Origin of the sequence: Rhizobium sp. Root1220 (assembly GCF_001426265.1) — a bacterium.
Classification (GTDB): domain Bacteria; phylum Pseudomonadota; class Alphaproteobacteria; order Rhizobiales; family Rhizobiaceae; genus Rhizobium.
Map to the genome: position 1 here is coordinate 223,867 of NZ_LMDG01000033.1, position 226,884 is coordinate 450,750.

The window sequence follows — 226,884 nt, forward strand, 5'->3', positions numbered from 1 at the left end:
CGATCGGAACCAACACGGATCCCTATCAGCCTATCGAGAGGGAATGGCGCGTCATGCGGCAGATTCTCGAAGTCCTGAACAAGGCGAACCACCCCGTTTCGATCGTGACCAAATCGGCGCTTATCCTCAGGGATGTCGATATCCTGAGAGAGATGGCCGAAAAGAACCTCGTGCGTGTGTCACTCTCGGTGACCACGCTTGACCGCAAGCTGGCACGCACGATGGAGCCCCGTGCCTCGACCCCGTCGCGACGCCTCGAGGCAATCCGGGGCTTGGCCGAAGCCGGTATACAGACCTCGGTGATGGCCGCGCCGATGATCCCGGCACTGAACGATCACGAACTGGAGCGAATTCTGGATGCGGCGCATGCTGCTGGCGCACAGGAGGCCGGCTATGTCATCTTGCGCCTGCCGCTTGAGGTTTCACCGCTGTTTCGCGATTGGCTGCTGCAGAATTATCCGGATCGCTATCGTCACGTAATGTCTCTGGTGCGCTCCATGCGGGGCGGCAAGGACTACGACGCCGAATTCGGCAAGAGGATGAAGGGCGCGGGCCCTTATGCCTGGCAGATCGCGCGCCGTTTCGAAATGGCGACCAAGCGGCTCGGGATGACGAGACGCAGCATGCCCCTGCGTGACGATCTCTTCGTTCCGCCGGATGGCAGCGGAGTGCAGTTGTCGCTGCTCTGATGTTTCAGCCTACGCGGATGGCTGCCCTGCCCGTCCGCGCTCAAGTCCCCGGCCCGCCGCCCTGATCCGGGGACTTGCAGGAAATCGGGTTGGCGTGCGAGGTTCAGCCGCATGAAACGTCGCACGCCACCCGATTCTCCTATGCTTTTTGAAGACCTGCCCCTGGTGCCGGATTTCCGGCTGGAACTGAAGGCGCGCAAGGCCGGCCATTGGCCGGTTGCCGGTGCCGATGAAGCCGGGCGGGGGCCGTTGGCAGGGCCGGTGGTTGCCGCTGCCGTCATTCTCGATCCCAGACGCATTCCCGACGGGCTGAACGATTCGAAGCAGCTGTCGGCCCAGAGGCGCGAAGAGCTATTCGTGCAGATCCTGGCGACGGCCACCGTCTCCATTGCATCGTCGTGTTCCAGGCGCATCGACGACACCGATATTCGCAAGGCCAGTCTCGACGCCATGCGACGAGCCATCCGCGGATTGGCGATCCCTGCAAGCTTTGTGCTGACCGACGGTCTGGATGTGCCGCCTGGGCTCGAATGCCCCGGGCAGGCTGTCGTCAAAGGCGATGCGCGCTCAGTCTCGATCGCAGCCGCATCGATCGTCGCCAAGGTCACGCGCGACCGGATGATGGTGCGCGCCGGCCACACCTTCCCGCTCTACGGCTTCGGCGCCCACGTGGGCTACGGAACCGCGCAGCATCGCGCCGGTATCGAAGAGCACGGCCCTTGTTCGCTGCACCGGATGACCTTTCGCCCGTTGAAGCGCGTGACGATTGTCGGAAGCGAGTAGCCGGAGCCGGCGGCAGTCGATGCAGCCACCGTGCGGCCGGCAGCTGCCTCCTCCCAGGGTACCCGCAAAAACAGGAAAACCCCGCAATGCGGGGTTTTCAGAAGCATGTTGCGCGACTTAATTGAGGCGGCTTTTCACCTGGCCGACGGCGTTGCTGAAGAGTTCGGATTGAACCTTGGTATCGGCCGTCTTCTGCAGAACAGTTGCGGCGGCAGCGATCGCCAGATCGACGGCAGCGGAACGAACCGCCTTCATCGCATCCGCTTCAGCCTGCTTGATCTTCTGCTCTGAAACCGCGGTGCGGTTTACGAGGAATTCCTCGGTCTTCTTCCTGGCCTCATCGGTCAGCATCCGGGCTTCGCGTTCCGCAGCGGCAACGATGTTCGCTGCGTCGGCTTCGGCTTCCTTGCGCTTGCGCTGATACTCGGCGAGCAAGTGCTGGGCTTCCTCGCGCAGGCGCTTTGCCTCTGCCAGTTCGTTGCGGATCTGGTCGGCGCGGTGGTCAAGCGACTTGGCCATCATCCCCGGCACCTTGAGATAGACGACCAGTGCCAGGAACAGGACGAGACCGACAAACGCGAAGAATGTTGCGTCCAAAGCAAATTCCATCGATCAAGCCTCCTTCTGGGCGGCTGCAACAGCGGCCGCGACATCGGTCCTGGCAGCAGTGCCGCCGATCAGTTGTTCGACGACGGCCGTTGCCGTTTCCTCGGCGATCGTGCCGACATCCGAAAATGCCTTCGCCTTGATCTCGGCGATACGGCCTTCAGCCGCCTTGAGCTTTTCGGCAAGGCTTGCCTCGACCGCCCGGCGGTCGGCTTCGGCCTTCAGCTTGGCTGCGTCGCGCGCGGCGGAGCCGATCGAATTGGCCTTGGCACGGGCCTCCGCAAGTTCCGCTTCGTAAGCGGCAACGTCGGCGTCGGCTTCCGCCTTCAGGCGGCTTGCCTCATCGAGGTCCTGCTCGATGCGCTTGTGACGCTGCTCGAGAATACCGCCGATGCGCGGCGCGATGACCTTTTGCATGAGCACGTAAAAGACGGCGAACGAAATCGCCAGCCACAGGAGCTGCGATGCGAAGGTCGTCGTATCGAAAGGCGGAAAGACACCACCGCCATGGTGTTCGGCTGGCACGCCGGTCTCGGTATGGACCTCGCCTGCGGCCGGGGCAGCATGCGCGTCTGTACCGGTCGCTGCACCAGTTTCTGCGGTTCCCGCCGGGGCTTCTTCAGCGTAAGCCGGGGTCACAAAAAACATGCTCACCTCCAGGTGTACTGCAAATACAAAGGATCACGGCTTGCTGTTCGCAGGCCGTGATCCTTCAGTGCGCCGAAATTAAACGGCGAACAGCAGAAGGAGAGCGACGAGCAGCGAGAAGATGCCCAGAGCTTCCGTAACGGCGAAGCCGAATACCAGACGGCCGAACTGGCTGTCAGCGGCAGACGGGTTGCGCAGAGCGCCCGAGAGATAGCTGCCGAAGATATTGCCGAGGCCAAGAGCCGTACCGGCCATACCGAAGCAAGCGAGGCCTGCACCGATGAACTTTGCTGCTTCCGCGTCCATGTTGAACTCCTTTGAAATGGTTGTGTTGCGGCGATTTGACTGACGCCGGAACGGCGTCAATGTCGGTATCCCTTAGTGGCCACCCGGATGGATCGCGTCGTTGAGGTACATGCAAGTCAGCACCGCAAAAACGTAAGCCTGGAGGAAGGCGACAAGGAACTCGAGACCGGTCAGGGCGACCGTCATGATGAGAGGAAGAATGGCACCGCCAATTCCCACCGCGCCGAGTGCTCCAAGCGAGGCAACGAAGCCCGCGAACACTTTCAGCGTGATGTGGCCGGCGAGCATGTTCGCGAAAAGACGAACAGAGAGTGAAATCGGCCGGGACAGGAAGGAGATGATTTCGATTGAAACCACAAGCGGCAAGAGCAATCCGGGCACCCCTTGCGGAATGAACACGTTCAGAAAGCGGAAGCCATGCTTGTAGAAGCCGTAGACCAGAACAGTTCCGATGACGAGCAGCGCCAAGGCGAAAGTCACGATGATCTGGCTGGTAACGGTGAAGAAGTACGGGAACATGCCAAGCAGATTTGCCGTCAGCACGAACATAAAGAGCGAGAACACCAACGGGAAGAACTTCATCCCCTTGGTTCCGGCGCCTTCCTTCAGCATCCCGGCGATGAACTCATAGGACATCTCGGCAACGGACTGCGAGCGGCCCGGCACGATCGCGCGGTTCGATGTCGAGAAATAAAGAAAGCCTGCGGCAACGGCTGCCGAAGCGACCATGAAAAGCGATGCATTCGTAAACGAGAAATCAATCCCGCCGATTTCGATCGGCACAATCTTCTGGATCAGGAACTGATGGGTCGGATCGTTAGACACCGCTTGTTCTCTCTATCTTTGGCCCGCATGACACGGGATTATTGCACTGGATCGAACGCCGGAGCGCCCTGTCCTATTTCTTGTCGTCGTTGCGATCGGCCGGGCTGGGTTTCGCCACCCTTCCAGCCGCCCGCATAACGTTCAACACGCCAGCACAGAATCCAAGAAGAAGAAGAACAATCAACCCCCAAGGCACCGTACTTTTGATGACAAAACGGTCCAGCAGAAAGCCAAGGACAGCGCCGACGACGATTGCGGAAATGAACTCGCTCGAAAGCTTCATCGCCTGGGCATAGCCTTTGCGGCTCACCTCGGCGCGGGCTTCGTCGGCCTCGTCCTTCCCCGCCTCGATACGCTTGGTCGCGAGTTTCGCTTCCAGTTGCGCTCGGCGCTTCTCTAGACTTTCCTCACGGTCATCAGCCATTGTGTTCCCCCTCCGCCTGCCGTTGCCCGCGATCCCGTACCCCGGTTTACCAGACAACGACCCAAGGTTTGAGAACCTTCCGGCCCGTTTTGAAGTCGCGCGCAACATAGTTTTAGCAAAAAGCATAGTCAAGGCGTAGACGTTTTCTGTCCAACCATAAAATAAACCATGAAAAACATACAGTTAGGTCGATTTCCGCAGGCTCTTCCAAATTAGAGCCAAAGAATCCGCTTTGGGGGGCGTCGATCCGGCGGGAAATCGATGCCGGATCGGCCTTTTGTCAGCTCCAGCCGCCACCATAGGTGCGGTAAAAGACGTGCAGACCGATGCGCCCGACCTTTTCCATCGTCCTTGCCCAGCCTGGACGCACGTAAACGGCATGATAGTGAGTCGCCGATCCCACTTGCGGCAGCCAGATCTTCCCGGCGGTGACCGCCATCGCCACTTCGCGAGCGATTCTCCAGTGATATTGAGAGTTCACACGGTCCTTGATGTTGTCACAGGCAAAGGAGAACTGGCAGCGATTGCGCCAATCCTCGTTCTGATAGACCACGCCGCAGATCATTTTCGGATAGGCGGGGTTGCGCACGCGATTGAGGATCACCTGGGCGACGGCAGCCTGGCCCTTGACCGTTTCGCCGCGCGCCTCGAAGTAGATGCCGGACGCCAGGCATTGCTGTTCGGCAGCGGAAAAGGCTGATGGAGACAGCACGCTTGCCGCCCACGCGTGGTCGCGCGGGCCGATCTGCGGGACAAACCGGCCGTCATCTGCCTTGTCGGTGAGAATCGAATCGAACGGCGATTGGCGTGAATAGTCCGGTGCCGGCGGTGCATAGGCGGTGGCGAGAATATCGGCCTTGTCGCTCGTGACCAGATCGGCCAGCATCGGCGATACGCCGGCGGCCGGCTTCGGCGGCAGTTTCTTGTAGAAGTTCGTCGCGATCTGGATTTCCTTGCCCCTGATCTGCGGCCTGACGAAAGCGGTCTTCTCCTTGAGGTCAAAGGTCGGCTGGAAGAGCAGCTGGGTGCGCTGGAGAATCGAGCCCGCGGAGAAATCCTTCGGTGGCTGCATCTGCTCGACGGCAACCACCCTGCCCTTCTTGCTCTGGCGATTGACCCGATCTTCGTCGGGCGTCGTTTCGTGCCCCTTTCCCTCCGCGGTGAAGGCTATCTTGCGGCCGTCGGGAAGCACCATGCCGGCACCGGCGGCGATCGTGCCGGTGACCATCGGATCAGAAAAGGCGAGTTCGGCCTGGTGGATAGACCCCGCCGGTGAGTCGGTAAGGACCATGCGCCAGTTTTCCCGCCCCTGGTCGAGGCCGGCAAGGAGAGCGGCGAGATCGCCATGCGATGCCACGGTGGGAGACATCAGCAACCCGCAGACGCCGAAGAGAGCGGGTAAGCTCCAATTTTGAAGCAGGAGACACAGTTTGCCACTGGAACGGTTATATCGACGCAACGCCAGACTCCGGCATGGAACGCATGAACATGCCGTTGAAAATGTCTTATTAACCTTGATGCTTGGTTAATGTGCGGTGCCTAATTCATCCACCGGCCCTTCGCGGACCGCCAAACGAAAAAGCCCGGCACAACGGCCGGGCCTCTTCACCATTTTTTGCAGCCGTCAGATGATGACGTGCGAGCCGAGTTCGACCACGCGGTTTGCGGGCAGCCGGAAATAGTCGGAAGGATTGGTCGCGGCATTCGCGAGCGCAATATAAAGACGGTCCTGCCAGTAGGGCATGCCGGACTTCGCGTCGGGCACCAGCTTGCGCCGACCGAGGTAAAAGGAGGTCGACATGATGTCGAACTTCAACCCGGTCTTGCGCAGCGTCGCAAGCGCCTGCGATACGTTCTGTGATTCCATGAAGCCGAAATGCAGCTCCACTCGCGAAAAGCGCTCGGATATCTTCTCGATCCGATAGCGATCGGAGCTGGAGACCCGCGGCTTGTTGATCGTTCTGATCGTCAGAATCACGTTTTTGTCGTGCAGAACATGATTGTGCTTCAGATTGTGCAGAAGCGCGGCAGGCGCGGATTCAGGATCGCTGGTCAGGAAGATCGCGGTTCCCGGAACATGCGCGGGCGAATGATCGCTCTTGCGCTCGATGGAGCTGACGAAGGACGCCATCGGGATATCCGTATGGCGCGTCTTTTCCATGAGAAGCGCCGAGCCGCGACGCCAGGTCCACATGACGATGGTGAAAGCCGTCGCAATGAGCACGGGGATATAGCCGCCATCATGAATCTTCAGCAGGTTTGCGCCGAGGAAGATCATTTCGAGGCCGACCAGCGGAGCCAGCGCAAGCGTTGCGACCGGGATCGACCAGTTCCACCGAACACGCACGAACTCAAAGGCCATGATCGAGGTGACGACCATCGCGCCGGTGACCGAGATGCCGTAGGCCGTCGCCAGCGCGTCCGACGTGCGGAAACTCAGGACCAGGAAGATAACCCCGATGAACAGCAGCAAGTTGACCGACGGCAGGAAGATCTGCCCGGTATTTGTCTCCGAGGTAAACAGGATCTCCATCCGCGGCAGGAAGCCAAGGTTGATTCCCTGGCGGACCAGCGAGAAGGCACCGGTAATGACGGCCTGGCTGGCGATGATGGTTGCGGCAGTCGCCAGAATGACGACGGGCAACAGCGCCCATTGCGGGAACATCAGATAGAACGGGTCCGACATCGCCGACGGATCGCCGAGCACCAGGGCGCCCTGGCCAAGGTAGTTGAGCGTCAGCGCGGGGAAGATGAGCGCAAACCACGCCCACTGGATCGGCCGGCGGCCGAAATGGCCGAGATCGGCATAGAGGGCTTCCGCACCGGTCACCGTCAGGAAGACCGCGCCAAGGACGACAACGCCATAAAAGCCTTCGTGAAGAAGAAAACTGACGGCATAATACGGGTTGAACGCAGCGAGAATGCCGAAGTCGTCGGAGATGTGCGAAATTCCCGCCGCCGCCATGACCAGGAACCAGACGGCGGTGATCGGTCCGAAGAAGCGCGCGACGGCGCCTGTCCCTCGCGACTGCACCGCAAACAGCATGGCCAGAATGACGACAGAAATCGGCACGATGTAACGCGTCATGCTCGGCGCGACGAGCTTCAGGCCTTCGACAGCAGAGAGAACCGATAGTGCCGGCGTAATCATCGCATCGCCGAGGAAGAGCGCCGCGCCGACGAGGCCGAGCAGCATTAGAAATGCCGTGTGACCGTTGGCGGTCTTCATCAGCAACGCCAGCAGGGAAAGCGTGCCGCCTTCCCCTTCGTTGTCGGCGCGCAGAAGAAAGAGCACGTACTTGATGGTAACGATAATGGTCAGCGCCCAGATCATCAGCGAGATGAGGCTGATGACCTCGAAGCGCGTCACGCCATCGATTGCGACGGGTTTCAGCGCTTCGCGGAATGCGTAGAGCGGGCTGGTACCGATATCGCCATAGACGACGCCGACCGAGCCGAGCGCAAGATAGAATAGCTTGCGCGGCTTCATTTTACGTTCGGGCGAATGGCTGCCTTCGTGCATGAAATGAAAACAGGCTCCCTAGAGCCAGCCTTTCCATCGGAAAAAGAAGAAGGGGATGACGGCGGAAGTCACCATGAGTCCGAGCGAGTAGAAATAGCCCGGGCCCCAGTGTAGTTCCGGCATGAATTCGAAATTCATACCATAGATGGAGGCGACAAGCGTCGGCGGCAAGAAGACAACCGATGCGATCGAAAATATCTTGATGATAGAGTTCTGCTCGATGTTGATGAGACCGAGCGATGCATCAAGAAGAAAGGTGATATTGCCGGCAACGAAGGCCGCGTGTTCGGACAGCGACTGGATATCGCGCGAAACCGTGCGGCAGAGTTCCTTGATGCCTTGATCCTGCTGAACGGCAGGAACGGTGTAGAAAAAGGTCATGAGGCGCGAGAGCGACGCGAGACTATCGCGAACCTTGCTGACGAGACGGTGGTGAGCCGCGATGTCTCGGAGCTTCTCCTCAAGATAATTGGATGGCTTGCGGACCTTCCTGGCGCGATCGCCGAAGACGTGCATCGACAGGATATCGATGCGGGCGACAGACATTTCCAGGATTTCAGCGGTCCGGTCGACGATCGTCTCGAAGAGTTTCACCAGAAGAGCCGCGCCGCTGCGCCATTGCTCGGGCACGCGGTGGAGCGCGGCGATGAACAGACCGAACGACTTCGGCTGGGAGTAGCGAATGGTGACAAGCCGCTTTCCGACCAGGATAAATGCAACGTCGGTCAGCAGAGGCGTATCCGTCTCGGCCTTCCACACCAGGGAAGCCGTCAGGAAGACCGCATCGTTTTCGACATACAGGCGAGCCGAGGGTTCGATGTCCTTGAGGTCATCGCGGGTCGGCACTTCGATGCCGAGCACCTTCTCGACATAGGACTCCTCGTCGTGGCTGGGCTCGATCAGATCGATCCACACTACATTGTCCGGCAACGTGGCGACCCCCGAAAGATCACCAAGCTCGATCGACTTGCAGTCGGAGCAATAGGCCTTAATCACCGACGCGCCTCCGGCAATCGGGATAGACGGCGGATTTCGCTCCCGGTTCGATCGGGAGCGGTCGACGAAAGCTCATCGAGCTCCCTGCACATCCGGAGAACATCCGGGTATGCTTCGTGCTTAACCGCATCGCAGCCACCAATCCCTCAACCGACAAGATAACTCCGAACATGCAGGTGGTGCAGAACCCGTCTGGGTCGCCATCATCGAGCATTCGCAAAAGCAGCCACATGGCAACGGCGCGGCATATGACGGAAAGCTGCGAAAGAATCAAGACATCTTGGGTGAACTGCGCTTTTTGACCATATTTCCTGCACGACCGGAAACCGGGGCGCAAGACGAATTTACTCGAAAACGATGGCCGGTGCCGCCCGATGCGGTTGCCCCTCAAGCTGCGCCCAGACCCTCGTTGCGATATCGCGATAGATGCCTGCGACAATCCCGTTCGGCTCGGAGGCGACGAGCGGTGTTCCGGCATCCGACGTCTCGCGGATGTTGATCGTCAGCGGAACCTCGCCGAGAAACGGCACGCCGATGCGCTCGGCTTCCTTGCGTGCGCCGCCGTGTCCGAAGATGTCGTAACGCGTGCCGGTGTCGGGCGCGATGAAAAAGCTCATGTTCTCGATGATTCCAAGAACAGGGACCTCGACTTTCCTGAACATGTTCAATCCCTTGCGCGCGTCGATCAGGGCAAGGTCCTGCGGTGTCGAAACAATGACGGCGCCGGCGAGCGGCACCTGCTGCGCCATGGTGAGCTGTGCGTCGCCAGTGCCGGGAGGCATGTCGACGACAAGCACATCGAGCTCGCCCCAGGCAACCTCGCGCAGCATCTGCATCAGCGCCGACTGAACCATCGGACCACGCCAGATCATCGCCGTTTCCTCATCGACCAGGAAACCCATCGACATGACCTTGATGCCGTAATTCTCCATGGGGTTGATGATGCGACCATCGATTTGCGTCGGCCGCCCCGATATCTTCAACAGCCGCGGCATCGACGGGCCATAGATATCCGCATCGAGAATACCGACGCGCAGGCCGTTGGCTTGCAGGCCGAGCGCCAGATTGACCGCCGTGGTCGATTTGCCGACGCCACCCTTGCCGGAGGCGACGGCGATGATCGCATTGACGCCGGGAACATTGAGCTTCCCGGCACGCGAATGTTGCGGTTGCGGAGGATGCGAATGACCGTGGTGCTCGTGGCCTTCCTGTGGCTGCGGACGCGGTGTCGCGACGGAGCCGGCTTTCTTGTCGGCCGTCAACGCGACCAAGGCACCCTTGACACCCGGCATCTCCTTGATGACGCGCTCGGCAGCAAGACGCAGCGGTTCCAGTTCCTTGGCGCGATCGGCCGGCACAGTGATGGAGAAATAGACTTTGCCATCGGAAATGAAGACGTCGGAAATCATGCCGAGCTCGACAATATTGTGCTCGAGATCGGGTCCGCGAACTGTCTTCAGCGTTTCGAGAACCTGCTCCTTGGTAACGCCGCTCATTCCATCCTCACTGCCTGGGTTGGCGTTCTAGATAAAGGAGTGAAGCGCCTTCGCCAAACAAAATCGATGTGGCGCATACCAGGCAGCAGCAAACGATAAGGGAAAACCGCTGGGAAGATGCCGTTGCGCCGCCAAGTCCGCCGGGCTTTCGCCCTGACAACGCAACGGTCCTCCGAGAAGCCGAAGCACTATCCTGCGACCTAGAGCAAGCATCTGGAAAGACCAGCGCAAAAATGTGAAAGATTGAACCGGCGCGGCCATGGCGCCTCTTGCGTATCCCGGAAGCAACAACCGCCGCCGATGCCGGCGCCGGTTGAACGGCACATCGGCATCGGCTGCGGTGTTACGGGTCGCGCCATTTATACGGCGTCGTTACCGGGCCCCCTCTGGACCGCTGCAAATAAGGAAGCAGAAAACGTGCCAATCGGCAAATGCCGGCAAAAGCACGGACGCTCACACTATGCGGCTATGCGAATTGGCGCAATTTTGAGCCCCAATCGCCTCATGGCACAGAATTTAGGCGACGCTCACTTTATCAGACCGATACGCAGCGCCTTCGCAACGGCCTGCGTCCTGTTCACCGTGTCCAGCTTCTTGGTCGCGCGGTTGAGGTAGTGGTTTACCGTGTGTTCCGACAAACTGAGGATATCGGCCGTTTCCACGCTCGTCTTGCCGGCGGCGGTCCAGTTCAGACAGTCGATTTCGCGATCCGTCAGCGTATCGGTGACCCGGTTGTCCTGGTTGCGTATTTCAGCCAGCCGGTCATAGACATGGGTGGCAAGGTAATGCAGCTCCCGCATCTCTTCCGCGGTGAAGGCCTCGCGATCACCGGAAAACGAAACGGCACCGCGGTTGCCGGATGGCTCATGCGCCGGAAAATAAGCGCAACGCATCATTCGAAAGCGTTCAAAAAGCGCCGTCACGATCCCGGACTTGCCATCGGGACGATCCAGCTTGGCTTTCGAGATGTCATTGAAGAAGGGCTTCGTCGATGTTCTCAGACGCTTGATGACCGGACTGTTGGTTACCAGCCTCTCGTGATCATAGGCGGCGAGCAGTTCGACGGGCCAGCTGGAGATCACAGTATTGCTCTGCAGATCCGAGGATGTCACCGACGGCAGGTTGAAGACTATGAATGCCCTGGCGCGATACGCTTCCGTCAACCTCTTCATGAAACGGAAGATGTCGAACTGCGTGTTCAATGAGGCGATTTCATTAACGTAGACGTCTACGGAAGATGCTGGCGGCACTGGTGTCATTTAAGTCTTCAACTCTAAAAGTCTGGGAATCCGGTGTAGCGGCTATCGCACCGGCTCTGCATTACTTTGCATCACCAGCCACGTTTGACCAGCAGATATACCCCAGGATAGGGGATTGACGAACAATAATTGTGATGATTCGTCATAAAACCTCAACATTGGACCTAAAATGCGCGGCATCTGCCTTCAGCCGGCTTTGCGACGTCCCTATCGACGCGGCCCGAGACCGATGCGCATGCCGGTCATAATTCGTTTTGCCGCCTCGCGAACGGGCGCCTCCCATTCTGCCAGCCGCTCCATCGTCAGACGATAGGCCGGGCCTGTGACGGAAACGCCGCCGATGAGCGACAGGTCTTCAGACCAGATGGGCGCCGCGACGCACCGGATGCCGACCTCATGCTCCTCGCGGTCGAATGCACACCCGCCGCTTCGGATATCGGCGATTTCCACAAGCAGGCTTTCGCGCGTGTGCGTGTTCGCCGTGAACTTCTGGAACGCGAGCCCCCCGACAATCTCCGTCACCCGTTCCTCGGGAAGGATCGACAGCGCCGCCTTGCCGACACCGGTGCAATAGACCGGTGAGGCATTGCCGATTTGCGAGAACATCCTGACCGACTGCCGGCCTTCCACCTTGTCGAGGTAGATGATCGAGGTTCCGCGCAACACGCCAAGATGCACCGTTTCTCCGGTCAAACGCTGAAGCGTGTTCAGATGCGGTTCGGCAACCAGTCGAAATTCGTTTTTCGCCCAGCTGCTGGACGCCAGGTCGAGCAGCCGCAGACCTGGCGAATAGCGGCCGTCGCCATCGATCTCCAGCATCCCTTCCTGAACGAGATGGCTGAGTTGACGGTGCAAGGTGCCGCGCGGCTGATCTGTTAAGGCAAGAATGTCGGTGAAGCGCATGGGACCCTCCGCGTGCGTCACCAGATCGAGAAGGATCATGAGCTTGCCGAGCGTCCCGGTATCGCGACCCTCGGACGTCGCCTCGTTTCTTGCGTTCATGGTTGCCCCGAAGCCTTGACAGATAAGGCAGGGTAATCCGATAATTCCACATAGTCAAATTGGGTTCCGAATAATGGAACTATCTTTCCCGGGAGGAAGACGGTGACGGGTATTGTTGCGCAGTTTCCGGAATTCAGGGATCGCGGTGTGCTGGTGACCGGCGGCGGATCCGGCATCGGCGCGGCGATCGTCGAGGGATTTGCCAGGCAGGGCGCGAAAGTCTCGTTCATCGACATCGCAGAGACGGAAAGCCGGGAACTCGCAGAAAGGCTTTCCCGCGATACGCTGCATCCAGTCCGTTTTCATCAGGTCGATCTGCGCGACGTCGGCGCCATCCGCAAGGCCGTCGACACGATCGTCGCGCATTCGGGCCCGATCGGCGTTCTCGTCAATAATGCCGCGCGCGACGACAGGCACGAATTCGAAGCGGTTACGGAAGAATACTGGGACAGCAACCAGGCGACCAACCTCCGGCATGTGTTTTTCACGACACAGGCAGTAGCACCCTCGATGCGCGCGGCCGGCGGCGGCGCGGTGATCAACATGTCATCGATCGCCTTTCTTTTGAACATGCCCGAATTCCCGGCCTACACGACGGCGAAGGCGGGGGTCATCGGATTGACCAAGAGCCTTGCCGGAAAGCTCGGACCGGACAATATCCGCGTCAACTGCATTCTTCCCGGCATGATCGTGACGGATCGTCAGATGAAGCTCTGGCTGACGGATGAAAGCATCGCACAGACGATCCAGCGTCAGTGCATCAAGAAAGTCCTGCATGCCGACGCGATCGTCGGCCCTTGCCTGTTCCTCGCGTCCGACTGTGCTGCAGCCGTGAGCGCGCAATCTCTTATTGTCGATGGAGGCATTTTCTGATGGCAGACCCCGCTTATGTTGCGGTCGATTGGGGTACGAGCAGTTTCCGGCTCTGGCTGATCGGCAAGGATGGCACGATCCTCGGCGAAAGCCGCAGCGACGAAGGCATGACAACGGCCGCAAGGACCGGCTTCGCCGACGTTCTCGGTTCCCACCTTTCGAAACTCGACGCTCCGGAGAACCTTCCGGTCATCATCTGCGGCATGGCGGGCGCGAAGCAGGGTTGGGTTGAAGCCGGCTATATCGACGTGCCTGCCTCGCTGTCCGCGATCCTGACCGGCGCGGTTTCCGTTCCGGGCCAGAGCCGCGACGTGCGCATTCTTCCCGGCCTTGCGCAGCGAGACAAGGAGATGCCCGACGTCATGCGCGGCGAGGAAACACAGCTTCTCGGCGCGCTGGGTCCCGACGGCAAGGGATCGCAGGCGGTCTGCATGCCCGGCACGCACTCCAAGTGGGTGCACGTCAGCGATGGCAGCGTCACCGGCTTCTCCTCCTTCATGACAGGCGAACTGTTCGAGGCGATCACCAAGCATACGATCCTGTCGCACGCGGTGGCTGGCGCCGATCAAGGCCCCGCCGATGCAGTGGCCTTTGAAGCTGCCGTGCGCGCAGCGTTCGCCCGTCCCGCGATGGCGACCAACCTGTTCTTCACGGCCCGCTCCGGCCAACTCCTGCACGGCCTGACACCGGCAGGCGCCCAGGCCAGAATCTCCGGGACGTTGATCGGCCTGGAAATTGCCGGCGCCTTGTCGAACGCGGCAAACGGCGTTGGAATCACGCTTGTTGCCTCGGGCCGATTGCTGGGGCTTTATGAAACCGCCCTCAAGACACTATCTCTATCCTACACCGCGATCGACGCCGATACGGCCGTGCGCCGCGGGCTTGCGGCAGCTGCCCAAGCCATCTGGCCGAACTGAGAAAGCACCAAAACCATGAACCGCATCCCCTTCCCCACCATGAAGCGTCCCCTGATCGCCATTCTTCGCGGCATCACGCCCGAGGAAACAGAGGGCGTCGTCGGCGCGCTGATCGAAAACGGCCTGACGGCAATCGAAATTCCGCTGAACTCGCCCGAGGCTTTCAAGTCGATCGAAATCGCCGTGAAGATGGCACCGGCCGACTGCCTGATCGGTGCCGGCACCGTGCTGACTACCGAAGCCGTCGACAGCCTGCATTCGGCGGGTGGCAAGCTGCTGGTGACGCCAAACGTGGAGCCGGACGTCATCATTCGCGCCCGCGATTACGGCATGGTGACGATGCCCGGCGTGTTCACGCCAACCGAGGCGCTTTCGGCCGCGCGCGCAGGCGCCACCGGCCTCAAGTTCTTCCCGGCCAGCGTGCTTGGTCCAGCCGGCATCACCGCCATCCGCGCGATCCTTCCGCCGGAACTCGTCATCGCTGCGGTCGGTGGTGTTTCAGACAAGAACTTCGCCGAGTACACCAAGGCCGGCATCCTTGCCTTCGGTCTCGGGACCAGCATCTACAAGCCCGGGATGAGCGTCGCAGAGGTTGCCGAGCGTGCCAAGACGACCATCTACGCCTATGACGCAGCGCTAGGAGGCTGAGGCGTATGACCGAAATTCACGAATTTGCCGGCAGGACACTTTCCGATACCAGTTCCGCGCTCGGCGAGGGCCCAACTTACGATCCAGACACGAACACGGTCTGGTGGTTCAATATTCTCGGCAAGGAATTGCATGAGCTGAACCTTTCGACAGACGAGAAGAAGGTTCACGCGCTGCCGATGATGGCAAGCGTGCTCGCGCGCATCGACGCCCGGCGGCAGCTGCTTGCGACGGAACAGGGCCTTTTCGTGCGCGACACCGCAAACGGCAACCTCACCTTCTATGCCGCATTGGAAAACGACAAGCCGGAAAACCGCTCGAACGACGGGCGCACGCATATATCGGGCGCGCTGTGGATCGGCACGATGAGCAAGCGGGCAGAAACGCGTGCAGGCGCAATCTACCATGTTGCCGCCGGCAAGGTGACCAAGCTCTTCGACGGGATCAGCATTCCGAACTCGATCTGCTTCTCTCCGGACGGCTCGACGGGCTACTTCACCGACACGCGGCTGAGCCGGCTGATGCGGGTGATGGTGGACCCGCAGACCGGGTTGCCGACAGGCGAGCCGATCGTGCTCGTCGATACCATGGACGAAACGGGCGGCATCGACGGCTCGGTGGTCGACGCCGATGGATACATCTGGAATGCCCGCTGGGGTGCCGGTTCGGTGGACCGCTACAGCCCGGACGGACTACGGCTTGCACGATACAAGGTTCCCGCGGCGCAGCCGTCCTGCCCGGCCTTCGTTGGCCCTAATGGCGACCGCCTCGCCGTGACGACGGCCTGGGAAGGCCTCGATGACGACGCCCGCTCAACACAACCCCAGGCTGGGGCACTTCTTGAACTCGGCATCACGGTCAAGGGTATTTTCGATCCTCCTTACGTGATCTGAAACCCACCTGCGCGAGACCGCGGAAGGCGCCTCAATGTGGCGCCTTTTTTGTCTTCCCCGTTGGTAGTGCACCCGATTGTCACAACGTTTGCGATAAAAGTTCCATGAAAATCGGACGCCTTTTCGTTGATTTTTCTCGGAACCAATAGCCAACCCATTCATTTCAATAGGGAACCGGTCAGGTACAGACGCCGCTTAACATGGGCGGCACCCGACTAGAGATCACTCGTGAAATACAATGAAGGTAGGTTCGAAATGACACGCAAACTTCTGACGACCGTTGCCGCTGGCGCCTTGTTTGCCACGGCTTTCGCACCGGCAGCATTCTCGCAGAGTGCAACCCAGCCGGCTACCCCTGGCACACCCGCAACGCAGGCCGCACCGGTGGATTCGGCAGCGCCGAAGGTTCCGGATGCTAGTGCTCCGGCAGGTGACGCAGCGCAAGCACCGGCACCGGCTGCCTCCACAGACATGACGCAGGCTGGCGGCAGCTATTTGACAGAGCAGGCCGCCGACCAGATCAGTGCCAACACCTATATCGGCCAGTCGGTCTACAACGGCCAGAACGAAAGTATCGGTAGCGTCAACGACCTGATCATGAAAAAGGACGGCGGACTTGTTGCCGCAATCATCGGTGTCGGTGGTTTCCTTGGCATCGCCGAAAAGAACGTGGCGGTACCGATGGACAAGATCACGGTGGCACAGAACACCGAGGATGGCAGCGTCAAGCTGACAACCTCCGATTCGGTGGAATCGCTGAAGGCGGCGCCTGAATTCAAGACGCTCCAGATGCAGTCGGCTGAAAAGGCGCCCGCCCCGGGTACCATGGACAGCACGGCAACGGGGTCCACGACCAACAACTAGGATACTGCGCAGTGAGTACCGCGTAACCGATGGCGTCCGAAAGGGCGCCGTCGGCGTTTCAGGCGCTTACGCGATCCGTTGCATCGTAGTAATTCTCATGCAGGAAGCGCAGCGTTGCGATGCCGTCGGCCGGCTTTCCGAAATGATAGCCCTGCCCCATGCCGCAACCCAGCGCCCGCAGTTTCACGGCCTCCGAATAATCCTCGATGCCTTCGGCGACGACTTCCAGGTCCAGGCCTTCGCACATCGTCAGGATAGCCTTGATGATGTGTTCCGAGGCTCGGTCGGAGTTGATCCGCGAGACGAACGCACGGTCGATCTTGATCTTGTCGAACATGAAGTCGCGCAGGCGGCCGAGGCTCGACTGTCCGGTGCCGAAGTCATCCAGCGAGATGCGCACGCCGGCCTGGCGCAGATCGGCGATGATGCGGTTTGCCGTATCGGCCGATCCCATAACGGCGGTCTCGGTGATTTCCAGTTCAAGACGATGCGGATCGAAGCCGACGCGGCCGAGGATGGAGAGGATGCTGCTGCTGGTACCGGGATCCATCAACTGGGCCGAAGAGAGGTTGAACGACAGGAACAGCTCGCGCGGCCAGCTCAGCGCGGTTTCCGCCGCCTTGCGGAGCAGCGCTTCCGACAACGCATCGATGAAGCCGCGCTCCTCGGCAAGGGGAACGAAGACGCCGGGCGAAACGAAGCCAAGATCCGGATCATTCCAGCGTGCAAGAGCTTCGAAGCCAACCACCTGGCTGTTCGAGAGTGCGACGATGGGCTGGAAATGCACATCGATTGCGTCGGAGATGATGGCATTGCGCAGCGCCTGCTCAAGCTGCGTCGCACGCTTCATCTCCTGGGCGATCTCGCGGGAATAGACCGTGATCTGGCCCCGGCCGCGACGCTTGGAGCGATAGAGTGCGGTTTCGGCGCTTTTCAGCAGGTCTTCATACTCTTCGCCGGCAAACGGGTAGATCGAGAAGCCGAAGGATGCGGAGAGGCGAACGTTGCGGTCGCCGAGATCGTAAGGGGCCGACAACACCTCGCGGATCATCTGACCGAATTTTTCGGCGCTCGCCCGCTCGAAGATCAGCGGCAGCACGAAGGCGAATTCATCGCCGTCGTGGCGGGTGACGAGGGCACCATCTGGTATGCATGCCTTCAGCCGATGCGCCACCTGACAGAGAATTTCGTCGCCGGCCGACGATCCAAAGAGGTCGTTGATGGGCTTGAAAGAATCAAGATTGGCGATGCCGATGGTGAAGGGCGCCGGGTCGCTGGCGCGCTCCTGGGAAATCTGGGCAATCCGGTCGCGCATGCGGTAGCGGTTGCCAAGCCCGGTCAACGGATCGGTATAGGCCATCGCCTGGAGCTCACTCGGACTTACAGGCACCATAGGCTTTTCGGCCGACATCATAAATCAGATCCACCCCACCAATGCAGGGGAGAATGGCGGTCAAGTCTTAAAACTTCGATAGGAGACCGCCCCGAGTGAAACCGCTTTCCATCCCAAAATCTGGGGAGTTGACGGTCAACGCCTCATACCCTCGCCCGGGTAAGCTCTGACCCGAGGTGCTTTTGAAATACCGTCTCGAGAATATCCGGGCTGACCGGCTTCATGATCACGTCGTCCATTCCCGCCTTCGCACATTCGGCGCGGTCGCGTTCGAAGGCCTGTGTCAGCACACCGATGATCGGCGTCCTCGAGCTTGCGTCTTGCTCCATCTGGCGGATCAGGCGCGCAGCTTCGAAACCGTTGAAACCCGGAAGCGATATGTCCATCAACACGATCTTCGGCTTGTGCTCGGTCCAGAGGCGCACGGCCTCGTCACCCGTGGCGGCAATGAGATAGCGGTACCCCAGACCTTCGAGAATCTGCGAAAAGACGATCTGGTTGATATCGTTGTCTTCCGCAACGAGCACATCCAGCGAGGTGACCTGCTCGACGGTGGTGATTTCCCAATCGGTATCGATGCCGTCTGCGATCGTTCCGCGATTGTTGCGGTTGAAATGGCGGGCGATCTGAAACGTCAGCTCGTTGGCGAGCTGGAACCCGTCCATCACAAGCGCCGGGATGCCGTATTGCTCGGCAAGCTCAAGGCAACGCATGCCGAGCTGGTTGTCGATGATGAGGAGATCGAGCGAAACGCCTCCGGAGGTCGCAATTTCGAGAAATTGCTCCTCCTCGCATTCGCCGTGCACCGAACATGCCTCGAAACCGTATTTGGCCAGGGTTCGTAGCGCCGCCCCTTCGGCAACGATATCGGCGGTCACGACCAGGATCTTGCGGCCCGAGAAATTTTCCGGGACGATTGCTTCCATCGCGGCAGGCTCGCGTCGCTCGCCGCCGCTGTTCATCGGCACATAGGCACGCCGGTAGGAATGCTTGCTCGATGTCGTGACAGTCGAGGCGAGTTCGAACTCGTCGAGATCAGCGCCATCGCGTGGCAGGTCCTGCATCGTCGAGACAAGGAAATAGCGCCCGGGTTTTCCAATGCGGTGCTTGCGCGTGACGATGTCGCGCTCGCCACCATCGCGGGCGACCTGCCGTTGGCGGGAGACGGACATCTCTCCGGTCTCCAGGACGTGACGGTCGCTTTCCTCGAAGCGCTGCGCAACCTCCGGCGAGAACAGATCGCCACTCTTGCGTCCAAGCACCTCGTCCACCGACGTCTGGAACTTTTCGCAAAACGCGACATTGACCGCGACGTAGTTGAGATTGCGATCCTTCACGAAGAGGGGAAAAGGCAGGTTGTCGAGGATATCCTCGGTCAGCTGGACCCGTTCGAGATCCGAGCGCCATTGTTCCTCGCGCTTCTTGTCTTCGGAAATATCGGAGATGACGCAGATCCCGAATCCACTGGCCAGCCGACGCTTGCGGAAGCTTATCCACCGATCGGCGCCGTGCCGCTCGACCGCTTCGTAGCGTTCGCGCCAATGCGAGGCAATCTTTTGCGACAGCCAATCCTCGCGGCTGAGAGCCGCTTGCCTGTCCGCCGATTGCGTGCGGATGCCGGTGTCATAGACCGTCCCGAGGAAATCGCGCAGCCGTGTTCCGGGCTTCAGCAGCGCCGACGAAATCGGAAAGAAATCGAGAACCTGGCGGCTGGCGAAAACCATGTGGTCGGTCTTGTCGTAGACGATGAAAGCGGCGGAAAGACTCTCACAGACCGCGTCGAACAATGCCGTCTGCAGACTGGATCCAGTCGCAACTTCGTTACTCACAGATGATGTGTCCGCTTTTTCGAAGCCGGCACCCATTCCCACGCGTCCCACATATGTCCGATTGAAGAGTATCTTCGGAGGTAAGCCGCAAAATGCCAGCTTTGTCTTAAGGCGCGCTTAACATTAAGCAGCCGGATTCCGATGCTGGACAAGCCGTCTCAGCTTGCGCTTTCGCCCTTCCCTCCGGCCGGCGAATCCAAGAGAATGGGATCATGGCAATAAGACAGCTTTCCGAAACCCTGATCAACCAGATTGCCGCCGGCGAAGTCATCGAACGCCCGGCGAGCGCTGCGAAGGAATTGATCGAGAACGCACTGGATGCAGGCGCAACGCGCATCGAGATAGCGACATCCGGCGGCGGCAAGAGTCTGCTGCGGGTTTCCGACAACGGCTCCGGCATGGACACCCTCGACCTTGAGCTGGCGGTGCGGCGTCACTGTACGTCGAAGATCTCCGATACGCTGGACGATATCCGCACGCTCGGCTTTCGCGGCGAAGCATTGCCGTCGATCGGCTCGGTGGCGCGGCTCAGCATTTCCAGCCGACGCAGGGACAGCGCCGGCGGCAACGAAATCGCGGTCGCTGGCGGCAAGATCACCCATATCAGGCCGTCGGCCGCCAATCCCGGCACCATCGTCGAGGTCCGCGACCTTTTCTTCGCCACGCCCGCCCGGCTGAAATTCCTGAAGACCGAGAAGGCAGAGGCGGCGGCGATCACCGAGGTCGTCAAGCGGATGGCGATCGCCTTTCCCGGCGTGCGCTTCGTACTGTCGGGCACGGATCGAACGACGCTGGAGTTTCCGGCGACCGGCGACGACCATCTGGCGCGCATGGCGCAAATCCTCGGCAAGGATTTCAGGGACAATGCGATCGAACTCGACGCCGAGCGCGAGGGCATATCGCTGACCGGCTTTACCGGTGTTCCAACGTTCAACCGCGGCAATTCGGCTCATCAGTACGCCTTCGTCAACGGTCGTCCGGTGCAGGACAAGCTCATTCTTTCGGCCATTCGCGGCGCCTATGCGGAGACGATCCCGTCGGGGCGCTATCCCGTCGCGGTGCTGTCGCTGGCGCTTGACCCTGCCCTGGTCGACGTCAACGTTCATCCGGCAAAATCGGACGTGCGGTTCCGCGATCCTCAACTGGTGCGCGGCCTGATTATAGGCGCGATACGCCAGGCGCTGGCGCGCGATGGAAGTCGCGCTGCGACGACCGGTGGCGACGGCATGTTGCGGGCCTTCCGGCCCGGTTACCAGGCGAGCCCGCAACAACCACAGCAACCCTGGTCGGCCGCCACATCGCCCTCCCGGCCGTTTTATCAGGGTGTTGGGAACGGGTTTGGCGAGCGCCCGCAAGCCTCCTTCGATGGCCTTGTATCGCCAACCGCACGAAGCGAGGCTCCAACTTTTTCGCCTACGCCGTCCGCACCCGAAACCGAGGCGCCTACCCGCTATCCGTTGGGCGCCGCCCGCGCACAGATTCACGAAAACTATATCGTCGCGCAGACCGACGATGGCCTTGTCATCGTCGACCAGCACGCGGCCCACGAACGTCTGGTTTTCGAGGCGATGCGCAAGGCGCTGCATTCGAAGCGGCTCGCCTCGCAGGTGCTGCTCATTCCCGAAATTGTCGACCTGCCTGAGGAGGATTGCGATCGATTGATGCAGTTCTCGTCGGAATTGGGCGAACTCGGACTCGCCATCGAACGCTTCGGACCCGGCGCTATCGCGGTGCGGGAAACGCCGGCGATGCTTGGCGAAGTCGATGCGTCCGGGCTCATTCGGCAACTCGCCGACGAGATTGCCGAATGGGATACCGCATCCGGCCTCGCCGCCAAGCTCGAGTATGTCGCGGCGACCATGGCTTGCCATGGATCGGTTCGCTCCGGGCGGCGGCTGCGTCCCGAAGAGATGAACGCACTTCTTCGCCAGATGGAAGTGACGCCAGGCTCAGGCCAATGCAATCACGGCCGCCCGACCTTTATCGAGCTAAAGCTTTCGGATATCGAGCGGCTGTTCGGACGGAGCTGAAAAAGCTGGAAATGCTGGCTGGGTCGGGTTATGGCAGGGGATAGCTGACCGCAAGGAATGGAGCGAATGAATTTGTTCGAAGGGCATGGAAACCGCGAGGCGCAGATCCGGTATCTCGATGCGGACTTTCAGATCCTGTCGCCAGGCTCTTATGTCATCTGCGCCATCACCGGCAAGCAGATCGCCCTGGACGAACTACGCTATTGGAGCGTCGCGCGACAGGAGCCCTATGCCGATGCCGTGGCGTCGCTGGAAGCCGATAAGCGTGCCGGCGTTCTGCCAAACCAGAAGCGCTAGCCGCTAGACCTTCTTCTCCTTGAGACGCCGTTCGCGGCAAGCATCGATCGCCCGGTCGATGATCAGCTTGGGCGCCAGGTGGTCTTCGAACGCCATCTCGACCTCGATGACCCGGCATTTTCCGGCAAGTTGCTCGGCTTTGCCATGATGGCCGGCGAGACGCACGAAATCCTTCGATGTCGTGACGATCTGCAGATTGTCGCGTTCGGCTGTCGAGATGATATCGTCGATCTCGTCGTCAGCCAGATGCTCGTGATCGCCGAAGGATCGGCTCGCGGCGATATGCGCGCCCAGCGATTCGACCGTCCTAAAGAATTTTGACGGATCGGCGATGCCGGCGAAGGCAAGCACGCTGCGCCCTGCCAGGTCTGCTCCGTCGCAGACCTTCAGGGACGCCGTGAAATAGGGCTTGGCTGCACGCGCGGCAATCCGAACGATCTTGTCCGCCGCCACACCGCTTCCGACCTTCACCAGAGCCGTTGCGTAGCGCAGCTGCAGGCGGATGGGCGCTCGCACCGGACCGCCGGGAACGATATGACCGTTGCCCAGCCCACGTGACGCATCGATCACGAGCAGCGCATAATCGATCGCAATGCGCGCGCTCTGGAAACCGTCATCCATGATGATCAGGTCGGCGCCTTCCTTGACGAGACGCTCGGCGCCTTCAACGCGGCGGCGAGAGATCACCGTCAGGGCCTCACGTGCCAAAAGGAGCGGCTCGTCGCCGACTGCAACCGCACGGTGATGCTCCGGATCAACGACGGTGGTAACATCGAGCGAGCCGCTATAGCCCCGGCTGAGAAAACCGGGCTTCAAGCCCCTTGCCTTTGCAGCACGGGCGATGGTCAGCGCCGTTGGCGTCTTGCCGGCACCGCCGACGGTGAAGTTGCCGACGCAGATGACCGGAACAGCGACGGAGACGCGCTTGGCGTGCGTCATGCGGTAGCCGGAAATACGGCCATAGAGGAAGGAAATCGGATAGAGCGTCCAGGCACGCCAATCGGCCTTCGACCACCAGAAGGGTGGCGCTTCGGATACCATTCTTCCCGTCCTGCCTCTCGAACCCTTGGCATCATGCCGGCGGGTTTTGTCCTTAACCGGGCGGAAAGAGAAGGCAATTTTCAAGAAAAAGCAAGCCCTTGCTAGGTCAGGCAGGCTGGAGGCCGGGTAGCAGGCTCTCGAGCTCGGTAATGTCATTAAGGCAATAGTCGGAAGCGGCAGCCAGCGACTCGCGCGATCCCGTGCCGGTCAGCACGGCGACGGTGACGCCGGCCTTCGCATTGCGACCCATATGGAGGTCGTGGTTGTTGTCGCCGACGACGGCGACCTCAGATGGGCTGAGGCCCGTCGCGGCGCAAAAGCCGAGAACCATGCCCGCCTCGGGCTTGGTGCCGAAGCCGCTGTCATAGCCCGCGATGTAATCGACAAACTGGGCAAAGCCGAACCTCTGGGCCGTCTGCCGGATCGAACGTTCGTTGTCGCTGGATGCGATACCCAGACGGAAGCCACGCGCATGCAGGCGACCGAAGAAGGCGGCAAGATCGGTGACCGCGACGGAGAACTCGGCGGCATGCGAGAAGAGTGTGTCGAGCTTGGTGGTGAGTTCGACGACGTCGAGCCTGGAGCCTGCAGCGACCAGTCCGTCGGCGATCTGACGGGTGTTGCCGGCGGCAAGGAGGCTATCGGGTACGATGTGCCCCGTCACCGGATCCATGCCGCAGGCCAACAGCAGGTGATCGGCAAGCGCCGGATCGCCTTCCGAAGCGATCCGCGCCAGTTCGCGGTTCACTGGCAGCCAACTCTCGTCGTAATCGAGAAGCGTGCCGTCCTTGTCGAAAAGAATACCCTTGATGGCCTGCATGTCCGTCCCAATCTCAGCGCTGGTCCGCAGTCTTCGGCAGCAACCTCGCCTTCACCGTCAGCGGGTTGATATAGGGCTCCAGCCCCTTAACCGTCGCCGTCAGCGCGCCACGCATTTCTTGCACGGCCACGATGCCCGCTTCGATCATATTGCGTCGCGCGTCGTCGTTGGCGAGCAAATAATGGACGCCCTTGGCCAGCATCTCGGTATCGCGGACCATTCGGGCGCTGCCGCGGCGAGCGAGCTTCTGGTAGGCCTCACGGAAATTCTGGACGTTGCTGCCCGACAGCACGGCGCAGCCGAGCATGGCCGGCTCCAGCGGATTTTGGCCGCCCTCGCCAAACAGCGACCGACCGACGAAGGCAATCTCCGTCAGACGCAGATACAGGCCCATCTCGCCGATGGTGTCGCCGAGAAAGATGTCGACATCCGGCGACAACACGTCCTCGCGGGTGCGACGAGCAACCTTGAGCCCCTGTTTTACAAGTTCTTCCTCGATTTCATCGCAGCGCTCGGGATGGCGCGGGACGATGATCGTCAGTTGGCCGTTTCGCTCCTTCAGCGTGCGATGCACGATGCCGGCAGCCTTCTCCTCACCGTCGAAGGTGGAAATCGCGGCCCAGGTCTTGCGGTCGCCAAGCTGCTTCTTGTAGCGGGCGAACACGCCTGCGTCATACGGCGGCGCGTCGGTGTCGACCTTCAGATTGCCGGACATGATCACGTCCCGCGCGCCGAGATCGCGAAACCGCTCCGCGTCCACATCGGACTGCGCGATCACCAATGCCAGGTTCTCGAACAATGCCTCGGCCAGCGACGGACGCCGGCCCCATCGTTCGAAGGAGCGGTCCGACATGCGCGCATTCACGAGAATTTGCGGAATGCGGCGGCGTCCGAGTTCCATCAGCGTTGCCGGCCAGATCTCGGACTCGGCGATCAGCGCGCAGTCCGGCTGCCAGTATTCCAGAAACCGGCTGACGGCCGGCTTGAGGTCGAGCGGCACATACTGGTGAATGGCTTCGTTGCCGATCCGCTCGGCGGCAAGCTTGGCGGACGTAACCGTGCCAGTGGTCAGAATGACGTGGATGTCGCGGCGGCGAATTTCGCGGATCAGAGGAATGACGGCATTGGTTTCGCCGACGCTGGCCGCATGAAACCAGACCAGAGGACCCGACGGCCGGGCCGCACTGGGGTATCCCGTACGCTCAAGACGGCGGGCACGGTCTTCCTTGCCCCTCGCAGCACGGTACGTGAGATATCCGCCAACGAAGGGTGTCAGCAGCGTCCCGGCAACCTGATAAGTGCCCAGCGCGAAACGCGCCATGCGACCACTCATCTAGCGTGTCTCCGATCGTCGATGATCGACATCAACCCATTCCCAATCATTGTTGCAGCCGAAATGGCCGATCAGTTTGTCCAGAATGCGTCAACAGCCGGTGCGCGGCTCGCGAAGAGCCGCGTCGAGGCGATGATCACTTCGGGGACTTGTCTTCGGGGTCCAGCAGCCGATGCATGTGAACGATAAAATAGCGCATGTGGGCGTTGTCCACGGTCGACTGCGCCTTGGACTTCCAGGCTGTGAGCGCGCTGGCGTAATCCGGGAATATGCCGACGATGTCGAGACCCGTCAGATCCCTGAACTGGACATCGTCCAGACTTTCCAACTCGCCGCCGAATACGAGGTGCAACAGCTGCTTTTTGCCGCCGGTTTCGGTCATTTTCTTCTCTTTCTGCTCTGTTCTCCTCCGCCGCTTCATCTGAGGGATTTTGACGGAAACGTCAACTGCTGAGCGCGCGGAGCCCGGCGATGAAGTCGCTGAGGCGAGTTGGCGAGGCGGCGCAAAGTTCGCCGTGGTTCACCTGAACGCGGTTGTAAAGAAGGACATTCTTGTCAAGGTCAACGAGCTGCCCGCCGGCGCATTCCAGGATCAAATCGGCGGCGGCAAGGTCCCAATCGTGGGAGTTGCGCTTGACGAACGTGCCGTCCAGCCGACCGTCCGCCACCATCGCGATGCGATAGGCAAGCGACGGGACATGCTTGACGCGCTCGATCCTGTGCCTCAGCTCGTCGGGGAGCGCCATGAGCACGTCCTCAGCGATGGCAAAGCGGCCGGGTGCGTCCAACGCAGCGTCCGACACCGAGATCGGCGTGCCATTCTTAAGCGCGACGCCGCCTTCCGAAGCTTCGAAGAGTTCATCGAGCGCCGGGGCATAGAGAACACCGGCAACCGGCCGACCCTGGTAAACAACGGCGACGCTCACGCACCAGAGGTCCTGCCCCGCAAGAAATGCGCGGGTGCCATCGATCGGATCGACGATGAACAGCGTTTCCCTCGAGAGGCGCTCGGCGTCGTCGTCGGTTTCCTCGGAAAGCCAACCGTAGCTCGGCCGGGCGGCGCGGAGAATGGTCTCAAGCGTCTCGTTGGCTGCAAAATCGGCGGCGCTGACAGGCGAGCGCCCGCCATTCTTCCACCAGACCTGCGGCGACTGATTGAAATGACCGAGAGCAACAGCACCCGCCTGCCTTGCTGCGTCCACGATCAGCTCCAGATCGCCTCGCCAGCGGGCAATGTCCACTTCGCTCATTGCATCAATCCGATCCGTCAACGCCCAGCGAGCGTCATTCCTTCAATCGCCAGCGTCGGCGCGGCAACACCAAACTTGCGGTCGATGTCGTTTGCCGGCGTTACCCGCATGAACATGTCCTTGAGGTTCGACGCGATCGTCACTTCCGAGACGGCGAAGGTCAGTTCACCATTCTCGATCCAGAAACCGGTCGCGCCCCGGCTGTATTCGCCGGTGATCATGTTGACGCCCTGGCCGATCAGTTCGGTCACGTAGAAGCCGTTGCCCACGCTTCGGATCAGATCCTCCGGTGAGATATCGCCTGGTTCGAGGGCCAGGTTGGTCGAGGACGGTGTCACCGAATTGCCGCCGCGGACGCCGCGGCCATTCGTCTCCATGCCGATTTCCCGTGCCGTCGAGGTCGACAGGAACCAGTGTTTCAGGACGCCATCCTCGATCATCACCAGCCGTTCGCCGGAAATGCCCTCGCCGTCGAAAGGACGCGAGGAGGGACCGCGCATGATCAGCGGGTCATCGGTGATCGAGAGCCCCGCCTTGAGAACCTGCTGTCCCATCCTGTCACGCAGGAAGCTCGTCTTGCGGGCGACGGAGGCGCCGTTGATCGCACCGGCGATATGCCCGACAAACCCGCGGGCAACCCTGGGGTCGAAGACAACCGTAATATCCTTGCCGGTATCGACCTGCCGCGGGTTGATCCGCTTTATCGCCCGCTCGCCGGCACGCCGGCCGATCTCGGCCGCATCGTCAAGCTCGGCGTAGTAGATGCGGCTGTCGAAATCATAATCGCGCTCCATGCCGGTGCCTTCCCCGGCAATGACGCTGACGGATCGGCCAAAGCGCGATGCCATGTAGCTGCCCTCGAAGCCGTGCGAGGTCACCAGAACCATGCCTCCCCGGCCAGCCGAGGCGCCGGCACCGGAGGAGTTTGTCACGCCCTCGACGGCCAGTGCAGCCGCTTCAGCCGCAAGCGCTGTCTCGCGCAACTCGCCTGCCGAAACCTCGGTCGTGTCGAGAAGCTGCAGGTCCGGATAGTCCCTCGCCAGCTTGTTCTCGTCCGCGAGGCATGCAAACGGGTCTTCCGGCGACACCTTCGCCATCGCCACCGCCCGCTCGGCAAGCGCGGTAAGGTCAAAGCCGGGATTGGCGGAAACACTGGCAACGCGCTTTCCGATGAAGACACGCAGCGAGAAGTCATCGCTTTCCGAGGATTCCGTGCCTTCCACCTTGCCAAGGCGGACGCTGACCGATTGCGAACGTGAGCGCACCACCACCGCATCCGCGGCGTCGGCCCCTGCCTTCGTGGCCAGGTCGATCAATTGGCTTGCGCGGGAAAGAAGCGTCGAGGAATCAAATTCAGAGGACATGAGTTGGCCTTTCCTTCGCGTTCCATTTATTGTGCGCTATCGAAAGCATCAAGGCCGCACGTGCCGATTCTTTCAAGCACCGCTCGCGCTTTGCCGCGCCGAAAGAAGTTTGCACCATGTCCGAGCCGAACGCCCTCTTCACAGAAACACTCCTGCTGCTCGGCGGCACCGTGGTTTCAGCGCCTATTTTCAAGTGGCTGGGGCTCGGAACCGTGCTCGGTTATCTGGCAGCAGGCGTCGTCATCGGCCCCATTTTTCATGGCCTGATCAATGGCGAGCAAATTCTTGACTTTGCCGAACTCGGTGTCGTCTTCCTGCTTTTCATCATCGGGCTCGAACTGAAGCCGACGCGCCTATGGCAGATGCGACGGGACATCTTCGGATTGGGTAGCGCTCAGGTCGTCTCGACCGGAATGCTCTTGACCCTGGCGACCTACCTCTCCGGCGTGCTCGACTTGCGTGGAAGTATCGTTGCCGGCTTCGGCCTTGCGCTGTCATCGACCGCCTTCGCGATGCAAATTCTCGATGACGAAGGCGCCGTGAACACGCATTACGGACAGCGATCGTTTTCGATGCTGCTCTTCCAGGATCTCGCCATCGTGCCACTATTGGCTCTGATCAGCGTCCTTGAGGGCGGCGGCAAGGGCACCGGCACGCCGTTTGTCGATTTCACAATCGCGGTCGGCGCGGTCGGCGCCATGATCGTGATGGGGCGCTATCTGCTGACACCGCTGTTCCAGGTGATTGCCCGCACAGGCGCCCGAGAGGCGATGATCGCAGCCGCCCTTTTCGTGGTGATGGGATCGGCAAGCCTGATGCAGCTTGCCGGACTGTCGATGGCGATGGGCGCCTTCCTGTCCGGCGTGATGCTTGCGGAGTCGTCCTATCGGCATGAACTCGAGGCCGACATCGAACCGTTCCGCGGCGTCCTGCTCGCCATGTTCTTCATCGCCGTCGGGCTGTCGCTCGAGCTCGAGGTTCTGCGTGACAATGCCCTGTTCATCATCGTTGCCGTACCGATCGTCATGGCGATCAAGGCGATCGTCATCTACATCCTGTGCCGCCTCGCAGGCTCGCAACATAACGATGCCATTCGCATCGCCTTCCTGCTGCCACAAGGCGGCGAGTTCGGCTTCGTGCTGTTCTCGGCGGCCGGCGCGGCGGGCCTGATGCCCACGAGCACTGCATCGCTTCTGATCGCGATCGTCACACTGTCGATGGCGCTGACGCCGGTCGGTTCGATGCTTTCAAAGCGACTGCTCAAGGGCGACGCACGGGAAGAACTGGACGAGGATTTCGAGGGCGCCGGCGCCGACGTGCTGATGATCGGATTTTCGCGCTTCGGGCAGATCGCGGCGCAAATTCTGCTGGCCGGCGGACGTGCCGTTACCGTCATCGACTTCTCCGCCGATCGCATCCGGCAGGCATCGTCGTTCGGTTTTCGTATCTATTTCGGCGACGGCACGCGCAAGGACGTGCTGCGGGCGTCCGGCATCGACCGTGCGAAGATCGTCGTCGTCTGCACGCAGAAGCGCGAGATAACCGACAAGATTGTCGAGCTGGTGCAGTCGGACTACCCGCAGGCCAAGCTGTTCGTGCGCTCGTATGATCGTATTCACTCGATCTCGCTGCGCAACAGCAACGTCGACTACGAGCTGCGCGAGACACTGGAATCTGGCCTGCTGTTCGGCCGCCGGACGCTTGAGGCGCTGGGCGTGAGCGAAGTGAACGCCTATGAGATCGGAGAAGACATCCGCAAGCGGGACGAGCAGCGCCTGGTGCTGCAGGTAACGGAAGGGCTTCAAGCCGGCCGAGACATGCTGTTCTCGCAACCGGTCAAGCCGGAGCCGCTGGTCAAGCCGAAGCGACCAGTGGATCTGGGGGCAGATCCACTGGCAGGCACCGCGGAGGCAATTGCGGATGCCTAGGCCTGCAGGCGCGCCTCTATCTCGCGATCGAGCGCGTATTTCAGTTCGTCCTTGACCCCTTCCGACATGGCCAGAACCTCGCGCGCCTTGAGAAAATCCATGACGCCGGTGCGCCCGACGGCGGGGCGCAGGAAGATATGCGGCGGCTGCAGTCGCAGCTTCAGGGAAATGGCCGTTTGCATCATCAGCTGACCGGAGCCGAAAATGCTTTCCATGCGGTTCGGGATGTGGGTGCCGTCTCCTTCGGGCGCGCCGACGACATCGATGCCTATTACGATGTCGGCCAGATCCATCAGGCATTCGTACGGCACCGGATTGCTGATGCCACCGTCGATCATCACCCTTCCGTAGAGACGCACCGGCATGAAGACGGCGGGAATGGCGGAGGAGGCAGCCAGCGCGGGAAACAGCGCGCCCTCGTTCACGAGGACCTCGTTCTGTCCGTAATAATCGGTGGCGGTGACCGTCATCGGGATCGGCAGGTCCTCGAAGCGCTCCGGCAGGTCGGCCGGAAGAAAGGCCTTGAGGATGCGCTCGAGATTGAATTGGCCGATGCGCACGCCGTTGGCCACCGCGTCGCGGACCGTTTGCGGGCGCAGCCCCCAGAGCCTGCTGACGACCGCCGTCTTGTTGCCGACGGTCACCAGGGCATGTTCGCGGATCGCCTCGCCGGGCATGCCGGCCGCCATGCCCGCGCCCATGATAGCGCCGATCGACGAGCCCGATATCGCTACCGGGCGGATGCCGAGTTCATCGAGCGTTTCGATGACGTGGATATGGGCAAGGCCGCGAGCGCCGCCACCGCCGAAGGCGACGGCAATTCTCGGCAAGGAGCCCTTTGGAGCGTCTTGAACAGCAGGTAACTCAGTGGTGGTCTTTTCGGCCTGCTGTTTCACCTCTGCCCCCGATGGTCCGCGGCCTATTGAGGCTGATAGCGGAAGAAATGAACCCTGGTATCGCCGAAGATGCGGCTTTCAAGGAACAGATAGGAGGGATCGACCAAAACGGCAATGTCGGCACGCTCTTCGAGCACGGCAATCGCACCCGGCTCCAGCCAGCCACCCTTGGCGGCAGCGGCCATCGCCTTCTCGCCGAGACCCTTGCCATAGGGCGGGTCGGCAAACAGCATCTGGAACGGATCCAGGTTGCCGACGCTGCCGAGATCGGTGGCGTCGCGCCTCAGGATGCGGGTCTTGCCGTGCAGGCCGAGCGCATCGATGTTTTCCCAGAGCAGGCCCCTGCCCTCGACGCTGTTTTCGACAAACAGCGCATGACGGCAACCGCGCGAGACGGCTTCGAGGCCGACGGCACCGGTGCCGGCGAACAGGTCGAGTATCCGGGTGCCATCGACGCATTCCGGATAGGCATGGCTCAGAATATTGAACAGGCTCTCGCGCGTCCGATCTGCCGTCGGACGGATGTCGTTGGATTTGGGTACGGCGAGCGACCGTCCGCGAAACTCACCGCCGACGATCCGCACCGCGTCCCATTCCCTTGCCCTTAGGTCCACCACGCGACGGCCCGCCCGCAGGCTTGCCACCGCCACCCGGCCGATCGCCCGAAGGCTTGCCGGAGAAACTCTTTCCACCACCGGGCTTCACACCAGCCGGCTTGCCGAAGCTCTTGCCACGCGGCTTATCGCCGAACGGCCGATCTCCGGAAGGTCTGTCGCCGGCAGGACGCTCGGAGCGAGCCTCGCCTGAAAAGCTCTTGGCGCGAGGACGCTCGTCACCCTCTGCACGCGGACGGCGCGGCTTGTCGCCATAAGGGCGATCACCGGCTGGGCGTTCGCTGCGGGCCGGACGGTCACCGAAGGAACGGGGGCGTTCAGCAGCATCTTCGCGTGGCTTGCGGTCGCCGCGTGGCTTGTCGCCGAACGGGCGATCCCCACGGGCGGGACGGTCGCCTGCCGGACGCTCGCTGCGCGCGGGACGATCGCCATAAGGCCTGTCGCTGCGGGCCGGGCGGTCACCGAAGGAGCGCGGACGCTCGCCGTCTTCGCGGGGCTTGCGATCCCCGCGCGGCTTGTCGCCGAACGGTCGGTCGCCGCGGGAGGGACGATCACCGGCTGGCCGATCACCGCGAGGCGGACGGTCGCCATAAGGTCTGTCACCACGCGCGGTGCGATCACCACCGGGCCTATCACCACGGGCCGGACGGTCGCCGAAGGGCTTGTCGCCGCGAGGAGCGCGATCACCGAAGGATTTTTCGCCACGGCCACCACGGTCACCGCGTTCGCCACCGGAGCGTTTGCGGCCGCCGTCGTCGTTGCTGACTTCGCTGGACCGGATCCATTCGCCCTCTTCATCGCGGGCGCGGTTGATCTGTACGCGTGGTCCGTCGTCGTAGCTGGTCGGCTGAGGCCTGGAGCGGCCGGGTTTTTCGCCGCGGCGGAGCGCTGTCTGGGCGTTCTTCTCGGCTTTGGCGGCTGCCTTTTCGCCGAGCGGACGGGCGCCGGGCGCCATCCAGACATTGGCGTTGCGACGGCTACCGAGCGCCGGGCGCTTCGGGCGGTCGTCGTCCTTGCGGGGGCCGGAATCGCGGCCACCGCCGTCGCGGCCGCCATCACGCCCACTGTCGCGACGGTCGTCGCGCTTGGTGTCGAGACGGCTCAGCGCGCGTTCGCGCTTGTCTTCCGGCTTCCATGAACGCTCGCGGCGTTCGGGCTTGGCTTCGATCTCTTCCTCGGCGGCAAGGGCCGGCGCGTTGTAGATCGGGGCGTCGAAATTGGCCTTGGCGTCTTCGATCAGGCGCGGGCCGAGCTGGTCACGCAGCGTGCGGCCGCGGACCTCGACAACTTCGCGCTCCGGCAGATCGCCGAGCTGAAACGGGCCGTAGGAAATGCGGATCAGCCGGTTGACGTCGAGACCAAGCGCGCCGAGGACGTTCTTGATTTCGCGGTTCTTGCCTTCGCGCAGACCCATGGTGAGCCAGACGTTGGAGCCCTGGGTGCGATCGAGCGTCGCTTCGATGCCGCCGTAGAGCACACCGTCGACGGCAATGCCGTCCTTCAGCTTGTCGAGTGCATCCTGATCGATATCGCCGTGCGCTCGGACGCGGTAGCGGCGCAGCCAGCCTGTGGTCGGCAGTTCCAGCGCGCGGGCAAGGCCGCCGTCGTTGGTGAGCAGCAGCAGGCCTTCGGTGTTGATATCGAGGCGACCGATCGACATGACCCGCGGCAGATCATCCGGCAGATTGTCGAAAACCGTGTGGCGGCCTTCCGGATCGGAGTTGGTGGTCACGAGACCGGCTGGCTTGTGGTAGAGCCAGAGACGGGTGCGCTCAATGCCACGGATCGGTACGCCATCGACCTCGATCTTGTCGGTCAGGGTGACGTTGACCACCGGGGTCTCGAGCGGCTTGCCGTTCAGCGTGACGCGACCGTCCATGATCATGCGTTCGATATCGCGACGCGAGGCAACGCCGGCGCGCGCCATCACTTTCGAGATGCGCTCCGCCTTGCCGTCGCCGCCAGCAGCGCTCGCCTCTGATTTGGCGAACGTCTTTGCCGGCTTTTCGCCTGTTTTCGCGCCGGTATCGCGCGGGGATGGCTTGCCACCCGGCCGTTTTGGCTTGTCTTTGAATGTCATTTGTTGTTTGCCTGCCTTTTGGGGCCTTCTATCAGTTCGCGCCCCTGCGGTTAAGTGGAAATTGTCGGATCGTGAAGACAAATCAGTTTATGGAGCTGGCGCTCGATGAAGCGCGTGCCGCAGGCGAGCGCGGCGAGGTGCCGATCGGCGCCGTGCTGGTGTTCGACGGCACCGTCATCGCGCGTTCCGGCAACCGCACGCGGGAACTCAACGACGTCACCGCGCATGCCGAAGTGGCAGCGATCCGCTTGGCCTGCGAAGCGCTGGGCCAGGAGCGACTGACCGGGGCAGATCTCTACGTGACGCTGGAACCCTGCACGATGTGCGCGGCGGCGATATCGTTCGCGCGCATCCGCCGGCTCTACTACGGAGCCGAGGATCCGAAGGGCGGCGGGGTGGACAACGGGGTGCGGTTCTACCGGCAGCCGACATGTCATCATGCGCCGGATGTGTACTCCGGCATCAACGAGGTGCAGGCGGCAGACGTCTTGCGGGAATTCTTCCAGGCGAAACGGGACTAGGCCGGCCGGGTCGGACGCCGGACAGCAGGCATCATTTTCAAGCGCGCCGGAGGTTTCTCCGCAACGGTCGGAAAGCCAGGGAACAGGCAGGCGGCAGTTTAAGGGTATGGTAGTGTCAGGCGGCGTCGCCTGCCCGATTGCTTCGGGATTTCCGGGTTCCGCAGACCGACAGGAGCGTCTCTCGGACTGGTTTCACCGGATGGACGGGCAGCCCTGACGGCGCTTCGTCCTCCCTGCGGCAATCATCACCGGATGCCGGTTTTCAACGAGAAGACGCGGTTCGCGAAGCCGGCTCCCTGTCCGATGACGCGATCAGTATTCACCGCATCGGAGATGCGGGGATAAAAATCGCTACGCCAATCCGTTAAATTACCGGAAAATATGAGATAATTACGAAGACGAAGCTTTCATCTTCCCTGCGGCTTACTGCAGCAGGTTCCACCACTGCTTGCCGCTACCGGCGATCGCGGCGTCCTTCTTCTTCTTCTTGTCCTTTTTCAGCTCCGGTACGCCGAGATCGTCCAGCTTGGCTGGATCGTCAATCTGGCGATATTCCGTCGGCGGGTCGGAAATAGCCCGACGCTGATCGATATAGGCGCCCTTCTGGATCGCGCGGGCTTCGCGATAGGCCTTGGTCTGCTCTTCCGTGGTGCGGCGGCCGCCTTCGATCTGGTTGTTGGCGAGCGGCGACTGGTAGCTTGACTTGTCGCTGTTCTCGTCGGCTTCCTGCACAAGGCGCGCACGCGTCTCCTCGGGCGATTCGATCCACTGCGGATTGTCCTTGCTGGCAATCGACTGCTGCGGCTCGACGAGCGTTGCCTTCGCCGTCTCGGACGGAAGGACGAGAGACGGACGCGGCGTATATTTCACGCCCTTGTTCTTCGCTTCGGTGCCGCTGAGCGACGTGGACTGACCAAGGTCATCCGTCAGCTGCTGCATCGCCGTCTTGTCCGTGCCATAGCGCGGGCTGCTCATGCAGCCGGTGATCAAGGAGCTGCCTGCCACTGCAACAGTCAGGCAGGCGCCCAGACGAAACCAACGCGTCGATACCATGAAAACCCTTCCAGCCATGCCGGTGCAATCATCGCCCCTACCGGACATCGTCCCCCTTGACGCAAAAATCCGGCCATTTTCAGGCAGCTTTTACCGGATGAACCGCGATTAGGCAATTCACCCGGCAATATTCTTCAGTTTTGCACCGCTAGTTCACGCAAAGCCGCCGCATCGCGGGCCGATACATCGGGATAGTCGGCATCGGATCCGACATCGGTGGTGATCCGCCACGAGCGAGCGCACTTGGTACCCTCGGCCAGCGTCGGCTCGACCGAGACCAGCGGCACGTCGGACAGGCGGAAGGCATCCGCCGGGCCTTCGGAACCGTCGATTGAGATGCCGGAGGTGATGCAGATCTCCTCGAAGTCCTGGCCTTCCAGCGCCTTCATCAGCTCCGGATCGGCGATGTGGACGACGGGGGCTGCTTCCAGCGATGAACCGATGCGCTTGTCCTTGCGCTCGATCTCGAGCGCCCCGGTGACGACGGTGCGGACAGCGCGGATCTTCTTCCACTTCTCGGCCAGCGCCTCGTTCTTCCAGTCCGCCGGAATGGTCGGGAACTGCTCGAGGTGGACGGAGACGGCCTCAGGGTTGCGCGACAGCCATGCCTCTTCCGTCGTGAAAGGCAGCATCGGCGCCAGCCAGGTCACCATGCAATCGAAGATCGTGCGGATGACATGCAGCGAGGCACGACGGCGCGGGCTCGACGGCGCGTCGCAGTAGAGCGCATCCTTGCGGACGTCGAAGTAGAAGGCCGAGAGCTCGACATTGGCGAAGTCGATCAGCGCGCGGGCGATCTTCTTGAAGTCGAAGGCGTCATAACTTTCGCGCACCAGCTGGTCGAGTTCGGCCAGGCGGTGGAGCATCAGCTGTTCCAGCTCGGGCATGGCCTGAAGCTCGAAGGTCTCGCCCTTGTCATGGGCCAGCGTGCCGAGCATCCAGCGAATGGTGTTGCGCAGCTTGCGATAGGCATCGACGTTGGTCTGGATGATGGTCTTGCCGACGCGCAGGTCGTCGGCATAGTCCGAGGTCATGACCCAGAGGCGCAGGATGTCGGCGCCGGCATCCTTCATGATTTCCTGCGGCGAGGTAACGTTGCCCTTCGACTTCGACATCTTCTCGCCCTTCTCGTCCATGGTGAAGCCATGGGTAAGGACGGCGTTGTAAGGCGCGCGGCCGCGGGTGGCTGCCGATTCCAGCAGCGACGAGTGGAACCAGCCGCGATGCTGGTCGGAGCCTTCGAGGTAGAGATCGGCCGGCCACTTCAGGTCGGGGCGGTCTTCGAGCGTGAATGTGTGGGTGGAGCCACTGTCGAACCAGACATCGAGGATGTCCATGACCTGCTTCAAAGGCTCGTTGGCCTTCTTGCCGAGGAAGCGTTCGCGTGCACCGTCGGCGAACCAGGCATCGGCACCTTCCTTCTCGAAGGCTTCGAGAATGCGGGCATTGACCTCTTCATCGACCAGAACCTCGCCGGTCTCGTCGACGAAGACGCAGATCGGCACGCCCCAGGCGCGCTGACGCGACAGCACCCAGTCCGGACGGCCCTCGATCATGGCGCGCAGGCGGTTCTGGCCGGCGGCGGGCACGAAGCGGGTGTCGTCGATGGCGGTGAGCGCCCGCGAGCGCAGCGTCGTGCCGTCGGCCAACGTCTTGTCCATGTAGACGAACCATTGCGGCGTGTTGCGGAAGATGACCGGCTTCTTGGAGCGCCAGGAATGCGGATAGGAGTGCTTCAGCCGGCCGCGCGCAAACAGCGCGTTGCGGGCGATGAGTTCCTTGATGACGCGATCGTTGGCGTCGCCCTTCTTGCCGTTGTCGTCGATGACGCGCGCGCCTTCGAGACCGGGGGCGTCAGCGGTGTAGAAGCCGGCGTCGTCGACCGGGAACGGGATCTTGGTGTCGATACCGCGAGCCTCGAGCTCGCGGGCATGGCCCGTCCAGGCGTCAAAGTCTTCGCGGCCGTGGCTGGGGGCGGTGTGCACGAAGCCGGTACCGGCGTCATCGGTGACGTGGTCGCCATCGAGGAGTGGAACGAGGAACTCGTAGCCGCCGCCGAAGCCGTGGAAAGGATGGCTGCAATTGATGCCCGCGAGATCCGTCGCAGAAACGTCGCGCAGGCGCTTGAACTGCAGCTTGGCCTTGGCGAAAGCATCCTCGGCCAGCTTGTCGGCTAGGATCAGCTTTTCGCCGGGGCGCGGTCCGAAATCGTTGGCGGCTTCAGTCACTTCATAGAGACCGTAGGAAACACGCGACGAATAGGCGATCGCGCGGTTGCCGGGGATCGTCCAAGGCGTCGTCGTCCAGATTACGACTGAGGCATCCAGCAGATCGAATTTGGCTTCGGCACCATCACGTACTACGAACCTGACCGGGAACTTCACCCAGATCATGTCGCTCTCGATGTCGTGGTATTCGACTTCGGCTTCGGCCAGCGCCGTGCGCTCGACGACCGACCACATGATCGGCTTGGAGCCGCGATAGAGCTGACCTGACTTTGCAATCTTCAGCAGTTCGCCGGCGATGCGGCTTTCGGCGTGGAAGGCCATCGTCGTGTAGGGGTTGTCGAAGTCGCCCTCGATGCCGAGGCGCTTGAACTCTTCGGCCTGGATCTTGATCCAGCCGGCGGCGAAGTCGCGGCATTCCTGGCGGAACTCGTTGACCGGAACCTCGTCCTTGTTCTTGCCCTTCTCGCGGTACTTTTCCTCGATCTTCCATTCGATCGGAAGGCCGTGGCAATCCCAGCCGGGCACGTAGTTGGCGTCGAAGCCGCGCATCTGGAACGAGCGGTTGATGACGTCCTTGAGGATCTTGTTCAGCGCGTGGCCGATGTGGATGTTGCCGTTGGCATAGGGAGGGCCATCGTGCAGCACGAACTTTTCGCGGCCGGCGGCGGAGGCGCGGAGCTTCTTGTAGAGTCCCATCTGCTGCCAGCGGGCAACCGTTTCCGGCTCCTTCTGCGGCAGGCCCGCGCGCATCGGGAAGTCGGTTTCCGGCAGATAGAGGGTCTTCGAGTAATCGATCTTTTCGGCTGTATCGGTCATGTCTGGCAATCGTCTCTGGCGCCTCGGGATGGGCGCTACGGGCTTGAAAATATTTGGTGACGGTGGCGCTCGTTCGCCCGAGCGCCAAAAACCCGGACCTTCCGGCCGCTTAGCGCGCGCGGAAGGCCGGGCCGATAATTCGTATCGTGATCGCCAGCCGGAATTTATTCATCGGGCCGGTTCATAGGCGTTTTTCGGCGGAAAAGGAAGAGGAAATCGGGCTCGAAACCAAGACGGCAGCGGAGCCCGAAACTCAGGGAAAGCAGATTTTGCGGTCGAGTTCGCCGAGCGGCTGGACACCCGCGAGCAGCGCCCTCGCCTCTTCCTTGTCGCGGTTCATCTGCTCGACGAGCGGCTCCAGACCGTCGAACTTCAGTTCCGGGCGCAGATAGCCGAAGAAGGAGACGGAACAGATTTGCCCGTAGAGATCGCCGTTGAAATCGAAGACAAAGGTCTCCAGCAGCGGTGCGCCGTTGTCGGTCACTGTCGGGCGCCGGCCGTAGCTCGCGACGCCGTCATGGAGGGTCCCGTCGGCGAGCCGGAAGCGGACGGCGTAGATGCCGGCCTTCAGATCGGCCTCCGGCGGCAGTTGCATGTTGGCGGTCGGGAAGCCCAGTTGCCGGCCGAGCTTTTCGCCGTCGATCACCTCTGCCTCCACCGTGTAGTGATAGCCGAGCATGGCCGCTGCCTCGGTGACATTGCCGTCCTTCAGCAATTCGCGGATGCGGCTCGAAGAGACGACATCGGTGTTCTCGTCGCGAAATGCATCGATCAGTGTGACGCCGAATCCGTATTTCTGGCCAGCGTCCATCAGGAAGGCGGGTCCGCCTTCGCGGCCCCGGCCGAAGTGAAAATCGAAACCGGTGACGACTTCCGAGGCGCCGAGCCAATCCTTGAGGATCGAATGAATGAAATCGTCGGCGGAGCGCTGCGAGAATTCGCGATCGAACGGATATTCGATGACGGCATTGAAGCCCAGGGCTTCGAGGACGCGCGCCCTCAGCGGCGCCGGCGTGATGCGGAAAACCGGCATCTCCGGCCGAAACACGGTGCGCGGATGCGGCTCGAAGGTGAGAACGAGCGCCGGGATGCCGCGCTCGCGGGAAATCTCCAGCGCCCGCTCCAAGACTGATTGGTGACCGCGGTGCACACCGTCGAAATTGCCGATTGCGATCACGCCGCCGCGCAGTAGGGCTGGCAGTGGTTCGCGGGTTTCATTGCGGTGAAAGACGGTCATCGGCTGGCTTTTCTCATGCGGGGCTCTTTATGCGAGGCGAGGCATCCACCACTTCGGCGTCGCTCTCTCCCGTTCGAGATAGGCCGTGAGGATTGCCTCGTCGGTCTGGCCGTTGAGCGTATATTCCTTCGCGTGAATACCGCCGCTGATATAGAGGAGGTCGAGACCGTAATCGAGAGCGCCGCGCACATCGGTAGGCATGCCGTCGCCGATCGCCAGGACGCGGTCCAGCGGGAAATCGCCGTGCGCCTCGCGGGCAACCGAAAGAACGGCGTCGTAGATCGGCGTGTGCGGCTTGCCGGCGATGCGCGTTTCGCCGCCAAGCTGGTTGTAATAGGCAGCCATTGCGCCGGCGCACGGAATGATGCGGTGTCCGCGCTCAACCACGAGATCGGGATTGGCGCAGATCATCGGTACATTGCGCTCCTGAAAGCCCTTCAGCATGTCGGTGTAGTCTTCCGGCTTCTCCGTCTCGTCGTCGAAGAAGCCGGTGCAGACAACCGAGTCAGCGTCGTCGGCATCGACACGCTCGACACCAAGACCTTCGATGATCGCGAGGTCGCGCTCGGGACCAAGCAGGAACACCTTCCTGGGGCCTTCGGCGATCAAACCGCGGGTGACGTCGCCCGAGGTGACGATCCGGTCATAGGCCTCGTCCTGGATGCCGATCTGGCGAAGCTGATCCACGACCTGCGGGGCAATGCGCGGGGAGTTGGTGATGAGGACGACAGTCAGCCCCTCGCCGCGTGCGACTTCAAGGGCGGCAGCCGCTTTCGGGAACGGATCGATGCCGTTGTGCAGGACACCCCACACATCGCAGAACACCGCGTCGTAGTGACTGGTGATTTCCGCAAAGTTTTTGATGCGCTTGGCCATTCCAATTTCCCGATTTGCACTCATTCACCGGTGACATCGCAAAGGCATGCCGCAATGGCAAGGCATTTTGCGGCCGGAGAAGGCAAAAAGTCCGTCATCCGGCCGTCACAGAAATATCTCCGCGCCCTCGATCGCCAGGCCGGCAAGCGCGCAGACGCCGAGGACCTTTACCATGCCGATCCTGAACCGAAAGAGCATGACCGAGGCGATTGCAAAAAGCGCGAGTGCCGCGACGTCGAGCGTGCGCCAGTCCGGCCAGGCGAGGCTGACCAGCGGCAAGCCGGCACCCCTGGAGAGGATGGCGACGCGGCCGACTTCGGCAAACAGGACGTGCAGGCCGAACCACAGGGCAAGATTGAGGATCACCCCGACGACAGCCGCCGTGATTGCCGACAAGGCTGCGGACAACATCGCATTGTCGCGCAGTTTTTCGATGAATGGCGCGCCGGCGAAGATCCAGATGAAACTCGGGACGAAGGTCGCCCATGCAGCCAGGCTGGCGCCGAGAACGCCTCCGGCCAACGGCGCCATGTCGATCGGATTGCGAAAACCGGCCAGGAAGCCGACGAAACAGAGGACCAGGACCAGCGGCCCGGGAGTGGTCTCGGCAAGCGCCAGGCCATCCAGCATTTCGCCAGGCTTCAGCCAGGCATAGTGCCCGACCGCGACCTGAGCCACGTATGAAAGGACCGCATAGGCGCCGCCGAACGTGATGACGGCCATTTTCGAGAAGAAGATGAAGACCGCACCAAAGACGTTGGTTTCGCCGCTCAATGTCTCGGCGATCAGGTCGGTCGGCGCATCGAGGCTGCGAACAAGAAGCAGTGGTGACTGCCAGACAAGAACCCAGAACACCAGGACCAGCAGCGGCTTCGCGATGGCATGGGTCGTCAGGGATCGTCGGCCGCGAGGTGACGCGGCAGGCTGCGCCTGCGCTATGTCCGCGCTCGCTTGGCCGTAGCGCTTCATCAGGAACCCGGCGCCGCCGGCAAGGATGACCACAAGCGGGAATGGCAGGTTCAACAGGAACAGCGCCAGAAACGATGCCGCAGCGACATAGTAGTGAAACCGTCCCTTCAGCGCCCGCCGCGACAGCCGCAGCAGCGCTTCGATGACGATCGCGAGAACCGCGGCCTTCAACCCGAAGAACAGCGCCGACAACCACGCCGCATCCTGGAACACGGCATAGAGGCCAGACAGGAGCAGGATCACGGCAAAGCCCGGCAGGATGAACAGCAGGCCGGCAATCAACCCGCCGCGCACCCCATGCATCAGCCAGCCGATGTAGGTTGCCAATTGTTGCGCCTCTGGCCCCGGCAGCAGCATGCAGAAGCTCAACGCATGCAGGAAGCGCTCCTCGGAAATCCAGCGCTTCTCCTCGACCAGCGTCTTGTGCATCAACGCGATCTGACCGGCGGGGCCACCGAAACTCAAACAGCCGATCTTCGCCCAGACGCCGATCGCTTCCCGAAGGCTCGGATACGGAATTTTTTCATCAGTCACCACGGACAATTCGCGGCCTCTTCACAAAACGGGAGCAAGATTCAGGAAAGGACTTCTTGACACGCTCCGGAGCCATCCCTAAATGCAGGCCGCTAGCACTCAAGACAAGCGAGTGCTAACATCCATCCGCGTGGGCCGCTCGGCTCGCGAGTGTCATTTGATCGAGGGATTAGACAATGGCAAGCACCAATTTCCGCCCCCTGCACGATCGCGTCGTTGTTCGCCGCGTTGAATCCGAAGCCAAGACCAAGGGCGGCATCATCATTCCTGATACCGCCAAGGAAAAGCCGCAGGAAGGCGAAATCGTCGCCGTCGGCTCCGGCGCGCGCGATGAGTCCGGCAAGGTCGTCGCTCTCGACGTCAAGGCTGGCGACCGCATTCTGTTCGGCAAGTGGTCCGGTACCGAAGTCAAGATCGACGGCGAAGACCTTCTGATCATGAAGGAAGCCGACATCATGGGCATCATCGGCTGATCCAGCCGCTGGCCTTTCCGACATAGCCGACCGGTTTCAACCCCGGACACCCGAATTTAGGAGTCACAATCATGGCAGCTAAAGAAATCAAGTTTGGCCGCACCGCGCGCGAAAAGATGCTCAAGGGCGTCGACGTTCTCGCTGACGCAGTGAAGGTAACGCTCGGCCCGAAGGGTCGCAACGTCATCATCGACAAGTCCTTCGGCGCTCCGCGCATCACCAAGGACGGCGTATCGGTCGCCAAGGAAATCGAACTTGAAGACAAGTTCGAGAACATGGGCGCCCAGATGGTCCGCGAAGTTGCTTCGAAGACCAACGACATCGCCGGCGACGGCACCACGACAGCTACCGTTCTTGCCCAGGCGATCGTTCGCGAAGGCAACAAGGCCGTTGCTGCCGGTATGAACCCGATGGACCTGAAGCGCGGCATCGACCTCGCTGTTGCCGAAGTCGTCAAGGACCTCCAGGCCAAGGCCAAGAAGATCTCGACTTCGGAAGAAGTCGCACAGGTCGGCACGATCTCGGCAAACGGCGACAAGCAGGTCGGTCTCGACATTGCTGAAGCCATGCAGAAGGTTGGCAACGAAGGCGTCATCACCGTTGAAGAAGCCAAGACCGCCGAAACCGAACTCGAAGTCGTCGAAGGCATGCAGTTCGACCGCGGCTACCTCAGCCCATACTTCGTGACCAACCCGGAAAAGATGATTGCGGACCTCGAAGACGCGTTCATCCTGCTCCACGAAAAGAAGCTCTCGAACCTGCAGGCAATGCTTCCGGTTCTCGAAGCTGTCGTTCAGACCGGCAAGCCGCTCCTCATCATCGCTGAAGACGTCGAAGGCGAAGCTCTTGCAACGCTCGTCGTCAACAAGCTGCGCGGCGGCCTGAAGATTGCTGCTGTCAAGGCTCCTGGCTTCGGCGATCGCCGCAAGGCAATGCTGGAAGACATCGCCATCCTCACGGGCGGCACGGTCATCTCCGAAGACCTCGGCATCAAGCTGGAATCCGTAACGCTCGACATGCTCGGCCGTTCGAAGAAGGTTTCGATCTCCAAGGAAAACACCACGATCGTCGACGGCGCTGGCGCCAAGTCCGACATCGAAGGCCGCGTTGCACAGATCAAGGCTCAGATCGAAGAAACCACTTCGGACTATGACCGCGAAAAGCTGCAGGAACGCCTTGCCAAGCTCGCTGGCGGCGTTGCCGTCATCCGCGTCGGCGGCTCCACGGAAGTTGAAGTCAAGGAAAAGAAGGACCGCATCGACGACGCTCTCAACGCGACGCGCGCTGCTGTTCAGGAAGGCATCGTCGCCGGCGGCGGCATTGCTCTTCTGCGCTCTTCTACGAAGATCACCGTCAAGGGTGCAAACGACGACCAGGAAGCCGGTGTCAACATCGTTCGCCGCGCCCTGCAGTCGCTGGTTCGCCAGATCGCTGAAAACGCTGGTGACGAAGCTTCCATCGTGGTCGGCAAGGTTCTCGACAAGAACGAAGACAACTACGGCTACAACGCCCAGACATCCGAATATGGCGACATGATCGCCATGGGCATCGTCGACCCGCTCAAGGTTGTTCGTACGGCTCTGCAGAACGCAGCTTCGGTTGCCTCGCTGCTGATCACGACTGAAGCCATGATCGCCGAACTTCCCAAGAAGGATTCGGCTGGCGGCGGCATGCCTGGCGGCATGGGCGGCATGGGCGGCATGGACATGATGTAAGACCTTCGGGTCTCACATCTGAGCCATCCGGTTCAGGTTACGGAAAGGGCGGTCTTCGGGCCGCCCTTTTCGTTTTACAATTGATTCGCCGTGAGCCTGATTCCCTTCAATCATACGGTGAAACGATTAACCAGCTTGTGAGCATGCCTCGCATTGACTGAAGCTTTCGCCGGGCTTGCCTGCCTGCGCGTTTTTCCCCGGCACTCACATTCGAAGCCATGCAAATTCATGCATCACCAAGGGACAACCGTCGCACTGAAACCGTTTACATTCAATCATAAGGCGAATTTTCCATCTTTTTTTGCATATCTAGGCTTCCACGACCCCGCAAACGCTGTCGAGCGTCAGATGCAAGCATGCAAAAAGCGATTGCCGTTTGCGTAAAACTTCCTATAAATCCGGCCTGCAGCCGAGGTGCACGCGTCCAATCGATCTCTCGATCCTGGTCGTCACCGCCCCAGGCAGCGTTCGGGATAGGGGTATCCCCTGCATACATCAGAAGTTGCGTATATCACCGGAGAAACTGGACGCGGTTCCGATCAAGAAGAACCCGGCATCCATTGCCCCATTTCCCGGTTGCCCATGCATGACGCGCGGGTGGCATAAAATTGCTGGGTGCCGGCGGCGGGTGAACCGCACCAAAACTGGGGAACAATTTGTTTAAAATAGCGAAAGCCAGCGGTGCGGCTCCGGTCATGCCGGGATCGCTGGATGCCGATGACGATTCTGAACTGCTCAGGCAGTTTTCAATATCCGAGACCTGGACCGGAGATTTTTCCAGCGGCGTCATCCGCCTCAAGGAATGGAGCGCGCTGCTGCACGGATTGCCGACACGGGAATGCGGCCTTCTGGGCCTGATGCGCTGCTATGATCCAAAGGATCATGATCGTATCCTGCAGTTGCTCGAAGAGGCCGCGACGCTGTCGTCGTCCTTTTGTTTTTCGACGACGATCGTCATGGCGAACGGCTACCGCCAGCCGTTGTTCTGCATGGGGGAATCGAATGGACATGAAAACGCGCAGAGTGGCGGCATGCTCGGTGTTTTCGTCTTTCCACGGTCCACGGTCGGTTCCACGACCCCGCTTCGCCGTCAATGACATGCTTTGAGGCCGGCGCTGGCCGGCCTCGACAACCTGACGTGCATCAAGCCGGGCGAGCCGGCACATTCAAGCCCTTCTGGCTGGCAGGGCGGGCTATGCAACGCTCCAGCCAATCCATTGCTGCCGGAAATTTCGCATAGTCGAGGACGTCCCTGCCGCCATAGAAGATGTCGGCGCCGCGCAGCCACGGGAAGGTCGCGATATCGGCAATCGTGTAGAGATCGCCCATGATCCACTTCCGGCCCTGCAGCCGTGCTTCCAGCACACCCAGCAAACGCTTCGATTCATCCCGGTAGCGTTCCATCGGGTAGGCGTTGTTGGCGACCTTTTCGGCGGCGAATTTGTAGAAATGCCCGAACTGCCCGAACATCGGCCCGATCCCGCCCATCTGGAAAAAGACCCACTGGATCGTTTCGTAGCGGCCAACGGCGTCCGCGGGTATCAGAGTGCCGGTCTTCTCGGCAAGATAGAGCAGGATGGCGCCGGACTCGAACAGGCCGATCGGCTTTCCGTCCGGACCCTCGGGATCGATGATCGCCGGTATGCGGCCATTCGGGTTGAGCGATACAAATTCCGGAGACTTCTGGTCATTGGTGCCGAACGAGATCAGATGCGGCTCATAGGGAAGCCCCAACTCCTCCAGGGCGATCGAAATCTTCACGCCGTTCGGCGTGGGTAGTGAATAGAGCTGGATGATCTCGGGGTTCGCTGCCGGCCAACGGGTCGTGATCGGGAATGCGGAAAGGTCTGCCATGGTTTTCTCCGTGTTTCGCGGTCGACCATAGAAGGGCGGCGCGGCGCGTGGCAAGTCCGCAAGCCCCTGCGCCGTCGTTCACTATTATCGAACGAACCGTCCGCATGCGTCCATCTTTCCACGACAGCGAAAAAAGGCGACAACGTGTCATCGGAGGTTGAGACAGTGCCGGGGGCACAGAAACCTCTCACACATTAAAACGGAGACAACGTCCATGTCGCATACCAACAGCAGCATCATTCTTGTCGCTCGCGTCCTTCTTGCTTTCATGTTCATCTACACCGGCTTCGGCAAGCTCAGCGATCCCGCTGGCACCGCTGGCATGATCACCGGAGCAGGTCTGCCTGCCGCTACCGCACTGGCCTATCTTGCCGGCCTGTTCGAACTGGTCGCTGGCGTCGCCGTTCTCGTTGGCTTCCAGACCAAGGTCGTCGGCTGGGCGCTGGCCCTGTTCTGCGTGTTCACCGGCCTGGTGTTCCACTCCGCCACCGTTGCCGTACCTGGCTGGCCCGATGCAGCGCTCGGCTGGATCAATGCCCTCAACGGCATCATGCTGATGAAGAACTTCACGCTGGCCGGCGCCTACATCCTGCTCGCCACCTTCGGCCCGGGCCTTTATTCCATCGACGCCCGTCGCGGCGCGGTTGCCTTGACCGCCTAACCGACAAAGCATCCTCCCAAGCATGCTCGACCCGCCGTCACCAGACGGCGGGTTTTTCGTGCGTTGGACGTTGGACATCGATCACAACGCGGAGCGTACCGCCTCGATCAGCCGCGCCACGGCGGGCTCATCGGCGTGGGTTTCCTTGCGTGCCCGCACGAGGCAGGCCTCCGACCGCAGGATGACGCCGTCGGAAAGGATCTTCAGGTGGTTCGCCCGCAGCGTCGAGCCGGTAGAGGTGATATCGACGATGATGTCGGCGGAGCCGGACGCCGGGGCGCCCTCGGTCGCGCCAAGGCTCTCGACGATGCGATAGAGCTGAATGCCGTGCTGGCTTGAAAAAAACCGCTGCGTCAAGCGCCAGTACTTCGTCGCAATCGCCAGGCGGCGACCGTGGCGGGCACGGAAATCGGCGGCAACGTCGCCGAGATCGGCCATGGTATCGACGTCGAGCCAGATTTCCGGAACGGCGACGACAACATCGGCATGGCCGAAGCCCAGGCGCGCGCAAACCTCGACGCGACGGTCGGATTCAGCCAACCCCTCCCGGATCAGATCCTCGCCGGTGACGCCGAAATCGACGGTCCCGTTGCCGAGTTCGCGAGAGATTTCGGATGCCGAGAGGAAAGCGACTTCGACATCCTCCCAACCCTCGACGCGGCCTCGGTAGGAGCGGTCGTTGCCGACCGCCTCGATCCTCAGGCCGGCGCGTTCGAAGATCGCCGAAGCATCCTCCTTCATCCGACCCTTCGATGGGAGCGCGATGGTGATCGTCATCAGGCTGCCCTCTCTGCTTCAATGCGGTCGAGCCAGAGCGAGAAGCCGACGGCGGGAATGCGATCCCTAGCGCCCAGGAAGGTCAGCAACCTGTCGAAGCGACCGCCACCCGCGAGCACGGCCTCGGAGCCTTCGACGCCGATCTCGAAGACCAGGCCGGTATAGTAATCCAGCGGGCGGCCGAATGCAGCGCGATAGCTGATCACGGAGAGATCGACGCCGGCATTGGCAAGCGCCGCCACGCGCCCATCAAATCGGGAGAGCGCATTGCCGAGCTTCAGTCCGGCAGCGTCCGCGAAGCCGGACAGGGCAGCGGAGGCATTGATCAGCGGCACGTCGAGCGACAGGAACGCCTCGAGCACGCCGAAAGCCGCATCGTCGAGACGGGTCTCGGAGAGGATCAGCTTTTCCCTGAGGCGTCGCGCGATCTCGAGCGGCGAGCGGCTGGCGTTGGACGAATATCCGGTCCGGTGCATCGTCGCATCGATATGCGCCACCAGCGCGGCCTCGTCGCCGGCGCCGACCAGACGGGCAATGTCATCGTCGAGACCGGTCACGAACTGCGGACTGACGAGGCTTGCCATGAGGGCTTCGAGCTGGACCATGTTGCCGAAGGCGTGGATCAGGCGTTTCTGCCAGCCGAGCGGCAGGCCGAGCGCCTGCACGACGGCTTCGAAGACCGCCTGATCGCCGATGGTGACGGACAACCGCCTACCGGGCAAAAGCCTGCCGAGAATGCCGGTCGCATCACTAACCGCGCGGGCATCGGCGCTGGAGATATTGATGTCGCCGAGATCCTCGATGCCGGCCTGATAGAATTCGTTGCCGCCTTCGCGGCGTTGGCGAAAGACTTCGCCGAGATAGGAATAGCGCTTCGGCGTGCCGGTGGCCGTCTCGATGTGACGAAGGCACACGGGGATCGTGAACTCCGGGCGCAGGCACAGGCTCTCGCCGGTCTCGCTTTCGGTCATGAAGATGCGGCGGCGGAGGTCTTCGCCGGCGATATCGAGAAACGGCTCCGCCGGCTGGATAACGGGTGTGTCTACCCGCTCGGTGCGTCGGGCGGTGAACTCGGCGAGGAGATCGGCGGAGAAATCCGGGAGGTTGATCAGGGGCATGTCAGCCCGCCCTCTTCCGATCTTCGGCCTGCGCCGCCAGGATTTCCCGTACCTTGGCGACCAGATCGGCCTCGGGAACGGTTTCCTGCGCGACGCGGGCTTCGCGCCAGCTGGCATTGTCCTCGATCTCGCCGGAGAGGCGCTTGCCCTCGATCAGGTCCTTGATCTGCACCACGCCCTCGGCGCGCTCGTCGCCGCCCTGGATGATGGCGACCGGGCAGCCGCGGCGGTCGCCGTATTTCAGCTGGTTGCCGAACTTCTTCCAGTTGCCCTGGTACATCTCGGCGCGGATGCCGGCCTTGCGCAGGTCCTGGGTGAGGCGCTGGTAGCGGCCCATGGCATCGACATCGCCATCCATGACGGTGACGAGAACGGGTTCGATGACCTCGCTCTGGCCGAGCTTGCCGAGGTTCTTCAGCGCCGTCATCAGACGCGAGACGCCGATCGAGAAGCCGGTGGCCGGCACCGGCTGGCCCATGAAGCGGGAGACGAGACCGTCATAACGCCCGCCGCCGCCGACCGAGCCGAAGACGACTTTTTCGCCCTTTTCGTTGGTGACGTCGAAGGTGAGCTCGGCTTCGTAGACGGGGCCGGTGTAGTATTCGAGGCCGCGGACAACCGAGGGGTCGATCTTGATGCGGTCGGACTGGTAGCCAGCGCCGGTGACGAGGCTGCCGATAAAGTTCAGTTCCTCGACGCCTTCGGCGCCCTTGGAGGTGCCGGCGACCAGCTCTGCCAGCTGGGCGGCGCTTTCCGCGTAATCCTTGATGCCGACGAAGAACAGAACCTTGTCGATCTGGCCCTGGTCGAGACCGGCACCTTTGGTGAAGTCGCCGCTCTCATCCTTGCGGCCGGGGCCGAGCAGGAGTGCGACGCCTTCGGGACCAAACTTGTCGAGCTTGTCGATAGCGCGCAGCACGTTGAGACGCTGACCGGCCTTGTCGTCACCGCCGAGACCGATCGCCTCGAGAACGCCGTCCAAGACCTTGCGGTTGTTGATGCGGATGACATAGTCGCCGCGCTTGATGCCGAGCGCTTCCAGCGTATCCGACATCATCATGCACATCTCGGCATCGGCCTGTACGCCCGGCGCGCCGACCGTATCGGCATCGAACTGCATGAACTGGCGGAAGCGGCCCGGGCCGGGCTTTTCGTTGCGGAAGACATAGCCGGCGCGATAGGTGCGGTAGGGCAGCTGGATATCGTTGAAGTTTTCGGCGACATGACGGGCGAGCGGCGCCGTCAGGTCGTAGCGCAGCGACATCCACTGTTCGTCGTCGTCCTGCAGCGAGAAGACGCCCTCGTTCGGCCGGTCGGCATCGGGCAGGAACTTGCCGAGCGCGTCGGTGTATTCGAACAGCGGCGTTTCGACCGGCTCGAAACCATAATGCTCATAGACTTCGCGGATCTTCGCGGTCATCTCGTTGACGGCGCGAATATCGGCTGCCGAACGATCGACGAAGCCGCGGGGGAGCCTCGCCTTGAGCTTTTGTGGTTTCTTCTGCTTGTCGTTCATTTCCAACGTCTTCCGCTCGGTGTGACAGTGGCGGTTTCCTAGCGGATTGGGCCGGATGCGGCAAGGGCGAAGGCCCTTGATCCCGGAGGCAGAATCGATTGAACGATGGATCCGGAACGAATGGCGGGAGCCACATCATGATTGCCGAGGCGCTACTCTACGCCGCGACCGTTCCGGTGACGCAGAAGGCGCACCGGAAATACATCCGCTATTCCGTCAATCTGTGGTCGCGTGCCGGCCGCTGCAGCCGGCAATGGGCGGAGCACGAGGAGAACAGCCGCAGGGCGATATTGAAGGCAATGGCGGGGCTGAAGCAAACGCGGACGGCGGTCGTTCTCGGCTCCGGGCTATTGCGCGATGTACCGATAAAGGAACTGGCGGCGGTCTTCGATACGGTGGTGCTCATTGATCTCGTGCATATCGCGACAGTGCGGCTGACGTTGAAACGGAAGCGCTACCGCAATGTCAGGCTGATCGAGCGGGATCTTTCGGGATATGAGGAGCTGGCCGCCGGCAAGCTGGCCGAGCCGCTCGGCTTTCTCCGCAACGTGCCGTATCTCGACTTCGTCGTCTCCGCCAATCTGCTCTCCCAGATCGGCCGCGGCGTGCAGAGGCGCCTTGAGGCGGAGCCGGACCGGATGCCTGCCGATACCGTCGAGCAGTTGATCGCGGCGCATCTGACGGGTCTGGCGGCAGCACCGTTCGCAACCTGCCTGCTGACGGATATTTCCTATGCGGTCATCGACCGGACCGGCAAGCGGCATGAGGAAACCAATCTTCTGCATGGCGTCTCGCCGCCATCGGCGGCGGCATGGTCATGGCCCGTCGTGCCTCTCGGCGAGGAAAGTCCCGACTATCAGATCGTTCACCGGGTGATTGCTACCTATTGAAATCTGCGGACGCTTGCCTGCCGTGCAGCAACGGCTTGGCATCGAGATCGGGTTTGCCTATCTTGGGCACATGCGCTTTCTCGCGATGATAACCACGATGCTTGCCTGGCTGGCCTATGGGACGATGTCCGCCTGGGCCGGCTGCCCCATGTGCGTGTCGACGGCGAATGCCGCGACGATTGACGTCAGCACGCATCAGCACGCGCCCGGCATGCATATGGATGAGCGCCACTCCGCGCCGGCAAAGAACCCTTGCTCATCCGGCGGCGTGGCGCACGTGGCTTTGTGCGTAGCATGCATTGCCATCCTGCCGGCAACCGCTGCCGGTGGTGAGGGAAAGCAGGTTTTCTCCTACCCTGCACCGGCTGCATCCGCAGCATTGCCGGATGCCCGGCCGGCACCGGTGGCGCCGCCTCCCCGGCTCCTCTGACCTTTCAGTTGCCAATCAATCGCGGCTGCCACCGCACTTCGAATTCCATTGCAGACAGAGGAAGGAAATCCATGTCTCTGAAAACCATAGCCGTTGCGGCAAGCCTTGCGCTTTTCGCTATCCCCGCCTTAGCCGAAAACATGCCGATGGACATGAGCAAGCCGATGGGTGACCACGGCGCATCCAGCCACGCCTTCGCGGAGGCAAACGCGACGATGCACAAGGATATGTCGATAGAGTACAGCGGCGACACCGACGCCGACTTCGTGCGCGGGATGATCCCGCATCACCAGGGCGCGATCGCCATGGCCAAGATCGAGCTTCAATACGGCAAGGATCCCGAAATCCGCAAGCTTGCCGAAGCGGTTATCAAGGCCCAGGAGGCTGAAATCGCGGAGATGCAGGCCTGGCTGAAGGCGCACGGCAAGTAGCGATAGGAGGCCGCCGAAGCCCTGGCTCCGGCGGCCCTTATCTCAGCTCTTGGGGTCGAATGGAGCAGGACGACGGCCGCTCCCCTGGCGAGCCAGCATCCAGCCGGGATACTCCGGCGCCAACTCACTGACGTCATCCAGTTTCCTCAAGTCCTCGGCGTCGAGTGTGAGGTCCACCGCAGCAAGATTCTGATCGAGCTGCTCGACGCGCTTGGCACCGATGATCACGGTGGTTACGAACGGTTTAGCCAGAATATACGAAAGGGCCACCGTCGCGACGCTTGCGCCATGTTTTTCGGCGATCTCGCGCATCACCGCGACGCACGCCCAGGCCTTGTCCTTGTCGACCGGCGGGAAGTCGAACGTCGCGCGACGGCCTTCGCCGTTGCCCGGCGCGCCCGGCCCATACTTGCCCGAAAGAAGACCGCCGGCCAGCGGCGACCAGACCATGAGACCGAGCTTCTCCTCGTTCATCAACGGCACGATGTCGCGTTCGAGGTCCCTACCCGCGATGGAGTAGTAGGCCTGGATTGTTTCGAAGCGGGCAAAGCCACGGCGTTCCGAGATACCGAGCGCCTTGGCGATCCGCCAGGCCTGCCAGTTCGAAACGCCGACGTAGCGAACGAGACCGCGCGACACGAGATCGTCGAGCGCACGCAGGGTCTCATCGATCGGTGTGACGGTATCCGTCGCATGAATCTGATAGAGGTCGATGTGATCGGTCTGCAGGCGTTCGAGGCTTGCCTCGACAGAATCCATGATGTGGCCGCGCGATGCCCCACGATCATTCGGCTTGTCGCCCATCACGCCATAGACCTTGGTGGCGATCACCACGTCCTTGCGGGGAACATCAAGGTTCTTCAGCGCCTGCCCGAGCAACTTTTCAGACTGGCCGAAAGAATAGACGTCTGCGGTATCGATGAAGTTCACGCCGGCTGCAAGCGAGCGCTCGACGATCTGGTCCGCGGCCTTCTGATCGACATCGGCTATGGCGCCCCACATGCCGCCTTCATCGGCAGCGCCGAAGGTCATGGTGCCCAGGCAGATTTCAGAGACGAACAAGCCGGTATTTCCAAGCTGGTTGTAGCGCATGATCGGACATTTCCTTGTGGTGGCCGCAAGCGGCTGCCCGCGGATTGATGAAGCCTATTTCCGATTGCTGACCTGCATTTCACAGGCAGAGCCTCGAGCGGCGGCTCAAGAGACAGCTTTAGAATAAGGCGGAGGGATGCGCTTTCAACGCCACTATGAGCCAGTGCGACAGATCACCGCTCATCCGGCTTCGACCCGCCCTGTCGATCGGTTGTAAATTTTCTCTTCATGATTGTATTTGCAACAATTTATATCGAATATTCACTAAATTCTAAGGGGTTCACACTCATACTCGCCTGAATTTCGGGGACAGGCTGATGAGCATTATTCGTGAAATAGCAACCCGATTGCTGCACAGCGAACGCGGCAACGTTGCCATGGTGTTCGCGCTCCTGCTCGTTCCGCTTGTGGTAGCGGGCGGTGCCGGGGTCGATCTCGCTCGATACGAGGCGGTGCGCGTGGAAATGCAGGACGGGCTGGACCGCGGTGTCCTCGCGGCCGCCTCGCTAACCCAGAAGCAGAAAACAGCCGATGTTCTGCAGAGCTACATGAACAACCTGGACTATGCCAAGGACATCACCATCCGCTTCAACGAAGCGACTGCGCTGAACTCGCGCAAGATAACAGCGCAGGCATCCTACACGATAGGTACGGCCTTCCTGCATCTGGCGGGTGTCAAGACGCTCAACATCACGACGGTATCGAGCGCGGAGGAAGCCAAGCAGAATATCGAGCTGTCGCTGATGCTCGACATGTCGGGATCGATGGTTGGCAGCAAGATCAAGAACCTGAAGGCCGCCTCGCAGCAATTCATCGACCAGATATTGACAGCGGAGACCAAGGAATACACCACGGTCAGCGTCGTACCCTATGCAGGTCACGTCAACGTTGGCGCCGCGGTCTTCGATCAGCTCGGCGGAAAGCGCCTCGCGCAGCAGATACCGAAGAAGGACCCGAACTATAAGGGTTCGTGTTTCGAACTCGACGCGAGCGGCTACGGCAGCGACAGCATTCCGACGTTCAAGGATCGCGGCCAATTGCCGACCTTTACCAACTGGAATTTCGAGACCACCGACAAGGAGAAGAAATGGTGGTGGTGTCCCGGCGAGGAAGATTCGATTACCTATTTTTCCAATGACGCAACCTACCTGAAGAGCCGCCTCAGCACGCTTGCCCTTTACGACGGCACCGGCACGCAGAACGCGATGCAATGGGGCTACATGTTGCTCAACCCCGGATCAAGATCGATCGTCCAGGCGGCAATCGCGACCGGTCGGATGTCGTCCGCATTCGCCAACAGGCCGGCAGCTTTCAACGCGTCAGACACGATGAAAGTGCTCGTCCTGATGACCGACGGCGTCATCACCGCGCAATATCGACCCAAGGACTACAATCGGTCTCCCGATCTGAAACCCGACAACAACACCATGTCGGGCGATACGGCTGCCATGCTCAGCAAGGTGTGCAGTACCGCCAAGGCCAAGGGGATCACGGTCTTCACGATCGGCTTCGAACTGGGCAGCGACACCGCGGCGATCAACGGCATGAAGAACTGCGCGACCAGTGCCGCGCATTTCTACCAGGCCTCGGGCACCGGCATTGGCGATGCCTTCAAGTCGATCTCGACATCCATCCGGAAACTGAGGTTGACCCAATGAGTCAGTCACCCCCGACATCCCGTCTTGGCAGGATTACGCGAAACACGAGTGGCGCCGCCGCGATCGAGTTTGCGATCCTCGCGCCGATCGTCTTTGCGCTGATATTCTCGATATTCGACGCAGGCTGGATCATGTCGCAGGCCATCATGCTCGACAGGGCGGTCAGTCGCAGTTCGCGATCGATGCAGATCAATGGTGCAAAGCTGACCTATGCCGACTTCAAGGCGGCTGTCTGCAACGAGGCGATGATTCTAAGCGATTGCGTCAAATCAATCCGGATCGAATTCACGCCGATTGCCAACGCCGCAGACTTCCCCACGAACGCCACGCCCTGCGTCGACAGGTCGATCGCAATCGATCCCGTCACCAGCTACACCGCCGGCAAGCCGTCGCAGATCATCTTCACGAGGGCCTGCTACGTGGTGAATCCGATGATCCCGGGGATCGGGTTTGGCCTCAGCCTTCCCAAGGACAGCACGGGAGGCGTTCGCCTGACCTCCAGCTTCGCCTTCGTGAACGAGCCGACCTGATGTCCTGGCGCATGTTTTCAAGATTTGCCCGCGAGCGCTCCGGCGCGTCTGCCGTCGAATTCGCGCTGATCGCGCCGGTGACGGTCTTTTTCTTTCTCGCAAGCGTGACGGCCTTCGACATGTACCGGACCTACCAAGGCATCGTCCAGGCAAATGGCATCGTCGCGGATGTCATCTCCCGCCAGACGTCGGTCGACACCGCGTTCCTGACCAATGTCTACGGGGTGTTCACGCACCTGCAGCAAAGCAGCACCGCGCCAAGCGCGCTCAGGATCTCCAGCGTCAAGAAAACCGGCGGCGCCTACAAGCTGGACTGGAAGAAGGAGATCGGCAAGACCTCGCTGTTGAAACCGCAACTCCTGAACGCGACAACTCTTCCCCAGGTAACCGACGGCGACTCGGTCATCTATGTCGAAGGTGCGACCACCTATACGGCGCTGACGTCCATCCTCGGTTTCGGAACGCTGACGTTTTCCGAGACCGCCTTTGTCAGGCCCCGCTTTATCGGGGCGATCGTATATCAGTAGGCCGCACTCTTGTTTCGGCGCTTTCAGTGCATAAATTGTTTCGTTAGACTTTGCAGGCTGGGCCAATGAACAACGGCGCGCTGACTACCATCGGTTTCGATGCCGACGACACGCTCTGGCAGAACGAGCAATATTATCGGCTGACCGAAGAGCACTTTACGGAATTGCTGGCGGATTTTGCCGAGGGTCCGAAGATTTCGGAACGCCTGCTCGAGGCCGAGAAACGCAACCTTCGGCACTATGGCTTCGGCATCAAGGGCTTCACGCTGTCGATGATCGAAACCGCGATCGAAGTCACCGAAGGCAAGGTCCCGGCCGCGGTGATCGCCAACATTCTGGACACAGGGCGCGATCTGCTTTCGCATCCGGTCGAGACATTGCCGCATGTGCACGAAACACTTCAGTCGCTTGCCGAACACTACCTGCTGGTGATGATCACCAAGGGCGACCTCTTCGACCAGGAGCGGAAGCTGGCCCAATCGGGTCTCGGCGATTTTTTTCACGCGGTGGAAATCGTCTCCGACAAGACCGCGGTCACCTATCGACGCATCTTTTCCAAGATCGGAGGGGGTCCCGAACGGGCGATGATGGTCGGCAACTCGTTGAAATCGGATATCGTTCCGGCGATTGCGGCGGGCAGCTACGGTGTCTTCGTGCCGCACCAGCTAACGTGGGTCGTGGAGCATGTCGAGGAGCCGACGGACGCGCCGCGTTTTCGCAAGATCGAGCACCTCGGGGAACTGCGCGGACTTATCGAAGGTCTCGGCTGACAGCCGAGGTTCATCATGGCGGGAAGAGCGGCGATGGCGCCAAACCTTCGGCGGGAGCAGGTGCGCCGGGTGGCGGCGCTACCTGGGGCTCGACCAGAATGCTATATGGCGCCCCGAGGCCGCGGCGCGGCGAAACCTTGGAATAATATGGCCTGAACAGCCAAGTCGTGTTTTGCTTCACCGTTACGCTGTAGGTGAGGCCATCCTCATCCGTCCCGAAGATCGCCTCGTCGTCCGGTGCCGCAAGGTCGAAGATCGACAGGAAAGCGAATTTGCTCTTGGTGGAAAAGCTGATCTTCACATGCTGGCCTGCCTTCACCGGAAGTGTGTAGACCTCGCTGTTGCCAAACTTCGTCCAGCCCTTCAGTTCCATCGTTGCAGCCGGAAACTGCAGCTTCTCCAGGCGTTCACCGGGCTGGAGATCCGGCGTCTGGGCGAATGCAGCCGAAGCAATCAGCCCACAGGCCGCAGCGATCGCCATCACTCTGCTCATGGACGTACCAATGCATCGCGCATCGCCTCTACCTCGGCGCGGCAGAAGCAGCCTTCGAAATGATCGTTGACGAGACCCATTGCCTGCATGAAGGCATAAACTGTGGTCGGTCCGACAAAGGTCCAGCCGCGTTTCTTGAGATTCTTGGAAATCAACACGGATGTCGGCGTCGTAGGATTGGCCATGATCGCCGCCCGGTCGACGACCTTCGGTCGTTCGTTGTGGCCCGGCTCGAATCCCCAGAAGTAGCGGGCGAGCGAACCGAACTCCTGGCGCAGCTCCATTGCGCGCTTGGCATTGTTGATCGTGGAAACGATCTTGCCGCGGTGGCGGACAATGCCGGTATCGGCCAGGCATCGCGCGATATCGCCATCATCGAAAAGCGCCACTTTTTCGAAGTCAAAGCCAGAGAAGGCCAGGCGGAAGTTTTCCCGCTTGCGCAGGATCGTCAACCACGACAATCCCGACTGGAACCCTTCCAGGCATATCTTCTCGAACAGCCGGATGTCAGTGGTGACAGGACGCCCCCACTCCTCGTCATGATAGCGCAGGTAGTCCGGCAGATTGCCGTGCCAGTGACAGCGGTGCTTGCCGTCTTCGCCGATGATGATGCCCGTTTCGCTCATGAGTCCGCTTCGTTTTCCAGCTGCGAATCCGGCTTTACCACTTGGAAACCCTCTTTCCAAACCGAACGATAACCCTGACGAAAAGTTTATCCGCCGCGTCGGCCTGTCATCGACAGGAATTTACGATTCGCTGGCGCGGAGGATGGCAGCATGGATGGCGGGTGGCGAATGCCGCCAGCGCATTTTCGGCCATTTGTAGAGAGTCCCGTCCGATGATGAAATCCCTTCTGCTCGCCGCGGCCCTGCTCGGCGTCTTCTCCACGGCCGCCCTCGGCGGCGACCGTTATGCGACACGCCCGCCGGTGGTGCTCAGCCCTGATCTCGCTGCGCCGTGGATCATGCAGCTCGGCGGCGGCAAGGTTCGTCCAGTTGTGTACCAGCGGCCGGTCGTCTTCCAGCAGCGCGGCCTTTTTGCTCCACGTGCCACACAGCAGGTTCCCCCCGCACTCACGCGGCCCGTCTCCGCGATCAATCCCGGTGTTCCGGTCGTTCGCCAGCGGATCGAACCGCAATTCCTGCCGCAGATCGTGGCCTACGAGACGCAGGAAAACCCCGGCACCATCGTCATCGATACGAACAACCGCTTTCTCTATCTGGTGATGGACGGCGGCAAGGCGCGACGCTACGGCGTCGGCGTCGGCAAGCCCGGTTTCGAATGGGCCGGAGCCCACAAGATTACCCGCAAGTCAGAATGGCCGGACTGGACCCCGCCTTCGGAGATGGTCAGCCGCGAGGCGGCCAAGGGCCACTACCTGCCGGCCCGCATGGACGGCGGACCGGAAAATCCGTTGGGTGCGCGCGCCATGTATCTCGGCTCTACGCTCTACCGCATTCATGGCACCAACGCACCCTGGACGATTGGCAACGCTGTCTCGTCGGGTTGCATCCGGCTGCGTAACGAAGATGTCGTTGATCTCTATGAGCGCGTAAAGGTCGGAACCCGCGTCATCGTGATGTAACGCGATCGCAATACCTGAAGTGCGGCAAGGATTGACCCTTGCCAATGCGGAAATTGCCACATTCGGCATGGAAAAGCTTGAATCGGATCGAAGTTCGTCTAGCGTCGATCCGGTTTTGCTTTGAGGGAATCAAACATGATGAAATTTGCGACGGCTCTTGCTGCCGCCGGCCTTGTGGTCTCTTTCCTGTCGACATCGGTTTCGGCCCAGCCGGCGAACCCAGCGCAGCAAGGCGCTCCAGTGGTTCGGGTCGCCCAGATGCCGAAGACGGTCAAGCCGCAGTTCAAGCGTCAACGGGTGCGACTGGTAACGAACGAAGCGCCGGGAACGATCATTATCGATACCAACAACAAGTTCCTGTACCTCGTCGAGGGCAAGAACCGCGCGACGCGATACGGCATCGGCGTCGGTCGTGAAGGCTTCGGCTGGTCGGGAGTCGTCAAGATCGGCCGCAAGGCGGAGTGGCCGAGCTGGACGCCGCCGGCGGAGATGCGCGTCAGGGAAGCGGCCAAGGGCCGTATCATCCCGGCGTTCCAGGAGGGTGGCGAAGACAACCCGCTCGGCGCCCGCGCCATGTATCTCTACAAGGGCGGCCGCGACACGATTTTCCGAATCCACGGCACCAACCAGCCGTGGACGATCGGCCTCAACATGACTTCCGGCTGCATCCGCATGATGAACAAGGACGTGACGGATCTCTATGATCGCGCGCCCGTCGGCACCAAAGTGATCGTCATCGGCCCCGGCAGCAAGCAGGGCGAGATCAGCTTCGAAGACCGCGGCATCGACGTTCTCAGGACGCTGTTCGGCGGCTAAAGCCACGGCATACGAAAAGGCGGCTGGCTTTCCGGCCGCCTACTTCGTTCCGCAGCTTACCTTGCCGCCTGCGGCGAGCGGCTTGGCGCCGCCTTCGACCAGCAGTTCGTAGGTGCCAGAGAACGCGACTGCGGACTTGCTCGGTTGGTCCGCTGCGACAATCAGATTTACGGTCTGGCCGCCGGCCTCCTCGCCGCCGTTGTAAAAGACCTCCAGACGCAATTCGCCCCCATGCGACCAATGGTGCGACAGGTTAGCGGAAGCGAGGACGATCTTCCCGAAATCCGTTGCAGCAGCTTCGTTTTTCATGAGCAGCGCGCCGCGAAAATGATTGAGCTTGTGCCCTTCCCCAGGTTCGAAGCCGCTTTCAAGCGTGAAGCGAACATGCTTGTCGTCTGCCGAGCAAAAGAACAAACTATTTTCGGCATGGGCAAGCTGGGTCGCGCTGCAGAAAACGGTGAGCGCGAGGACTGTACGACGCATTTCTGAACTCCAGAGACCGCCGGTCGATCCGGCGGCGCTACGCTAGTGGCAAATCCCTTAATTTTTCCGGTACATCGCCACCATAGGCCCAATCCAGAAGCTGCACGGTGTGAATGATCGGCATGGCCGTGCCGGTCGCAATCTGCGTCATGCAACCGATATTTCCGGTGGCGATGACGTCAGCCTTCGTTGCCTCGATATTCTTGACCTTGCGTGTCTTGAGTGTTTCGGAAATGTCCGGCTGCATGATGTTGTAGGTGCCGGCCGAGCCGCAGCAGAGATGCCCCTCGACAGGATCGCGGACGGTGAAACCCGCTGCCTTCAACAGCAACTTCGGAGCTGTGGTGATTTTCTGGCCATGCTGCATGGAGCAGGCCGAATGATAGGCGACCGCAATCCCCCTGGGCATTTGCGCCGGCAGATCGAGCGTCGTCAGATATTCGGTGATATCCTTGGCTATGGCTGAAACACGCTCGGCTTTTTCGGCATAGGCCGGGTCAAGCCGTAGCATGTGGCCATAGTCCTTGATCGTCGTGCCGCACCCCGAGGCCGTGATGACGATGGCATCGAGGCCGCCGGTTTCGATTTCCCGTGTCCAGACGTCGACGTTGGCGCGAGCGCTTGCGAGTGCCTGCTCTTCGCGCCCCATGTGATGCACCAACGCGCCGCAACAGACCTCCCCGCGCGGCACCACGACTTCCACGCCGAGACGCGTCAGCAGCCGGATCGTCGCTTCGTTGATGGCCGGATCGAGCACCGGTTGCGCGCAACCGGTCAGGATCGCCACCCGCCCTCGCTTCTCCGCCGTCGGCAGATGGCTAGCAGCCGCGGAAAAGGACGAGGCGGCCGGTACCCTGCGCGGCGCGAGTGCCAGCATGGCGGCGAACGGCTTGAGCTCCGGCCTGCGCCGCAACAGAGCTGCCAGCGGCCGGCCGATGCGCGCAAGCCTTAGAGTCAGTCGGAAGCGGCCAGGATATGGAAGGACGGCCGCCAGAATTCCGCGCGTCAGCCGGTCCATGAAAGGACGTTTGTAGGTCTTTTCGATATGTGCCCGGGCATGATCGACCAGGTGCATATAATCGACGCCGGAGGGGCAGGTTGTCGTACAGGCAAGGCAGGAGAGACAGCGATCGATGTGGGTAACGACTTCCGTGTCCGCGGCGCGGCCGTTCTCCAGCATGTCCTTGATCAGATAGATGCGGCCGCGTGGACTGTCGAGTTCGTTGCCGAGTGTCACATAGGTTGGACAGGTCGCCGTACAGAAGCCGCAATGCACGCATTTTCGCAGGATCTGCTCGGATTCGGCAACATGCGGATCGGCGAGCTGAGCGAGGGTAAAGTTGGTCTGCATTATCTTGTATGTCCTGCCATCTTCCCCGGATTGAAGACGCCGGCTGGATCGAATTTTTCCTTCAGCCTTGCGGAGAGCAAGGCCACTGCGTCGGGCTGCCGTTGAAAGGCCGAGGTTGCCGCCCGCATCTCCTCGGGTGCCCGGATCAGCGTTGCGTGACCGCCGCCGAGCGCCTTGATGAAGCGGCGCAGCAGATCGGCGTCGGCGTCGGCCTCCATGCGCATCCAGATCAAACCGCCCTGCCAATCGTAAAAAGCATCGACGCCGGTTTCGAGACGCAGCGCGGCGACAAGCTGGTGGCCAACGCTGGGGGCGACGGAAACCCGCCAGACCGGCCGCGGCGTTCCGTCGGCATAGGGCGACACGTCGCGGACATCTCGCCAAAGGCGGGCGCTATCTTCCCGGTTCAACTTTACGACGGGTCCGAACGCTTGCATCGCTGCGGCGAGCTTCAGCATTCTCGCGTCGACGGAGCTGGGCAGCCCCTCGATACGCAGGCAGGTCGCCTCGCCCTGAGGCAGGGTGCAGTCGAGGAATTTCCAGGTGACGCTTGTCGGCAAGTGTGCGGCGGCCGAGACCTCGACCGGAAGCGCCATGGCGACGGCCATCGCATTGGCGGCCTCGGCGTCGTTAAGGCCGGAAACAACGATTGTCTGCTCGACCCTCGGGCGTGGCGGCACGCGAAATGTCACCTCGGTGATGAAACCCAGCGTGCCGTATGATCCGGCCAGCAGCTTGACGAGATCGAGCCCGGTGACGTTCTTCATCACTCGGCCACCTGCCTTGATGACCTCGCCCCGACCATTGACGAAACGTACACCCAGGAGGCTGTCACGTGCCGCCCCGGCAATCAGGCGGCGTGGACCCGAAACGTTTGCCGCGAAGACACCGCCGATCGTCGGTTCGCCCGACGTGCCCATGATCGGCCGGTGATCCATCGGCTCGAAGGCCATCATCTGGCCGTTCTCGGCCAGCGCCGCTTCGATCTCCGAAAGGGGCGTACCTGCCCGGGCCGTCAGAACCATCTCGCCCGGATTGTAAGCAACGATGCCGGTGAGGTTGGTGGAGCGCAGGCGGCCTGCGGCCGGCACGGCATCGCCAAAGCCCGACCGCGTATTGCCACCGCAAATGACAAGCGCCTTGCCCGCCGCCGCATGGTCACGGACGATCGTCGCGGCATCTTCCTCCGCTGTTGGAAATAGGTCAATCATGCGGCGGGGCGCCCCTCGAGCGGGAAAACCTTGGACGGATTGAGGAGCCAGCCCGGATCGAAGGCGGCACGCGCGGCCATCTGCTGCGCGAGGTCCGCCTCGGAATACTGATGGCGCATCAGGTCGCGTTTCTCGATGCCGACGCCGTGCTCGCCGGTCAGGCAGCCACCGGCATCGACGCAGAGCCTGAGGATATCCATGCCAGCGGCTTCCGCGCGGGCGGCATCGTCGGGATCATTGGCGTTGAAGAGGATCAACGGGTGCATGTTGCCGTCCCCGGCATGAAAGACATTGGCGACACGAAGACCATAGTGATCGACAATCTCGGCAGTCCTCTTCAGCACGTGAGAGAGCTGGCTCAACGGCACCGTGCCGTCCATGCAGATGTAGTCGGCGATGCGACCAGTCGCGCCGAAGGCGGACTTGCGGCCTTTCCAGATCAAGGCGGCCTCCGTGGCGGACTGGCACTCGCGCACGGTCTTTACCGCATGCTTGCGGGCGATCTCGACGATGCTCTTCAGCATGTCGTCCATTTCCGCGTCCGAGCCCTCGACCTCGACAATCAGGAGCGCCCCGACATCCAGCGGATAACCGGCCTTCGCAAAGGCCTCGCAGATCTCGATCGCCGGCTTGTCCATGAATTCGATCGCCACGGGGATGATGCCGGCAGCAATGATATCGGCAACACACAAACCGGCCTCTTCGGATGTCTCGAAGCCGAAGAGAACGGGACGGGCGCCCTCCGGCTTGGCGATGAGGCGCACCGTTGCCTCCGTCACTATGCCGAGCTGGCCTTCGTGACCGCAAACGAGACCGAGAAGATCGTAGCCGCCGGCATCGAGCGCCTTGCCGCCGAGATCGATCACCGTGCCGTCGGTCAGCACCATCTTCACGCCGAGGAGGTTGTTCGTCGTCACCCCGTACTTCAGACAGTGCGCGCCGCCGGAATTCATGCCGATGTTGCCGCCGATCGTGCACGCGAGCTGCGAACTCGGATCCGGCGCATAGAAGAAACCGTCCGCGGAGACGGATTCAGAAATATTGAGATTGGTGACGCCGGCTTCGACCACGGCGACGCGGTTCGGCAGATCGATTTCAAGGATGCGGTTCATTTTCGAGACGCAGACGACGACGGCGTCCTCCTGCGGGATCGCACCGCCCGACAGCGATGTTCCGGCACCGCGCGGCACGACCGGCACGCCATATCTATGACAGTATTTCATCACCGCAGCCACCTCGGCAGTCGTGCGTGGCAGGGCCACGGCCAGCGGTACGCGGCGATAGGAGACAAAGGCATCGGTCTCGAACGGCACCAGTTCGCGTGCTTCGTGGACTAGACATTCCCGTGGCAGCAGATCGGCAAGGTCCGTGACGATTTGCGTGCGGCGTGTCAGCACATCGGCGCGCGGGGCGAGAAACGAGATGGTGTCGGACATGGTTTTCTCCCTTCGCTGACGGCAGCGAAACCGGAAGCATCGTCCACGCTGCCGGTCGATCCGGCTTAGCACTTTCCCCATTGCGGCGCAAATGCTAAGCACTTATTCCAAAAGGGGAAACTATCAGACCTTCATGACCAATCTCGGCGATCTCGAAATCTTTGCCAAGGTCGTTTCGACCGGTAGCATGTCTCTCGCCGGCCGGGCACTGGGCTTTTCACCAGCTGTCGTTTCGAAGCGAATCAAACGGTTGGAAGACAGGGTCGGCACCCGCCTTCTGCAGCGCACGACCCGGCAAATCTCACTGACGGAGGCGGGCCAGGGCTTCTACGATCGCGTGCTCGGCATTCTGGCGGGATTGGAGGAGGCCGAGTTCTACATTTCGGGACGCTCTGCCCAGATGCAGGGGATGTTGAAGGTCACGGCACCGACCTCGTTCGGTCGCGCGCATGTGGCCCCCCACCTCAAGGCTTTCATGGACGTGCATCCGCATCTCGCCATCAACCTGGTGCTCAGCGACGAATTCACCGATATCGTTGGCGAGGGTTTCGATCTCGCCATCCGCATCGCCGAACTGACAGACTCGAGCCTCGTCGCAAGGCGGCTTGCGCCGGTTCGCCGCCTGCTCTGCGCATCACCGAACTATCTCGCGCTCAACGGGACGCCGCGCACCATCGACGACCTGAAGCGCCACCGCTGTCTCCCCGCGCACAACAACGACGCATGGCGGCTTGAAGGACCTGACGGACCCCTCACGATGCGGCCCGAAGGCATGCTCGTTACGAACTCCAGCGAGGTGGTTCGCGAGGCTGTGGTTGCGGGCCTTGGTATCGCGCTGCGGTCCACCTGGGACATTGGCAACGAACTGAAGAACGGCCGTCTGGTACAGGTGCTTCCGGCATATGAAGGGTCGCGCAACGTGACGCTTTCGGCCGTCTATCCGAGCCGCCAGTTCCTGCCGGCGAAGGTGCGGCTGTTCATCGACTTTCTGGCAGACGTCTACGGGCCGGTTCCGTACTGGGAGCGTTGACGGTTCAACGCGCCAACCTTTCGATCACCAGATCGAGCAATGCCCGCAGACGCGCCAGCCGCTTCATGTCCCGGTGGTAGCCGACCCAGGTGTCGCGTCCCGGCGGAGTTTCGCCGAGATCGACGCGCTCGAGCGCCGCGGTCGCATCGCCCAGAGGGCGGGGCAGCACCGCCAATCCGGCCCCGTTGGCGCAGAGCGTTGCCTGAACGTCGCGGTTGTTGCTGCGCATGACAATGTCCGCCTTCGGCAGAATACGCTTCAGCCACGCGACATCGGGCATCCCGCCGAACGCCTCGTCCATCGTCACCAGCCGCGCACCGGTGCCATCCCCTGCCTTTGGCTGCGGCTCGCCGCGCCTGATGTAGAGCCCGTAGTCGACATGCAGGAGCTTGCGCGAAATTACTTCGGGTTCAGAGAACGGCGCGATGCGGAAAACGATATCGGCCTCTCGTCGCGCAAGGCTGAGCAGCCGGCTGTCGGTCAGGAGCTCGACAACGACGTTGGGATAGGCTTGCGAGAATTCCGCAAGCACAGGCGACAGAACATGCGCACCGAACCAGTCCGACGAAGACAGACGCAGAAAACCGCTCACCTGCCTGCTTTGACCGGCAAGCTCCCGCTCCAGCCCAAGCGCTTCCTCCTCCATGCGCTCGGCACGCGCGAGGACGGTCGTTCCCTCGTCGGTCAGCACGAAGCCATCGGCGGTTCTTTGAAAAAGCGGCTGACCGAGGGACCCTTCCAGCGCCCGCAACCGTCTGCCCATGGTCGGCTGTGTCGAACCGAGGCTGCGGGCTGCCGCACCCAATGTGCCGCCGCGCGCTATCGCTAGAAAAACCTTCAGGTCGCTCCAATCCACGGCACATCCCAAACATAAATGCATGAAAGCAAGTCAGTATCTTTGATTTCCATTCTCAATACAACAGATCATGGTCTGGTCATCGAAACGAAAGGCGAGTTCCATGTCCCCCAGCTCAACAATGCAGGCGCTCCTTGTCGATGCGCCCGCAGGCGATTTTCGTACTGCCCAGATCGCGAAACCCTCTGCAAACGAAGGCGAGGTGCTCGTCCGGATCAAGGCAAGCGGCGTCAACCCGCTCGACACCAAGATCCGTGCCGGCAACGCGGCCCATGCGCGCCACCCCCTCCCCGCCGTCCTCGGCATCGACATGGCCGGTGTGATCGAAGAGGTCGGCGCCGGTGTCAGCGGTTTTCGTCGCGGCGACGAGGTCTACGGGATGACCGGCGGCGTCGGCGGCATCCAGGGATCGCTGGCACAATTCGCGGCCGTCGATGCACGCCTCCTCGCTCCCAAGCCCGGCAATCTCTCGATGCGTGAAGCCGCTGCCCTGCCGTTGATCGCGATTACGGCGTGGGAAGGCCTGGTCGACCGCGCCAAGGTTCGGGCCGGGCAGAAGGTTCTGGTTCTTGGCGGCGCCGGCGGAGTCGGCCATGTCGCGGTGCAGATCGCCAAGAGCGTAGGTGCCGATGTCTACGCCGTGGATGGCGCGCAGAAAGCGAGTTACATCAGCAGCCTCGGCGCCATTCCGATCGACCGCGCGTCGACGACAGCAGAAGAGTATGTGACCGAGTATACAGGCGGAAAAGGTTTCGATGTCGTCTACGATACGGTCGGCGGCGCCGGGCTCGATACGGCCTTCAAGGCCGTCAGCCGCTTCGGCCATGTGGTGAGCGCGCTTGGATGGGGCACGCACGCCCTGGCCCCGCTATCCTTCAAGGCCGCGACCTACTCCGGCGTTTTCACGTTGCTGCCACTCCTGACCGGCGAAGGGCGCACCCACCACGGCGAGATCATGCGTGAGGTGACCAGGCTTGTCGAAGCGGGGGCGCTTGCGCCGAAACTCGATCCGCGACGTTTCGATTTCGGCAACGTCGCGGAGGCACATGCCCTGATCGAAACCAGGCAGGCATCGGGCAAACTGGTTGTCGAGATCGCCTGACCGGACTGGCACGGCCGCAAGGGGCCGTGCCCCGCTTCATCGGGCAAGATCGAGATAGGCACTTGCGACAATTGCATCGATATCACCGGGCACCGGCACGATGCATGCCTCCGGCCCAACCCCACGACCGGCGACCCGATCGAGGCAGCGGGCTTGCAGCGTGAAACCCAGATCCATCGATTCGACGGAATTTCCGAGCGGGCGCGGACCGGCAAGATTTGCCATGTGCCCGCCACCCAGAACATGAAACGAGCGCCCGTCCCGGAGATGGAACGTCTCGATGCCGTCCGCCTCGTAGCTGTCGATCCGAACGACATCGGCGTGCTGCCGGAAGGCCGCAACACTGATCTCCAGCGGAAAATGCCCACCATTCATCAGAATCGCCCCGTCCTTGATCAGCGCCAAGTCGGCCACGGTCACGATGTCGGCAAAGCCGGTGACCGTCACCAGAAGATCGGCGGAGCGCACCGCATCGTCGCGCAATGGCGTCGAGAACCCGTCAAGATGCGCTTCCAGCGCCGTCACGGGATCGATATCGACAACGCTGACATTCGAGAAGGCATTGCGGAAGCAGGCCGCCGTTCCCTTGCCGCAGGCGCCATAACCGAAAACGGTGACGCGCTTGCCGTTCGTCGAGCGGTTGGTAAAGCGCATATAGCTTTCAAACATGCTCTGGCCGACCGCGTGCCTATTTTCGGCGAACTGTTTGATCGGACTATCGTTGATGACGAGAATCGGCATGTTCAGCTTCTCGCGCAGCGGCAGCAGTCGCGTCCGGCCGGAGGTCGTCTCCTCGGTGCCCCCACGAAGGTTGGCATAGGGGCGTTCGGCCGCGATCGCGAACAGGTCGCCGCCATTGTCCAGGAGAAGGTCCGGCTTTTCGGCGACGACCGCTTCAAGGCTTTTGTGATGTTCGGCGGGATCGGTCGTCTGCGTGGCGAAAACGGTGATGCCTTGCGAGCGCAGGAACTCCACCGTCGACGGCTGCGTGCTGTTGAGGTTGCCGGTGCACACCAGCCGCGCGCCGCCCGCCCGCAGCGTCATAAGAAGCGCCACGGTCTTCGGTTCCAGGTGGATACCGGTGCCGATCGTCAACCCCTCGAACGGTCGGGTCTTCTCGAACTCGGCCGCGGTTGCCTTCAGCAGGCGGCAGCTGTTGCCGATCCACTCGATGCGGGTAGCATTCCGTTCCATGCCCTTGTCCTTTCGCTTTCATCTCACTTCGTAGACAGGGAAGCCGCAGTCGGACATGGACATATTTCTCCGCGAGGGGCAGAAAATCTGCCACTTCACCCGTTAGTTTGCCGAGCCAAGCAGCCAATCGCGAAGCGCCATGAATGATGGCCTTTTCGCGTCCGCTGTCCTGCATGAAAGGCTATAGCCCGCCGGACGGCGAATGAAACCGTAGGGTGCGACGAGGATATTGCGCTGGAGGTCATCCTCGATCGATGCCCGGGGAGCCAGCGCCACGCCCAGCCCGGAGCGCGCCGCCCCGAGAGCCAGCAACAGGTCTTCGAACTCCTGCTTTCTCCGGAAAGTCACCGGCACGGTTCCGCTTTCGGAGAACCACTCGCTCCAGAGGCTCGGCGCGCTGCGGCTGATCAATGCCGTGACATCGGCCATTCGGAGCGGATCGCCGGCGATCGTTGCGGCGAGATCCGGCGTGGCGACGGGACCGAACTCGTCCTCCATGAACTTAACCGCGGTGATGCCGTCCGCCGGCCTGTATTCACCGCCCATGATGACGGCGTCGAATTCCGGGCGGAGCGACAGCGGCTCAACGACCGTCATCGGAACGATATCGACTTCGACGTCGCCAAGGGTGGCCTGCATATTTGCAAGGCGCGGCATCAACCACCATATAGCAAAGGCTGAAGGGACACCGAGGCGGATGCGGTCGTGTCCGCCAGCCTCAAACTCCATAGACGCGCGGTGGAGAATGGCGAAAGCCGATGTCGCGGCTCGTGCGAACTTCGTTGCTTTTGCGGTTGCCACCAATCTTCGGCCATCGTGCTCGAAGAGCTTTTCACCGAAGTGAGCCTCGAGGATTGCGATTTGCTGCCGCACTGCGCCGCGCACCACGCCAAGCTCCCCGGCTGCTCCAAGAATGCTGCCGTGTCGGCTCACAGCCTCGAAGGCCCGGATCGCTTTGAGGGGTGGGAGGCGCATGTTCACCTTAGTGCCGACATAACAGTGCAATACATGACGGCCTTGTTGATTGGAATTCAAGACAGGCGCATATTGAACACCTGTGCAAAGGCGGAAACAGGATAGTATTTGGCGGAATTCCCCAACCGCAGCGTGATAGAATATTGATGAATGCAATATCCGATGCAAAAACACTAATTCGTATGGATCGCGCAAGCTTTACAGCGGATACTAATTTAACCGACTCAACCCAAAAAAGGTGCCTTCAACGTTGACTCTTTTCGCCCGACTGGCTTCAGACGTACAGCTCATGTTTCGACGCCCACCGCGTCAACAATATGCTGCGCTCTGCTACCGGGTGAAAAAGAAGAGCAGCGAGCTTGAAGTGCTCCTGATGACGAGCCGTGATACTGGCAGGTGGGTCGTCCCCAAGGGATGGCCGATGGACGGGCGGTGTTCCTACGAAGTGGCAGCGCGCGAGGCATTCGAAGAAGCCGGTGCGCGCGGAACGGTCGAAAAGCAACCGATCGGCACCTACTCGTATCCGAAAGTACTCAAGAGCGGCCTGAGAGTGGCCTGCAGGGTGCAGGTATACGTGCTCGAAGTTTCGGATATCGCCAAGAATTTCAAGGAAAAAGGTGAACGCAAGGTGGAATGGGTTTCCTGCGACGAAGCTGTGAAGCGGGTCCAGGAGCCGGAGCTCCGCGACCTTTTCCTGCTGTTCAAGCGCCGCATGGCAGAACAGCTCGCCACAAGGTCGCCAAAGCAAATTCCAGCGGAATGAATCTGCCATCTTGCGCTGCTAAACTTTGCGGCGCTAAAGCAGGATTCAGTCACAAGGAATAGCATGCCCGACCGCCGCGCAATCCTCATCAAGCGAACACTCGACAAGGATCTCGACAAGATCAGCCACGTCGAGGACGCAGCGAAGTTTATCTCCCGAAAGCTGGCGGCACCCGGCATCGGATTGGTTTTCCTTGGCTTGGCGATGCTTTTCGCCGGCGTCTACGTGTTTGACCGACCGGGCGCGGTGCTGGTGATCGCTGCGGCGGCGTTGGCCGCCTACATGGCGATGAACATCGGCGCTAACGACGTGACGAACAACGTCGGCGCGGCGGTGGGGGCCCGCGCGATGACGATGGGCCAGGCGCTCGTCATCGCTGCCATCTTCGAAATCCTTGGTGCGACCATCGCGGGCGGCGAGGTTGTGAGGACAATCTCGTCCAGCATCCTCGATACCGTACAGGTGCCGGCGAACACGCTCGCCTGGATCATGATGGCGGCGCTTGTCGCAGCCGCCTTGTGGATCAACCTCGCGACCTGGCTGAACGCGCCGGTATCGACCACGCACGCAATCGTCGGAGCGGTGATCGGCGCGGGCGTCGGCGCCGTCGGCCCCGGACCAGTGAACTGGCGGGTGATGCTCGAGATCACGGCGGCCTGGATGACATCGCCGCTGCTCGGCGGGCTGATCGCCGCTGGCCTGCTTTTCCTGGTCAAGACGCTTATCATTTATCGGGAGGACAAGATTGCCGCAGCCAGGCGCTGGGTGCCGGTTCTGATCGCCATGATGATCGGCGGTTTCAGCGCCTACATGGTGCTGCAACTGGAGGCCACAGGGCATTTCTCGCCGCTGGTCGTGACCATGATCGGTCTTGCGGCTGCGTTGGCGGGCTGGATCGTCGCGCGGCCGCTGGTTCGCAGGCAGGCGCGCGGCCTTGAGAACCGGAACAGCTCTCTTCGCGTCCTGTTCCAGCTGCCGCTGGTCGGCTCGGCGGCGCTGCTGTCTTTTGCGCACGGGGCAAATGACGTTTCCAACGCGGTCGGCCCGCTATCGGCCATCGTGAGCGCATCGACCGGCCAGGCGCTTGAGCCGCATGGAGCCCCTCCCGCCTGGGTGCTGTTGATCGGCGCTCTAGGCATCTCCGTCGGCCTGCTGCTCTTTGGTCCACGCCTGATCCGCCTGGTCGGCGAGCAGATCACCAAGCTCAACCCGATGCGGGCCTACTGCGTCGCGCTTTCGACGGCTTTCACGGTGATTTTGGCTTCCTGGCTGGGCCTGCCGGTCAGCACGACGCATATCGCCGTCGGCTCCGTGTTTGGCGTCGGCTTCTTCCGTGAGTGGTATACGCGCCACTCGAAGCGTCGCATCAAATACCTGCGCCGGACGTCCGACAGCTGGGCGATCGATGAACCGGAAGATCCGAACATGCACGAGGTGCGGCGGCGCTATCTGGTGCGGCGTTCGCATTTCATGACCATTATTGCTGCGTGGATCATCACCGTGCCTGCCTCGGCGGCGCTTGCGGCGATGATCTATTGGGTTATGTTCGCGCTCTTCATCTAGGCAGGACCCTTCCATGCGCGCCAATTTCCGGATGCAACGGTTGTTCGTCGATACGTCCCTTTCGGCCGGGGCGGCGGCGGAAACCACGGCCGACCACTTCAATTACCTCGCAAACGTGCTGCGCATGGAGAACGGCGCCGAGATCCTGGTATTCAATGGCCGGGACGGCGAGTGGAAGGCGCGCCTGACGTTCCCGACCCGCAAACGCATCGTGCTGATGGTCGAGGAACAAACACGGCCACAACCCTTGCCGTCCGATCTGCACTATCTCTTCGCTCCGCTTAAGATCGGGCGTCTCGACTACCTGGTGCAGAAAGCCGTCGAGATGGGTGCCGGGCTGTTGCAACCGGTCATGACACAGCACGTCCAGGGCAAGATCACGAACCTCGACAAGCTGAAGGCGAATGTCGTCGAGGCAGCGGAGCAATGCGGCATCCTCGGGATTCCCGAGGTCGCCGAGCCGGCAAGGCTATTCGACCTGCTGGACCAGTGGCCGGCCGACCGACGCATCATCTATTGCGACGAAGGCGATGCCGGCCAGAATCCCCTGCCGCTCCTGGCAAAGGTTCAGGAGCGGAAGCTTGCCCTGCTCGTGGGTCCTGAAGGCGGCTTTTCCGAGGAGGAGCGTGCTCGGCTGCGGAGCCTCGATTTCGTCACCGCAATCCCGCTCGGGCCGCGCATCCTGCGTGCCGATACGGCAGCTGTCGCGGCGATGGCACTCATTCAGGCCGCAATCGGCGACTGGAATTAACCCTAAGATCGGCGCGCCGCGAAAATCGTTGCTATTTTTTTGATGAACCGTTGAAACAATTTCACTTGCAACATACCTGCCAGCGGTCCTAATCACCCTTCCAATTGCCTGGATGCTCCAGGCGCCTTCCCGAATACAGGTTACTTGCATGGCTCGCGATACCACCGACCAGACGCCGCTCTCTTCGGTTCAGGAGCTGACCGACTATCTCGCCGCGGGAAACAAGCCGGAAGAAGCGTTCCGCATCGGCACAGAGCACGAGAAGTTCGCATTCTTCAAGGCGGACAACAGCCCGGTTCCGTACTTTGGCGAAAACAGCATTTCCGGGCTGCTCAAGGGCTTGCAGCAAAAGAACGGCTGGGAAGCGATCCTTGACGGTGACAACATCATCGGCCTTGGTGCGCCAAACGGAATGGGCGCTATCTCGATCGAGCCGGGCGGCCAGTTCGAGCTGTCGGGTGCCCCGGTCGAAACGATTCACGAGACCTGCAAGGAATCCAACCAGCATCTGGCGACGCTGCGCGAAATCGCTGAGCCGATGGGCATCCGTTTCCTTGGCATCGGCGGCAGCCCGAAGTGGACGCTTGCCGAAACCCCCGTCATGCCGAAGTCACGCTACGACATCATGCGCCGCTACATGCCGAAAGTCGGCAGCAAGGGGCTCGACATGATGTACCGGACCTGTACGATTCAGGTGAACCTCGACTTCTCGTCCGAAGCGGACATGCGCAAGAAGATGCGTGTATCGATGAAGCTGCAGTCGCTGGCGACCGCGCTCTTTGCCTCCTCGCCCTTTACCGAAGGCAAGTTGAACGGCCTGTTGTCTTGGCGCGGCGACATCTGGCGCGATACCGACAACCGCCGCTCGGGGCTGCTCGACTTCACCTTCCGCGACGACTTCGGTTTCCGAGACTACGCGGAATGGGCGCTCGACGTGCCGATGTACTTCATCGTCCGCGACGGTCGCTACCATGACTGTACGCATGTGACTTTCCGCCAGTTCATGAACGGCGGGCTGAAAGGCGAGATTGCTGCCTGGGAGCCGACGATGGGTGACTGGACCAACCATTTGTCGACGTTGTTCCCGGACGTGCGACTGAAGCGCTTCCTTGAAATGCGCGGAGCCGATGGCGGTCCTTGGCGGCGCATCTGTGCGTTGCCGGCCTTCTGGGTCGGCCTGCTCTACGACGAAGCGGCACTCGAGGCCGCCGACATGCTGACCAGGGACTGGACGTTCGACGAGGTCAATGCCTTGCGCAACGCGGTTCCGGCCGAGGGGCTAAAGGCAAAGTTCCGCGGCCACGAGCTCTACGACACGGCGCGCGAAGTGATCGCCGTCTCAAAGACGGGCCTCAAGGCGCGCGGCAAGCTCAACAAGGAGGGTCAGGACGAGACGATCTTCCTCTCGCCGCTTGATGAAGTCATGGCGAAGAAGGCGACGCTGGCCGAGGATCTGCTGGCGCGCTACCATGGCCGCTGGAACGGCTCGGTCGAGCAGGTGTTCGACGAATATCAATACTAACCCCTTCTTCAAAAAGACGTTTGCGCATGCTTTTTTCCGGCTATAGTGACGCAACTATGCGTCGCGAATCTGGAAGGGGATTTCCATGCTGCCACTCTTCGACATGATGATGCAGGCGCAGAACGGCGCGGCGATGGATGCGGTCTCCAGGCAGTTCAATCTTGCCCAGGAACAGGCTACCAAGGCGATGGCGGCGCTCATGCCCGCCTTTTCCGCAGGCTTGAAGCGGAGCACCAGCAACCCTTACGACTTCATAGGGCTGATGCAGGCCGTCGCGTCCGGCAATTACGCCAAATACTTCGAGGACATGAACAAGGCATTCACCCCGCAGGGCGTCTCTGACGGCAACAATATTCTTGCCCAGCTTTTCGGCTCCAAGGAGGTTTCGCGTGCGGTGGCAGCGCAGGCGGCACAGATGACCGGCATCGGCCAGGAAATCTATAAGCAGATGCTGCCCGTCATGGCCGATACGCTGATGGGCGGGCTTTTCAAGCAATCGATGGGACAGATGAGCACGCCGGTGAACCCATTCGTCAACACCGCGATGGGCGAGAGCATACAAAAGTGGCTGGAAAGCACCGGCTTTACTCCCAAACAGAAGACTACGCCCGAACCCAGCATCTTCGACAATCCGTTCACGCAGACGATGCAACTGATGTTCAACGCGCAGAAGCCCGCGCCAGAGGCGCAGGCCAACCCCTTCCTCGACAACCCCTTCGCCAAGGCCTTTCAGGAGATGATGGGCAACGTGGGGAAGCCGGCAACACCCAAACCGGCTGATGTGCCGAAGGACGAGGCAAAGGTCGCGACCGAAGGTTATCTGGAGATGCTGAACACCATGTTCGACAGCGGATTGGAAGTCCAGAAGAACTACCAGAAGAAAATGGAAGCGATCTTCGAAAGCTATATGCCGAAGGCGCCGCCGGCCGCTCCCCCCAAGGCATAAAAAAACCCGGAGACGGCTGGGAAGCCGGTCACCGGGCAAGAAGCAGGGCTATTGGCTATCACCCTGCGGGGAAAACTGGGCTGGCCCTACTCCTCGTTGGACCGGAAGATCGAATTGCGTCCGCGATTGCGGGCGGAACGCGTCAGGTGATCCGACGGATCCTCAAAGAAGGTCGAGGCCAGGAAGGCGGAGGTCAGGTCGGTCTTGGAAAGACCGATGTCCCTCAGTTGATAGTCGTCGAGCTCGTGTAGCCGGTTGATCTCCATACGGTTGCGGAACACGCGCAGTACGGATGCCAGCGTTGCAAAGCCATTGAAGAGACGCTGTGTGTACGTCGCCGATGCATGGCTGCAGTCGAGTTCTAATATCCGGTCTGTCGTGCGCATGGGATGATCCTTTCATTGGCGCGCAACAACCCACCCTCCCCGCGAGGTCATGCGGGTAGGAGCAAGGTTGAAATCGGAGCGGACAGGCAGGGGCGTCTGTCCTTCACTTTGATTGATTTGCACCCCGAAAATGCCAAACACCTATTGATCAGTCCAACGAATGTTTCTAATGATTATCATCAGAGATTGTTATAGGTGAGATCATGGCCGCGCCTCTAGACATAGATCAGTTGCAGACCTTCATCGCAATTGTCGACTCCGGCAGCTTCACCAAGGCCGCCGACAGGGTCTACAAGACGCAGTCAGCCGTCTCCATGCAGATGCGGCGTCTTGAGGAGCGGATCGGCAAGCAGCTTTTCATCAAGGACGGGCGCGGCAACCGGCTGACCACCGAGGGCGAGAAGCTGCTGAACTACGCGCGGCGCATGATTAGGCTCAACAACGAGGCGATCGCGGCTTTCGACGACAACCGCCTTGAGGGAACGCTGCGCATCGGCACCCCGGACGACTACGCCGACCGATACATGCCGGAGATCATCGGCAGGTTTGCGAAGACGCATCCGAATGTCGAGCTTTATATCGTCTGCGAACCGTCAGTCGACCTTGCCGAGCGCATGCACCGTGGCGAGCTAGACATCGCGCTGGTGACGCATAACCCGCGCGAGCGCATGTCCGACGTCGTCAGAACGGAACCGCTCTGCTGGGTGGGATCGGCCAACCATCCGATCCGCGACGATGCACCGGTGCCGCTTGCCGTCGGTCGCCGTGATTGCCAATGGCGCCAGCTGGCCTGCTCGGCACTCGACGCCGTCGGCCGCGAACACCAGATCCTGTTCACCAGCTGGTCTTGCACCGTCGTCGCTGCCGCCGTTCTCGCCGGCATGGCTGTGTCCGTCATGCCGGAATCGGCATTGCGGACCGGCATGAAGGTGCTGAGCCAGGCGGACGGGTTCCCTGCTCTGCCCCCGGTCCAGATCGGCATCATGAAGCGGCCTGGCGTTTCGATCTCGCTGATGAACGCCATCACGGCGCACATCACAGCCTGCCTCGACAACATCACGCCTGCCGTGGTCGACGACAATCTCGAGCCAGACGTCAAGAACGCCTACGGGCGCCTTCAGCCTCGGCTCAAGGTCGGAAATGCGGTACCAAGCTGGTAAGCGTCAGGCAGGTACGGCCGAGAAAAAGGAGGTGCGGATCACGCGCTTCCACTCATCCAGAATGCGCCGGGCGAACGAGGCTTCGCTAACGACGGCAAGCCGGATCGAAGCACCGAGCAGGTGACTGAACAGGTACGTGCGGGCCTCCATGTCAGCCGCCGTCAATTCCGGCGCGATGCGCCGCACGGTGTCGTGGAAAATGCCGGCGATACGGCTGCTGTGCTCGATGTTCAGCCGCGACAGGTCCTGGTCCGTCTCGATTCCCGCCCAGATGGCGAGATAGGCGGCATCGTTGCGGTAGTCATCATAGTGCCAGTCGATCGTTGCCGCGAGCACTTCGAGCGCATGTTCAACGGAGTGAACGACTGCAAAGGCTTCGGCAATACGCGCCTGGATGGCCGAAGCATGCCGATCGAAGAGAGCTTTGACGATGGCAGCCTTTTCAGGAAAATACTGGTAGACGGAGCCGATCGGCACCTTGGCTGCGACGGCGAGTTCCGTCATTCGCATGGCGCTCACGCCTTTTTCAGCGATCAATCCCGCCGCAGCGGACAGGATGAGATCCAGTCTCTGGATACTGCGTTCCTGTTTCGGCTTCCTGCGGAGGCCAATGCGATCCGAACTCCCGACGCTCATGTCGTTCCCCATCCTCTTTTTCGCGGCGCGGACGATCGCTCAAACCGGCGCTTTTGGCCGATATGACATGCAGGTCTTCATGGTGGGTAAACGAGAAGGATCGGATTTTAACGATCACGAAAAGCATAAACAAATCGGGGCGATACGCCCCGATTTGGTCGTTCCGGATGCGGAAACTATTCAGCTGCGGTCGGCTGCGCGCTGATCGTATCGACCTTGTAGCCGTGCTGCTTGCCGAGAGCTGCGCGCACACCTGATTCGTAGTCCGGATGAACCAGCTTGAAGTGGGCGAGCTGCCGCTCGACGATGTGGCCCGGGACGCCGCCCATTGCCGCAGCGACGTTGGAGAACAGGCGTCCCTTCTGATCGGTATCGAACAGATTGAAGAGCGCTCGCACCTGTCCGTAATCATCGTTGCCTTCCCGATGATTGTAGCGATCCACGTCACCGCTTACCTTCAGCGGCGGCTCCTTGGCCGACTTGTCCTCAAATGGGCTGCCATTGACGCTGTTCGGCTCGTAGTAGGCGTCAGGGTTTCCGCTGCGAATGCCGCCATATGTGTTCATCTGGCCATCGCGGTGATAGTGGTGAACAGGGCATTTCGGCTGGTTGACAGGAATGTTCTCATAGTGCGTTCCAAGCCGATGGCGATGCGCGTCGGCATAGGAGAAAACACGGGCCTGCAGCATCTTGTCCGGCGAATGGCTGATGCCAGGGACGATGTTCGACGGCGAGAATGCAGCCTGTTCGATTTCCGCGAAATAGTTCTCGGCGTTGCGGTTCAGCTCCATCACACCGATATCAATCGGCGGGAATTCGCTGTGCGGCCAGACCTTCGTGAGATCGAACGGGTTATAGGAAGTCCTCTCGGCTTCCGCTTCCGTCATGACCTGAACCTGCACCTTCCAGCGCGGGAATACGCCCTTGTCGATGCCGCCGAAAAGGGCTTCCTGGTAGCTCTCGCGGGTCTTGCCGATCAGGCTTTCACCTTCGGCGTTTGTATAGTGCTTGTGGCCCTGCTGGGTCTTGAAATGGAACTTCACCCAATAGCGCTCGCCGGCGTCGTTCCAGAAGGAGTAGGTGTGCGAGCCGTAGCCGTTCATGTGCATCGGATCGATCGGCAGGCCACGGTCCGACATCAGGATGGTGACCTGATGCAGGCTTTCCGGCGACAGCGACCAGAAATCCCACATGGCGGTTGCCGAGCGAAGGTTGGTCTTCGGATGACGCTTCTGCGTGTGGATGAAATCCGGGAATTTCAGGGGATCGCGAACGAAGAACACCGGCGTATTGTTGCCAACGAGGTCCCAGTTGCCGTCGCCGGTATAGAATTTCAGTGCGAAGCCGCGAACGTCGCGCTCGGCGTCGGCAGCGCCCATTTCACCGGCGACCGTGGAGAAGCGCGCAAGCATGGGCGTAACCGCACCCGGCTGCAGACAGCTTGCCTTGGTGTATTTCGAAATATCGCCTGATATCGTCAGCGTGCCGAATGCGCCCCAGCCCTTGGCGTGGACGACGCGTTCGGGAATGCGCTCGCGGTTCTGGTGCGCTAGCTTCTCAAGCAACTGATAGTCCTGCATCATGATCCCGCCGCGCGGACCGGCGGTGATGGAGTTCTGATTGTCAGGGACTGGTGAACCAGCCGTCGTCGTCAAAGTCGGGCGATCGGACATGAAATCCTCCTTCATGAAATGGCCAGGGAAAGCGTCGTTGGCTCTCGACCATGCAGTTTTCCCATTGACCTTCGATAATTTCCAATCGTATTTATTGTGAACTTCGATCGGAAAAACCTATCGTGCTGACCCTTCGACAAATGCGCTACTTCGATGCGCTCGCGACCACTAGGCATTTCGGCCGAGCCGCCGAAATGGTGCACATCAGCCAGCCCGCGCTTTCCGCCCAGATCATGGAGATGGAAGAATACCTCGGCGCAAGACTGGTGGAACGGACGCGGCACAACACCATCTTGACGCCGAAAGGCGAAGAGGTGCTTCATCATGTCAGGTCGATACTGCATCAGGTCGATCTGCTGGAGCAGACGGCACGACAGGGCGGCGGCACACTGGAGGGATTGATCCGCATCGGGATTATTCCGACGGTGGCACCCTATCTGGTACCGCAATTCGTCCCGCATCTCCGCAACACCTATCCGACCGTCGAAGTCGAATTGAGAGAAGCCGTCACCGATCGCCTCATGGCTGACCTTTCCGTGGGCAAGCTCGATGCTGTCATCGCGGCCCTGCCCCTCGACATCGAGGGCATCCAGACCCGACCACTCTTTACCGATAGATTCTTCATGGCCGTGGCAGAAAACGGCGACAACGTTCTCATGTCGCCGCTCACGGAGCACGAGGTGAACGTCGATCGCCTGCTGCTGCTTGAGGAAGGTCACTGCCTGCGGGACCAGGCGCTCGCCGTCTGCAGCGCGGGCAAGCGCAGCCTTGTCAATTTCGGCGCGACGTCGATGGCCACCCTCTTGCAGATGGTGTCGCACGACATGGGGATGACGCTGATCCCGGAGATGGCGATCGCCACCGAGACCAGCCGCAATTCGATCCGCATCGTGCCTTTTGCCGATCCGCAGCCCTTGCGCGAAATCGGCCTCGCCTGGCGGCGAAGCAATCACCGTGGCAAGGAGATGGAGGCGCTGGCGGAAGCGATCATAGCCGTCGCCCCCGCCCCCCACGCCGCCTGATCAAGACAGGTTCTTCTTGAGAAACGCGATCGTACGGCTCCAGGCAAGATCCGCCGCCTTCTTATCGTAGCGGGCGGCCGAGGTGTCGTTGTTGAAGGCATGGTTGGCGCCGTCATAGATAAACACCTGGAAGTCCTTGCCGTCTGCCTTGAGCGCCGCCTCGTAGGCGGCGATACCGGCGTTGATGCGCTCGTCCAAACCGCCGTAGTGCAACATCATTGCGGCCTTGATTTTCGGCACCTCCGCCGCGTCGGGCTGGGCTCCGTAGTAGGCAACGCCTGCCTTTAGTTCCGGAGAATTAATCGCAAGGCTGTTTACCAGCCCGCCGCCCCAGCAGAAGCCTATCGCACCAACCTTGCCGTTCGTCGCATCCAGCTTGGAGAGATAGAGCAAACTCGCCTCGGCATTGGCGACAGTCGCGGCGCGATCCAGCTTGCCGAACATGTCGCGGGCCTGATCCTCATTCTCCGGCGTCCCGCCAAGCGGAGAAAGAAAGTCCGGCGCGAGCGCGACGAATCCCTCGAGCGCCATGCGGCGCGCCACGTCGCGGATATGCGGATTGAGGCCGCGATTTTCATGGATGACGATAACGGCGCCAAGCTTCCCCGAAGCGTCTTTCGGTTCGACGAGGTACCCCCGCATTTCACCGCCGCTGCCAGGGTAGGTGACATCCTTGGCCGTCAGGCGGTCATCCGCCGCGGATACAATCTCCGCGCTGGCCTTGTTGGCAGCGAGCAGAGGCGCGATCACAGCCGCAGCACCCGCCGAGCCTGCGAGCTTCGTCAGCTTGTCCATGAAATTCCGTCGGTCGAGTGTGAGATGGGTGTACTCGTCGTAGGCGTTGATCATCGCCTGCGTGATTTCCGGCTTGCTCATTTCAGCCTCCTCTTCCCTGCCCAGGGTTTTCGCCTGCGGAAAAACATAGGACAGTGGCCGGTAACACAGGAGGTAACACAGGAACAAAACTGCGTTACTTCCCGCTGACAGAAGCTCTAACCGTTCGGGAAGGTCATCCAGACGGCAAGCCAGACCCACATGGCACCGAGAACGATATAGCCCGCGGCAAAGAGCGGGCTGCGATAGCGGATGCGGTTGCTGGTGACGTGAATGAACGCATGGGCGTAGCGCAGCGCCACGAAGATCCACGCGAGGACCAACGCAACAATGTTGTCGGCCTCGGTGATATAGAGGAGGATGCAGCAGGCGTAGAAGAGCACCGGCAGTTCGAACTGGTTCGCGATGCAGTTCTTGACGAAGAGGCTCTGCGGCGGTTCGTTGCGGTTTTCGCGGTAGTCCGAAACCCGGACGTTTCCCGCATCTACCATCCTTCGGCGACGGTAGCCGAGCAGTGCGTAGAGGACATAGACCAGCGCCACGTGGGCAACAATGGGCCAGAACATTTCATAGCCCGTCATTCCGCTCATGGTCATCTCCTCGCTGCTTCTGCTTTGATTTCAGAGCAGTAGCGGAAAAGATCCGGCCTTGCCAGTCCAACGCCCGCCGCGAAATGCATCGCGACGGGCGTGCTTGATCAGACCTGTGCGATGCCGCCATCGGCAAAGAGTTCGGCGCCGGTTACAAAGCTCGATTCATCCGAGGCGAGGAAAAGGGCGGCGGCGGCGATCTCCTCGGCGCGACCCACGCGACCCATCGGAACCTGCGAACCGAGATAGTCAAGCAGGCCCTGCTGCTGCGCCTTGTCCTTGCCGGCGAGTTCGACCAGCCCGGTCGTTTCGGTCGGGCCCGGGCTCAGCGTGTTGATACGGATGCCGCGATCCTTCAGGTCGAGGATCCAGTTGCGCGCGAAGTTGCGGATCGCCGCCTTGGAGGCGGCGTAGACGCTGAATGCCGGCGTGCCTGTAGCGCCTGCGGTCGAGCCGGTCAGGATGACCGACGAGCCGTTGCCGAGCAACGGAAGTGCGGTCTGTACGGTAAACAGCACGCCCTTCACATTGCGGTTGAACGTGTCATCAAACTGCTCTTCGGTGATCTGGCCGATCGGCGCAAACGAACCACCGCCGGCATTCACGAACAGCACGTCGATACGGCCGGCTTCCGACCTTACGCGGTCGAAGAGACGATCGAGATCGGCCTGCTTGGCGGAATCGGCCTGAATGCCAGTGACGTTGCCACCGATTTCGGCGACGGCCGCAGCCAGCACGTCGGCGCGACGGCCAGTGATGAAGAGCCGCGCGCCTTCGGCGGCGAAGCGCTTTGCGGTGGCAAGGCCGATGCCCGACGTGGCGCCGGTGATGACTGCGATCTTTCCATTCAGTCTCTGTGTCATTGTCGTCGTCTCCTGTTGTTCGACTGAGCAGGAGATATGGACGGCAGCATCGTTTCGGAATAGAACGGAATGAAAACCATCGTTGCATAAATGAAATGATGAAATTGCCGGATTTTGAAGGATTGGCGATGTTCGCGAAGGTGGCGGAGGAGCGATCCTTTGCCCGCGCGGCGAAGGCGCTCGGCGTGTCCGTCGCGACGGTATCCCGTGGCGTGACGCGACTGGAGGAACGGTTCGGCGCTCGGCTCTTCAATCGCACCTCGCGACAATTGGCGCTGACGGAATTCGGTCTCAGACTCGCCGACCGCGCTTCGCGGATCTATTCCGACGCTGAAGAAATAGAGAATGCCGCGCGCGAACTCTCAAGCCTGCCACGCGGGTTGATCCGGCTCGCGGCACCCATGACCTTTGGCGTTCATTGGGTGGCGCCGATTCTGCCCGACTTCTTCAGGCTTTATCCCGATATCAGCATCGACCTGCATATGAGCGACGCCAGTGTCGATCTGGTGGCCGATGGTTTTGATGCGGCGCTTCGCATTGCCGTCCTGCCGGACTCGTCATTGGTGGCGCGGCGGCTGGCACCGGTCTCCCCCTTCATTCTGGCATCACCCGCCTATCTCGAAAAGTTCGGGTGTCCGAGCCATCCGCGTGAACTCGCCGCGCATCATTGCCTCGGCTATGCCTATCGTCCACGACAGGACATCTGGAGGTTCACGAACGCGGCGGGGGAGGAAGAGGTGGTGACGCCGACCGGCCCGCTGCGGGCAACCAACTCCGAGGCGCTGATCCCGATGGCCCTCAGCGGCCTCGGCATCTGCGAACTGCCGGAATTCATGGCAAGCGAGTATCTCGCCGACGGCCGCTTGAAAGCGATCCTGACGGATTGGAGCCTCCCCAAGGGGGCGCTTTATTTCGTGACCCCATCGGCGCGGGCAAGGCCGGCAAAGGTCGAGGTTCTGGCGGAATTCATGGCCGCACGGCTTTCCAATCCGCCGTGGCGGTGGCCGCGCTGATGCCTATCGTGTTTCCTGATCGCTCGGCGGCATCAGTCGAAAAATGGCGAAACGGACGATGACGATCAGGCAGATGAGGAGGCTGGCGAATTTCAGCCGCGTCATCCATGGCAATAGCTGCGCGGCGAGGTCGGCAGAACCGCTGTCGCCGAACGCGATCAGGCTCGATATGTTCTCGCCGTAGTCGGCAATGCCGTAGACGAACGGCAGCGCGTAGACGAGCTTGGCGACGAGCGGCGGAACCGGCCGGCCGAAATAGGAAACGTCGGACCGGAGCTTTATCAAAATGAGGAGTAACAAGGCCGTCAGAAGTGCCGGGAAAACCAGCTCAGGGCCGGAATACATCGCTCTCAGCAACCGGTCGGCGGTTTCGTTCTGGACGAGCAATCTCTGCATCCGCCCGACGGCCAGATCGTCGTAGCCGGCAAAATAAGTATCGAGGATTGCCAAGCCGGTTTCGTGCTTGAACGGAACGACAAAACCGAATGTCGTCCATGCGAGCACACCGAGGCAGATGGCCGCGAGCAGCGCGATAATCCAGATCGGAATACGGCTGCCCGCGTTCATTCTCAGGCGCCGGAGCCGGGATAGTTGGGGCTCTCGCGGGTGATCGTCACGTCGTGCGGGTGGCTTTCGCGAAGGCCTGCACCGGAGATGCGCACAAAGGTCGCACGCTCCTGGAACTCCTTGATATCCTTGCCACCGACATAACCCATGGCAGCCTTGAGGCCGCCCGCGAGCTGGTGCAGAACGCCGGAGACCGGCCCCTTGTAGGGAACCTGGCCTTCGATACCCTCGGGAACGAGCTTCAGCGTGTCGCGCACTTCCGCCTGGAAGTAGCGGTCCGCCGAGCCGCGCGCCATGGCGCCGACGGAACCCATGCCGCGATAGGCTTTGAAGGAGCGGCCCTGATAGAGGTAGACCTCGCCCGGGCTTTCATCGGTCCCTGCCAGCAGCGAGCCGATCATGACGGCGGAAGCGCCGGATGCGATCGCCTTTGCAACGTCGCCCGAGAACTTTATGCCGCCGTCGGCGATGACAGGGATGCCCTGAGCCTGAGCAGCTTCGACCGCCGACATGATGGCGGCGAGCTGTGGAACGCCGACACCGGCGACGATGCGCGTCGTGCAGATCGAGCCCGGGCCGATGCCGACCTTGACCGCATCCGCACCGGCATCGATCAGCGCCTTGGTGCCATCGGATGTCGCGACGTTGCCGGCCATGACGCGCACGGAGTTGGAAAGCTTCTTGACGCGGGTGACGGCTTCGAGAACGCGGGCCGAATGGCCGTGCGCGGTATCGACGACGAGAAGGTCGACGCCTGCCTCGATCAGCCGTTCAGCGCGCTCGAAACCATCGTCACCGACGCCGATGGCAGCAGCGGCGCGCAGGCGGCCTTGCGCATCCTTGGATGCATTCGGGTTCAGCTGCGACTTTTCGATATCCTTGACGGTGATGAGACCGACGCAACGACCTTCGCCGTCGATCACCAGCAGCTTCTCGATGCGATGCGAATGAAGCAGGCGCTTGGCTTCCTGCTGGTCGACGCTTTCCTTGACGGTGACGAGGTTCTCGCGCGTCATCAGCTCATAGATCTTCTGCGACGGATCCGATGCGAAGCGAACGTCGCGGTTGGTCAGAATACCGACGAGACGGCCAGATTTTTCGACGACCGGAATTCCCGAGATGCTGTAGGTCTTCATGAGCGCCAACGCATCGGCTAGCGTCGCGTCGGGGCCGATGGTTACCGGGTTGACGACCATGCCGCTTTCGAACTTCTTGACCTGGCGGACCTGCTCGGCCTGCTCGACCGGCGTCAGGTTCTTGTGGATGACGCCCAGGCCGCCTGCCTGTGCCATGGCGATGGCAAGACGGTTCTCGGTGACAGTGTCCATCGCGGACGAGATAATCGGGATGTTCAACTCGAAATCGGTCGCGATCCGGGTTGCGACGCTCGTCTGGCCGGGCAAAACCTCGGAATGACCGGGCTGCAGGAGCACGTCGTCGAAGGTGAGTGCGTCCAAACCGGTTGGCGTTTCAATGATGCGAGCCATGGCCAATTTCCTCAAATACGAAAAATGCAACGCCTCCCGGAACGAATCGTCCGCACCGGCGGTGTGCAAGGGTTGCTTGGAAGTTGGCGAGGGCTGGTAACACGTCTATGACAGGAAGGGAATAGCAAAAAGCCCGGCGTGGCCGCCGGGCTCGGCATGGCTGCCATGCGGCAATATCAGAGGTCGAACTGATAGGTCTTCGGAACGAAACGGTATCCCTTTTCGTACGGTTCGGCGAAACCGACCGCCGGGAACGGCATGTGGTAGCCAAGGAAGGCAACCCTCTCGGTGGCGATCATGTCGAACACCTTCTTGCGGGAGGCTGCAGCCTGCGTCTTGTCCATGTCGAAGCGGACCTCCCATTCGGGTTGCTGCAGCGACAGGATGTAATGGTTGGCGGTATCGCCCGTGGCGACAAGCCGCCTGCCGTCGGATTCGATGTGAAAGACCATGTGGCCCGGGGTGTGACCCGTCGCCAGCATCGCCGTGATGCCGCTTGCGACCGTGTCGCCTTCTCCGATGAAGGTCGCCTTTTCCGCGAACGGCACGACGTTGGCCAATACTGCCTTGTGGCCGCCTTCGGCAGCCGTACCTTCCCGGGCCTTGTCGGTCCAGAAATCATACTCTGCCTGGCCGACGACGTAGCGCGCGTTCTTGAAGGCAGGTGCGCCCGCTTCCATCAGACCCCCGATATGATCGCCGTGCAGGTGGGTCAGCGCAACCAGCGTGATGTCGTCCGCGGAATAACCTGAAGCCTTGAGCCCCTCGCGGAGCAGGCCGCTGCCACGGGCGCGACCACCTTCACCGAAACCGGTATCGATGAGAATGACATCAGATCCGGTGTCGATCACCGCCGGCGCATATGTATTCACGAACTTGTCCGTCGGCAGGAAATTCTTCGCGAGCAGATCCTGGACCGTTTCCGGCTTCTGATTGGTACCGAAGGTTTCATAGGGTTTCTCGGCGATCGTGGCTCCATCCTTGAAGACGGTGAACTTATACGAACCGAGTTTGAACTGATTGAATTGAGGCTGCGTCGTCGCATCCATCTTGGTCATGTCTCCACTTGCGGCCACTGCGGCCGTCTGCCTTAAAATCATCGGCGCCGCGAGCAGGCCAACACCTGCAACAACGAATGCCCGCCGCCTTATCCCCGTCGACACTGCCATATCCCATCCCTTCCAGTCGTGCACGGCACCATCGCCGCACGCCCCGTTCACGCCCGACCGCCGTGTGTTGCAATCGGCCCCGACGAACATATGTCAATCTCGGTTGCTGAAACCGGCGGACAAGCGGTCTCACGCAGACGTGACTCAATCGTGTTTGCCAAGCCAATCGAGGGGTTGGCAGCGGTCGATACGAAGACTACAGAGCACAGGCTTTCCGAGCCGTCGCAGACTTCAAGGCGTCCCCGCATGAATCGCATCGTTCCACTGATCCTCGCAGTCGCCCTGTTCATGGAACAGATGGATTCCACCGTCATATCGACCGCCCTGCCCGCCATCGCCAACGACCTGCATGTCGGGCCGATCACGCTGAAGCTGGCGCTCACCTCCTATATGGTCTCGCTCGCGATCTTCATTCCGGTCAGCGGCTGGATGGCGGACAGGTTCGGCGCCAAACGCATTTTCCGGCTGGCGTTCTGTGTTTTCGTCATCGGCTCGATCTTCTGCGCGGCCTCGTCGGGCCTGATCGAATTCGTCTGCGCCCGCTTCCTGCAGGGTGTCGGCGGGGCGATGATGACCCCGGTCGGTCGTCTCGTTCTCTTGCGGACCACAAAGCGGAGCGACCTGGTTTCCGCCATGGCGCTGTTGACGATCCCGGCGCTTGTCGGCCCATTGGCGGGGCCGCCGCTCGGCGGCTTCATCACCACCTATTTCAGCTGGCACTGGATCTTCCTGATCAATGTTCCGGTGGGGATCATTGGCGTTTGGCTCGCAACGATATTCCTGCCCGAGGTGGAGGCGACCGCCCCCCCCAGACTTGACGTCATCGGCTTCGTGCTGACGTCACTTGCGGCGGCAGGCGTGGTCTTTGGCCTTTCCGTTGTCAGCCTTCCGGCGCTGCCGCCCATCATCGGCATCGCTGCGACCGCCGTCGGCCTGATCTGCGGATTTCTCTATGTAGTCCATGCGAACCGCCATCCGGCTCCCATCCTCAACCTGAAGCTCTTCCGCAACCCCACATTCCGGGCCTCGACGTTGGGAGGAACACTGTTCCGCATCTGCATCGGCGCAATGCCGTTTCTCACGCCACTGATGCTGCAACTCGGCTTCGGCCTCACTCCCTTCCAGTCCGGCCTGATCACCTTCGCCGGCGCGATCGGCGCGATCACAACCAAGTTCATGGCACGGCGGGTTTTCGCCGCAGCCGGTTTTCGAACAACATTGCTCTCAGCGGCCGCCGTAACGACTGTGGTCACGATCGCAACCGGGTTTTTCACCCCGGAAACGTCGCACCTTGTCATCATTGCCATCCTGTTGGTGGGCGGATTCTCGCGTTCATTCTTCTTCACCGGGGTCAATGCGCTGGCATACGCCGATATCGATGATGCCCAGGCGAGCCAGGCAACATCGATGAGTTCCGTGATGCAGCAGGTGAGCCTCGCACTCGGGGTTGCCGTTGCCGCTGCAATTCTCGAAACCTCGATCTACTTCCGTGGCGAAGCGTTGCAGGTGGCGGACTTCCACGTCGCGTTTTACGTTCTGGCCGTGCTGACGGTGGTCGCCACGATCCCGTTCATCGGGATGGACAAGAACGCCGGTGCACTTGTTTCCGGCCACCGCGCGAAGCGGCTTCCGCCGGCGCCGGCCGAGATCGACCAGCAGGCCGCGAAGTAGGCGCTATTCGGGATTTTCGCAGACGGCGCTCAGCTTGTTGCCATCTGGATCGCGAACGTAGGCGGCATAGAAATTGGCATGGAACGGCCGCAAGCCCGGCTTTCCCTCGTCAACGCCCCCGGCGGCGATGGCGGCGGCGTGAAACGCATCCACGTCCGCCCGTTTCTCCGCCACAAGCGCCACCATCGAGCCGTTGCCGTTCGACGCTCTTCGACGATTGAACGGCGTCACGATCCACAGCCGACAGCGGATGTCGCCGTCCGCCGCATAACCGATTTCCTCCTCGGAATGGCGCTGGCGCCGGTAACCGAGCAACGGCAGCACGACGTCGTAGAAACGTCGGGCCTGGTCGATATCGTTGGTTCCGAGAGTGACGTATAACAGCATTTCCACCAGCGGGTCATTTCAGTCCTGGGAGGTCCCATTCGGCCCCAGAACGCCCGAAAGATCAAGCTTCCGTTGCCTCGGGTTCGACCTTGCGGCCCTTGAAGCCCTTTGCAAGCAGGAACATCTCGACGGATTCAGCGCGAGACGATGCCGGCTTGACGTGGACCACCTGTTTGAAGTGCTGCTTCAGCATGTTCAAAAGCTCGCGCTCGGTGCCGCCCTGGAAGGTCTTGGCAAGGAAATGGCCGCCTTCGCCAAGCACTTCCACGGCAAAATGCGCCGCGACCTCGCAAAGGTGCATCGTGCGCAGGTGGTCGGTACGATGATGGCCGGTCGTCGGCGCCGCCATGTCCGAGATCACCAGATCTGGTGTGCCGCCGACCGCTTCCAGGAGCTGCGACGGTGCCGAGGCATCAAGGAAGTCGAGCTGCAGAATCTTGACGCCGGGGATCTGCGCCATTTCAAGGAAGTCGATCGCCGCGACGCGGGTATCCTCATCCGTCGAGCCCGTCACCTTTGCCGCGATCTGGGACCAACTGCCCGGTGCGGCGCCCAGGTCGATGATACGGCGAGCACCCTTCAGGATGCCATGCTTCTCGTCGATCTCGAGCAGCTTGAAGGCCGCGCGGGCGCGGTACCCTTCGAGCTGGGCACGCTGCACATAGGGATCGTTGATGTGGCGCTGCAGCCACTGGCGCGACGAGGCCTTCATCTTCTTGTTCTTGACGCGCTGGCCGAGCTTGCGGCCGGTGCGGTTGCCCGCAATCGTTGGCTTGGTCATCCCGTTCCCCTATCTGCCACGCTGGCCGCGGCGGTTGCGCCGCCAGACGCCGTCGTCCGCCATCATGTCCGTCAGCAGGCCTTCTCTCAAGCCGCGATCGGCCACCCGCATGCGCGGGCTCGGCCAACGGCGACGGATCGCCTCCAAAATCGCACAGCCCGCCAGCACGAGATCGGCACGATCCGGCCCAATACAGGGATTGGCTGCACGGCTGGCGAAATCCCACGACAGAAGCTTTGCCTGCATGGCCGAGACTTCATCGTCGGACAGCCAGATGCCGTCGACCTTGCGCCGGTCGTAGCGCGGCAGGTCGAGATGCACGCCGGCCAGCGTCGTCACCGTTCCGGACGTGCCTATGAGATGGAAATCGTCTGCCTGGCCAATCTCGATGTCCGGGCAGTTGAACGCCGCAAGCATCCCCTCGACTTCCAGGACCATGCCTTCAAAGACATCCGGCGTGACGTCACGACCGCCGTGACGCTCCGACAGAGTGACGACGCCAACGGGAAGCGAGGTCCAGTGCGTGATGTGATTGGCGAGACGGTTGAACCTGCTTTCGCCAATGCGAATGACGGCGATTTCCGACGAGCCGCCGCCGATGTCGAAAAGAACGACCGAACGCGTCTCGCGACCGACCAGCGACGAGCAACCGGAAACGGCAAGGCGTGCCTCCGTCTCCCGGTCGATGATCTCCAGCTCGAGACCCGTCTCGGCGACCACGCGCGCCAGGAATTGTTCGCCATTGCTCGCCTGACGGCAGGCTTCGGTCGCAATCAGCCGCATCCGACGGATTTCGCGGCTCTTCAACTTCGAGGCACAGACCTTCAGCGCATCGACCGCCCGGTCCATCGCCTCTTCAGACAGGCGACCGCTCGCGGCCAAGCCCTCACCAAGCCGGACGATGCGCGAAAAGGCATCAACGACCCGAAACTGGCCCGGACGCGTCGGCTGCGCGATCAGCAGCCGGCAATTGTTGGTGCCAAGATCGAGCGCAGCGTAGAGTTCGTCGGGCCACGGGTGCTGCGCATGCGGGCGCCGCTCCCGTTCGGGGTGGCGGGTGGCGCGGTTGTCATTTTCTCCGGCGCGATGCTCGGCCGAGATCCCACGGGCCGTCGGCACCGGTTGACTGGCGGGTGGCGCATTTTGCCCGACCGACTTTTCATGCACCAGCGGACGCCCCTGCAAGCCACGTTTTCCGCGGTGCTTGCGACGATTGCGACGACCGGATGCCGCGTCGGCGTCATGTCCCGTCGGATTCGGTGCAGGTCCAGATTTTTCGTTCTGTGGCTGATGTTGCTGCTGGATGCTCTCGCCGGATCCGCCGGAGCCACGGCGGCGACGCTTGCGCTTGCGCGCCGAATTCTCGGCCGCGTTGTCAATTGGGCGCGCTGCCTCTCCGGCGTTGCCAGAGGCGGCATGCTGAGCGGATTGACTCACATCGCGGGACTGTCCGCCACGTTTGCCTTTGCGGCGCCTGGATTTTTTTCCATCCTTGCGCGCTACCGCCGACGCCCCGTCAAATTGCGGCTTTGCGCCGCCTTCGGGGTCTTCCACGTTCGTTTTCCATCGCGCCGCGCAACTCCAGGAAGGCATGCAGCTGGCGCTCATTCGATTTTTGCGTTGCGGTAAGACTTATCAGTGCGGAGCGGAAACGCCAAATTCTTTTTGTTCCAAGCTCAAGGAGGGCCTTGAGACATCCAAAAGCGGCTGTGGATTTTTTTCAAACAGCTATTTGCAATCCGCGAGCTTTTGGTTATAAGCGCCGCACAGCAGCCAAGCGGCCCGCCGCGGCTTGTTGGGGAATAGTTCAATGGTAGAACGACGGACTCTGACTCCGTTAATCTTGGTTCGAGTCCAGGTTCCCCAGCCAAACACTTTTCTTGAAGCAGTTTGATACGCCCACGACCTTGATGACTCTATGTCGTCATGGCTGGCATGGCTGCGGCCCATCTGCCGCTGAAGTGGGCTGCGGTTGTGCATTCAGCAACCTTGCAGCCCTCAGGTGCGATCCACTCAACTGCGGCTCGACACACCGAATCAGTGCTTCCGGATTCCGCATCCGGCGGCCTGGGCACCGCTTTCGTTGATTTATTATGACTTAGCCGTCGTAGTGGCCCGCGAACGCGTCCTTGGCAGATTTGACGACGACCGCGACGTTGACGCCCTTGGCAACGGTCACGCCGGTGCTGCGAAGGTCGGCGACCGCCTTCAACCCGCCCGACTTCGGAGGATCGAGCGGCTTGACCGTCCCGGCGTCCAAATCCGCCACCCAGAGGCCCGTTTCACCTGCAATGCTAATGACAACAACCTTAGACATGCCCGTCTCCTCTTCCAAAGAATGGTGTTAAAATCCCGCCTTCTTCAGGCCTTCACGGTAGAGATCCTTGTGCCACTGCTCCTTGCTGGGAACAGCGGCCAGCCATGTGTCCACGTCGAAATTCGGGTTGGCTTCGCGAACCCTTCGCACAAAGGTGCTTGCCTTGTCCTTGCGGCCCAGCATGGCCCAGCTCGCAGCCGACAGCCTGTCCGCCAGGCTGGGATCGGCCATCTGTCCGATGTAGTCCACCGACGCCGCAAATTCGCCGAGGGCATAGCTTGCCCCCGCAGCCGTCCACAAATAGGTGTCAGGAGCGAGAGGGTTCAGCTCGATGGCGCGCTCGATCTTCTGCAAGGCCATCCCCGGACGGGAGCAATGAACCAGCGTGTCCGCATGGTCGGCGATGATGTCGGCATAGTTCGGAGCAAGCGTCTCCGCCACTTCCATCGCCTCGGCGCTCTCATCGAAAGATCCCTGCAGCAGCTTGCTGACGCCAAACTCGCGATAGCCATCGGCGAAGTCCGAACGCTTTTCAATGGAATGCTTCGCCAAGGATTCCGCAGATTTCAGAAGGTCGATATCACCTCGCGCTGTCAGCAGCCATTCCTTGGAATAGGTTCGCGCCATCGAACTCAGCGCCGGCGCAAAATCGGGGCTTGCGTTGAGGGCTGCCCGCATCTCGTTGCGCGCGCGCCTCAAGTTGGGAAGCGTCAGCCGAGCCAGATTCTGCCTGCCAACAAGATATCGGTGGTAGGCGACGGGGTTCAGTTCGATGTCCGCGCGCGCCTCCTCGTGACGCGCAATCTCTCCCGAAACAGACAGTGCGATCTGCCGGGAAATCGCTCGTCGATCCCGCAGCAGCTCGAGGTGATCGAGGCTGAATCTCTCCGCCCAAAGAATTTGGCTGTCGTCGACGAAGATCAGCTGGGCAAAAAGAGTTATCTCGTCGCCCGCGCCGCTGATCCGCGTATCGAGGACATAGTTGACCGAATGGCTTTCAAAGAACGCCACCTGGGTCTCCGTATGGTGGCCAATCTGGACCGCCGAATGTGGCGCGATCACCCTCAGGCTGTTGAAGGCACAAAAGCCGATGGTGATGTCTTCGATCAACGATACAGCCAGGACACCCGCATCAGGGCGTACCGACTGGTTGCTGGGCGGAAGCAGTACAAGGCGGGGAACCGCAATCTTCAACTCCTCTGATTCAGCCACTTTCCCGGAGGTGCGCGTTGCGGACGCCAAGCTCCGGGGTGCAATTCTCGCGTTGGCTTTCTCAGGTGTCACCTGCAGCGCTTCGATGCCCCGTGAAATCGAAGTACGCCGTTGTTCAAAGTAGTTCTGGAGAGATTCAACCTCTTCTTCCGCGTTGAATATCTGGATGAGCAATTTCAGCGTATCGGGATCCTTCGGTTCGGACCGAAACAGTATGATTGCCGCTCTTCTAAGGAAGTCGGCCTCCTCCCTGGTCTGCTTGACTTGATAGGCCGCTCTCAACGCATCCTCGAGAAGGCCGACATTGCGATTTTCGCGCTCGGCCACCCAACGTCTGAACTCCCGGCTCTGGCAGTTGACGGGTCCGAGGAAAGGCTGCTCCATCAGTTTCAGGAAGCGCTTCAGTCGGGTGATCGGTTCGGACGTGTCGCTTTCCTCGGCCAACGAAAGATCCGAAGCCAGGGTGTCCCTGTTGATCGAGATCATGCTGCCGCCAAAGGAGAGGAATTCTCCTCCAAGTTCATTCTGGAAGGTCTTCATTCTCGAAAGAAGCTTGCGCAGCGTGGAATCCGAGATTCCGTCATTCCTTTCGCCCCATAGGAACCGATCCAGAGCGGTGCGGTGTGCCGCGCCTTCATCACGCGTCAGCAAATAGGCGAGCAGCAGCAGACCCTTTTCAGGAAAAGCCACAGCATTGCCGTCACCGTCGACGAGCTGCAACCTTCCAAAGGTCTCCAAAACGAATGCCATATTGCCCTCTAAGTCGCCGGAATTGCCATGCATGCCATGCATTGCCGGGATGGAAACCATCCTGTCATGTTGCTGCTTGAGATTCAACGGCTGCATTGCCTCTTTTCAGACCGCATAGGTTGCAGCTGGTTTTATCTGGAGAGGCCGCCATTCGCCATCAGGTCATCAGACCGAAAGCTTCGTCCTGACGTGGCTGGCGAGGTCTCGCATCTGGTCGACGGGCGCATGGCCTATCAGCATGAAGGCATGGGTGCCGTTCGACCAGTAAACGACGTTCATACCCTTGCGGCCTTCAATATCGGGCTCCTTGACGCCAGCGTCGGATCGAACGATGCACAGTGCAATCGGCCCGGTCTGCGGGTCCAGATAGGCGATCTGGGCGAGCGGCTTATCGTCGTATTGCAGCAATTGAGCACGCTTGAAGTCGATACCCGGAAGAGACACGACCTCCGGCGACAACGAGAGGCCAAGCTTCTCATCGACGCGCGCAAGCTGCGCGTGCACTTCGCCGGATACGACGGGGTCAGCCAGCGTGTCCGGCGTGTAAAGCGCGATATATTCAGCGACCACGGCGCGCCATTCACCGCTTTCGTCCTTTGTGGCGAGAGTGCCGTTCAGACCGATGAATGCCCTGTCGGCCACAACACCTGCAACGAGACAAGCTGCCAACGCGCCAAGAAAGCCGCGGCGGCTCGCCCGGGCTGAGGTTGGCTTTGCGGCAACGGGGACCACCCCGAGCATATCTTCGAGCTCTGCCCTGGGTGCGGCAGCAAGCATCGGCTCGAAGGCCTCCTTGAAGGGCAGGTTGCTGCGCGACAGGAATTCGAGTCGAGCGGCAACACCCTTGTCTGCACGGAGCAGTGCCTCGATGCGCGCCACGTCGGCGGCAGGCAGTTCGCCATCGATGAAGGCCGTCAGCAATTCATCGGAGGGGAGTTGGGTTTCATCGCTCATGTCGTGCCCTCCCCCGAGAGATTTCCGGCAAGCTTCGCGCGTGCGGCGGACAGGCGGCTCATCACCGTCCCGATGGGGATGTCCAACACACTTGCGACTTCCTTGTAGGACAGCTCCTCCACGTATGCCAGGAACACCGCGACCCGTTGCGCTTCCGGCAAGGCATTGACCAGACGTAAGACCTGGTTGGCGAATATATGCGTTTCCGTGTCACGGGCGCCATCCACCACCAGCGCCTGGTCCGCAGCGACGAAACCCTGCCCCTGACGGACCCGTTGGGACCGGACCTCATTGAGCCAGATCGAATGGAGAATCGAAAACAGCCAACGGTCCAACCGCGTACCGGCCTCGAACTGCCCTGAGCGCTCCAGTGCGCGCAGGCAGGTCTGCTGCACCAGATCGTCAGCCACATCGCGACGATGCGAAAGGACCAGACCATAGCGCCAAAGCCGCGGCAGATTGTCCGTCAGACCAACCCTGATATCGGCTTCGCTTGCGATGGCCGCCTCCGCCACAGGTTTCCGTTCCGCCGCCGTCGCCGGGGATGGCGACGGTTTCGATGCTGCATATGCTGCAGATATGGTGCGCACAACCTTCATTGAAAGATTCCTGACCGCTACGATTGCGTGATCGCCCATTTCTGCTCGCTGGTCATATCTTCGATGGATCGAGGATCGCCTGGTTGAGATCCTGGTACTCTTCGCAATGCGTACCGCAGATCGTCTTGATCGTGTTCAGCTGATCCCTGGCGAGGTCGATCCGACCCTTCACGACATAGGCTTCGCCGAGATATTCACGCACCTTGGCATATTGCGGATCGAGCTGTACCGATTTCAGATAGTATGAGATACCTTCGTCCGTACGGCCGAGCTTACGTGTGGCATAGCCGCGATAGTTCAGCGCCTCGGCGGTATTCTGATCCTTCAAGGTGTCGAGCATGGCTAGCGCTTCCTCATAGCGACCTGCCTTGGCGAGCGAATAGGCATAGTCCGAGCGGTTCTCGTCGGTTATGTTGGCGCTACTTTGCTTGACGCACTTTTTCGTCTTCTTGTCGTAAACCTGCCCCTTGTTGCAGGTGGGCACTGTCTCGCCATCGCTGCTGCCGCCGATGGCGAAGACTGGCGTGGAGAAAGCGAAAGCGGCAATACTGCTGCCGAGCACAATTGATGCAATACGAACAGTTGCTGTCGTCATGGGATATCTCCTGAAAGGGACGTTACGGCGGATAAACACCGCGACAGCCATATTTATTCAGCCGTGCGTCGCTTTTTTCCGATCACCATCTTGTGAGAGATGTAAACGAATAAACGTTCAGCCCAGGTGTTTGCCTTCAGCCGGGTTACAAGGAGTACTACGTGAACGACACCGTCAAACTGCTGGCTCTCGCCGTCGCCACCCCCGAACATGTCATCACCCAACAAGAAGCAGCCGAAACGTCCGCCAGACTCTTCTCGAGCCGGCTCAAGGACTTTTCGCATCTGACCAGCGTCTTCACCAATGCGGGGATTCGAAAGCGCCACGCGGCCCGACCGCTGCAATGGTTCGAAGAGCCGCACGGCTGGCAGGACAGAATGGAAGCCTATGCGGAGGTCGCAAGCAACCTGTTCGTCGAAGCGGTGGCGAAAGCACTGGATCAGGCAGGCCTGAATGGACGCGACGTCGACTGCGTGGTGACGGTTTCCTCGACCGGAATCACGACACCCAGCCTCGATGCCCGGCTTGCCGAGAAGATGGGATTCCGTTCCGACATCGAACGTGTGCCCGTTTTTGGCCTCGGCTGCGCTGCCGGCGTTTCCGGCTTTGCGATCGCCTCGCGCTTCGCCAAGGCCAGACCCGGCGCCACGGTACTCTTCGTGGCTATCGAACTTTGCACCCTGGCGTTCCGGCTGGACGAACTGACGCGGGCAAACATCATCGCCACCGCACTGTTCGGCGATGGCGCCGCCGCATGTGTGCTGAAGGCGGGGCCGCGTGGCAAGGCGGAGGTGGAATCGACAGGTGAACATCTCTTCCCCGATACGCTCGGCATCATGGGCTGGAAGATCGACGACACCGGCTTTGGCATTGTGCTTGCCCAGTCGCTGCCGCCATTTGCGGAGGCGGAACTCGGTCCGGCGGTCGATGGAATACTGGCGCGCAACGGTCTTGCACGTGGCGATATCAATCGCTTCATCTGCCACCCCGGGGGCGCGAAAGTGATCGCAGCGCTCGAAATCGCGTTGTCGCTCGAATCCGGGGCGCTAGACCACGAGCGGGCTGTGATCTCCGAGTATGGCAACATGTCTTCGCCAACCATTCTGTTCGTTCTCGAACGGGTGTTACGCGCGGGATTGCCGGAACGCAGCGCCATGGTGGCCATGGGACCGGGGTTCACGGCAAGCTGCGTTACGCTGAGGAGGGTCGCATGATCTGGACATCGGTTGCGCTCCTGGCCTTCGTCACCCTGCAGCGGCTTTCCGAACTCGGCCTCGCCCGCCACAACACGCGCAAACTGATTGCAAATGGCGGTCGTGAAATCGCGCCGCAGCACTATCCCTACATGGTGGTGCTGCACGGTTGCTGGATCGCAGGCCTTTGGCTGCTGGCGATCGATCGACCGATCAGCCCGGTGTGGTTCGTCATTTTCATGCTTCTGCAGCTCTGCAGGCTGTGGGTGATCGGCACGCTAAGGGATCGATGGACGACGCGAATCATCGTACTCCCGGGGGCACCGCTCGTCAGCGGCGGCCCCTATCGCTTCCTGTCACACCCCAACTATGCCGTCGTCATTTGCGAAATTGCGGTGTTGCCGCTGGCCTTTGGACTACCTCTGTACGCTGTGGTGTTTTCGGTGCTGAACGCTGCAATTCTGTACGTTCGCATCAGTGCCGAAAACGCGGCGCTGAAATCCGCAATGTTTTTGAAATGAAATGCAATTTTTCGTTTGCGCAGCGTCAGCGGTAGGGTCATTTTCAACGCAGGACTGATTGGACTGCGTGGGGAAATGACAAAGAGCGTAATTGTACTTGGTGCGGGCATAGTTGGAGTATCGACGGCCATTCACTTGCAGCGGCGTGGCTGTCAGGTGACGCTGCTCGACCGAAAAGCGGCGGGGACGGAGACCTCTTTCGGCAACGCCGGATTGATTCAGCGCGAGGGCGTGGTGCCCTATGGCTTTCCGCAGCAACTCGGACTGCTCGTGCGCTATGCGTTCAACAACCGTATCGACGCACACTACCATCTGAAGGCTCTGCCGCAGCAGGTCGCCTTCCTCGCCCGCTATTGGTGGAATTCCAACGCCAAGCGACACGAGATGATTTCGCGCGCCTACGCGCCGCTCATCGAGCACTCAATCTCCGAGCATCGGGATCTGATCGAAGCCTCCGGCGCGGAGAGCCTGATCCGCAAGGACGGCTGGATGGAGATATACCGAACGCCTGGCAAACGCGACGCCGAATTCGCCGAAGCCGAACGACTGCAGAAGGAATTCGGCGTCAGCTACGAGCCGCTTGATTCCGCAGCCATCGCCCGGCTGGAACCCGACATAACGGGCGATTTCATCGGTGGGCTGCGCTGGCGCGATCCGTGGTCTGTCCTCGACCCGCATGGACTGACAATGGCCTACAGGAACTATTTCGAGCGCCTGGGTGGCAGCTTCGCCACGGGCGACGCCAACTCCCTCGGGCGCTTCGGCTCCGGCTGGAAGGTAGCGACGACCGACGGCGCGCTGGAAGCAGACGATGTGGTGCTGGCCCTAGGTCCGTGGGCTGCCGTTGCGACCCGCCGGCTTGGCTACTCCTTCCCGCTCGGCGTCAAGCGCGGCTACCACATGCACTATTCCGCAAAAGGCAACGCGGTCCTCAACAACTGGACCCTCGATGCGGAGAAAGGCTATTTCCTGGCTCCGATGAACCGCGGCATCCGGCTGACGACGGGCGCTGAATTCGCCTCCATGGATGCGCCTAAGACGCCGGTGCAGCTCGATCGCGCCGAGAAAATGGCGCGGACCGTGTTCCCGCTCGGCCAGCGGCTCGATCCCGAACCATGGATGGGCGCCCGCCCCTGCACGCCGGATATGATGCCGATCATCGGCAAGGCACCACGGCACGAAGGCATGTGGTTCGCATTCGGCCACGCACATCATGGCCTTACGCTCGGTCCCGTAACGGGTCGCGTGCTGGCGGAACTGATCACCGAGGACAAACCGTTCATCGATATTTCCGCCTACTCGCCGCAACGTTTCAATCCTTGAATACGGCGCCGTTTGCCACCTGCATCCCATATTGAGGAGAACAATCCGCAGGTGCCGCGGATCGCGCAATTTGATTCCTCCAAAAACCCGCCGCGCTCATTATAAGACATGGAAAACTTGAGGAAATTTCGCATGTCTGTCTCATCCTCCCCTACTATCGACACCGGGCAGCCTTCGCTTGGCACTCCGGGCATCGGCGCGCTTCTGGTGCTCGTCATCGGCACACTGCTGCTTGGCTACGCTTATGGGCCAGCGCAGGGTGCCTTGTTCCTTGTCGGCGGTGCACTCGGTATTGCGCTCTATCATGCGGCCTTCGGCTTCACATCCGCATGGCGCGTCTTCATCATGGACGAACGCGGGCGCGGCCTGCGAGTGCAGATGATCCTGCTGGCACTTGCCGTTGTGCTGTTCTTCCCATTCCTGGCTAGCGGCACGCTTTTCGGCCATGAAGTAAAGGGTTCCGTTTCGCCGGCCGGCATCGGCGTACTCGTCGGCGCGTTCATGTTCGGTATCGGCATGCAGCTCGGCGGCGGATGCGCCTCGGGCACGCTCTTCACCGCCGGTGGCGGCAATGCGCGCATGCTGATCACGCTGTTCTTCTTCATTGTCGGATCAGTGCTGGGAACGGTGAACTTCGACTGGTGGACGAGCCTGCCATCCCTGCCGCCGACTTCGCTGGTGACGACCTTCGGTGCCGCCGGCGGCATTGCCGTGTCGCTGGTCATCTTTGCGGCCATCGCTGGCATCACCGTACTGGTCGAGAAGCGCTGGCACGGCTCGCTCGAAAATGAGGCGCCGTCCCCGCGTCATGGCTTCGAGCGTTTCCTGCGCGGCCCCTGGCCCCTCGTTCTCGGCGCCGTGGCACTTGCCCTGCTCAACTTCGCCACGTTGTCGATCGCAGGCCGCCCTTGGGGCATTACCTCGGCTTTCGCACTCTGGGGCGCCAAGGGTGCCCAGCTGATCGGCATCGATCCAACCGCCTGGGCCTACTGGCAGACACCAGCGAACGCCAAGGCGCTTGCCGATAGCGTGTTTGCGGACATCACCTCCGTCATGGATTTCGGCATCATTGCCGGTGCGATGTTGGCGTCATCGCTCGCCGGTCGCTTCGCGCCGAGCTGGGACATTCCGTTGCGGTCGGTGCTCGCTGCGATCATCGGCGGACTGCTGCTCGGCTACGGCGCGCGCATCGCCTATGGCTGCAATATCGGCGCCTACTTCTCCGGCATTTCCTCGGGCAGCTTGCACGGCTATCTCTGGGCAGCGGCAGCATTCGCGGGCAACATCATCGGTGTCCGGCTGCGCCCGTACTTCTTCTTCGAGAGAAAAATTCTTCTGAGGACCGACGGTTAGGCAACACCCAGCAAGGACAGATCGCGGAGCGCCGCCTTCGCGATCCCTTCGACCGTATCGTCGATATCAACGGTCGCAACGCCCGGTTCGCCGGTCGGAATTTCGAGCGTCGCCAACTGGCTTTCGAGCAGCGATAGCGGCATGAAATGCCCCTTGCGCTCGCCCATCCGCCTGGTGAGTAGTTCCTTCGAGCCGTGAAGATAGACGAAGTAGAGCTCGCCACCGACTGCATGCCGCAACCTGTCGCGGTAGCTTCGCTTCAGCGCTGAGCAGGATACGACGATCCCCTCGTTGCGATCCAGCACCGCTTTCATCGCTTCACCGATCAGATCGAGCCACGGCATCCGGTCCTCGTCGGCGAGCGGGATACCCTTCGACATCTTCTCGACGTTGGAAGCCGGATGCAGCGCATCGCCTTCGACAAACTCGACAGCGAGCGCTTTCGCTATCGCCGCGCCCACGGAGGATTTGCCGCAGCCGCTGACCCCCATGACGACGATGGCATGGGGGTGCGTGTCAATTTCTGGCATTGCTTTTCTCGCTCATCACTTCGGCAGCGCTAGAGAACCGCGCCTTAGGAAGCCGCCGACAGGGCTGCGTTCTTGCGAGCAATGCGCGCCCTGATGGTTTCGACATCGGCGCGCGGCGTGGCAGCAAACAAAGTCTTCGTGTAGCTGTGCTGCGGGTCACTGAAAACCTGATCGCGCGTACCGTATTCCACAGCCTCGCCGTAGTACATGACCATGACATCGTCGGCCATATAGCGGACGACCGAGAGATCGTGGCTGATGAAGACGTAGGTGAGGTTCAGTTCGTCCTGCAGGTCAGCGAGCAGATTAAGCACCTGCGCCTGCACCGACAGGTCAAGTGCGGACACCGGCTCATCGAGAACCAGGAGCCGCGGATTGAGCATCAAGGCACGAGCAATCGCGATGCGCTGACGCTGGCCGCCGGAAAACATATGCGGATAGCGGTTGAAGTGGACTTCCTGCAAGCCGACCTTCTTCAGCATCGCCATCGCCAATGAACGCCGCTCAGCAGCCGGCGTATCGGTGTTGATGATCAGCGGTTCCATCAGGATGTCGCCGATCTTTTTGCGCGGGTTCAGCGAACCGTAGGGGTTCTGGAAGACGATCTGCACCTTGCGGCGCATATCAGGCGTCAGATCGCCGGCGGCAATATCGACCTTGTTGCCATCGATGAACAACTCGCCGTCGCTGGCGGGGTCGATCATTGTGATGATGCGTGCGAGTGTGGACTTGCCGCAGCCGCTTTCGCCGACGATTGCCAGCGTCTTGCCCTGCTCCACCTTGAAATTGACGCCCTTGACGGCGTGCACGGTCTTCTCTTTCTTGAAGAGGCCGCCCGGCAGATAGTAGTTGCGGACGATATTCTTGCCTTCGAGGACTGGCGTCATTGGGCCGCTCCTTCCACCGTCTTATCCTGGTTGAAGATTTCGCCGATAGTCGGCAGGCGGTCGCCGGTGGCATTGTCGGGCAGAGCGGCCAGCAGTGCACGGGTGTAGTCGCTCTTGGGGGATTCGAAGAGGGACAGCACGTCGGCCTCCTCCATCTTGCGACCCTTATACTGGACGATGACGCGATCGGCGGTCTCGGCCACGACACCCATATTGTGAGTGATCATGATCAGGCCCATGCCATGCTCGATCTGCAGACGCATCAAGAGATCGAGGATCTGCTTCTGGATCGTGACGTCGAGCGCCGTCGTCGGCTCGTCGGCGATCAGCAGCTTCGGATTGCAGGCAATGGCGATGGCGATCATCACGCGCTGGCACTGGCCACCCGACATCTGGTGCGGGAAGTGGCCGAGACGCTCGGCGGGGTTGGGAATGCCGACGGCCTCGAACAGTTCGATGGCGCGCTTGCGGCGCTCCGCCTTGTTCATGCCGAGATGGATTCTCAGAACCTCTTCGATCTGGAACCCGACCGTAAAGCAGGGGTTGAGGCTGGCTATCGGCTCCTGGAAGATCATCGACATGTCCTTGCCGATGATGTCGCGCCGTTCGCTGGCCGACATGCCGAGCAAATTGCGGCCGTCAAAGACCATCTTGTCCGCAGTCACCTTTGCCGTCCACGGCAGGAGCCCCATTGCCGCGAGCATCGAGACCGACTTGCCGGATCCAGATTCGCCAACGATCGCTAGAACTTCGCCCGCATGGACCTTGAGTGAGACGCCGTCAACGGCGCGAAACGGACCCGTTGAGGTCTGGAACTCGACGACGAGATTTTCAATTTCTAGAAGTGCCATCTCAGGACCTCTTAAGCTTGGGATCAAGCGCATCGCGCAGACCGTCGCCCATCAGGTTGATGGCGAGAACGGTAATCAGGATGCAGAGACCCGGGAAAGTGACGAGCGACGGCGAGCTCTGGAAGAATTCACGCGCATCGGCCAGCATCGTGCCCCACTCGGCAGTCGGGGGCTGGGCGCCCATGCCGAGGAAGCCGAGCGCTGCGGCATCGAGGATGGCAGCCGAGAACGCAAGCGTCGCCTGGACGATCAACGGTGCCAGACAATTCGGCAATATCGTCTTGAACATGATACGAAACGTGCCTGCCCCGGCCACACGGGAAGCCACGACATATTCCTTCTCACGCTCGCTCATCACGGCGGCGCGCGTCAGACGTACGAAATGCGGCTGGTTGACGATCGAGATCGCGATCATGGCGTTCAGCAGGCCGGGTCCGAGTACCGCGACCAGCACGAGAGCCAGCAGCAGCGATGGGAAGGCCAGGATGATATCCATGAAGCGCATGATGATCGTATCGGTGCGGCCACGGAAGTAGCCGGCGATCAGGCCGAGCAGCACGCCGGCAACAGCCGACAGCGAGGCAACGACGAGACCGATGAACAGCGAGAAGCGCGTGCCGTAGATCAGGCGCGAAAGCATGTCGCGACCGACAGCATCGGTGCCGAGCAGGAACGAGCTGTTGCCGCCTTCGGCCCATACTGGCGGCAGACGTTGCATGCCCGACGGTACGTTCGGGTCGTGCGGCGCAATCCATGGCGCGAAGATCGCCATCACCAGCACGACAAGAAAGACACCGAATCCGATCACGGCACCCTTGTTGCGTGAAAAATAGTACCAGAACTCAGCGAGCGCGGACGGCTGGGTCGACTTGGTGGTTGCTACACTCATAAGTCGCTCCTAGTGCCTGATGCGTGGGTTGATGAGACCGTACATGAGATCGACGATCAGATTGACGAGCATGATGATGGCGGCGATCAGAAGCAGACCGCCCTGCACGACGGTGTAGTCGCGCTTGAAGACGGCATCGACCATCCACTTGCCGATACCCGGCCAGGAGAAGATCGTCTCCGTCAGGATCGCACCGCCGAGCAGCACGCCGACTTGCAGACCGATTGAGGTGACGACCGGGATCATCGCATTGCGCAGCGCATGGACGCCGACGACGCGCAAAGGCGCGAGGCCCTTGGAGCGGGCCGTGCGAACATAGTCTTCGCCGAGAACCTCAAGCATGGCCGAACGCGTCTGGCGCGCGATGACGGCGAGCGGGATTGTGCCCAGCACGATCGTCGGAAGGATCAGCGATACGAAGGCGGACTTGAAAGCGCCCGGCTGACCCGACAGCAGGCTGTCGATCAGCATGAAGCCGGTGACCGGCTTGAAGAAATACATCAGCGAGATACGTCCGGAGACCGGCGTCCAGTGCAGTGTATTCGAGAACAAGACGATGAGGAGCAGGCCCCACCAGAAGATCGGCATCGAATAGCCGACAAGGGCGACACCCATGACGCCCTGGTCGAACCATGTTCCCCGCTTGACGGCCGCGAAGATGCCCGCCGGGATGCCGAGAATGATGGCAAACAGGATGGCGCAGATCGACAGCTCCAGCGTCGCCGGGAACAACGAGCGGAATTCCTGCAACACGGGACGCTTGGTCACGATCGACGAGCCAAGATCACCCTGCAGCACGTTGCCGAGGTAATCGAAGTATTGCACGTAGATCGGGCGGTCGAGACCGAGATCGTGCATGATCTCCGCATGGCGCTCCGGCGCCATGACGCGCTCGCCCGACATCAGCATGACAGGGTCACCCGGCAGCAAGCGAATGAACGCGAAGGCGATGAGAGAAACGCCGACGAAAGTCGGGATCAGGACAGCGAGGCGTCCGATGAAAAATCGCAACATTGGCTAGTATCCATATTAGTCCGGCGGTCAGGTATCAAACCTGACCGCCGGCCACGCCCGGTCTTGCCGGACATCTTTGCATAGTTTTGGTTATTCGGCGATATCAACGCCGTCGAAGCGGTGAACACCGACCGGGTCCTGCACGTAGCCGGAAACCTTGGCGCTCATCGGAACGAATTCCGTAGAGTGGTCGATCGTCGCCCACGGAGCTTCCTTCTTGAAGACGACCTGCGCCTGTTCGTAGAGCTTGGTGCGCTCTGCGACGTCGGCTGTGGTCTTCGCCTTCTTCACCAAGGCGTCGAATTCCTTGTTGCACCACTGTGCGCGGTTGTTGCCGCCAACAGCTTCGCAGCCAAGAAGGGTGTCGAGGAAGTTGTCCGGATCGCCGTTGTCACCTGTCCAGCCAAGGATGGCGGCGCCGTCACGGTTCTTGTCCTTGGACAGCTTCAGGTATTCGGCCCATTCGTGCGTGACGATGTCGACCTTGACGCCGACCTTGGCGAGGTCAGCCTGCATCAGTTCAGCGGCGCGACGTGCATTCAGCATGTACGGACGCGAAACCGGCATCGCCCAGATCTTCATGCTGAGATCCTTGACGCCAGCCGCTTCAAGCATCTTCTTTGCTTCATCCGGGCTGTACGGGTCGTCCTTGATGGAGTTGTCGTAGGACCACATCGTCGGCGGGATCGGGTTCTTGGCAACCTGGCCAGCGCCCTGGAAGACGGCATCGACGATCGCCTGCTTGTTGATCGCCATGTTCAGCGCCTTGCGCACTTCAGGCTTGTCGAACGGCGCCTGCAGCGTGTTGTAGGCGAGGTAGGCAACGTTCAGGCCCGGCTGTTCCAGAACCTTCAGGTTCGAGTCGGCCTTGAGGTCCTTGACGTCGGCTGCGTTCGGATAAGGCATGATGTGGCATTCGCCGGCCTTGAGCTTCTGGGTGCGGACCGATGCGTCCGGCGTGATCGCGAAAACGAGATCGTCGATCTTTTCCTTGCCCTTGAAGTAGCTTTCGTTGGCCTTGTAGCGGATGACGGCATCCGGCTGGTAGGCTACGAAGGTGAACGGGCCGGTGCCGAGCGGCATCTGGTTCATCTGTTCCATCTTGCCGTCGGCCTGCAGCTTGTCTGCATATTCCTTCGACAGAACCGAAGCGAAGTCCATTGCCAGGTCGGCGAGGAACGGTGCTTCCGGGCGGTTCAGGGTGAACTTGACAGTCAGGTCATCGACCTTCTCGACGGACTTGATGAGTTCCGGGAAGCCCATGCCGGCAGCGTATTCGTAAGAAACACCTGCAACATACTTGGCCCACGGGCTGTCAGCCTTCAGCTGGCGCTCGAACGAGAAGACGATGTCATCGGCGTTGAGATCGCGGCTCGGCGTGAAGAACTCGGTCGTCTGGAACTTGACACCCGGACGGAGCTTGAAAGTGTACTGCGTGCCGTCATCCGAAACGGTCCAGCTTTCGGCAAGGCCCGGCTCGATTTCCGTCTTGCCATGCTGGAACTCGACGAGACGGCTGTAGACCGTACGCGAGGACGCATCGAAGGTGGTGCCTGCCGTGTAGATGCCCGGATCGAAGCCTTCCGGCGATCCTTCTGAGCAATACACGAGCGTTTTCGACCAAGCCGCCGACGCCATGGCAGAAGCCAGAACGGTCGCTGCCAAGAGGACAGAGATCTTTTTCATGATTTCGTTTCCCAGGTTTGTTCTTTTTTACGTTTTTGAGATCCCGGATAGGCATCCGGATCGACGGCAGATGGAACGATATTTGTCTGCTGAAATCAACGACTCCAGTGGAAAATTTTTCCAGCCGGACAACTTTAGTAATTTTATGCCAAAAATAGGCCTTATTTGGAAATATTAGGACTGGATAAACCCGTTTTTAGTCGCATTTGGCATAATTTGGCGTCGCTGACGGCGCAGCGGCGCAATTTTCCCGTGAATTTTCATCGGCAAGGGAAGAACAAAACAACCGCAGACACGCTCTGGGTGCCCGCGGTCGTATGGAACTGGCGGCAATGGTCAGGCGGCGGGGACAGCAGCGGGCACCTGCCTGCGGTATGGCTGCTCACCAGTCAGGCCGAGCAGGAAGTTGATCTGCGGGCGCGCCTTTACCAGATCGTCGATCGAGTACTGCGCGAGGACTTCGAAGAAGGCGTTCAGGGCCTTGCGAAGCGCCGAGTTCAAACCGCAGCTGTCAACCAGCGGGCATTCCACCATGCCGTCATCTTCGAAACACTCGGCCATGGCGAAACTGTCTTCAGTTACCCGCACGATATCGAACAGGCTGATGTCCTTTGCAGGTCTGCCGAGGCGAACGCCGCCGTTGCGGCCGCGAACGGTTTCAACAAGCCCGGCCTTGTTCAAAGGCTGCAGAATCTTGAAAAGGAAAAGTTCTGAAACGCCATATGCCCTGGCAATTTCAGGGATTCGGCTCAGATGTCCGTCGTTGGCAGCGCAGTACATCAACATGCGAACCGCATAGTTGGTCTGTTTCGTCAAACGCATGCCGGTCTCCAGATTCGTTCTCGTCCAAGTCGCTATATAGTGGCTTTGCTAGTTTTGAACAATTCCAAAATATGAAAATCGCAATCACGTTTGTGCGGCCCGTCGCCGCGCATGTGAAACGAAAAGCGGGCTCCGATCAAGAGCCCGCTTCATCTATTGGGTTGCTTTCCGCCCTTACTTCATCGTCGGCATGACGAATTCCGCACCAGCCTTGATACCGGACGGCCAGCGGGCGGTGATGGTCTTAGTCTTGGTCCAGAACTTAATCGAGTCCGTTCCGTGCTGGTTCAGATCACCAAAGCTCGAGGCTTTCCAGCCGCCGAACGAGTGGTAGGCGAGCGGAACAGGGATCGGTACATTGATGCCGATCATCCCGATGTTGATGCGAGACGCAAAGTCGCGGGCGGCGTCGCCGTCGCGCGTGTAGATCGCAACGCCGTTGCCGTATTCGTGCTTCATCGGAAGGTCGAGTGCTTCCTCGTAGTTGTTGGCGCGCACGACTGAAAGGACCGGCCCAAAGATCTCGGTCTTGTAGATATCCATCTCAGGCGTGACATGGTCGAACAGCGTGCCGCCAACGAAGTAACCGTCCTCGTAACCCTGCAGCTTGAAGCCGCGACCGTCCACGACCAGCTTGGCGCCCTGCTCGACACCGCGATCGATAAGGCCGTTGACGCGGTTGTAGGCGTCCTTGGTGACAAGCGGACCCATGTCCGCCTTGTCATCGGTATATGGGCCGATGCGCAGCGACTCGATCTTTGGCGTCAGCTTCTCGACGAGGCGGTTTGCCGTGTCTTCGCCGACAGGAACGGCAACCGAGATCGCCATGCAGCGTTCGCCAGCAGAGCCATAGCCCGCGCCCATCAAGGCGTTGACGGCCTGATCCATGTCGGCATCCGGCATAATGATCATGTGGTTCTTGGCGCCACCGAAGCACTGCGCGCGCTTTCCGTTCATGGCGGCCGTGCCGTAAACATAGCGAGCGATCGGCGTCGAACCGACGAACGTCACGGCGCTGATGTCGGGATCCGTCAGGATGGCGTCAACCGCAGCCTTGTCGCCATTGACGACGTTGAGAATGCCGGCAGGCAGGCCAGCTTCGATCATCAGTTCGGCAAGCCGCATCGGAACCGAAGGGTCTCGCTCGGAGGGCTTCAGGATGAATGCATTGCCGCAGGCGATCGCCGGGGCGAACATCCACATCGGGATCATCGCGGGGAAATTGAAGGGGGTGATGCCGGCGCCGATGCCGACAGCCTGGCGCATCGAATACATATCGATCGCCGGGCCAGCGCCTTCGGTGAACTCGCCCTTCTGCAGGTGCGGGATGCCGCAAACAAATTCGCAGACTTCCAGGCCACGAACGATGTCTCCCTTCGAGTCCTCGACCGTCTTGCCATGCTCCCTTGAGAGCAATTCGGCAAGCTCATCCATATGCTTGTGCAGGAGTTCGACGAACTTGAAGAAAACGCGGGCACGGCGCTGCGGGTTGGTCGCTGCCCACTTCGGCTGCGCGGCCTTGGCATTTTCAACGGCGGCATGAAGCTCGCTGGCGCTGGCGAGTGCCACGGTGGCCTGAACCTCACCCGTTGCCGGGTTGAAGACGTTGCTTGAGCGACCGCTGGTGCCCGCGACATGCTTGCCGCCAATGAAATGACCGATCTCTGGCATGGATTTGCCTCCTCCTGTTTGTGTGTAATTCACAATCGCACTTCAATTTGCACAGATCAATGAGCTGATGTAAGCAACAGTTGTGCGTAATTTGAAGCTCTGCGCGTCAACCGACGCTTCCGGCCCAGATGCCGCAGGCATTGAGAGGTTACTTCATGAGCAGTCAACGTGTCGTCAGGATGGCGGAGCTCGAAATCGATCCCGACCAGCTCCAGCGCTATCTTGCCTTGCTGGCAGAGGAGATCGAAGCTTCGGTTGCGCTTGAGGATGGCGTTCTTTCCCTTAACGCGGTCTCCATCAAGGAGAGCCCGCACAAGATCCGCATCATCGAGGTCTACGCGGATCAGGATGCCTACGTCACTCATCTGCAGACGCCGCATTTTCTGAAATACAAAAACGAGACCTCCGGGATGGTGACATCGCTTGTGCTGGTCGATGTCGATCCCGTCATCATGCGCGGCAAGCCATGAATTGGGACGATGTCCGCGTTTTCCTTGCCATCGCCCGCACGGGGCAGATCCTCGGCGCGTCGAAAAGGCTGGGGGTCAACCATGCCACGCTCTCGCGACGGCTCACTTCCCTGGAAGAGGCGCTGAAAACCCGTCTCTTCGTCCGCCGCACCAATGGTTGCGAGCTGACGGCGCAGGGCGAGGTCTTCCTCGCCTCGGCCGAGCGAATGGAAACAGAAATGCTTGCCGCACAGGCCAATCTCGGCCGGACCGATACGGCCATTGCCGGGACCGTTCGCATTGGGGCGCCAGACGGCTTCGGCGTTTCATTCCTTGCGCCGCGCATGGGCAGGCTGATCGAACGCCATCCGGAACTGAAAATCCAGCTCGTTCCCGTTCCGCGATCCTTTTCCCTCTCGCAGCGCGAGGCCGATATCGCCATCACGCTCGAAAGGCCGGAACAGGGACGGCTCGTCTCATCGAAGCTCACCGACTACACGCTCGGCCTCTATGGGTCACGCCATTATCTTGCGTCAGCAGGCATGCCCATCGACATCGAAACCTTGAAGGGGCATCCGCGCATCGGCTACGTGGAGGACCTCATCTTTACCGCTTCCCTCAATTTTTCCGGTGAAGTGATGCGCAGCTGGAACGCCTCTTTCGAGATATCCACGGCGATCGGCCAGACAGAGGCAGTCCGTTCGGGAGCGGGCGTCGGCATCCTGCACGACTACATTGCACGCCAGCACGATGAACTGGTGCGGATTCTTCCCGAGGTTTCGATCCGGCGCGCCTACTGGACAACCTATCACGAAAGCGCCCGCGATCTCGTTCGCGTGCGCACCGTCGCCGATTTCCTGCAGGAACTGGTCAGTTGCGAGCGACAGATTTTTCTGTGATGTCAGCCGACATGCTTGGCCGGCGCATCGTTTTCGTCGGGGTTGGGATTTGGAAGTTCGTCCGGCGCGACGTCGGGATCAGGTTCCTTGATCGGGGGTTCCGGCGTCCAGCCCGGACCTGGCATCGGCGGCTGATCGGGAACAGGTTCGTTTGGAACGGACATCTCGCGTACTCCGTCTTGCGTGTATCACAGACCCTATCTGTCGGGCGACAATGCTTCGGCCGCGCGAACCGGCATGCTGTCGATGATAGCAAAGAGTTCGCCGCTGTTGATCGGTTCGCTGACTTTCAGCTTCACGGTACCATCCTTTCCAACAAGGAACGCCGCAAACTCTCCGGCCTCCGGGCAACCCAGATCTCGTGCAATCGAACCCCCATCGAGATCCTGACCGCTCCCAAACAGAACTCCGACCTCATCACCCATGATTTTCAGGAGGACGATATCGCGCTCCTGAAGCGCATCCCGATCGGCCAGCAGTTGATTTTCCTGTCGCGCGGCACGGGCATTGCCCCGGTCGGCAAACACGATCAGCACCCGGTTCCTCCACTGGAATTGCTCCAGACTGACAAGGGCGGAGTAAGCGCTGTTCGTCTCATCAACCTTTGTCGCACCATACAGAAGTGTTTTTGACATTCGAGTTTCTCCTACGACGTTCAACGCCCCAGGAAGGAATCGGGTTCCCTAACCCCGCCACGATTTCCGGAGTTGCCAACACCCCCCGACCACGAGCAGCAAAATAGAGATAACCCCAAAGCAAAGTGACACTGTTGTGGACTGATCAAGGTTGGACGGGACCTGCGAGGCGATCGCCGTTTGCGGCATCCGAGTGGAAACCAGGACATAGGCTGTTCGACAAACGGCCACCGAAGCAATGATCAACCCGGCAAGGTCGATGAAGCGGCGGTGCGACCGCATGCCGCCAAGAAAGACGGTTGCAAGACCGGAAAGATACGCCATCGGCAAAAGATAAGCGGCGGCGCCGAGCAGATAGATGTCCCTGAGGACGACATCGTCGGATGCACCCATGAAGTTGATGTTGAGTATCGGCAACACGGTCGCCGCAATGGAAAACATCGCCAGCGCACTCCGCTGCGCAAGTGCGATGGCGTCAATCCGATTTGTGCCGAGGCGATGAACGCGGCCCATGTGTGCTCCCGATACGGCAATTCCGCCGCGCGCTCCTGGCGCCGGCTTCTTCCGGACGGACATTCGCCTCAAAGTTGCTAACGCACCATACTACCGCCGACGGTAAAACTACCCTCGCCCACGGGTCATGGACCCGGTTTCTCCAGCATGGTTAAAGAGGATTTAAAGAGTGTCGGGAGAATGCCCAAAGCCCCTGAGAGGAAGCCGGCAGGGCCGGGCGGGCACATGCCTGCCCGGCCTTGAAATTCGCAATCACATTGGAACGAATGAAGAGAGCGGTACCTGCAATGCGGCAGCAATCCGCTTAAGCTTGGCTGGATCGGCACCCTCACCGCTCTCAATTTCCTGGATTTCACCGGCGATCAAACCACAGGTGACCGCGAGATCGTCGACGCTATACCCGACAGCTTCGCGCGCCACCTTCACAGCAGCAGCCACATCGATTGCCGTTGCCTTGGATTCATCCAGATTGTTGAGCGAAATGGACATTTAAGTCTCCTTCTGAAATCACTCTGAATTAGCCCCCGCGCCGGAAAATGGCACTCCGGATCACATTTTGCAATGCGGTATGATTAATTCGTGATCGCCAGAATGCCCACCAGATAGGCTATTCCCCGGAGTCGGCTAGAAAATAACCGGCTTGATCATTGTGTTTAAAGCGAAATTTCTGGTCGGTCGAATGTGCTCAAAAACCGGTGGAATCGCCACAATTCGACCTTCAATACTAACGCTTTCGCTGCCACCTGGCGCATCTGCCGCCCAACTGCTGCCATTTTTCGGTTGAGTCGACCAACTCCATCCAGGCCCGCTTTGCACCGTAAATTTTGCTCATGACGGACTCGGCACCTTTGCGTGACGGCTGCCGCAACATTGCTTGAATGTCTGGCCCGAACCGCAGGGACATGGATCGCCGCTGCGGAACTGCAATCGACCGATCAATCGCAGCATCACCGCGGACGGCAACACAGCCGCGACGAGTGCTGCCAGCTTCGCCGAGATTCCCGGCACCACGAGGCGGCGACCGGACCGAAATCCTTGCCATGCACGTTCAGCGACATATTCCGGCTCAAGCTTCGGTAGAATTTTGAACAGCGCTGCCCGGTTGGCCCCGGACTTTTCCAGGAACTCCGTCGCCACCGGCCCTGGCGCGACACAGGTGACAGTGACGCTGGAGCGGCGCAGTTCGTAGTGAAGCGCCTCGGAAAACGATCGCACGAAACCCTTGCTGGCATAGTACAAGGCCATGTAGGGGCCGGGAGTGAAGCTGGCTATCGAGCTCAGATTGAGCACGCCGCCACGCCGGCGCGCGACCATGCCCGGGAGGAAGCGAAGCGTCAGATCTGTCAGGACGCGGATGTTGAGATCAACCATGCCGAGTTGATCGCCATGCGACAGGGCAACGGCTGCACCGCGCAAACCATAGCCGGCACTGTTGACCAGGACGTCGCAAAACAAGCTGTTTTCGGAAAGGTAGCCTTCCAGGAGGGCCGCTGCGTCGGCGGTCTGGAGATCCAACTCGAACGTGTACGGCTGGCCGCCCGCCGCCCGCACCTTGGCGGCCGCAACCGCCAGCCCTTCCGCCGAGCGAGCGACCAGAACGACAGCACCCAGTTCCTTCGACGCAACCTCCGCAATTGCCAATCCGATCCCGCGCGATGCGCCCACGACGACAACGGCCGGCTGAAAGTCGCTTTGCTGGATCATATCGCAGTCCCGGATATCGCCTTGCCGTGTCCAGATTCGGGGCGGGAAAGGTCCCCAACCTCCGCTGCAACCTGATTGTTCAATATGATTTCGAAGCGCTCCAGCGCCCGCGCGACATTGGCGCCATCCATTACCCGGTGATCGTAGTGTATGCGCACCGTCACCAACCCATTCTCATCGATCGGCCCGTAGTTCAGGAGGGTTGTCAGGGGCGTGAGGGGATTGAGCGATTCAGCACCGAGGCCGGAATAGACCGAGAGCTGAAAGGTTCCGAAAAACCGTGCGCGCTGTCGCCCGATATTCAGCCCAAGCCACATCAACAGCCACCTGACGGGCCCCGGTGCGCGGGCAATTTTCAAGGCGCGCCGGAACTGCTTCACCTCCAGCACCGGACTCGATCTTGCCGCATGGATCGAGGCGCCCAAATCAGGAATGGACTGCTCCTCGGGGCACCTGATCGTCGTCAGCAATACCACGCGCTCGCCGTCGAGCTCGCGCTCATGGGCGATGGACGCCACACTTTCCGGATATTCGTACAGCTGCCGCCTCGGCCACTTCACGTAAGCACGCCGCAGTTCAGGCGTTTCCGCCGAGAGAAGTGCGTAGCCCTTCAGGAAAAGCACCGTCCAGGATGGTCTTTCCTCCAGCGCGGCTCTGGTCCTCAATAGCGCGTCCAGGTTCATCTGCCGCTGCACGGTGACGCGCGGAACACCGATCGAGAACCTCATCAGGTCGCCAACGAGGCGCCGTGACGGCGAAAGCCTGATCGCTCGGCCCTTCATCATGCCACCCCTAATAAAGATACGGTATAATACGCTTGGTCCTGTCCATATACTCGCGGTAGCGAGGACCGAAGACCTCCAGCATCATGCGCTCTTCCTTGTCCACCCGCAGGAAGAAAAGCACCGCGAAGCCCAGCAGTCCGGCAAGCCCCACGACCCAGTTCGCCAGAAGGAAAGCCTGGCCAACGCCCATGAGCAGGAACGAGGTATACATCGGGTGACGCACGAGAGCGTATGGCCCGCCGCTGACCAGCTCGTGCTGGTCGCGGATCTGCAGCGAGATGGACCAGTTCCTGCCGAGCTCCTTGTGAGTCCTGCGAAAGACCCACATTGCCGCGAAGAAACAAAGCGCCCCGAGCACCACGGCCCAAACATGGGCTTCGTAGTCCGCCCATCTCGGGATGCCGGTCGCCACGTAAAAACCGGGAACGGCAGCGAGGCCGAAGAGGGCCGTCGCAAGCCCGAATACCTCTACGCCAGAACGCCGATCGGTGACGACGCGAACGCGCTTGGCCCGGCGCTCGAAGGGGTAGCGAATAATGTACCAGGCGATGATGCCCAGCACCCACGCAATCTGACCCGCAGCACCTACAGAGACATTCACTTCAACTCACCGGGACCTTTCTGCAATCTGCGATCGAATATACCAAGAATAACACACCTGATCGCGCTTATCCCGTATTCATCTCTCGAAGCTTCGTGATGAACTGTTGCGGCCTTAGCCAAATACTGGGAGTCTTATATCCCATGGAGCGTGCGATGTCCGCTACAAAAGCGTTGCAGTTGTATATCGACGCTTCCCAGAATTTCGATTTGGCCTGCAGCTTCCGTATATAAGCGACTGTCTCGCGGTATTCAGCCTCGGTCAGCAGCACGCGCCAGCTGGCTGATCTGTAGGCCTCTTCCAAATCACCGTCGGTTGCGCCGGTCGAAGCCGGCACGGGCACAAAGTGGCCGATCACGTACGGTCCGGGATCAGCGGAGGCCGGGGCGAGACCCGCAACCTCTGGATTGATCATGCCGCCGCCTTTGTCCAAACGACCAAAAACAGCATAGGTATGACCGTAGGTCAGCGCATAACGGGAGCGAAATTCGATGAAGTAGCGATTGGCTTCGGATGTCTTGAGCTGCGCGCCGCTGGCATCTGATACGAAGCGCGGTTGTGGCGGTTTATCATCCGTCTGACAGGAAGTTAACGCGAGCGTGAACAATACAAATAGTGACAGGCGGCTCTTAGTAGGCGTCATCCGCAAGAGCAATCTCCCGAGCTCGAATGAGCGCAGAACGGACAAACTTACAACCGCATTCAAACCAACAGCAAGCTGCAAGGCCGGTCTAGCCCGGACAAGTAATGGGGAAGGGCCAGCGACTGGCCCTTCCCCAAGCTGAGTGCCAGCTGTTACTTCGTGATAGGTGCAGGTTCCGCCATTGGCGGCGGAGCTTTACCTTTGCCTTTGCCAACGCCGGCGCACGAACTCAGGCTCGCGACGGAAAACAAGGCAACAACGGATAGAATTAGAATTCTGCTCATCAAGTAGTCCTCTCCTTTAAGCACGGAATAGGTTATCGAAGGCAACGAATCTACTAATAGCGGCAAAATACTCGCAAGCCAAGTGCAGAAAGGACACACTGGCTTCCAGCCTGCCCCGGGCATGTTGCAATGCCTAACAGACAGTGCCGCTGTCGGCACAAAATGTAAGTATTATACGACCAATACGGGCGTTCCGATGGGAACGCGGCTATAGAGATGCACGATGTCCTCGTTCGTCAGGCGAATGCAGCCGTTGGAGACGGCCTGGCCGATCAACCATGGCTCATTTGTGCCATGCAGGCGAAAATAGGTATCCTGACTTCCCCGATACAGGTAAAGCGCAGCCGCGCCCAGCGGATTGTTGGGGCCGCCCGGCACACCGCCCGCATACTCGGCCAAACGCGGCTTACGCTCGATCATGCTGGCTGTGGGCGTCCATGACGGCCACTCCGCCTTTCGGCCGATGGTCGCCCTGCCCTTCAGGGTCAATCCCTCTTCACCGACAGCCACGGCATAGCGCGTCGCCATGCCAGCCGGCTCGACAAGATATAGGGAACGCTCGGCCGTGTTGACGACGATGGTGCCCAGAGGCTCGTCGCCGTTGTACACGACCTCACGTCGTCGATATCGTGGATTTAGCCGCGTCCCCTCGGCGTAGTATGGGGTTTCGAACGGCCACCTCGGCGTAGTACACCCGGACGCCAGCAAAGCAAGACCGGACAGGACGATCCCCCGGCGCGTAATTCCGTTATTGTCCATTTTCACCCGCTAAAGATCAGTAAGCCCTGCTGCCGTGTTTAACATCCAAAGCCCCCCCGGCCAAGTCTCGAGATTACAAAGTTGGTCGCTTTGCACCTGCATTCGCGCTGTGCCGTTACTCTGCGCGCCGTGCCTGCTCTCCTGCGCCCCGCGGTGCGCGGACAGACCGTCACAACCAGTACGACATCGGGCAACGGTACCAAACAAGCAGGGCGGGTCTTGCCGATATCGTGGTGGGCGCCATTTCTCCGATCTATCAACCCTCTTGCATGAACCATTCGCCTCTGCTCGATTGGATCACGATAGGGGTAAGAAGGAATGACTCGATGAAGCTGGGCTTCGAAGGGAAGGTCGCGATCGTAACGGGCGCGGGCTCGGGGATAGGCGAGGCCATTGCACGACAACTCGCGAATCAGGGGGCCAAGGTCGTCATCGCTGATATCGATGGGACCTCTGCCAAGAAGATCACGGCGGAAATCCGTGCGGACGGAGGCAAGGCCAGTGACTTCGTGGTCGATGTCACCGATGCCAGTGCGGTGGAAAAACTGATCCGGTTCGCCGTGGACGAGTGCGGCGGCCTGCATCTGGCCGTCAACAATGCCGGCGTCGACGGTCCTCGAAGAGCGACCGCGGATTACCCGCTCGACGGCTGGCACAAGGTGATGGACGTCAACCTCAATGGCGTCTTCTATTGCATGAAGTACGAAATCGCCGCGATGGTGAAAGCCGGCGGCGGCTCCATCGTCAACATTTCGTCCGTGCTGGGATGCGTCGGTCTGCCGACCGTATCGGCCTATACCGCAGCCAAGCACGCGGTCGTGGGGCTGACGAAAACGGCGGCGATCGAATATGCGAGATTCGGGGTGCGCATAAATGTCGTCGGCCCAGGCTGGATCGACACACCGCTCCTGACGGAACATTCGGAGCTGACAAACAGCCGCCGGATGACCGCGCTGCAGCCGATGGGCAGGCGCGGCAAACCGGAAGAGGTTGCGTCTGTCGTATGCTTCCTGTTGTCCGATCAAGCGAGCTTTGTCACCGGAAGCTATCATCCGGTGGACGGCGCCTACACCGCGCACTGACGGCGCAACGCCACCTGAGCGTGGATATCACCCGAATATCTGGGAGGAAGAAATGGTACGGTTGGGGGGTCTCGAACCTCCGACCTCAGGTGCCACAAACCTGCGCTCTAACCAACTGAGCTACAACCGCACAAATCGCGTCTGACGCGACGGGGGTCACATACGAGGACTTGAAAATTAATTCAAGTCCTATCTCCCCTCAATATACAAAAAGGCCGGACGAATGGTCCAGCCTTTTTGATCTCATTCGCTAGGATCAGGCAGCCTTGAACGACGCCATGACCTTTTCGGCGGCTTCCTTGGAAGGCTTTGCAAGCTTCTCGGCAACCTGCTTCGAGGTCTCCTGCATCGACTTCGCCTGCTCGATGGTCAACTCGACCTGCTTGCGCAGGAAAGTGGTCTGCAGTTCGACGAGTTCGGCGACCGACTTGACGGCGAGTAGCGCTTCCATGTGCGTCAGCGAGTTCTCGGCATTCGTGCGCAGAGCCTCGATAGCCTTGTGGCCGATCTCGACAGCCCCTGCCTGCGCCGTCTGGACGGTCGTCTCCAGAGTCTTGCCAGCTTCTTCACCGGCGCTCTTCATCTTCGCGTAGGCTTCGCGCGACTGCAGCGCGCCCTTTTCGGCAAAGTCGCGGAACGATTCGGAGAACTTCGACGGGTCGAATGAGGACATTGAAAAGACGTCGTCCATTTTTATGTTAGCCACTTGTCTGCGCTCCTGTTGCCTGGGCATCGGTGATAGCCTCATAGGTTAGATGAATATCATATAGACAAACTTATTGTGCATTGCAACATATTTGTGCGTCGCACAACGCGTTAACCTTTCCGGCCGAAAGCCTGGCGCTGCGCTGGACCCCATTCAGGGCTATCGTTATTAATAGTTTGTTAATTCGACAGTGACCGAAACTGAAGGTTCGATCATGCCAGCAGTCCAGTATCCATTCATCGATATCGCGGTGCACCCCCGTGTACGGGAGCGTTTTTCGCATGGCGAGGCGATGGTGCTGTTTTCCGCGGACCTTTCGCGTGCGCTCTGGGCGAACGGCGCCGGCGCCGAACTTTTCGGGCAATCGGTGGTCTATGATCTTCTGGACCAAGGCATAAGCAAGTCCGACATCACGTTTCGGCAGCTCCAAACCACGGCCAGCCAGCTTGCCGGTGTCGGCGACCGGCGCAATTTCACGGTCCGCATCGTGCGTGGCTTCCAGCGCGTGCCCGCCCAGGCAACGGTCGAACTGATCCGTCTCTCCTCCGGCGAGCGGGCGGTGCTTGCCTCCCTGCCCGTCGCGACCAACCCACTTTCCATCAAGGCGTCCGCCGAGCAGATGCTGAGGGGGCTCGAGGATCCCGACACCCATATGGCGGTTATCGGCGCAAACGGCGAAATCATCGCCGCTTCCTCGGGCTTTGCTTCGCTCGGCGTTACCCAGCAGACCGCGATGACGATGACCGCTCTCGCCGGCGATCATGCCGACCGGCTGATCAAGCGGCCGGTCGCGACCGGTAAGGGCTACCTCCCGGCCGCCGTCGGCCGAATCAGCGAAGAACCGGCGCTCAACCTTCTTTTCGCCGTCGAAACCGTCATCGGGCATCTCGATCCGATGGATCCCGTAGCCTCCGAACCGGATTTATCCACAGCCACCGTTAACCATGATCAGGTCGCAACCTCGTCGACTTTCGTCGAAATGATCGATGCGGTGGCCGGCATCGAGGAGATCGAGGAGGCACCCGAGGAAAACGCTCACGCCGACGGCCCTCATGACCCTGAGCGGTCGACGGAAGTGGCGGCAAGTGCCGAGCCGACCATGCATGCAGACGCCGAGGCGGCCATGCCAGCAGAGCCCGTGCCGGAAAACATCGACCCCGCCGATGACCTGCCTGCCACGGTTGACGCGAACGTCGTGGATACCGGGGTCGCCACTGGAGAGGATTTGCCTGGGGACGCGCAAGTGCCGCAGCCAGAAGTCGACGACTCCGCGGCCACGCTGACCACGAATGAGGTCCCCGCGAATGAAGAGCAGCCTATCGATGAAGGCGGCGCCGAAGAAGCCGCTGCGGAGACCGAAACAAATGGCACCGGCGCATCCTCGACCGATATCGAGATGGGTGCCGCATCCGCCGCACCTGCCTTCGTCTTCAATCCCAACAGTCGCGCGACGCGCTTCGTTTGGAAGATAGACGCACAGGGACGGTTCAGCGAAGTGTCCAACGAATTCGCCGAAGCGGTAGGGCCACACGCTTCAAATGTCGTCGGTTCCGCATTCAGCGATATTTCGGCGCTGTTCAATCTCGATCCGGAAGGCAAGATTGCCGAGGCGCTTGCGCGCCGCGACACGTGGTCCGGCAAGACGATCCAGTGGCCCATCGAGGGAACCAGCCTTGCCGTGCCGGTCGACCTCGCGGCGCTGCCGACCTACACGAGAAGTCGGGAGTTCGACGGGTTTCGCGGATTCGGCGTCGTACGCTTTTCAGATGCAGCCGAAGATCCATTGGCACTTGGGTTGACGTTTGGGCCGGACGGCATTGGCCACGATCTCGTCGGGCTCGACCAGCCAGTCGATCATGCCGAGGTAAATACCACCGAACTAGTTGAACCGGAGACGCCAGCAGCAGAGGCTTCAATACCCCCCGAGACGGGGCCGGATGAGCCCGCGACAGCGGAAGACGCGGCGAAGGACCCCGAGAGCGCCGGTGTGGCCGAGGCGGCTTTGGAAGGTCCCAAAGCGCTCCAACCGCCGGCCTTGCGGATTGTCGATGATCCAAGTCGCCGATTGACCGACAAGATCGTGCAGCTTCACGGGGCCGGCCCGACTCTCACCTCCGCTGAACAGGCGAATTTCCGCGAGATTGCCAAGCGCCTGGAAGCGTTTGGCGTGCGCGAGACCGAACCGGCCAAGCATCAAGTGCGCGAAGAGATAGCTCCGCTCGTTGAGCCACCGGCCGCAGACGAGGCGCACGGCCGCTTGGCGGACGGTTCGGCGGAACACGAGGAAACGCAGGTAGAGGCGACGCCTACAGGCGAACCGGTTGCGGCGAGAGAACTGGAAACGGGCGACGACGAGGTTACCGAAGGTCTCGAGGAGACCGTGAGCCAGATGGAGATGCTTGCGAGCTTCATCCCGCCGCGCGTGAAGATGACCGACGGGCTTTCTGCCGAAATGATCGACCAGCTTCCCGTTGCCGTGCTCATCCACGCCGGCGATCAGTTGATCCATGCCAACCCGGAATTCATGCGTTTGACGGGCTATGAAACATTGGAGGCCCTGAGCGAGGTCGGCGGCATCGATGCCTTGCTGCAGCGGCGCGATTTGCAGGAAAAAGCAGGCCATTCCGGTTCAATGATGCTTGTGACTGTCGACGACAAACTGGTCCCGGTGACGGCACGGCTGCAATCCATACGCTGGGGGGACTCGACTGCGTTGATGCTCGCGTTGATGCCTGCCGGCAGTGCCGTGGTCGTTCCGGCACCTGCCGCAGCACCCGCGGAGCCTCGATCCACCGACCGAATGATCGAGAAGGTTGCCAAACTGCAGATCGAGGTGGAGGAGTTGCGGTCCATCCTGGAAACCGCAACCGACGGCGTCGTCGTCATCGGCGCGGAGGGCGACATCCGCTCGATGAACCGCTCGGCAAGTGCGCTCTTCAACTATGATGAGGAAGATACACGCGGGAAGCCCTTCGTCATGCTGTTCGCGCATGAGAGCCAGAAGGCGGTGCTCGACTATCTCAACGGCCTTTCCGGCCACGGTGTCGCAAGTGTGCTGAACGACGGCCGCGAGGTTATCGGCCGCGAAGCTGCGGGGGGCTTCGTGCCACTGTTCATGACGATGGGCCTGCTCACCTCCTCGAGCGGCTACTGCGCGGTCATCCGCGACATCACGCAGTGGAAGCGCACCGAGGATGAACTGCGCAGTGCCAAGAGCGCCGCCGAGACCGCCAATGAACACAAGACCGACTTCCTGGCTCGCGTCAGCCACGAGATCCGCACGCCGCTCAACGCAATCATCGGCTTCTCCGACATGATGGCGACCGAGCGCTTCGGCCCGATCGGCCACCCCCGATACGTCGAGTACGCCAACGACATCGGCCGCTCCGGACGCCATGTCCTCGATATCGTCAACGATCTGCTCGACATATCGAAGATCGAAGCCGGCGAGATGGAGCTCGATTTCGACGCCATCGGCTTGAACGAAGCGATTTCGGAAGCGGTGGCGCTGCTCCAGCCGCAGGCAAACAGCCAGCGCGTCATCATCCGCACCGCGCTTTCGCAGGCAGTGCCGGAGGTCGTCGCCGACCTGCGTTCGATCAAGCAGATCGCCTTGAATATCCTTTCGAACGCCATCCGGTTCACGCCGTCGGGCGGCCAGATCGTTGTGTCGACCTCCTACGAGGCGAATGGCTGCGTCGTCGTTCGGGTGCGCGACACCGGCATCGGCATGACGCGAAGCGAGCTCGATCAGGCAATGAAGCCGTTCCGCCAGGTCGCGACCCAGTCGCGCCACCGTGGTGACGGCACCGGCCTGGGCCTGCCACTGACGAAGGCGATGGTCGACGCCAACCGTGCCATCTTCGCCATCAGTTCGGCACCGAACGAAGGCACCCTTGTCGAGATCACCTTTCCGTCGCAGCGGGTCCTGGCCGGTTAAAAAAAGGCAGCCAAGAGGCTGCCTGAAAATTGGGGTGCTGTTCAACAAGGGCGTAGTCGGTCTAACATCATGTTCCATGGAGCAGGGCGCGCCCCAAGCTGCCTCGTTCATATGCAGCCCCAAGTCACGTTCACCTTTGACGAAGGTTTCTTAACGAAAAGTTGCCGAAGCCGCTAATCTCTCCGAGGTGAAAGATCGCAGTTTGCTTAAGGTTTTAGCGACTTGCAGCTTTTGCGCGCTGTCGCCTCAAGCTATATTCGGACCCCTGCGGTGGAGATTTTGCGGCATGGCGAAGCTCGTCTTTGGAATGAACCAGTCTCTGGACGGCTACGTCGACCACCTGGAATTTGCGCCTGGGCCTACGCTCTTTCGTCACTGGATAGATCAGGTGCGCGACCTGACGGGAAGTGTGTACGGTCGCGGCATGTACGAGATCATGCGTTATTGGGACGAAGACCGTCCTGAGTGGAGTGCGGAGCATCGCGAGTTCGCGGCGGCGTGGCGGCGCCAACCGAAGTGGGTGGTATCACGCTCGTCGAAGTCAGTCGGCCCCAACGCCACACTTGTCGATGATGACATCGAGGCAGTGATAGGTGGCCTGAAGGCCCGGCTCGTTGGGGAGATCGCGATTTCCGGACCAGAACTGGCAGGAAGCCTAACCGACCTTGGCCTTATCGACGAGTATCGACTCTACTTCCACCCGGTCGTGCTTGGTCGCGGCAAGCCATTCTTCGCCGGCCCGCGGCCACCACTGCGCCTGGTTTCCACCGATCACGTTGGCGAGGACGTGATCCGGTTGACGTTCGTTCCTGCCTAGTCGCGTGTCTCGGCAGATGCGTTGACCCGTCTGATCCGTTTCAGGCCCGCAGTTCCTCGAGGCCTGCAAACAGATCCAGCGCCTCGGGGTTGGCCAGCGCTTCCTTGTTCTTCACCGGTCGGCCGTGCACGATTTCGCGAACCGCAAGTTCGACGATCTTCCCGGACTTGGTGCGTGGAATGTCGTTGACCGCGATGACCTTGGCGGGCACGTGGCGCGGCGAGGCGCCGGTTCTGATACGCGCCTTGACCGCTTTGACCAGCTCGTCGGTCAGGCTGACGCCCGGTGCCAGCCGCAGGAACAGGACAACACGGACGTCATCGTCCCACTCCTGGCCAATACAGAGCGCCTCGGCCACCTCGTCCATCTGCTCGACCTGATTATATATTTCCGCGGTCCCTATACGGACGCCGCCGGGGTTCAGGGTCGCATCCGAGCGCCCGTGAATAACGATACCGCCATGTTCAGTCCATTCGGCAAAATCGCCGTGACACCAGATGTTCTCGAAGCGCTCGAAGTAAGCCGCCTTGTACTTTGCGCCGTCCGGGTCGTTCCAGAACATTACCGGCATCGAGGGAAAGGCTTTGGTGCAGACGAGTTCACCCTTCTCTTGCCGAACGGGCCGTCCCTCGTCGTCCCATACGTCCATCGCGAGACCGAGACCTGCTCCCTGGATCTCGCCCCGCCAGACAGGCTGCAAGGGATTGCCCAGAACGAAGCAGGATACGATGTCGGTACCTCCCGAGATGGAAGCGAGTTGCACGTCGTCCTTGATACCGTCGTATACGAAGGCAAAGCCCTCCGGTGACAGCGGCGATCCGGTTGAGGTCATCAATCGAAGGCTTGATAGATCGTGACTGGTCCGTGGCGTCAGGCCGCTCTTGCGGACCGCGTCGATGTATTTCGCGGACGTCCCGAAAACGGCAAACTTCTCATCCCGCGCAAAGTCGAAGAGCACATTGCCATCGGGTGCAAACGGGGAGCCATCGAAGAGGCAGAGCGTAGCGCCGACGGCAAGGCCGCTCACCAGCCAGTTCCACATCATCCAGCCGCAAGTGGTGAAATAGAAGAGCCTTTCGCCAGCCTGCAGGCCGCAATGCAGGCGGTGCTCTTTCAGGTGCTGCAACAACGTGCCGCCGGCGCCGTGGACGATGCATTTCGGAACGCCTGTCGTTCCGGACGAGAACAGAATGTAAAGCGGGTGAGAGAACGGCAGCTGCGCAAACTCCAAAGGTGCAGCAGCAAAAGGCGCGACGAAATCATCGAGCATCCTGGCGCCAGCCATTTCTCCCACCTTCGCCTCGCCTGCATAGTGGACCAGCACGCAGGGTACGCCGAGCGACTTGGAAACCGTTGCCGCCTTCGCGGTCACGTCCTGCAGCTTGCCGCCATACCAGTAAGCGTCACAGGCGATGAAGAGTTTGGGCTCGATCTGGCCAAAACGGTCGAGTACGCCCTGCTCGCCGAAATCGGGAGAGCAGGATGACCAGACCGCACCGATCGATGCCGCAGCAAGCATGAGCGCAACCGTTTCCGGCATGTTTGGCATCATCGCCGCTATGCGGTCGCCGGGACCGATGCCCTGCGCCTTGAACGCCTGCTGGAGCCGCGAAACCAGATTGCGCAGCCGATCCCAGCTCCACCGGTCGACAACCTTGTCCTCGCCGCGGAAGATTATGGCGTCGCCGGCGCCTTTCCCGGAAAGCAAATTCTCGGCGAAGTTCAACCGCGCGTCCGGGAAAAAGCGCGCATCGAGCATGACGTCGCCGTCCAGCAGCGCACGGCCGCCGCGTTCGCCCCTCACGGCGCAAAAATCCCAGACCTGTGTCCAGAACTGCTCCCTGTTGGCAACGGACCAGGCATGCAGATCGTGGAAATTCGCCATGGACAGGCCAAAGTCACGGTTGCACCTCTGCATGAAGGCATACATCGGACTTGCCTCGATCGACGCTCGCGAAGGCACCCAGAGTGGTTTATCGTCGCGCATTCAAAATTTTCTCCCGTTTGCCTGCCTATATATCATGCCTTGTCAGCTGAGAAAGATGCGGAGGATCAGCCGGGACGGTATCGATTTGCCAGCGATCGGTATTTGATATATCCGGAATTTCAGTGCATTAACCGGCTAGCGGCCAAAAAAGTGGCGGAAGTCATGGGTACGTCTCGACAACCGCGGTGGCGGAAAAAAATCAGACCCGTTTCCCGCTGGCTGCCCGGCTTTGCCAGACTTGCGACAATCGTGCTGCTCGTTGCACTCTCCATCTTCGTGGCACTCCGCGTCGCGGCCCCCTACCTGATCTCCACCAGCCTCGTTCGTTCCGGCATCGAGGATGTGCTGTCCAAATGGACCGGTTACCAGGCCGAAATAGCAGGTCGACCCGTGGTTGAATTCTGGCCGACACCTCGCATTACGCTCAGCCAGGTGTCCATTCGCCAGAAGAGCGGCGACAAAAGGCTGCTTGGCACGATCGAAGGGCTGTCAGCCGAATTCAATCTGATCGACGCCATCAGGGGCCGCACGAGTTTCCACGAGTTTCATCTCCTCCGTCCCAACCTCCAGCTGACGCGTGAAACAAGCGGCATGATCGACTGGACCAATGAAGGACTGCTGGCCAAGGCCATCACGGAGGTTCGCGAGGAAGGCGGAAAGCAGGTTCTCGAAAAGAATCTGGATGCCAAGATCGGCGCGATCACGGTCGAAGACGGTACGCTGGACGTCGCGGACGTCGGCAGCGGAAAAACCTATCGCTTTGAAGGTGTCATGGCCGATGTCAGCTGGAGACGGCTCTCGAGCCCGATCACGGCAGTGCTGATTGCACGCACCAGCGGCCAGGATCTGAAGCTCGATTTCTCATCTCGCAGTCCCCTGTTGATCTTCGGCGGCAAGAGCGCGGAATTCACCGCATCGCTGACATCGAAGCTTTTGACGGCACGGTTTGTGGGAGTTGCGAATATCTCGCGGCTCTTCGATCTTTCCGGCAATCTGGCGCTCAACATTCCTGACTTGCCCGCATTGCTGACATGGGCCGATCGATCCTTGCCGGGTATCGCAAATCTGAAGGCTTTCTCGATCGAAACCGACGTCGCCTCGGCTGCAAACGGGTTTCGCTTCAACACCGTCAGCCTGGGCATGAACGGGGCGAATGCGACCGGTGTGATGGATGTGTCCTTCCCGCCGGGCAAACGTGCCAAGCTCGGTGGAACGCTTGCTTTCGACCAGATCAATTTCAGGTCCCTCTTCGATGCGTTCGTACTGCGCCTTGCGGCCGGCGAAGCCAGCGCAACGCCGACTGGCGGCGCGCTTCAGAAACTCGACCTCGATCTCAGACTTTCTGCCAAGCAGGCGCAGGTCGATCCTTTCACACTGTCGGACGTCGGCGCCAGCATCATAGTGTCGAGTAACGAGGCCAAGTTCGACATCGGCGACAGCGAGTTTGAAGGCGGCACGTTGACAGCTCACCTCGAAGCGATGCGGGGCGATTTCGATGGCGGCGGCAGGCTGCAGCTATCGATCCGAGGCGCCGACTTCGGCGGTCTGATCGAGCGCTTGCAACTCAAGGGACCGCTACCGCTTTCCACCGGATCGCTCGATCTGTCGATGCGTACGGTTCTACCCCTGTGGAAGGCGAGCCTCAGCGACGTCACAGGCAGGATCAGTTTTCATGCCGCCTCGGGTACTCTTCCGGGTTTCGATGCGGAAGCCGTTCGACGAGAGGCGGCAAGGACCGATTTCTTTCCTCTGAGTGCCGTGTCGCACAGCGGCTTTGCTTTCGACCGTTTCGACTTCACCGCAGATATTGCAGATGGCGCCGCGGAAGTGCACGGTGCACGCATCGAGGGGGCTCGGGAAACGCTAGTGCTCTCCGGCGTCATTCCATACCGATCCGCCGGATTGGCGCTCTCGGGATCGATCGAGGCAACGGATCCGACGCAGGCGAACAGTCTTCCGCCGCTGCCATTCTTCGTCGGCGGCTCGTGGCCGGATCCGGTGATTTCCCCCGCGCCCGTCACGCAACAGGGCGCAACAAGGTAACTACGGCGCGTTGGCCGCCGCCCGCTCATCACGCTCGCGCTGCAGTTCGCGACGCTTGGTCATCGTTGAGGCGCAGATGACACCGATCGCTACGATCCCGATCAGGATGGTGCAGACAGCGTTGATTTCCGGTGTCACACCAAGACGCACCTGACTATAGATCTTCATCGGCAGCGTCGTCGCCCCAGGGCCTGACGTGAAGCTGGCGATCACGAGGTCGTCCAACGACAGCGTGAAAGCCAGAATCCAGCCGGAAAAGACAGCAGGCGCAATGATCGGCAGCGTGACCTCGAAGAAGGTTCGAACCGGCGGAGCGCCGAGATCCTGTGCTGCCTCCTCGATCGACCGGTCAAAGCTTACCAGACGCGACTGCACGACGACCGCCACGAAACACATCGTTAGCGTGGTATGGGCCAGTGTTATCGTCCAGAACCCGCGGTCAAAGCCAATCGCGACGAACAGCAGCAAAAGCGACAGGCCGGTAATGACCTCGGGCATGACGAGCGGTGCATATACCATCCCCGAAAACAGCATGCGGCCGCGAAAGCGGGTGTAGCGCACAAGGCTGATGGCGGCGAACGTTCCGAGGATCGTTGCTGCCGTCGCCGACAGCAAGCCGACACGGATCGTCACCCAGGCGGCGTCGAGCAGCGCCTGATTGTGGAACAGCGAGGCGTACCACTTAGTCGAAAAACCGCCCCAGACGGTCACGAGTTTCGACTCGTTGAAGGAGAACACGACGAGAAGTACGATCGGCAGGTAAAGGAAAGCGAAGCCGAGAGCTACGGAAGCTACATTGAAGCGGGTCCATCTCAACATGATCTACTTCCCCTGCTCGTCGGCTTTGGCTTGCGCGTTCTGGAAGAAGACGATGGGGATCACCAGAATCAGAAGCAGGATCGTCGCCACTGCCGAGGAGACCGGCCAGTCACGGTTGGCATTGAACTCGTTCCACAATGTCTTGCCGATCATCAGCGTCTGCGATCCGCCGAGAAGATCGGGAATGACGAACTCGCCGACGGCCGGGATGAAGACCAGCATGCAGCCGGCCACGACACCCGGCAGCGACAACGGGAACGTCACTCGCCAGAAGGCGGTGATTGGCGTGCAACCGAGATCCTGCGCCGCCTCTATCAGCGTCCCGTCCATCTTCTCGAGCGATGAATAGAGTGGCAGGATCATGAAGGGCAAATAGGAATAGACAATGCCGATGTAGACCGCGACGTTCGTATTCAGGATGATCAGTGGGCTATCGATAACATTCATGTACAGCAGAACCTGGTTCAGCAGCCCTTCGGGCTTCAGGATGGCGATCCAGGCGTAGACGCGGATAAGGAAGCTTGTCCAGAACGGCAGGATCACCAGCATCAACAGCGTCGGTCGAATGGTGCGCGGAGCATTAGCCATCCCGTAGGCAATTGGATAAGCGATCAGCAACGTGAAGAAAGTCGACACCCCGGCAATCACCACGCTCGATATATAGGCGTTCAGGTAAAGCGGGTCATCGATGAGGTAGGCGTAGTTTTCGAACGAGAACGTCGATACCTTCTCCCAAAAATCGCTCCAGCCACCCGTCAGCGAAAAGACCGGCTCATAGGGCGGTATCGCGACAGCGGTTGTCGAAAGCGAAATGCGAAAGACGATAAAAAAAGGTGCCAGGAAGAAAAGCAGCAGCCACACGTAGGGCACAATGATGACAAGACGACTGTAGACGGCCGAACCGAGCTTGCCCATGCTTCAATCCTTGAGCAAAACGCCGGCGTCCTCGGCGAAGGTGATCCAGACTTCCTGGTCATAGGTGAAGGGATCGTCGACCGCGCGCTGCGCGTTCATCAACGAGGCTTTGACCACCTTGCCACTCTTCAGCTTGACATGGAAAACCGTCATGTCGCCGAGATAGCCGATGTCCCACAATTCACCCGATGCTGCGTTCACGGTGGGGTTGGCTGGTGGTTTGCGCGTCACCTTGAGCTTTTCGGGGCGGATGGCAAAGCCGACCGACGCGCCCATGACAGGCAATTCGGGTGTCACGACCCTGATGGAGAAATTGCCATCGACCGCGATTTCAGCCGTGCTGTCGTTTGCACCAACCACCTTGCCATCGAAGATGTTCACGTCGCCAATAAAATCCGCCACGAAACGGCAATTGGGCGCTTCGTAGATTTCCGCAGGCGTTGCAACCTGAACAACCTTGCCGTGGCTCATCACAGCAATCCGGTCAGCCATCGTCATCGCCTCTTCCTGATCGTGGGTGACGACGACAAAAGTGAGACCCAGGTTCTGCTGCAGGTCCATGAGCTCGAACTGTGTTTCCTCGCGCAGCTTCTTGTCGAGCGCGCCGAGCGGTTCGTCAAGCAGCAGCACCTTCGGTCGCTTGGCAAGCGAACGGGCAAGTGCCACACGCTGCCGCTGACCGCCGGAGAGCTGGTTCGGCTTGCGAGAAGCAAATTTCTCGAGCTTCACCATCTTGAGCATCTGAGCGACGCGCTCCGCGATTTCGTCCTTCGACATGCGGTCCTGACGCAGGCCGAAGGCAATATTCTTCTCGACCGTCATGTGGGGAAAGAGCGCATAGGACTGGAACATCATGTTGACCGGCCGCTTGTAGGGCGGGGTTCCCGCGAGGTCGACACCGTCGAGGACGATCTCACCTGACGTCGGCTGCTCGAAGCCCGCCAGCATGCGCAGCAAGGTGGACTTGCCGCAGCCGGATGCGCCGAGAAGTGCGAAGAACTCGCGGTGGTAGATATTCAGGGACAGGTCATCGACGGCGGTAAAGTCGCCGAAGCGCTTGGTGACGTTGTTGAACGAGATAAACGGCTTCGACGCCGGATCCGTCCACGGCGCAAAGGAGCGGCGGATATTGCCCAGTGACTTCATATTGTTCCCCGAAGAGTCATTTTCAGAACCGAACGTTCCCCGCGATCGGCACGCACGAAAAGGCCCGGGCGTTGCCGTCCGGGCCTGAGATTGACTACTGGCCGGTCACGACCTTCGTCCAGAGACGCGTCGCGGTGCGCTGCGTTTTCGGATCCCAAGGCGAAATGGTGAAAAGCTTCTTCATCACCTCTTCGGTCGGATAGATGGCCGGGTCCTCGAGGATTTCCTTGTCCACGAACTGCTGCGAGGCCTTGTTGCCGTTGGCATAGAACACGTAGTTGCTCGCCTTGGCGATGATTTCCGGCTTCATCATGTAGTTGATGAACTCGTGAGCCTCGGCGACATGCGGCGCATCGGCCGGAACCGCCATCAGGTCGAACCACATCTGCGCGCCCTGCGAGGGGATCGAGTAGTTCACCTCGACGCCGTTCTTCGCTTCCTCGGCGCGATCGCGGGCCTGGAGTACGTCCCCCGAATAGCCGAACGCGATGCAGATGTCACCGTTGGCGAGCGCGTTGATATACTCCGAGGAGTGGAACTTGCGGATATATGGACGAACCGAGGCCAGCAGCTCCTCGGCCTTCTTGAAGTCTTCCGCCTTGGTCGAATTCGGGTCGAGACCGAGGTAATGCAGCGCCGTAGAGATCACGTCCTTCGGCGTGTCGAGCACGTAAATACCGCAATCCTTGAATTTTTCCGCGACCTTCGGATCGAAGATGACTTCGAGGCCCGGCTTGACGTCCGGCCCGAGGATCTCGGCGACCTTCTTGACGTTGTAGCCGATGCCGTCGGTTCCCCACATGTAGTCAACAGCATACTCGTTGCCCGGATCATAGCTGGCTGTGCGCTGCTGGATCACATCCCACATGTTGGAAAGGTTCGGCAGTTTGGACTTGTCGAGCTTCTGGAATACGCCTGCCTGGATCTGGCGCTGCAGGAAGTCGGCTGTCGGGACGACGACGTCGTAGCCGGTGCCGCCGGCAAGAAGTTTCGTTTCTACTGTCTCGTTGGAATCGAATGTGTCGTAGACGACCTTGATGCCGGTTTCCTTGGTGAAGTCTTCCAGGATGGAAGCATCGATGTAGTCCGACCAGTTGTATATGTTGACCACGCGATCTGCGGCAAAGGATGGCGCCGCAGCAAACACAGCAACGACGGCCGTGGCTGCAAGTCTTCCTAATTTCGACCTCATTCTATCTCCTGCTTTTATGTTCAAGCATCGCGCCGGATGCTTGTCCCTCTGGTTTTGCCAGCAGACTAGAAAGGATTTCAGGAGGCGACAAGCGTAAAATCCTGCACTCTCAATGATTTCACTTATCATTGGAAGTCAAAGCTGCTGAGACCTGCAACCATTTCGTCGAGCCCCAGCGGACGTGTTACCGGCGGCTCGGCTCGCGACAGGCAGGCGCGCCGCTCACACAGGCGACAGGCCGGGCCGACCGATATTGCTGGCTGTGCCGCGGCCGCCTGGCCATAGGCGGTGTTTTCGGCGAGCGCCGCGTCGCAACCAATCAACATGGCCGTACGTCGCACGCGTTCGCCGAACGGCGCGTTTGGACCATCAAGTGTGCGCGAGACCGTAAGGAACCGCCCGCCGTCCGGCATCTCCACCGTCTCCGCCAGGATCTGACCGGGCTGAAGGAAGGCCGCATGGACGTTCAGCTTGGGACAGGCGCCGCCAAAGCGCGAACTTGGAAAGCCCTGCCCGCCGGCGCGTCGCAGCCGATAGCCCGCGGCGTCAATCTCGATCGTGAAAAACGGAATGCCGGTCGCCCCGGGTCGCTGCAGCATTGCCAGCCGACTGGCCACCTGCGCGTAAGACACGCCGAACCGCGAACGGAGGATATCGATGTCGTAGCGCGTGCTCTGAGCCGCAGCGAGGAATACGCCATAGGGCATGACGAGCGCCAGCGCCCCGAGGCGGGAAACCTCGAAGCGAGCGATCCTTGTCGCCTCCGGCGTCGACAGTGCCAAGCTGTCGAGCTCGGCCACGATCGCATCATGCAGGGCGAGCGCCGCTACCTCGAAGGCGATTTCAAGGGCCTGATCAGCTTGGGATAGGCGCTCGGAAATGAAGAGCCGCATCGAGTGCCGGTCGAAGCGGCGGCGCAGGTCAGGCATGACGTGTACCGGTAGGACGCGAACGCCGATGCCGCGCTCTGTGCGCAGCCAGTCCTTGAATGCGCCCGGAAGATCCCGCGCCTCGGCGAAACGCGACGAAAAGGCTTCCGCGGCTTCCTCCAATTTCGGGAAATAGGCGGATCGACGCTCCAGAACATCGCGCACTTCATCGGATGGGAGCCGCGCACCGGCGAGCGGCACCTCCCCCGCACCCGCCGTCAGCGACGTCAGGTCCGACAGTCGGATGGCTTGCTCGCGGTAGGCGCGGTAGAGCTTGACCATGCCGCTCGCGGCATTTGGAGCCGCCTCGGCCACCTCGACGAGTTCATGGTCGCCCGGAAGCTCGCCAGCAAGCAGGGGATCGGCGAAAATCTCCTTCAGCTGACCGAGGCTGCCGCCGCCCTCGTCCCGCAACTCTTCCAGATCGACCTTGTAGACGGCAGATAGCTTCAAAAGCAGTTGTACGGTGAGCGGGCGCTGATTGCGCTCTATCAGGTTGAGATAGGAGGGCGATATCGCCAGCGCGTCCGCCATGGCGGTCTGGGTCACACCCAGACCGTTGCGAATACGTCGAACTTTCGGGCCGGCGAAAATCTTTCGCTCCCTCATGTGACAATCCTTTTACTAAATGCATCAGACACGACATTTACAAATATTAACAACCGACCAGACGACGATGTCAATATCATTGCATCGTAACTCGTTTGCTCACGCCAAAGCATAGATCCTGCTGGCCATACCCCTGCATTTTGTAAATCCTGTCAACCAGCCAGAACTGGCACCTGAATTTGTGAGGAGGACAGAATGACAGATTTTTACAAACTGCACCGGGACATTCCCGCAGGACGCTTCAACGGAATCGAACGTCCCTATTCGGTCGATGATGTCAGGCGGTTGCGCGGGTCGGTCGAGCTTCGCCATTCGATCGCGGAAATGGGGGCGAAACGGCTCTGGCAGCTCCTGCATGAGGACGATTTCGTCAACGCGCTCGGTGCCCTTTCAGGCAATCAGGCGATGCAGATGGTTCGTGCAGGACTGAAGGCAATCTATCTGTCGGGCTGGCAGGTCGCGGCCGACTCCAATACGGCCTCGGCCATGTATCCGGACCAGTCGCTTTATCCCGCCAACGCCGGGCCGGAACTTGCCAAACGCATCAACCGCACCCTGCACCGGGCGGATCAGATCGAGACGTCGGAGGACAACGGCCTATCGGTCGAGACATGGTTCGCGCCGATCGTCGCCGATGCGGAGGCGGGCTTCGGCGGGCCGCTCAACGCCTTCGAGATCATGAAGGGTTACATCGAGGCCGGCGCGGCCGGCGTCCACTTCGAGGACCAACTGGCGTCGGAGAAGAAGTGCGGCCATCTCGGCGGCAAGGTTTTGATCCCGACCGCAGCCCATATTCGCAACCTGGACGCGGCCCGTCTTGCGGCTGATGTCATGGGCGTTGCGACACTCGTCATCGCGCGGACCGATGCAGAAGCGGCCAAGCTCCTCACATCGGATATCGACGAGCGCGACCAGCCTTTCGTCGACTACGTCGCGGGCCGCACCGTGGAGGGTTTCTATCAGGTGCGCAGCGGGCTCGAGCCGTGCATCGCGCGCGCAGTGGCCTATGCGCCTCATTGCGACCTGATCTGGTGCGAAACGTCGAAACCCGATCTCGAGCAGGCACGCAGATTTGCCGAAGGCGTTCACAAGGTTCATCCGGGCAAGCTGCTCGCCTACAATTGCTCGCCATCGTTCAACTGGCGGAAAAACCTGGACGAGGCGACGATTGCCAGGTTCCAGCGGGAACTCGGCGCCATGGGCTACAAGTTCCAGTTCATCACGCTCGCGGGTTTCCACCAGCTGAACTTCGGCATGTACGAGCTGGCCCGCGGCTACAGGGATCGGCAGATGGCCGCCTATTCCGAACTGCAGCAGGCCGAATTCGCGGCGGAGGTCAACGGGTATACCGCCACGAAGCATCAGCGCGAGGTCGGCACAGGCTATTTCGATGCCGTTTCGATGGCCATAACCAGCGGACGCTCATCGACGACCGCGATGAGGGAATCGACCGAGCACGCGCAGTTCAAACCAGCAGCAGAGTGACCGAACCAAGGAGGAGAATGCCATGCCTACGCTTGCACGCGTCAAGGAACGCGCTGAAGAACAGTCCACCAGCATGACGCCGGATCAGCAAACGATGATCCGCATGCTTGCCAACGATCTGCACCGTCTGAACCAGTCTGTGATGAAGGCCGTCGATGCCGGCGTTTCGGTCGAGATCGTGCGCTCGGCGCGCCATCATGGCGGCGACGGGAACTGGGGCGATCTCTTGATCCCTGTCATCGTGGCGAGCCGCAACTGATCTCGGTGGCGCCTCTTCGGGCGTCATCTTGCCCTCAACTGCGGCTGGGGCGTTTGCCCGCGAAGAGATCTCCATAGCTCTTCAGAAGCTTCGTCATGCGATCGGCAACGGTCCGGATTTCCGGCCGATGCCGATCCTCGTTGTTCATCACGATCCATTGCCGATGACGCAACTCCGGCAATTCTGCGCCTATACGCTGGAGCTCCGGATCCAGATCCCCCACGAAGCAGGGCAACACAGCCCTGCCAGCGCCGGCGCGCACAAGTTCCGCAAGCGAACGCGGACGATTGACGGTGGCGGCGATCCTGCCCGCCGCATTGCGATGCGGCCACCGGAGGTAATTCGAGATGGCATCCTCTTCGCCAACCGCCACCCAGCGCTCATCGAGATCGCTGGCATTACGCCTGGCGTAGACGGCATAGGCTACTTCACCCAACAGCCGCGCGGCGAGATTGCTCTCCTCGGGTTCAAAGGCGCGAATCCCGATGTCGCTTTCGCGGTAGCTCAAGTTGGCGCGTGTCTCGCCGATCGTCAGTGATATGGCGAAGGAATCGCCGGGCTTGCGTACGGCGGAAAAATTCTCCGTCAGCAACCATGCGATCCATGTGCCTGCCGCGATCCTTACGGTGGCTCCGACGCTGCCAGCCTTGCGCCATGACTCGACCTTGCGTGCCGCGGCCTCCATTTCCTGCAGGTGGTCGAGAAGTGCCTGGCCGTCAGGCGTCAGCCGATACCCGGTCTGGCTCCGTGAGAAGAGTCCGCGTCCCAGTTCCTGCTCGAGATCGAGCATGCGGCGCCCTATCGTGGCCGGGCTCAGTCCGCTCGACGCGCTGGCGCCGGTGAGGCCGCCGAGCCGCGCGACATGCAGGAACAATTGAAAGGAATCCCATGGCGTGTCTTTCATTGATGAAAAACATAGTGGGATAATTCCCGTTTATAAAGTATATTTTGATGGATATTTCAGGTGATGCCCATTTCAAAGGACATCACCATGCTTGACCAGATCATAGTCGCGCAGATTATCAATCAGCACCGCCAAGGCAGAGACATGTATTCGGCTGCCGCTGAAGACGAGTTCTACGAAGGCTTCGGATACGCCCACCGGGCGTGGCTTGCCACCTTCCTGAAATCGCTTCGGCTTGACCGAAAAGCCCGCGCCCCACAGGCGCGCTGCACGTGCGGCAATCAAGCCGCCCTTCTGGCCCGACCGTAGTCTGACGTGCCGCGTGCGTCGATCGTGAACTGCTGGATGAGGTTCATCAGCGCCTCGGCCTCGCTCGCCAGCTGGCGGCTTGCCTCTGTAGTCTCCTCGACCATCGCCGCATTTTTCTGGGTCATTTGGTCCATCGCATTGACGGATCCATTGACTTCCTGCAGCGCCGCCGACTGATCCTGGCTTGCCGTTGCGATCGTGTCGACGTGCTTGCTGATCGTGATGATTTCTTGACTGATAGACGCAAGCACCGCGCCGGTTCTTTGCACGAGGCCGGAGCCGACCGACACTTCACGGGTGGATTTTTCGATAAGGCCCTTGATCTCGCGCGCGGCATCGGCGGAGCGCTGCGCGAGCTCGCGGACTTCCTGCGCGACCACTGCAAACCCCTTGCCGGCCTCACCTGCGCGCGCTGCTTCGATCCCGGCATTCAATGCCAGCAGGTTGGTCTGGAAGGCGATGTCGTCGATCACCTCGATGATCTGCTCGATCTGCTTCGAAGCCTGTTCGATGCGCCCCATGGCGGCCACGGTGTCGCCGACCACGACGCCGGAACTATCGGCTGTTTTCTTGGTCAACGAAACGGTGGCGTTTGCCTCGCGGGCACGATCCGCCGAAGATCGGACGGTGACCGTTATCTCTTCGACTGCGGCGGCGGTCTCCTCAAGGCTTGCAGCCTGCGCTTCGGTGCGCTTCGACAGCTCGTCAGCGGACGAGAGCATTGCGCCGGAATTCTGATGGATTGCGGCGGCGTTGTCGCGGATGCGCGACAGCGTGTCCTGCAGACGCAGGAGCGAGGCGTTGAAGTCGTTGCGGAGCTGCTCGAGGCGACCCACAAACGGCGTCTCGATGGTCTGCGAGACGTCGCCCTGCGACAGGCGTCCAAGTCCGGCCGCAAGCTGGTTCACAGCGAAATCAATCTGGCCATCCAGCGCCTGTTTGTCGGCGTCGTTGCGGGCGCGCTCGGCGTCGCTCAGTTCGCGTTGTTCGGCCGCTTGTGTTTCGAGCGCCACGCGGGCGCGGGCATTGTCGCGGAACAGCGCAAGGGCACGGCCGATCGCACCGAATTCGTTCTGCTTGTCGACACAAGGGATGGTGCCGCCCAAATTGCCGGCGGAGATGGTGTGAATGGTCGCGGTCAGCGCCTCCAGCGGCCTTACCGACGCGCGGATCGCGAAGTAGGCGAGCACGCCGACGAGCATCAGGACAGCCACGCCGGCACCGACTACCAGCATCAGCAACTGCTGCAGGCTGCTGTAATACACCTCCATCGGGATGCCGATGAAGAGGATGCCGACCGTTGTGCCCGACGCGCTCTTGACCGGGAAGTAGCCGGTCATGAACTTGCGGCCGAACAGGTCGGCAGGTCCGTAGTAGGCTTGACCCTTGGCGAGCGTTGCCTGGGCCGGATGATCCGCGGCCAGCTTGGTACCGACTGCACGGTCGCCATTTTCCTTCTTCACGTTGGTGGAAACGCGAACATAGTCACTGCCCTGCCGCTCAAACACGGTGGCCACGCCAGCGATGGATTGGGCGGTGCGATCGACCAGCGCGTGGTCCCCAAGCGACGGGAGCTTGTCCTCAGAAACACTGGCAAGTTCGTTGTCCCGGATTTCGACGTTGGCGGCCTGATCGCCGGCGGCGTAGAGGACGGCCATCGTGCGGCTCGCATCCTTCGCATCGGAGACTGCGCTCCTCATCACGTAGTCGCTCAGATTGTAGTAGGTCACGCTGACGATTGCCGCAGTGCTGAATATCAACAGTGCAAGTGTGATCACGACGATCTGTCGAACAATGGATGCCGAGAAAAGACGAAGCATGGAGGTCCCCTGAAATGCAAGGCCTCACGCTAATGCAAAAGCTTTAAAGAAAATTCTCAACAAGTTGACGATTGTCAGTTTTCACTGCGCCAATTCTTCCAGTGAGCCTGATGAATACGCAATTCCAGACCGTATTCCTCGCATGCGTCCTCCAAATAGAAAGGCCCCGGAGATGGGGCCTTTCCAAAGCGTCGATTGCGATCCGGATCAGGCAGCGCGGTAGAATCCAGCCTGCACATCACCGTCGATCTTGAACTGCTTGACCAGCCGCAGCAGCGCGTCCGCCTCGCCGGCGAGTTCGCGGCTGGCAGCGGTGGTTTCTTCCACCATCGCGGCGTTCTGCTGGGTCATCTGATCCATCTGGTTGACGGTCGCATTAACCTCCTGCAATGCGCTTGACTGGTCATGGCTTGCGCGGGCAATCATTTCGACATGCTGGCTGATGGTGACGATCTGGGCACTGATCTTCGCCAGAACCGTACCGGTTTCCTGCACGAACTGCGAGCCGGAGCTGACCTCGGTCGTCGACTTGTTGATGAGCCCCTTGATCTCCTGGGCGGCCGCAGCCGAACGCTGCGCCAGTTCGCGGACTTCCATGGCGACAACCGCAAAGCCCTTGCCGGCGTCTCCGGCGCGCGCGGCTTCGATCCCCGCATTCAGAGCCAGAAGGTTGGTCTGGAAAGCGATCTCGTCGATCACGCCGATGATCTGTTCGATCTTGCGCGATGCATCCTCGATGCGAACCATGGCGTCAATCGCGTTGCTGACCACGGTCGCCGAGTCGTCGGCGCTGCGCTTGGCCTGACGAACGATCTGGTCGGCGTCCTTGGCGCGCTCGGCGGACGAGCGGACCGTGACGGTGATTTGATCGACGGCGGCAGCGGTTTCCTCCAGCGAGGCGGCCTGCTGTTCCGTGCGCTTCGACAGGTCCTCGGCCGACTGAGCCATCTGGTTGCCGTTGCCCTGGATCATTTCGACGTTGTCGCGGATCTGGCTCATGGTCGCCTGGAGACGCATCATCGAACCGTTGAAGTCCTGACGAAGCTGCTCGAGGCGGCCGATGAACGGCGTTTCGATGGTGGTCGAGATATCGCCCTGCGACATACGCTCGAGGCCGGCCGCAAGCTCGTTGACCGCGAATTCGATCTGCCGATCCATGTCGCGTTTTTCGGCATCGTTGCGCTGACGCTCGTGGTCGGCGGCAACACGCTCCTCTTCGCTCTGCTCCTCGATACGGATCTTCGAGATCGCGTTTTCCTTGAAGATGCCAAGCGCACGAGCCATGTCGCCGATTTCGTCATAGCGCTGCTCGCCGGAGATGTTTGTATCCAGCGCACCGTCGGCAATTCGGCGCATGGCAGCGGTGATCTGGCCGATCGGCCGTTGAAGGGTCAGCACAAGCGCAATGCCGCCTACGATCGAAAGCAGGATGCCAAGGCCGGTGGTAAGCACGGAGATACCGTTTGCCTGCGTGCGCTCGGCGCCGGCCGTCTGCTTCTGCAACTCGGCGAAGGCGGTCAACTGGCCCCATACAGTGTCCAGTTGCTGGCGGGCGGAAGCGTAATCGGCAACGCGCTGATTGATCGTATCAACGAGGCTCTGCGCGTCCTTGTCCATTGAGGCGAGAGCCGGCGAGACCGCGGCCACGATATCTTCCGCGAAATCCATGCCCTTGGCGCTGGCAAGCAGCGTGTTGAGATTGGTGCCCAGCGTGGCGATTTCCTGATGCAGGCGAACGCGATTTTCCTTGCTCGGCTTGGCAGCGAACTCGCCAAGGACAAGCTGCAGCGAGTAGATCGCGCTTTCGAGCCTGCGCGTGTCTTCGAGGACGGAGTTCGTCTGTGCGATGCGGCTGTCGAGTTCGACGAAGGTCGTTGTCGCCGCGCGCATCATCTGCGTTGCGGTCAACTGCGTGTAGGTGGACATCTGGCGGAAACGCGAGACGAGGCGACCGAGATTGGCGATTGCCTCGTCAGTGTTCGCATCGGCAGCCGTCGCCTGCGCCTTCACGTCGCTGATCGTCTGGGACAGCGACTGGGTCATGCTCTTCTGGTTCTGCGGAACCGAAATCTCGATCAGGCGCTGCGCCTTGGCAATCGCCGGGATGGCATCGGTGACCACCTTCAGCTTGTCGGCGGGAGCCTGCGCCTTGTTGAAATCGCCCATGACTGCGGCAAGCGCATCGCCACCCTTGAGGAGGCGATCGGCCGCACGCAGCGTCGCGGTCGCATTGCCTTCGTCGTTGCGAATATTCTCCTCGAGCTTCTGTGCATCGAAGTTGACGTTGAAGCGGCTGGTGATCATGACCTTTTGCGCATCGTCGATTGACTTGCGCAATGCCAGTTCCTGCTCGTGCAATGTCCAGAGTTTGCCGACAGTATCGGTGATACCTGCCGTGCCATCCGTGGCAGCTTGCAGGTTTTCGCGACCCGCGTTTTCGCCAATCTGATTGAGCGTCGCCTTCAGCGTGGCCTGCTGGGCGCCGATATCGCTGTAGAGCTTGTCACGCGCTTCCTGGCTGGTGATCTGCAGGAAGTCATCCATCGAACCGTACAGATCCTTGAACCCGCTCAGCGACTGGAGAACACTGTTGGAGATTTCCATGCGTCCCTGCAGCAAGCCGGAGGCATAGAGCCCGGTCAGGCCGACCGCAGAGATACTCACCACGAAGGGCAGCACAAACATCAAGACCTTGGTCTTGATCCTGAAGCGCGAAAGAATCTTGTCAATCAACATGGCGGTTCCGGCCTTCCATACACCACTCCTCCCACCGGTCACCTTGTGGCGCCGGCCGAGTGCATCGAGCTGCTTTTTTTGGAACAAGTCGGGAGCCCGGCATTCGCCAGGCGGCAATCATTGCCAGCTCGCCACGCAAGAAGCGAAGGCGCCCAGTATTCAGTGATCAAGTCTTGCAGAGGATGTCTTAATTTTCGGATAAGCGCATATCACCGAAAGCCGCACTCAAATCGATTTATGTGCGGAGACGGCTGGCGTCCGAGCGCCAGCGAGGTCCCGGAAATAGCGTGATGTCAGAAGGATCGAGCGACGAGGAGTGCGATAGTGGCAGCCGCTGCGCTCACTGCGAGCACAACGTAACGCATGGCGACGAGCTTATTGTCGGCCTTTGTTTGAGCAATAGCAACGGCGCGGGCCCGTGGTGTGTTCCTGTTCATCTGCAGAACCTCACTTCTCTCTGACGTAACAATCCAACAAAACAGTATGCTGGTAAAGCGTTATTTAGGAAGCGCTTTTGAGCATGTCATTGAGACAGGATGGCGCACCCCGCTTAAGAACTCTTGAATCGACCCGCCAGTTTCACGCCTACAAAGATTCACCTGCGGCAAAGCCGGAAGCCCAGGCCCACTGAAAATTATAACCGCCGAGCCAGCCGGTCACGTCGACGCACTCGCCGATGAAATAGAGGCCGGGCACGTGTTTCGCCGCCATCGTGCGGGAATCGAGCGCAGCGGTGTCCACGCCGCCGAGTGTCACTTCCGCGGTGCGGTAGCCTTCGGAACCAGATGGCCTGATCGTCCAGTTCTGCACGGCGTTGGCCAACCGCAACAGAACCTTGTCCGAAAGGTCCGCCATGTGACCGGTGATCCGCTCGCGCTCGGTAAGATACTGGGCAAGCCGCTTGGGCAATATCTCGCCAAGGGCGGTCTGCGCCGATTGCCGGCCGTTGGCCCGTCTTGCCTTTTTGAGGTGTCCCAAAAGGTCGATGTCCGGCTCGATATCCAGCGTGATATCGTCGCCCTCGCGCCAATAAGAAGAAATCTGCAGAATAGCGGGGCCGCTCAGACCGCGGTGGGTGAAAAGCAGCGCTTCACGAAACGCTGCCTTGCCGTTGCGGATTTCCGCGGGAACGGCAATGCCGGACAGTTCGGAAAGACTTTCGAGCATGGCCTGATCCACCGTCAGCGGCACCAGGCCCGGTCGTGTTTCGATCAGCGGCAAGCCAAATTGCTCCGCGATCCGATAGGCGAAGCCCGTGGCGCCCATCTTGGGAATGGACTTGCCGCCGCTGGCAATCACCAGCGAGCGACATTCGTAGGCGCCTTCGGAAGTCGAAACGTGAAAGCCCGCCTCCGTTTTCTCCACGCCGGCAATCTCGGTTCTCACGTGTAGAGACGCACCCGCCGCCTGCATCTCGTCAAGCAGCATCCGGATGATCTGCTTGGCACTGTCGTCACAAAAGAGTTGTCCGAGGGTTTTCTCATGCCAGGCGATCTTGTGCCGATCGACCATGGCAATGAAGTCGGACGGCGTAAATCGCGCCAGCGCCGACTTGCAGAAATGCGGATTGGTCGAGAGAAAGTTCTTCGGACCCGCGTGGATGTTGGTGAAGTTGCAGCGCCCACCGCCGGAGATGCGGATCTTTTCACCGGGCATCTTTGCATGATCCAGCAAGATCACCGAGCGGCCGCGCTGGGCGGCACGAATGGCGCACATCATGCCTGCGGCGCCCGCGCCGATGACGATCACATCGCTTTTCCGCTGCAAATTCGTTTCCCTTGTCGAAAGGCGTCTTCTTTTTCCATCAGTGAGCGAAAGTCAACGTGGCCTCCCCCTCGCCAATTGCCAAACTCTGGCTATTATGCCTTCAAGATCAACGCAAACCGGTGTGTCATGTCCCCAAAAAAGACGACGCTGAAACCTGCCAAGAACGTGCCTGCCTCGAAGAATAGACCCCCGGACCCCGGATCTCTGCGCGGCGTGGCAAACTGGAAGGAAGCAGCACAGTTCTTGCGGGCACGCGGCATCGAAGATATCGAATGCATCACGCCTGATCTGGCTGGCGTGCCGCGCGGCAAGATGATGCCAAGTTCCAAGTTCACGTCGAATACGTCGCTGGCACTGCCTTCGGCGATCTATCGGCATACGATATCAGGGGAATATCCGGAGGAGACCGAAAGCTTCCGCTACGAGCCGCGCGATAGTGACCTGAAGCTCGTGCCCGATCTTTCGACGCTCTCGGTCGTGCCATGGGAAACCGATCCCACCGCACAGGTGATCTGCGATATCGTCACCGCCGACGGCGAAGAGGTGTCCTATACGCCGCGCAACGTGTTGAAGCGGATCATGAAGCTCTATCATGACCGCGGCTGGAAGCCGATCGTGGCGCCTGAGATCGAATTCTATCTCGTGGCCAAGAACGACGATCCGGATTATCCGCTGCATCCGCCAAAGGGGCGGTCGGGCCGCTCCATTCTCGGCGGCCAGGGATATTCGATCGCCGGCATCAACGAGTTCGACGAACTGATCGACGACATCTATCATTTCTCGGAAAAGCAGGGCCTCGAGATCGATACGCTGATCCACGAGGAGGGCCCGGCGCAGCTCGAAATCAACCTACGCCATGGCAACCCGATCGAGCTCGCCGACCAGGTATTCCTGTTCAAGAGGACGATCCGAGAAGCGGCGATGAAGCACAACATCTACGCGACCTTCATGGCAAAGCCGATGCAGGGCCAGCCCGGATCTGCCATGCATATCCACCAGTCTGTCGTCAACGAGGAGACGGGGAAGAACGTATTCTCCAATCCGGACGGATCGCCGTCGCGGGAGTTCTTCCATTTCATTGGCGGCATGCAGAAATACGTACCGAGCGCCCTCTCCATGCTGGCGCCTTATGTGAATTCGTATCGCCGCCTGACGCCGGATATGTCTTGCCCTGTCAACAATGCCTGGGGCTATGACAACCGCACGACCGCCTTCCGGGTACCGGTTTCGGATCCGCAGGCGCGGCGCGTGGAAAATCGACTGCCAAGCTCCGACGCCAATCCCTATCTGGCACTTGCCGCCTCCCTTGCTTCCGGCCTGCTCGGGATCATGAAGGAAATCGAGCCGACGGCGCCGACCGAGGACGCTGCCAACGAGGGTTCGATCGAACTGCCCCGCGGCCTGCTCGAAGCCGTTGCGTTGATGGAGGACGAGCCGGCCTTCGAAGAGGTGTTCGGCAAGGAGTTCATCGGCCTTTACGCTGGCGTCAAGCGCGGAGAATTCGAGACCTTCATGCAGGTGATCAGCCCATGGGAGCGTGAATTCCTTCTGCTCAACGTGTGAGGAGGCTCATCATGGCATCGCAAGAGGCATGGCAGAGCCCGATTGCGCCAGGCATTTCCCTGTATCAGGAGACTGCCGGCGAGCGCCCTAGCTACCCGTCGCTCGATGGGTCGAGGACCTGTGACGTCGCCATCGTCGGCGGCGGCTACACCGGTCTGCAGGCCGCCTACTATCTGGCCAAGGCTGGTGTTTCGGTCGTGCTCATCGAAGCCTGTCGCTTTGGCGACGGTGCTTCGGGGCGTAATGGCGGCCAACTCGGCACGGGCCAACGCTGGTGGCCGGAGGAGATGGAAGAAAAGATCGGCTACGAACGGTCTAAGGCACTCTTCGATCTGGCAGAAGCTGCCAAACGGCACCTGCTGGATTTCGCGATGGATCACCAGATCGACATCGACTTCATGCCGGGGCAGATGAACGTGTCGCACAAGGTAGGCTACCAGCGCGCCTACCACGCGAATGCGGAGATTGCCGCATCGCGCTACGACTATCCGCACCTGCGTTTCATGGACAGGGAGGAGACGCAGCAACGCCTGGGATCGAACCGTTACCTGTGCGGTGTTCGTGATACCGGCACCGGCCATATCCATCCGCTGAAGCTGCTGATCGGCCTTGCGCGCGTCGCGGCCAACGCCGGCGCCGGCATCTTCGAGATGACCAAGGCCACAGCCATCCGCCAGGGCGGTGGCAAAGTGACCATCGAAACGCCGCAGGGCCAGATCGTCTCAAGCAAGGCGCTGATCGCCTGCAACGGCTATATCGGCAACCTTGAGCCGGTCACTGCGAGCCACGTCATGCCGATCAGGTCTTTCATCGGCGCCACGGCTCCAATCACCGGCCACCCGGATGTGCTGGCTGGTGGGGAAGCCGTGGCCGATTCACGTTTCGTCGTGCGCTACTTCCGCAAGACAAAGGACGGACGCCTACTGTTCGGTGGTCGCGAGGCCTATACCGCCGACAACCCGCGCGACATAACGCAGCACATCCGCCGACAGATTGCCGAGATCTACCCCACACTTGGGAATATCGAGATCACCCACGCCTGGGGCGGATCGGTTGGCATCACGATGCCCCGGCAGCCGTTCGTCCGCGACGTGATGCCCGGCGTGACATCGATCGGCGGCTATTCCGGGCATGGGGTGATGCTGGCGAATTACTGTGGCAAGCTCTATGCCGAAACCGTGCTTGGAAAGTCGGCGGACCTGGAGCTTTTCCGGGCACTCGATGTGCCTGCGTTTCCCGGTGGTGCGGCCATGCGCGCCCCGCTGCTTTTCCTGGCACTCTCATGGTTTGCGCTGCGCGACAGGTTTTAGTCAGATTGCGCATTTCCTCGCGCGTCAATTCGATCTAAAACCAGTTCTCGACAGATTCATTGCAGCGCACACTGGCTTTTTTAAATCGATTAGATTAAAGAGCCAACAACCAGTCTGATTGAGAGATATCCTCATGAGCAGCCAAATCATCCCCGTCGAACCCTTTGACTATGTCGTCTTCGGCGGCAGTGGCGACCTTGCGGAACGCAAGCTGCTGCCGGCGCTTTACCATCGCCAGATCGAGGGCCAGTTCACCGAACCGACCCGCGTCATCGGCGCCTCCAGAAGCGCGCTCACGCATGAAGAATATCGCAAGTTCGCGCAGGATGCCCTGAAGGAGCATCTCAAGAAGGGTGAATACGACGAAGCGGAAGTGGCAAAATTCTGCGAACGCCTGTTCTACGTGCCAGTCGACGCCCGCTCGGATGCCGGCTGGGACCAGCTGAAGAAAATCCTCGACGAAGGCAAGGATCGCGTTCGCGCCTTCTACCTCGCCGTCGCGCCCGGTATCTTCGGCGACATCTCGCAGAAGATCCATGAACACAAGCTGATCACCAAGACGACCCGTATCGTCGTCGAGAAGCCGATCGGCCGCGACCTTGCCTCGGCGCTGTCGCTGAATGACACGATTGGCAAAGTCTTCAAGGAAGAGCAGATCTTCCGCATCGACCACTATCTCGGCAAGGAGACGGTGCAGAACCTGATGGCTCTGCGTTTTGCCAACGCGCTCTATGAGCCGCTGTGGAACGCCGACCATATCGATCACATCCAGATCACCGTTGCGGAATCGGTCGGGCTGGAAGGACGTGCCGGGTACTATGACACGGCAGGCGCACTGCGCGACATGGTCCAGAACCATATTCTCCAGCTTCTCTGCCTTGTGGCGATGGAAGTGCCGTCCTCGATGGATTCGGAAGCGGTCCGCGACGAAAAGCTCAAGGTGCTGCGTGCACTGAAGCCCATCAACGCGTCAAACGTTGAGCTGGCCACCGTACGCGGCCAGTACCGCGCCGGTGCCTCTGCCACAGGCCCGGTCAAGGGCTACCTTGAAGAACTCGAAGGCGGCGTTTCCAACACCGAGACCTTCGTTGCGATCAAGGCCGAAATCGGCAACTGGCGCTGGGCGGGTGTTCCCTTCTACATTCGCACCGGCAAGCGTCTTGCCGGTCGCATGTCGGAGATCGTTATCACCTTCAAGCCGATCCCGCACTCGGTCTTCGACCAGTCGGCCGGGCGGATCAACCAGAACCAGCTCATCATTCGCTTGCAGCCTGACGAAGGCGTCAAACAGTCGCTAATGATCAAGGATCCGGGTCCGGGCGGCATGCGCTTGCGCAACGTTTCACTCGACATGAGCTTTGCCGAATCCTTCTCGGCCCGCAATCCGGATGCCTACGAGCGCCTGCTGATGGACGTCATCCGCTCCAACCAGACCCTGTTCATGCGCCGCGACGAAGTCGAGGCGGCGTGGCAGTGGGTCGATCCCATCCTCAAGGGCTGGGAAGCGACCGGCCAGAAGGTTCAAGGCTACACCGCCGGTACGTGGGGTCCGAGCCAATCGATCGCGCTCATCGAGCGTGACGGCCGCACCTGGCACGACAACCTGTAGGATCGAAGCGATGGCAGCGACCATGCATGCATTTGCCGACGCCGCGGAACTGGCTCGCAACCTTGCGGACAAGGTCGCGGCCTCCCTTTCGGCGGCTGTCGCAACGCGCGGAGCGGCTGCTATCGCCGTTTCTGGCGGATCGACTCCGAAGCTGTTCTTTCAGGAACTCTCAACGCGCGACATCGATTGGGGCAAGGTGACGATTACGCTCGTGGACGAGCGTTTCGTGCCCGCCGACAATGATCGCTCCAACCATTTGCTGGTCGCGACTAACCTGCTTCGGAACAAGGCGGCGGCGGCACGGTTCCAGCCGCTCTACCAGGCCGTGCCTTCCGTCGAGGAAGCCGCGGAAATCGCCACCGCGGCGACAAGGGCGATCGCGGACCCGTTCGACATCGTCATCCTGGGGATGGGCGGCGACGGCCACACCGCGTCGTTCTTCCCCGGCGGAAACAACCTTCAGATCGCGCTCGATCCGAATACGCCGCGTGGTATCATCACAATGGAAGCCGACGGTGCAGGCGAACCTCGCCTGACGTTCACTTTCAGCAGCCTTCAGGACGCCAGGCTGCTGGTGCTCCACATCGAGGGCGACGGCAAGAAAGACGTGCTGGCGAAAGCCGAACGCGCCGGCGACGAGGCAGAGATGCCGATCCGCGCCGTTCTACGCCGGGCCGCTTCGCCGGTAGACATCTACTGGGCTCCTTGAGCGCCATAGCGCAGGGCCGACGAACAGACAATTGAAGACCAATACAAAGGCAGGATCTCCCATGTCCGCTCACTCACGCATTGCTGCGATTACCTCCCGCATCGTCGAACGCTCGAAGCCGACGCGCGGGCTCTATCTGGAGCGCCTGCGAAATGCGGCTTCCAAGAGTGTGGCCCGCTCGACGCTCGGCTGCGCCAATCTCGCCCACGGCTTCGCAGTCTGTTCCCCCGCCGAGAAGGATGCCCTTGCGGGCGACCGCGTACCCAATCTCGGCATCATCACCTCCTATAACGACATGCTGTCGGCGCATCAGCCGTTCGAGACCTATCCGGCGATCCTGCGTGAAGCGGCGGCCGAGGCCGGCGGTATTGCGCAGGTGGCAGGTGCGGTTCCAGCCATGTGCGACGGGGTAACCCAAGGCCAGCCGGGGATGGAGCTCTCGCTCTTCTCGCGTGACCTGATCGCCATGGCTGCTGGCGTCGGACTGTCCCACAACATGTTCGACGCGGCGCTCTATCTCGGCGTCTGCGACAAGATCGTGCCGGGACTGGTTATCGCAGCTCTTTCCTTCGGCCATCTACCCGCGATCTTCGTGCCGGCCGGCCCGATGACGACGGGGTTGCCGAACGACGAGAAGTCGCGCGTCCGCCAGCTTTATGCAGAAGGCAAGGTCGGACGTGCCGAGTTGTTGGAAGCGGAATCCAAGTCCTACCACGGGCCAGGCACCTGCACCTTCTACGGCACCGCGAACTCGAACCAGATGCTGATGGAAATCATGGGCTTCCACATGCCCGGTTCCTCCTTCGTCAACCCGGGCACGCCGCTACGCGAAGCCTTCACCCGCGAAGCTGCCAAGCGCGCACTGGCGATAACGGCACAAGGCAACGAATACACGCCCGCCGGCGAAATGATCGACGAGCGATCGATCGTCAATGGCGTCGTCGGGCTGCACGCCACAGGCGGCTCCACCAACCATACGCTCCACCTGGTCGCCATGGCACGCGCCGCCGGCATCCAGCTGACATGGCAGGATATCGCCGAGCTCTCCGAAGTCGTGCCGCTGCTCGCGCGGGTCTACCCGAACGGCCTTGCGGACGTGAACCACTTCCATGCGGCCGGCGGCATGGGTTTCCTCATCAAGGAACTGCTGAAGCACGGCCTGGTGCACGAGGATGTGCGCACGGTGTTCGGCCATGGCCTTCAGGCCTACACGATCGACCCGCGCCTTGGCGAAGGCGGCACGATCGTTCGGGAGCCCGCTCCGCAGAAGAGTGTCGACCCTAAGGTGCTTGCGAGCATCGAGACGCCCTTCCAGGCGAACGGTGGCCTGAAAATGCTGCGCGGCAATCTCGGAAAAGCAGTGATCAAGATTTCGGCCGTGAAGCCGGATCGCCATGTCATCGAAGCCCCGGCAATCGTCTTCCACAGCCAGCAGGAGCTGCAGGACGCCTTCAAGGACGGCAAATTGAACCGGGACTTCGTGGCAGTCGTCCGCTTCCAGGGACCCAAGGCGAACGGCATGCCCGAACTGCACAAGCTCACACCGCCGCTCGGGGTGTTGCAGGACCGCGGCTTCCGCGTCGCCTTGCTGACCGACGGCCGCATGTCCGGCGCATCGGGCAAGGTTCCCGCCGCAATCCATGTGACGCCGGAAGCCGTTGACGGCGGGCCGATCGCGCGCATCAGGGACGGCGACATCATCCGCCTCGATGCGATCGCCGGCACACTGGAAGTCCTGGTCGACGCTGCCGACATGGCCGAACGCGAGCCGGTGGTCGCCGATCTCTCGGAGAACGAGTTCGGCATCGGTCGCGAGCTGTTCGCGCCGTTCCGCCGGGCAGTCGGACCATCCGACCGAGGCGCGAGCGTGCTTTTCCACTAGGTTAGGCGATCTCGGGCCTGACGACCACGAATTGACGCCAGAATTACAAAAACCCGCGAGCTTGCTCGCGGGTTCTGTCGTCTTGATGCCTGCTGAAATCAGCCGCGAACGTTGAGAACGCGGTCGCGGTGCGCAGGGTGGGTGCTGTAGACAAAAATCTTGTCGAGCTCCTTGTCCGCCAACAAGCGCAGGAAGCGGACTTCTATCGTATTGTTCACGTTCACCCGCATCAGCATACAGCCGACCTTGGTGATGCGCGCATCGGGGATGTCCAGGTAGAACTGCTTCGGCAGGCTGAATTGGGTCAGTATCGCCAGCACAGCCGTGCTCTTGGAGATGCGGATGATATCGCAGCGCCGGGCAGCCATGTTAAGGACGCCCTTCTCCGTATACTCGATGCGCGCGGCGTTCATCGTTTCCTCCATTTTGAACCGCGTCTCGCGGTCATACATGAAGGATTCTTCGGTGTTCAGGAAATGTCCCAAAGGCAATTGGCTGGATGCAGGCACGACCGTGATCCCCTAGATATGCTGTAGGGATATTACCAATCGAACCTTTAACAGAAGGTGAGAGTCGTCTTGCCTTGGGCCGCTTTTGTACGGCCCAAGGTGGATGGAGTTGCTACTTCCGGTAGGTCCTGCCCGTTGCATCGAACAAATGCAGCTTCGAGCGGTCAGCCGAAAAGTGCATCTTCTGGCCCTTCTTGATGTCGAAGGTGCCCGGCAGCTTGACGATGATCGGTTCTCCCTGAACCAGACCTTCGATGTAGAGCAACGTCACCTCGCCCAGCGCCTCGACGATCGAGACCTCGCCTTCGAAGAGATAGTCCTCGGTGCTGCCCGCAATACGCAGGTCTTCGGGGCGAACGCCGAAGCTGGCGGTCTTGCCCTTTTCAGAGGTTGGTGTCGGAATATCGAGTGTCACCGACTTGCCGCCGGTCAACGTCACCGTGGTCGCGCTGCCCGCGTCCGTGATGGTCGCAGGAATGACGTTCATGGCGGGCGACCCGATGAACTTCGCCACGAAAAGATTGGCCGGGCGCTCATAGAGTTCGAGCGGCGCACCCACCTGCTCGATGTTGCCCGCCGATAGAACCACGATGCGGTCCGCCAGCGTCATCGCCTCGACCTGGTCATGGGTGACGTAGATCATCGTCGTGTCGGCCATCTGTTCGTTCAGGCGGGCGATCTCGATGCGGGTCGCGACACGAAGCGCTGCATCGAGGTTCGACAACGGCTCGTCGAAGAGGAAGACCTTCGGGTTGCGGCAGATCGCGCGACCGATCGCAACGCGCTGGCGCTGCCCGCCGGAGAGTGCCTTCGGCAGGCGATCGAGGTATTTGGTGAGCTGCAAGCTCTCGGCCGCCGCACGGACGCGCCGATCGATTTCCTGCTTCTTCTCTCCAGCGATCTTCATGCCGAAGGCCATGTTGTCGTAGACCGTCATATGCGGATAGAGCGCATATGACTGGAATACCATGGCGATGCCGCGCTTCGACGGCGGCACATCGTTGACGAGCTGGCCATCGATATACATGTCGCCGCCGGTGATGTTCTCGAGGCCCGCGATCATGCGGAGGAGCGTGGACTTGCCGCAGCCGGAAGGACCAACGAAGACGACGAACTCGCCTTCCTTGATTTCCAGATCGATCCCGTGGAGGACGTCCACGGCACCATAGGATTTGCGAATGTCCTTGAGCGTCAATCCAGTCATCTAGTTCCTCCTCCAGAATCCTTTAGGCAAGACGAGCGAAGTACGCCCCCCACGCCGGAATGTCTATTTTGTCACCGTAGTTATTGCTGACGAAGCCGTGACCCGTCAACGCTTGCCAATTGCCGGCCGGCAAAACGACAACGCTCTCTGTCGCACTCATGTTGAAAACGCAGAGAACCGTCTCGTTGCCGTACTCGCGAATGAAAATCACCGCGTCGTCCTGCGGTTCCATGAAGTCGATGTCGCCCTTGGCGAAGGCCGGATGCTGCTTACGGAAGGCGAGAAAGCGACGGTAGTGCTCCAGAACCGAATTCTCGTCGCCCTGCTGCACGCTGACAGCCCGCAGGATGTGCTCGACGGGGACCGGGAGCCACGGTTTGACGGTCGAGAAGCCACCCTGGGCAACCTGGCTGTCCCAGACCATCGGCGTCCGGCAGCCGTCGCGGCCCTTGAATTCGGGCCAGAACTGGATGCCGTAGGGATCCTGCAGGTCCTGGTAGGCGAGATCGGCTTCAGTGAGGCCGAGTTCCTCGCCCTGATAGAGGCAGACGGAACCGCGCAGCGTCATCAGCAACGCCGAGTATTGCTTTGCGAAGGCATCTCGATCGGCGACCAGCGAACCCCAGCGGCTGACATGGCGCATGACGTCATGGTTGGAAAAGGCCCAGCAGGCCCAGCCATCGGGTGCCGCGGCGGCGAAGTCTTCCATGACCTCCTCGACGCGCTCCGGCGACAGCGGGTCCGGTGCCAGGAACTCGAAGGCATAGCACATATGCATCTTGTCGTTGCCTGAGGTATATTCCCCGACGATCTCGAGGCCACGCTGGCTGTCGCCGACCTCGCCCACAGCGGCAATCGCCGGGAACTCTTCAAGCACCGCGCGGAAGCGCTTGAGGAACTCCAGGTTCTCCGGGCGGTTCTTGTCGTAGATGTGTTCCTGGAAATTGTAGGGGTTCACCGCCGGCGCCGTCGACGCATTGCGCCGCTCCGGAGCGAGAGCCGGATTGTCGCGGAGTTCCCTGTCGTGGAAATAGAAGTTGATGGTATCGAGACGGAAGCCATCGACACCCCGCTTCAGCCAGAAACGGACGACATCCAGGAGGCGGTCCTGGACCGCCGGATTGTGCAGATTCATATCCGGCTGCGAGGTCAGGAAATTGTGCATGTAGTATTGCATGCGTGTCGGATCCCACGCCCATGCGGAACCGCCGAAGATCGACAGCCAGTTGTTCGGTGGCGTGCCGTCCGGCTTCGCATCGGCCCAGACATACCAATCCGCCTTCGCGTTGGTCTTGCTGGCCCGACTTTCGACGAACCACGGGTGCTGATCCGAGCTATGGGAGATGACGAGGTCGATCATCACACGGATGCCGAGGCGATGAGCCTCGGCTATCAGCGTGTCGAAATCCACCAGCGTGCCGAAAATGGCGTCGACGTTCTCGTAGTCCGAGACGTCGTAGCCAAAGTCGCGCATTGGCGAGGTGAAGAAGGGTGAAATCCAGATCGCGTCCGCGCCAAGGCTTGCGACATGCGGCAGGCGGGCGGTGATGCCCTTCAGGTCGCCGACGCCGTCGCCGTTCGAATCCTGGAACGAGCGCGGATAGATCTGATAGATCACCGCGCCGCGCCACCAGTCTTTGTCAGCCGTCAAAATGGATTGGGATGCCATGCTCATGTCTGGTCCTGTTGGATTTCGTCTTGGGATTAGCTAGCCACCCTTGACCGATCCCGAAAGCAGACCACGCACAAGGTAACGCTGCAGAGTGAAGAAAACGAGCAACGGTACGATGATGGTAATGAATGCCGAGGCCGTCAGGATTTCCCAGTTGCCACCGCGAGAGCCTAGCAGCGCGTTCAATGCGCCGGTCAGCACGAGGTGATCCCTGTCGGTGCCGAGGAAGACCATGGCGACAAGCAGGTCATTCCATACCCACAGGAACTGGAAGATCGCGAAGGACGCGAGTGCAGGGAAGGACAAAGGCAAAACGATACGGGTAAAGATTTCGAACTCGCTGGCGCCATCGACACGTGCGGATTCGATGATCTCCCGCGGAAGCCCCGCGATGTAGGAGCGGAGCAGATAAATAGCGAGCGGCATGCCGAAAGCGGTGTGCGCCAGCCAGATACCGGGATAGGTCTTCGACGGCGCATCCAGCAGCGAGCCGACCTGGTTGTACAGACGCAGCAGCGGGATAAGCGACATCTGCAACGGCACGACAATGAGGCCGACGACAAGCGCTATGAGCAGCGCACGCCCGGGGAATTCCATCCAGCTTAGCGCATAGGCGGCGAAGGCGGCGATCAGGATGGGTATGATCGTCGCCGGGATCGTCACCGTCAGTGAGTTGATGAAGGACTGGCCGATGCCTTCGCTGGTGAGCACCGCCCGGTAATTGTCCAGGGTGAATTCCGGCGGGGTGGCTACGGAAATGTAGACACGCCGACCGCCGTCATCGGGTCCGAATGTCGCGTTCTTCATGTAGCGATAGCTGCCGTCCTCGTTGACGACCAAAGAGACGCCATCGCCGAGATCGGCAGTCTGGCCCGCCTCATAAGCGGCCGGCTGCTGGACGCGTGTTCCGAATGCGCGGATCGTGCGGCCCTGCTGGCCTTCCAGAACATTGCCGGCGATGACATAGGTCGCGCCGTCCTGCGTCTGCTGATCGGGCTGACCGAGGCGAGCCGCGACGGTTCGGGACGAACCGGCAAAGGCCGTCCACCAGCCCGACACCACGATCTGATCCTTGTCGCGCAGCGCGCTGACAAAGATACCAAGCGTTGGGATCAGCCAGAGGATGACGATGACGAGAACGGCGACGTGGACGAAAAGGCGGGCCGGGCCGATTTTGAAGAAGCTTCGTGACAATGTCATCTCAACGGCCTCCGAGTTCGCGGTTCGCGCGGCGAACGTTCCAGACCATGATCGGCGTCACGGCCAGCATGATGATCAGTGCGATGACCGCACTTCGGCCGGAATCGCCGCCGCCCCGGAACAGCCAGTTGAACATCAGGTTGGCGAGCACCATCGTGTTCCATTGACCGTTGGTCATGGTCAGCACGATGTCGAAAACCTTGAGGACCAGGATGGTGATGGTGGTCCAGACGACGGCGATTGTGCCCCACACCTGCGGGACCATGATGCGCCAGAAGATCTGCCAGCCGTTGGCGCCGTCGATGACGGCCGCCTCGATGGTTTCCTCCGGAATGCCGCGGAGCGCGGCTGAGAGGATGACCATCGCGAAACCCGTCTGAATCCAGATCAGGATCACCATCAGGAAGAAATTGTTCCAGAAGGGCACCGAGATCCAAACCTGCGGCGAGCCGCCGAACATCTGGACGATGGCGTTCAATAGTCCGATCTGCGTGTCGTTGCCGCCGCGATACTCGTAGATGAACTTCCAGATGACCGACGCACCGACGAATGAAATCGCCATCGGCATGAAGACGATGCTCTTGGCGATGTTGCCCCACCAGATGCGGTCGGTCATTACGGCGATGACCAGTCCGAAGAAGGTGCAGGCGGCCGGTACGACGGCTAGCCAGAGAATATTGTTGAAGATCGACTGGCGGAATTCGCGGTCGGTGATCGCCCACTTGTAATTGGTGAAGCCGACGAATTCGATGCCGGAGCGATCATAGAATGAGAGGATCAGTGTCGCGACGACAGGGTAGACGAGGTAGACGATCAAAAGGAAAAGTGCGGGAAAGAGGAACAGCCATGGCCGGATCACCGAGCGCCGGTTCAGGTTCTGCGACGCGGTGTGGATGTCCCCATCCCTGACCGGAAGCGCCAGATCCAGAATTTTGTTCGAGAAGTAGAAGTAGGCCGAGCATGCAAACACGGCTACGACCACGACCCCCAAAGCGGAAACTATCTGCGATAGCATTCGTCCCTCCCCTGCTACCCTTGTTCATCTCGGGCTTAGCGCCGCCGATGCGCTTGTGCGGACCGCGTTCGGCGCATAAGGCGGCAAAGGCCGGAGCTCGCGAAAGCATCCGGCCAAGCATTGCAGCCATGCCGCCGAAACAGCGGCATGGATTCAGGCGATATTACTTGATGCCGTCCCAGGCGCCCTGGATTTCCTTGGCAGTGTCTTCTGCAGACTTTCCACCAACGAAATCAACCATGCCCGTCCAGAACGCACCCGCACCGATCTTGCCCGGCATCAAGTCGGAACCATCGAAGCGGAAGGTCGTGGCCGTCGTCAGGATTTCGCCTTCGCGCTTCATCTGATCATTGGCGTAAGCGGCCGTGTTCACGCCCTTGTAGGGCGTGAGGAAGCTCGACTGAGCCATCCAGACCTCGTGCGCGATCGGCGTCTTCAGGAACTCCACGAAAGCACGGGCAGCCTTGGAGTCCTTTGCGATGGTCACGAGCGTGCCAGCACCGAGTACCGGCTTGCCGAGTTCAGGATGTGAAGCGAAGGTCGGCATGTAGAAGAAATCCGCATCCTGGCCGAGCTTCGTGCCTTCCGGGAAAAACGAAGGAATAAACGATGCCTGATGGTGCATGTAGCACTTCGGCGGAACAGAGAAGAGGCCCTTCGGGCTGTCGCGGAAGTCGGTGGATGCCACAGCCTTGACGCCACCATCGACATACTTCTCGTTCTTCGCAAACTTGCCGAATTCGTCGATGACCGCAACCACGGCGGGATCGCTGAACTTCAGTTCGTTTGTGGTCCACTTGTCGTAAACTTCCGGCGGCTGCATGCGCAGCATGAGATCTTCAATCCAGTCGGTCGCCGGCCAGCCGGTGGCGCCACCTGAACCGAGGCCGATGCACCACGGAACGCCACCGTCCTTGACGATCTGATCCGTCAGAGCCAGCAGCTCTTCCATGGTGGTCGGGACCTTGTAGCCCGCTTCCTTGAAGTTCTCGGGAACGTACCAGACCAGCGACTTCACGTCGGCTTTGTACGGGAAGGCGTAGAAGGCGTCCTTGCCGTCCTTGCCCTTGTAGGTGCCGTAGCCGATCCAGCTATCGCCAGCACCATAGTTTTCCTTGATCCAATTGCTGTTTTCGTCGCCGAGCGGAGTCAGGAAGCCCTTGCTGGCCAGGTCCGCGAGGAGGCCCGGCTGCGGCAGGATCGCAATGTTCGGCGGCGAACCCGCCTGTGTATCGATGACAATCTGCTGTTCGTAGTTTTCCGAAGACGAATACTTGGCGTCGATGCCGGTCGCTTCGGTGAAGTAGGCCAGGATGCTGCGGAAGAATGCCTCGTCTTCGCCGCGCCAGGGACCGAAAATGGTCATCTGCTCGCCCTTGAGATCGGCGTGAGCAGCCTTGAAATCGTCGTAGCTCTTCCAGTTGAATTTGGAATCCTGCCCTGGGGCAAACTTAAGATCGGCGGCAGACGCAGCACCGGCAAGAAGCGCCGCTACGGCGACGCTCATCAAAAACGTTTTTTTCATGTGATCAACCTCCCATCACAATCCCAACCGCGCTTTGCAACCGAATTTCCAAAGCGCTTTGACAACTCACTCATTTCACTTTCAGCTCAAAAGAGTCAAGCCATTTCGCCAAATGCGGCAGTATGACAGCCATATATTGCGGCGCAGCAACGTTCGGATGAAAATATGAAGCGATTTTTCTTGAGTCAAGCTATGCAGCTGCTACATAATTAAAAGCGCTTTGGAGGCCATTGGGAGAGGATGGCCTTCAGGGAGAGTGGAGGAAGCATAGCACGTGAATCTCAAACAGCTATCGGAATTGCTGGGACTGTCGCAGACGACAGTTAGCCGCGCATTGAACGGTTACCCCGAGGTCAACGAGGCTACGCGCGAGCGCGTTCTTCAGGCGGTCAGGGACACCGGCTATCGTCCGAACAAGGCCGCTCAGCGCCTCGCGACCGGCAAGGCCGGCTCGATCGGACTGGTGATGCCGACAGCGCCCGACCACTATTCCGACGTCCATTTCGGCGAGTTTCTGACCGGTCTCGGCGAGGAGGCCGTTCGCCACGACTTTCATTTCGTGATCATGCCTGCTGATCCCGACGACGAGGTCGGTGCATTGCGGCGGCTGGCGATCAGCGGCAATGTCGACGCTCTGTTCGTCGCCTACATGCGCGGGCACGATCCGCGGCTCCCGATGCTGAAATCGCTGTCCATGCCGTTTCTGGTCCATGGCCGGTCGCTGGGTTCGGAACCGGACTACCCCTACCTCGACATCGACAACGAAGGCGCGTTCTACGATGCTGCACGCCTGCTGCTGCAGTTGGGCCACACACGCTTCGGACTGCTGAACGGTCCAGGACACCTCGATTTTGCGATCCGCCGCAAGAACGGGCTTGCAGCCGCACTCACCGAACGCGGGCTGGAGCTTCCGGACGATTGCATGAGCCACACGTCGATGACGGACGAGCACGGCCAATTCGCCATGGAGCGGTTCTTGCAGCTGCCGGAGCGTCCGACGGCGATCCTCTGTTCCAGCACGGTGCTAGCACTTGGTGCCATCCGGGCCGTCAACCAGGCCGGCCTGAAGCTCGGGGAGGATATCTCCCTGATCGCGCATGATGACGTGCTGCCGCACCTGAAGCCGGAGAATTTCTCCGTGCCGCTGAGCACAACGCGGTCATCGCTGCGCGCGGCCGGCGTGCGGATTGCCCAACGGCTGATCGGCACAGTCAAGCAGGATGCGCCCTATCCCGAGCAGGAGCTTTGGAAGACGGAACTTATCGTCAGGGCCTCGACCGGCCCCGTACCGCGGCAGGCCTAGAAACTCGGCGGCGTCCGGCCGGCTGAGCGGTGCGCCGCAATGGCGGTGTTGGCCATCAACATGGCAATGGTCATCGGACCCACTCCGCCCGGAACAGGCGTAATCACATCGGCGACCTTCGCCGCTTCCGCAAAGGCGACGTCGCCGACGAGGCGGGTCTTGCCCTCCCCCCTTTCCGGCGCCGGAATGCGGTTGATGCCGACATCGATGACTGTTGCGCCGGGCTTCACCCAATCGGCCTTCACCATCTCGGGGCGGCCGACGGCCGCAACCAGAATATCGGCGTTGCGGCAAACGGCCGGCAGATCCCTGGTGCGCGAATGGGCGATCGTAACGGTGGCATTGGCATTCAGCAGCAGCTGCGCCATCGGCTTGCCGAACAGGTTCGAACGGCCAACGACGACCGCATTCAATCCGGACAGGTCCTCGCCATGCGTGCGGCGGACGAAGACCATGGCGCCGGCCGGCGTGCAGGAGACGAGGCCGGTCTCGAGGTCGCCAATCGCGAGTTTGCCGGCGTTGACGACGTGCAGACCATCCACATCCTTCTCAGGCAGGATCGACTGAATGATCGGTTCCGACTTCAAGTGCTTCGGCAGCGGCAGTTGGACGAGTATGCCGTGGATCGACGGATCGTCGTTCAGCGAGGATACGAGGGCTGCTAGCTCTGACTGCGTCGTCTCGGCGGGGAGCGTATGCTGCACCGACTTGAAGCCGCATTCCTTGGCCATCTTGCTTTTGGAATTGACATAGGCGTGGCTCGCCGGATCATCGCCCACGATGACGACGGCGAGCCCCGTCTTCACGCCGCTCTGCTTGTCTAGTGCAGCGGTTGCCGCTTTCACGGTTTCGATTACCGACGCTGCAACCTGTTTGCCATCGATCACTGTGGTCAAGATCATCTCCTGCACTTGCTTTCGCGCATTCTAGCCGGCGGCGTGTGGCGCGATTTGCCTGTACACGCCGTATCCTGCCTAAAATGCAGAATGCAAGGACAATCGTGTCGAAATTCAGTGGTTGTCAGGAGGCCACAGCGTAGGATCGCAGCCTGCCGCGCATGGCGGCAATCTCTGCGCGGATCGCTTTCATCTCGTCCGGTTCTTCGACCGGCGCGACCGGCGGACGAGCATCTGGCAACAGCTCCGTCACCGAAGGCTGAAGAAAGGGTTCTTGCTTTTCCGCGCCAGCCGTACGGTATTTCGATCTGGCCGCTGTCGCCCCAAGGCCGAACACGAGACCGACGATGGCACCCAACAACGGCGCCCACCAGAAGCCTCCAGCCGATACCGCCGCGACTTCCGGGGCCTTGCGTAGCCCGACATGACCTGCTTCAGGCGGCAGTGCTCCGGTGGAGATCGCATCCTCAAACCGCGAACGCGTGGCGTTCGCCTTGTCGCGCAGTTCAGTCAGCTTCGCGACGTCCACGCCGGTATCACGGCTCTGTGCGATCAGAGTGTTGCGGTTATCGTTCAACTGCCGCTTTTCGGCGGTTGCCTGCTTCGCTTCGTCGTTTGCTTCACGAAGAAGCCGGCCAAGCTCGTCATCAATACCGTTCCGCAAGCCGTCGACCTCTGCCTGCTGGGCCAGCAGCCTTGGATGGCGGGGGCCAAGGTTTGCGGACAGCTGCGCGAGAGACGCTTTTGCCACCGCATATCTGTCTCGTCGGTCGATGAGCACAGGCGACATCATATCCGGAGACAGCGTGCCGGTCAGCGCGTCGGCGACCTTAGCCGCCTTCAACCGATCGGCTTTCTCCTTCGCGCCAAGGATTCTTTCCTCCACCGCCTTCAACTGCCCGGCAATGTCTCCAATCTGCCTTTGCAGACCGGCAGCAACCTTCACGTTGCCTTCCCCGCTTCGCTGCATGAAGGACGCAAGTTCGGACTGCGCTTCATCGTTGGCCGCCTTCAACGGGCCATCGTCGTGTATAGAAATAGCGGAGGGCGCTATGATAGAGGCCAGGTAGGTCGCGATGCGGACCGATTTCTCCGGGTTGCTGCTCGTGACACTGAAATCGATCGTGCCAGTACGATCGTCGGAAGCGGTTCGAATGGCCGCGACAAGCGAGCTTTCCGCACGCGACGCCGGATCGGTCGCCGCGTCGCTGACGGAAAGCAGATCGACTGCGACCTTCAGCGCATCGCTGGACGATCCCGCGAATTCCGAATCATGGTCGAGCTTCAGCGCCGAGACCGCCGTGGCGATCGTCCGCGAAGACCAGAATTTTCGTTCGGTCGTCTTGGTGAGAGCCGCGCGAACATCAGCGCCGCCATCGACGGCGAGAACGCCTGAGGCGGTGTAGCGAACCGGCCCGTTGGGGATGAGCGCGCCACCCGCAGCCCCCAGCACGCACATCAGCCCGACCACGGCGAGAGACTTCGCGCCGGCACGCAGCTTCGGCTGCGATGGCTCTTCGACAGTCGGGACCGTGGGAGGTGGGGCCGCACCGTCCGTCTTATCCCGCTCGGGTTGCGGCGGCATGACCGCCAACTCCACGGTACGGGAATCGATATCGTTGGCAGCTTCCAGTCTTTTGCCCAGTATGGTCTCAATGCGGTTGACCAAATGCGATGCGGGTTCTGTGCCGATCCGTTGCGATCCGTGGTCAACCAGCGCGCGGTGGAGCACGTCTAGCAAGTGCGCTTCCGGGCCTGCGATTTCAGCCGCTTTGTCGGTCGTGGCGGCCGTATGGATGTCTCGCACACTCAAGCGCCCGCCGACGCGTTGGCTTCTCGTATAGCTGTCGTGCATCGCCACATCTCATGCAAATGAACAGTCGATCCGTCGCTCCGCAGTCGCGGAACGGTTAATCGACCCTAAACAATCATGGCAAAGAAATGGTTAACCGGCGGAGCGCACTAGCGGCTCTTGCGGTTGTGTTTCGCGGTCAAGCGTAATGCCGCGTTCTGATCTGCCTGGCCGAGTATGCGGGCGCGGCGGCTGACCCGATAGTGGAGCACATGGTACAGGAAGACCGGAATACCCACGACGTATCGCCGCCAGAGCCGCGATGGCTCCTGCATAAGGCGATAGGCCCATTCAAGCCTCATCATGCGGACGCTTTTCGGCGCACGCGGAATCGTGCCGGACACGAAGTCGAACAGCGCACCGACAGTCAGCACCAGACGGGCGTGGTCCGTGCGAATGTTCTTGCTGGCCCATTTCTCCTGAAGCGGCGTGCCCATTCCGACGATGAGAATATCGACTTTGCTGCGCTCAATCTCCCTGACGACTGCAGATGATTCGTCCCTGTCGAAGAAGCCATCCGAAATGACGATGAATTCATGCCACGGCGCGTGCCTGCGAAGGTTGGCTGCCGCTTTGTCGACGACCTCGCGCTTACCACCGATGAGTCCGACGCGGCGCGGCTGCTCCATGAAGGTGAGCAAGGCCGGTACGAAATCAGTACCGTTGAGATTGGCGGGAAAAGGCGAGCCGTGCGCAATCTTCGAGGCGATGTTCAGCCCGATACCGTCAGGAAGTACAAGATTCTGGGAAAGGATCCCTCTGTACTCGCTGTCGCGCAGCGTCAACAGGATATTGTGCGCGTTGACAAAGGAAATCGAGGTCTGTCCGACCGGCATCGAGATAAGTTCATTGATGAAGACGAGTGCATCATCCCATCCGAGATCGCAAACCGGAAGATCGAAGACCGTGCGACGCGACGCAAGAACCGCGAAATTCGCGATGAGATTTCTGGCAAAGTCCTGACGATAGTGGTTCATGCGAACAGCATCCCGGCGAAAAACACGTGATCCGCTCCGGAAACCCGGACGCGCTTGCCTGGGGATCGCATTTCATACGCCAGCCCATCGAAACTGCTTATAACAGCGCGATTTCAAACAATTCTTAGAGAAACCGGTTCAATTTCAACGGGGAAATCAGGGAAGCGTTAACCATGCCGTTTGGCTGCCTCAACGGCCGGCGGCGCCTGGCGACGCCGCCTTGAAACACATGCCCAGACTTAGTCGGCGGCTGCCTTGTCGACCACGGCAGCCGGAACGACAGGCACAGGTTTTCCGGTCCGTTTCTGCTGTCCCGCCGCCGTTGACTCCACATCCTCCTTGGAGAGGTAGTCGAGTTGCTCCAGCATGACCTGATCGATGTATTCCCCGCCAAGATGCTGGTTGATATCCTTCTTGATCATCTCGCGGAAGGCGACCGGATCAAACGATTTCAAATTGGCAACGTCGACCATCTTGTTGCCGACGAGCAGCGTGAACAGTTCGTCGGTCGTCATTTCGGTCAACGGCAATGATACGTTCCTGACGATGTCCTTGTTCATCATGAACGAAACCTTACCAAGGAAATAACCCTTGACTGCACCGTCACTGATAACCGGTACGGTGATCGTTTCGCCCTTCACAAGCTCGAGCTGGCTTTGCTTGGAATCATCGGGTGCCGGTGCCGGCGCGGTCGCCATCTGCACCGAGAAATAGACCGACGCTAGCGTGATTGCACAAACCCAGACACCTGTGAGGACAAGCTTGATCATCAGGCATCACGCGCTACGAATTGCTCTTGCGAGTAAGTGCCGTCGGCATCCGCGTCCTGCACCGCATTTTTCAACAGGTCGGCAACGGTGCGAACTGCTTCCAGATGCGCTTCAACGCGGCGGGCATTGAGTGCAAGCTTCTCCTTCAACCCGTGCAACTGACCGAGATGTGCCTCTGCCAGCTCTTTCGGATCGGTATCGCGGAACAGCATAGAGAGTTCGTACAGGCACCGGCTCTTATGGGTATTCGACACTTTGAGATCGAACTGCGGATCGTTGCCAATGCGCGTGTTCTCGTTGTCGATGATCATTTCGAGGCGTCCAAGAACGGATTTGATCCGGTAGTCGTTCGAGATTATTTCCATTTTTTTCCTCGATTCTCTTAAGCGTCATTGGCGGACTTGCCGTCCGCCGTGGGTGTGCCGAATGTCTTGCGCTGGAATTCATCGACCATGCTTATCGCCATGTTGCGATCGTTCTGGTCGGCAGAGGCGTTGACGACCTTGCCTTCCTGCTTCCTGAGCGCCTCGTGATAGAGCTGCTTGGCGACGCCGATGCCTTCGCCCTTGGATATCTCGTTGCCGAGTTGCTCGGCCATCATGCCCTTCCAGATGTCGCCGGTGGCACCCTTGCCGTAGACTTCCTCGCTGTCGTTCGGCAGCATGTTCTTGATGAAATTCTGCAGGATCATCGCCTCGAACTTGCGATAGGTCTCCGGAACCTCTTCCGTCTTGCCGCCGCGGTTCTGGGTGTCCCCGAGGCCGGTCTTTCCAGCCGCGCGGTCGAGCACGTCGACTGCCGAGGTGAAACCATTGCCTGCGTCGGCCAGGCTATTGGCCGCGAATGCCGCTTGGTTGGCTTTCAGTTTTTCCTGAGCCGCCTGGACCTCAAGCGGGTCCGCAGCCCTGACAACATCCAGAACCAGATCACTCGGAGGTGAAATAGCCACGTCACAATCCTCTTGTTTAAGATGGTGACGATTATGGTTTTTGAAGCTTGCTGGAGGCTGGCGTACCGAATTTTTGATCGATGATATCATAGATTGCATTGTCGTCGGCCTCGCGCCGTTCGGCATCCAGGGCCTTGCGCATGCCGTCTTCCAGGCGGTCACCCTTGGCGCGCTCCTGGATAACGCGCATCTCGTGGATCTGCTGCATGCCGTCCAATTGCTTGTCCTTGATGCCAAGCCGGTTGAAGCGATCGGCATAGCCCTGGGAAAATGCGTGATGCACCGGATCCATCGAACCCAGCGCCACGATGACGCTGTCCATCTGCACGCTGACTTCCGCCCTCTGGCGGCTCGTTTCGGCCAGGTCATGCTCGGCCATCTGTTCCAGATGCCGCTGAACGGCAACGAGGCGCTTCAGCTTCTGCGAGCGTGTCTTGTCGGCCACCCCGCTACCTCCCGATAAAGACGCTGGCGAAGGATTGGCCGAACTGACTGACCAGCGCCGCCACGGAGAAGTAGAACAGGAACAACCCGCCCATGAGCAGGTAGGGCGTCGATATGAAATACACGGGGATTTGCGGCGCGAGCTTGTTGATGAAGCCGATGGCGATGTTGAACATCAGGCCATAGATCAGAAACGGGCTGCAAAGCCGCAGCATGATGAAGGTCGTGGACGACAACGTGTCGGTGAACGAGATCAGCGTGCTTCGCATGTCCATGATACCGCCAAACGGCATGGACACATACGAATCGATAAGAGCCCTGAAGACGATGTGGTGGAAGTCCATCATGAACAGGATCATCATGCCGGCAAACGTGATGAAGCCCGACAGGCTGCTTTCCGACGAGTCTTCGAAAATGTCGGAGGCGCTCGGCTGCGAATATCCGACCATCATGGCGATGATGCTTGCCGCGAACTGCAGACCGAGAGTGTAGAGGCGGGCCAGCATCCCATACATGACGCCGATCAGCGATTCGCTGAAAATGAAGCCGATATAGGTGGCGCTCGACGTCTGGACGGCCGGATAGACCGTGTCCCATAGAACGGGCAGGATCGAAAGAGACAGGGCGCCGGCGATGAAAACCCGAAGATGTGTCGGCACGCGGGCCGACGAGAAGCCAGGCATAGCAAGGACACAGCCACCGATCCTGCAGAAAACCAGAAACAGTGCCAACACGGTCCCTTGCGGGTCAGTTATCATGAAATGGAGCCCAGAATCTTTATCTCGATGCCCTTGGCAAGTTCGACGTGCGACAGAACCGGGAGCGTTGCGAACAAACGTTCGATGATCATGCGCACATAGGATCGTGTTTCCGGTGAGGTGACAAGGGCGAAAGGCAGGCCGCGATCCATGAATTCACGGATAACTTTGGTCGCCTGCTCGCTGAATTCCTCCAGCATGCGCGGATCGATGTCGAACTCGACGACTTCGCCCTTGTTGTCGCGCTTCAACGCCTGATGGAAGGCGAGATCCCACTTGCTGCCAAGTCGCAGCACGCGCAGCACGCCGTTATCCGCAAGGTCGCCGCAAAGCTGCTGCGCCATGCGTACTCGTACGTGCTCGACGATCTGCTCGGTCTTGCGGACGTGTGGCGCGAGTTCGGCGACCGCTTCCAGGATGAGGTGCAGGTTGCGGATTGAAACACGCTCCGCAAGCAACAGCTTCAGAACAGCCTGGAGACCGGAATAGGACATATGCGAGGAGCAGATTTCGTCTGCCAGCTTCTTATATTCGGGGTCCAGCCGGTCGATCAGGACCTTGACGTCCTTGTAGGACAGCAGCGCCGGCAGGTTGTTTCGAATGACTTCGCTCATATGGGTCAGCACGACCGAGACGTTGTCGATCGGCTGGAAGCCTTCGCGCTTAAGGTCCTCGGAAAACGCTTCCAGCACGGAGACCGCGGGCATGCCGAATGCCGGCTCGCGAATCTCGTCGCCGGGAATGCTTGGCTTGCGACCGGATCCGGTGACGACGAGGACTTCGCCAACGCGCAGCAGGTTCGATGCGACCGTCGTGCCGTGGATGCGGATCTGGTAGGCCTTCTCGCTGATGGCGATGTCGTCGGTCACCTTGATTTCGGGAACCACGAAACCGTACTGCGTAGCGAACTTCTTGCGCATCTTCCCGACACGGAAGGCAAGCTCCTGGTGAGCGCCCAACAGGCGTGTCGACACCATCTTGCCAAGCGCGAGCTCGATCTCCGATGTCCGCAAGACCGACTTCACGGAGTCCTTTTCGAGCTCCTTGTTCTGGACGACCTTCTTTTCTTCCTGGTCGCGACGCGCCTGGTTTTCCGCCTCCACCTGACGCGGAATGAACCAGGCGCCAAAGGCGAGCAGCCCAGCAAGCGACATGAAAGGAATGAACGGCAGGCCCGGCATCAGCCCCAGGATGGCCATCAGGACAGCGGAAACTGAGAGCGCGCGCGGGTAGCCGCTCAGCTGGTCGACAACCGCCTTGTCGGTCGAACCGACGGTGCCGCCGCGCGATACCAGAAGACCGGCAGCCAAGGATACGATGAGCGCCGGCATCTGCGAGACGAGGCCATCGCCGACGGACAGCTTCACGAAAACATCGGCCGCTTCGCCGATCGGCATGCCGTGACGGAAGTAGCCGATGATGATGCCGCCGAAGATGTTGATGCAAGTGATCAGGAGGCCGGCGATCGCGTCACCGCGCACGAACTTGGACGCACCGTCCATGGCGCCGAAGAACGAGCTTTCCTCTTCCAGCTCCTTGCGTCGGCGCTGGGCTTCCTTCTCATCGATTATGCCCGCCGAAAGGTCGGCGTCGATCGACATCTGCTTGCCGGGAATGGCATCGAGGGTGAAGCGCGCGCCGACTTCGGCGATACGCGTCGCACCCTTGGTGATAACGATGAAGTTGATGGTGATGAGGATCAGGAAGACGATAAGACCGATCACGAAGTCGCCGGACATGACGAGGCTGGCGAAACCGGCGATCACGCCACCGGCAGCATCATGCCCCTCGTTGCCATGCGAGAGAATGACGCGCGTCGTCGCGATGTTGAGCGACAATCGCGTCATCGTCGCGATCAGAAGGATGGTGGGAAAGGAGGAGAATTCGAGAGGCTTCTGTATCCACAGCGCCACCATCAGGATCAGCACGGAAAAGGCGATCGAGAAGGCCAGACCCATGTCGATCAGAAACGGCGGGATCGGCAGGAACAGCACGCAGATGATAACGATGATGCCCATGGCAAAACCGATATCACGGACGCTGAGTCCGACTTTCGGAAGGGGGAGTGCGGGAGGTTGCGCCATTTCGATTCCGTCTCTTCATGAGAGGTGCGGGCATGATGCCCACCAATTCGGATCGAGAGTTAAATGGCGAAGCTTGCGCGAAGGTGGTTCAGAAGCCGGACTGAACGCGAGAAAACACCAGATTGGTGAAAATGGAAATTTGCGACCCGACGAACGGTGCGGAAATGCCGATCGTCACGAGCACGGCCACGATTTTCGGAACGAAGGTCAGCGTCGCTTCCTGTACCTGCGTCAAGGCCTGAATAAGCGCGATGACAAGGCCAACCACCATTGCGGCCGCCACGGCTGGGCCGGCGGAGACCAACACCGTCCAGATAGCCGCTTGGAACAGATCGAGTGCGTCAGCTTCGTTCATCGTCAGGCAACCTCATATCGCCTTTCGGTCCGCCCGACATGGCCGGACCGTCTTCCAAAATTGCGCCAGCTCAGCCTCAGCTGTTAGACGGCGTTTCTGCCGGTGTTTCTGCCGGCGCCTTGTCCGCGAGACTGATTCCCGCCTGGACAAGGATACTCTTCCCGTCGGTCGTCGTCGCGACAATTCCGTCGGAATACACCTTGACCGAAGCGACAGTGCCTTTGACCGAGCCGTCAGCGCTGGTCATGTACTTGCCGATGTAGCTGCCTGCCTGGGTCAGGCTGGAGCTGGCGAGCAGCGTATCCAGCTTGGTGTTCGTCTGGATTGTCTGCTCGACCTGCGAGAAGCTTGCCAGCTGCGACATCTGTTCGCTGGCATCCACCGGATCGGTCGGGTCCTGGTTTTTCATCTGCGCGATGAGCAACTGCAGGAAGTTGTCGTAGTTGAGTGTCGCCTTCTGCTGCGCGCCGGAGCCGCTCGATGACGAGGAGCTGTTGACGTTTCCTACGCCGTCTACCGCCATGGTGCGATCTCCTTGCGAATTTGTTCGACCATCGCCGGATGCATTTCCTGGTTGTTGAGGATGCTGTCCTCGATGGCATATAGGCCGCGAATGGCCTTCAGAGCATCGAACGCGCGGCCGGTCGAGACCAAGCCATCGATGCGCTTCAGCTCGGCAAGAACTTCCTCATTCTTGAAGCAGGTCAGCAGCATGGTCACCGACTTGCGGAACATCGCCGTCGACTGGTCTTTGCCTTCCGGGTTGATGAGGATCATCTGCGCGATGAAGTAGAGCTGGCGAAGAGGCGTCGTCGCATCTTCCGGCTGCAGAACGTGGTTTTCAAGAAGGAACGTTACATCATTCAGGAATTCCAGCGCCACCTTGCGGTCGACGCGCAAAACCGCACCGTTGATGAAGATTTTTTCCCCGGCTTTAAGCGAGATGCGAAGAGTGCTTTTCATTTAAGTCCATCCCTGATGATGGTGGTAACGTCAATAATGCCCTGGTAGTTCGTAGACTGCCGAAGCCTGATCCGTTCGCATTCCTTCAATATCCAGATTGCGATCGAGATGAGATTGGCCCGCAGTTGTATTTCAAGCTGATTGTCCGGATGCTTGAGGTCCTCGACGAAGCTCACCCAAACCCGCCGGGTGTAGAAGAGCGCGTCGATGGCTTCCCGGCTATATTTCTCTTTGTCCCGCGCAATCGCCAGAAGCTCGATGGATCGGTCGAGAACCTGGCGCTCCCGCTCCTTCGCATCGGCCACCGAGTCTTGCATGACCTCGGCATAAGAGAACTGATACATTCATGCATCCTTCTTTGTACTTCGAACCTTTGATCATCAAAGGTAGTTTACAAGGCTCAACTGCTGGATCTTCGATATGAGCGTGTAGGCGGTTTCGAGCTGCGTCTGGAGCGCGTTGACCAGCGTCGATGCCTTGTAGGTATCCACACCCTGGAGATCGACAAGCTTGTTCTGGATGATGCTGGACTGTGCATCGAGCGCGTCGTTTGCTTTTTTGACGCGTTCTTGCGACAGACCTAGCTGGCTTGCCTGCGTGACGATGCCGCTCGTTGCCTGCGCCGCGTAGCCGATCGCCTTTGAGGTGACCGCGCTCATGCCGTCGGAGCTCAGACCCTGGCTGACCAGCGCCGATGCGGTGATCGACGCGAGTGCGAAGTAGCGCATGCCCTCGGAATTGGCGTTGGTGGACGACGTAACAACCTCGGAGTTGCTGATGCGGCTCGTCATGTTCTGATTGGAGGCGTTGGACCAATCGCCCCATGCCGGCGGCGTCACATAGGCCGCAGGTGCCACCGGAGTGGGCGCTCCCGGCGGCGGAAACGCGACCGGCGTAGATGTACCGTTGAAGGTATCCTGGGTGAACATCGGCTGGACGAAATTGGTGATGAACGTATTCATCTCGGCGCCGGTCAAAGCGTTGACCGGCTTGTTCAGGCCACTTGCGTAGGCGGTAAGATTGGTCTGGATCGCCGTCGTTGCGGCGTTCGCTTGGCTGTTCAGCGGCTGAACGTCGGTATTGATGCCGGAGAACAGGTATTCGCCGTTGACCATGGAATTGCCGGTGTCCATCAGCGACGAAAGCGCATCGCCGGCGGATTGCACGGCAACCGTGAGGCTGGTCTTGTCCTGGCTGCCCTGAAGCGCGGTCAGTTTCGAGACGAGATCGTCGCCAGCCTTCTTCATGTTGTTCAGGCCGAGCTGCGACGCTTCGAGACGCATGTTGACAACGGAATTGCTGCCTTTGAGGGCAGCGATGCGGCTGATCTCGGACGTGAAGTTGACGCTTTTTGCAGCGCCTGAACCCAACGAGGCTCCGATATCAGCATAGACGCCGGTCGTGGCTTCGAGTGTGGAGCTGACCAGTTGCTTCTGCGTCTGGCGGATCGTCAAGCGCATCGCATTCTGAATGGCTGAACTAGAAATGAATGAACTTTTCATGGCTTAACTCGCTATGTCCAGCAACGACTTCAACATCTCGTCGACGGCGTTGAGGATTTTTGTGGCCGCCTTGTAAGACTGTTCGATATCGAGGAGCAGCGTCAGTTCTTCGTCCAGATTGACGCCGGTTTCATTGGAATAGGCTTCCGTGGAGCGCGACAACGCCGCCGCCGTGTTCTCTGAAGCCGCCGTCGCGTCGCTTCGGTACTGTTCAAGCCAGCCAACGGAATTCGAGGCGTAGGCCATGATGTTGACGTTGGACGACAGTCCGGCCGCCGGTGCGAACGTCTGGGCCTTGCCCATTATCGTATAGAGCGCGTCGAGATTGTCCGAGAAGCCGCTGCTGTTGGTCGGGTTGAGATTGGTGAGCCCGGAGATCGAGCCGTCACGCAACTTCATCGGATCACCGCCCAGGCTGGTGATCACGGCCGTATTTACAGTGATGGTTGCCGAGATGCCGTCGATCACACCCGGTGTCGCGGGCGTTCCGCCAGGCAGGCCCGCAGAGGTCGACCAGACGAACAGGCCTGGCTGCGTGGTGGGCGGAGTGCCCCCGGTTTCCGAGAACATCGAAACAAGCGACTTTGCAATCTCATCCAGCTGGGACTGGAGCGTCGTCGACACTTCGTCGCGGACCTGCAGAAGTGCCTGCAGGCTACCCTGCGCCGTGGAAGTCGAGCCTTTCCCACTTCCCACCAGTACGCCGTCGATGTAGACGCCGTTGCCCTTGGTTTGTGTCGTGTAGGTGCTCTGGGCGACGAAAGTCACCGTACGCGGGATGGTGTCGAAGACGACGGTACCGTCGGTGGTATAGAGCGCCATATCGCCGTTGCTGCGATCGACCGCATTGACGCCGACAATCGAAGAAATCTGCTTGAGGAGCCTGTCGCGTTCGTCGAGCGCGTCGCCTGCATTGCCGCCACCGCCGGCCGCGGTAGCACTCTTCACGGCATCGTTTGCGGTCTTGAACTGGGCAAGCAGGGTGTTGAGCGTCGTGACCTGCGTTCCGATTTCCTTGTCAGCGCCCTGGCGAACGGCCTGAACGGCCTTCGAGGCGTTGTTCAACGAGTTGGCCACGTCCTGCGCTGCCGTAACGGCGCTCTGCGCCGCGGTCGTGCTGCCCGGTGATGTGCGGAACGCCTGCAGCTTCTGCTGGAAGACCGAAAGGTAGGTTGCCGGCGACGTTTCGTAGTCGTTGCCGCCAAGGATCGACTTGAGATCGGTTAGCCCACCCAGCAAAGTCTGCTGGCCGCTGTCCTGCGCGCTGGCTTTCAACCATTGCCGCATCAGGGCATCTTCCTGTGCGCGGCTGATCTTCACCACCTGACTGCCGTTAAGCGACGTGCTGATCATTGCTTGCCGGCGTACGTAGTCGCTGTTGCCGGCATTCGCGATATTGTTCGACACCACATTACTTTGAGTGCCGGTGTTGTTGAATATACTCTGCGCGGTATTCAGTGCGGAAGTGAGCGACATGGCCTACCCGAACCCTACTTTATCTCTTGAGGTTGACGAGAACATCCATGATGTCTGAACCCGTCTGGAACACCTTGGAATTGGCGGTGTAGCTGCGCTGCGACTCGATCATTTCGGTGAGTTCGCCCGCCAGATCCACGTTCGAACTTTCAATGGCGCCGGCCTGGATCGACCCGAAGCCATTCGTCTGAGGGAAGCCGGTGATCGACACACCAGACTGACCGTTGGCGCTATAAACGTTGCCGCTCATCAGCGTCATGTTGTCGGGGCTCGCTACAGTCGCCAGAGGAATGCGATAGAGCGGCTTCGACGTGCCGTCGGCATACTTGGCGTACACCGTGCCGTCCTTGTCGATCGTGACATCCTTGACCGGGCTGGCAGCCTGACCGTTGGGCGTGCCGCTACCTGCGAATTCGGAGGCAAGCTGGGTGAAGCCGCTGATGTTCATCGCGATCGACCCCGCAGTGACGGGATCAGTGATCGTCATTGCACCGCCACCGACCAGCTTACCGTCGGCGTCGAATGTCATGGTGCTCGACCCGAGCATGGCCGTGGTTGCAGGCGGCGCGAAACTGTAGGGGAACGAAGACGTGCCACCGGTTGCGGCGTCGTCGTGGCGGAACACCGCAACCTGCCAGGTGCTGGCGACGCCAGGAGCTGCCGGAGGGGGAGACGTCACTGCCGTCTTTGTGAAGTAGAAATCGTACTGGACGGTATTGCCGAGCTTGTCATAACCGACCATCGACATCTGTTTCGTGTCGGCGGTGACCGGCGCCGTGTTTGCACTCGGGAGGTTACCGGTCGCAACCTTGGCGTTTGAGTTCAGGTTGCCGGCGAACGTACCGGTCGTCGAAGCAATCGCCGTTAGGCCGGACTGATTGACGTTGATCGGGACGAGACCCGAGAAGCCGTTGACAACCACCGCAGGAGCACCCGCGTCATAGGAGTAGCCCATCAGCTTGAAGCCGGCGGAGTTGACCAGGTTGCCATCGGGATCCTTGGTGAAATCCCCGGCGCGGGTCAGAACCGGAACACCATCCGGGCTCTGAACGATGAAGAAGCCGTCGCCCGAGATCGCCAGATCGTGGCCGGATGTGGTGTACGAGATATCGCCCTGCTGGGACACGGATTGGCGAATGGACGTCTGGACGCCGCCAGAGTTGTAGTTGCCCGAGCTCGACGGCAGAACCAGCGACGAGAAGGCGGTCGAAACGGCCTTGTAGCCTGCCGTGTTTGCGTTCGCGATGTTGTCGGCAACCGTGCTGAGGCGGTTAGCCTGCGCGTTCATACCCGACACTGCCGTCTTCATGCTGCCGAAAATGCTCATCTGAAAACCTCGATTCCTTAGTAGACTTGAGAGTATTTGGTGGGCCTTGCGTGAAGCTGTCTGAGGCCGGAAGGTCTAACGAAATCGCGAAGACCTGGATCCGGAGCGCCTGGCCCGGTCTGAAAAATCAATTCCAATCAATGCAATAGCCAAGAAAGCGCTTTGAATCGACAGGGTCGACGCCGAGCTTCTTGCGCAGCTTCTTGCGCAGCTTCGAGATATGGCTCTCGACTACGTTTTCTTCGACTTCCTCGTCGAAGATGCCGTAGATGGCATTGAAGATCTGGGTCTTGGTGACGCGTCGACCGCGGTTGGCGATCAGATATTCAAGGATGCGGCGCTCACGACGCGGGAGCGCAAAGACTTCGCCGTTTATTTCCGGATCGCGCCCATCCGAGTATACGCGGATGCCACCAATGTCGGTGTGGCTCGAAATCGCCTTGAGGCGACGCCGGATGGCAGCTGCACGGGCGAGGATCTCGCGGGGATGCACCGGCTTGCGGACGACGTCATCGACGCCGCAATCAAAAAGTGCAAGTGTATTTTCAAGCGACGGCTGGTCGCTGACCGCAATTACCGGTGCCTGGGTCCGGTCACGGATCGCCCGCGGCAAGTCAAATGTCTGCTGCCCCTGCCCGATCAGGAATGCCTCGACAGCTGCGATATCCGAATCCGCAGCCGTCTGGACCCACTCTCCGAATTCGCCTGGATCAAACCCCGTGGACGGAATTCCCTCCCGCCCAAAAAGTGAAGTGTAGCCATCTTTCACGAGCTCACGCTCATCAACCACTACGATCATTCGTCCGCCTCCGAATCAGTTGTGGTACCTCGATGCTCTATGGGTACGAATCGCACGATTCTGGGACAAGCTGTAGGAACTTACAGGCGGGAATTAATAGTTGATTAAGAATTGGGTCCCGATTTGCTCTACATGTAGTGGGTGCCAATTTTATGCACACAAAAATTTCGTGGAAAAGTTAACGTATCCTTAAATGTGACTTGCCTTGCCATATTGCGCCAGATTCCTGCCACAATATGACACATTTCTGCTTTGTTCTATTTCTGCCATCTTTGATTGAATTAATCTTGACAGAAGGTACTCGCATTGGGAGTCCAATTTCCGTATCCCGTGGCGACCAGATTAGCGATGACGCGGCAAACGTATCGCTTCTGCGCGGGGTCATTGTTGGGACCAGCATGATATCGCGCCACCGCCATCGTCCAGGTTTCGTGGCGGTCATGCAGATTACGCAGGAACTTTGCCGCATACTCCACATTGCGACGGGGATCAAACATCTCCTCGGCGGACCGGAAATTCTCACCATGGTAGTACTGGTTGATTTGCATGCAGCCGATATCGATCAGCTTTGCACCCGATCTGCGAGCGACATCTAACTGCCTCAGTGCATCCTGCTCGGAGGGAGGAAAGAACGCCTTCCCCTCGATGTTCAGCGCGAAGGGATAGAGAGAGCCCTTGCGTCCCGTCTCAGTCAAACCGACCGAATAAAGGATGCCCTCTGGAATGCCATACTTCAACGCGGCTGATTGAATTTCCTGTTCGCACGCACTGTTCGACGCTGCGGCGCTACAGATAGACATCCCCAGAACGGCTGCCGCCAGCGGCGCCAGGAGAAGCACCCTCAACGATGGTTTCGCCTGCGCCATTGAATCCTCCGGTGGTGCGCTGTCCCGATTGATTCTGACGCTCGCGTGCCTCGCCCTGACCTTGCTGGGCAAACGCCTGCTGCTGGGGTTGGCCCTGGGCATTCGGCTGGGTGCTGGTATCACTACGGTCGACGGGAGCCAGGCCTATCGTGACGTTGTCGATCGCATAGCCCTGGCTGCGCAACGCCTCGAGGATCTTGCCATGATCCTCCTTGAGTTGACGGTAGGCCGCCGCCGTCTCGACCTTCAGATCGACATTCAGCGCGTCGCCATGCAGTCGCATCGTTGCCGTCACAAGGCCGAGGTCGATCGGGTTCATCTGAATCTTGAGCGTATTCACTACCTTGCCGGTGCTCGTCCATTCGGCCGCGTTGGAAAGGGCGGAACTTGCCTGCATCGCGTGTGCCCATTCGGAGTCGCCCGAAATCGCTGCGGTAACCGCAGCGGAATTGGTGTTCTGCGCCAAGCCGATATAGCGTCTCGAATCAACAACAGCGACGTTTTCGATGGCGGCTTTGCCACCCGCCTCCGTTGCCGCGTCCTTGTCGATACCAAGATGCATGTCCATGGATTGCCCACGGCCATCGGCGCGGCTCAGCCTGAACGTTTGGGTATCCACGCTATCGGGAGCTTCGGCACCCGGCACTTCCGTGTGTTCGGCTCCCTTGCCAAGCAGCGACACGCCCTTTGCATCAGAGACCGCTCCATCATCCTTCGACCTGGTGCGAGCGCCCGGAGTCTCCCCGCCGTCCACGGAAACCCTGGCTCCGCCCCGCCGCCCCAACATCGCTGCCGCACTCGCGGATGCGTCGGCCGGGACCTGCTTCAGCAAACTTAGAACATCGGAGATGGGGCTGGCGTCACCCGAAGCTTCTCCGCTGTCAATCTTGCCGGTGTTCGCCGGCGCGGCGTCCTTGGTTTCGTGGACCGTCGATTGATCCTCGCCCTTGTCGGAGCTTTCTTCCTTGTCCGTTTCGGCGTGATGCTTGCCGGCGACCTTGACCTGACCACCGCGCACGGTCTTTTCCGTTGGCTTGTCCGCCAGCGCGTCAGGGTCAGCCTCAGCCTGCCCTGCCGGCGAAGCCTGACCGAGGTCGATCAGCGCTTTCGCAACTGGCCGGTGTTGCACTACGTGGCCGTCAGACTGGGCAGGTGCCGCAGGTTCTGCTGCATCCTGCTTCGTTGTGGGGCTGCTCGCCTTGTTTAGCACGTCAGTAAAACCGCCACCGGCATCCACACCACTTCCTGCCTGACGTCCGGCCCCCGCCGCCGAGGCGGCCCCGGCTGCAGACGCTCCCCCCGAAACGCTGATGTCCATCATGTCAGTTGCCTTCTTTGTTCAAGAGACCGTCGATCTCATCCAACTGCGATCGACTTGACGTCACGAATGAGCTGAACGAAGGGTCACCGTCGTGCTGCCCGCCTTTATCGGATGACGGCAGCGCCGCGGCATTTCCCACAACAGCAGGCGAAGCTGGATTCCCCTCCGCTTCCTGCTCAGCCGTCGGCGAAGCATCCGCATGTTCAGAAGTCATTTCTTGACCATTAGAATTAGGGGTAGATGCTTGCGCCAAGCTTGCTGGATCCGGTGCGCGAAGTATCTGTTCAGCAACGACTTTCGCCGCTGCTCTCAATGCTTGATCGCGTGGTGACAATTCCTTGTCGGAAATGGTGCCGATGTTCTTGGCCGCTGTATCGATCTTGTCGGTCGGAATCGACGCCATTCCCCCGTAGAAATCCGCAAGGGCGCCAAAGGCGTTGTCGGAGTCGCCTGCTAGCGCCTGCGCGCGAGCTGCTGCCATTCTTGCAAGGTCGCCTTTGCCGGCAATTGCCGCCGCGCGCGCGATGCGCAGATAGACTTCGCGTTGTCGCGCCTCGTCCATGAAGGACAGGATACCTACGACGTCGTCTGCCTTTACCTCGTGATCATGATTGACGAGCAGCCTCACGAACAGATCGGCAAACTGGCTTGCGTAAGGCGAATGCAGGAAGCGACGAATGTACCGCCGCGAATACTCCAGCCCCTTGTCCACCATTCCGGCATCGACGCAGATCGCCACCGAGCGGCGCAGGGCGGCCTCCTCCACGATCGTGCCGGGCGCATGGAGACGCGCCTGATCGTAGAGCTTCAACGCCTCCATCGGGCTTTTGGCAAGGGTGACATTGCCTCCGACCAGAGCGAGGTAGGGGCCGATCTTCTTGTCCCTGTATTCGTTCGCCGTCTCGACGAGGCTCTGGGCAACGAGCAGTCCCTTGCCCGCCATGTACTTTCTCAAGATGTCGCTGACGCGATTGTCGAAGTGACCGTTCACGTCGCGCGAGATCAGATATTCCAGCGTCTGCGGATTGCCGCCGCTCATCGCATAGATCAGTGCCGCATCGACGTTCCGATCATCATCGAACACCGAAGGATCGATCGAGCGCAATCGCTGATCGATCGTCTCCAGCATGAACCGCTGCATTTCCGCTGCAGAGTGGTCCCCTAGCACGACGGAATCCTGCACGAACTGCAGGGAGCGAAGCATCTTGTAAGGGGCAATGTCCTCCTGCCCTTCCGCGCCCGCCGCAACAGCCGGGGTCGCAGCAAGGCCGGCGAGCAGCAGGAGAATAAGGCGGGGATGTCGGATCATGAACTATCCCTGATCCGCTTGGACGAGTATCTCGATGCGCCGGTTCTTTGCGCTGAAGGGCTCCGCCTGGTCCTTTAGCTTCCGGTCAGCAAAACCCGAAACCTGCGACACCCGCTTTTCATCCAGCCCACCACGGACCATCATGTAGTACGCCGCCTGCGCCCGGTCCATCGACAAGCGCCAGTTTCCATTCTCACCCTTGTACTGCCGGCCGTCAGTGTGGCCCCTGACGACGACCGCACCCGGCCTGCCCTTCAGGACTTCGCCGATCTTCTCCATGGCCAGCACCATTTCCTTGCGTGGAACAGCCGATCCGACATTAAACATCGAATCGTCCGTCTGGTCGGAAATGCTGACAAGCAGTCCGCCTTCGGCCGCCGTTACCGTCAGTCCCTCCGCCAGTTTCCCGGCAATGCCGCCAATCTGCGCCGCGATTTCCTTCTGAAGCTGCTCCGCCTGCTTTTGCTCGTTCGCCTGTTGAGCCTCTGCCGCCGGTGTATTTTCCTTGGCCTCTGCGGGTACGGTCGAGGCTGGCGATCGAGCCTGAGCATCCGCCGGATGGTCCTGCTGTTTCTCGGCCTCCGCAGCCTTCATCGCGACCACATGCTGCTCGGCTTCAGCCTTGGCGATTTCAACGGCGTCCTGCGCAGCGTCGGCGGGCGTTTCAGCCGAGGCCGGCAGCTTCTTGTCCGCGCGTGTTACCTCGACCTGCTTCATCCAGAAATCCGGATCGAAGGGGTCGCGATAGGCCTGCCCGCCGTCCGCACCGGTTGCCGGGCCCGAATCACTTGCACCGCCCTCGCCCTTGGCGCTGACGTTTGCCTGTTGGCCGACTTCCTGCGCAATCTCGGCAAGGACGGAATAGGGGTTTTCAAAGAAGTCGGCTTCGGAGTAATTCGTCTGGTCTCCGGAAGTGGCGGTCTGGTCTTCCCCGTTGGCCGCCGATGATCCCTTGGTGGGTTGATCCTCTTTTTCCTTCGACTTGTCCTGTTTTTGATCGCCGTCCGCCTGCTCCACAGGCTTCTTCAGGCCCTTTTCCGTCGGCTTCTCATCGGAGAGCTTGATCGGATTGAAATAGGTCGCAACCGATGCTTTGGTTTCCTCGTTGGCAGCGTTGACAAGCCACATGACAAGGAAGAAAGCCATCATCGCGGTCATGAAGTCGGCATAGGCAATTTTCCAGGCGCCGCCGTGGGCGCCATCATGATCGCCACCGCCGTGTCGCTTGACGATGATGATCTCGTTCTTGCCGTGATGGTGGTTTTCGCTTTCACTCATTCCAGAACTTTCTTCAAGCCCGTCGCCCAGGCAGACATGCGGGTCACGAGGACAGCGTCGCCGAATTCAGCGGTCAGATCGATATCCGACGTTTCGTGGTGGCGAAGAAGGCTCGCCTTGTCGCCGAGTTCTTTCGCCAGCACCTCGAACAGTCGAGCCGGCCCTTTGACCGTAATCGTGCCTGCGTCGCCTTCCAGGAAGGCCTCCCGCAGGCTCGCGGCCAGACTGATCGCCGCCTGCTGCGAAACGACATCCGTCAGCACTGGCGCAAGAGCCGTTGCCACGGCGGCACTTACCAGCTCCGCGACCTCCGCTGCTATCGCCTCCAGCCGGGAGGCTATCAGCGCGGCTGCTTCGACTTCGTAGCGATCCCGCAGTTCGTCGATCTCGCGCTGGTGCACCAAAGCAACCGTCTGCGCCTCGAACTCATGTTTCTCCACTAGTGCCGCAGCGGCTTCCGCGTAGCCGTCCGCATGGGCGCTGCGACGCTCGGCCTCGACGTCGATCTCTGGCTCCTCAGCGTCAGAAAAACCGCCGAATTCCGCAGCGAAATCATCATCTTCAGCAACAGGCACCTGTATTGCCGGTTCGCCGAAATCCTTCAGGTACCGAGAAAGCAGTATGCTCACTGAAACCACTCCGTACCTGCAGAAAACTGCGACATGCCGCGCCCCATCTGGAAGACAACTCTCCGGGCACGATCTACCAACGGCGCGCCTTCATGGATCGAAACTAGGTAGTCAAACTTGCGCGAAGATGAAGGGCGACCGCGAGGGCAACAAGGGCGAGCGCCCAGCGGCCGTCACTGCAGCAGAATAAGCACTTTGCTGGCCGTGGTGTTTAGAATCGAGATCGCCTGCACGCCCATCTGCTGCTGTGTCGCCAGCGCCTTCTGGCGTATCGAGGCCTCGTCCATATCCGTGTCGACAAGCGCGCCGACACCCTTGTCGATCACGTCGGACATGCTGGCGGTGTAGTCGATACGGTCGCTGATCCGGGCGCTCATAATGCCCAGACCAGCAGCTGTCCTCGTCACGGTCGACAGCATTGAATCCACGACCGCGAGCATATCCTTCAGCTGTTGGGGGGTGGTATTGGCGTCGAGCTTGATCTCGTTTCCGGCTGCGGGCGTCGTGGAGCCGGTGTTGAGGAGATAGTAGTTTCGCGGAGTCGTGGTCCCGTCCGCGTTCAGGGTATTCGCGTCCACCGCCTTCGTCAGCAGTCCACGGTTTGCATCCGACATGTCGATCATGACGGTTTGATCGGCCGGGAAGCCGATGGTCTGCGCCTGATAGTCGCCGCTGGCTCCGCGGATGAAGCCGCCGATGACGGATCGTGAAGCTGGCAATGACGAATCCTGGTTGAGCAGCCAGTTTTCGCCGGCAAAGCTGCTCGTCTGCACCGTCGTCTGCAGTTGGCTCTTGAACTCGGTTAGTGTGGTATTGAGCTTGGTCTTGTCAACGCCGGCTTCCTGTGCCGTCACGAGCGTCGTTCGAATCTGAGTCAGCTGTTCGACGAGGCTGTTCATGGCAGTGTAGGCCGTATCGACCTTCGAAGCACCGACGCCCAACGCGTCGTGGACGTTCTGCAGCGAGCTGCTGTCCGAGCGCATGACACTTGCATAGGACCAATAGGTCGCGTCGTCAGCAGCCGTTTCGACGCGAAAACCCGACGAAACCTGCTGTTGTGTTGTCGCGGCTTCCTTGTTGATGATGCGCAGTACCGCAAGGGCGTTTACCTGCGCAGAGCTCGTGATTCTATAGGTCATTTTCAGGCTCTGATGTCTGGGGAAACGGGACAGACCGGACTACCGGTAGCGACTGACCTGGCCTCATGCCCACGGCTGGTTTCCCAGGCCGGTTTGTCGCTAAAACAAATCAACTGTTAAGTGAAGGTAAACAACCAATGCGCTCGGCACAAGGTCTGAAATACGGCCCCACAAGCTTCGCGCAACCTTGAATTCGCTTCAAAAACAAAGAGAAAGCCGCATGAAGAAATGCGGCTTCCAAGACGATCGCGCATGCCGAAAGAGCTGCTGAAAACCGTTTGTCGATCGTTAGTTCTTGAACAGGGTCAGAACGTTCTGCGCGCTGGAGTTTGCAATCGACAGCGACTGGATCGCCAGTTGCTGCTGTGTCTGCAATGCCGTCAGCTTGCTCGATTCCTCTTCCATATCGGCATCGACGAGACGGCCGACACCGGAGTCGATCGAGTCGCTAAGGTTCGATACGAAGCTGTCCTGCAGATCGATACGGGTCGAGATCGATCCCAGCTGGGAGGCGGCCTTGGTCAGCGCGCTCAAGCCAGCTTCGACGGCGGTCAATGCCAGATTGATATCGGTCTGGCCGAAGCTGTTTATATTCATGCTGAAGATCGAGCCAACGCTGCCACTCGAGGTGCCGATGATGCCCGTCGCGGTGTCGATGGCGCCGGAGGTCGTCATTCCGAAGAGAACGTTACCGTTGGTGCTAGCATCCAGGACGTATTCTGTCGTCTGGACCGAGACCGCACCGCCCGCATTGCGGACGAAGGAAGAGACCACGCTTTTCGTCGTGTTGCCGGCAACCCAGTTCTCACCCGAGAAGGAGGCCGACTGGGCAACACTCAGCAGTTGCTGCTGAAGCTGTGCAATCTCGTCCTGAATTTTGGCTTTATCGACGCCCTTTTCCGTCGCAGCAACGATTTTCGCCTTTATATCGCTGACAATATCGATGGCGCTATCCATCGCCGAATAGGCCGTGTCGACCTTGGCGGCACCCAATCCGAGTGCATCCGAAACGGCGGAAAGCGCCTTGTTGTCGGAACGCATGGTCGTTGCGATCGACCAATAGGCAGCGTTGTCCTTGGCTTCGGCAACGCGATAGCCCGAGGAAACGCGGTTCTGCGTGCTTTCCAGACTACCGTTGATGCTGCGCAGGGTCTGAAGAGCGGACATTGCTGCGACGTTCGTCAAAATACTTGTCATGAAATTATCGCCCCTTGCTGGCAAAATTTGAACAGGGACATTCCGGGTCGGTACCGGGAAAGGTAAGGAGCGTCATGCCTGCTAACCGCTTCTTAAGCTTGGTTAACATACCGTTTCGTTGACGCCAGAAACCATGAGTTCGGTTAACGGTTGGTTAACGCGCAATAAAAAAAGCCGCGCTCCGGGGAGCGCGGCCTGCGATGTGACCGTCGGCAATGCCGACGGCTATGTCTGCCAGGGCGCCGTGGGGCGCCCTGTATGTTAGCCGCGGAACAGCGTGAGGATGTTCTGCGAAGAGGAGTTCGCGATCGACAGCGACTGGATCGCCAGCTGCTGCTGGGTCTGCAAGGCGCTGAGCTTGGAGGACTCTTCTTCCAAGAGGATGTTCTGCGAAGAGGAGTTCGCGATCGACAGCGACTGGATCGCCAGCTGCTGCTGGGTCTGCAAGGCGCTGAGCTTGGAGGACTCTTCTTCCATGTTGGCGTCGACCAGGCGGCCGATACCGGAGTCGATCGAGTCGCTGAGCGAAGACACGAAGTCCGTCTGGATGTCGAYGCGCTTCTGGAGCGAACCGARCTGCGAGCCTACCGTCGTCATCGACTTCAGTGCGGATTCAACGTCGGTGAGCAGGTTGTCRATCTGACCCTGCGTCGTCGTTGCGGTCARAGCGAAGGAGTAGATCGAAGCGGTCGAGAACGMCGCACCAGTCGCACCAAGGATACCACCGGTCGCGCCGTTGAACAGCGTGTTGGAGSTGCCGAGTACGTAGTCCGTGGTCTTGACGCTGACGGTGCCGTCCGTGCCGCGAACGAAGGACGAAACGACGCTGACGGTGCCGCCAGAGTTGTTGACCCAGTTTTCGCCGTTGAACGAAGCAGACTGGGCAACGCTGTAGAGCTGTGCCTGGAGCTGCGAGATTTCGTCCTGAACCTTCAGCTTGTCGACGCCCTTTTCAGTGGCGGCAACCAGCTTGGCCTTGATTTCGCCRACGATGTCGATGGCGCTATCGACRGCSGTGTASGCGGTGTCGATCTTGGCGGCACCCATGCCCAGTGCGTCGGATACGGCCGAGAGAGCCTTGTTGTCCGACTTCATCGTCGTTGCGATCGACCAGTAAGCGGCGTTGTCGGAAGCCTTGCCTACGCGCAGACCGGACGAAACGATGTCGATGGCGCTATCGACGGCGGTGTACGCGGTGTCGATCTTGGCTGCACCCATTCCCAGTGCGTCGGATACGGCCGAGAGAGCCTTGTTGTCCGACTTCATCGTCGTTGCGATCGACCAGTAAGCGGCGTTGTCGGAAGCCTTGCCTACGCGCAGACCGGACGAAACGGCGTTCTGCGTGTTCCCGAGACCCTTGTTGACGTCACGCAACGTCTGGAGAGCGGCCATAGCGGAGTTGTTGGTGTTGATGCTTGTCATAAGTCTGTCCCCTGAAAACGAAATACAATGGTGAGGACATACCGGACTTCTATACCGGCGATGACGGACCAGCTTCATGCTACTCGGCGCTATCTTGTTTCAGCAACCAAACCCGTCATGTCGACGCTGAATCTCGCAGGCATTCATTGCTAAGCGGTTAAAGTAATTATTGAAACGCGATCGATCCTGTCAGTGGTTAACGACCGCTAAAGATTACCTCGTTCGCATTCGAGGGCGGTCACCGGTTTCATGCAAGCTTCGTATGTCTAGACTGGAGGAAACTAGGTCCGGACTCAGCGTGAGCGCGAGCCCCGGCACACCGATGAAATCCCTGCATGGAGTGGGTCTTGAATACTAGCATTTCCTTTGCGGCCGCGTCCAAAGACTACCAGAAGGGCCAGTATCTGAAGTCGCTCGAGGTCCTGAACAAGCTGGTAGACACCCAGAAAGACGTCAAGACCTACGTCCTCCTGGCCAAAAATATGCTGAAGCTGGGTTTTAAGGCGGAAGCAGCAGCGGCTTATTCGCTGGCAGGCAAACTCGATAGCCACGCGGAATCGCTATATACACGCGAAGCCGCGCTCCTCTATTTCCAATGCGGCGACGAGCAGGAGGCCCTGGCCCACGCCTTACGCGTTATGAAACTTGCGCAGAACGACGCCGATCTCGCCTACCTCTTTACCTTTATCTACATCAAGCAAGGCCGACTTGACCTGATCAGCCCTTTTCGGCGGGCCATTTCCGAAAGTTCCAATCCAGACCACATCCTGATCGCAGTTCGCGCCCTTACGGATCATATTCTCGATCCGACGAATGAAACGCTCGTGAACAATCTGTTCAAGCGGTTTCCGAATATGCCGGCGTTGCGATTACTCAGCCTCGTCTTCGCGCGAGAGATATGCGACTACGAGCGCATAGTCCCCTATTTCGCGCCGCTCGCCGAGATGCTCAAGAAAGGGCAACTCGAGTTCCTGCGGAAGGACAACCCCTTCTTCAATCTCCATTGGTGCGCCGACGAGGCAATGAACCGTGCCGCCTCCCTGAACCCAGCGGTGTCACTGCAGCAGCTGGCAACGGGCAGAAGAGCGCTACCTCATGCCTGGGGAAAGAAGATCCGAGTGGGATATCTTTCTGCCGACTTCTGGGACGATCACGCCACAATGAAGCTTCTTCAGCGGGTGCTGGAACTCCACGATCGCGATCGTTTCGAAATTACTCTCTTCTGCCATTCGGCCGAAAGCTATCTCGAAGCGAACAAGACCGACAGATCGGGCTGGGGCAACATCTGCACAATCCGTGATCTGACAAACGCCGAAGCGGCGGACACGATCCGACAGAATGAGATCGACATTCTTGTCGACCTGAAGGGCCATACATCAGAAGGACGCGTGGATATTCTGAACTACGGCGCGGCACCGATCCAGGTTGCATGGCTCGGCTTCCCCGGCAGCATTGTCAATATCGACCTCGACTACGTGATTGGTGACCATTTCGTCCTCCCGGATAGCTCCAAACCGCATTACCATGAGAAGCTTGTGCGGTTGCCCGACAGCTACCAGCCGAACGATCCCGCCAACCGGCCCAAGCCCAATCCGGTGACCCGAGCCGAGCTTGGCTTGCCGGAAGATGCTTTCATATTTGCATCGTTCAACGGCAATCGTAAAATCACGCCAGAGGCGCTAGATAGCTGGTGCAACATCTTGCGACGCTCACCGCATAGCGTCCTTTGGCTAATGCTGTCATCCGTGCGTGCCGAGGCCAATATTCGCAAGTATGCGGGCAAGCGCGGCATCTCGGCCGACCGCATCATTTTCTGTACACGCGTCAAATATGAAAAACACATAGACCGCCAGCAGGCCGCCGATCTCGGCATCGACACCTTCCCTGTCAATGGCCATACCACAACCTCTGAACAGCTGTGGGGCGGTCTGCCGGTTCTGACCGTCAAGGGAACCCACTTCGCTTCACGCGTCAGCGAGAGCCTTCTCAACGCCATCGGATTGCCCGAACTGGTTGCCGCGGACAGGCAGGCCTACGAGGATATGGCCGTCGAGCTCGCCTCGAGCCCCGAACGCATCGCGGAGTATAAGCAGCGCCTCAGGCAGAATGCCGGCATCATGCCGCTATTCGATGCCGATCGTTTCCGCCTTCACCTGGAGAAGGCCTACGAGATGATGGTCGAGCGCGCCAAATTCGGGATGGAGCCCGACCATATCGACGTTCCGGCACTCCCGCCGCGCACGGAACCGTTCTTCTCCTTCGAGTGAAGACACTCACAATCTGAAAAGCCCGCCGACACAAGTCGGCGGGCTTTCTCTATGGCTGAGCCTGAAAGGTGTGGCGACTAGTGGAACGAGCGCACGAGACTGCCGACCAACAGGTTCCAGCCGTCGATCAGAACGAAGAACAGGATCTTGAAGGGCAGTGAGATGGACGTCGGCGGCAGCATCATCATGCCCATAGCCATGGTGATGGTAGCAACGATCAGGTCGATGACCAGGAATGGCAGGACGATGAGAAAGCCAATCTCGAAACCGCGGCGGATCTCCGAAATCATGAACGCCGGAACGAGCACGCGGTAATCGACCTTCTCTCCCGTTTCGACAGTCTGTCCGCGCTCGCGGGCGAGGTCGACGAACAGCGCCAGATCCTTGTCACGCGTATTGTTCGACATGAAGGTGCGGAAAGGATCGGCAATGCGTTCGACGGCCTGCTGTTCGTTGATCTGGTTCGTCAGGAGCGGTTGCACACCACTTTGCCAAGCCTGATCGAACGTCGGTTGCATGACGTAGAAGGTCATGAAGAGCGCAAGCGAAAGCAGGATCATGTTCGAGGGCGTGGACGCCAGCCCCATGCCAGACCGGAGGATCGAGAAGGCAATGATGAAGCGCGGGAAGCTCGTCACCATGATCAGAATGCCCGGAGCGACCGAGAGTATGGTCAGCAGGCCAAACGTGCGGATGATCCACGCGGCGACCGAGCCGTCGACCGGCAAGTTCAAAAGGTTTGTGGGGAGCTGCTGCGCATGCGCCAGCTCAGGCACCGCCATCATGACGGCGAAAAGCAGTATGAATCGAATCATTCGACAACGAAGGTCCTGAACATGACCTTCGATACGCGTCCCTGCGCGCGAAGGTCAACACGCTCCTCGACGTCATCCCTAAGATATTCGAAGCCGCGCGGCCCTTCGATCTGCTGCAGCGAGACAGTTCGCACGTAGGCCATGATATCCTGGTGAATATCCTCGGCCAGCTTGACGTCCGGCGGACCAGTGAACAGTAGCGCCACTTCCAGGCGCACCCAGTTCTCCGAGGGATAGGCAAGGTTCGCGGTGATCGGCTCGAGTTGCACGACCATGTTGGCCTCGGTGGATATATGAGGCAGACCCGCCTCACCTGGCTTCTGCGCCGCCGCGCCCTTGCCTTCGGCAGCCTGTTCTTCGGCGACCGCACCCTTGATGTCAGGTGCAACCATGGTGCCGACGACCCAGCCGCCACCGGCGCCCAACAGCGTCAACACGGCCAGGCCGACGACGGTCATCAGCATGGCCGATTTCTTTTTCGACTGGCCTTCGGTACCTTCTGCTTCTGCCATTGTATCCGACCTCAAAGCGGCGAGAAGAGATCGACGACCTGCTGGCCGCGCGGTGGCTGCTGCACTTCCATCAGGCGGCCGCGGCCACCGTAGGAGATGCGCGCTTCGGCGATCTTCTCGTAGGAAATCTGGTTGTCGGCGTCCACGTCCTGCGGACGTACGATACCGGCGACGTTCAGGATCCGGATTTCCTGGTTGACGCGGACCTCCTGAGAACCGCTGAGCACCAGATTGCCGTTCTCCAGAATGCCCGTAACAACGGCCGCTACCATGAGCTTCAGCGTTTCGGACCGGTCGATCTTGCCTTTGCCGTCGGTGCTGGTGTCGGACCCATAGGTTACGTCGGCTGTCGAGGCAGGATTCCATGCTCCGACCTTGGCGTTGACGTCCCAGTTCAAGCCGCTCGAGTTCGTGCGGCTGCGGCTGGTGTCATTCTCGAACTTAGCCTTGTCGTTGATCTGTATGTTGACGGTCAAAATATCGCCGACATTCAACGCGCGCGCATCCTTGAAGAGAGCCGCCTGTGAATCGCTCCAGAGCGAGTATCCCTGTGCGACCTGGCGCGGCTGCTTTGGATAGAGAGACATCTGCGGAGTCTGGCCGTAGGCAAGACCGCTGCCGATGGGGCTCATGGCGGGGGCGCGACCTATCTCGTTGATCGCCTGCGGCGACGCGCAACCCGCGAGAATCGCTACGGCGGCGATGGCCGCCGGGAAAAGCCTGTTCATGAGGGGTCCTTCGACGTATTGGGATCGGACGCGCTTGCGATGATGTTGGCGATGATCGCAGCCTTCTGCGCATCCATCTCATTGAGGATCAGGCTCGATTGACCCGGGCCCAACCTCATGATGACGGCCGCCGCCACTTCGATCTTGACTTCCTGCAACTGGGCGGCAGCCGCGTCCGGCTTCATTTTCTTGTAGATATCCGTCAGGCCGGCCTCGGCCTGCTTGAGGAAGACATCCCGGCGCTTCAGCCAGTCCTGATACTCTTCCTTTCGCTTCTGCAATTCCGCAATACGCGTATCGACGTCCGCGCGAAGCTTTTCCAGTTCCTGCTTCTGCAGCAGATAGCGTTGGTCGCGGGCGGAATCCGCTATGTTGGTGCAGAACTGCCTGATCTCATCCTGCGAGGTCGGATCGACGATGGTCGCCGGCGCTTCCTGGGCGAAAGCACCTGGAATGGAGAGCAGCACGACGGCGACGGCCGGTAGCGCGAGTTGCCGCAGCAGTTGGAAACGGCTCATGTTCGCATCCCACTTCGTCATTGCAGGACAAGCTCCGCTTGCAGGGCACCGGCGGACTTGATGCCCTGGAGGATCGCAATGATGCCATCGGGCTTGACGCCGATGTTATTGAGACCGGCCACCAGTGTCTTGAGATCGGGTCCGTCGAGCAGCGCGACCTTGCCGCCTGTCTTCTGCGCCGCGATATCGGTCTGCGGCTGGACGGCGGTAACACCGCGCGAGAATGGCTCCGGCTGGATGATCTGCGGCGTCTCGGTGACCTGGACCGTGAGGGTACCATATGAAACCGCTACCGGCGACACGCGCACATCCGAGCCGATCACAATGGTGCCGGTTCGCTCGTTGACCACGACCTTTGCAGGCGTATCCGTCTTGACCTCAAGATTTTCGATGTCAGCCATCAGCCGTGTCAGATCGGCTTCCCGAGGCTTTTGGACGATAACCTCCTGTGCATCCTTGGCTTCGGCGACCGGTCCGCCAAAACGTGCGGAGGCATAACCGTTGACGACGTCGGCAATGCGAACCGCCGTCGAAAAATCCGGATTACGCAGCTGGAGGACAAGATTGACGGAATCCTTGAAGCGCGATGGCAGCTCGCGTTCAATGATGGCGCCGCCGGGAACGCGTCCCGCCGTCGTGACGCCTTCGGTGATGCTGGAGGCTTGACCCTGAGCACTGAAACCGGACACGACGACGGAGCCCTGGGCGACGGCGTAGATCTGACCATCGGCGCCAGACAGCGACGTCATGATAAGCGTGCCGCCGCGCAACGACGTCGCGTCGCCCAGCGAGCTGACACTGACGTCGATCCGGCTTCCCGGACTGGCAAAAGGCGGGAGATTGGCAGTGACCATGACGGCCGCCGTATTCTTGGCGTTGGACTGACCGCCCTGCGTGGAGATGCCGAGGTTCTGCAGCATGGCGCGCATCGATTGCTCGGTGAACGGCGAAGCGCGGAATCCGTCTCCTGTCCCCTGAAGGCCGACGATCAGACCATAGCCGATGAGCTGGTTGTCACGGCCGGCCTGCAGCGATGCTATATCCTTGATACGCGACGTCATGGCCGAGGCCGGCGCGACAGCCACCAGATTCGGGGCCAGGAATGCAAGGGCAACGAAAATGCGAAGGATTTTTTTCATTTTGCGGCCACGTGTATTGTCCCGTCGGCGAGCACCGTGCCGCTGACGATGACACCCGAATCCATATTGCGAACGCGGATTAGCTGACCGGTCATCCCATCTTCAAGCGGCGATCCCGCTGCCGAGATTGTCATCGCGCCGAGCGTGAAAACCAGGCGGATCGAGGAGCCGCGCGCCACCGTGTAGGGTTCGCGCAGGGCCGAGACCGAGATGGTACGTCCAGGCAGGAAGGTGCGCTTGGAGATCATGCCTTCGACCTGCCGGATCGTCTTTGCATAATCGCCGGCAAGGTTCGGGTTGGTCACCTCGACCTCCTGCAACTGAGCGCCGGAGATGGTTTCGCCGGGGTAGATCGTCGTTGTCGGCACCACGGCAGAACCCATTCCGGCAGCGGCTGCTGGCGGCGTGGCAGTCGCGGTGACTATGATCGCAACGGCGGCTGCCCATCCGCGGATACGTCTGACCCGGCAAAACATCATGTTTCGGCTCTTCCCTGTTACTTCAGGTTCTTGCTGACGATGGAGGCCATTTCGTCGGCGGTGGTGATGACTTTCGAGTTCATTTCGTAAGCGCGCTGCGCCGAAATCAGCTCGGTGATTTCCTTAACCGGATCGACGTTCGACGATTCCAGGTAGCTCTGCTTCAAGTAGCCGAAGCCTTCTTCGTCAGGCGTTCCGACCACGGGATCACCCGACGCCGGCGTCTGGGCGAAGAGGTTGTCGCCGAGAGGCTGCAGACCAGCTTCGTTGACGAAGTCAGCAATCTGCAGCTGGCCAAGCACCGTTGGATCCGTGTCGCCCGGCAATTTTGCCGAGACTTCGCCTGAACGGCTGATGGTCAACTGCGTCGACCCTTGCGGGATGGTGATGTTCGGCGCGACGAGGGAGCCATCGATCGTCACGATCTGGCCCGTCTCGTTCTTGTTGAAGGCACCGGCACGGGTGTAGAGCGTCGTGCCGTCGGCAGCCTGGATCTGGAAGAAGCCGCGACCGATCAGCGCCACGTCCATGTCGTTGCCCGTCTGGGAGAGTTCGCCCTGAATGTGCAGGTTTCGGACCGCCGACGTCTGGACACCGAGACCGATGTTCGCGCCTTCCGGAACGATCGACTGGTTGGCGCGGTTGGACACACCCTTGGCGCGTTCGGTCTGATAGAGAAGGTCCGTGAATTCCGCGCGGGCGCGCTTGAAGCCAGTCGTGTTGATGTTCGCGATGTTGTTCGCGATGACTTCGAGGTTTGTCTGCTGGGCATCCATGCCCGTTGCAGCAATGGCTAGCGCTCTCATGGCTTCATCCTTAAATTCAACTACATCTGCATCTTTGTGACTTCGAGAAAGGCCGAGACGACCTTGTCACGAAGCGCGATTGCGGTCTGAAGTGTCTGTTGCGCTTGCATGACCGCATCCACGACTTCACGCGTCGTTGCAGTACCCTTGATGCCGGCGAAGGACATATTCTCGGCGTTCTTCATGGTATTGACCGCACCGCTCGCAACATTGCTCAGAACGGAGGCGAAGCTGCCGTCGTTTGCCGCGCTTTGTGCGGAAGATGCCGTGGTGGAGTTGTCCGGCTCGATCGCGGCTAGGCCGCGGGTCATCGAGAGGGAGCTTATGCCATTGATGCTGTTTATCATTATTGGCTCTTCAGAAGATCGATCGTTGACGAGATCAGGTCACGGGATTGTTTGATGGTCTGCAAGTTGGCGTCATAGGAGCGGTTGGCTTCCCGCATGTCGGCCATTTCAATCAGCATGTTGACGTTGGGGAGCTTGACGATCCCCTTGTCGTCGGCAGCCGGATTGCTCGGGTCGAACTCGGTGATGAATTTCGATTCATCGACACCAAGTTTCTTGACGTTCACCGTTGTTACTCCGTTTGCGCGGTCCACCGCTTCACCGAAGGTAATGGTCTTGCGGCGGTAGGGATCGGCACCTGGGGTGTCGCCGGTCGAACGAGAGTTCGCGATGTTTTCGGAGACGATGCGAAGGCGCGTCGACTGTGCCTCCAGACCCGAACCTGCAATCTTGAGGGCTGCTGACAAAGGATCCATGATCTTAGCTCTTCACCGTCATTAGCATCAGTCGGTTGAACGAGCTGACGAGCGAGGTATTCAAATCGTACTGGCGCTTGATTTCGCCGGACTTGGAGAGTTCCTCCGCCAATCCGACCGTGTTGCCGGATTCCTGGATGCCCATTTCCTGGTCGAGCGCAGCTTCCTTGACGTCGATGTCGTTCTTGGTGTTCAGGTCGTTGCCGCTCAGGTGCGCCGCGTTGGTACGCGCCATGGTGACGTCCGAGTGATCGAGAACGGCCTGGAAGGGTGTAATGTCCTTGGAGCGATATTTCGGCGTGTTCGCATTCGCGATATTGCCGGCAACAACCTCCTGACGGATCGTCAGCCATTCAGCCTGCCGCGAAGCCAAGTCGAAAAGTTGAATCGGTTGCATGGAAACTCTCCGTTTTTACTGGGGTGACCCTATGGCGGTAATCTTGCGTCAGACTTACGGAGAAATGCGGCGCCGCCCGCGCCTCAAATAAACAGGGCGCCAGCTGTTTCCAGCGGCGCCCGCGCGTCCTCACGACACAAGCCGGGTTTCAGTCGCGCTGAAACACTTCGCCCTTGGAAGTGACAATGACCCATTTTCCGTCCCGCTGCTCGAGAGTTGCCAGACGGCTTTCGTCGGGCAGGATCGAACCAACACGCACGACATACATGCCGGATGGATCCTCGATCAGCGCCCGGCCGTTAGCAACGTGAAGAAGGCGAAAGCCGGACTTGCCCGGAAACGGCTGATCTTCCGCCGGCGTCCCCTTGTCGTCCTCCGTGCCGATATTGGAGATCGTCGCAGTGGTCAGCGGATCGAAAGGGAGCTCAGGCTTTTTCTCGTGCGGGTTCTTGTTGCTCATGGCAAGTGGCGAAACGCTGAAGACATTGCGCGCAGGCCAATCCGGAAGATCGCGGGTGCGATCGGCCTGAGCGACATTGATGCCGAACTTGTCTTCGTTGAAGAAGACATACCATGGGAAGATCGCCGAAGCGCCTGCCAACAGCAGGCCGGCGACGGTCAGCGCGCGATCGAACAGCACGGTCCTGCGCCGCCCCTGCGGCTGCAGCGGAGCGATTGTCTCATCGTCGTCGAAGTCGGTCACGTCTGGCCTCGCTATCTACGGATATTCGGCTGATTGCCCATGCCGGCGGCAGCCTTCAGGGCGCCAGCCAGGTCGGCAAAGGCGTCCTGGGAATCGGCGTCGCCGGGGGATTGTTTCAAGACGTCGTAAATGACCGGAACCTGCTTGACCGCCATATCGAGATCAGGATCAGCCCCCTGCCGGTAGCCGCCGATGAGGCGCAGGTCGCGCGTTTCCTCGAAGCGGTGGATCAGCGTCTTCAGCCGGGAGACCAGTTTCTCCTGGTCGGGGGTCCATGCCTTGCGTGCAAGGCGCGAGATCGAAGCCAGTGGATCGATCGGCGGATAGCGGCCTTCTTCGGCCAGGCTTCTTTGCAGAACGATGTGACCATCGAGGATACCTCTGGTCGAGTCGGCAATCGGATCGTTGTGATTGTCGCCATCGACAAGAATGGAAACGATCGCCGTAATGGTGCCGGTGCCTTCCGGACCCGGCCCTGCCCGCTCAAGCAGGCGCGGCAGCTCGGTGAAGACCGATGCGGGATAGCCGCGCGCAATCGGCGGCTCGCCGGAAGCCGTCGCGACTTCGCGAATAGCATGGGCAAAGCGGGTGACGCTGTCGACGATCAACAGGACGTTCTCACCCTGATCGCGGAAATGCTCGGCAATTGTCACGGCGGTCAACGGCGCCATCTTGCGCAGCATCGGGCTCTCGTCGCTGGTCGCAACCACGGCGATGGACTTCTTCATGTTGGCGCCAAGGGTGTCTTCGATGAATTCGCGGACTTCACGACCGCGTTCACCGACCAGCGCAATAACTACCTTATCGAAGGCGTCTGCACGGGCGAGCATCGAAAGCAAGGTCGACTTGCCGACGCCTGATCCGGCGAAGATGCCGAGACGTTGGCCAAGGCAGAGCGGCGAGAAGAGATCGATCGCGCGAACGCCGGTCTTGAACCCGTGTTCGACGCGCTTTCGTGTCATCGATGGCGGCGCGGTATTGGAGATCGAGCGTCGGCTGAGCCCTTCAGCGATCGGACCGAGACCGTCGATCGGCTCGCAAAGGGAGTTCAGCGTTCGGCCGCACCAGCTGTCCAACGGCGATATGCGAAATGCACCCTTGCGAATGACGGTGTCGCGAATTCCGATCGGTTCACCCGGTTCGATCGGGCAAACGTAGGTCAGGTCCGGCTCGACGCGAACGACTTCGCCCAGATGGATACCGGTCGGAGACTTGTGCGCGACGAATTCGCCCAGACGGACATGCCGGGACAGACCGCTGACCGTGTAGTAACCCGCCGCGATCGTCTGAACGTGGCCGCCGGGAGCGACCTGGAATTCCGGGTTTGAGTAGCGCGCAATAAGATCGCCGAGATGGGCGAGCTTCGGCGAGAGCGCGTCGTCGGCGAGCGATGTGTTGCTCATGCTTCAGGCCTCTCGCTTAGCGGCTGCCACCGAGCGTCTTGATCGCTTCGCCGAAAGAAGCTTCACTGTCCTTGCTGAGCGACGCCATGCTCTCGAAGGCGCGGTTCACTTCGATCAGCTGCGTGATTTCGCGCATGGCGTTGACGTTGGAGTTTTCGAGATAGCCCTGCTGCACCCCAACGTCGAAGCGGTCGGTGATCGCCCGTGGCTGCTCGGTGGTCATGATGCCGCTGTTCTCGTAGCGCAGGTAACCCTTGCCGATGTCTGCTTCGAATAGACCGAGCGAACCGGCTTGCTTGCCGTCCTGATAAATCAGGCCATCCGCGCCGACCTTCGGCTCGCCGCCGGCCTTGTTGAGCTGTATCGGTGCACCGCCTGCGTCGAGAACCGGATACCCTCGCACGGAGACCAGTTCACCGTTGTCTCTCAGCGTAAAGCGGCCATCCTTGGTAAGGATCTTGCCAGCCGGCGTGTCGAGCGAAAACCAGGCATCGCCCTTGATCGCGAAGTCGAGCATGTTGCCTGTCTGCTGCAGTGCACCGCTATCGCCGGAAAGATAGTCATTGCCCTGCGAGACATAGGCGATCTTTGCGTTGATCTTGTTGCCCGTTTCGCCAAGCATCTCATCGAATTTCACCTCCGTGCCACGGAAGCCGGTCGTGTTCACATTCGCCATGTTGTCGGCGATCGTCGTGAGGCGGCGTTCGAGCGCGATCTGCGACGACAGCGAAACATAAAGACCGGATTGCATCTCGATAAGCTCCTGGCATTGGCGATGAACGTTACGAAACCGGGTGTGGCAGGCTGTTGACCACGGATTTCGCTGAGGCGGCATCTCAGAAACGGGCACGGATACCCGCTCGTCATCCTCAACCTGCCAGCAAATCCTTGTGCGAAACTGGTATACGGAAACCCTGACTCTCAGGGCCAATCATCAGCCTCACGCAAGCCAGCGACCCTATCCCTTGGGTTGAAAATAACGATCAGGTTTGGACTGACGATGAATATCATTATCGGATTTGTGATCACCTGCGGCTGCATCGTCGGCAGCTTCATGGCCATGGGCGGTCACGTGGACGCGCTCTGGCAGCCCTTCGAACTCGTCATCATCGGTGGCGCGGGCCTGGGCAGTTTCATCATGGGCAATCCCATGAAGGTGGTGAAGGATTCCGGCAAGGCGCTCGGCGAAGCATTCAAACACACGGTTCCGAAGGAGCGCAACTACCTCGACACGCTGGGCGTTCTTTACTCCCTGATGCGCGACCTTCGCACCAAGTCGCGTAACGAGATCGAAGCCCACATCGACAATCCATCCGAATCCTCGATCTTCCAGTCCGCCCCGACAGTCCTGAAAAACAAGGAACTCACGGCGTTCATCTGCGACTATGTTCGCCTGATCATCATCGGCAACGCCCGTTCGCATGAGATCGAGGCGCTGATGGACGAAGAGATCAATACGATCCTTCACGACAAGATGAAGCCGTACCACGCCATCCAGATCATGGGCGACGCATTTCCGGCAATCGGTATCGTTGCGGCGGTTCTCGGCGTCATCAAGGCCATGGCGCACATCAACGACTCGCCCGAAGTTCTCGGCCACCTGATCGGCTCGGCGCTGGTCGGCACCTTCCTCGGCATCCTGCTTTCCTACTGCGTCTGCTCGCCGATCGTATCGCAGATCAAGATCGTCCGGAGCAAGCAGCATCGCCTCTATGTCATCGTCAAGCAGACGCTGCTTGCCTACATGAACGGCTCGGTGCCGCAGGTTGCCCTCGAATACGGCCGCAAGACGATCTCCGCCTACGAGCGTCCTTCGATCGACGCGGTCGAGCAGGAAATGATGAACCCCGGCGGCGAGAACAAGGCGGCATAACCAGACATGAACGCTCTTCTCAAGAAACCACTCATGGACGAGGCGCTGCTCGCCAAACTGACCGGCAGGCTTGGCGACAAGGCGACCATCGAAAAGATCAGCAGCGCCTTCGGCGACGTCTACGGCGTGTTCCTGCCTGATATCATCAAGAGCGAAACGACCCTGGATGTCGAAGTTGCCTATCTGGGTTGCGACAGCGGTTACAAGAACGACCTGATCGCCGACCTCGGCACCAGTGTTACGCTCGCCGATGCGACGCTGCGCAACTGGTCGCAGAACATCACGCTCGCGTGCGGCAACGGTTTCATCATCACGCTGATGGAACATCTCCTGGGAGCGACGCCGGATACCATCGAGCAGCCGGCCGACCGACTGCTTTCTGTGATCGAACTCGAACTGGCCGTCATGGTCTTCGAGAAGTTCGCCAATGTTATGCGCTCCGCTGTGAATGCATCAGGCGGTTTCGAACCGATCCTCGAATTTCCGCATGCGTCGGAAACACGCCCCAAGCCGGCGGACGACAAGCCCGACGAGTTCGCGGTCGCCATCAACATGTCGATCAAGCTGTCTGGACTGATCTCGGATTTTTCGTTGATCATCCCGCAGGCGGCACTGCTCAAGACGACGGTCACAGCGCCAAAGGCAAAGGGCCAGTCGACCCAATCCTCCGAATGGACCGCGCAGATGAGCGAACAGGTCCGCCGTTCGCAGGTTACGCTCGAAGCCAAGATCCGTTTGCAGGACCTGACGCTCCGGACAATCTCCAGGTTGGCAGCGGGCGACGTCATCCCCTTCCACGATAGTGGCGATGTGCGGGTCGATGTCAGCGCGAACAGCAAGGAACTATACGTGTGCGAGTTTGGACGCTCCGGCGAGAATTATACCGTGCGGGTGAAGGATACGATCAACTCGGATGACGAACTCATCCGTCACTTAATGAATTAGCCGTTTTACGACCCCAGCCGCCGCACGGCAGGTTGAGGCAAGTTTCAACTGGAATAGTGATTTCATGGCGACGAAGAAGACACCAAAGAACAACGACCTTTCAATCGAGCTTCCGGGCACCGAGGCCGAGCTCGATCAGGCCATCGACGACCTGCGCGGCGTTCTGAAGACCGATGCGGAGGGCGGTTTGCCGGATTTCGACGGCGAAATCGATACCTTCGGCAGTGGCACCGATCTTTCGACCTTTAGCGGCGGCCTTGACGATGCAGCGGGCGAGACCTCGTTTGGCGACTTCGGCGGCACCAGCGATTTCGGCGGTTCGTCCGACTTCGGCGATGCGTCGTTCAACGCGGCCCCCGAGCCTGCGCCGCTTGGTAGCGCGATGCAATCCAACATGGACCTGATCCTCGATATTCCGATCGATGTTCAGATCATGCTCGGCAGCAGCCGCATGCAGGTGGCGGGCCTGATGAACCTCAACGAGGGCGCTACGATCGCACTCGACAAGAAGATCGGCGAGCCGGTCGAGATCATGGTGAACGGCCGCAGGATTGCGCGCGGCGAGATCACCGTTCTGGAAAACGACGACACGCGATTTGGCGTGAAACTGATAGAAGTTCTGGGTAAGAAAAAAGCCTGATCCCGGTGTAGGGACGGAGAGGTTAGACCATGATGGACTTTGACGATTTCGGCGGCGCTCTTGCCGAGAAACCGTTGACCCAGGCTGAGAAAGCAGCGGCCGTTCTCCTCGCGATGGGGAAAGGGGTCGCTGGCAGGCTGTTAAAATACTTCACGCAGGCCGAACTGCAGACGATCATCGGATCGGCTCAGTCCCTGCGTGCGATTCCTCCGGATGAATTGCTCGGGCTCGTCGCCGAATTCGAGGACCTGTTCACCGAAGGCGCGGGCCTGATGGACAACGCCAAGGCGATCGAGAGCATTCTCGAGGAAGGCCTGACGCCTGACGAAGTCGACAGCCTGCTTGGCCGACGCACGACCTTCCAGGCCTACGAAACGTCCATCTGGGATCGCCTCGGCGAAGGCGACCCAGCTTTCATCGGCAAGTTCCTGCTGCGCGAGCACCCCCAGACGGTCGCCTACATCCTTTCCATGATGCCGTCGTCATTCGGTGCCAAGGTTCTGATGCAGATTCCGGACGGGCGACGCGCCGACATCATGAACCGCACCGTCAACCTCAAGTCAGTCAGCCCCAAGGCGGCCGAGATCATCGAGAAGCAGGTCTTGAGCCTGCTCGCGGAGATCGACGCCGAGAAGAATTCGACCGGCTCGACGAAGGTCGCGGAACTGATGAACGAGATGGACAAGCCGCAGGTCGATACGCTGCTCACCTCGCTGGAATCGATCAGCCGCGAGGCGGTCAACAAGGTGCGTCCGAAGATCTTCCTCTTCGAAGATCTCATGCTCATGCCGCAGCGCAGCCGCGTCATGCTGCTGAACGATATCTCGGCCGACATCGTGACGATGGCTCTGCGTGGCTCGCCCGCGGAGATGCGCGAGACGGTACTGGCCTCTATCAGCCCCCGCCAGCGCCGCATGATCGAATCGGATCTGCAGAGCGGCACGACCGGCATCAACCCGCGCGAGATCGCAATCGCGCGGCGGGCCATCGCCCAGGAAGCGATTCGCCTGTCGAATTCCGGTCAGATCCAGCTCAAGGAAACAGAAGGCGGCGACGCAGCGGCGGCATAAGCCGCTGTTGTTGTGCATGAACGCCCTATCCCCGGTCGCCGCGGTTGATCGCGGCCTGACTGGTGGATAGCTTCAAGGAAAGGCCGCGCAATGCTGCGGCCATTTCTATTTACGGAGGGTCTCGGTCTTGGCCGACGACGACAAGGACAGCAAAACAGAAGACCCTACCGCGAAAAAGAAAAGCGATGCCGCCGAGAAAGGCAACGTGCCCTTTTCACGCGAACTGCCACTCTTTGCGACCGTCCTCGCCACTTTCATCTACCTGATCTTTTTCCTGCCGGAAGGCCTGAGCCGCGTAGCGGAGGCGCTCAAGGACATATTCGAGCAACCGGACCAGTGGAAGATCGAGACGGGTCCCGACGTGCTCTCGCTGTTCATCCATCTGGGCTGGGTTGCAGCTGCGTTGCTGGCACCCGCATTCATCCTGTTCATGGCTTTCGGCGTCGTGGCATCGATTTCGCAGAACCTGCCGACGCCGGTGCTGGAGCGCATACGTCCGCAATTTTCGCGCATTTCACTTTCCAAGGGATGGTCACGGCTATTCAGCTTGCCTGGTCTCGTTGAGTTCGGGAAATCGCTCGTCAAGATCCTCATCGTCGGCGTCGTCATGTTTTTCGTCTTGAAGAGCGAATATTTCAGCGCGATCGACGCGATGTTTTCCGATCCGCAGACGATTTTCGCGCGCATGATGACCTCAATGCGGAAGATCACCATCGTCGTGCTCATTGCGACCGCGGTCGTGGCGATCGCCGATTTTTTCTGGACGCGACATCACTGGTTCACCGAACTGAAGATGACGCGGCACGAAGTGAAGGAAGAAAACAAGCAGTCGCAAGGCGATCCATTCGTCAAGAGCCGCCAACGCTCGCTGATGCGCGATCGAGCCCGCCGCCGGATGATCTCGAATGTCGATCGCGCGACGATGGTGATCGCCAACCCGACCCACTTTGCCGTCGCACTGCGCTATGTGCGCGAAGAGAGCGACGCACCGATCGTAATCGCCAAGGGTCAGGACCTTATTGCGTTGAAAATCAGGGAGATAGCGGAAAAAAACGGGATTCCCGTTTTCGAAGACCCGCCTCTCGCGCGCTCCATGTTTGCGCAAGTCTCGGTCGATAGTGTCATCCCGTCTGTATTCTATAAGGCCGTCGCCGAACTCATCCACCAGGTTTATGCGACGCAAGCCATGAACAAACGGGTAAGATAGCCGAATGAAAAAATGCCCCTACTCTACACAGCGCGAAAGAATCCTCGCTGAAGCAATCAGCCCGGTCGCCACTGAACTAAGGCTCCTGGACGCTTCAGACCTCATCTCAATTCTCCGCTTTGAGTATTACGGCAATCTTTCCGACCTGGTCTCCTCGGCAGCCGAGCTTTTCTTCCATCCCGGAACCGTCAATTTCGGCCACGGCGGAAGCTATACACTGGAATGGGGTGGCAAGCCGGAGGTGGTGATCGACCTCGAAATCAAGCCACGCGGCGTGACGATATACGCACAGCTGACGCTCGCCGAGGCGCATGCCGGCATCGAGATCAGCCACATCGCTTTCCAGAACCCGTCCGCCGATCCGGACGAGAACACGGCCTTCCTCGAGCAGGCTCTGCAGGGGGCACGCTATAACGTCCAGCCTCTGCATTCCCTCGCGAGCTGACTGCGCTACGCTTCTGGCATCGCGACGCCTCGGGTATTCAGTCGCTCAACTGATGTAGCCGAGGCGTATCGCCTTGGCTATTGCCTGGATGCGGTTGACCGAATCCAACTTGATCGTTGCCGAACCCAGGTAGGCGTTGACTGTGTGCACGGAGAGCCCGAGCTTGTCGGCAATCTCGTCACTGATCCGGCCGTCGCCCGCCAACTGCAGGCACGCGATCTCGCGTTCGCTCAGCGCCTCGGCGGCGGCGACGCGCCGCTCGTCCAGCGACAGCAGGTCAATCATCACATGGCAGGCCCTGGCGTGCAGTTCGACGATCATATCGCTGGCCGGATCGAGGTCGTCGCCCGTGAAGACGACAAAGCCATTCCCGACGGCGCCGAGGCGCACAGGAAAAGCCATTCCGGAAAACGGCACCAAGCCGTCCCTCAGGCGTACGATGAACGGCGCAAAGCCTGCCGGCCCCGGAGCCGCACGATCGTGGCTGCCGGCCCAAGTCAGGGGAAGAAGGGACTTCTCGATGTGTTCCAGCAACACCTCGCCATGGGCATCCGCGAACAGCTTGCTGAACCCGGCATTCGTCGGACCCCAATTCTCCAACTCGCAAACCAGGCGCTGCTTGGCAGGCAGACCGGAACTGCTCATGCGGTATACGGCGAAATTCTTCGCGTCAGCGAGCCGTTGCATCGCGACAAGGCGCGGAAAGAGATCGGATCGGCTCGATACCTTGTTGACCCGCACGGTGCGCATCGCTTCCGGATTTCCCAGGGATCTGCCCGATGACTGCGCCATAACCGTTCCCCTAAACGAGACTATTGCGAACAGCGAATGCGATGGCCTCGGAACGCGTCTTCGTGGCTGTCTTTCGCATCACGCTGGTGATGTAGTTATTGATAGTGTTGCGCGATATCCCGAGAATCATGGCGATCTCGTCGCTCGTCTTTCCCTCGGCGATCCAGAAAAGGCACTCCAGTTCGCGATCGGTCAGTTCGAATTCCCGGTCACTTTTCGCGACCCCACATTGGAGCAGGCTGGTGAAATAGGCAGCCAGGAGCCCCACATCCCTTAGGCGTTCCTGCGACAGGATAAAGCCGTCGTCAAACAGGAACATCAGCGCGAGCCTCGAGCGACCGATATTGAACATCAACGAGCAATACTGCCGGCTGGCGCCGTCGGGCGCGTCGGCGGTATCGGGAAGGAGAGCGAAATGCGGCTGGAAAAGCTGCATGCACTTTTCAAGTTCGGTCGAACGGGCAAAGCCGCCGACGAATGCGTGCGAAAGACTGGTAACGAGGTCGAACGGCCAGTCCGAAGACACGACGAAATCGAGACCTGCCTCCTGGACTAGATCCGCTCGAGCAAGAAGATAGTGGGAGCCTCCCACATAATCGGTCAAGGCGCGCAAGCCTGGCTGCAACCTTCCCGTGCTCGAAACCTCGCATAGTTGGGAGATGAGCTCGTCTCGCGAGGACAGGTTCGCGGCCGCGATACCAACGAAGTTTGCCGTTTGCTTGTCGCTCTTGAGAGCCTGCAATATATGCATGTCCATCGGCAAAATCCTGCGACTGAGGAACCATCACGACAGAAGCCCGATCCGCCTGCTCCTGAACAAATATGCGACTTATCCGCGAATCACCCAACACTACGACAAGCGATAAAAACCGCCATATCCGAGTTCTTGGGATTTACTTCGGCCGCATTTCGTGCGTCGATTCGCACGTCGATTCCGTCTCTTAATAGTATGCTAAATTACGATGATTCTAGAGAATCTGACAACATCGTTCGCGCCGCGCGCGAACGCAACGCACAGACTATTGGCGAGTGCGGCAATGTGGTCACGCTTTTGCATGTGGCGGATGCTACAACGGCAGGCATAAAAAAAGGCCGGTTGCCCGGCCCTTCTCTCAAGCGGCGTTGTCGACCGCCCATTTCCTGAGGATTTTCGCTGCGCGCTCCTCGTTGATCTCGACCATCCGTGCGAGCTTGCGTTCCGGACCCTCCTTGACGCGACGGTTGAAGTTTCCTTCGTCGTCGCCCAGACTCAGGAGATCCTCGGTACTGTCGAAGCCAAAGTCCGAGCCAAAGCCCTCCATCAGCGCACCGCCCGCGCCGGCGCCGCCAGCCGGTGCGAAATCCGGGAGCTCCAGACCGGCGCTTTCTGGCGAAGTGTCGCCGATGGCTACGCCTCCGCCGGTCACGCTGCGGATCATCGGGCGCAGCCCCATCCAGAGCACCAGGAAGGCGACGACGACGAAGGCAAGCGAGTTGATGATGCCTGCAAGATTGCGGCTCAACATGTCCATGACACGGACGCCGCCAGTTGTATCCTCCAGAAGCTGGTTCTCGAGGAAGTCCATCGCTGTCACCGTGATGACATCACCGCGGTTCGTGCTGATACCAGCGGCTGACGCAACTATCTTCTGCATCTCGGCGAGGTAAGCGTCGACTTTCGCCTGATCGACCGGCTCGCCGACCATCTGGGAAATGCGGCCCTTGTTGACGACGACGGCTACCGAAAGCTTCTCGATCTTATAGCTGTTGCGCGTCGTCGCCGTCGTCTTGCTATTGATCTCGTAGTTTGTCTGCTCTTCCTTCTTGTCGGACTTGTCGGACGACTCAGGCCCGGCGGCGCCGCCTGCTTCGGGTGCCGCCTGCGGGATGTTCTGCTCGACGGTCGTCGCATTGTCGGACTGCTTCTGCAGGGACTGCGCGGCTTCCTTGGTAGTGCGGATCGAGCGCTCGACCTTGGAATCCGGATCGTAGGTCGTCTCCTGGATCTGCTGGCTGTCCGTATTCAGATCCGCGGTCACGCTGGAGCGGAAGTTGTCCATGCCGAGGAACGGTGCGAGCGCCTTGTCGATATTGGATTCAACTTCGCCTTGAACATTCTGCGTGATGTTCAGCGACCGGTTCAGCGAACTGTTGCTCGCCTCATCGCCGGAAGCGAGAAGCTGGCCGGCGGAATCGAGAATGGTGACGTCGCCGATGTCGAGCCCCGGCACGGCGGAGGCAACGAGGTGGCGGATCGAGGTGGCCGCATTGCGGCCGGCTGCCGCACTCGCGCGAATCATGACCGAGGCGGTGGGCTTCTGTTCCGCCTTTCGGAAATTTCCGACCTCCGGCATGACGATATGAACGCGCGCGGCAGAGATGCCGGAGATCGACTGGATCGTGCGGCCGATTTCGCCTTCAAGCGCGCGAACCCGCGTCACCTCCTGCATGAACGATGTCAGCCCGAGCGAACCGACATTGTCAAAAAGTTCATAGCCAGCGTTTGCACTATTCGGCAGGCCGCGCTCGGCAAGCAGAAGGCGTGCCTTCCCGGTCATGCCGGCGGGAACCGATATGCTGCCTCCGTCCGTCCCAACCTGGAAACCGATATTCGCTTCTGCGAGGGCGATGCTGATCTGGTTCAGATCGGAAGCCTCAAGCCCCACATAGAGGGTTTCCTGTGCGGGTTTATTGACGAGAAAGGCAGCGCCCATAATCAGCGCGACGGATACGACGCCCACGCCGGCCAATGCCAGGAGGCGATTCCGCCCGAGCGCACTGAAGTTCTTAATAATTTGAACTAATTGATTTAACAGATTCATTCTGTTCTCGCACGATCGTCACAGACAAAGCAGGCTTATTGCCTTATTTGACGATAGATGCCGAAACTTGTGCGAGCGTTTCGTGCAGACATGCGCGTGAAGGCCGGATCAGAAGAAGTCGAAATCACCAGCCGCCTTGCTCAGGGGCTGGGAATACTCATGCCTTATTCCACCGCCGAGTGCCTTTTGCATTTCGCTCAACTTTACAAGACTGAGCGCTGTCGCCGAATCCACTGCCCACGTCGGAGGAATCTCGCCGGTGATCATGTCGATGAATTCGGCAAGTCCCCGGGTCTTCTGTACCGCGAGGTCGATGCCCTGCATCACCTTCATGCTTTCGGGTGAATTCAGCGTTTCGGTACTCCCGCCCAGATCCAGGAGCTGCGGCTCGATACGTTCTATCAGGTAAGCAACATCATGCAGTTCCGCCACGATCCGTGTCAGGATGTCCGGCAGTGGTTCTGATGGCGGCGGCTCGATCTTGGTATTGTATGTCATCAGGTCATGGCCTCAGAAGAATTCGATACTTGTTTCGGCCGGCTTTTGCGGAGTAACCGGACGCTGTTCAAGGGCAACCGTTCTTTTTGTCTCCGCGCCTGTCAGCGGGTATTGCCGCGCACGTCCCGAGACCGGCCAGTACTCCAGCTTGCGTCCGTGTTCGCCGCCCGTGCTGGAACCGACCACCGGAATGCCTTCGTCCTTCAGAAACTGCGTGGCAAAGGCAGCGTTCTGTTCACCGACATTAGAGAATGTCGAGATCGTCTTTGCCCCGCCGAAAATCTTGGCCTCCAGACGGTCGCGCCTCGCGCCCTGTTTCAAAAGACCGTTGATCAACAGCTCCATGAGATGCACGCCGTAGCGCGTCGCATCCCCGCCGGTCATCGGCGTATTCGCAGTGCCAGGCAGCAGGAAGTGATTCATACCTCCAACGCCAGCAACGGGATCCCGCAGGCATGCAGCCACACACGAGCCAAGTATGGTCGTCAAGACCGCGTTCGGATCATTCAGGACCTTCCATTCGCCCTGGATGATGTGCACGCGGCGGGCTGCAACATCGAGAGTCATTTCAATGCTCCGAATACGGCTTCGATAGCCGCCTTCATCTTCTCGATGGTGAAGGGCTTGGCCAGAACGTTGTTTGCCCCGAGTGCTGCTGCCTTCGTCACCAGCGCCCGATCGCCCTGTGCGGTCAGGATGATGAACGCGGCCTTCTTCGTCGCGGGGTTGCTGCGGACTGCCTGTAGCAGGCCCAGGCCATCCATCTTCGGCATGTTGAAGTCGGAGATGACAAGGTGGTGAGGCTGCTGGGCCATGATCTTCATGCCCTGTTCGCCATCACCTGCCGAGGTGATCTGCTTGAAGCCGAGCTGGGTCAGCGCGTCGCTGAGCAGCAGGCGGCTCGTTACCTGATCGTCGACGATCAGAACTTTGATTTTCTCTGCGATGGACATTAGTCAGTTCCTTCCTTTCGGGCGGCTGTCATTTTCAAGATTTCTTCGCCGATGGAATTCAGCGGCAACTGATGCTCGACGGCACCAAGTTCGTAGGCGACCCTCGGCATACCGTAGACCACGCAGGTCTTTTCGTTCTGCCCCAGCGTGCGCGCGCCGGCGTGGCGCATTTTCAGGAGACCGGCCGCGCCGTCGCGGCCCATCCCGGTCAGGATCACGCCGACCGCGTTGCGGCCAGCCAGCTCCGCGACCGAATCGAAGAGCACATCGACCGACGGCCGATGGCCGTTGACGGGATCGCGATCAATCAGGCGGCAGCACGGTGCAGAGGCGTTCGTTACCTGCAGATGACGCTCGCCGCCGGGCGCAAGATAGATCTTGCCGATTTCAAGCCTGGCGCCGTCCGTTGCTTCCTGCACGACGGGCGCACAGAGACGATTGAGCCGATCGGCAAAGCTCTTCGTGAAGGTCGACGGCATGTGCTGTGTAATGACCGTCGGCGGACAATTGGCCGGGAATTTTTGTAGCACCGCGATCAGCGCTTCGACCCCGCCGGTCGACGATCCGATCGCGACGATCTTGCGTCCCACACGGTAGTCCGCCACGGCGGGCGGTGGTGTCACGGGGGCCGGCTGCGTGAACTGGCGCCGTTGCGTGCGCGCAGCAGCCTTCACCTTTTCGGCGAGGTCCCCGAAAGGCCGGGCATCACCCGGCTGCGGCTTGCCGACGCAATCGAACGCACCGATTTCCAATGCTGCCAGCGTCGCGCCCGCCCCGCGATGGGTCAGCGTCGAAACCATGATGACCGGCATCGGACGGAGCCGCATGATCTTCTCGAGGAATTCGAGGCCGTTCATGTTCGGCATCTCGATATCGAGTGTCACAACGTCCGGATTGAGCTTCTTGATGGCTTCGCGCGCTTCAAGCGCATCGCTTGCCTGGCCGACGACGTTCACGTCGGGATCGGAACTCAGAACAGCCGTGATCAATCCACGCATGGTGGCAGAGTCATCAACGACAAGGACTCTCGCCGGTACACTCATGCTTTCCTCCCTACACCCTTGGTCGTGTAGCGGTAGGTGGTAATGCCGATGTTGTCGAAGACGTTCTTGGCATCGCCAGAAATGCGTTCCGAGTGGCCGATATAGAGATGACCGCCTTCCGGCAGCAGTTCGGCAAAACGCGACCATATCTTCATCTGTGTCGGCTCATCGAAGTAGATGACGACATTTCGGCAGAAAATGACGTCGAACTTGCCCTTGAACGGCCACTGAGCCATCAGGTTCAGCTCGTTGTAGGTGATAAGGCGCTTGACGCGATCGTCGACCTGAAATTTCCGTCTGCCCTGTACCTCGACCTCGCTGAACCACTGCTTGCGCATTGCCGGAGACACGGTTTCGAGCGCGCTTTCGTCATATGCGCCACCTCGGGCGATCGCGAGGATCTTCGGGTCGATGTCGGTGGCGAGGATCCTGAAATCATAGTCGGCGATGTTTGGCATCATCGCCAGGACAGTGAGAGCTATCGAATACGGTTCCTGGCCATCGGACGAAGCGGCGGACCATATGCGGACGCGCCCCCCCATCTTCGCGCGTTGCAGCAATTCGGGCAGGACATGATCGCGCAGGTGGTCGAAATGGTGGTTTTCGCGGAAGAAGCGCGTGAAGTTAGTGGTCAGATGTGACAGCATTTCACGCCGCGGCGCGGCACCGGCCGGCGACGAGACAAGTGCGCAATACTCCCGAAAGCCCGAAAGCCCGAGGCTGCGAATGTGCTTGGAAAGGCGCGAGTAGACAAGCGACGCCTTGGTCTCGTTCAGGAAGATTCCCGCGTCCGAGTAGATCATCGCGGCGATCTCCGTCAGGTCACGGCGGGTCAGCGGATATTCGCCGCTCGCCAACACCTCGTCGGGGCTCCCCTGCCTCGCGTCTTTTGCACTCAGGACATTCATGCAGCTTCGCTTTCCGTTTCGGGGAAAATGGCTTCGAGTTCGAGGAGGCAGATCATGCGTTGGTCGATGGCAAGAATGCCGCGTGCGAACTGACGTTGCAGTTCCGACGCGATTTCCGGCGTGGGCTGAACGTTCTCTTCGGTAACAGTCAGGATATCGGACACGGCATCGACCAGCAGACCGACAACCTTGCGGTTTACCTGGGCAACGATAATGACGTGGCGCGCGGAAGGCACGGTCGCCGGCATGCCGAGACGAGCCGACAGATCGACAATCGGCAGCACGGCACCGCGTAGATTGAGGACACCCTTCACATAGGCCGGCGAGTGCGGCATCGGCGTTGCCGGCGTCCAGCCGCGAATCTCGCGCACCGACATGACGTTTACGCAAAATTCCTGAGCCCCGATGCGGAACGCGATCAGTTCGCGGTCCCCATCCTTCAGACTTTTTACGGCAAAAGACATGATGCTATCCCACCGCTGCCAGTGATACTTCCTGCCTCAACGCCTGACCGCGGGACGCGCCCACGACAGCGTCGACGTCCAGGATGAGGGCTACACGGCCATCGCCGAGAATGGTCGCGGCAGCAATGCCGGGAACATGCGTGTAGTTCGCTTCGAGGCTCTTGATGACGACCTGGCGCTGGCCCTGGATTGCATCGACCATGAGGGCGCGTTGACCGCCGCCTTCGGACTCCACGAGAAGAGCGACACCGTCGACAGGGTTCGCCTGGGTGGCGCGGAAGTTCAGGATGCGACCGACGTCGATCAGCGGGCAGAAGCTGTTGCGGATCGAGATCAGGCGATGGCTGGCGCCGAAGGAATGGATCGCGGCGGCTTCCGGCTGCAACGTCTCGACAATTGCCGTCAGCGGCACGACGAGGGTCTGACCGGCGACCGTGACGACCATGCCGTCGAGAACAGCGAGCGTCAGCGGCAAGCTCATTGTGAAGACGGAACCCTGTCCCGGCTTCGACGTAATATTGATGCGGCCGCCGAGGGCCTGGATCGAGCGCTTGACGACGTCCATGCCGACGCCACGGCCGGAGATGTCGGAGATCTTGTCGGCGGTGGAGAAGCCCGGCAGGAAAATCAGGTTGTCGATTTCCTCGTCCGTCAGGTTGGCATCGGCGGGGATCAGCTCGTTGGCGATTGCCTTCTGCTTGACCTTCTCGCGGTTGATGCCGGCGCCGTCGTCGGCCAGCTCGATCAGGATGCGGCCGGAGCGATGCTTGGCCGTCAGGCGAACCGTACCCTCGACATTCTTGCCGGCAGCAGAGCGCTTCTCGGGCGTTTCGATCCCGTGGTCGACAGCGTTGCGGATCATGTGGGTCAACGGCTCGGCCAGCTTGTCTATGACCGTCTTGTCGACTTCGGTGTTTTCACCTTCGGTGATCAGGCGGATCGTCTTGCCGGTCATGTCGGCAATTTCGCGAACGATGCGCGACATCCGCTGAAACACCGGCTTCACCGGCTGCGCGCGGATCGCCATGACTGAATCCTGAATCTCGCGGGTGAGCTGCTGCAGCTCTTCGAGACCCATGTTGATCGACGACGTGCCAGTGGTGTCGTTCTCGATGACGCTCTGGGAGAGCATCGCCTGGTTGATGACAAGCTCGCCGACGAGGTTGATCAGGCGGTCGACGCGATCGAGATCGACGCGGATGGTCTGACCGGCACTTGCGGCGGCATTGTTCTGAACAGCCGTCGCGGCGCTGGCCGAGGCCGCGGTAGCTGATTCCTTCTTTTCGACACGGGCAGCGGCGGCGGCCAGCTGCGTGACGTTCGATGCTGTCTCCGCGGCTGCGACAGCGTCGGCGGCATCGTTCTGAGGCTGTGCCGAGACTTCAGCGCCTCCGTCATCGAGTATCGACAGATCGAACGGGACCGGGATCATCGGTAGCTCGCCGCTCGACGCTACCTCGACCCTCGCCTCGCCCGCCTTGACCTCCAGGTCACAATCCCATTCGGCAAATTCAAAGACGGTGCGGATCGCATCTTCGCCCTTATCCGTTTTGATCGTAACAGCCCAGTAGAAATAGGCGGCTTCAGGATCGAGATCATCGATACCGGGCAACAGGTCCATGTTGCAATAGACACTCATCTCGCCGAGACGGCTCAGGTCACGCAGCAGCAGGGTGGCGTCGTTGCCCTTGGAATAAAGGTCGGAGCGTGGCTTGAACGTGACTTCGTATGTCGGCATTTCCGGCGCAGCTTCGTCTTCATCGCCGAAATCGTCGAACGAGAAGGGGATCGGCTGAAAGCCGTTGTCGTCGGTGGGCTTCGCGGCAGGGGCAGCAGCAACAACCGGTGCTCTCTTCGCCACCGGTGCTTCGGCAGGAATCAACGAAGACGGCAACTCGCCGTTGGCCAATGCTTCCAGCTCCTTGACGAGGCCGCGGCTGCGGCTCTCATCGACGCTGCCGCCGTCGCGTGCAGCGTTGGTGAGGTCCGCCAGAACGTCGGCCGACTTCAGCATGACCTTCAGGACATCTTGGGTCGGCTCAAGCTTGTTGGAACGAACGCAATCAAGTGTGGTTTCGAACACATGCGCGAAGGCGACGAGATCATCCAGGCCGAAGGCGCCAGCGCCGCCCTTGATCGAATGGACGGCCCGGAACACCGCGTTGACGGTTTCCGGATCGCGATCGCCATCATTCAATTTCAGAAGGCCGGATTCCAGTTCGGCGAGTTGCTCCTCGCACTCCTGGAAAAAGATCTCTTTGATTTCGTTCATATCCATAGGAGAAATCCTGGGTTTAAGCGGTTACGCGCTCAATGGCATCGATCAGCTTGGCAGGGTCGAAAGGCTTGACGATCCAGCCGGTGGCGCCGGCCTGGCGCGCGCGGTTCTTCTTTTCCGCGTCGCTTTCGGTCGTCAGGACCAGGATCGGAATCGCGCGGTATTTCTCGTTGCGGCGAACGCCTTCGATAAACCCGAAGCCGTCAAGGCGTGGCATGTTGATATCGGTGACGATCACATCCGGATTGGATTCTTCCAGGACTTCAAGGCCTTCGATGCCGTCTTCGGCCTGAATGGTCTCGAAGCCCGCATTGTTGAGGGTCACGAGAAGCATGTTCCGAATGGTCCGTGAATCATCCACGGTAAGCACTTTTTTCTTCATTGCCGGATCTCCTTGGCAAGCAGATGCTGAATGTCGACACCAATCAGCTGCATGGTTTTCTGAAATGCGTCCGAAACCTTGGCGAAGGTGAACGCCAGCCTGTCATGATCCCAGGTCTTGGCGGCGGCCATCAGCACCTGTGCGCTCAGCGCGCCAAGGCGTTCGACTGCCGAGGCATCGATCGACAAATCGCTGCCTCGCATCGAAGCCAGCTTGTCGCGCAAGGCGGTTGCTTCGTTGAGATCGAGCACCGCTGCCAAGCGCAGCGTCTTTCCACTCTTCTTTGCTGCCATCAGCGTTCCCTTGTTCTCTCGTTTCCGCCCAACGAATGTGAGCAGCCTTCGTATACTGATCGGTTAGTAAACATTCCGCCCACCGAAGCCGGACACGGATCGAACGAAACCGAAATCTTCATCCTCGTGGCCAGCCGTCTCTTGCGAAGGCTGAACCTCGGCGGCACGTGCTGTGGAAGCCAGCACCGGCGCTGGACGAGCGGCTTCTGCGTTTTGCCGCGCGATGCGGAATTCGCGGATCGTCTGTCCGAGCTCCACGATAACGGTTTGCAGATGATCGGCGTCCTGCATCGAGCGCTCGGCGGTGGCGGCGTTCTCGGCGACCTGCGCGCCGAGGTTCCTGACGTCGGCCGTAGCGGCCTCAAGACTGGAGGCATGCTCACTGGTCTGACTGGCGACCGTGGCGATCGCCGTGTTGATGTCGGTCACCTGCCGGACGATGCTGCCGATGGAATCCTGCGTTCGCCCGACGAGCTGAACACCCGCGTCGACCTGCGATTTCGTGGTGCTAACCAGTGTCTTGATTTCGCGCGCGGCGTCTGCTGAGCGTTGCGCCAACGCACGCACCTCTTGCGCTACAACCGCAAAGCCACGGCCGGAATCGCCGGCGCGCGCCGCCTCGATGCCGGCATTGAGAGCGAGAAGGTTCGTTTGAAACGCGATTTCGTCGATGGCGCCGATGATCTGGCCGATCCGTTCGGCCGACTTCTCGATATCCGCCATGGCGGTGATCGCACGGCTGACGACATGCCCGCTGTCCTCGGCCGCCGTTCGCGTGGACAAGGCCGCCTGTTCGACGGCTCGGCTGCCGGCAACACCGTTACGGAAGCTTTCCGAGAGGTCGGCGAGCGCCGCGGCCGACGACAACAGCTGCTCGGCATGACCCGATGCATTGCCGGAAAATCGTCGCGAAGCATCGCCGAGTGCCTGCACCGATGTCTCGGCTGTTGCAGTCCGCTCGCTTATCGTTCCTAAGTCGAACTGCAGCGCATCGAGCGCATCGTTGAGCGCCAGTGCGATATCTTTGTACGCGCCGTCTTCCTCGACAGCCGCGCGAGCCGTCAGGTCGCGGGCGGCGAGAGCATTGATGACGTCGGCGAACACGCGCGCGACCTCGGCCTTATCGGCACTGCGCTGGTCTGCAAGCTTACGCTGTTGGGAGGCGCGCAGGGCATTGAAGCGCAGCGAAACGGCAATTTCGACGTCCACCATCACGAGGCGGATGATCGCGGTCATCAGGTCGGAAATTTCGCGAGAGCGGCGCTTGGCGCTCGGCAGGAGCGGCCGGCCGGAAAGGTTGCTTGCGAGATCGGCAATCACATGTTCGAGCACGACCCCATGGCCGGCGACATGCCAGCGGGGATCGAGACCCATCTTGCTTTCGGAATCCGACAGGACCTTGACGCGCTCGGCATAGAGGCTGTCGAACCGTGCGTCGGTCAACACGTCCCAATGCGTCACCTGCAGGTCATGCAGCCGCTCGACCTGACGATCGCTTTCGAAATTGCGAGCGGCTTCAGGGAAAGACTGGAGACGCTGGAAAAGATCGCGCAAGCCGGCCTTCAGGGACTCCTGGAGAGCCGGACGATATCGGCGCACCATGTCACACTGGTCGCTATCGAGGCCGGCAAAGCGCAGACGATCACGCAGGCTGCCTGCCTGTGTTCCTCGCGTCTGATCTGATGGCATTTCCTGCCCCAACGCCTGTCCCCGATCACATTCCGGACCAGCGCCCGGCAAAATTCTACTCCGATCAATCAGTGCAAATGCAAGACGGGCAACCGGCCGCTGGCGATTGCCTGCGGGCCATAGCGTCCTGATCAGCACATTCTGCTTCAGAGCTGCTTGAAGAGATGGATTCCGGATCGACCGGGACGGCGGGGCGGCGTCATGCCTGGTGGGGACGAGTGAAACTCCCATTCCGACGTGTCTTGCAATGTTTATGGTTAATTCCTTGCCTGAAGGTTAATGCGCATTTTATGAATGCCGGCTTTCGAGGCAACGCGAATAACCATCCATGAATTAATGGGATTGCGTTGCTGAAGAGCGACAAGTTCGGCGCAAGCTTTGTGCTATAGCCCCGAATATAACCGTGACATGACGTCAGAAGGATTAGGCAATGATTGTTCTTGGACTGGGTTCCTGCTTCATCGCGGCGGGCGTTCTGGCGGCAATCGCATTGCTTGACCGCATCGATGCAACACGTGGATCTGTCGCAATACGAGTCCTTTAATTCCGTCAAATATCTACGGAAAGGGTTCGTGGTCCTAGGTAGCGCGGTCGCTGCCGTCCCTCGATTCTTTGTTTCAAGCGATAATCGGCTGTGTCGTTCGGGGCAACGACCGGGTTGTCGGGATCAACCTCGTATTGCTGGACCAGCTCGCTCGCCTCTCCAGCCGTTGCGCGAACGGGCGCTACCCCGCCGCAGCAGGCAGACAAAGGCAAGTCCCGACGCCATCGACTTCCACAAAGGCGACGCCACCGTTTTCGAACGCCAGGCGCAGCTGGGCCTCGGTTGCGCGATGGATCTCGTGATGCTTTCCTTCGTAGTCTCGAATGGTGCTGCGTGATACCGCAGCTTGATCGGCAAGATCGACCTGCGTCCAGTCAAGCAATCCGCGAGCGGCCCGGCACAAAGCCGGGGTCAGAATTGTTTCCTTTGCGCCTTGACCCATATCGTCAAACCACCCATATTGGTTGATATAAGTCATATATGTCATAGTTTGAGCAGGATTTCCAGTCAGGAGAGAACTGATGCCGCACGATACACCTTTGATTTCGACAATCGTCGGGGGTCTCGTGCTTGCGTTTATTCTCGGCGCTCTGGCACACAGGCTGCGACTGCCCCCTTTGGTTGGCTATCTGGTGGCCGGCGTCCTCGTCGGCCCGCATACCCCGGGCTTCGTTGCCGACCAAGGACTGGCGCCCGAACTGGCAGAGATCGGCGTCATCCTGCTGATGTTCGGTGTCGGCCTGCATTTCTCCTTGAAGGACCTTCTTTCCGTCCGCGGCATCGCGGTTCCGGGCGCGATCGTCCAGATCGGCTTTGCGACACTGCTCGGCTGGGGATTGGGCGCGCTGATGGGATGGCCAACGGGAGGGAGCCTCGTCTTCGGCCTCGCTCTCTCCGTCGCTTCCACGGTGGTCCTCTTGAAGGCGCTGCAGGAGCGACGGCTGGTCGAGACCGAACGCGGCAAGATCGCGGTCGGCTGGCTGATCGTCGAGGACCTTGCGATGATTCTCGCGCTCGTCCTCATTCCCGCCGCCGCCAGCATTGGTGGCGGACATGGAACCGTGGAGCCGCTGTCTGCCGCGGTCAGCAGATTGTTCGGTCTCGATCTCGGCATCGGCGGCATTATCGGCATGACGCTGGTAAAGGTGGCGCTGTTCCTCGGCGTGATGCTGGTGTTCGGACGCCGGCTTATTCCTTGGACCATGCACCGTATCGCCCACACAGGTTCGCGCGAACTTTTCCGTCTCGGCGTGCTTGCCATTGCTCTTGGCGTCGCATTCGGTGCGTCGAAACTTTTCGGCGTTTCTCTCGCACTTGGCGCCTTCTTCGCCGGCATGGTTCTCGCCGAAAGCGAGCTTAGCCACCGGGCAGCGCAGGAAAGCCTGCCACTTCGCGATGCCTTCGCCGTACTGTTCTTCGTTTCGGTCGGCATGCTGTTCGATCCGAACATCCTGATCGACAAGCCGCTGCCGCTGATTGCCACCGTTTTCATCATCGTCATCGGCAAATCGCTCGCAGCTTTTCTTATCGTGCTGCTCTTCCGCAAGCCGGTGGGAACTGCACTGACCATTTCGGCAAGTCTTGGTCAGATAGGTGAATTCTCCTTCATCCTTGCCGCACTTGGAGTCGATCTCGGGCTGCTGCCCGAAGAGGGACGCGACCTGATCCTTGCCGGCGCGATCATTTCGATCATTCTCAATCCGCTGCTCTTCTACCTCTGCGACCGGCTGCGTCCGTTCTTGGAGCCCGTCAGGCGCGAGGACCCATCCATCCAGCCGGTCGACGAGGTGGTGCTTGAACCCGCGGAAGCACCACCTGCCATCGAAGACGAGGTGCATAAGACGACACTTCGTGGGCACGCCATTCTGGTCGGCTACGGCCGTGTCGGAAGCATCGTCGGACAGAACCTGAAGTCATCCGGAACGCCTTTCGTGGTCATCGAGGACGCGGACAAACGCATCGCCGAATTGAGAGGTCAGGGGATCGAGGCAATCAGCGGCAACGCCGTCTCGCACGACGTACTCAATCTCGCCAACCTCGCCGGCGCCCGCAGCCTCGTGATCGCTATCCCCAATGCCTTCGAGGCGTGCCGCGTCGCGGAACAAGGACGAGCGATGAATCCGGGCGTGCTGATCGTGGCACGCGCCCATTCGGACGCTGAAGTGGATGAGTTGAGGGAATACGGCGCCGATACCGTCATCATGGGCGAGCGCGAAATCGCAATGGGCATGCTTGACCGGCTCTCCCAAGTGCATCATGACAGTGCACCCTATGAAGATGAGGCCGAGGCTGGTACAATTGCGGCCGAGAACTTATCTTCTCCCGACAAAATATGAGAGACTTTTGCGCCGTTGAGCCGGTTCGAGGTTAGAAATCCGCAAGAACACGAGATGAGGCACGATGCGCGCCGCATGACGGGTCGCGTTGCTGTTTCCCTCGCTGTCGCGATCTTCGCCTATCTCGGCCTTCTCTTCGGTGGCAATCTCGTCCTTGGACCGGCGAGAGGTCCAAATTCATTGTCATCGTCCAGCAAGGACGGCCAGCCGCTGCAGATCAGCGTGCGCGACGCGGTTCGTGGCATTCTCGCGGCAGACCGCAAGGTCACACCCAAGCATAGACCATACGATTCCGGCGACGCGGCAATCTTTTCAGCCCCGCCAGCGGAATTTGCTCCGGGTGACGGCGTGCGGCTGGTGTCACCAATCCATGCGACGTTGCGCACACAGGATGCTAAACCCTACGACGCGCACGGCCCGCCGACATCAGCGGCGTGACGACATGCGCCTGATCGGCGCCCCGCTGTATTTTACGACACGCTGCCTTCGCGAGACGCGTAGGCTCAAGCGTTACCAAGGATAAACAACCATATGCGCACTTCACGATGGCTGGTGGTCACCTATGCGGTGATCATTCTCCTCGGCTTTCTGATAGCCTTGCCGAACGCCCTGCCGCAATCGACCCTGGAGCGCCTGCCTTCCTGGCTGCCGCACAATCAGGTCTCCCTGGGCCTCGACCTTCGCGGTGGCTCACACCTGGTGTTGGAAGTCGATGAAGGCGACCTCACCAAGGAACGACTGAACTCGCTGCTGCAGGATGCTCGCCGCGTCCTTCGCGAAAAGAACATTCAGCCGAAGTCGGTCGTCCGCAACAACAACCAGATTGTCGTTTCGCTCACTGATCCGTCGCAAAGCGATGCCGCGGTCACCCAGCTGCGCACGCTCGGCAACACCATCGCCACCGGCCTTAGCGCCGGCCAGTCGGATCTTGCGGTCACGGCCAATGGTGGCAACATCACCGTCGGCTTCTCGCCGGCTGGCCTCGCAGCAAACGTCGATAATGCTGTCCAGCAGAGCCTTGAAGTCATCCGCCAGCGCGTCGACCAGGTCGGCGTTGCCGAACCGACGATCCAGCGCATCGGCGCCAACCGTATTCTCGTTCAGCTTCCGGGTGCGCAAGATCCGTCCCGGCTGCGCGAACTGCTCGGCTCGACCGCCAAGATGTCCTTTCACATGCTCGCACCGAACGGCCAGCCCGGCCCCGGCGTGACGATGCTGAAGGATGAACAGGGCAACACCTATCCGGTTCTCGACCGTGTCGAAATCTCCGGCGACCGCCTCTCTGACGCCCGCGTCGGCTTCGACCCCAACACGCATGAGCCTGTCGTCAGCTTCCGCTTCGACAGCGCGGGTGCCACCCGCTTTGCAGATATTACGCGTCAGAACGTCGGCAATCCGTTTGCGATCGTCCTCGACGACAAGGTGCTGAGCGCGCCGGTTATCCGTGAGCCGATCACCGGCGGCTCCGGCCAGATCTCGGGCAGTTTCTCGGCCGAGGGCGCAACGACCCTCGCCGCCTTGCTCCGCGCGGGCGCCCTGCCCGCCAAGCTGACGGTCATTGAAGAACGCACCGTCGGCGCCGACCTCGGCGCGGACGCTATCCGGAAGGGTCTCTATTCCGGCGTAGTCGGCTTCGTGCTTGTCGCTGCCTTCATCTTCGTGCTCTACGGGACCTGGGGGATCCTGGCGAACGTGGCGCTGCTGATCCACACGGTCTTGACCTTCTCCGCCCTGACGCTTGTCGGCGCAACGCTGACGTTGCCGGGTATCGCGGGTGTCGTGCTTGGCATCGGCCTTGCGGTCGACGCAAACGTACTGATCAATGAGCGTATCCGCGAAGAGACCCGCAAGGGTCGCGGAGCGTTTGCAGCCATCGACAACGGCTTCCGCCGCGCCTACTCGACGATCATCGATGGCAACATGACGGCGCTGATTGCCGCCGCCATCCTGTTCTACTTCGGCTCCGGCCCTGTTCGTGGCTTTGCCGTCACTATGGGTCTCGGCCTGATCATCTCGATGTTCACGTCGGTCGCCTTCGTGCGCGTCGTGATGATCGCGATTACCCGCCGCCGCAAGTTGAAGGTGATCAACATCCAGTCAATGTTCCGGTTCAGCCCCTATGACCGGCACATCCAGTTCATGAAGGCGCGCTTCTTCGGCGTCGCGGTCTCGGCGATCCTGTCGCTCGCCTCCATCGGGTTGTTCATCTATCCCGGCCTTAACTATGGCGTCGACTTCCGGGGCGGCATCCAGATGTCGGTGAAGACACAGGAAGCCGCCGATCTCGGCCACTTCCGCGAGGGGCTGAACAGCCTCGGCCTCGGTGAAGTCACTCTCCAGTCCTACGGCGACAACAACACCATGGCGGTGCGCGCCCAGAGACAGGAAGGCGGCGAAGAGGCGCAGACAGCTGCCGTCACCAAACTCAAGGCGGAGATCGTCAAGATCGACCCGTCGGCGACTGTGACCGGAACCGACGTGATCGGCCCGAAGGTCAGCGGCGAGCTTGCCTGGGCGGGCATCCTCTCGGTGGTCATCGCCAGTTTCGCGATGCTGTTCTACATCTGGTGGCGTTTCGAATGGCCGTTCGCGGTGGGCGCCATCGTCACGCTGGTGCTCGACGTCACCAAGCTGGTGGGCTTTTTCGCCATCACCGGCCTCGACTTCAACCTGACGGCCATCGCCGCCGTGCTGACAATGGTCGGCTATTCGGTGAACGACAAGGTCGTCGTCTACGACCGCATGCGCGAAAACATGCGGCTCTACAAATCGATGCCGCTGCGCGAGATCATCGACAAGTCGATCAACGAAACGCTGGCACGAAGCCTTTATACCAATGCCACTGCCTTCCTGTCGTTGCTTCCAATGGCAATCTGGGGCGGCAGCGCGGTGGAAAGCTTCGCCGTGCCGATGGCCTTCGGCATTCTCGTGGCCGGCGCTTCCTCGATCTTCATCGCAGCGCCCATCCTGCTCTTCCTCGGTGACTGGCGCCGCCGCCACGCAAAGGCAGTTGGTGCGACAACGAACGAGAAGGCCGTCGAAATCCTGCCCCCGGAACAGAGTAAGCCGCTCAAGTCGGCAAGCTGAAAATAGGCATCATAACGCGAGCTTGACGAGGGCGCCGGTTGCTGAGCCGGCGCCCTCTTTTCGTTCTGCCCGAGGTTGGACAATTGCGCCATGACGTGCGAGCAATCGGTGCATCAACTGGAGGCACGCGAAAGCAAATGTATCCCGAAACCCTGCCCAACGATCTCCTGGTATCCGATGCGCAAAGCACCGCGGATCCCGCCCTTTTCCGCCACCCCGGTCGGGCAGTCGGCACTCCGGAGCCCCGTTTTGGGTTTGATGCAGAGCGCTGCAGCACTAGTTATTTTGCAGAACAGCTAACGCACGGTCCATCAGTAACGGTATGACATTTATATTGACGCTACTTCTGGCGCTCGCAGCGTCCCCTTTCCAATCCGGGTTGCTTTCGATGGTATCTGGCATTCATCACATCACGCTTATCACTCGAAAAGTGCAGGCGAACGTAGACTTTTACGCCGGGTTCCTCGGCATGCGGCTGGTCAAGCAGACCGCGGGCTTCGAGGACGCCACCCAGCTTCACCTGTTCTACGGCGATGCGACAGGATCACCTGGATCGCTTGTGACCTTTCTCGTGTGGGAAGACGGCTCCCCAGGGCGCGCCGGCTATGGCCAGATCAACGAGCTGTCGTTGGCAATCGATCCGACCGGCATCGGCTACTGGCTGACCCGCGCAATGAATTTCGGCTTCAGATCGGAAGGACCCGCCGACGAATTCGGCGAGCCCGTGCTGCGCCTGAAGGACCTGGACAATACCATCGTTAAACTTGCCGGCACACGGGAGCTGAAATCGCCGTCCGCCTGGGACGGAGCCGGGATACCGCTGGAATACGCCGTCCAACGCGTCCGTGGCGCAACCATGCTGACGGAGAAGCCGGCGGAAAGCCGGGGCTTCCTGGAAACCAACTTCGGTTACCGGTTCCAGGCAAACCGTGGGAATATCGATCGCCTCGTCTCGCAGTCTGGCGATATCATCGATGTCAGGAATGCCCAAGGATTCTGGTCCGGTGCGCCCGGCGCTGGTACAGTTGATCATGTCGCCTTCCGGGCGGCGGATGACGCGGAACTGCTTCACGTTCACAAGGCGCTCGATGTAGCGGGCGCAGGCACGACCAACATGCACGACCGGAAATACTTTCGGTCCCTCTATGTCAGGGAGCCCGGCGGCACGCTGTTCGAATTGGCGACAGACAAACCGGGCATGACGGTGGACGAGCCGAGCCCGACCCTCGGAGCCAAACTCTTCGTCCCCAGGGATTCGATCACAGATCTCGGCGACCTGAAGGTGGTGCTTCCACAATTCTCGATGCCCGGAGAACCGCGCATCAACTATCGCGACTTGCCCTTCGTCCATCGTTTCTACACGCCGACCGATCCGGACGGCAGCGTTTTCGTGCTGTTGCACGGCTCCGGCGGGAACGAGACGACGCTGATGCCTCTGCTCCACAAGGTCGCGCCTCGGGCAACGTTGCTCGGCGTCAGGGGCCGGGCGACGGAGGAGGGAATTCCGCGCTGGTACAAGCGAATCACGCCGTTCTCCTTCGATCAGGACGACATCAAGAGCGAGGCGGAGGCCTTCGCCGCGTTCATCGATGGAGCGGTCAAATCCTACTCACTGGATCCGAAAAAGATTGTCTATGTCGGATACTCCAATGGCGCCAATCTGCTGAACTCGCTGCTCTACCTTCACCCGAACCTGGTCCACAAGGCGGTCCTGCTGCGTTCCATGCCAGTCCTCAGCAGCTTCCCGCATGCAGATCTCAAGGGCACCGATCTTCTGGTCATCAGCGGCAAGACGGATGCCTACGGCAAATATGCCGGTGATCTCGAGGCCCGCCTGAAGACCTCGGGCGCCACCGTCGATTCGGACATCATACCGGGCGGCCACGATCTTGGAGATGCGGACATCCCGATCATTCGGAAATGGCTGACGGACGAGGAGCAATGACAAGTGGCCGCAACCCTTGCTGCGGTCGTGGACGCCCCCCCGAGCGAACCGCCGAATGGCTTGACGGTTTTCAACAAGGTGACCGCGCGCGCAGGCGTCTTTTCGGGCAGCGAGCGACAAGTATGTCCTATTTCTCGGCCATCCTGCTATGTCCATGACGGATATTCGAGCCGATAACCTTTTGGTTGCATCGCGCTCTTCTAGGAAGAGCCTGGGCAAATCACCATTTGCTGCAGCGCAATCTTCACGCTTAGAAACAAACTCAAATATACAGTATATCTCAACGAACATAAGCTATAAAATAATTGCTTAATTACGAATTTTTCTCCCAATTATCTGAAAAAATCTATTTTTAGATTTCAGCAAAATACCATTTAATACAATTTAGACATGCTCATATATATATTTACGCCAAACGTGATTATATACACGCTGTTTAATTTTGGTTTTAACTTGTGGCAAGAAATTACCACATTCTTCTGCTTCATCCCCGAACTGTTCTATTTTGCTGCAACGCAAAATGCGCCTTGCCGAAGCGGGATCACCGTCTTATCCTCGCTTCAACATCGATCGCAGAAGGGGAAATCGCATGCCTCCTCGGCCCGTAGACATCAGCCTGATCATCTCTTCGAGAAATCGGGCATATGGACTGATGAACTGCCTGGATGCCGTTTCGATGGCTGCCCGCCAGGCGAGCTATCTTAGACTGGAACTCGTTTTCGTGGACAACGGCTCCACCGACGAGACGTCTGAGGTTGTACGCCAGTGGGCGGCAACGGCTCCGCTTAACACGAACCTGATCTACGAAGCAAAAGCTGGCCTTGCCGTTGCACGCAATACCGGGATCAGCGCCGCGAAGGGCCGAATCCTTGCATTCACCGACGACGATTGCGAGATATTCCCCGACTATTTCGGTACGCTCGCCGCCCTCTTTGGTTCAGACCAGGAACTGGTGATGCGTGGCGGACGGATCGAGCTTGGCGACGCGCGCGATTTGCCGGTGACGATCAAGACCGAACTCGAGCCAGCCGTGCTCACCAGCGATCTTCATGCCGGCGGCTTCATCCACGGCGCCAACATGGCTTTTCCGCACGAACTGATCGACAAGGTCGGCCTGTTCGATACGCGCTTTGGTGCGGGCTCGCCATTCCGCTCCGGTGAAGACACCGACTATGTCCACCGCGCTTTCAATGCAGGTATTCGCGTCGAGTACCTGCCCGAGTTCGCAGTCAAGCACTTCCATGGCCGCCGCGAGCTCGCCGACGTCAAACGGCTTCAGACAGGCTATGCTTTCGGCAACGGGGCACTCTACGCAAAGTATCTCTTCAATCGCCGCTCGAACATGCGCGGAATGCTGCGCTGGGAGTTCCGCCAGGCTTTGCTGGAGGCATTGGGGCGCCACAAGCTGGACGAAGAGCTCGGCCTCACCTACCGCAGCCAGCTTCGCGACAACCTTACAGGCATGCTCGCCTATTGGCGCGGGCAGAGGGCAAGACAGCCCGCCTAAGTCCGAGCCTAGCGACAGCCTGCTTCAATGCGCGAGCTTTCGCGAGACGAATTCGATTGGATAATGAATGCCCGATACGGCAATTGCCCACGCCGAGCTTAAGAAGAAAACCGCGCTATCCGTCCTGTGGTCGGTCGTGCGCGTCGCCTGGAGTACAGTCGCGACCTTCGTGATCTTTGTAGTCCTCGCCCGAATCCTCGGCCCCGGTGACTTCGGAACATTCGCGCTCGCAAGTCTGTTCGTCGAAATCGGCCGCGTGCTTGCCTATGCAGGGTTGGGCGACGCCATTACCCGGCAACTCGATCTCGACGAAGAACTCGCCGACACCGCCTTCTGGGCAACGATCGCATTCAGCGGCATCGTTGCGACGCTGGTCTTCATATTCGCCCCTTACTATGGCGACCTTGTCCGCGATCCGTCGGTTGCCGGCATATTGCGCTGGCTTGCGCCGCTGTTGCCTGTCTCCTCGCTGGCCGTCATCCACAATGCCCGGCTTGCGCGCGAGTTTGGCCACAAGAACCTCGCGGCCCAGGCCATTGCCGCCAGCCTTCTTTCCGGTATTACCGCAGTCGTCTGCGCCATGCTCGGCTGGGGCGTGTGGGCGCTGGTCGCACAGACGGCCGTCAATGCCGTCGTGACGGTACTGCTCGGATGGGTCGCCTATCCATGGATGCCGAAGCTGCGCTTCAATGTGCCGATGTTCCGCTCCGTCTTCCTGTTCAGCATCAGCCTCGTCGTCACGCAGTTGATGTGGATGCTGCTTGCCCGCGTGCAGGATATCTTCATTTCGCGCTGGTACGGCGCAGTCGAGGTCGGCCGCTACCGCATCGCCTGGCGGCTGATCGAACTTATCGGGCAGGCAGTGCTCGCACCGATCGGCAGCGTCGCCCTGGTCACGCTGTCTCGCCTGCAGAACGATCGGGTGGCGTTCCGAAATGCCTACAACAAGATCGTTGGCGCCGCCGCTTTGGGAACCATTCCGCTACTTCTCGGTTTCGGTGCGCTGTCGAATGACACGATTGCGTTGCTCTTTGGCGACAAGTGGGGCAATGCCGGCGATATCGCCACGGTTCTCGTGCTGATGTCCGTGCCATTCGTGATGAACTTCTTCGCGTCCTCGGCATTGTCGGCCGTCAATCGGGCCGGGTCTATTCTGTCGGTGGCAGCATTGCAGCTTGCTGCTACGCTGGTCCTGACATGGCTGCTCGTTCCCTACGGTGTCGTCGCCGTTGCGGCCGGCTATACGCTGCGCGCGTGGCTGACCATGCCCTACCAGCAATACGTACTGAGCAAGTATGCCGGCATCGATGCCAAGGGTACATTCAAGGCGGTTGCCATTCCCTTCTGCGGCGCAGCCATCATGGCCGTCTGCGTCTGGTTCGCCCACCCGGCCATCGTCGCCCATGTGACCAACCGATGGCTTTCGCTCGCCCTCAGCGTCGGCTTTGGCGCTTTGATCTATGCGGCCTTCCTTCCGACCTTCGGCCGCTCGGCCATTCGCCCCTATATCGCGCTCGCTCTCTCCTTGCTGCCATCGCGCAGACAGGCCGATACGCAGAGAACATGAGCTTCCATTCAGACCTCTTGTCAGTGACACAAGGAGCCTTCGATGACTGAATCGAACAACACGACGATCAACCGCCTGCAGGGCCTGATCACCAAATGCCATGCGGATCTCTTCGATTCCTCCGAACGGTTCGCGCTCCTGAATTTTCCGAACCACACCAATATCGGGGACAGCGCCATTTGGCTCGGTGCGCTGGCTTATTTCGATCGCCACCGTGCCCGGCCCTCCTATGTCAGCGAAATGTCCACCTTCGACGGCGAACGCATGGATGCCGCAATCGGCACCGGACGCATTTTCATCAACGGCGGCGGCAACTTCGGCGATGTCTGGCCGCACTACAGCAATTTTCGTGAACACCTGCTTGGCCAGTATCAAGGCCGGCCAATCGTTCAAATGCCGCAGACGATACAGTTTCGCGCGCAGGAAAACATCGACAGCATGGCGCGCGCCATCGAGCGGCACGGCAATTTCACCTTGCTGGTCCGCGACAAGAGGAGCTTCGAATTTGCGCGGCTATGGTTCCAATGCGAAGTGCGCATGTGCCCCGACATGGCGTTCTGCATCGGGCCGGTGAAACGCCCCGCGCCACAACACGAGCTGCTGCTGAACCTTCGCGATGACGTCGAAGTCGGCGCTGCCCAGGATCTGACGGCGGCGACGCTGCGACCCGGCACGGTGAAGTCCGACTGGACGGACGATCCGGCCGACTTTCAGCGACAGACGAAACACGCCGCCATCCTCAAGGGCTTGATGACCGGCCGCATCGGCGGTCGTGCGCGGATGACAGAGCTTGCCTATCGCGAGCGCGCACAGCAGCGTTTCGACCGCGGCGTGGCGCTGCTGAGCTCCGCCCGACAAGTCATTACCGACCGCATGCACGGGCACATCATGTCTGTGCTGATCGGCGCGGATCACTGCGTACTCGACAACAGCTACGGCAAGACGAGCGGCTTCATCGAAGCGTGGGGTACATGCAACAGCGACAAGGCCGCCCTGGCGCCGACCGTCGATGATGCACTGGCCATTCTCGACGCGCGTCGCATCGAGCAGACTGCCGCCGCGTGATATCAGTCAGCCTCGCCGGGCAACAAGAATCCCGGCGAGCACCACCACGCCACCGATAGCCTGCATCAATCCTATCGGTTCGCTCAGGACGATCCAGGCAAGGATCGCGGCCACGACCGGCTGCAGCAGCAGCGTCAGCGACGAGAAAGCCGCAGGCAGATAGGCCAGCGCGTAGGCGATCCCCACCTGGCCGCCTGCGTGGCTGACGAAAGCCAGCCCAAAAACGATGGCCCATCCATGCGCCGTTGCCGGGAGCATATGGTCCTCGAAGAAGAAGCCGAACGGGAAAACGAAGACCGCAGCCGATGCCGTGCTCCAGAGCATGATGCGGATCGTATCGAAGCGGGCGCGTAGCTTGCCAATCGCCAGGATATATCCCGCGTAGAACACCGCCGCTACAACCGCAACACCATCGCCCCTGAGGTCGCCGTTGCCGAGGGCGGCTGGCCCGCCTTTCAGGATGACCACGCCGGCAAGTGCAAGCACCAGACCAACCACAAAGACGCGTGTCACCACTGCGCGGAAGAACAGAAACCCGATAACCGTGACGAATACGGGCGCCAGATTGGCAAGCAACGTCGCGTTGGCCACCGACGTCATGGTGATCGACAGATGCCATGCCGCGAGGTCCATGGCGAGGATGAAACCCGGCAGGATCAGCATCCCGTAGTCCGACAGCGTGTGAGGTTTTGGCCCGGAATCCTTCCCCTTCAGGAGCGAGAAGATGAAGATTGGAATCAGCGCAAGCGCCACGCGCCAGAAGGCCGTAGCCATCGGCCCGACTTCCGACAGGCGAACGAAGATCGGCGACCCGCCAATTGCGGCGCCGCCAATGATCAACGCAGCAAGAGCGAAGCGGTTTGATGGTGATGAATCACTCACTGTGGAAGCGGTCTGCGACATGAATCCAGATGCTTTCTAGGCCGCGCATGGGACAAGCGGCACGTTGACGCCGCGATTAGCAGAAGCCACGCCATCAAGATAGCTGAGGAGCGACAAGGCAGACAAAAGTTGAAGCTTTTTTGCCTGCAGATGCGGATTCGGCCGCCTGTCAGGCGGAGATCACGGTCGAGAACTCCGGATTGCCGCGGATGGTGTTGCTCACCGTGCAAATCTCGTCTTCCGCGGCGTGCGCAATCTTCAGGCGGGTCTCTTCGTCAAGATCGCCCTTGATCGTGAAGGCGATGTTGAATTTCGCCACGCGGGAAAGTCCCTCGGTTGCCTTCTCGCCGGTCACGTCGGCGGTAATCTCGGTTATCCGGTCCAGAACGCCCATCTGGCTCGCGGAGATGCGGGCGCTGAGAACAAGGCAGGCCGACAACGACGAATAGAGCAAATCCAGCGGATTGAAGCCGGCCTGGGACGGGCCCGTCACGATATCGATCTCGCCCTTTGTGGCGGAGGTAACATGCGGGAAGCCTGTGCGTCCGAGTACGGCAGTTGCGCCAACCGGGCGGGGACGAACCTTGAGATCGGCCATGGGAAATCCTTTGGTGATAATTTTCGACTCTAGATAAGGATTTCCCGCCGCCGCGGCAACGCACTTGATGGCATTTCCGCAGTGATTCGCAGATCGGCTCCTGTCGATCCGTCAACCTCAGTTTCCCATCGCGATTTTTGAGGATAGCCCCGCGTCAGTTTCACGAGTCAATATAAGCGCAGGCTAAAACAGAAACGACTCATTGGAGTTATCCATGCGAGAACTTGCTGCTGTTGCTGTTGCACCCGGTGTTTTTCTTGATGCGGAAGCGTTTGGCTACGTGCGGAAAGTCTATGTTGACGACGAGCCCTGCTGGGGCCTGTTCGATTCCGAAGGTGACGTGATCTTTGTCGGCGATGCCGCGAGCGATTGCCACACCTATGCCGTCCGAGAGCAGATCCGCGTTCAGATCGTCCATTAGGCAAGGCCCGTACGGCCGAATAGTAAGCCGGGATTTGTACCCGGGAGAAATGCCTGACGCAGCGAGGCCGCCGCCAGGCACTATGGCAAGATCAACGGAACTGTTGCGCGGATGGCGTTATCGCCACCGCCTCGCCGGTGAAGATGATGAACGCGAAGAGCAGTACGCCGACGAAGGTGATGATCGAGGAAATCGCAACAACTGGCTCCATCGCCATGTTGCCGAGGAGCATGAGGTACAGCGCTGGTACCATCAGCGCAACGCCAGCAGTGTAGACGCCGTACTGGATCATGGCCAAGCGCTTCTCGGCCTTTCGCGGGTTGAGTGCATAGTAGCCGCCGAAAATAGCCATGCTAACCCAGCCCAAGAGATTACAGTGCGCATGGGCGCCAATCACGCTGTGATCCTGCGAAATCGCCATGTTCAAACCCATGCCGATACCGATGATCAGAAAAATGACTGCGGTTTTGAAGTATAGATGCGCGATGCGTGGCATAGAGATTCCCCCTCTGTTTGCGCCGCCAGTATTACCATCACAAACACGAATTGAGAACGCCATCTCTCGCGATTTGAGGCGGCCGATTGGGGCAATATGCAGCAAGTGGGCCGAACAATGTTAAGCTAACCCCGGGGAACACTTGAGTATCGAAGCGGCGCCTTCGTCAGGATAGCTATAAGCGATTCCTTAATCTCGTTCTGGGTAACTTGGATTGGCACATTCGCGGAGAAGTCAGATGAGAGACATCTACAGGCCGTTTGTCGCGAACGACGATCCCGACCGCAACATTCGCTGCCAGGACGCCATGCAGTTCGCATTTCAGGATCTTGTCGAGGCGTCGGTCGCCGCAGGCTGGAACGAAGGTGAAGTTATCGAAGCGATCATCGCCCTCGCGGAAGGCCTTCGTGACTTGAACGCCCGCGACGATGCGAAGGCGTTGCTGAATGTCTTGATGAGGATGGCTTGAGCGTCAGGGCGTGCCGGTGACGTCAGCGCCGAGCTGGAGTTCGAATTTTCGAGGACGGCCGCGTGATCTCGCGGCAGCAGCGTGACGTCAATCGGCCACCCGACCCCGTTCTAAAGTTAACGGCGGTCGCGCCCTGGCGATGCTCTTGCCAGATTTCCCGGCAAATTGAAACCACCCGGAGGGCGACGATTATGCTTTCTTGAGGAACTCGGTCTTCAGCACCAAACCCTTCACCTGCTTGGTGTTGCACTCTATCTCGCCGGGATTTGCCGTGAGCCTGATGCCCTTGACCAGCGTGCCGCGCTTGATGGTTTCCGATGTTCCCTTGACCTTCAGGTCCTTGATGAGCGTAACGGAATCGCCTTCGTTGAGCTGGGCGCCATTGCTGTCTCTCGTGATCGTTTCATCGGCCATCCGGCTTCTTGTCCCCTGTTCCTGTTCAGTTGCGCCCGTTCAGCGGCAGCAATTGTGCATGGCCATATCAGAGCAGAACGGATCGGAAAACCCGATTTGGAAACGGCCCCCAGCACTGCAATGGCACGGGCCGCATGATAGCCCGTTGATTTTGCGCCACGACTCCATCAAGACGCGTGGAAGCTGTTACATCGCGTGCAATTTGCTTGTCATCATCGCATGTTCGCGTGCATCTTTCCAACATGGCTGAAGCGACGAGAACCGAGCCGATTGATCCTGACCGGACTGTGCCGCGCACGGGTATCCAGCACCGGCGTTGGCGGAGGCTCGTCGTCGGAATTGGCAGCCTGCTCGCTCTACTGGTGGTTTGGCAGGTGCTGACGTCCATCATCGCCTATACCGACGATGCCTATGTTCATTCGGAGCTTGTCACGGTGGCGCCGCAGGTCGCGGGCGTCATCGTGAGTTTGCAGGTCGGAGACAACCAGGCGGTCAAGCGGGGCGACCTTCTGGCGGTGATCGACAGGATGCCGTTCCAGCTGGCGCGCGACGACCGAAGAGCCGCGGTGCAGGAAGCAAATGCCGAGCGCGACGGCGGGCGGGACGACATGGCGATTGCCCGCGACCAGCTGACCACTGCGGAAGCCTCGCTGAAGTACGCGACCGAGGAGCAGGCACGCCTTGCGACACTGAGCGGCGATGAAGCGGTTTCACAGGAACAGTTGGAGCGGGCCAACGAACTTCTGCAGCGTGCGACCACGCAACAGGCGACAGCACGCGCTTCGATCGACAGGGCGGCGCAATCGCTGGCAAGGTTGGAGGCGCTCGCCGCCCGCGCCGAGTCGGCGCTGGCCCTCGCGGAGTGGCAGCTGGGACAAACCGAAATCCGCGCCCCGGTCGACGGAACGATCAACAATCTGAATTTGAGCGTCGGCGACTCCGCAACCGTCGGCAAGGCGCTCATCGGCATCGTCGACGATGCGGGTTGGCGGATCATAGCGAACTACAAGGAAGGCTATATCAGGGACATGCAGCCCGGCGAGACCGCCTGGGTGTGGCTGGATACCCATCCCTGGCGCTTCTACCGCGCCCGTATCCAGGGCATTGCGCGCGGTATAAGCCGGGGGGCATCCGAGGATGCGATCCTTCCCTACGTCGCGCCCACCACCGACTGGATCAGACTGAGCCGCCGCTTTCCCGTCACGTTCACCCTCGTCGATCCACCGCCGGACCTCACGCTCTACATGGGCGCAGACGCCAGAACGTTGATCTTCCGATGATGCGGGCGGTGCTGGAGCTTCTCGGGGCAATCCGCGGCGAGATCGGGGAGTTGAGCCTGTCAGGCCCCCGCTTCCGCCAGGCCAATATCGCCGCGCTTGCTGTCGGCCTTGCAATCCTGCTTGCCCTGGCACTGCAACTGGCCGATCCTTGGTGGGCAGGAATCAGCGCGTTCATGTGTACGCAGGCAAGCCAACCGCAGTCGCTGCAGAAGGGCATACTGAGGATAGCAGGGACGCTCGTCGGTGCCGCGACAGCGTTTATCCTTACACCCTGGCTTGCCTACAATCCCGTTGCGACCATGATCATGCTGTTCGTCGCTGGCACGCTTGCCATCCTCGGCGGACTTCTCAGCCCACACGGCTACGCATGGCTGCTAGGCGGCATCACAACGATCATGGTGACGCTCGGTGCGCTGGACGATCCGATGCAGGCGCTGCCGATCGCCTTCTATCGCGCAGCAGAGATCATTCTGGGCACAGCAACCGCATTGCTCATGACGCGCCTGTTGGCGCCACACGACGGCGGAGGCGGCGCCACTGCGCCGGGTTGGCGCAGCCTGCTCGACGCAAATTGGCACGCCCTGTCGCACGCCCTTCGAACCGGCGTGGTCATTGCCGCCGTACCACTGGTTTGGCGCGAACTGGAACTGCCAAACCTCAGCCAGATGGCGATCTCGATCGGCGCGGTGATGGCCATTCCCAGTCTCAGCGGCATCTCGGACCAGGACCAGAAGGCTATCTCACAGCGGATGCTGCATCGTGCAGCGGGTTGCGCGCTGGGTGGCTGTGCAGGCGCCATCCTGCTGGCATTGTCGATCAGCCAATCCTTCGTCCCGTGGCTGCTGATGATCATGGCCGGCACATGGGTCGCGATGCAGATACAGAACGGTCGACACGGCATCTCCGGCGTTGGCGCGCAGGCGGCTGTCGCGATAATCCTCACACTCGTGCAAGGGGCCGGACCGGCGGCAACGCTGCTGCCTGCTATCGAGCGAGTAGCAGGGATGTTGGGCGCGATCGGATTGCTTCTGCTCATCAATCTGTTGCTCGGACCGCCAGTCGCCGCCCAATCCTTGCTGGACGATCGACACGGACGCGGACCCAGCTGCTGATTTTCAAGCAGCG

The 226,884-nt window shown here is 60.3% G+C and carries 219 protein-coding genes, 2 tRNA genes and 3 pseudogenes (1 of these 224 only partly in view); 72 read left to right on the forward strand and 152 right to left on the reverse strand.

Going from position 1 to position 226,884, the window contains the following annotated elements; translation table 11 throughout:
* Both ASC90_RS20215 and ASC90_RS20220 read left to right on the forward strand, forming a co-directional pair.
* Positions 1-689, forward strand: partial view of a PA0069 family radical SAM protein gene (locus tag ASC90_RS20215; RefSeq protein WP_056544263.1) — the 3' portion only. It extends 469 nt beyond the left edge of the window; only the last 689 of its 1,158 coding nucleotides appear in the window; its start codon lies beyond the left edge, outside the window; it ends in the stop codon at positions 687-689.
* Positions 690-800: 111 nt separating this feature from the next.
* Positions 801-1,472 (forward strand): ribonuclease HII, encoded by a 672-nt coding sequence (locus ASC90_RS20220; protein WP_056544266.1) that lies wholly within the window; start codon positions 801-803, stop codon positions 1,470-1,472.
* 117 nt (positions 1,473-1,589) lie between these two features.
* Here ASC90_RS20220 and ASC90_RS20225 read toward each other — a convergent pair whose 3' ends face one another.
* From ASC90_RS20225 to ASC90_RS20280, 11 genes are all read right to left on the reverse strand, one after another.
* Positions 1,590-2,081, reverse strand: coding sequence for a F0F1 ATP synthase subunit B (locus ASC90_RS20225; RefSeq protein WP_056544269.1), 492 nt, complete (start codon positions 2,079-2,081; stop codon positions 1,590-1,592).
* Positions 2,082-2,084: 3 nt separating this feature from the next.
* On the reverse strand, positions 2,085-2,726 hold the full coding sequence (locus ASC90_RS20230) for a F0F1 ATP synthase subunit B (protein WP_056544272.1): 642 nt from the start codon (positions 2,724-2,726) through the stop codon (positions 2,085-2,087).
* A 78-nt stretch (positions 2,727-2,804) separates the two neighbouring features.
* The gene (locus tag ASC90_RS20235; RefSeq protein ID WP_015338972.1) at positions 2,805-3,032 is read right to left on the reverse strand and encodes a F0F1 ATP synthase subunit C; all 228 of its coding nucleotides are present in this window, start codon (positions 3,030-3,032) and stop codon (positions 2,805-2,807) included.
* 72 nt (positions 3,033-3,104) lie between these two features.
* Complete coding sequence (locus ASC90_RS20240; RefSeq protein WP_056544275.1) at positions 3,105-3,857, reverse strand: F0F1 ATP synthase subunit A; 753 nt, start codon at positions 3,855-3,857, stop codon at positions 3,105-3,107.
* 73 nt (positions 3,858-3,930) lie between these two features.
* Entirely contained in the window at positions 3,931-4,281 is a 351-nt protein-coding gene (locus ASC90_RS20245) for an AtpZ/AtpI family protein (protein WP_056544278.1), read from the reverse strand.
* A 280-nt stretch (positions 4,282-4,561) separates the two neighbouring features.
* Positions 4,562-5,740, reverse strand: a complete 1,179-nt coding sequence (locus ASC90_RS20250; protein ID WP_056544281.1) for a cell wall hydrolase — start codon at positions 5,738-5,740, stop codon at positions 4,562-4,564.
* A gap of 165 nt (positions 5,741-5,905) precedes the next feature.
* Positions 5,906-7,804 (reverse strand): potassium transporter Kup, encoded by a 1,899-nt coding sequence (locus ASC90_RS20255; RefSeq protein WP_056544283.1) that lies wholly within the window; start codon positions 7,802-7,804, stop codon positions 5,906-5,908.
* Between the two features lie 18 nt (positions 7,805-7,822).
* On the reverse strand, positions 7,823-8,800 hold the full coding sequence (locus ASC90_RS20260; RefSeq protein ID WP_056544286.1) for a magnesium transporter CorA family protein: 978 nt from the start codon (positions 8,798-8,800) through the stop codon (positions 7,823-7,825).
* Between the two features lie 344 nt (positions 8,801-9,144).
* Complete coding sequence (gene apbC / locus ASC90_RS20270) at positions 9,145-10,296, reverse strand: iron-sulfur cluster carrier protein ApbC (RefSeq protein ID WP_056544293.1); 1,152 nt, start codon at positions 10,294-10,296, stop codon at positions 9,145-9,147.
* Between the two features lie 527 nt (positions 10,297-10,823).
* Positions 10,824-11,555, reverse strand: coding sequence for an autoinducer binding domain-containing protein (locus ASC90_RS20275; RefSeq protein WP_056544295.1), 732 nt, complete (start codon positions 11,553-11,555; stop codon positions 10,824-10,826).
* A 207-nt stretch (positions 11,556-11,762) separates the two neighbouring features.
* Complete coding sequence (locus ASC90_RS20280; protein ID WP_056544299.1) at positions 11,763-12,557, reverse strand: IclR family transcriptional regulator; 795 nt, start codon at positions 12,555-12,557, stop codon at positions 11,763-11,765.
* Positions 12,558-12,659: 102 nt separating this feature from the next.
* On the opposite strand from ASC90_RS20280, the gene ASC90_RS20285 reads away from it, so the two are divergent.
* From ASC90_RS20285 to ASC90_RS20305, 5 genes are all read left to right on the forward strand, one after another.
* Positions 12,660-13,430 carry an SDR family oxidoreductase gene (locus ASC90_RS20285; RefSeq protein ID WP_056544301.1) on the forward strand — a complete coding sequence of 257 codons (771 nt, stop codon included), beginning with the start codon at positions 12,660-12,662 and terminating at the stop codon, positions 13,428-13,430.
* Positions 13,430-14,347 (forward strand): 2-dehydro-3-deoxygalactonokinase, encoded by a 918-nt coding sequence (locus tag ASC90_RS20290; protein WP_056544303.1) that lies wholly within the window; start codon positions 13,430-13,432, stop codon positions 14,345-14,347. Before ASC90_RS20285 ends, ASC90_RS20290 begins: the two co-directional genes overlap by 1 nt.
* Before the next feature lie 15 nt (positions 14,348-14,362).
* Positions 14,363-14,995, forward strand: coding sequence for a 2-dehydro-3-deoxy-6-phosphogalactonate aldolase (locus ASC90_RS20295; RefSeq protein WP_056544306.1), 633 nt, complete (start codon positions 14,363-14,365; stop codon positions 14,993-14,995).
* A 5-nt stretch (positions 14,996-15,000) separates the two neighbouring features.
* On the forward strand, positions 15,001-15,888 hold the full coding sequence (locus ASC90_RS20300) for an SMP-30/gluconolactonase/LRE family protein (RefSeq protein ID WP_056544308.1): 888 nt from the start codon (positions 15,001-15,003) through the stop codon (positions 15,886-15,888).
* 255 nt (positions 15,889-16,143) lie between these two features.
* A complete protein-coding gene (locus tag ASC90_RS20305) occupies positions 16,144-16,752 on the forward strand; it encodes a PRC-barrel domain-containing protein (RefSeq protein ID WP_056544311.1) in 609 nt (202 codons plus the stop codon).
* 58 nt (positions 16,753-16,810) lie between these two features.
* Here ASC90_RS20305 and ASC90_RS20310 read toward each other — a convergent pair whose 3' ends face one another.
* A complete protein-coding gene (locus ASC90_RS20310) occupies positions 16,811-18,166 on the reverse strand; it encodes an EAL domain-containing protein (RefSeq protein ID WP_056544314.1) in 1,356 nt (451 codons plus the stop codon).
* A 122-nt stretch (positions 18,167-18,288) separates the two neighbouring features.
* Complete coding sequence (locus tag ASC90_RS20315) at positions 18,289-20,010, reverse strand: response regulator (RefSeq protein ID WP_056544317.1); 1,722 nt, start codon at positions 20,008-20,010, stop codon at positions 18,289-18,291.
* Between the two features lie 176 nt (positions 20,011-20,186).
* Between ASC90_RS20315 and mutL the strand changes: the two genes are divergently transcribed.
* Complete coding sequence (mutL, locus tag ASC90_RS20320) at positions 20,187-22,004, forward strand: DNA mismatch repair endonuclease MutL (protein WP_056544320.1); 1,818 nt, start codon at positions 20,187-20,189, stop codon at positions 22,002-22,004.
* Positions 22,005-22,070: 66 nt separating this feature from the next.
* Entirely contained in the window at positions 22,071-22,301 is a 231-nt protein-coding gene (locus ASC90_RS20325; RefSeq protein ID WP_056544323.1) for a DUF2093 domain-containing protein, read from the forward strand.
* Positions 22,302-22,304: 3 nt separating this feature from the next.
* Here the strand turns inward: ASC90_RS20325 and lpxK are convergent, their stop codons facing one another.
* The 6 genes from lpxK to ASC90_RS20355 all read right to left on the reverse strand — a co-directional run bounded on the left by lpxK (position 22,305) and on the right by ASC90_RS20355 (position 28,109).
* The gene (lpxK, locus tag ASC90_RS20330; RefSeq protein ID WP_056544326.1) at positions 22,305-23,342 is read right to left on the reverse strand and encodes a tetraacyldisaccharide 4'-kinase; all 1,038 of its coding nucleotides are present in this window, start codon (positions 23,340-23,342) and stop codon (positions 22,305-22,307) included.
* 106 nt (positions 23,343-23,448) lie between these two features.
* Entirely contained in the window at positions 23,449-24,162 is a 714-nt protein-coding gene (locus tag ASC90_RS20335) for an HAD family hydrolase (RefSeq protein WP_056544328.1), read from the reverse strand.
* 13 nt (positions 24,163-24,175) lie between these two features.
* Positions 24,176-25,495, reverse strand: a complete 1,320-nt coding sequence (gene waaA, locus ASC90_RS20340) for a lipid IV(A) 3-deoxy-D-manno-octulosonic acid transferase (RefSeq protein WP_056544331.1) — start codon at positions 25,493-25,495, stop codon at positions 24,176-24,178.
* 136 nt (positions 25,496-25,631) lie between these two features.
* A complete protein-coding gene (locus ASC90_RS20345) occupies positions 25,632-25,877 on the reverse strand; it encodes a DUF4170 domain-containing protein (RefSeq protein ID WP_056544334.1) in 246 nt (81 codons plus the stop codon).
* 61 nt (positions 25,878-25,938) lie between these two features.
* A complete protein-coding gene (locus ASC90_RS20350; protein WP_056544337.1) occupies positions 25,939-26,745 on the reverse strand; it encodes a 3'(2'),5'-bisphosphate nucleotidase CysQ in 807 nt (268 codons plus the stop codon).
* A 17-nt stretch (positions 26,746-26,762) separates the two neighbouring features.
* Complete coding sequence (locus ASC90_RS20355; RefSeq protein WP_056544340.1) at positions 26,763-28,109, reverse strand: TldD/PmbA family protein; 1,347 nt, start codon at positions 28,107-28,109, stop codon at positions 26,763-26,765.
* Positions 28,110-28,225: 116 nt separating this feature from the next.
* Here ASC90_RS20355 and ASC90_RS20360 point away from each other — a divergent pair, with 116 nt between their 5' ends.
* Positions 28,226-30,037 (forward strand): monovalent cation:proton antiporter-2 (CPA2) family protein, encoded by a 1,812-nt coding sequence (locus ASC90_RS20360; protein ID WP_056544952.1) that lies wholly within the window; start codon positions 28,226-28,228, stop codon positions 30,035-30,037.
* On the opposite strand, the gene ASC90_RS20365 is transcribed toward ASC90_RS20360, so the two are convergent.
* Genes ASC90_RS20365 through ASC90_RS20375 form a run of 3 tightly spaced genes read right to left on the reverse strand, consistent with a single transcriptional unit; the run spans position 30,034 to position 33,627 of the window.
* Complete coding sequence (locus ASC90_RS20365) at positions 30,034-30,933, reverse strand: patatin-like phospholipase family protein (protein ID WP_056544343.1); 900 nt, start codon at positions 30,931-30,933, stop codon at positions 30,034-30,036. The genes ASC90_RS20360 and ASC90_RS20365 overlap by 4 nt on opposite strands.
* Positions 30,934-30,956: 23 nt before the next feature.
* Complete coding sequence (gene rsmD, locus ASC90_RS20370) at positions 30,957-31,517, reverse strand: 16S rRNA (guanine(966)-N(2))-methyltransferase RsmD (RefSeq protein ID WP_056544346.1); 561 nt, start codon at positions 31,515-31,517, stop codon at positions 30,957-30,959.
* Positions 31,498-33,627, reverse strand: coding sequence for a pseudouridine synthase (locus tag ASC90_RS20375; protein ID WP_056544350.1), 2,130 nt, complete (start codon positions 33,625-33,627; stop codon positions 31,498-31,500). Before ASC90_RS20375 ends, rsmD begins: the two co-directional genes overlap by 20 nt.
* 89 nt (positions 33,628-33,716) lie before the next feature.
* Here ASC90_RS20375 and ASC90_RS20380 point away from each other — a divergent pair, with 89 nt between their 5' ends.
* Positions 33,717-34,148, forward strand: a complete 432-nt coding sequence (locus ASC90_RS20380) for a nucleoside deaminase (RefSeq protein ID WP_056544353.1) — start codon at positions 33,717-33,719, stop codon at positions 34,146-34,148.
* 423 nt (positions 34,149-34,571) lie between these two features.
* On the opposite strand, the gene ASC90_RS20385 is transcribed toward ASC90_RS20380, so the two are convergent.
* The 5 genes from ASC90_RS20385 to chrA form a co-directional block, all read right to left on the reverse strand.
* Entirely contained in the window at positions 34,572-35,201 is a 630-nt protein-coding gene (locus ASC90_RS20385) for a hypothetical protein (RefSeq protein ID WP_056544356.1), read from the reverse strand.
* Between the two features lie 134 nt (positions 35,202-35,335).
* On the reverse strand, positions 35,336-38,245 hold the full coding sequence (ileS, locus tag ASC90_RS20390) for an isoleucine--tRNA ligase (RefSeq protein WP_056544361.1): 2,910 nt from the start codon (positions 38,243-38,245) through the stop codon (positions 35,336-35,338).
* A 253-nt stretch (positions 38,246-38,498) separates the two neighbouring features.
* Positions 38,499-39,482, reverse strand: a complete 984-nt coding sequence (locus ASC90_RS20395; RefSeq protein ID WP_056544364.1) for a bifunctional riboflavin kinase/FAD synthetase — start codon at positions 39,480-39,482, stop codon at positions 38,499-38,501.
* A 27-nt stretch (positions 39,483-39,509) separates the two neighbouring features.
* A complete protein-coding gene (locus ASC90_RS20400) occupies positions 39,510-40,358 on the reverse strand; it encodes a TIGR01459 family HAD-type hydrolase (protein ID WP_056544367.1) in 849 nt (282 codons plus the stop codon).
* Between the two features lie 105 nt (positions 40,359-40,463).
* Positions 40,464-41,870 (reverse strand): chromate efflux transporter, encoded by a 1,407-nt coding sequence (chrA, locus tag ASC90_RS20405; protein WP_056544370.1) that lies wholly within the window; start codon positions 41,868-41,870, stop codon positions 40,464-40,466.
* Between the two features lie 167 nt (positions 41,871-42,037).
* On the opposite strand from chrA, the gene groES reads away from it, so the two are divergent.
* The 3 genes from groES (at position 42,038) to ASC90_RS20420 (ending at position 45,146) form a co-directional block, all read left to right on the forward strand.
* The gene (gene groES / locus ASC90_RS20410; RefSeq protein WP_003545797.1) at positions 42,038-42,334 is read left to right on the forward strand and encodes a co-chaperone GroES; all 297 of its coding nucleotides are present in this window, start codon (positions 42,038-42,040) and stop codon (positions 42,332-42,334) included.
* Positions 42,335-42,405: 71 nt separating this feature from the next.
* Positions 42,406-44,049 (forward strand): chaperonin GroEL, encoded by a 1,644-nt coding sequence (groL, locus tag ASC90_RS20415; RefSeq protein WP_056544374.1) that lies wholly within the window; start codon positions 42,406-42,408, stop codon positions 44,047-44,049.
* A 656-nt stretch (positions 44,050-44,705) separates the two neighbouring features.
* The gene (locus ASC90_RS20420; RefSeq protein ID WP_056544379.1) at positions 44,706-45,146 is read left to right on the forward strand and encodes a hypothetical protein; all 441 of its coding nucleotides are present in this window, start codon (positions 44,706-44,708) and stop codon (positions 45,144-45,146) included.
* A gap of 46 nt (positions 45,147-45,192) precedes the next feature.
* On the opposite strand, the gene ASC90_RS20425 is transcribed toward ASC90_RS20420, so the two are convergent.
* Complete coding sequence (locus tag ASC90_RS20425; protein WP_056544382.1) at positions 45,193-45,903, reverse strand: glutathione binding-like protein; 711 nt, start codon at positions 45,901-45,903, stop codon at positions 45,193-45,195.
* Between the two features lie 214 nt (positions 45,904-46,117).
* Between ASC90_RS20425 and ASC90_RS20430 the strand changes: the two genes are divergently transcribed.
* Positions 46,118-46,564 carry a DoxX family protein gene (locus ASC90_RS20430; RefSeq protein ID WP_056544385.1) on the forward strand — a complete coding sequence of 149 codons (447 nt, stop codon included), beginning with the start codon at positions 46,118-46,120 and terminating at the stop codon, positions 46,562-46,564.
* A gap of 81 nt (positions 46,565-46,645) precedes the next feature.
* Here the strand turns inward: ASC90_RS20430 and hisG are convergent, their stop codons facing one another.
* From hisG to hisS, 3 genes are read right to left on the reverse strand one after another with little or no spacing between them, the layout of a single operon-like run.
* Positions 46,646-47,341: an ATP phosphoribosyltransferase gene (gene hisG, locus ASC90_RS20435; RefSeq protein ID WP_056544387.1), complete on the reverse strand. Its 696-nt coding sequence runs from the start codon at positions 47,339-47,341 to the stop codon at positions 46,646-46,648.
* Positions 47,341-48,459 (reverse strand): ATP phosphoribosyltransferase regulatory subunit, encoded by a 1,119-nt coding sequence (locus ASC90_RS20440; RefSeq protein ID WP_056544391.1) that lies wholly within the window; start codon positions 48,457-48,459, stop codon positions 47,341-47,343. Before ASC90_RS20440 ends, hisG begins: the two co-directional genes overlap by 1 nt.
* Before the next feature lies 1 nt (position 48,460).
* Positions 48,461-49,975 carry a histidine--tRNA ligase gene (gene hisS / locus ASC90_RS20445; RefSeq protein WP_056544394.1) on the reverse strand — a complete coding sequence of 505 codons (1,515 nt, stop codon included), beginning with the start codon at positions 49,973-49,975 and terminating at the stop codon, positions 48,461-48,463.
* Positions 49,976-50,112: 137 nt separating this feature from the next.
* Between hisS and ASC90_RS20450 the strand changes: the two genes are divergently transcribed.
* From ASC90_RS20450 to ASC90_RS20460, 3 genes are all read left to right on the forward strand, one after another.
* Positions 50,113-50,865, forward strand: a complete 753-nt coding sequence (locus ASC90_RS20450) for a hypothetical protein (RefSeq protein ID WP_056544397.1) — start codon at positions 50,113-50,115, stop codon at positions 50,863-50,865.
* Positions 50,866-50,887: 22 nt separating this feature from the next.
* On the forward strand, positions 50,888-51,295 hold the full coding sequence (locus ASC90_RS20455) for a hypothetical protein (RefSeq protein ID WP_348270875.1): 408 nt from the start codon (positions 50,888-50,890) through the stop codon (positions 51,293-51,295).
* 71 nt (positions 51,296-51,366) lie between these two features.
* Entirely contained in the window at positions 51,367-51,726 is a 360-nt protein-coding gene (locus tag ASC90_RS20460; protein ID WP_056544400.1) for a DUF305 domain-containing protein, read from the forward strand.
* A 42-nt stretch (positions 51,727-51,768) separates the two neighbouring features.
* Here the strand turns inward: ASC90_RS20460 and ASC90_RS20465 are convergent, their stop codons facing one another.
* Complete coding sequence (locus ASC90_RS20465; RefSeq protein ID WP_056544402.1) at positions 51,769-52,818, reverse strand: aldo/keto reductase; 1,050 nt, start codon at positions 52,816-52,818, stop codon at positions 51,769-51,771.
* Positions 52,819-53,135: 317 nt separating this feature from the next.
* On the opposite strand from ASC90_RS20465, the gene ASC90_RS20470 reads away from it, so the two are divergent.
* The 4 genes from ASC90_RS20470 (at position 53,136) to ASC90_RS20485 (ending at position 56,303) form a co-directional block, all read left to right on the forward strand.
* The gene (locus tag ASC90_RS20470) at positions 53,136-54,476 is read left to right on the forward strand and encodes a pilus assembly protein (RefSeq protein WP_082520000.1); all 1,341 of its coding nucleotides are present in this window, start codon (positions 53,136-53,138) and stop codon (positions 54,474-54,476) included.
* Complete coding sequence (locus ASC90_RS29165) at positions 54,473-55,006, forward strand: TadE/TadG family type IV pilus assembly protein (protein ID WP_056544409.1); 534 nt, start codon at positions 54,473-54,475, stop codon at positions 55,004-55,006. The genes ASC90_RS20470 and ASC90_RS29165 overlap by 4 nt, the downstream gene beginning before the upstream one ends.
* The gene (locus ASC90_RS20480; RefSeq protein WP_056544411.1) at positions 55,006-55,533 is read left to right on the forward strand and encodes a TadE/TadG family type IV pilus assembly protein; all 528 of its coding nucleotides are present in this window, start codon (positions 55,006-55,008) and stop codon (positions 55,531-55,533) included. The genes ASC90_RS29165 and ASC90_RS20480 overlap by 1 nt, the downstream gene beginning before the upstream one ends.
* A 65-nt stretch (positions 55,534-55,598) precedes the next feature.
* Entirely contained in the window at positions 55,599-56,303 is a 705-nt protein-coding gene (locus tag ASC90_RS20485; protein WP_056544414.1) for an HAD family hydrolase, read from the forward strand.
* Between the two features lie 13 nt (positions 56,304-56,316).
* On the opposite strand, the gene ASC90_RS20490 is transcribed toward ASC90_RS20485, so the two are convergent.
* Both ASC90_RS20490 and ASC90_RS20495 read right to left on the reverse strand, forming a co-directional pair.
* Positions 56,317-56,796, reverse strand: coding sequence for a hypothetical protein (locus tag ASC90_RS20490; RefSeq protein ID WP_056544417.1), 480 nt, complete (start codon positions 56,794-56,796; stop codon positions 56,317-56,319).
* Entirely contained in the window at positions 56,793-57,422 is a 630-nt protein-coding gene (locus ASC90_RS20495) for a DNA-3-methyladenine glycosylase I (protein WP_056544420.1), read from the reverse strand. Before ASC90_RS20495 ends, ASC90_RS20490 begins: the two co-directional genes overlap by 4 nt.
* A 212-nt stretch (positions 57,423-57,634) precedes the next feature.
* Between ASC90_RS20495 and ASC90_RS20500 the strand changes: the two genes are divergently transcribed.
* Both ASC90_RS20500 and ASC90_RS20505 read left to right on the forward strand, forming a co-directional pair.
* Entirely contained in the window at positions 57,635-58,381 is a 747-nt protein-coding gene (locus ASC90_RS20500; RefSeq protein WP_056544422.1) for a L,D-transpeptidase, read from the forward strand.
* A 135-nt stretch (positions 58,382-58,516) separates the two neighbouring features.
* Positions 58,517-59,197, forward strand: coding sequence for a L,D-transpeptidase (locus tag ASC90_RS20505; RefSeq protein WP_056544425.1), 681 nt, complete (start codon positions 58,517-58,519; stop codon positions 59,195-59,197).
* A 39-nt stretch (positions 59,198-59,236) separates the two neighbouring features.
* Here the strand turns inward: ASC90_RS20505 and ASC90_RS20510 are convergent, their stop codons facing one another.
* The 4 genes from ASC90_RS20510 to ASC90_RS20525 are packed head-to-tail and all read right to left on the reverse strand — an operon-like array spanning position 59,237 to position 63,678.
* Positions 59,237-59,680, reverse strand: coding sequence for a hypothetical protein (locus ASC90_RS20510; protein WP_056544428.1), 444 nt, complete (start codon positions 59,678-59,680; stop codon positions 59,237-59,239).
* Between the two features lie 37 nt (positions 59,681-59,717).
* On the reverse strand, positions 59,718-61,031 hold the full coding sequence (glcF, locus tag ASC90_RS20515; protein ID WP_056544431.1) for a glycolate oxidase subunit GlcF: 1,314 nt from the start codon (positions 61,029-61,031) through the stop codon (positions 59,718-59,720).
* Positions 61,031-62,242, reverse strand: coding sequence for a glycolate oxidase subunit GlcE (gene glcE / locus ASC90_RS20520; RefSeq protein WP_056544434.1), 1,212 nt, complete (start codon positions 62,240-62,242; stop codon positions 61,031-61,033). The genes glcF and glcE overlap by 1 nt, the downstream gene beginning before the upstream one ends.
* Positions 62,239-63,678: an FAD-linked oxidase C-terminal domain-containing protein gene (locus ASC90_RS20525; protein WP_056544438.1), complete on the reverse strand. Its 1,440-nt coding sequence runs from the start codon at positions 63,676-63,678 to the stop codon at positions 62,239-62,241. Before ASC90_RS20525 ends, glcE begins: the two co-directional genes overlap by 4 nt.
* A gap of 133 nt (positions 63,679-63,811) precedes the next feature.
* Between ASC90_RS20525 and ASC90_RS20530 the strand changes: the two genes are divergently transcribed.
* On the forward strand, positions 63,812-64,708 hold the full coding sequence (locus ASC90_RS20530) for a LysR family transcriptional regulator (RefSeq protein WP_056544440.1): 897 nt from the start codon (positions 63,812-63,814) through the stop codon (positions 64,706-64,708).
* A 4-nt stretch (positions 64,709-64,712) separates the two neighbouring features.
* On the opposite strand, the gene ASC90_RS20535 is transcribed toward ASC90_RS20530, so the two are convergent.
* On the reverse strand, positions 64,713-65,564 hold the full coding sequence (locus ASC90_RS20535; RefSeq protein ID WP_056544958.1) for a LysR family transcriptional regulator: 852 nt from the start codon (positions 65,562-65,564) through the stop codon (positions 64,713-64,715).
* A 103-nt stretch (positions 65,565-65,667) separates the two neighbouring features.
* Between ASC90_RS20535 and ASC90_RS20540 the strand changes: the two genes are divergently transcribed.
* Positions 65,668-66,666: a zinc-dependent alcohol dehydrogenase family protein gene (locus tag ASC90_RS20540; RefSeq protein ID WP_056544443.1), complete on the forward strand. Its 999-nt coding sequence runs from the start codon at positions 65,668-65,670 to the stop codon at positions 66,664-66,666.
* A gap of 36 nt (positions 66,667-66,702) precedes the next feature.
* Here ASC90_RS20540 and ASC90_RS20545 read toward each other — a convergent pair whose 3' ends face one another.
* Both ASC90_RS20545 and ASC90_RS20550 read right to left on the reverse strand, forming a co-directional pair.
* On the reverse strand, positions 66,703-67,860 hold the full coding sequence (locus ASC90_RS20545; protein ID WP_056544446.1) for an adenosylhomocysteinase: 1,158 nt from the start codon (positions 67,858-67,860) through the stop codon (positions 66,703-66,705).
* Between the two features lie 102 nt (positions 67,861-67,962).
* Positions 67,963-68,835 (reverse strand): LysR substrate-binding domain-containing protein, encoded by an 873-nt coding sequence (locus ASC90_RS20550; RefSeq protein WP_056544450.1) that lies wholly within the window; start codon positions 68,833-68,835, stop codon positions 67,963-67,965.
* 250 nt (positions 68,836-69,085) lie between these two features.
* Here ASC90_RS20550 and ASC90_RS20555 point away from each other — a divergent pair, with 250 nt between their 5' ends.
* From ASC90_RS20555 to ASC90_RS20575, 5 genes are all read left to right on the forward strand, one after another.
* The gene (locus ASC90_RS20555; RefSeq protein WP_056544961.1) at positions 69,086-69,598 is read left to right on the forward strand and encodes an NUDIX hydrolase; all 513 of its coding nucleotides are present in this window, start codon (positions 69,086-69,088) and stop codon (positions 69,596-69,598) included.
* A 63-nt stretch (positions 69,599-69,661) separates the two neighbouring features.
* On the forward strand, positions 69,662-71,161 hold the full coding sequence (locus ASC90_RS20560) for an inorganic phosphate transporter (protein WP_056544453.1): 1,500 nt from the start codon (positions 69,662-69,664) through the stop codon (positions 71,159-71,161).
* Positions 71,162-71,174: 13 nt separating this feature from the next.
* Positions 71,175-71,912, forward strand: a complete 738-nt coding sequence (locus tag ASC90_RS20565) for a 16S rRNA (uracil(1498)-N(3))-methyltransferase (RefSeq protein ID WP_056544458.1) — start codon at positions 71,175-71,177, stop codon at positions 71,910-71,912.
* 148 nt (positions 71,913-72,060) lie between these two features.
* Entirely contained in the window at positions 72,061-73,434 is a 1,374-nt protein-coding gene (locus ASC90_RS20570; protein ID WP_056544460.1) for a glutamate--cysteine ligase, read from the forward strand.
* An 85-nt stretch (positions 73,435-73,519) separates the two neighbouring features.
* Positions 73,520-74,380: a DUF937 domain-containing protein gene (locus ASC90_RS20575; protein ID WP_056544462.1), complete on the forward strand. Its 861-nt coding sequence runs from the start codon at positions 73,520-73,522 to the stop codon at positions 74,378-74,380.
* 86 nt (positions 74,381-74,466) lie between these two features.
* Here the strand turns inward: ASC90_RS20575 and ASC90_RS20580 are convergent, their stop codons facing one another.
* Positions 74,467-74,766: a DUF1127 domain-containing protein gene (locus ASC90_RS20580; protein ID WP_056544465.1), complete on the reverse strand. Its 300-nt coding sequence runs from the start codon at positions 74,764-74,766 to the stop codon at positions 74,467-74,469.
* A 203-nt stretch (positions 74,767-74,969) separates the two neighbouring features.
* On the opposite strand from ASC90_RS20580, the gene ASC90_RS20585 reads away from it, so the two are divergent.
* Positions 74,970-75,926, forward strand: coding sequence for a LysR substrate-binding domain-containing protein (locus tag ASC90_RS20585; RefSeq protein WP_056544470.1), 957 nt, complete (start codon positions 74,970-74,972; stop codon positions 75,924-75,926).
* Positions 75,927-75,929: 3 nt separating this feature from the next.
* On the opposite strand, the gene ASC90_RS20590 is transcribed toward ASC90_RS20585, so the two are convergent.
* The gene (locus tag ASC90_RS20590) at positions 75,930-76,562 is read right to left on the reverse strand and encodes a TetR/AcrR family transcriptional regulator (protein WP_056544473.1); all 633 of its coding nucleotides are present in this window, start codon (positions 76,560-76,562) and stop codon (positions 75,930-75,932) included.
* A 176-nt stretch (positions 76,563-76,738) separates the two neighbouring features.
* Positions 76,739-78,235, reverse strand: coding sequence for a catalase KatA (gene katA, locus ASC90_RS20600; protein ID WP_056544964.1), 1,497 nt, complete (start codon positions 78,233-78,235; stop codon positions 76,739-76,741).
* A gap of 122 nt (positions 78,236-78,357) precedes the next feature.
* Between katA and ASC90_RS20605 the strand changes: the two genes are divergently transcribed.
* The gene (locus ASC90_RS20605; protein ID WP_056544479.1) at positions 78,358-79,257 is read left to right on the forward strand and encodes a hydrogen peroxide-inducible genes activator; all 900 of its coding nucleotides are present in this window, start codon (positions 78,358-78,360) and stop codon (positions 79,255-79,257) included.
* Here ASC90_RS20605 and ASC90_RS20610 read toward each other — a convergent pair whose 3' ends face one another.
* The 3 genes from ASC90_RS20610 to ASC90_RS20620 form a co-directional block, all read right to left on the reverse strand.
* Positions 79,258-80,133 (reverse strand): dienelactone hydrolase family protein, encoded by an 876-nt coding sequence (locus tag ASC90_RS20610; protein WP_056544482.1) that lies wholly within the window; start codon positions 80,131-80,133, stop codon positions 79,258-79,260. It lies immediately after the preceding gene.
* Between the two features lie 116 nt (positions 80,134-80,249).
* Positions 80,250-80,672, reverse strand: coding sequence for an MAPEG family protein (locus ASC90_RS20615; protein WP_056544972.1), 423 nt, complete (start codon positions 80,670-80,672; stop codon positions 80,250-80,252).
* Between the two features lie 116 nt (positions 80,673-80,788).
* The gene (locus ASC90_RS20620) at positions 80,789-81,544 is read right to left on the reverse strand and encodes an SDR family oxidoreductase (RefSeq protein WP_056544485.1); all 756 of its coding nucleotides are present in this window, start codon (positions 81,542-81,544) and stop codon (positions 80,789-80,791) included.
* Positions 81,545-81,639: 95 nt separating this feature from the next.
* Here ASC90_RS20620 and ASC90_RS20625 point away from each other — a divergent pair, with 95 nt between their 5' ends.
* The gene (locus ASC90_RS20625) at positions 81,640-82,557 is read left to right on the forward strand and encodes a LysR family transcriptional regulator (protein WP_056544489.1); all 918 of its coding nucleotides are present in this window, start codon (positions 81,640-81,642) and stop codon (positions 82,555-82,557) included.
* 3 nt (positions 82,558-82,560) lie between these two features.
* Here the strand turns inward: ASC90_RS20625 and ASC90_RS20630 are convergent, their stop codons facing one another.
* From ASC90_RS20630 to ASC90_RS20640, 3 genes are all read right to left on the reverse strand, one after another.
* Positions 82,561-83,124 (reverse strand): hypothetical protein, encoded by a 564-nt coding sequence (locus ASC90_RS20630; RefSeq protein WP_056544492.1) that lies wholly within the window; start codon positions 83,122-83,124, stop codon positions 82,561-82,563.
* 2 nt (positions 83,125-83,126) lie between these two features.
* Positions 83,127-84,611 (reverse strand): IMP dehydrogenase, encoded by a 1,485-nt coding sequence (gene guaB, locus ASC90_RS20635; protein WP_056544495.1) that lies wholly within the window; start codon positions 84,609-84,611, stop codon positions 83,127-83,129.
* A 176-nt stretch (positions 84,612-84,787) separates the two neighbouring features.
* A complete protein-coding gene (locus ASC90_RS20640) occupies positions 84,788-85,780 on the reverse strand; it encodes an MBL fold metallo-hydrolase (protein WP_056544975.1) in 993 nt (330 codons plus the stop codon).
* Between the two features lie 246 nt (positions 85,781-86,026).
* Between ASC90_RS20640 and ASC90_RS20645 the strand changes: the two genes are divergently transcribed.
* Positions 86,027-87,451, forward strand: a complete 1,425-nt coding sequence (locus ASC90_RS20645; protein WP_056544979.1) for a DHA2 family efflux MFS transporter permease subunit — start codon at positions 86,027-86,029, stop codon at positions 87,449-87,451.
* A 3-nt stretch (positions 87,452-87,454) separates the two neighbouring features.
* On the opposite strand, the gene ASC90_RS20650 is transcribed toward ASC90_RS20645, so the two are convergent.
* The 3 genes from ASC90_RS20650 to ASC90_RS20660 form a co-directional block, all read right to left on the reverse strand.
* Entirely contained in the window at positions 87,455-87,838 is a 384-nt protein-coding gene (locus tag ASC90_RS20650) for a VOC family protein (protein WP_056544498.1), read from the reverse strand.
* A gap of 61 nt (positions 87,839-87,899) precedes the next feature.
* The gene (locus ASC90_RS20655; RefSeq protein ID WP_056544501.1) at positions 87,900-88,619 is read right to left on the reverse strand and encodes an RlmE family RNA methyltransferase; all 720 of its coding nucleotides are present in this window, start codon (positions 88,617-88,619) and stop codon (positions 87,900-87,902) included.
* A 9-nt stretch (positions 88,620-88,628) separates the two neighbouring features.
* The gene (locus ASC90_RS20660) at positions 88,629-90,173 is read right to left on the reverse strand and encodes a Ppx/GppA phosphatase family protein (RefSeq protein WP_056544504.1); all 1,545 of its coding nucleotides are present in this window, start codon (positions 90,171-90,173) and stop codon (positions 88,629-88,631) included.
* A gap of 242 nt (positions 90,174-90,415) precedes the next feature.
* Here ASC90_RS20660 and ASC90_RS20665 point away from each other — a divergent pair.
* Positions 90,416-90,489, forward strand: a tRNA-Gln gene (locus ASC90_RS20665).
* A gap of 228 nt (positions 90,490-90,717) precedes the next feature.
* Here ASC90_RS20665 and ASC90_RS20670 read toward each other — a convergent pair.
* The 5 genes from ASC90_RS20670 to ASC90_RS20690 all read right to left on the reverse strand — a co-directional run bounded on the left by ASC90_RS20670 (position 90,718) and on the right by ASC90_RS20690 (position 95,046).
* Positions 90,718-90,936 (reverse strand): hypothetical protein, encoded by a 219-nt coding sequence (locus tag ASC90_RS20670; RefSeq protein ID WP_056544509.1) that lies wholly within the window; start codon positions 90,934-90,936, stop codon positions 90,718-90,720.
* Positions 90,937-90,963: 27 nt separating this feature from the next.
* Positions 90,964-92,898, reverse strand: a complete 1,935-nt coding sequence (locus tag ASC90_RS20675) for a hypothetical protein (RefSeq protein WP_056544982.1) — start codon at positions 92,896-92,898, stop codon at positions 90,964-90,966.
* A 165-nt stretch (positions 92,899-93,063) separates the two neighbouring features.
* Positions 93,064-93,852 carry a hypothetical protein gene (locus tag ASC90_RS20680; RefSeq protein WP_056544514.1) on the reverse strand — a complete coding sequence of 263 codons (789 nt, stop codon included), beginning with the start codon at positions 93,850-93,852 and terminating at the stop codon, positions 93,064-93,066.
* On the reverse strand, positions 93,849-94,451 hold the full coding sequence (locus ASC90_RS20685; protein ID WP_056544984.1) for an RNA polymerase sigma factor: 603 nt from the start codon (positions 94,449-94,451) through the stop codon (positions 93,849-93,851). The genes ASC90_RS20680 and ASC90_RS20685 overlap by 4 nt, the downstream gene beginning before the upstream one ends.
* 52 nt (positions 94,452-94,503) lie before the next feature.
* On the reverse strand, positions 94,504-95,046 hold the full coding sequence (locus ASC90_RS20690) for a tetratricopeptide repeat protein (RefSeq protein ID WP_056544517.1): 543 nt from the start codon (positions 95,044-95,046) through the stop codon (positions 94,504-94,506).
* A 161-nt stretch (positions 95,047-95,207) separates the two neighbouring features.
* On the opposite strand from ASC90_RS20690, the gene ASC90_RS20695 reads away from it, so the two are divergent.
* From ASC90_RS20695 to ASC90_RS20710, 4 genes are all read left to right on the forward strand, one after another.
* Positions 95,208-96,260, forward strand: coding sequence for a type III polyketide synthase (locus ASC90_RS20695; RefSeq protein ID WP_056544520.1), 1,053 nt, complete (start codon positions 95,208-95,210; stop codon positions 96,258-96,260).
* A complete protein-coding gene (locus ASC90_RS20700) occupies positions 96,257-96,760 on the forward strand; it encodes an isoprenylcysteine carboxylmethyltransferase family protein (RefSeq protein ID WP_056544523.1) in 504 nt (167 codons plus the stop codon). Before ASC90_RS20695 ends, ASC90_RS20700 begins: the two co-directional genes overlap by 4 nt.
* Positions 96,761-96,835: 75 nt before the next feature.
* A complete protein-coding gene (locus tag ASC90_RS20705; RefSeq protein ID WP_056544988.1) occupies positions 96,836-98,083 on the forward strand; it encodes an FAD-binding oxidoreductase in 1,248 nt (415 codons plus the stop codon).
* Between the two features lie 132 nt (positions 98,084-98,215).
* Positions 98,216-99,436, forward strand: coding sequence for a YeeE/YedE family protein (locus ASC90_RS20710; RefSeq protein WP_056544526.1), 1,221 nt, complete (start codon positions 98,216-98,218; stop codon positions 99,434-99,436).
* Here the strand turns inward: ASC90_RS20710 and ASC90_RS20715 are convergent.
* From ASC90_RS20715 to ASC90_RS20750, 8 genes are all read right to left on the reverse strand, one after another.
* Positions 99,433-99,966, reverse strand: coding sequence for a gluconokinase (locus ASC90_RS20715; protein WP_056544529.1), 534 nt, complete (start codon positions 99,964-99,966; stop codon positions 99,433-99,435). The two genes, ASC90_RS20710 and ASC90_RS20715, sit on opposite strands and share 4 nt — an antisense overlap.
* Before the next feature lie 44 nt (positions 99,967-100,010).
* Positions 100,011-100,853: a dipeptide ABC transporter ATP-binding protein gene (locus tag ASC90_RS20720; RefSeq protein ID WP_056544534.1), complete on the reverse strand. Its 843-nt coding sequence runs from the start codon at positions 100,851-100,853 to the stop codon at positions 100,011-100,013.
* A complete protein-coding gene (locus ASC90_RS20725) occupies positions 100,850-101,704 on the reverse strand; it encodes an ABC transporter ATP-binding protein (protein WP_082520002.1) in 855 nt (284 codons plus the stop codon). The genes ASC90_RS20720 and ASC90_RS20725 overlap by 4 nt, the downstream gene beginning before the upstream one ends.
* A gap of 1 nt (position 101,705) precedes the next feature.
* Entirely contained in the window at positions 101,706-102,593 is an 888-nt protein-coding gene (locus ASC90_RS20730; protein ID WP_056544537.1) for an ABC transporter permease subunit, read from the reverse strand.
* Between the two features lie 9 nt (positions 102,594-102,602).
* A complete protein-coding gene (locus ASC90_RS20735) occupies positions 102,603-103,607 on the reverse strand; it encodes an ABC transporter permease subunit (RefSeq protein WP_056544540.1) in 1,005 nt (334 codons plus the stop codon).
* 90 nt (positions 103,608-103,697) lie between these two features.
* Positions 103,698-105,293 (reverse strand): ABC transporter substrate-binding protein, encoded by a 1,596-nt coding sequence (locus ASC90_RS20740; protein WP_056544543.1) that lies wholly within the window; start codon positions 105,291-105,293, stop codon positions 103,698-103,700.
* Positions 105,294-105,629: 336 nt separating this feature from the next.
* Positions 105,630-106,115: an iron-responsive transcriptional regulator RirA gene (gene rirA, locus ASC90_RS20745; RefSeq protein WP_056544546.1), complete on the reverse strand. Its 486-nt coding sequence runs from the start codon at positions 106,113-106,115 to the stop codon at positions 105,630-105,632.
* Positions 106,116-106,289: 174 nt separating this feature from the next.
* The gene (locus ASC90_RS20750; protein WP_056544548.1) at positions 106,290-107,786 is read right to left on the reverse strand and encodes a CoA-acylating methylmalonate-semialdehyde dehydrogenase; all 1,497 of its coding nucleotides are present in this window, start codon (positions 107,784-107,786) and stop codon (positions 106,290-106,292) included.
* Positions 107,787-107,941: 155 nt separating this feature from the next.
* Between ASC90_RS20750 and ASC90_RS20755 the strand changes: the two genes are divergently transcribed.
* Both ASC90_RS20755 and ASC90_RS20760 read left to right on the forward strand, forming a co-directional pair.
* On the forward strand, positions 107,942-108,256 hold the full coding sequence (locus tag ASC90_RS20755; protein WP_056544551.1) for a putative quinol monooxygenase: 315 nt from the start codon (positions 107,942-107,944) through the stop codon (positions 108,254-108,256).
* Positions 108,253-109,134: a LysR family transcriptional regulator gene (locus tag ASC90_RS20760; RefSeq protein ID WP_056544555.1), complete on the forward strand. Its 882-nt coding sequence runs from the start codon at positions 108,253-108,255 to the stop codon at positions 109,132-109,134. The genes ASC90_RS20755 and ASC90_RS20760 overlap by 4 nt, the downstream gene beginning before the upstream one ends.
* A gap of 2 nt (positions 109,135-109,136) precedes the next feature.
* Here ASC90_RS20760 and ASC90_RS29475 read toward each other — a convergent pair whose 3' ends face one another.
* The 10 genes from ASC90_RS29475 to ASC90_RS20800 form a co-directional block, all read right to left on the reverse strand.
* Entirely contained in the window at positions 109,137-109,298 is a 162-nt protein-coding gene (locus tag ASC90_RS29475) for a hypothetical protein (protein WP_200950928.1), read from the reverse strand.
* A gap of 33 nt (positions 109,299-109,331) precedes the next feature.
* Entirely contained in the window at positions 109,332-109,769 is a 438-nt protein-coding gene (locus ASC90_RS20765) for a DUF4174 domain-containing protein (protein WP_056544557.1), read from the reverse strand.
* Positions 109,770-109,817: 48 nt separating this feature from the next.
* Positions 109,818-110,282, reverse strand: a complete 465-nt coding sequence (locus ASC90_RS20770; protein ID WP_056544560.1) for a hypothetical protein — start codon at positions 110,280-110,282, stop codon at positions 109,818-109,820.
* 252 nt (positions 110,283-110,534) lie between these two features.
* The gene (locus tag ASC90_RS20775; protein WP_056544563.1) at positions 110,535-110,771 is read right to left on the reverse strand and encodes a helix-turn-helix domain-containing protein; all 237 of its coding nucleotides are present in this window, start codon (positions 110,769-110,771) and stop codon (positions 110,535-110,537) included.
* 339 nt (positions 110,772-111,110) lie between these two features.
* Entirely contained in the window at positions 111,111-111,986 is an 876-nt protein-coding gene (locus ASC90_RS20780; protein ID WP_056544567.1) for an SDR family NAD(P)-dependent oxidoreductase, read from the reverse strand.
* Entirely contained in the window at positions 111,983-112,768 is a 786-nt protein-coding gene (locus ASC90_RS20785; protein ID WP_056544991.1) for a hypothetical protein, read from the reverse strand. Before ASC90_RS20785 ends, ASC90_RS20780 begins: the two co-directional genes overlap by 4 nt.
* 10 nt (positions 112,769-112,778) lie before the next feature.
* A complete protein-coding gene (locus ASC90_RS20790; protein ID WP_056544569.1) occupies positions 112,779-113,372 on the reverse strand; it encodes a protein-S-isoprenylcysteine O-methyltransferase in 594 nt (197 codons plus the stop codon).
* Between the two features lie 67 nt (positions 113,373-113,439).
* Positions 113,440-114,015 carry a hypothetical protein gene (locus ASC90_RS20795; protein WP_056544572.1) on the reverse strand — a complete coding sequence of 192 codons (576 nt, stop codon included), beginning with the start codon at positions 114,013-114,015 and terminating at the stop codon, positions 113,440-113,442.
* A gap of 152 nt (positions 114,016-114,167) precedes the next feature.
* Positions 114,168-114,299: an ABC transporter gene (locus ASC90_RS30085; protein WP_082520003.1), complete on the reverse strand. Its 132-nt coding sequence runs from the start codon at positions 114,297-114,299 to the stop codon at positions 114,168-114,170.
* Between the two features lie 171 nt (positions 114,300-114,470).
* A complete protein-coding gene (locus tag ASC90_RS20800; protein WP_056544575.1) occupies positions 114,471-115,058 on the reverse strand; it encodes a L,D-transpeptidase in 588 nt (195 codons plus the stop codon).
* A gap of 326 nt (positions 115,059-115,384) precedes the next feature.
* On the opposite strand from ASC90_RS20800, the gene ASC90_RS20805 reads away from it, so the two are divergent.
* Positions 115,385-116,140, forward strand: coding sequence for an SDR family NAD(P)-dependent oxidoreductase (locus ASC90_RS20805; protein ID WP_056544578.1), 756 nt, complete (start codon positions 115,385-115,387; stop codon positions 116,138-116,140).
* 53 nt (positions 116,141-116,193) lie between these two features.
* Here ASC90_RS20805 and ASC90_RS20810 read toward each other — a convergent pair.
* Positions 116,194-116,270: transfer RNA gene (locus ASC90_RS20810), tRNA-His, on the reverse strand.
* Positions 116,271-116,396: 126 nt separating this feature from the next.
* On the reverse strand, positions 116,397-116,846 hold the full coding sequence (locus tag ASC90_RS20815) for a phasin (RefSeq protein ID WP_056544581.1): 450 nt from the start codon (positions 116,844-116,846) through the stop codon (positions 116,397-116,399).
* A gap of 214 nt (positions 116,847-117,060) precedes the next feature.
* Between ASC90_RS20815 and ASC90_RS20820 the strand changes: the two genes are divergently transcribed.
* Positions 117,061-120,786 (forward strand): PAS domain-containing sensor histidine kinase, encoded by a 3,726-nt coding sequence (locus ASC90_RS20820; protein ID WP_056544584.1) that lies wholly within the window; start codon positions 117,061-117,063, stop codon positions 120,784-120,786.
* 286 nt (positions 120,787-121,072) lie between these two features.
* A complete protein-coding gene (locus ASC90_RS20825) occupies positions 121,073-121,603 on the forward strand; it encodes a dihydrofolate reductase family protein (protein WP_056544588.1) in 531 nt (176 codons plus the stop codon).
* A 40-nt stretch (positions 121,604-121,643) separates the two neighbouring features.
* Here ASC90_RS20825 and ASC90_RS20830 read toward each other — a convergent pair whose 3' ends face one another.
* Complete coding sequence (locus tag ASC90_RS20830; protein ID WP_056544590.1) at positions 121,644-123,590, reverse strand: acetoacetate--CoA ligase; 1,947 nt, start codon at positions 123,588-123,590, stop codon at positions 121,644-121,646.
* A 162-nt stretch (positions 123,591-123,752) separates the two neighbouring features.
* Here ASC90_RS20830 and ASC90_RS20835 point away from each other — a divergent pair, with 162 nt between their 5' ends.
* Complete coding sequence (locus ASC90_RS20835) at positions 123,753-125,633, forward strand: AsmA-like C-terminal region-containing protein (protein WP_056544593.1); 1,881 nt, start codon at positions 123,753-123,755, stop codon at positions 125,631-125,633.
* On the opposite strand, the gene ASC90_RS20840 is transcribed toward ASC90_RS20835, so the two are convergent.
* The 5 genes from ASC90_RS20840 to ASC90_RS20860 all read right to left on the reverse strand — a co-directional run bounded on the left by ASC90_RS20840 (position 125,634) and on the right by ASC90_RS20860 (position 131,243).
* Positions 125,634-126,452 carry an ABC transporter permease subunit gene (locus ASC90_RS20840; protein ID WP_056544596.1) on the reverse strand — a complete coding sequence of 273 codons (819 nt, stop codon included), beginning with the start codon at positions 126,450-126,452 and terminating at the stop codon, positions 125,634-125,636. It abuts the gene before it with no gap.
* Positions 126,453-126,455: 3 nt separating this feature from the next.
* Positions 126,456-127,367: an ABC transporter permease subunit gene (locus ASC90_RS20845; RefSeq protein WP_056544599.1), complete on the reverse strand. Its 912-nt coding sequence runs from the start codon at positions 127,365-127,367 to the stop codon at positions 126,456-126,458.
* Between the two features lie 3 nt (positions 127,368-127,370).
* Positions 127,371-128,513: an ABC transporter ATP-binding protein gene (locus ASC90_RS20850; protein ID WP_056544602.1), complete on the reverse strand. Its 1,143-nt coding sequence runs from the start codon at positions 128,511-128,513 to the stop codon at positions 127,371-127,373.
* A gap of 94 nt (positions 128,514-128,607) precedes the next feature.
* The gene (locus ASC90_RS20855) at positions 128,608-129,705 is read right to left on the reverse strand and encodes a polyamine ABC transporter substrate-binding protein (protein WP_056544605.1); all 1,098 of its coding nucleotides are present in this window, start codon (positions 129,703-129,705) and stop codon (positions 128,608-128,610) included.
* Positions 129,706-129,830: 125 nt separating this feature from the next.
* Positions 129,831-131,243 carry a short-chain fatty acyl-CoA regulator family protein gene (locus ASC90_RS20860; protein WP_056544607.1) on the reverse strand — a complete coding sequence of 471 codons (1,413 nt, stop codon included), beginning with the start codon at positions 131,241-131,243 and terminating at the stop codon, positions 129,831-129,833.
* A gap of 195 nt (positions 131,244-131,438) precedes the next feature.
* On the opposite strand from ASC90_RS20860, the gene aceA reads away from it, so the two are divergent.
* Both aceA and ASC90_RS20870 read left to right on the forward strand, forming a co-directional pair.
* On the forward strand, positions 131,439-132,728 hold the full coding sequence (gene aceA / locus ASC90_RS20865; RefSeq protein WP_056544613.1) for an isocitrate lyase: 1,290 nt from the start codon (positions 131,439-131,441) through the stop codon (positions 132,726-132,728).
* Between the two features lie 22 nt (positions 132,729-132,750).
* The gene (locus tag ASC90_RS20870) at positions 132,751-132,987 is read left to right on the forward strand and encodes a hypothetical protein (protein ID WP_056544617.1); all 237 of its coding nucleotides are present in this window, start codon (positions 132,751-132,753) and stop codon (positions 132,985-132,987) included.
* A gap of 34 nt (positions 132,988-133,021) precedes the next feature.
* Here ASC90_RS20870 and ASC90_RS20875 read toward each other — a convergent pair whose 3' ends face one another.
* The 5 genes and pseudogenes from ASC90_RS20875 to ASC90_RS20895 form a co-directional block, all read right to left on the reverse strand.
* Complete coding sequence (locus tag ASC90_RS20875; RefSeq protein WP_056544620.1) at positions 133,022-133,891, reverse strand: LysR family transcriptional regulator; 870 nt, start codon at positions 133,889-133,891, stop codon at positions 133,022-133,024.
* Positions 133,892-133,963: 72 nt separating this feature from the next.
* Positions 133,964-134,176 (reverse strand): hypothetical protein, encoded by a 213-nt coding sequence (locus tag ASC90_RS20880; protein ID WP_056544623.1) that lies wholly within the window; start codon positions 134,174-134,176, stop codon positions 133,964-133,966.
* On the reverse strand, positions 134,173-136,020 hold the full coding sequence (locus tag ASC90_RS20885; RefSeq protein ID WP_056544626.1) for a methyl-accepting chemotaxis protein: 1,848 nt from the start codon (positions 136,018-136,020) through the stop codon (positions 134,173-134,175). The genes ASC90_RS20880 and ASC90_RS20885 overlap by 4 nt, the downstream gene beginning before the upstream one ends.
* Positions 136,021-136,227: 207 nt before the next feature.
* Positions 136,228-138,756 carry a HAMP domain-containing methyl-accepting chemotaxis protein gene (locus ASC90_RS20890; RefSeq protein WP_056544629.1) on the reverse strand — a complete coding sequence of 843 codons (2,529 nt, stop codon included), beginning with the start codon at positions 138,754-138,756 and terminating at the stop codon, positions 136,228-136,230.
* Positions 138,757-139,341: 585 nt separating this feature from the next.
* Positions 139,342-140,561 (reverse strand): annotated as a pseudogene (locus ASC90_RS20895) (NAD(P)/FAD-dependent oxidoreductase).
* 88 nt (positions 140,562-140,649) lie between these two features.
* Between ASC90_RS20895 and ASC90_RS20900 the strand changes: the two are divergent.
* The 5 genes from ASC90_RS20900 (at position 140,650) to edd (ending at position 147,596) form a co-directional block, all read left to right on the forward strand.
* A complete protein-coding gene (locus ASC90_RS20900; RefSeq protein WP_056545006.1) occupies positions 140,650-142,086 on the forward strand; it encodes a glutamine synthetase family protein in 1,437 nt (478 codons plus the stop codon).
* 11 nt (positions 142,087-142,097) lie between these two features.
* Positions 142,098-143,396, forward strand: a complete 1,299-nt coding sequence (locus ASC90_RS20905) for an FAD-binding oxidoreductase (protein ID WP_056544632.1) — start codon at positions 142,098-142,100, stop codon at positions 143,394-143,396.
* A gap of 133 nt (positions 143,397-143,529) precedes the next feature.
* Entirely contained in the window at positions 143,530-145,005 is a 1,476-nt protein-coding gene (gene zwf, locus ASC90_RS20910) for a glucose-6-phosphate dehydrogenase (protein ID WP_056544635.1), read from the forward strand.
* Between the two features lie 10 nt (positions 145,006-145,015).
* Positions 145,016-145,714 (forward strand): 6-phosphogluconolactonase, encoded by a 699-nt coding sequence (gene pgl / locus ASC90_RS20915; protein WP_056544638.1) that lies wholly within the window; start codon positions 145,016-145,018, stop codon positions 145,712-145,714.
* A gap of 61 nt (positions 145,715-145,775) precedes the next feature.
* A complete protein-coding gene (edd, locus tag ASC90_RS20920) occupies positions 145,776-147,596 on the forward strand; it encodes a phosphogluconate dehydratase (RefSeq protein ID WP_056544641.1) in 1,821 nt (606 codons plus the stop codon).
* A gap of 98 nt (positions 147,597-147,694) precedes the next feature.
* Here edd and ASC90_RS20925 read toward each other — a convergent pair whose 3' ends face one another.
* The 6 genes from ASC90_RS20925 to ASC90_RS20950 all read right to left on the reverse strand — a co-directional run bounded on the left by ASC90_RS20925 (position 147,695) and on the right by ASC90_RS20950 (position 154,721).
* Positions 147,695-148,048, reverse strand: a complete 354-nt coding sequence (locus ASC90_RS20925) for a hypothetical protein (RefSeq protein WP_056544645.1) — start codon at positions 148,046-148,048, stop codon at positions 147,695-147,697.
* Positions 148,049-148,217: 169 nt separating this feature from the next.
* Positions 148,218-149,309: a sn-glycerol-3-phosphate ABC transporter ATP-binding protein UgpC gene (ugpC, locus tag ASC90_RS20930; protein WP_056544648.1), complete on the reverse strand. Its 1,092-nt coding sequence runs from the start codon at positions 149,307-149,309 to the stop codon at positions 148,218-148,220.
* 22 nt (positions 149,310-149,331) lie between these two features.
* Positions 149,332-150,984 carry an alpha-glucosidase family protein gene (locus tag ASC90_RS20935; protein ID WP_056544654.1) on the reverse strand — a complete coding sequence of 551 codons (1,653 nt, stop codon included), beginning with the start codon at positions 150,982-150,984 and terminating at the stop codon, positions 149,332-149,334.
* Between the two features lie 33 nt (positions 150,985-151,017).
* A complete protein-coding gene (locus ASC90_RS20940; protein ID WP_056544656.1) occupies positions 151,018-152,181 on the reverse strand; it encodes a carbohydrate ABC transporter permease in 1,164 nt (387 codons plus the stop codon).
* Between the two features lies 1 nt (position 152,182).
* Positions 152,183-153,196: a sugar ABC transporter permease gene (locus ASC90_RS20945; protein ID WP_056544659.1), complete on the reverse strand. Its 1,014-nt coding sequence runs from the start codon at positions 153,194-153,196 to the stop codon at positions 152,183-152,185.
* A 163-nt stretch (positions 153,197-153,359) separates the two neighbouring features.
* A complete protein-coding gene (locus tag ASC90_RS20950) occupies positions 153,360-154,721 on the reverse strand; it encodes an ABC transporter substrate-binding protein (protein WP_056544662.1) in 1,362 nt (453 codons plus the stop codon).
* A gap of 274 nt (positions 154,722-154,995) precedes the next feature.
* Between ASC90_RS20950 and ASC90_RS20955 the strand changes: the two genes are divergently transcribed.
* Positions 154,996-156,024 (forward strand): substrate-binding domain-containing protein, encoded by a 1,029-nt coding sequence (locus tag ASC90_RS20955; protein ID WP_056544665.1) that lies wholly within the window; start codon positions 154,996-154,998, stop codon positions 156,022-156,024.
* On the opposite strand, the gene folD is transcribed toward ASC90_RS20955, so the two are convergent.
* From folD to ASC90_RS30415, 26 genes and pseudogenes are all read right to left on the reverse strand, one after another.
* Positions 156,021-156,920: a bifunctional methylenetetrahydrofolate dehydrogenase/methenyltetrahydrofolate cyclohydrolase FolD gene (folD, locus tag ASC90_RS20960; RefSeq protein WP_056545008.1), complete on the reverse strand. Its 900-nt coding sequence runs from the start codon at positions 156,918-156,920 to the stop codon at positions 156,021-156,023. The genes ASC90_RS20955 and folD overlap by 4 nt on opposite strands.
* A 124-nt stretch (positions 156,921-157,044) precedes the next feature.
* Positions 157,045-158,775: a hypothetical protein gene (locus ASC90_RS20965; RefSeq protein ID WP_056544668.1), complete on the reverse strand. Its 1,731-nt coding sequence runs from the start codon at positions 158,773-158,775 to the stop codon at positions 157,045-157,047.
* 107 nt (positions 158,776-158,882) lie between these two features.
* Positions 158,883-159,749 (reverse strand): WecB/TagA/CpsF family glycosyltransferase, encoded by an 867-nt coding sequence (locus ASC90_RS20970; protein WP_056544671.1) that lies wholly within the window; start codon positions 159,747-159,749, stop codon positions 158,883-158,885.
* Between the two features lie 239 nt (positions 159,750-159,988).
* A complete protein-coding gene (locus ASC90_RS20975; protein WP_056544674.1) occupies positions 159,989-160,519 on the reverse strand; it encodes a hypothetical protein in 531 nt (176 codons plus the stop codon).
* On the reverse strand, positions 160,519-160,884 hold the full coding sequence (locus tag ASC90_RS20980; protein WP_056544677.1) for a hypothetical protein: 366 nt from the start codon (positions 160,882-160,884) through the stop codon (positions 160,519-160,521). Before ASC90_RS20980 ends, ASC90_RS20975 begins: the two co-directional genes overlap by 1 nt.
* A 17-nt stretch (positions 160,885-160,901) precedes the next feature.
* The gene (locus ASC90_RS20985; protein WP_056544680.1) at positions 160,902-161,468 is read right to left on the reverse strand and encodes a rod-binding protein; all 567 of its coding nucleotides are present in this window, start codon (positions 161,466-161,468) and stop codon (positions 160,902-160,904) included.
* A gap of 31 nt (positions 161,469-161,499) precedes the next feature.
* Positions 161,500-161,913, reverse strand: a complete 414-nt coding sequence (locus tag ASC90_RS20990) for a hypothetical protein (RefSeq protein WP_056544683.1) — start codon at positions 161,911-161,913, stop codon at positions 161,500-161,502.
* A 4-nt stretch (positions 161,914-161,917) separates the two neighbouring features.
* Positions 161,918-162,670 (reverse strand): flagellar biosynthetic protein FliR, encoded by a 753-nt coding sequence (gene fliR, locus ASC90_RS20995; protein WP_056544686.1) that lies wholly within the window; start codon positions 162,668-162,670, stop codon positions 161,918-161,920.
* Positions 162,667-164,754 carry a flagellar biosynthesis protein FlhA gene (gene flhA / locus ASC90_RS21000; protein ID WP_056544689.1) on the reverse strand — a complete coding sequence of 696 codons (2,088 nt, stop codon included), beginning with the start codon at positions 164,752-164,754 and terminating at the stop codon, positions 162,667-162,669. The genes fliR and flhA overlap by 4 nt, the downstream gene beginning before the upstream one ends.
* 88 nt (positions 164,755-164,842) lie before the next feature.
* A complete protein-coding gene (gene fliQ / locus ASC90_RS21005; RefSeq protein ID WP_056544692.1) occupies positions 164,843-165,109 on the reverse strand; it encodes a flagellar biosynthesis protein FliQ in 267 nt (88 codons plus the stop codon).
* Between the two features lie 76 nt (positions 165,110-165,185).
* Entirely contained in the window at positions 165,186-165,632 is a 447-nt protein-coding gene (gene flgD / locus ASC90_RS21010) for a flagellar hook assembly protein FlgD (protein WP_056544694.1), read from the reverse strand.
* Positions 165,623-166,072: a flagellar biosynthesis repressor FlbT gene (gene flbT, locus ASC90_RS21015; RefSeq protein ID WP_056544697.1), complete on the reverse strand. Its 450-nt coding sequence runs from the start codon at positions 166,070-166,072 to the stop codon at positions 165,623-165,625. Before flbT ends, flgD begins: the two co-directional genes overlap by 10 nt.
* The gene (gene flaF / locus ASC90_RS21020) at positions 166,069-166,416 is read right to left on the reverse strand and encodes a flagellar biosynthesis regulator FlaF (RefSeq protein WP_056544700.1); all 348 of its coding nucleotides are present in this window, start codon (positions 166,414-166,416) and stop codon (positions 166,069-166,071) included. The genes flbT and flaF overlap by 4 nt, the downstream gene beginning before the upstream one ends.
* A gap of 36 nt (positions 166,417-166,452) precedes the next feature.
* Entirely contained in the window at positions 166,453-167,574 is a 1,122-nt protein-coding gene (locus tag ASC90_RS21025) for a flagellar hook-associated family protein (protein WP_056544703.1), read from the reverse strand.
* 3 nt (positions 167,575-167,577) lie between these two features.
* Complete coding sequence (flgK, locus tag ASC90_RS21030; protein ID WP_056544705.1) at positions 167,578-169,050, reverse strand: flagellar hook-associated protein FlgK; 1,473 nt, start codon at positions 169,048-169,050, stop codon at positions 167,578-167,580.
* A gap of 19 nt (positions 169,051-169,069) precedes the next feature.
* Positions 169,070-170,377 (reverse strand): flagellar hook protein FlgE, encoded by a 1,308-nt coding sequence (locus tag ASC90_RS21035; RefSeq protein WP_056544708.1) that lies wholly within the window; start codon positions 170,375-170,377, stop codon positions 169,070-169,072.
* Positions 170,378-170,504: 127 nt separating this feature from the next.
* Complete coding sequence (locus ASC90_RS21040) at positions 170,505-171,176, reverse strand: winged helix-turn-helix domain-containing protein (RefSeq protein ID WP_056544712.1); 672 nt, start codon at positions 171,174-171,176, stop codon at positions 170,505-170,507.
* A 281-nt stretch (positions 171,177-171,457) separates the two neighbouring features.
* Entirely contained in the window at positions 171,458-172,021 is a 564-nt protein-coding gene (locus tag ASC90_RS21045; protein WP_056545010.1) for a lytic transglycosylase domain-containing protein, read from the reverse strand.
* Positions 171,963-173,363 (reverse strand): flagellar hook-length control protein FliK, encoded by a 1,401-nt coding sequence (locus ASC90_RS21050; protein WP_056544714.1) that lies wholly within the window; start codon positions 173,361-173,363, stop codon positions 171,963-171,965. Before ASC90_RS21050 ends, ASC90_RS21045 begins: the two co-directional genes overlap by 59 nt.
* Position 173,364: 1 nt before the next feature.
* A complete protein-coding gene (gene motC / locus ASC90_RS21055) occupies positions 173,365-174,672 on the reverse strand; it encodes a chemotaxis protein MotC (RefSeq protein ID WP_082520005.1) in 1,308 nt (435 codons plus the stop codon).
* A gap of 3 nt (positions 174,673-174,675) precedes the next feature.
* Positions 174,676-175,950, reverse strand: a complete 1,275-nt coding sequence (locus tag ASC90_RS21060) for a MotB family protein (RefSeq protein WP_056544717.1) — start codon at positions 175,948-175,950, stop codon at positions 174,676-174,678.
* Complete coding sequence (locus ASC90_RS21065) at positions 175,947-176,579, reverse strand: hypothetical protein (protein WP_056544718.1); 633 nt, start codon at positions 176,577-176,579, stop codon at positions 175,947-175,949. The genes ASC90_RS21060 and ASC90_RS21065 overlap by 4 nt, the downstream gene beginning before the upstream one ends.
* A gap of 173 nt (positions 176,580-176,752) precedes the next feature.
* Complete coding sequence (locus ASC90_RS21070) at positions 176,753-177,718, reverse strand: flagellin (protein ID WP_056544721.1); 966 nt, start codon at positions 177,716-177,718, stop codon at positions 176,753-176,755.
* A gap of 288 nt (positions 177,719-178,006) precedes the next feature.
* The gene (locus ASC90_RS21075) at positions 178,007-178,915 is read right to left on the reverse strand and encodes a flagellin (RefSeq protein ID WP_056544724.1); all 909 of its coding nucleotides are present in this window, start codon (positions 178,913-178,915) and stop codon (positions 178,007-178,009) included.
* A gap of 378 nt (positions 178,916-179,293) precedes the next feature.
* Positions 179,294-180,076, reverse strand: a pseudogene (locus tag ASC90_RS21080) (flagellin); the annotation flags it as partial.
* 9 nt (positions 180,077-180,085) lie between these two features.
* Positions 180,086-180,415, reverse strand: a pseudogene (locus ASC90_RS30415) (flagellin); the annotation flags it as partial.
* Positions 180,416-180,672: 257 nt separating this feature from the next.
* Between ASC90_RS30415 and ASC90_RS21085 the strand changes: the two are divergent.
* Complete coding sequence (locus ASC90_RS21085; RefSeq protein WP_200950929.1) at positions 180,673-182,604, forward strand: glycosyltransferase family 41 protein; 1,932 nt, start codon at positions 180,673-180,675, stop codon at positions 182,602-182,604.
* A gap of 77 nt (positions 182,605-182,681) precedes the next feature.
* Here the strand turns inward: ASC90_RS21085 and fliP are convergent, their stop codons facing one another.
* The 13 genes from fliP to flgF all read right to left on the reverse strand — a co-directional run bounded on the left by fliP (position 182,682) and on the right by flgF (position 191,618).
* A complete protein-coding gene (gene fliP, locus ASC90_RS21090) occupies positions 182,682-183,419 on the reverse strand; it encodes a flagellar type III secretion system pore protein FliP (RefSeq protein WP_056544727.1) in 738 nt (245 codons plus the stop codon).
* Positions 183,416-183,931, reverse strand: a complete 516-nt coding sequence (locus ASC90_RS21095) for a flagellar basal body-associated FliL family protein (RefSeq protein WP_056544730.1) — start codon at positions 183,929-183,931, stop codon at positions 183,416-183,418. Before ASC90_RS21095 ends, fliP begins: the two co-directional genes overlap by 4 nt.
* 11 nt (positions 183,932-183,942) lie before the next feature.
* Positions 183,943-184,659, reverse strand: coding sequence for a flagellar basal body L-ring protein FlgH (flgH, locus tag ASC90_RS21100; RefSeq protein WP_056544733.1), 717 nt, complete (start codon positions 184,657-184,659; stop codon positions 183,943-183,945).
* Positions 184,656-185,198, reverse strand: coding sequence for a MotE family protein (locus ASC90_RS21105; protein WP_056544736.1), 543 nt, complete (start codon positions 185,196-185,198; stop codon positions 184,656-184,658). The genes flgH and ASC90_RS21105 overlap by 4 nt, the downstream gene beginning before the upstream one ends.
* Entirely contained in the window at positions 185,195-186,316 is a 1,122-nt protein-coding gene (locus tag ASC90_RS21110; protein WP_056544739.1) for a flagellar basal body P-ring protein FlgI, read from the reverse strand. The genes ASC90_RS21105 and ASC90_RS21110 overlap by 4 nt, the downstream gene beginning before the upstream one ends.
* Entirely contained in the window at positions 186,313-186,795 is a 483-nt protein-coding gene (gene flgA, locus ASC90_RS21115) for a flagellar basal body P-ring formation chaperone FlgA (RefSeq protein ID WP_056544742.1), read from the reverse strand. Before flgA ends, ASC90_RS21110 begins: the two co-directional genes overlap by 4 nt.
* Before the next feature lie 17 nt (positions 186,796-186,812).
* Positions 186,813-187,601, reverse strand: a complete 789-nt coding sequence (gene flgG / locus ASC90_RS21120; protein ID WP_056544745.1) for a flagellar basal-body rod protein FlgG — start codon at positions 187,599-187,601, stop codon at positions 186,813-186,815.
* A gap of 20 nt (positions 187,602-187,621) precedes the next feature.
* Positions 187,622-187,948, reverse strand: coding sequence for a flagellar hook-basal body complex protein FliE (locus tag ASC90_RS21125; RefSeq protein WP_056544748.1), 327 nt, complete (start codon positions 187,946-187,948; stop codon positions 187,622-187,624).
* Entirely contained in the window at positions 187,948-188,364 is a 417-nt protein-coding gene (gene flgC, locus ASC90_RS21130; RefSeq protein ID WP_056544749.1) for a flagellar basal body rod protein FlgC, read from the reverse strand. Before flgC ends, ASC90_RS21125 begins: the two co-directional genes overlap by 1 nt.
* Before the next feature lie 4 nt (positions 188,365-188,368).
* On the reverse strand, positions 188,369-188,761 hold the full coding sequence (gene flgB, locus ASC90_RS21135) for a flagellar basal body rod protein FlgB (protein WP_056544752.1): 393 nt from the start codon (positions 188,759-188,761) through the stop codon (positions 188,369-188,371).
* A 148-nt stretch (positions 188,762-188,909) separates the two neighbouring features.
* Positions 188,910-189,464, reverse strand: a complete 555-nt coding sequence (locus ASC90_RS21140; protein ID WP_056544755.1) for a hypothetical protein — start codon at positions 189,462-189,464, stop codon at positions 188,910-188,912.
* Between the two features lie 11 nt (positions 189,465-189,475).
* Positions 189,476-190,867, reverse strand: coding sequence for a flagellar protein export ATPase FliI (gene fliI / locus ASC90_RS21145; protein ID WP_056544759.1), 1,392 nt, complete (start codon positions 190,865-190,867; stop codon positions 189,476-189,478).
* A gap of 16 nt (positions 190,868-190,883) precedes the next feature.
* The gene (gene flgF / locus ASC90_RS21150) at positions 190,884-191,618 is read right to left on the reverse strand and encodes a flagellar basal-body rod protein FlgF (protein WP_056544763.1); all 735 of its coding nucleotides are present in this window, start codon (positions 191,616-191,618) and stop codon (positions 190,884-190,886) included.
* 249 nt (positions 191,619-191,867) lie between these two features.
* Between flgF and motA the strand changes: the two genes are divergently transcribed.
* The 6 genes from motA to ASC90_RS21180 all read left to right on the forward strand — a co-directional run bounded on the left by motA (position 191,868) and on the right by ASC90_RS21180 (position 197,047).
* Complete coding sequence (gene motA / locus ASC90_RS21155; protein ID WP_056544766.1) at positions 191,868-192,740, forward strand: flagellar motor stator protein MotA; 873 nt, start codon at positions 191,868-191,870, stop codon at positions 192,738-192,740.
* Between the two features lie 6 nt (positions 192,741-192,746).
* Positions 192,747-193,685, forward strand: a complete 939-nt coding sequence (locus tag ASC90_RS21160; protein WP_056544769.1) for a FliM/FliN family flagellar motor switch protein — start codon at positions 192,747-192,749, stop codon at positions 193,683-193,685.
* A gap of 64 nt (positions 193,686-193,749) precedes the next feature.
* Positions 193,750-194,325, forward strand: coding sequence for a flagellar motor switch protein FliN (fliN, locus tag ASC90_RS21165; protein ID WP_056544772.1), 576 nt, complete (start codon positions 193,750-193,752; stop codon positions 194,323-194,325).
* Positions 194,326-194,354: 29 nt separating this feature from the next.
* Entirely contained in the window at positions 194,355-195,395 is a 1,041-nt protein-coding gene (gene fliG / locus ASC90_RS21170) for a flagellar motor switch protein FliG (RefSeq protein WP_056544776.1), read from the forward strand.
* 127 nt (positions 195,396-195,522) lie between these two features.
* The gene (gene flhB, locus ASC90_RS21175; RefSeq protein WP_056544779.1) at positions 195,523-196,602 is read left to right on the forward strand and encodes a flagellar biosynthesis protein FlhB; all 1,080 of its coding nucleotides are present in this window, start codon (positions 195,523-195,525) and stop codon (positions 196,600-196,602) included.
* A 4-nt stretch (positions 196,603-196,606) separates the two neighbouring features.
* On the forward strand, positions 196,607-197,047 hold the full coding sequence (locus tag ASC90_RS21180; RefSeq protein WP_056544782.1) for a hypothetical protein: 441 nt from the start codon (positions 196,607-196,609) through the stop codon (positions 197,045-197,047).
* 45 nt (positions 197,048-197,092) lie between these two features.
* On the opposite strand, the gene ASC90_RS21185 is transcribed toward ASC90_RS21180, so the two are convergent.
* The 14 genes from ASC90_RS21185 to ASC90_RS21250 form a co-directional block, all read right to left on the reverse strand.
* Complete coding sequence (locus ASC90_RS21185; protein ID WP_056544785.1) at positions 197,093-197,839, reverse strand: helix-turn-helix transcriptional regulator; 747 nt, start codon at positions 197,837-197,839, stop codon at positions 197,093-197,095.
* A gap of 10 nt (positions 197,840-197,849) precedes the next feature.
* Entirely contained in the window at positions 197,850-198,596 is a 747-nt protein-coding gene (locus ASC90_RS21190; RefSeq protein ID WP_056544788.1) for a helix-turn-helix transcriptional regulator, read from the reverse strand.
* A 355-nt stretch (positions 198,597-198,951) separates the two neighbouring features.
* Positions 198,952-200,640, reverse strand: a complete 1,689-nt coding sequence (gene fliF / locus ASC90_RS21195; RefSeq protein ID WP_056544791.1) for a flagellar basal-body MS-ring/collar protein FliF — start codon at positions 200,638-200,640, stop codon at positions 198,952-198,954.
* 108 nt (positions 200,641-200,748) lie between these two features.
* Entirely contained in the window at positions 200,749-201,138 is a 390-nt protein-coding gene (locus tag ASC90_RS21200; protein ID WP_056544794.1) for a hypothetical protein, read from the reverse strand.
* A gap of 12 nt (positions 201,139-201,150) precedes the next feature.
* Positions 201,151-201,705 (reverse strand): chemoreceptor glutamine deamidase CheD, encoded by a 555-nt coding sequence (gene cheD / locus ASC90_RS21205; RefSeq protein ID WP_056544796.1) that lies wholly within the window; start codon positions 201,703-201,705, stop codon positions 201,151-201,153.
* Positions 201,702-202,091 carry a response regulator gene (locus tag ASC90_RS21210; RefSeq protein ID WP_037060851.1) on the reverse strand — a complete coding sequence of 130 codons (390 nt, stop codon included), beginning with the start codon at positions 202,089-202,091 and terminating at the stop codon, positions 201,702-201,704. The genes cheD and ASC90_RS21210 overlap by 4 nt, the downstream gene beginning before the upstream one ends.
* Entirely contained in the window at positions 202,091-203,134 is a 1,044-nt protein-coding gene (cheB, locus tag ASC90_RS21215; protein WP_056544799.1) for a protein-glutamate O-methylesterase CheB, read from the reverse strand. Before cheB ends, ASC90_RS21210 begins: the two co-directional genes overlap by 1 nt.
* Positions 203,131-204,042, reverse strand: a complete 912-nt coding sequence (cheR, locus tag ASC90_RS21220) for a protein-glutamate O-methyltransferase CheR (protein WP_056544802.1) — start codon at positions 204,040-204,042, stop codon at positions 203,131-203,133. The genes cheB and cheR overlap by 4 nt, the downstream gene beginning before the upstream one ends.
* Positions 204,039-204,506: a chemotaxis protein CheW gene (locus ASC90_RS21225; RefSeq protein WP_056544804.1), complete on the reverse strand. Its 468-nt coding sequence runs from the start codon at positions 204,504-204,506 to the stop codon at positions 204,039-204,041. The genes cheR and ASC90_RS21225 overlap by 4 nt, the downstream gene beginning before the upstream one ends.
* A gap of 4 nt (positions 204,507-204,510) precedes the next feature.
* The gene (locus tag ASC90_RS21230; RefSeq protein WP_056544808.1) at positions 204,511-206,784 is read right to left on the reverse strand and encodes a chemotaxis protein CheA; all 2,274 of its coding nucleotides are present in this window, start codon (positions 206,782-206,784) and stop codon (positions 204,511-204,513) included.
* 16 nt (positions 206,785-206,800) lie between these two features.
* Positions 206,801-207,166, reverse strand: coding sequence for a chemotaxis response regulator CheY1 (cheY1, locus tag ASC90_RS21235; protein ID WP_003545492.1), 366 nt, complete (start codon positions 207,164-207,166; stop codon positions 206,801-206,803).
* On the reverse strand, positions 207,163-207,459 hold the full coding sequence (locus ASC90_RS21240) for an STAS domain-containing protein (protein ID WP_056544810.1): 297 nt from the start codon (positions 207,457-207,459) through the stop codon (positions 207,163-207,165). Before ASC90_RS21240 ends, cheY1 begins: the two co-directional genes overlap by 4 nt.
* Before the next feature lie 63 nt (positions 207,460-207,522).
* Complete coding sequence (locus ASC90_RS21245; protein ID WP_056544813.1) at positions 207,523-209,148, reverse strand: globin-coupled sensor protein; 1,626 nt, start codon at positions 209,146-209,148, stop codon at positions 207,523-207,525.
* Positions 209,149-209,873: 725 nt separating this feature from the next.
* Positions 209,874-210,179 carry a transcriptional regulator gene (locus ASC90_RS21250; protein ID WP_056544816.1) on the reverse strand — a complete coding sequence of 102 codons (306 nt, stop codon included), beginning with the start codon at positions 210,177-210,179 and terminating at the stop codon, positions 209,874-209,876.
* Between the two features lie 34 nt (positions 210,180-210,213).
* Between ASC90_RS21250 and ybaL the strand changes: the two genes are divergently transcribed.
* The 7 genes from ybaL to ASC90_RS21285 all read left to right on the forward strand — a co-directional run bounded on the left by ybaL (position 210,214) and on the right by ASC90_RS21285 (position 221,199).
* Entirely contained in the window at positions 210,214-212,028 is a 1,815-nt protein-coding gene (gene ybaL / locus ASC90_RS21255; RefSeq protein WP_056544821.1) for a YbaL family putative K(+) efflux transporter, read from the forward strand.
* A 54-nt stretch (positions 212,029-212,082) separates the two neighbouring features.
* Positions 212,083-212,466 carry a hypothetical protein gene (locus tag ASC90_RS21260; RefSeq protein WP_056544823.1) on the forward strand — a complete coding sequence of 128 codons (384 nt, stop codon included), beginning with the start codon at positions 212,083-212,085 and terminating at the stop codon, positions 212,464-212,466.
* A 93-nt stretch (positions 212,467-212,559) separates the two neighbouring features.
* Positions 212,560-215,115, forward strand: coding sequence for a protein translocase subunit SecD (secD, locus tag ASC90_RS21265; protein ID WP_056544826.1), 2,556 nt, complete (start codon positions 212,560-212,562; stop codon positions 215,113-215,115).
* Between the two features lie 322 nt (positions 215,116-215,437).
* A complete protein-coding gene (locus ASC90_RS21270) occupies positions 215,438-217,060 on the forward strand; it encodes a VOC family protein (protein WP_056544828.1) in 1,623 nt (540 codons plus the stop codon).
* A gap of 589 nt (positions 217,061-217,649) precedes the next feature.
* Positions 217,650-218,567, forward strand: coding sequence for a glycosyltransferase family 2 protein (locus ASC90_RS21275; protein WP_056544830.1), 918 nt, complete (start codon positions 217,650-217,652; stop codon positions 218,565-218,567).
* A gap of 67 nt (positions 218,568-218,634) precedes the next feature.
* On the forward strand, positions 218,635-220,134 hold the full coding sequence (locus ASC90_RS21280) for a lipopolysaccharide biosynthesis protein (protein ID WP_056544833.1): 1,500 nt from the start codon (positions 218,635-218,637) through the stop codon (positions 220,132-220,134).
* A gap of 42 nt (positions 220,135-220,176) precedes the next feature.
* Positions 220,177-221,199, forward strand: coding sequence for a polysaccharide pyruvyl transferase family protein (locus ASC90_RS21285; protein WP_056544836.1), 1,023 nt, complete (start codon positions 220,177-220,179; stop codon positions 221,197-221,199).
* A gap of 6 nt (positions 221,200-221,205) precedes the next feature.
* Here the strand turns inward: ASC90_RS21285 and ASC90_RS21290 are convergent, their stop codons facing one another.
* Positions 221,206-222,102 carry a DMT family transporter gene (locus tag ASC90_RS21290; RefSeq protein ID WP_056544839.1) on the reverse strand — a complete coding sequence of 299 codons (897 nt, stop codon included), beginning with the start codon at positions 222,100-222,102 and terminating at the stop codon, positions 221,206-221,208.
* A gap of 148 nt (positions 222,103-222,250) precedes the next feature.
* Positions 222,251-222,679, reverse strand: a complete 429-nt coding sequence (locus ASC90_RS21295) for an OsmC family protein (protein ID WP_056544842.1) — start codon at positions 222,677-222,679, stop codon at positions 222,251-222,253.
* A gap of 214 nt (positions 222,680-222,893) precedes the next feature.
* Between ASC90_RS21295 and ASC90_RS21300 the strand changes: the two genes are divergently transcribed.
* Complete coding sequence (locus ASC90_RS21300; protein WP_056544845.1) at positions 222,894-223,100, forward strand: hypothetical protein; 207 nt, start codon at positions 222,894-222,896, stop codon at positions 223,098-223,100.
* A 91-nt stretch (positions 223,101-223,191) separates the two neighbouring features.
* Here ASC90_RS21300 and ASC90_RS21305 read toward each other — a convergent pair whose 3' ends face one another.
* On the reverse strand, positions 223,192-223,596 hold the full coding sequence (locus ASC90_RS21305) for a hypothetical protein (RefSeq protein ID WP_056544846.1): 405 nt from the start codon (positions 223,594-223,596) through the stop codon (positions 223,192-223,194).
* A 238-nt stretch (positions 223,597-223,834) separates the two neighbouring features.
* Between ASC90_RS21305 and ASC90_RS21310 the strand changes: the two genes are divergently transcribed.
* Complete coding sequence (locus ASC90_RS21310) at positions 223,835-224,065, forward strand: hypothetical protein (protein WP_056544849.1); 231 nt, start codon at positions 223,835-223,837, stop codon at positions 224,063-224,065.
* A 189-nt stretch (positions 224,066-224,254) separates the two neighbouring features.
* Here the strand turns inward: ASC90_RS21310 and ASC90_RS21315 are convergent, their stop codons facing one another.
* A complete protein-coding gene (locus ASC90_RS21315) occupies positions 224,255-224,479 on the reverse strand; it encodes an alkylphosphonate utilization protein (RefSeq protein WP_056544852.1) in 225 nt (74 codons plus the stop codon).
* A 242-nt stretch (positions 224,480-224,721) separates the two neighbouring features.
* Here ASC90_RS21315 and ASC90_RS21320 point away from each other — a divergent pair, with 242 nt between their 5' ends.
* Both ASC90_RS21320 and ASC90_RS21325 read left to right on the forward strand, forming a co-directional pair.
* On the forward strand, positions 224,722-225,759 hold the full coding sequence (locus tag ASC90_RS21320; protein WP_082520011.1) for an HlyD family secretion protein: 1,038 nt from the start codon (positions 224,722-224,724) through the stop codon (positions 225,757-225,759).
* Positions 225,756-226,871 carry an FUSC family protein gene (locus ASC90_RS21325; protein ID WP_056544856.1) on the forward strand — a complete coding sequence of 372 codons (1,116 nt, stop codon included), beginning with the start codon at positions 225,756-225,758 and terminating at the stop codon, positions 226,869-226,871. Before ASC90_RS21320 ends, ASC90_RS21325 begins: the two co-directional genes overlap by 4 nt.
* Positions 226,872-226,884 lie beyond the last annotated feature (13 nt).

Excerpts from the sequence above, each read along its gene's own strand:
- ASC90_RS20220 (WP_056544266.1), top strand. The coding sequence starts at position 801 with ATGAAACGTCGCACGCCACCCGATTCTCCTATGCTTTTTGAAGACCTG.
- ASC90_RS20225 (WP_056544269.1), bottom strand. The coding sequence starts at position 2,081 with ATGGAATTTGCTTTGGACGCAACATTCTTCGCGTTTGTCGGTCTCGTC.
- ASC90_RS20230 (WP_056544272.1), bottom strand. The coding sequence starts at position 2,726 with ATGTTTTTTGTGACCCCGGCTTACGCTGAAGAAGCCCCGGCGGGAACC.
- ASC90_RS20235 (WP_015338972.1), bottom strand. The coding sequence starts at position 3,032 with ATGGACGCGGAAGCAGCAAAGTTCATCGGTGCAGGCCTCGCTTGCTTC.
- ASC90_RS20245 (WP_056544278.1), bottom strand. The coding sequence starts at position 4,281 with ATGGCTGATGACCGTGAGGAAAGTCTAGAGAAGCGCCGAGCGCAACTG.
- ASC90_RS20255 (WP_056544283.1), bottom strand. The coding sequence starts at position 7,804 with ATGCACGAAGGCAGCCATTCGCCCGAACGTAAAATGAAGCCGCGCAAG.
- apbC (WP_056544293.1), bottom strand. The coding sequence starts at position 10,296 with ATGAGCGGCGTTACCAAGGAGCAGGTTCTCGAAACGCTGAAGACAGTT.
- ASC90_RS20275 (WP_056544295.1), bottom strand. The coding sequence starts at position 11,555 with ATGACACCAGTGCCGCCAGCATCTTCCGTAGACGTCTACGTTAATGAA.
- ASC90_RS20280 (WP_056544299.1), bottom strand. The coding sequence starts at position 12,557 with ATGAACGCAAGAAACGAGGCGACGTCCGAGGGTCGCGATACCGGGACG.
- ASC90_RS20290 (WP_056544303.1), top strand. The coding sequence starts at position 13,430 with ATGGCAGACCCCGCTTATGTTGCGGTCGATTGGGGTACGAGCAGTTTC.
- ASC90_RS20295 (WP_056544306.1), top strand. The coding sequence starts at position 14,363 with ATGAACCGCATCCCCTTCCCCACCATGAAGCGTCCCCTGATCGCCATT.
- ASC90_RS20300 (WP_056544308.1), top strand. The coding sequence starts at position 15,001 with ATGACCGAAATTCACGAATTTGCCGGCAGGACACTTTCCGATACCAGT.
- ASC90_RS20305 (WP_056544311.1), top strand. The coding sequence starts at position 16,144 with ATGACACGCAAACTTCTGACGACCGTTGCCGCTGGCGCCTTGTTTGCC.
- ASC90_RS20310 (WP_056544314.1), bottom strand. The coding sequence starts at position 18,166 with ATGATGTCGGCCGAAAAGCCTATGGTGCCTGTAAGTCCGAGTGAGCTC.
- ASC90_RS20315 (WP_056544317.1), bottom strand. The coding sequence starts at position 20,010 with ATGGGTGCCGGCTTCGAAAAAGCGGACACATCATCTGTGAGTAACGAA.
- mutL (WP_056544320.1), top strand. The coding sequence starts at position 20,187 with ATGGCAATAAGACAGCTTTCCGAAACCCTGATCAACCAGATTGCCGCC.
- ASC90_RS20325 (WP_056544323.1), top strand. The coding sequence starts at position 22,071 with ATGAATTTGTTCGAAGGGCATGGAAACCGCGAGGCGCAGATCCGGTAT.
- lpxK (WP_056544326.1), bottom strand. The coding sequence starts at position 23,342 with ATGGTATCCGAAGCGCCACCCTTCTGGTGGTCGAAGGCCGATTGGCGT.
- ASC90_RS20335 (WP_056544328.1), bottom strand. The coding sequence starts at position 24,162 with ATGCAGGCCATCAAGGGTATTCTTTTCGACAAGGACGGCACGCTTCTC.
- waaA (WP_056544331.1), bottom strand. The coding sequence starts at position 25,495 with ATGAGTGGTCGCATGGCGCGTTTCGCGCTGGGCACTTATCAGGTTGCC.
- ASC90_RS20345 (WP_056544334.1), bottom strand. The coding sequence starts at position 25,877 with ATGACCGAAACCGGCGGCAAAAAGCAGCTGTTGCACCTCGTATTCGGC.
- ASC90_RS20350 (WP_056544337.1), bottom strand. The coding sequence starts at position 26,745 with ATGAGCGAAGTGGACATTGCCCGCTGGCGAGGCGATCTGGAGCTGATC.
- ASC90_RS20355 (WP_056544340.1), bottom strand. The coding sequence starts at position 28,109 with ATGTCCTCTGAATTTGATTCCTCGACGCTTCTTTCCCGCGCAAGCCAA.
- ASC90_RS20360 (WP_056544952.1), top strand. The coding sequence starts at position 28,226 with ATGTCCGAGCCGAACGCCCTCTTCACAGAAACACTCCTGCTGCTCGGC.
- ASC90_RS20375 (WP_056544350.1), bottom strand. The coding sequence starts at position 33,627 with ATGACATTCAAAGACAAGCCAAAACGGCCGGGTGGCAAGCCATCCCCG.
- ASC90_RS20380 (WP_056544353.1), top strand. The coding sequence starts at position 33,717 with ATGGAGCTGGCGCTCGATGAAGCGCGTGCCGCAGGCGAGCGCGGCGAG.
- ASC90_RS20385 (WP_056544356.1), bottom strand. The coding sequence starts at position 35,201 with ATGGTATCGACGCGTTGGTTTCGTCTGGGCGCCTGCCTGACTGTTGCA.
- ileS (WP_056544361.1), bottom strand. The coding sequence starts at position 38,245 with ATGACCGATACAGCCGAAAAGATCGATTACTCGAAGACCCTCTATCTG.
- ASC90_RS20395 (WP_056544364.1), bottom strand. The coding sequence starts at position 39,482 with ATGACCGTCTTTCACCGCAATGAAACCCGCGAACCACTGCCAGCCCTA.
- ASC90_RS20400 (WP_056544367.1), bottom strand. The coding sequence starts at position 40,358 with ATGGCCAAGCGCATCAAAAACTTTGCGGAAATCACCAGTCACTACGAC.
- groES (WP_003545797.1), top strand. The coding sequence starts at position 42,038 with ATGGCAAGCACCAATTTCCGCCCCCTGCACGATCGCGTCGTTGTTCGC.
- groL (WP_056544374.1), top strand. The coding sequence starts at position 42,406 with ATGGCAGCTAAAGAAATCAAGTTTGGCCGCACCGCGCGCGAAAAGATG.
- ASC90_RS20425 (WP_056544382.1), bottom strand. The coding sequence starts at position 45,903 with ATGGCAGACCTTTCCGCATTCCCGATCACGACCCGTTGGCCGGCAGCG.
- ASC90_RS20430 (WP_056544385.1), top strand. The coding sequence starts at position 46,118 with ATGTCGCATACCAACAGCAGCATCATTCTTGTCGCTCGCGTCCTTCTT.
- hisG (WP_056544387.1), bottom strand. The coding sequence starts at position 47,341 with ATGACGATCACCATCGCGCTCCCATCGAAGGGTCGGATGAAGGAGGAT.
- ASC90_RS20440 (WP_056544391.1), bottom strand. The coding sequence starts at position 48,459 with ATGCCCCTGATCAACCTCCCGGATTTCTCCGCCGATCTCCTCGCCGAG.
- hisS (WP_056544394.1), bottom strand. The coding sequence starts at position 49,975 with ATGAACGACAAGCAGAAGAAACCACAAAAGCTCAAGGCGAGGCTCCCC.
- ASC90_RS20450 (WP_056544397.1), top strand. The coding sequence starts at position 50,113 with ATGATTGCCGAGGCGCTACTCTACGCCGCGACCGTTCCGGTGACGCAG.
- ASC90_RS20460 (WP_056544400.1), top strand. The coding sequence starts at position 51,367 with ATGTCTCTGAAAACCATAGCCGTTGCGGCAAGCCTTGCGCTTTTCGCT.
- ASC90_RS20465 (WP_056544402.1), bottom strand. The coding sequence starts at position 52,818 with ATGCGCTACAACCAGCTTGGAAATACCGGCTTGTTCGTCTCTGAAATC.
- ASC90_RS20470 (WP_082520000.1), top strand. The coding sequence starts at position 53,136 with ATGAGCATTATTCGTGAAATAGCAACCCGATTGCTGCACAGCGAACGC.
- ASC90_RS29165 (WP_056544409.1), top strand. The coding sequence starts at position 54,473 with ATGAGTCAGTCACCCCCGACATCCCGTCTTGGCAGGATTACGCGAAAC.
- ASC90_RS20480 (WP_056544411.1), top strand. The coding sequence starts at position 55,006 with ATGTCCTGGCGCATGTTTTCAAGATTTGCCCGCGAGCGCTCCGGCGCG.
- ASC90_RS20485 (WP_056544414.1), top strand. The coding sequence starts at position 55,599 with ATGAACAACGGCGCGCTGACTACCATCGGTTTCGATGCCGACGACACG.
- ASC90_RS20490 (WP_056544417.1), bottom strand. The coding sequence starts at position 56,796 with ATGAGCAGAGTGATGGCGATCGCTGCGGCCTGTGGGCTGATTGCTTCG.
- ASC90_RS20495 (WP_056544420.1), bottom strand. The coding sequence starts at position 57,422 with ATGAGCGAAACGGGCATCATCATCGGCGAAGACGGCAAGCACCGCTGT.
- ASC90_RS20500 (WP_056544422.1), top strand. The coding sequence starts at position 57,635 with ATGATGAAATCCCTTCTGCTCGCCGCGGCCCTGCTCGGCGTCTTCTCC.
- ASC90_RS20505 (WP_056544425.1), top strand. The coding sequence starts at position 58,517 with ATGATGAAATTTGCGACGGCTCTTGCTGCCGCCGGCCTTGTGGTCTCT.
- ASC90_RS20510 (WP_056544428.1), bottom strand. The coding sequence starts at position 59,680 with ATGCGTCGTACAGTCCTCGCGCTCACCGTTTTCTGCAGCGCGACCCAG.
- glcF (WP_056544431.1), bottom strand. The coding sequence starts at position 61,031 with ATGCAGACCAACTTTACCCTCGCTCAGCTCGCCGATCCGCATGTTGCC.
- glcE (WP_056544434.1), bottom strand. The coding sequence starts at position 62,242 with ATGATTGACCTATTTCCAACAGCGGAGGAAGATGCCGCGACGATCGTC.
- ASC90_RS20525 (WP_056544438.1), bottom strand. The coding sequence starts at position 63,678 with ATGTCCGACACCATCTCGTTTCTCGCCCCGCGCGCCGATGTGCTGACA.
- ASC90_RS20530 (WP_056544440.1), top strand. The coding sequence starts at position 63,812 with ATGACCAATCTCGGCGATCTCGAAATCTTTGCCAAGGTCGTTTCGACC.
- ASC90_RS20540 (WP_056544443.1), top strand. The coding sequence starts at position 65,668 with ATGTCCCCCAGCTCAACAATGCAGGCGCTCCTTGTCGATGCGCCCGCA.
- ASC90_RS20545 (WP_056544446.1), bottom strand. The coding sequence starts at position 67,860 with ATGGAACGGAATGCTACCCGCATCGAGTGGATCGGCAACAGCTGCCGC.
- ASC90_RS20550 (WP_056544450.1), bottom strand. The coding sequence starts at position 68,835 with ATGCGCCTCCCACCCCTCAAAGCGATCCGGGCCTTCGAGGCTGTGAGC.
- ASC90_RS20560 (WP_056544453.1), top strand. The coding sequence starts at position 69,662 with ATGCCCGACCGCCGCGCAATCCTCATCAAGCGAACACTCGACAAGGAT.
- ASC90_RS20565 (WP_056544458.1), top strand. The coding sequence starts at position 71,175 with ATGCGCGCCAATTTCCGGATGCAACGGTTGTTCGTCGATACGTCCCTT.
- ASC90_RS20570 (WP_056544460.1), top strand. The coding sequence starts at position 72,061 with ATGGCTCGCGATACCACCGACCAGACGCCGCTCTCTTCGGTTCAGGAG.
- ASC90_RS20575 (WP_056544462.1), top strand. The coding sequence starts at position 73,520 with ATGCTGCCACTCTTCGACATGATGATGCAGGCGCAGAACGGCGCGGCG.
- ASC90_RS20580 (WP_056544465.1), bottom strand. The coding sequence starts at position 74,766 with ATGCGCACGACAGACCGGATATTAGAACTCGACTGCAGCCATGCATCG.
- ASC90_RS20585 (WP_056544470.1), top strand. The coding sequence starts at position 74,970 with ATGGCCGCGCCTCTAGACATAGATCAGTTGCAGACCTTCATCGCAATT.
- ASC90_RS20590 (WP_056544473.1), bottom strand. The coding sequence starts at position 76,562 with ATGAGCGTCGGGAGTTCGGATCGCATTGGCCTCCGCAGGAAGCCGAAA.
- katA (WP_056544964.1), bottom strand. The coding sequence starts at position 78,235 with ATGTCCGATCGCCCGACTTTGACGACGACGGCTGGTTCACCAGTCCCT.
- ASC90_RS20610 (WP_056544482.1), bottom strand. The coding sequence starts at position 80,133 with ATGAGCAAGCCGGAAATCACGCAGGCGATGATCAACGCCTACGACGAG.
- ASC90_RS20615 (WP_056544972.1), bottom strand. The coding sequence starts at position 80,672 with ATGACGGGCTATGAAATGTTCTGGCCCATTGTTGCCCACGTGGCGCTG.
- ASC90_RS20620 (WP_056544485.1), bottom strand. The coding sequence starts at position 81,544 with ATGACACAGAGACTGAATGGAAAGATCGCAGTCATCACCGGCGCCACG.
- ASC90_RS20625 (WP_056544489.1), top strand. The coding sequence starts at position 81,640 with ATGATGAAATTGCCGGATTTTGAAGGATTGGCGATGTTCGCGAAGGTG.
- ASC90_RS20630 (WP_056544492.1), bottom strand. The coding sequence starts at position 83,124 with ATGAACGCGGGCAGCCGTATTCCGATCTGGATTATCGCGCTGCTCGCG.
- guaB (WP_056544495.1), bottom strand. The coding sequence starts at position 84,611 with ATGGCTCGCATCATTGAAACGCCAACCGGTTTGGACGCACTCACCTTC.
- ASC90_RS20640 (WP_056544975.1), bottom strand. The coding sequence starts at position 85,780 with ATGGCAGTGTCGACGGGGATAAGGCGGCGGGCATTCGTTGTTGCAGGT.
- ASC90_RS20645 (WP_056544979.1), top strand. The coding sequence starts at position 86,027 with ATGAATCGCATCGTTCCACTGATCCTCGCAGTCGCCCTGTTCATGGAA.
- ASC90_RS20650 (WP_056544498.1), bottom strand. The coding sequence starts at position 87,838 with ATGCTGTTATACGTCACTCTCGGAACCAACGATATCGACCAGGCCCGA.
- ASC90_RS20655 (WP_056544501.1), bottom strand. The coding sequence starts at position 88,619 with ATGACCAAGCCAACGATTGCGGGCAACCGCACCGGCCGCAAGCTCGGC.
- ASC90_RS20670 (WP_056544509.1), bottom strand. The coding sequence starts at position 90,936 with ATGTCTAAGGTTGTTGTCATTAGCATTGCAGGTGAAACGGGCCTCTGG.
- ASC90_RS20675 (WP_056544982.1), bottom strand. The coding sequence starts at position 92,898 with ATGGCATTCGTTTTGGAGACCTTTGGAAGGTTGCAGCTCGTCGACGGT.
- ASC90_RS20680 (WP_056544514.1), bottom strand. The coding sequence starts at position 93,852 with ATGAGCGATGAAACCCAACTCCCCTCCGATGAATTGCTGACGGCCTTC.
- ASC90_RS20685 (WP_056544984.1), bottom strand. The coding sequence starts at position 94,451 with ATGAAGGTTGTGCGCACCATATCTGCAGCATATGCAGCATCGAAACCG.
- ASC90_RS20690 (WP_056544517.1), bottom strand. The coding sequence starts at position 95,046 with ATGACGACAGCAACTGTTCGTATTGCATCAATTGTGCTCGGCAGCAGT.
- ASC90_RS20700 (WP_056544523.1), top strand. The coding sequence starts at position 96,257 with ATGATCTGGACATCGGTTGCGCTCCTGGCCTTCGTCACCCTGCAGCGG.
- ASC90_RS20705 (WP_056544988.1), top strand. The coding sequence starts at position 96,836 with ATGACAAAGAGCGTAATTGTACTTGGTGCGGGCATAGTTGGAGTATCG.
- ASC90_RS20710 (WP_056544526.1), top strand. The coding sequence starts at position 98,216 with ATGTCTGTCTCATCCTCCCCTACTATCGACACCGGGCAGCCTTCGCTT.
- ASC90_RS20715 (WP_056544529.1), bottom strand. The coding sequence starts at position 99,966 with ATGCCAGAAATTGACACGCACCCCCATGCCATCGTCGTCATGGGGGTC.
- ASC90_RS20720 (WP_056544534.1), bottom strand. The coding sequence starts at position 100,853 with ATGACGCCAGTCCTCGAAGGCAAGAATATCGTCCGCAACTACTATCTG.
- ASC90_RS20725 (WP_082520002.1), bottom strand. The coding sequence starts at position 101,704 with ATGGCACTTCTAGAAATTGAAAATCTCGTCGTCGAGTTCCAGACCTCA.
- ASC90_RS20730 (WP_056544537.1), bottom strand. The coding sequence starts at position 102,593 with ATGAGTGTAGCAACCACCAAGTCGACCCAGCCGTCCGCGCTCGCTGAG.
- ASC90_RS20735 (WP_056544540.1), bottom strand. The coding sequence starts at position 103,607 with ATGTTGCGATTTTTCATCGGACGCCTCGCTGTCCTGATCCCGACTTTC.
- ASC90_RS20740 (WP_056544543.1), bottom strand. The coding sequence starts at position 105,293 with ATGAAAAAGATCTCTGTCCTCTTGGCAGCGACCGTTCTGGCTTCTGCC.
- rirA (WP_056544546.1), bottom strand. The coding sequence starts at position 106,115 with ATGCGTTTGACGAAACAGACCAACTATGCGGTTCGCATGTTGATGTAC.
- ASC90_RS20750 (WP_056544548.1), bottom strand. The coding sequence starts at position 107,786 with ATGCCAGAGATCGGTCATTTCATTGGCGGCAAGCATGTCGCGGGCACC.
- ASC90_RS20755 (WP_056544551.1), top strand. The coding sequence starts at position 107,942 with ATGAGCAGTCAACGTGTCGTCAGGATGGCGGAGCTCGAAATCGATCCC.
- ASC90_RS20760 (WP_056544555.1), top strand. The coding sequence starts at position 108,253 with ATGAATTGGGACGATGTCCGCGTTTTCCTTGCCATCGCCCGCACGGGG.
- ASC90_RS29475 (WP_200950928.1), bottom strand. The coding sequence starts at position 109,298 with ATGTCCGTTCCAAACGAACCTGTTCCCGATCAGCCGCCGATGCCAGGT.
- ASC90_RS20765 (WP_056544557.1), bottom strand. The coding sequence starts at position 109,769 with ATGTCAAAAACACTTCTGTATGGTGCGACAAAGGTTGATGAGACGAAC.
- ASC90_RS20770 (WP_056544560.1), bottom strand. The coding sequence starts at position 110,282 with ATGGGCCGCGTTCATCGCCTCGGCACAAATCGGATTGACGCCATCGCA.
- ASC90_RS20775 (WP_056544563.1), bottom strand. The coding sequence starts at position 110,771 with ATGTCCATTTCGCTCAACAATCTGGATGAATCCAAGGCAACGGCAATC.
- ASC90_RS20780 (WP_056544567.1), bottom strand. The coding sequence starts at position 111,986 with ATGATCCAGCAAAGCGACTTTCAGCCGGCCGTTGTCGTCGTGGGCGCA.
- ASC90_RS20785 (WP_056544991.1), bottom strand. The coding sequence starts at position 112,768 with ATGAAGGGCCGAGCGATCAGGCTTTCGCCGTCACGGCGCCTCGTTGGC.
- ASC90_RS20795 (WP_056544572.1), bottom strand. The coding sequence starts at position 114,015 with ATGACGCCTACTAAGAGCCGCCTGTCACTATTTGTATTGTTCACGCTC.
- ASC90_RS30085 (WP_082520003.1), bottom strand. The coding sequence starts at position 114,299 with ATGAGCAGAATTCTAATTCTATCCGTTGTTGCCTTGTTTTCCGTCGCG.
- ASC90_RS20800 (WP_056544575.1), bottom strand. The coding sequence starts at position 115,058 with ATGGACAATAACGGAATTACGCGCCGGGGGATCGTCCTGTCCGGTCTT.
- ASC90_RS20805 (WP_056544578.1), top strand. The coding sequence starts at position 115,385 with ATGAAGCTGGGCTTCGAAGGGAAGGTCGCGATCGTAACGGGCGCGGGC.
- ASC90_RS20820 (WP_056544584.1), top strand. The coding sequence starts at position 117,061 with ATGCCAGCAGTCCAGTATCCATTCATCGATATCGCGGTGCACCCCCGT.
- ASC90_RS20825 (WP_056544588.1), top strand. The coding sequence starts at position 121,073 with ATGGCGAAGCTCGTCTTTGGAATGAACCAGTCTCTGGACGGCTACGTC.
- ASC90_RS20830 (WP_056544590.1), bottom strand. The coding sequence starts at position 123,590 with ATGCGCGACGATAAACCACTCTGGGTGCCTTCGCGAGCGTCGATCGAG.
- ASC90_RS20835 (WP_056544593.1), top strand. The coding sequence starts at position 123,753 with ATGGGTACGTCTCGACAACCGCGGTGGCGGAAAAAAATCAGACCCGTT.
- ASC90_RS20840 (WP_056544596.1), bottom strand. The coding sequence starts at position 126,452 with ATGTTGAGATGGACCCGCTTCAATGTAGCTTCCGTAGCTCTCGGCTTC.
- ASC90_RS20845 (WP_056544599.1), bottom strand. The coding sequence starts at position 127,367 with ATGGGCAAGCTCGGTTCGGCCGTCTACAGTCGTCTTGTCATCATTGTG.
- ASC90_RS20850 (WP_056544602.1), bottom strand. The coding sequence starts at position 128,513 with ATGAAGTCACTGGGCAATATCCGCCGCTCCTTTGCGCCGTGGACGGAT.
- ASC90_RS20855 (WP_056544605.1), bottom strand. The coding sequence starts at position 129,705 with ATGAGGTCGAAATTAGGAAGACTTGCAGCCACGGCCGTCGTTGCTGTG.
- ASC90_RS20860 (WP_056544607.1), bottom strand. The coding sequence starts at position 131,243 with ATGAGGGAGCGAAAGATTTTCGCCGGCCCGAAAGTTCGACGTATTCGC.
- aceA (WP_056544613.1), top strand. The coding sequence starts at position 131,439 with ATGACAGATTTTTACAAACTGCACCGGGACATTCCCGCAGGACGCTTC.
- ASC90_RS20870 (WP_056544617.1), top strand. The coding sequence starts at position 132,751 with ATGCCTACGCTTGCACGCGTCAAGGAACGCGCTGAAGAACAGTCCACC.
- ASC90_RS20875 (WP_056544620.1), bottom strand. The coding sequence starts at position 133,891 with ATGAAAGACACGCCATGGGATTCCTTTCAATTGTTCCTGCATGTCGCG.
- ASC90_RS20885 (WP_056544626.1), bottom strand. The coding sequence starts at position 136,020 with ATGCTTCGTCTTTTCTCGGCATCCATTGTTCGACAGATCGTCGTGATC.
- ASC90_RS20890 (WP_056544629.1), bottom strand. The coding sequence starts at position 138,756 with ATGTTGATTGACAAGATTCTTTCGCGCTTCAGGATCAAGACCAAGGTC.
- ASC90_RS20900 (WP_056545006.1), top strand. The coding sequence starts at position 140,650 with ATGTCCCCAAAAAAGACGACGCTGAAACCTGCCAAGAACGTGCCTGCC.
- ASC90_RS20905 (WP_056544632.1), top strand. The coding sequence starts at position 142,098 with ATGGCATCGCAAGAGGCATGGCAGAGCCCGATTGCGCCAGGCATTTCC.
- zwf (WP_056544635.1), top strand. The coding sequence starts at position 143,530 with ATGAGCAGCCAAATCATCCCCGTCGAACCCTTTGACTATGTCGTCTTC.
- pgl (WP_056544638.1), top strand. The coding sequence starts at position 145,016 with ATGGCAGCGACCATGCATGCATTTGCCGACGCCGCGGAACTGGCTCGC.
- edd (WP_056544641.1), top strand. The coding sequence starts at position 145,776 with ATGTCCGCTCACTCACGCATTGCTGCGATTACCTCCCGCATCGTCGAA.
- ASC90_RS20925 (WP_056544645.1), bottom strand. The coding sequence starts at position 148,048 with ATGTATGACCGCGAGACGCGGTTCAAAATGGAGGAAACGATGAACGCC.
- ugpC (WP_056544648.1), bottom strand. The coding sequence starts at position 149,309 with ATGACTGGATTGACGCTCAAGGACATTCGCAAATCCTATGGTGCCGTG.
- ASC90_RS20935 (WP_056544654.1), bottom strand. The coding sequence starts at position 150,984 with ATGAGCATGGCATCCCAATCCATTTTGACGGCTGACAAAGACTGGTGG.
- ASC90_RS20940 (WP_056544656.1), bottom strand. The coding sequence starts at position 152,181 with ATGACATTGTCACGAAGCTTCTTCAAAATCGGCCCGGCCCGCCTTTTC.
- ASC90_RS20945 (WP_056544659.1), bottom strand. The coding sequence starts at position 153,196 with ATGCTATCGCAGATAGTTTCCGCTTTGGGGGTCGTGGTCGTAGCCGTG.
- ASC90_RS20950 (WP_056544662.1), bottom strand. The coding sequence starts at position 154,721 with ATGAAAAAAACGTTTTTGATGAGCGTCGCCGTAGCGGCGCTTCTTGCC.
- ASC90_RS20965 (WP_056544668.1), bottom strand. The coding sequence starts at position 158,775 with ATGCACGACAGCTATACGAGAAGCCAACGCGTCGGCGGGCGCTTGAGT.
- ASC90_RS20970 (WP_056544671.1), bottom strand. The coding sequence starts at position 159,749 with ATGAACCACTATCGTCAGGACTTTGCCAGAAATCTCATCGCGAATTTC.
- ASC90_RS20975 (WP_056544674.1), bottom strand. The coding sequence starts at position 160,519 with ATGATCAAGCTTGTCCTCACAGGTGTCTGGGTTTGTGCAATCACGCTA.
- ASC90_RS20980 (WP_056544677.1), bottom strand. The coding sequence starts at position 160,884 with ATGGAAATAATCTCGAACGACTACCGGATCAAATCCGTTCTTGGACGC.
- fliR (WP_056544686.1), bottom strand. The coding sequence starts at position 162,670 with ATGATAACTGACCCGCAAGGGACCGTGTTGGCACTGTTTCTGGTTTTC.
- flhA (WP_056544689.1), bottom strand. The coding sequence starts at position 164,754 with ATGGCGCAACCTCCCGCACTCCCCCTTCCGAAAGTCGGACTCAGCGTC.
- fliQ (WP_056544692.1), bottom strand. The coding sequence starts at position 165,109 with ATGAACGAAGCTGACGCACTCGATCTGTTCCAAGCGGCTATCTGGACG.
- flgD (WP_056544694.1), bottom strand. The coding sequence starts at position 165,632 with ATGGCGGTAGACGGCGTAGGAAACGTCAACAGCTCCTCGTCATCGAGC.
- flbT (WP_056544697.1), bottom strand. The coding sequence starts at position 166,072 with ATGAAAAGCACTCTTCGCATCTCGCTTAAAGCCGGGGAAAAAATCTTC.
- flaF (WP_056544700.1), bottom strand. The coding sequence starts at position 166,416 with ATGTATCAGTTCTCTTATGCCGAGGTCATGCAAGACTCGGTGGCCGAT.
- ASC90_RS21025 (WP_056544703.1), bottom strand. The coding sequence starts at position 167,574 with ATGAAAAGTTCATTCATTTCTAGTTCAGCCATTCAGAATGCGATGCGC.
- flgK (WP_056544705.1), bottom strand. The coding sequence starts at position 169,050 with ATGTCGCTCACTTCCGCACTGAATACCGCGCAGAGTATATTCAACAAC.
- ASC90_RS21035 (WP_056544708.1), bottom strand. The coding sequence starts at position 170,377 with ATGAGCATTTTCGGCAGCATGAAGACGGCAGTGTCGGGTATGAACGCG.
- ASC90_RS21040 (WP_056544712.1), bottom strand. The coding sequence starts at position 171,176 with ATGATCGTAGTGGTTGATGAGCGTGAGCTCGTGAAAGATGGCTACACT.
- ASC90_RS21050 (WP_056544714.1), bottom strand. The coding sequence starts at position 173,363 with ATGATGGACATCAGCGTTTCGGGGGGAGCGTCTGCAGCCGGGGCCGCC.
- motC (WP_082520005.1), bottom strand. The coding sequence starts at position 174,672 with ATGATCCGACATCCCCGCCTTATTCTCCTGCTGCTCGCCGGCCTTGCT.
- ASC90_RS21060 (WP_056544717.1), bottom strand. The coding sequence starts at position 175,950 with ATGAGTGAAAGCGAAAACCACCATCACGGCAAGAACGAGATCATCATC.
- ASC90_RS21070 (WP_056544721.1), bottom strand. The coding sequence starts at position 177,718 with ATGACCTATAGAATCACGAGCTCTGCGCAGGTAAACGCCCTTGCGGTA.
- ASC90_RS21075 (WP_056544724.1), bottom strand. The coding sequence starts at position 178,915 with ATGACAAGTATTTTGACGAACGTCGCAGCAATGTCCGCTCTTCAGACC.
- ASC90_RS21085 (WP_200950929.1), top strand. The coding sequence starts at position 180,673 with ATGGAGTGGGTCTTGAATACTAGCATTTCCTTTGCGGCCGCGTCCAAA.
- fliP (WP_056544727.1), bottom strand. The coding sequence starts at position 183,419 with ATGATTCGATTCATACTGCTTTTCGCCGTCATGATGGCGGTGCCTGAG.
- ASC90_RS21095 (WP_056544730.1), bottom strand. The coding sequence starts at position 183,931 with ATGGCAGAAGCAGAAGGTACCGAAGGCCAGTCGAAAAAGAAATCGGCC.
- flgH (WP_056544733.1), bottom strand. The coding sequence starts at position 184,659 with ATGAACAGGCTTTTCCCGGCGGCCATCGCCGCCGTAGCGATTCTCGCG.
- ASC90_RS21105 (WP_056544736.1), bottom strand. The coding sequence starts at position 185,198 with ATGACGAAGTGGGATGCGAACATGAGCCGTTTCCAACTGCTGCGGCAA.
- ASC90_RS21110 (WP_056544739.1), bottom strand. The coding sequence starts at position 186,316 with ATGAAAAAAATCCTTCGCATTTTCGTTGCCCTTGCATTCCTGGCCCCG.
- flgA (WP_056544742.1), bottom strand. The coding sequence starts at position 186,795 with ATGATGTTTTGCCGGGTCAGACGTATCCGCGGATGGGCAGCCGCCGTT.
- flgG (WP_056544745.1), bottom strand. The coding sequence starts at position 187,601 with ATGAGAGCGCTAGCCATTGCTGCAACGGGCATGGATGCCCAGCAGACA.
- ASC90_RS21125 (WP_056544748.1), bottom strand. The coding sequence starts at position 187,948 with ATGATAAACAGCATCAATGGCATAAGCTCCCTCTCGATGACCCGCGGC.
- flgC (WP_056544749.1), bottom strand. The coding sequence starts at position 188,364 with ATGGATCCTTTGTCAGCAGCCCTCAAGATTGCAGGTTCGGGTCTGGAG.
- flgB (WP_056544752.1), bottom strand. The coding sequence starts at position 188,761 with ATGCAACCGATTCAACTTTTCGACTTGGCTTCGCGGCAGGCTGAATGG.
- fliI (WP_056544759.1), bottom strand. The coding sequence starts at position 190,867 with ATGAGCAACACATCGCTCGCCGACGACGCGCTCTCGCCGAAGCTCGCC.
- flgF (WP_056544763.1), bottom strand. The coding sequence starts at position 191,618 with ATGCAATCCGGTCTTTATGTTTCGCTGTCGTCGCAGATCGCGCTCGAA.
- motA (WP_056544766.1), top strand. The coding sequence starts at position 191,868 with ATGAATATCATTATCGGATTTGTGATCACCTGCGGCTGCATCGTCGGC.
- ASC90_RS21160 (WP_056544769.1), top strand. The coding sequence starts at position 192,747 with ATGAACGCTCTTCTCAAGAAACCACTCATGGACGAGGCGCTGCTCGCC.
- fliN (WP_056544772.1), top strand. The coding sequence starts at position 193,750 with ATGGCGACGAAGAAGACACCAAAGAACAACGACCTTTCAATCGAGCTT.
- fliG (WP_056544776.1), top strand. The coding sequence starts at position 194,355 with ATGATGGACTTTGACGATTTCGGCGGCGCTCTTGCCGAGAAACCGTTG.
- ASC90_RS21180 (WP_056544782.1), top strand. The coding sequence starts at position 196,607 with ATGAAAAAATGCCCCTACTCTACACAGCGCGAAAGAATCCTCGCTGAA.
- ASC90_RS21185 (WP_056544785.1), bottom strand. The coding sequence starts at position 197,839 with ATGGCGCAGTCATCGGGCAGATCCCTGGGAAATCCGGAAGCGATGCGC.
- ASC90_RS21190 (WP_056544788.1), bottom strand. The coding sequence starts at position 198,596 with ATGGACATGCATATATTGCAGGCTCTCAAGAGCGACAAGCAAACGGCA.
- fliF (WP_056544791.1), bottom strand. The coding sequence starts at position 200,640 with ATGAATCTGTTAAATCAATTAGTTCAAATTATTAAGAACTTCAGTGCG.
- ASC90_RS21200 (WP_056544794.1), bottom strand. The coding sequence starts at position 201,138 with ATGACATACAATACCAAGATCGAGCCGCCGCCATCAGAACCACTGCCG.
- cheD (WP_056544796.1), bottom strand. The coding sequence starts at position 201,705 with ATGACTCTCGATGTTGCAGCCCGCCGCGTGCACATCATCCAGGGCGAA.
- ASC90_RS21210 (WP_037060851.1), bottom strand. The coding sequence starts at position 202,091 with ATGTCCATCGCAGAGAAAATCAAAGTTCTGATCGTCGACGATCAGGTA.
- cheB (WP_056544799.1), bottom strand. The coding sequence starts at position 203,134 with ATGAGTGTACCGGCGAGAGTCCTTGTCGTTGATGACTCTGCCACCATG.
- cheR (WP_056544802.1), bottom strand. The coding sequence starts at position 204,042 with ATGAATGTCCTGAGTGCAAAAGACGCGAGGCAGGGGAGCCCCGACGAG.
- ASC90_RS21225 (WP_056544804.1), bottom strand. The coding sequence starts at position 204,506 with ATGTCTTTTGCCGTAAAAAGTCTGAAGGATGGGGACCGCGAACTGATC.
- ASC90_RS21230 (WP_056544808.1), bottom strand. The coding sequence starts at position 206,784 with ATGGATATGAACGAAATCAAAGAGATCTTTTTCCAGGAGTGCGAGGAG.
- cheY1 (WP_003545492.1), bottom strand. The coding sequence starts at position 207,166 with ATGAAGAAAAAAGTGCTTACCGTGGATGATTCACGGACCATTCGGAAC.
- ASC90_RS21240 (WP_056544810.1), bottom strand. The coding sequence starts at position 207,459 with ATGGCAGCAAAGAAGAGTGGAAAGACGCTGCGCTTGGCAGCGGTGCTC.
- ASC90_RS21245 (WP_056544813.1), bottom strand. The coding sequence starts at position 209,148 with ATGCCATCAGATCAGACGCGAGGAACACAGGCAGGCAGCCTGCGTGAT.
- ASC90_RS21250 (WP_056544816.1), bottom strand. The coding sequence starts at position 210,179 with ATGACATATATGACTTATATCAACCAATATGGGTGGTTTGACGATATG.
- ybaL (WP_056544821.1), top strand. The coding sequence starts at position 210,214 with ATGCCGCACGATACACCTTTGATTTCGACAATCGTCGGGGGTCTCGTG.
- ASC90_RS21260 (WP_056544823.1), top strand. The coding sequence starts at position 212,083 with ATGAGGCACGATGCGCGCCGCATGACGGGTCGCGTTGCTGTTTCCCTC.
- secD (WP_056544826.1), top strand. The coding sequence starts at position 212,560 with ATGCGCACTTCACGATGGCTGGTGGTCACCTATGCGGTGATCATTCTC.
- ASC90_RS21270 (WP_056544828.1), top strand. The coding sequence starts at position 215,438 with ATGACATTTATATTGACGCTACTTCTGGCGCTCGCAGCGTCCCCTTTC.
- ASC90_RS21275 (WP_056544830.1), top strand. The coding sequence starts at position 217,650 with ATGCCTCCTCGGCCCGTAGACATCAGCCTGATCATCTCTTCGAGAAAT.
- ASC90_RS21280 (WP_056544833.1), top strand. The coding sequence starts at position 218,635 with ATGCCCGATACGGCAATTGCCCACGCCGAGCTTAAGAAGAAAACCGCG.
- ASC90_RS21285 (WP_056544836.1), top strand. The coding sequence starts at position 220,177 with ATGACTGAATCGAACAACACGACGATCAACCGCCTGCAGGGCCTGATC.
- ASC90_RS21290 (WP_056544839.1), bottom strand. The coding sequence starts at position 222,102 with ATGTCGCAGACCGCTTCCACAGTGAGTGATTCATCACCATCAAACCGC.
- ASC90_RS21295 (WP_056544842.1), bottom strand. The coding sequence starts at position 222,679 with ATGGCCGATCTCAAGGTTCGTCCCCGCCCGGTTGGCGCAACTGCCGTA.
- ASC90_RS21300 (WP_056544845.1), top strand. The coding sequence starts at position 222,894 with ATGCGAGAACTTGCTGCTGTTGCTGTTGCACCCGGTGTTTTTCTTGAT.
- ASC90_RS21305 (WP_056544846.1), bottom strand. The coding sequence starts at position 223,596 with ATGCCACGCATCGCGCATCTATACTTCAAAACCGCAGTCATTTTTCTG.
- ASC90_RS21310 (WP_056544849.1), top strand. The coding sequence starts at position 223,835 with ATGAGAGACATCTACAGGCCGTTTGTCGCGAACGACGATCCCGACCGC.
- ASC90_RS21315 (WP_056544852.1), bottom strand. The coding sequence starts at position 224,479 with ATGGCCGATGAAACGATCACGAGAGACAGCAATGGCGCCCAGCTCAAC.
- ASC90_RS21320 (WP_082520011.1), top strand. The coding sequence starts at position 224,722 with ATGGCTGAAGCGACGAGAACCGAGCCGATTGATCCTGACCGGACTGTG.
- ASC90_RS21325 (WP_056544856.1), top strand. The coding sequence starts at position 225,756 with ATGATGCGGGCGGTGCTGGAGCTTCTCGGGGCAATCCGCGGCGAGATC.